Annotated in this window: 229 protein-coding genes, 3 tRNA genes and 1 riboswitch (2 of these 233 running past the window's edge); of the genes, 102 read left to right on the top strand and 130 right to left on the bottom strand. The window is 65.6% G+C overall.

From position 1 onward, the window contains the following. Window positions 1-1,269, bottom strand: the 5' portion of a protein-coding gene (locus QMG28_RS03400; protein ID WP_281840758.1) for a peptidoglycan-binding domain-containing protein. 330 nt of this gene lie to the left of the window's left edge; the window shows 1,269 of its 1,599 coding nt (coding positions 1-1,269); it begins with the start codon at window positions 1,267-1,269; the stop codon falls past the left edge of the window. Window positions 1,270-1,448: 179 nt separating this feature from the next. Here QMG28_RS03400 and QMG28_RS03395 point away from each other — a divergent pair, with 179 nt between their 5' ends. From QMG28_RS03395 to QMG28_RS03385, 3 genes are read left to right on the top strand one after another with little or no spacing between them, the layout of a single operon-like run. Then, a complete protein-coding gene (locus tag QMG28_RS03395) occupies window positions 1,449-2,108 on the top strand; it encodes a histidine phosphatase family protein (RefSeq protein ID WP_281840757.1) in 660 nt (219 codons plus the stop codon). Window positions 2,109-2,119: 11 nt separating this feature from the next. After that, window positions 2,120-3,175: a saccharopine dehydrogenase gene (locus QMG28_RS03390; RefSeq protein ID WP_281840756.1), complete on the top strand. Its 1,056-nt coding sequence runs from the start codon at window positions 2,120-2,122 to the stop codon at window positions 3,173-3,175. A gap of 3 nt (window positions 3,176-3,178) precedes the next feature. Further along, window positions 3,179-4,321 (top strand): saccharopine dehydrogenase family protein, encoded by a 1,143-nt coding sequence (locus QMG28_RS03385; RefSeq protein ID WP_281840755.1) that lies wholly within the window; start codon window positions 3,179-3,181, stop codon window positions 4,319-4,321. A gap of 229 nt (window positions 4,322-4,550) precedes the next feature. Here QMG28_RS03385 and dapB (QMG28_RS03380) read toward each other — a convergent pair whose 3' ends face one another. After that, the gene (gene dapB / locus QMG28_RS03380; RefSeq protein WP_281840754.1) at window positions 4,551-5,360 is read right to left on the bottom strand and encodes a 4-hydroxy-tetrahydrodipicolinate reductase; all 810 of its coding nucleotides are present in this window, start codon (window positions 5,358-5,360) and stop codon (window positions 4,551-4,553) included. Window positions 5,361-5,430: 70 nt separating this feature from the next. Here dapB (QMG28_RS03380) and rbfA point away from each other — a divergent pair, with 70 nt between their 5' ends. Both rbfA and truB read left to right on the top strand, forming a co-directional pair. Beyond that, window positions 5,431-5,838: a 30S ribosome-binding factor RbfA gene (rbfA, locus tag QMG28_RS03375; protein WP_281840753.1), complete on the top strand. Its 408-nt coding sequence runs from the start codon at window positions 5,431-5,433 to the stop codon at window positions 5,836-5,838. Further along, window positions 5,838-6,746 (top strand): tRNA pseudouridine(55) synthase TruB, encoded by a 909-nt coding sequence (gene truB / locus QMG28_RS03370; RefSeq protein WP_281840752.1) that lies wholly within the window; start codon window positions 5,838-5,840, stop codon window positions 6,744-6,746. Before rbfA ends, truB begins: the two co-directional genes overlap by 1 nt. A 29-nt stretch (window positions 6,747-6,775) precedes the next feature. Here truB and deoA read toward each other — a convergent pair whose 3' ends face one another. Then, a complete protein-coding gene (deoA, locus tag QMG28_RS03365) occupies window positions 6,776-8,080 on the bottom strand; it encodes a thymidine phosphorylase (protein ID WP_281840751.1) in 1,305 nt (434 codons plus the stop codon). A gap of 95 nt (window positions 8,081-8,175) precedes the next feature. Here deoA and QMG28_RS03360 point away from each other — a divergent pair, with 95 nt between their 5' ends. Further along, a complete protein-coding gene (locus QMG28_RS03360) occupies window positions 8,176-8,682 on the top strand; it encodes a DUF1643 domain-containing protein (RefSeq protein WP_281840750.1) in 507 nt (168 codons plus the stop codon). A gap of 64 nt (window positions 8,683-8,746) precedes the next feature. Here QMG28_RS03360 and QMG28_RS03355 read toward each other — a convergent pair whose 3' ends face one another. Both QMG28_RS03355 and QMG28_RS03350 read right to left on the bottom strand, forming a co-directional pair. Beyond that, entirely contained in the window at window positions 8,747-9,535 is a 789-nt protein-coding gene (locus tag QMG28_RS03355) for an exodeoxyribonuclease III (protein ID WP_281840749.1), read from the bottom strand. Window positions 9,536-9,608: 73 nt separating this feature from the next. After that, a complete protein-coding gene (locus tag QMG28_RS03350; RefSeq protein WP_281840748.1) occupies window positions 9,609-9,986 on the bottom strand; it encodes a VOC family protein in 378 nt (125 codons plus the stop codon). A 75-nt stretch (window positions 9,987-10,061) separates the two neighbouring features. On the opposite strand from QMG28_RS03350, the gene soxR reads away from it, so the two are divergent. The 3 genes from soxR to QMG28_RS03335 are packed head-to-tail and all read left to right on the top strand — an operon-like array spanning window position 10,062 to window position 11,590. Then, window positions 10,062-10,523, top strand: coding sequence for a redox-sensitive transcriptional activator SoxR (gene soxR / locus QMG28_RS03345; protein WP_281840747.1), 462 nt, complete (start codon window positions 10,062-10,064; stop codon window positions 10,521-10,523). 51 nt (window positions 10,524-10,574) lie between these two features. Further along, window positions 10,575-11,039, top strand: a complete 465-nt coding sequence (locus tag QMG28_RS03340; RefSeq protein ID WP_281840746.1) for a hypothetical protein — start codon at window positions 10,575-10,577, stop codon at window positions 11,037-11,039. Window positions 11,040-11,080: 41 nt separating this feature from the next. Further along, window positions 11,081-11,590, top strand: coding sequence for a hypothetical protein (locus tag QMG28_RS03335; protein WP_281840745.1), 510 nt, complete (start codon window positions 11,081-11,083; stop codon window positions 11,588-11,590). Window positions 11,591-11,763: 173 nt separating this feature from the next. On the opposite strand, the gene QMG28_RS03330 is transcribed toward QMG28_RS03335, so the two are convergent. Then, complete coding sequence (locus QMG28_RS03330) at window positions 11,764-12,450, bottom strand: response regulator transcription factor (RefSeq protein ID WP_281840744.1); 687 nt, start codon at window positions 12,448-12,450, stop codon at window positions 11,764-11,766. 154 nt (window positions 12,451-12,604) lie between these two features. On the opposite strand from QMG28_RS03330, the gene ribA reads away from it, so the two are divergent. Then, entirely contained in the window at window positions 12,605-13,690 is a 1,086-nt protein-coding gene (gene ribA / locus QMG28_RS03325; protein WP_281840743.1) for a GTP cyclohydrolase II, read from the top strand. A 17-nt stretch (window positions 13,691-13,707) separates the two neighbouring features. Then, window positions 13,708-14,205, top strand: a complete 498-nt coding sequence (locus tag QMG28_RS03320) for a L,D-transpeptidase family protein (protein WP_281841056.1) — start codon at window positions 13,708-13,710, stop codon at window positions 14,203-14,205. A gap of 257 nt (window positions 14,206-14,462) precedes the next feature. Here the strand turns inward: QMG28_RS03320 and QMG28_RS03315 are convergent, their stop codons facing one another. The 7 genes from QMG28_RS03315 to QMG28_RS03285 all read right to left on the bottom strand — a co-directional run bounded on the left by QMG28_RS03315 (window position 14,463) and on the right by QMG28_RS03285 (window position 22,985). Next, window positions 14,463-15,782, bottom strand: coding sequence for a M16 family metallopeptidase (locus QMG28_RS03315; RefSeq protein ID WP_281840742.1), 1,320 nt, complete (start codon window positions 15,780-15,782; stop codon window positions 14,463-14,465). After that, window positions 15,779-17,125, bottom strand: coding sequence for a M16 family metallopeptidase (locus QMG28_RS03310; protein ID WP_281840741.1), 1,347 nt, complete (start codon window positions 17,123-17,125; stop codon window positions 15,779-15,781). Before QMG28_RS03310 ends, QMG28_RS03315 begins: the two co-directional genes overlap by 4 nt. Window positions 17,126-17,219: 94 nt before the next feature. After that, window positions 17,220-17,750, bottom strand: a complete 531-nt coding sequence (locus QMG28_RS03305) for a DUF3035 domain-containing protein (protein WP_281840740.1) — start codon at window positions 17,748-17,750, stop codon at window positions 17,220-17,222. Between the two features lie 63 nt (window positions 17,751-17,813). Then, complete coding sequence (locus QMG28_RS03300) at window positions 17,814-18,287, bottom strand: signal peptidase II (protein ID WP_281840739.1); 474 nt, start codon at window positions 18,285-18,287, stop codon at window positions 17,814-17,816. 1 nt (window position 18,288) lies between these two features. Then, window positions 18,289-19,878, bottom strand: a complete 1,590-nt coding sequence (gene purH, locus QMG28_RS03295) for a bifunctional phosphoribosylaminoimidazolecarboxamide formyltransferase/IMP cyclohydrolase (protein ID WP_281840738.1) — start codon at window positions 19,876-19,878, stop codon at window positions 18,289-18,291. Between the two features lie 19 nt (window positions 19,879-19,897). Continuing rightward, window positions 19,898-21,589 (bottom strand): heparinase II/III family protein, encoded by a 1,692-nt coding sequence (locus QMG28_RS03290; protein ID WP_281840737.1) that lies wholly within the window; start codon window positions 21,587-21,589, stop codon window positions 19,898-19,900. A 124-nt stretch (window positions 21,590-21,713) separates the two neighbouring features. Next, window positions 21,714-22,985, bottom strand: coding sequence for an RsmB/NOP family class I SAM-dependent RNA methyltransferase (locus QMG28_RS03285; RefSeq protein ID WP_281840736.1), 1,272 nt, complete (start codon window positions 22,983-22,985; stop codon window positions 21,714-21,716). A gap of 64 nt (window positions 22,986-23,049) precedes the next feature. Here QMG28_RS03285 and QMG28_RS03280 point away from each other — a divergent pair, with 64 nt between their 5' ends. Continuing rightward, on the top strand, window positions 23,050-23,229 hold the full coding sequence (locus tag QMG28_RS03280; protein WP_281840735.1) for a DUF1674 domain-containing protein: 180 nt from the start codon (window positions 23,050-23,052) through the stop codon (window positions 23,227-23,229). A 15-nt stretch (window positions 23,230-23,244) separates the two neighbouring features. On the opposite strand, the gene QMG28_RS03275 is transcribed toward QMG28_RS03280, so the two are convergent. From QMG28_RS03275 to serB, 4 genes are all read right to left on the bottom strand, one after another. Beyond that, the gene (locus QMG28_RS03275; protein ID WP_281840734.1) at window positions 23,245-23,640 is read right to left on the bottom strand and encodes a DUF3775 domain-containing protein; all 396 of its coding nucleotides are present in this window, start codon (window positions 23,638-23,640) and stop codon (window positions 23,245-23,247) included. Window positions 23,641-23,702: 62 nt separating this feature from the next. Next, window positions 23,703-24,935, bottom strand: coding sequence for a DNA recombination protein RmuC (locus QMG28_RS03270; RefSeq protein WP_281840733.1), 1,233 nt, complete (start codon window positions 24,933-24,935; stop codon window positions 23,703-23,705). Continuing rightward, the gene (gene mutL / locus QMG28_RS03265; RefSeq protein WP_281840732.1) at window positions 24,932-26,767 is read right to left on the bottom strand and encodes a DNA mismatch repair endonuclease MutL; all 1,836 of its coding nucleotides are present in this window, start codon (window positions 26,765-26,767) and stop codon (window positions 24,932-24,934) included. Before mutL ends, QMG28_RS03270 begins: the two co-directional genes overlap by 4 nt. 523 nt (window positions 26,768-27,290) lie before the next feature. Then, the gene (gene serB / locus QMG28_RS03260; protein ID WP_281840731.1) at window positions 27,291-28,160 is read right to left on the bottom strand and encodes a phosphoserine phosphatase SerB; all 870 of its coding nucleotides are present in this window, start codon (window positions 28,158-28,160) and stop codon (window positions 27,291-27,293) included. Between the two features lie 228 nt (window positions 28,161-28,388). On the opposite strand from serB, the gene QMG28_RS03255 reads away from it, so the two are divergent. The 3 genes from QMG28_RS03255 (at window position 28,389) to QMG28_RS03245 (ending at window position 32,099) form a co-directional block, all read left to right on the top strand. Beyond that, window positions 28,389-29,531 carry a phosphoserine transaminase gene (locus tag QMG28_RS03255; RefSeq protein WP_281840730.1) on the top strand — a complete coding sequence of 381 codons (1,143 nt, stop codon included), beginning with the start codon at window positions 28,389-28,391 and terminating at the stop codon, window positions 29,529-29,531. A 79-nt stretch (window positions 29,532-29,610) separates the two neighbouring features. Then, window positions 29,611-31,203: a phosphoglycerate dehydrogenase gene (gene serA, locus QMG28_RS03250; protein WP_281840729.1), complete on the top strand. Its 1,593-nt coding sequence runs from the start codon at window positions 29,611-29,613 to the stop codon at window positions 31,201-31,203. Between the two features lie 158 nt (window positions 31,204-31,361). Continuing rightward, window positions 31,362-32,099 (top strand): metallophosphoesterase family protein, encoded by a 738-nt coding sequence (locus QMG28_RS03245; RefSeq protein WP_281840728.1) that lies wholly within the window; start codon window positions 31,362-31,364, stop codon window positions 32,097-32,099. A gap of 56 nt (window positions 32,100-32,155) precedes the next feature. On the opposite strand, the gene pnp is transcribed toward QMG28_RS03245, so the two are convergent. The 4 genes from pnp to QMG28_RS03225 form a co-directional block, all read right to left on the bottom strand. Then, on the bottom strand, window positions 32,156-34,312 hold the full coding sequence (pnp, locus tag QMG28_RS03240) for a polyribonucleotide nucleotidyltransferase (protein WP_281840727.1): 2,157 nt from the start codon (window positions 34,310-34,312) through the stop codon (window positions 32,156-32,158). A gap of 202 nt (window positions 34,313-34,514) precedes the next feature. Next, window positions 34,515-34,886: a hypothetical protein gene (locus tag QMG28_RS03235; protein WP_281840726.1), complete on the bottom strand. Its 372-nt coding sequence runs from the start codon at window positions 34,884-34,886 to the stop codon at window positions 34,515-34,517. 164 nt (window positions 34,887-35,050) lie between these two features. Beyond that, on the bottom strand, window positions 35,051-35,320 hold the full coding sequence (gene rpsO, locus QMG28_RS03230; protein WP_281840725.1) for a 30S ribosomal protein S15: 270 nt from the start codon (window positions 35,318-35,320) through the stop codon (window positions 35,051-35,053). 124 nt (window positions 35,321-35,444) lie between these two features. After that, complete coding sequence (locus QMG28_RS03225; protein ID WP_281840724.1) at window positions 35,445-35,738, bottom strand: DUF5665 domain-containing protein; 294 nt, start codon at window positions 35,736-35,738, stop codon at window positions 35,445-35,447. 174 nt (window positions 35,739-35,912) lie between these two features. Here QMG28_RS03225 and QMG28_RS03220 point away from each other — a divergent pair, with 174 nt between their 5' ends. Continuing rightward, window positions 35,913-37,214, top strand: coding sequence for a calcium-binding protein (locus QMG28_RS03220; protein ID WP_281840723.1), 1,302 nt, complete (start codon window positions 35,913-35,915; stop codon window positions 37,212-37,214). Window positions 37,215-37,734: 520 nt separating this feature from the next. On the opposite strand, the gene QMG28_RS03215 is transcribed toward QMG28_RS03220, so the two are convergent. Further along, window positions 37,735-38,388 carry a YggS family pyridoxal phosphate-dependent enzyme gene (locus QMG28_RS03215; protein WP_281840722.1) on the bottom strand — a complete coding sequence of 218 codons (654 nt, stop codon included), beginning with the start codon at window positions 38,386-38,388 and terminating at the stop codon, window positions 37,735-37,737. Between the two features lie 98 nt (window positions 38,389-38,486). Next, on the bottom strand, window positions 38,487-39,365 hold the full coding sequence (locus tag QMG28_RS03210; RefSeq protein WP_281840721.1) for a porin: 879 nt from the start codon (window positions 39,363-39,365) through the stop codon (window positions 38,487-38,489). A gap of 259 nt (window positions 39,366-39,624) precedes the next feature. Between QMG28_RS03210 and QMG28_RS03205 the strand changes: the two genes are divergently transcribed. From QMG28_RS03205 to QMG28_RS03190, 4 genes are all read left to right on the top strand, one after another. Continuing rightward, window positions 39,625-40,128, top strand: coding sequence for a DUF3576 domain-containing protein (locus tag QMG28_RS03205; RefSeq protein WP_281840720.1), 504 nt, complete (start codon window positions 39,625-39,627; stop codon window positions 40,126-40,128). Between the two features lie 86 nt (window positions 40,129-40,214). Next, complete coding sequence (gene leuS, locus QMG28_RS03200; RefSeq protein WP_281840719.1) at window positions 40,215-42,761, top strand: leucine--tRNA ligase; 2,547 nt, start codon at window positions 40,215-40,217, stop codon at window positions 42,759-42,761. 1 nt (window position 42,762) lies between these two features. Continuing rightward, window positions 42,763-43,785 carry a DNA polymerase III subunit delta gene (gene holA, locus QMG28_RS03195; protein ID WP_281840718.1) on the top strand — a complete coding sequence of 341 codons (1,023 nt, stop codon included), beginning with the start codon at window positions 42,763-42,765 and terminating at the stop codon, window positions 43,783-43,785. Between the two features lie 57 nt (window positions 43,786-43,842). Beyond that, window positions 43,843-44,433, top strand: a complete 591-nt coding sequence (locus QMG28_RS03190; RefSeq protein WP_281840717.1) for a glutathione S-transferase family protein — start codon at window positions 43,843-43,845, stop codon at window positions 44,431-44,433. Between the two features lie 217 nt (window positions 44,434-44,650). On the opposite strand, the gene QMG28_RS03185 is transcribed toward QMG28_RS03190, so the two are convergent. Beyond that, on the bottom strand, window positions 44,651-44,794 hold the full coding sequence (locus tag QMG28_RS03185; protein WP_281840716.1) for a hypothetical protein: 144 nt from the start codon (window positions 44,792-44,794) through the stop codon (window positions 44,651-44,653). A 678-nt stretch (window positions 44,795-45,472) separates the two neighbouring features. Here QMG28_RS03185 and QMG28_RS03180 point away from each other — a divergent pair. Continuing rightward, window positions 45,473-45,545 (top strand) — tRNA-Leu (locus QMG28_RS03180). Here QMG28_RS03180 and QMG28_RS03175 read toward each other — a convergent pair. Continuing rightward, a complete protein-coding gene (locus QMG28_RS03175) occupies window positions 45,539-45,691 on the bottom strand; it encodes a hypothetical protein (protein WP_281840715.1) in 153 nt (50 codons plus the stop codon). The two genes, QMG28_RS03180 and QMG28_RS03175, sit on opposite strands and share 7 nt — an antisense overlap. Before the next feature lie 338 nt (window positions 45,692-46,029). Here QMG28_RS03175 and QMG28_RS03170 point away from each other — a divergent pair, with 338 nt between their 5' ends. Next, window positions 46,030-46,455 carry a hypothetical protein gene (locus QMG28_RS03170; RefSeq protein WP_281840714.1) on the top strand — a complete coding sequence of 142 codons (426 nt, stop codon included), beginning with the start codon at window positions 46,030-46,032 and terminating at the stop codon, window positions 46,453-46,455. 380 nt (window positions 46,456-46,835) lie between these two features. Here QMG28_RS03170 and QMG28_RS03165 read toward each other — a convergent pair whose 3' ends face one another. The 7 genes from QMG28_RS03165 to QMG28_RS03135 form a co-directional block, all read right to left on the bottom strand. Further along, complete coding sequence (locus QMG28_RS03165; RefSeq protein ID WP_281840713.1) at window positions 46,836-47,780, bottom strand: IS1595 family transposase; 945 nt, start codon at window positions 47,778-47,780, stop codon at window positions 46,836-46,838. Between the two features lie 134 nt (window positions 47,781-47,914). Next, a complete protein-coding gene (locus QMG28_RS03160) occupies window positions 47,915-49,087 on the bottom strand; it encodes a TIGR03862 family flavoprotein (protein ID WP_281840712.1) in 1,173 nt (390 codons plus the stop codon). Further along, complete coding sequence (locus tag QMG28_RS03155) at window positions 49,084-50,388, bottom strand: mechanosensitive ion channel family protein (protein ID WP_281840711.1); 1,305 nt, start codon at window positions 50,386-50,388, stop codon at window positions 49,084-49,086. Before QMG28_RS03155 ends, QMG28_RS03160 begins: the two co-directional genes overlap by 4 nt. A 158-nt stretch (window positions 50,389-50,546) precedes the next feature. After that, window positions 50,547-51,071: a hypothetical protein gene (locus tag QMG28_RS03150; protein ID WP_281840710.1), complete on the bottom strand. Its 525-nt coding sequence runs from the start codon at window positions 51,069-51,071 to the stop codon at window positions 50,547-50,549. Further along, window positions 51,068-51,889 carry a hypothetical protein gene (locus tag QMG28_RS03145; protein ID WP_281840709.1) on the bottom strand — a complete coding sequence of 274 codons (822 nt, stop codon included), beginning with the start codon at window positions 51,887-51,889 and terminating at the stop codon, window positions 51,068-51,070. Before QMG28_RS03145 ends, QMG28_RS03150 begins: the two co-directional genes overlap by 4 nt. Next, window positions 51,889-52,740: a GNAT family N-acetyltransferase gene (locus QMG28_RS03140; protein ID WP_281840708.1), complete on the bottom strand. Its 852-nt coding sequence runs from the start codon at window positions 52,738-52,740 to the stop codon at window positions 51,889-51,891. The genes QMG28_RS03145 and QMG28_RS03140 overlap by 1 nt, the downstream gene beginning before the upstream one ends. Then, a complete protein-coding gene (locus tag QMG28_RS03135; protein WP_281840707.1) occupies window positions 52,740-53,462 on the bottom strand; it encodes a 16S rRNA (uracil(1498)-N(3))-methyltransferase in 723 nt (240 codons plus the stop codon). Before QMG28_RS03135 ends, QMG28_RS03140 begins: the two co-directional genes overlap by 1 nt. A 32-nt stretch (window positions 53,463-53,494) precedes the next feature. Here QMG28_RS03135 and ubiA point away from each other — a divergent pair, with 32 nt between their 5' ends. From ubiA to QMG28_RS03120, 3 genes are all read left to right on the top strand, one after another. Then, entirely contained in the window at window positions 53,495-54,445 is a 951-nt protein-coding gene (ubiA, locus tag QMG28_RS03130; protein ID WP_281840706.1) for a 4-hydroxybenzoate octaprenyltransferase, read from the top strand. A 98-nt stretch (window positions 54,446-54,543) separates the two neighbouring features. After that, entirely contained in the window at window positions 54,544-56,757 is a 2,214-nt protein-coding gene (locus QMG28_RS03125) for an OmpA family protein (protein ID WP_281840705.1), read from the top strand. A gap of 3 nt (window positions 56,758-56,760) precedes the next feature. Next, complete coding sequence (locus tag QMG28_RS03120; RefSeq protein WP_281840704.1) at window positions 56,761-57,087, top strand: hypothetical protein; 327 nt, start codon at window positions 56,761-56,763, stop codon at window positions 57,085-57,087. On the opposite strand, the gene QMG28_RS03115 is transcribed toward QMG28_RS03120, so the two are convergent. From QMG28_RS03115 to QMG28_RS03000, 24 genes are all read right to left on the bottom strand, one after another. After that, window positions 57,084-57,794 carry a hypothetical protein gene (locus QMG28_RS03115; protein ID WP_281840703.1) on the bottom strand — a complete coding sequence of 237 codons (711 nt, stop codon included), beginning with the start codon at window positions 57,792-57,794 and terminating at the stop codon, window positions 57,084-57,086. The two genes, QMG28_RS03120 and QMG28_RS03115, sit on opposite strands and share 4 nt — an antisense overlap. 68 nt (window positions 57,795-57,862) lie before the next feature. Then, complete coding sequence (locus QMG28_RS03110) at window positions 57,863-58,300, bottom strand: molybdenum cofactor biosynthesis protein MoaE (protein ID WP_281840702.1); 438 nt, start codon at window positions 58,298-58,300, stop codon at window positions 57,863-57,865. Window position 58,301: 1 nt separating this feature from the next. After that, entirely contained in the window at window positions 58,302-58,550 is a 249-nt protein-coding gene (moaD, locus tag QMG28_RS03105; protein WP_281840701.1) for a molybdopterin converting factor subunit 1, read from the bottom strand. Then, complete coding sequence (gene pgsA / locus QMG28_RS03100; protein WP_281840700.1) at window positions 58,543-59,160, bottom strand: CDP-diacylglycerol--glycerol-3-phosphate 3-phosphatidyltransferase; 618 nt, start codon at window positions 59,158-59,160, stop codon at window positions 58,543-58,545. Before pgsA ends, moaD begins: the two co-directional genes overlap by 8 nt. 152 nt (window positions 59,161-59,312) lie before the next feature. Then, a complete protein-coding gene (gene uvrC / locus QMG28_RS03095; protein WP_281840699.1) occupies window positions 59,313-61,190 on the bottom strand; it encodes an excinuclease ABC subunit UvrC in 1,878 nt (625 codons plus the stop codon). A gap of 301 nt (window positions 61,191-61,491) precedes the next feature. Further along, the gene (locus QMG28_RS03090) at window positions 61,492-62,277 is read right to left on the bottom strand and encodes an SDR family oxidoreductase (protein WP_281840698.1); all 786 of its coding nucleotides are present in this window, start codon (window positions 62,275-62,277) and stop codon (window positions 61,492-61,494) included. 1 nt (window position 62,278) lies between these two features. Continuing rightward, window positions 62,279-63,313 (bottom strand): calcium/sodium antiporter, encoded by a 1,035-nt coding sequence (locus QMG28_RS03085; protein WP_281840697.1) that lies wholly within the window; start codon window positions 63,311-63,313, stop codon window positions 62,279-62,281. A 3-nt stretch (window positions 63,314-63,316) separates the two neighbouring features. Further along, entirely contained in the window at window positions 63,317-63,481 is a 165-nt protein-coding gene (locus tag QMG28_RS03080; RefSeq protein WP_281840696.1) for a hypothetical protein, read from the bottom strand. Beyond that, window positions 63,482-64,279, bottom strand: coding sequence for a S49 family peptidase (locus QMG28_RS03075; protein WP_281840695.1), 798 nt, complete (start codon window positions 64,277-64,279; stop codon window positions 63,482-63,484). Window positions 64,280-64,355: 76 nt separating this feature from the next. After that, on the bottom strand, window positions 64,356-65,117 hold the full coding sequence (locus tag QMG28_RS03070) for an ABC transporter permease (RefSeq protein WP_281840694.1): 762 nt from the start codon (window positions 65,115-65,117) through the stop codon (window positions 64,356-64,358). Further along, complete coding sequence (locus QMG28_RS03065) at window positions 65,114-66,043, bottom strand: ABC transporter ATP-binding protein (RefSeq protein ID WP_281840693.1); 930 nt, start codon at window positions 66,041-66,043, stop codon at window positions 65,114-65,116. Before QMG28_RS03065 ends, QMG28_RS03070 begins: the two co-directional genes overlap by 4 nt. 98 nt (window positions 66,044-66,141) lie before the next feature. Continuing rightward, on the bottom strand, window positions 66,142-66,738 hold the full coding sequence (recR, locus tag QMG28_RS03060) for a recombination mediator RecR (protein ID WP_281840692.1): 597 nt from the start codon (window positions 66,736-66,738) through the stop codon (window positions 66,142-66,144). Window positions 66,739-66,743: 5 nt separating this feature from the next. Continuing rightward, entirely contained in the window at window positions 66,744-67,106 is a 363-nt protein-coding gene (locus QMG28_RS03055) for a hypothetical protein (RefSeq protein WP_281840691.1), read from the bottom strand. Between the two features lie 2 nt (window positions 67,107-67,108). Further along, complete coding sequence (locus QMG28_RS03050) at window positions 67,109-67,456, bottom strand: YbaB/EbfC family nucleoid-associated protein (RefSeq protein WP_281840690.1); 348 nt, start codon at window positions 67,454-67,456, stop codon at window positions 67,109-67,111. Between the two features lie 155 nt (window positions 67,457-67,611). After that, complete coding sequence (locus QMG28_RS03045) at window positions 67,612-69,381, bottom strand: DNA polymerase III subunit gamma/tau (RefSeq protein ID WP_281840689.1); 1,770 nt, start codon at window positions 69,379-69,381, stop codon at window positions 67,612-67,614. Between the two features lie 2 nt (window positions 69,382-69,383). Continuing rightward, window positions 69,384-69,737, bottom strand: a complete 354-nt coding sequence (locus QMG28_RS03040) for an ArsR/SmtB family transcription factor (protein ID WP_281840688.1) — start codon at window positions 69,735-69,737, stop codon at window positions 69,384-69,386. Window positions 69,738-70,174: 437 nt separating this feature from the next. Beyond that, window positions 70,175-71,248, bottom strand: a complete 1,074-nt coding sequence (locus tag QMG28_RS03035; RefSeq protein WP_281840687.1) for a DUF1513 domain-containing protein — start codon at window positions 71,246-71,248, stop codon at window positions 70,175-70,177. A gap of 1 nt (window position 71,249) precedes the next feature. Next, entirely contained in the window at window positions 71,250-72,230 is a 981-nt protein-coding gene (locus QMG28_RS03030) for an imelysin family protein (protein WP_281840686.1), read from the bottom strand. Further along, window positions 72,230-73,768 (bottom strand): di-heme oxidoreductase family protein, encoded by a 1,539-nt coding sequence (locus QMG28_RS03025; protein ID WP_281840685.1) that lies wholly within the window; start codon window positions 73,766-73,768, stop codon window positions 72,230-72,232. Before QMG28_RS03025 ends, QMG28_RS03030 begins: the two co-directional genes overlap by 1 nt. After that, the gene (gene bfr / locus QMG28_RS03020; RefSeq protein WP_281840684.1) at window positions 73,728-74,213 is read right to left on the bottom strand and encodes a bacterioferritin; all 486 of its coding nucleotides are present in this window, start codon (window positions 74,211-74,213) and stop codon (window positions 73,728-73,730) included. The genes QMG28_RS03025 and bfr overlap by 41 nt, the downstream gene beginning before the upstream one ends. Continuing rightward, window positions 74,200-74,460: a (2Fe-2S)-binding protein gene (locus QMG28_RS03015; protein ID WP_281840683.1), complete on the bottom strand. Its 261-nt coding sequence runs from the start codon at window positions 74,458-74,460 to the stop codon at window positions 74,200-74,202. Before QMG28_RS03015 ends, bfr begins: the two co-directional genes overlap by 14 nt. Window positions 74,461-74,473: 13 nt before the next feature. Next, complete coding sequence (locus tag QMG28_RS03010) at window positions 74,474-75,736, bottom strand: imelysin family protein (protein WP_281840682.1); 1,263 nt, start codon at window positions 75,734-75,736, stop codon at window positions 74,474-74,476. A 34-nt stretch (window positions 75,737-75,770) separates the two neighbouring features. After that, window positions 75,771-75,920, bottom strand: a complete 150-nt coding sequence (gene hemP / locus QMG28_RS03005; RefSeq protein ID WP_281840681.1) for a hemin uptake protein HemP — start codon at window positions 75,918-75,920, stop codon at window positions 75,771-75,773. Beyond that, window positions 75,917-76,072, bottom strand: coding sequence for a hypothetical protein (locus tag QMG28_RS03000; protein ID WP_281840680.1), 156 nt, complete (start codon window positions 76,070-76,072; stop codon window positions 75,917-75,919). Before QMG28_RS03000 ends, hemP begins: the two co-directional genes overlap by 4 nt. A 174-nt stretch (window positions 76,073-76,246) precedes the next feature. Here QMG28_RS03000 and QMG28_RS02995 point away from each other — a divergent pair, with 174 nt between their 5' ends. Genes QMG28_RS02995 through QMG28_RS02985 form a run of 3 tightly spaced genes read left to right on the top strand, consistent with a single transcriptional unit; the run spans window position 76,247 to window position 78,594 of the window. Then, complete coding sequence (locus tag QMG28_RS02995; protein WP_281840679.1) at window positions 76,247-76,690, top strand: hypothetical protein; 444 nt, start codon at window positions 76,247-76,249, stop codon at window positions 76,688-76,690. Between the two features lie 32 nt (window positions 76,691-76,722). Then, window positions 76,723-77,820: a THUMP domain-containing class I SAM-dependent RNA methyltransferase gene (locus QMG28_RS02990; RefSeq protein WP_281840678.1), complete on the top strand. Its 1,098-nt coding sequence runs from the start codon at window positions 76,723-76,725 to the stop codon at window positions 77,818-77,820. A gap of 27 nt (window positions 77,821-77,847) precedes the next feature. Beyond that, a complete protein-coding gene (locus QMG28_RS02985; RefSeq protein ID WP_281840677.1) occupies window positions 77,848-78,594 on the top strand; it encodes a sugar phosphate isomerase/epimerase family protein in 747 nt (248 codons plus the stop codon). Here the strand turns inward: QMG28_RS02985 and QMG28_RS02980 are convergent. From QMG28_RS02980 to mutM, 15 genes are all read right to left on the bottom strand, one after another. After that, window positions 78,591-78,731 (bottom strand): hypothetical protein, encoded by a 141-nt coding sequence (locus QMG28_RS02980; protein ID WP_281840676.1) that lies wholly within the window; start codon window positions 78,729-78,731, stop codon window positions 78,591-78,593. The genes QMG28_RS02985 and QMG28_RS02980 overlap by 4 nt on opposite strands. Before the next feature lie 10 nt (window positions 78,732-78,741). After that, window positions 78,742-79,539, bottom strand: a complete 798-nt coding sequence (hpaH, locus tag QMG28_RS02975; RefSeq protein WP_281841055.1) for a 2-oxo-hept-4-ene-1,7-dioate hydratase — start codon at window positions 79,537-79,539, stop codon at window positions 78,742-78,744. Further along, the gene (locus tag QMG28_RS02970; RefSeq protein WP_281840675.1) at window positions 79,536-80,408 is read right to left on the bottom strand and encodes a fumarylacetoacetate hydrolase family protein; all 873 of its coding nucleotides are present in this window, start codon (window positions 80,406-80,408) and stop codon (window positions 79,536-79,538) included. The genes hpaH and QMG28_RS02970 overlap by 4 nt, the downstream gene beginning before the upstream one ends. Continuing rightward, entirely contained in the window at window positions 80,405-81,271 is an 867-nt protein-coding gene (hpaD, locus tag QMG28_RS02965; RefSeq protein WP_281840674.1) for a 3,4-dihydroxyphenylacetate 2,3-dioxygenase, read from the bottom strand. The genes QMG28_RS02970 and hpaD overlap by 4 nt, the downstream gene beginning before the upstream one ends. Before the next feature lie 29 nt (window positions 81,272-81,300). Continuing rightward, window positions 81,301-82,812 carry a 5-carboxymethyl-2-hydroxymuconate semialdehyde dehydrogenase gene (gene hpaE / locus QMG28_RS02960; RefSeq protein ID WP_281840673.1) on the bottom strand — a complete coding sequence of 504 codons (1,512 nt, stop codon included), beginning with the start codon at window positions 82,810-82,812 and terminating at the stop codon, window positions 81,301-81,303. 8 nt (window positions 82,813-82,820) lie between these two features. Continuing rightward, window positions 82,821-83,204 carry a 5-carboxymethyl-2-hydroxymuconate Delta-isomerase gene (locus QMG28_RS02955; RefSeq protein WP_281840672.1) on the bottom strand — a complete coding sequence of 128 codons (384 nt, stop codon included), beginning with the start codon at window positions 83,202-83,204 and terminating at the stop codon, window positions 82,821-82,823. Window positions 83,205-83,397: 193 nt separating this feature from the next. Beyond that, on the bottom strand, window positions 83,398-85,833 hold the full coding sequence (gene gyrB, locus QMG28_RS02950; RefSeq protein WP_281840671.1) for a DNA topoisomerase (ATP-hydrolyzing) subunit B: 2,436 nt from the start codon (window positions 85,831-85,833) through the stop codon (window positions 83,398-83,400). 80 nt (window positions 85,834-85,913) lie between these two features. Further along, the gene (locus QMG28_RS02945; protein ID WP_281840670.1) at window positions 85,914-86,534 is read right to left on the bottom strand and encodes a LysE family translocator; all 621 of its coding nucleotides are present in this window, start codon (window positions 86,532-86,534) and stop codon (window positions 85,914-85,916) included. Continuing rightward, the gene (locus tag QMG28_RS02940; protein ID WP_307726338.1) at window positions 86,531-86,953 is read right to left on the bottom strand and encodes a VOC family protein; all 423 of its coding nucleotides are present in this window, start codon (window positions 86,951-86,953) and stop codon (window positions 86,531-86,533) included. Before QMG28_RS02940 ends, QMG28_RS02945 begins: the two co-directional genes overlap by 4 nt. Continuing rightward, window positions 86,950-88,068: a DNA replication/repair protein RecF gene (recF, locus tag QMG28_RS02935; protein WP_281840669.1), complete on the bottom strand. Its 1,119-nt coding sequence runs from the start codon at window positions 88,066-88,068 to the stop codon at window positions 86,950-86,952. The genes QMG28_RS02940 and recF overlap by 4 nt, the downstream gene beginning before the upstream one ends. Window positions 88,069-88,137: 69 nt before the next feature. After that, window positions 88,138-89,256, bottom strand: coding sequence for a DNA polymerase III subunit beta (dnaN, locus tag QMG28_RS02930; protein WP_281840668.1), 1,119 nt, complete (start codon window positions 89,254-89,256; stop codon window positions 88,138-88,140). A 116-nt stretch (window positions 89,257-89,372) separates the two neighbouring features. Then, on the bottom strand, window positions 89,373-90,737 hold the full coding sequence (gene dnaA / locus QMG28_RS02925; RefSeq protein ID WP_281840667.1) for a chromosomal replication initiator protein DnaA: 1,365 nt from the start codon (window positions 90,735-90,737) through the stop codon (window positions 89,373-89,375). Window positions 90,738-91,269: 532 nt separating this feature from the next. Continuing rightward, a complete protein-coding gene (gene rpsT / locus QMG28_RS02920) occupies window positions 91,270-91,533 on the bottom strand; it encodes a 30S ribosomal protein S20 (protein ID WP_281840666.1) in 264 nt (87 codons plus the stop codon). A gap of 158 nt (window positions 91,534-91,691) precedes the next feature. Next, complete coding sequence (locus QMG28_RS02915; RefSeq protein ID WP_281840665.1) at window positions 91,692-92,468, bottom strand: enoyl-CoA hydratase; 777 nt, start codon at window positions 92,466-92,468, stop codon at window positions 91,692-91,694. 77 nt (window positions 92,469-92,545) lie between these two features. Beyond that, complete coding sequence (gene mutM, locus QMG28_RS02910; RefSeq protein WP_281840664.1) at window positions 92,546-93,397, bottom strand: bifunctional DNA-formamidopyrimidine glycosylase/DNA-(apurinic or apyrimidinic site) lyase; 852 nt, start codon at window positions 93,395-93,397, stop codon at window positions 92,546-92,548. 75 nt (window positions 93,398-93,472) lie between these two features. On the opposite strand from mutM, the gene ubiE reads away from it, so the two are divergent. Together ubiE and ubiB are read left to right on the top strand one after the other, a co-directional pair. Then, a complete protein-coding gene (ubiE, locus tag QMG28_RS02905; protein WP_281840663.1) occupies window positions 93,473-94,225 on the top strand; it encodes a bifunctional demethylmenaquinone methyltransferase/2-methoxy-6-polyprenyl-1,4-benzoquinol methylase UbiE in 753 nt (250 codons plus the stop codon). Beyond that, window positions 94,225-95,754, top strand: a complete 1,530-nt coding sequence (gene ubiB, locus QMG28_RS02900) for a 2-polyprenylphenol 6-hydroxylase (RefSeq protein ID WP_281840662.1) — start codon at window positions 94,225-94,227, stop codon at window positions 95,752-95,754. The genes ubiE and ubiB overlap by 1 nt, the downstream gene beginning before the upstream one ends. Here the strand turns inward: ubiB and QMG28_RS02895 are convergent. The 3 genes from QMG28_RS02895 to QMG28_RS02885 all read right to left on the bottom strand — a co-directional run bounded on the left by QMG28_RS02895 (window position 95,738) and on the right by QMG28_RS02885 (window position 99,228). Next, window positions 95,738-96,685 carry an aminoglycoside phosphotransferase family protein gene (locus QMG28_RS02895; protein WP_281840661.1) on the bottom strand — a complete coding sequence of 316 codons (948 nt, stop codon included), beginning with the start codon at window positions 96,683-96,685 and terminating at the stop codon, window positions 95,738-95,740. The two genes, ubiB and QMG28_RS02895, sit on opposite strands and share 17 nt — an antisense overlap. A 76-nt stretch (window positions 96,686-96,761) precedes the next feature. Continuing rightward, window positions 96,762-97,442: a flagellar hook capping FlgD N-terminal domain-containing protein gene (locus QMG28_RS02890; RefSeq protein WP_281840660.1), complete on the bottom strand. Its 681-nt coding sequence runs from the start codon at window positions 97,440-97,442 to the stop codon at window positions 96,762-96,764. Window positions 97,443-97,455: 13 nt separating this feature from the next. Next, a complete protein-coding gene (locus QMG28_RS02885; RefSeq protein ID WP_281840659.1) occupies window positions 97,456-99,228 on the bottom strand; it encodes a flagellar hook-length control protein FliK in 1,773 nt (590 codons plus the stop codon). A gap of 115 nt (window positions 99,229-99,343) precedes the next feature. On the opposite strand from QMG28_RS02885, the gene QMG28_RS02880 reads away from it, so the two are divergent. From QMG28_RS02880 to QMG28_RS02855, 6 genes are all read left to right on the top strand, one after another. Then, window positions 99,344-99,634 (top strand): rod-binding protein, encoded by a 291-nt coding sequence (locus QMG28_RS02880; RefSeq protein WP_281840658.1) that lies wholly within the window; start codon window positions 99,344-99,346, stop codon window positions 99,632-99,634. Continuing rightward, the gene (locus tag QMG28_RS02875; RefSeq protein ID WP_281840657.1) at window positions 99,624-99,977 is read left to right on the top strand and encodes a hypothetical protein; all 354 of its coding nucleotides are present in this window, start codon (window positions 99,624-99,626) and stop codon (window positions 99,975-99,977) included. Before QMG28_RS02880 ends, QMG28_RS02875 begins: the two co-directional genes overlap by 11 nt. A gap of 225 nt (window positions 99,978-100,202) precedes the next feature. Next, window positions 100,203-101,756 (top strand): flagellin N-terminal helical domain-containing protein, encoded by a 1,554-nt coding sequence (locus QMG28_RS02870; RefSeq protein ID WP_281840656.1) that lies wholly within the window; start codon window positions 100,203-100,205, stop codon window positions 101,754-101,756. A 98-nt stretch (window positions 101,757-101,854) separates the two neighbouring features. Continuing rightward, complete coding sequence (gene flaF / locus QMG28_RS02865) at window positions 101,855-102,217, top strand: flagellar biosynthesis regulator FlaF (RefSeq protein ID WP_281840655.1); 363 nt, start codon at window positions 101,855-101,857, stop codon at window positions 102,215-102,217. Continuing rightward, on the top strand, window positions 102,214-102,621 hold the full coding sequence (gene flbT / locus QMG28_RS02860; RefSeq protein WP_281840654.1) for a flagellar biosynthesis repressor FlbT: 408 nt from the start codon (window positions 102,214-102,216) through the stop codon (window positions 102,619-102,621). Before flaF ends, flbT begins: the two co-directional genes overlap by 4 nt. Before the next feature lie 2 nt (window positions 102,622-102,623). Beyond that, a complete protein-coding gene (locus tag QMG28_RS02855) occupies window positions 102,624-103,415 on the top strand; it encodes a DUF1217 domain-containing protein (RefSeq protein WP_281840653.1) in 792 nt (263 codons plus the stop codon). Window positions 103,416-103,546: 131 nt separating this feature from the next. Here QMG28_RS02855 and QMG28_RS02850 read toward each other — a convergent pair whose 3' ends face one another. Continuing rightward, complete coding sequence (locus QMG28_RS02850) at window positions 103,547-104,887, bottom strand: FliI/YscN family ATPase (protein ID WP_281840652.1); 1,341 nt, start codon at window positions 104,885-104,887, stop codon at window positions 103,547-103,549. 88 nt (window positions 104,888-104,975) lie between these two features. Between QMG28_RS02850 and QMG28_RS02845 the strand changes: the two genes are divergently transcribed. The 9 genes from QMG28_RS02845 to QMG28_RS02805 are packed head-to-tail and all read left to right on the top strand — an operon-like array spanning window position 104,976 to window position 109,570. Beyond that, window positions 104,976-105,368 (top strand): FlgB family protein, encoded by a 393-nt coding sequence (locus QMG28_RS02845; RefSeq protein WP_281840651.1) that lies wholly within the window; start codon window positions 104,976-104,978, stop codon window positions 105,366-105,368. A 3-nt stretch (window positions 105,369-105,371) separates the two neighbouring features. Then, window positions 105,372-105,767 carry a flagellar basal body rod protein FlgC gene (flgC, locus tag QMG28_RS02840; protein WP_281840650.1) on the top strand — a complete coding sequence of 132 codons (396 nt, stop codon included), beginning with the start codon at window positions 105,372-105,374 and terminating at the stop codon, window positions 105,765-105,767. A gap of 9 nt (window positions 105,768-105,776) precedes the next feature. Next, window positions 105,777-106,070 (top strand): flagellar hook-basal body complex protein FliE, encoded by a 294-nt coding sequence (gene fliE, locus QMG28_RS02835; protein WP_281840649.1) that lies wholly within the window; start codon window positions 105,777-105,779, stop codon window positions 106,068-106,070. Next, window positions 106,067-106,336 (top strand): flagellar biosynthetic protein FliQ, encoded by a 270-nt coding sequence (locus tag QMG28_RS02830; RefSeq protein ID WP_281840648.1) that lies wholly within the window; start codon window positions 106,067-106,069, stop codon window positions 106,334-106,336. The genes fliE and QMG28_RS02830 overlap by 4 nt, the downstream gene beginning before the upstream one ends. A 1-nt stretch (window position 106,337) precedes the next feature. After that, window positions 106,338-107,057: a flagellar hook-basal body complex protein gene (locus QMG28_RS02825; protein ID WP_281840647.1), complete on the top strand. Its 720-nt coding sequence runs from the start codon at window positions 106,338-106,340 to the stop codon at window positions 107,055-107,057. A gap of 16 nt (window positions 107,058-107,073) precedes the next feature. Further along, the gene (gene flgG, locus QMG28_RS02820; RefSeq protein WP_281840646.1) at window positions 107,074-107,859 is read left to right on the top strand and encodes a flagellar basal-body rod protein FlgG; all 786 of its coding nucleotides are present in this window, start codon (window positions 107,074-107,076) and stop codon (window positions 107,857-107,859) included. Next, a complete protein-coding gene (flgA, locus tag QMG28_RS02815) occupies window positions 107,859-108,308 on the top strand; it encodes a flagellar basal body P-ring formation chaperone FlgA (protein ID WP_281840645.1) in 450 nt (149 codons plus the stop codon). Before flgG ends, flgA begins: the two co-directional genes overlap by 1 nt. 9 nt (window positions 108,309-108,317) lie before the next feature. After that, window positions 108,318-109,052, top strand: coding sequence for a flagellar basal body L-ring protein FlgH (gene flgH, locus QMG28_RS02810; protein ID WP_434784413.1), 735 nt, complete (start codon window positions 108,318-108,320; stop codon window positions 109,050-109,052). Window positions 109,053-109,060: 8 nt separating this feature from the next. Continuing rightward, on the top strand, window positions 109,061-109,570 hold the full coding sequence (locus QMG28_RS02805; RefSeq protein ID WP_281840644.1) for a flagellar basal body-associated FliL family protein: 510 nt from the start codon (window positions 109,061-109,063) through the stop codon (window positions 109,568-109,570). A gap of 15 nt (window positions 109,571-109,585) precedes the next feature. Here QMG28_RS02805 and QMG28_RS02800 read toward each other — a convergent pair whose 3' ends face one another. The 10 genes from QMG28_RS02800 to QMG28_RS02755 all read right to left on the bottom strand — a co-directional run bounded on the left by QMG28_RS02800 (window position 109,586) and on the right by QMG28_RS02755 (window position 119,680). Further along, on the bottom strand, window positions 109,586-109,987 hold the full coding sequence (locus QMG28_RS02800) for a hypothetical protein (protein WP_281840643.1): 402 nt from the start codon (window positions 109,985-109,987) through the stop codon (window positions 109,586-109,588). After that, the gene (gene flhB, locus QMG28_RS02795) at window positions 109,984-111,093 is read right to left on the bottom strand and encodes a flagellar type III secretion system protein FlhB (RefSeq protein ID WP_281840642.1); all 1,110 of its coding nucleotides are present in this window, start codon (window positions 111,091-111,093) and stop codon (window positions 109,984-109,986) included. The genes QMG28_RS02800 and flhB overlap by 4 nt, the downstream gene beginning before the upstream one ends. Further along, on the bottom strand, window positions 111,093-111,869 hold the full coding sequence (locus QMG28_RS02790; protein ID WP_281840641.1) for a flagellar biosynthetic protein FliR: 777 nt from the start codon (window positions 111,867-111,869) through the stop codon (window positions 111,093-111,095). Before QMG28_RS02790 ends, flhB begins: the two co-directional genes overlap by 1 nt. After that, window positions 111,866-113,950 carry a flagellar biosynthesis protein FlhA gene (flhA, locus tag QMG28_RS02785; protein WP_281840640.1) on the bottom strand — a complete coding sequence of 695 codons (2,085 nt, stop codon included), beginning with the start codon at window positions 113,948-113,950 and terminating at the stop codon, window positions 111,866-111,868. The genes QMG28_RS02790 and flhA overlap by 4 nt, the downstream gene beginning before the upstream one ends. Continuing rightward, on the bottom strand, window positions 113,947-114,672 hold the full coding sequence (locus tag QMG28_RS02780; protein ID WP_307726336.1) for a transglycosylase SLT domain-containing protein: 726 nt from the start codon (window positions 114,670-114,672) through the stop codon (window positions 113,947-113,949). The genes flhA and QMG28_RS02780 overlap by 4 nt, the downstream gene beginning before the upstream one ends. A gap of 137 nt (window positions 114,673-114,809) precedes the next feature. After that, the gene (locus tag QMG28_RS02775) at window positions 114,810-117,164 is read right to left on the bottom strand and encodes a hypothetical protein (protein ID WP_281840639.1); all 2,355 of its coding nucleotides are present in this window, start codon (window positions 117,162-117,164) and stop codon (window positions 114,810-114,812) included. Then, window positions 117,161-118,030, bottom strand: a complete 870-nt coding sequence (gene motA / locus QMG28_RS02770; protein WP_281840638.1) for a flagellar motor stator protein MotA — start codon at window positions 118,028-118,030, stop codon at window positions 117,161-117,163. Before motA ends, QMG28_RS02775 begins: the two co-directional genes overlap by 4 nt. Window positions 118,031-118,118: 88 nt before the next feature. Beyond that, window positions 118,119-118,727 carry a MotE family protein gene (locus QMG28_RS02765; protein WP_281840637.1) on the bottom strand — a complete coding sequence of 203 codons (609 nt, stop codon included), beginning with the start codon at window positions 118,725-118,727 and terminating at the stop codon, window positions 118,119-118,121. Further along, complete coding sequence (locus tag QMG28_RS02760; protein WP_281840636.1) at window positions 118,724-119,152, bottom strand: hypothetical protein; 429 nt, start codon at window positions 119,150-119,152, stop codon at window positions 118,724-118,726. The genes QMG28_RS02765 and QMG28_RS02760 overlap by 4 nt, the downstream gene beginning before the upstream one ends. Before the next feature lie 21 nt (window positions 119,153-119,173). Further along, window positions 119,174-119,680, bottom strand: a complete 507-nt coding sequence (locus tag QMG28_RS02755; RefSeq protein ID WP_281840635.1) for a flagellar basal body-associated FliL family protein — start codon at window positions 119,678-119,680, stop codon at window positions 119,174-119,176. 123 nt (window positions 119,681-119,803) lie between these two features. On the opposite strand from QMG28_RS02755, the gene fliF reads away from it, so the two are divergent. Genes fliF through fliP form a run of 4 tightly spaced genes read left to right on the top strand, consistent with a single transcriptional unit; the run spans window position 119,804 to window position 123,100 of the window. Next, the gene (fliF, locus tag QMG28_RS02750; RefSeq protein ID WP_281840634.1) at window positions 119,804-121,438 is read left to right on the top strand and encodes a flagellar basal-body MS-ring/collar protein FliF; all 1,635 of its coding nucleotides are present in this window, start codon (window positions 119,804-119,806) and stop codon (window positions 121,436-121,438) included. Then, the gene (locus QMG28_RS02745; protein ID WP_281840633.1) at window positions 121,438-122,055 is read left to right on the top strand and encodes a FliH/SctL family protein; all 618 of its coding nucleotides are present in this window, start codon (window positions 121,438-121,440) and stop codon (window positions 122,053-122,055) included. The genes fliF and QMG28_RS02745 overlap by 1 nt, the downstream gene beginning before the upstream one ends. Next, entirely contained in the window at window positions 122,048-122,338 is a 291-nt protein-coding gene (locus tag QMG28_RS02740; RefSeq protein ID WP_281840632.1) for a FliM/FliN family flagellar motor C-terminal domain-containing protein, read from the top strand. Before QMG28_RS02745 ends, QMG28_RS02740 begins: the two co-directional genes overlap by 8 nt. 3 nt (window positions 122,339-122,341) lie before the next feature. Then, the gene (fliP, locus tag QMG28_RS02735) at window positions 122,342-123,100 is read left to right on the top strand and encodes a flagellar type III secretion system pore protein FliP (RefSeq protein WP_281840631.1); all 759 of its coding nucleotides are present in this window, start codon (window positions 122,342-122,344) and stop codon (window positions 123,098-123,100) included. Between the two features lie 119 nt (window positions 123,101-123,219). Here fliP and QMG28_RS02730 read toward each other — a convergent pair whose 3' ends face one another. The 5 genes from QMG28_RS02730 to QMG28_RS02710 all read right to left on the bottom strand — a co-directional run bounded on the left by QMG28_RS02730 (window position 123,220) and on the right by QMG28_RS02710 (window position 129,048). Then, a complete protein-coding gene (locus tag QMG28_RS02730; RefSeq protein WP_281841051.1) occupies window positions 123,220-124,296 on the bottom strand; it encodes a flagellar basal body P-ring protein FlgI in 1,077 nt (358 codons plus the stop codon). A gap of 32 nt (window positions 124,297-124,328) precedes the next feature. Beyond that, on the bottom strand, window positions 124,329-125,339 hold the full coding sequence (locus QMG28_RS02725) for a flagellin (RefSeq protein WP_281840630.1): 1,011 nt from the start codon (window positions 125,337-125,339) through the stop codon (window positions 124,329-124,331). A gap of 2 nt (window positions 125,340-125,341) precedes the next feature. Then, window positions 125,342-126,802 (bottom strand): flagellar hook-associated protein FlgK, encoded by a 1,461-nt coding sequence (flgK, locus tag QMG28_RS02720; protein ID WP_281840629.1) that lies wholly within the window; start codon window positions 126,800-126,802, stop codon window positions 125,342-125,344. 21 nt (window positions 126,803-126,823) lie between these two features. Continuing rightward, window positions 126,824-128,140 carry a flagellar hook protein FlgE gene (locus QMG28_RS02715; RefSeq protein WP_281840628.1) on the bottom strand — a complete coding sequence of 439 codons (1,317 nt, stop codon included), beginning with the start codon at window positions 128,138-128,140 and terminating at the stop codon, window positions 126,824-126,826. An 89-nt stretch (window positions 128,141-128,229) separates the two neighbouring features. Next, window positions 128,230-129,048, bottom strand: a complete 819-nt coding sequence (locus tag QMG28_RS02710) for a flagellar motor protein MotB (protein ID WP_281840627.1) — start codon at window positions 129,046-129,048, stop codon at window positions 128,230-128,232. 198 nt (window positions 129,049-129,246) lie between these two features. On the opposite strand from QMG28_RS02710, the gene QMG28_RS02705 reads away from it, so the two are divergent. Then, window positions 129,247-129,615: a hypothetical protein gene (locus tag QMG28_RS02705; protein ID WP_281840626.1), complete on the top strand. Its 369-nt coding sequence runs from the start codon at window positions 129,247-129,249 to the stop codon at window positions 129,613-129,615. Window positions 129,616-129,653: 38 nt separating this feature from the next. Here QMG28_RS02705 and dapB (QMG28_RS02700) read toward each other — a convergent pair whose 3' ends face one another. Next, entirely contained in the window at window positions 129,654-130,424 is a 771-nt protein-coding gene (gene dapB / locus QMG28_RS02700; protein ID WP_281840625.1) for a 4-hydroxy-tetrahydrodipicolinate reductase, read from the bottom strand. Between the two features lie 84 nt (window positions 130,425-130,508). Between dapB (QMG28_RS02700) and hmgA the strand changes: the two genes are divergently transcribed. Then, the gene (gene hmgA, locus QMG28_RS02695) at window positions 130,509-131,852 is read left to right on the top strand and encodes a homogentisate 1,2-dioxygenase (protein WP_281840624.1); all 1,344 of its coding nucleotides are present in this window, start codon (window positions 130,509-130,511) and stop codon (window positions 131,850-131,852) included. Further along, entirely contained in the window at window positions 131,849-133,114 is a 1,266-nt protein-coding gene (gene fahA / locus QMG28_RS02690) for a fumarylacetoacetase (protein ID WP_281840623.1), read from the top strand. The genes hmgA and fahA overlap by 4 nt, the downstream gene beginning before the upstream one ends. Window positions 133,115-133,170: 56 nt before the next feature. Here fahA and QMG28_RS02685 read toward each other — a convergent pair whose 3' ends face one another. Then, entirely contained in the window at window positions 133,171-133,734 is a 564-nt protein-coding gene (locus QMG28_RS02685) for a DUF2585 family protein (protein ID WP_281840622.1), read from the bottom strand. A 48-nt stretch (window positions 133,735-133,782) separates the two neighbouring features. Here QMG28_RS02685 and QMG28_RS02680 point away from each other — a divergent pair, with 48 nt between their 5' ends. The 3 genes from QMG28_RS02680 (at window position 133,783) to QMG28_RS02670 (ending at window position 136,619) form a co-directional block, all read left to right on the top strand. Further along, window positions 133,783-134,733, top strand: coding sequence for an MBL fold metallo-hydrolase (locus QMG28_RS02680; protein WP_281840621.1), 951 nt, complete (start codon window positions 133,783-133,785; stop codon window positions 134,731-134,733). 78 nt (window positions 134,734-134,811) lie between these two features. Continuing rightward, window positions 134,812-136,419, top strand: coding sequence for an FAD-dependent oxidoreductase (locus QMG28_RS02675; protein WP_281840620.1), 1,608 nt, complete (start codon window positions 134,812-134,814; stop codon window positions 136,417-136,419). A gap of 5 nt (window positions 136,420-136,424) precedes the next feature. Next, the gene (locus tag QMG28_RS02670) at window positions 136,425-136,619 is read left to right on the top strand and encodes a DUF2783 domain-containing protein (RefSeq protein WP_281840619.1); all 195 of its coding nucleotides are present in this window, start codon (window positions 136,425-136,427) and stop codon (window positions 136,617-136,619) included. A gap of 66 nt (window positions 136,620-136,685) precedes the next feature. Here QMG28_RS02670 and QMG28_RS02665 read toward each other — a convergent pair whose 3' ends face one another. After that, the gene (locus QMG28_RS02665; RefSeq protein ID WP_281840618.1) at window positions 136,686-137,342 is read right to left on the bottom strand and encodes a peroxiredoxin; all 657 of its coding nucleotides are present in this window, start codon (window positions 137,340-137,342) and stop codon (window positions 136,686-136,688) included. A 191-nt stretch (window positions 137,343-137,533) separates the two neighbouring features. Here QMG28_RS02665 and QMG28_RS02660 point away from each other — a divergent pair, with 191 nt between their 5' ends. Next, window positions 137,534-138,973 (top strand): aldehyde dehydrogenase family protein, encoded by a 1,440-nt coding sequence (locus QMG28_RS02660; protein WP_281840617.1) that lies wholly within the window; start codon window positions 137,534-137,536, stop codon window positions 138,971-138,973. 231 nt (window positions 138,974-139,204) lie between these two features. Here the strand turns inward: QMG28_RS02660 and QMG28_RS02655 are convergent, their stop codons facing one another. From QMG28_RS02655 to QMG28_RS02640, 4 genes are read right to left on the bottom strand one after another with little or no spacing between them, the layout of a single operon-like run. Then, window positions 139,205-139,855 (bottom strand): RluA family pseudouridine synthase, encoded by a 651-nt coding sequence (locus QMG28_RS02655; protein WP_281840616.1) that lies wholly within the window; start codon window positions 139,853-139,855, stop codon window positions 139,205-139,207. Between the two features lie 27 nt (window positions 139,856-139,882). After that, complete coding sequence (locus tag QMG28_RS02650) at window positions 139,883-140,497, bottom strand: LysE family translocator (RefSeq protein ID WP_281840615.1); 615 nt, start codon at window positions 140,495-140,497, stop codon at window positions 139,883-139,885. Continuing rightward, on the bottom strand, window positions 140,494-140,871 hold the full coding sequence (locus QMG28_RS02645; RefSeq protein ID WP_281840614.1) for a GFA family protein: 378 nt from the start codon (window positions 140,869-140,871) through the stop codon (window positions 140,494-140,496). The genes QMG28_RS02650 and QMG28_RS02645 overlap by 4 nt, the downstream gene beginning before the upstream one ends. Next, window positions 140,865-141,314, bottom strand: a complete 450-nt coding sequence (locus QMG28_RS02640) for a GAF domain-containing protein (protein ID WP_281840613.1) — start codon at window positions 141,312-141,314, stop codon at window positions 140,865-140,867. Before QMG28_RS02640 ends, QMG28_RS02645 begins: the two co-directional genes overlap by 7 nt. 96 nt (window positions 141,315-141,410) lie before the next feature. Here QMG28_RS02640 and QMG28_RS02635 point away from each other — a divergent pair, with 96 nt between their 5' ends. The 3 genes from QMG28_RS02635 (at window position 141,411) to QMG28_RS02625 (ending at window position 144,121) form a co-directional block, all read left to right on the top strand. Beyond that, window positions 141,411-141,755 (top strand): STAS domain-containing protein, encoded by a 345-nt coding sequence (locus QMG28_RS02635; RefSeq protein ID WP_281840612.1) that lies wholly within the window; start codon window positions 141,411-141,413, stop codon window positions 141,753-141,755. Continuing rightward, entirely contained in the window at window positions 141,715-142,254 is a 540-nt protein-coding gene (locus QMG28_RS02630) for an ATP-binding protein (protein ID WP_307726335.1), read from the top strand. Before QMG28_RS02635 ends, QMG28_RS02630 begins: the two co-directional genes overlap by 41 nt. Before the next feature lie 277 nt (window positions 142,255-142,531). Further along, window positions 142,532-144,121, top strand: a complete 1,590-nt coding sequence (locus QMG28_RS02625; protein ID WP_281840611.1) for a gamma-glutamyltransferase family protein — start codon at window positions 142,532-142,534, stop codon at window positions 144,119-144,121. Window positions 144,122-144,132: 11 nt separating this feature from the next. Here the strand turns inward: QMG28_RS02625 and hspQ are convergent, their stop codons facing one another. After that, the gene (gene hspQ / locus QMG28_RS02620; RefSeq protein ID WP_281840610.1) at window positions 144,133-144,459 is read right to left on the bottom strand and encodes a heat shock protein HspQ; all 327 of its coding nucleotides are present in this window, start codon (window positions 144,457-144,459) and stop codon (window positions 144,133-144,135) included. A gap of 83 nt (window positions 144,460-144,542) precedes the next feature. Between hspQ and QMG28_RS02615 the strand changes: the two genes are divergently transcribed. Continuing rightward, complete coding sequence (locus QMG28_RS02615) at window positions 144,543-145,424, top strand: AEC family transporter (RefSeq protein ID WP_281840609.1); 882 nt, start codon at window positions 144,543-144,545, stop codon at window positions 145,422-145,424. Here QMG28_RS02615 and QMG28_RS02610 read toward each other — a convergent pair. Beyond that, window positions 145,421-145,669: a hypothetical protein gene (locus QMG28_RS02610; RefSeq protein WP_281840608.1), complete on the bottom strand. Its 249-nt coding sequence runs from the start codon at window positions 145,667-145,669 to the stop codon at window positions 145,421-145,423. The genes QMG28_RS02615 and QMG28_RS02610 overlap by 4 nt on opposite strands. 3 nt (window positions 145,670-145,672) lie before the next feature. Beyond that, complete coding sequence (locus tag QMG28_RS02605; protein WP_281840607.1) at window positions 145,673-146,011, bottom strand: hypothetical protein; 339 nt, start codon at window positions 146,009-146,011, stop codon at window positions 145,673-145,675. Window positions 146,012-146,122: 111 nt separating this feature from the next. On the opposite strand from QMG28_RS02605, the gene QMG28_RS02600 reads away from it, so the two are divergent. From QMG28_RS02600 to QMG28_RS02560, 9 genes are all read left to right on the top strand, one after another. Further along, window positions 146,123-146,854, top strand: a complete 732-nt coding sequence (locus QMG28_RS02600; RefSeq protein ID WP_281840606.1) for a GntR family transcriptional regulator — start codon at window positions 146,123-146,125, stop codon at window positions 146,852-146,854. Window positions 146,855-146,968: 114 nt separating this feature from the next. Next, window positions 146,969-148,378, top strand: coding sequence for a vanillate/3-O-methylgallate O-demethylase (ligM, locus tag QMG28_RS02595; RefSeq protein ID WP_281840605.1), 1,410 nt, complete (start codon window positions 146,969-146,971; stop codon window positions 148,376-148,378). A 225-nt stretch (window positions 148,379-148,603) separates the two neighbouring features. Continuing rightward, a complete protein-coding gene (locus tag QMG28_RS02590; protein ID WP_281840604.1) occupies window positions 148,604-149,590 on the top strand; it encodes a TRAP transporter substrate-binding protein in 987 nt (328 codons plus the stop codon). Between the two features lie 12 nt (window positions 149,591-149,602). Then, complete coding sequence (locus tag QMG28_RS02585) at window positions 149,603-150,100, top strand: TRAP transporter small permease (protein ID WP_281840603.1); 498 nt, start codon at window positions 149,603-149,605, stop codon at window positions 150,098-150,100. Next, window positions 150,097-151,401 (top strand): TRAP transporter large permease, encoded by a 1,305-nt coding sequence (locus QMG28_RS02580; protein WP_281840602.1) that lies wholly within the window; start codon window positions 150,097-150,099, stop codon window positions 151,399-151,401. Before QMG28_RS02585 ends, QMG28_RS02580 begins: the two co-directional genes overlap by 4 nt. A 4-nt stretch (window positions 151,402-151,405) precedes the next feature. Beyond that, window positions 151,406-152,083 carry an alpha/beta fold hydrolase gene (locus tag QMG28_RS02575; protein WP_281840601.1) on the top strand — a complete coding sequence of 226 codons (678 nt, stop codon included), beginning with the start codon at window positions 151,406-151,408 and terminating at the stop codon, window positions 152,081-152,083. A gap of 6 nt (window positions 152,084-152,089) precedes the next feature. Then, window positions 152,090-152,407 carry a YciI family protein gene (locus QMG28_RS02570; protein ID WP_281840600.1) on the top strand — a complete coding sequence of 106 codons (318 nt, stop codon included), beginning with the start codon at window positions 152,090-152,092 and terminating at the stop codon, window positions 152,405-152,407. A 27-nt stretch (window positions 152,408-152,434) separates the two neighbouring features. Then, on the top strand, window positions 152,435-153,805 hold the full coding sequence (locus QMG28_RS02565) for an aminomethyl transferase family protein (RefSeq protein ID WP_281840599.1): 1,371 nt from the start codon (window positions 152,435-152,437) through the stop codon (window positions 153,803-153,805). A 10-nt stretch (window positions 153,806-153,815) separates the two neighbouring features. Continuing rightward, a complete protein-coding gene (locus tag QMG28_RS02560; protein WP_281840598.1) occupies window positions 153,816-154,694 on the top strand; it encodes a methylenetetrahydrofolate reductase in 879 nt (292 codons plus the stop codon). 3 nt (window positions 154,695-154,697) lie between these two features. Here the strand turns inward: QMG28_RS02560 and QMG28_RS02555 are convergent, their stop codons facing one another. Then, the gene (locus tag QMG28_RS02555; protein ID WP_281840597.1) at window positions 154,698-155,687 is read right to left on the bottom strand and encodes a LacI family DNA-binding transcriptional regulator; all 990 of its coding nucleotides are present in this window, start codon (window positions 155,685-155,687) and stop codon (window positions 154,698-154,700) included. Window positions 155,688-155,910: 223 nt separating this feature from the next. Between QMG28_RS02555 and QMG28_RS02550 the strand changes: the two genes are divergently transcribed. After that, complete coding sequence (locus QMG28_RS02550) at window positions 155,911-157,341, top strand: M12 family metallopeptidase (protein WP_281840596.1); 1,431 nt, start codon at window positions 155,911-155,913, stop codon at window positions 157,339-157,341. A gap of 6 nt (window positions 157,342-157,347) precedes the next feature. Here QMG28_RS02550 and QMG28_RS02545 read toward each other — a convergent pair whose 3' ends face one another. From QMG28_RS02545 to QMG28_RS02525, 5 genes are all read right to left on the bottom strand, one after another. Beyond that, the gene (locus QMG28_RS02545) at window positions 157,348-158,733 is read right to left on the bottom strand and encodes a phosphohexomutase domain-containing protein (RefSeq protein WP_281840595.1); all 1,386 of its coding nucleotides are present in this window, start codon (window positions 158,731-158,733) and stop codon (window positions 157,348-157,350) included. Window positions 158,734-158,839: 106 nt separating this feature from the next. Beyond that, window positions 158,840-160,141 (bottom strand): TRAP transporter large permease, encoded by a 1,302-nt coding sequence (locus tag QMG28_RS02540; RefSeq protein WP_281840594.1) that lies wholly within the window; start codon window positions 160,139-160,141, stop codon window positions 158,840-158,842. After that, entirely contained in the window at window positions 160,134-160,655 is a 522-nt protein-coding gene (locus QMG28_RS02535) for a TRAP transporter small permease (protein WP_281840593.1), read from the bottom strand. Before QMG28_RS02535 ends, QMG28_RS02540 begins: the two co-directional genes overlap by 8 nt. A 5-nt stretch (window positions 160,656-160,660) precedes the next feature. Further along, a complete protein-coding gene (locus QMG28_RS02530; protein WP_281840592.1) occupies window positions 160,661-161,650 on the bottom strand; it encodes a TRAP transporter substrate-binding protein in 990 nt (329 codons plus the stop codon). A 521-nt stretch (window positions 161,651-162,171) separates the two neighbouring features. Then, window positions 162,172-164,088 carry an FAD-dependent monooxygenase gene (locus QMG28_RS02525; RefSeq protein ID WP_281840591.1) on the bottom strand — a complete coding sequence of 639 codons (1,917 nt, stop codon included), beginning with the start codon at window positions 164,086-164,088 and terminating at the stop codon, window positions 162,172-162,174. A gap of 162 nt (window positions 164,089-164,250) precedes the next feature. Between QMG28_RS02525 and QMG28_RS02520 the strand changes: the two genes are divergently transcribed. Beyond that, window positions 164,251-164,688, top strand: coding sequence for a MarR family winged helix-turn-helix transcriptional regulator (locus QMG28_RS02520; RefSeq protein WP_281840590.1), 438 nt, complete (start codon window positions 164,251-164,253; stop codon window positions 164,686-164,688). A 57-nt stretch (window positions 164,689-164,745) separates the two neighbouring features. On the opposite strand, the gene QMG28_RS02515 is transcribed toward QMG28_RS02520, so the two are convergent. Next, window positions 164,746-164,832, bottom strand: a tRNA-Leu gene (locus QMG28_RS02515). Between the two features lie 141 nt (window positions 164,833-164,973). On the opposite strand from QMG28_RS02515, the gene QMG28_RS02510 reads away from it, so the two are divergent. The 5 genes from QMG28_RS02510 (at window position 164,974) to gltB (ending at window position 173,801) form a co-directional block, all read left to right on the top strand. After that, window positions 164,974-165,954, top strand: a complete 981-nt coding sequence (locus tag QMG28_RS02510) for a complex I NDUFA9 subunit family protein (protein ID WP_281840589.1) — start codon at window positions 164,974-164,976, stop codon at window positions 165,952-165,954. Between the two features lie 42 nt (window positions 165,955-165,996). Then, window positions 165,997-166,791: an undecaprenyl-diphosphate phosphatase gene (locus QMG28_RS02505; protein ID WP_281840588.1), complete on the top strand. Its 795-nt coding sequence runs from the start codon at window positions 165,997-165,999 to the stop codon at window positions 166,789-166,791. Window positions 166,792-167,014: 223 nt separating this feature from the next. Then, entirely contained in the window at window positions 167,015-168,448 is a 1,434-nt protein-coding gene (locus tag QMG28_RS02500; protein ID WP_281840587.1) for an NAD(P)-dependent oxidoreductase, read from the top strand. A 33-nt stretch (window positions 168,449-168,481) separates the two neighbouring features. Next, window positions 168,482-169,273, top strand: a complete 792-nt coding sequence (locus QMG28_RS02495) for a hypothetical protein (RefSeq protein WP_281840586.1) — start codon at window positions 168,482-168,484, stop codon at window positions 169,271-169,273. Then, complete coding sequence (gltB, locus tag QMG28_RS02490) at window positions 169,260-173,801, top strand: glutamate synthase large subunit (protein ID WP_281840585.1); 4,542 nt, start codon at window positions 169,260-169,262, stop codon at window positions 173,799-173,801. Before QMG28_RS02495 ends, gltB begins: the two co-directional genes overlap by 14 nt. Before the next feature lie 56 nt (window positions 173,802-173,857). On the opposite strand, the gene QMG28_RS02485 is transcribed toward gltB, so the two are convergent. Continuing rightward, a complete protein-coding gene (locus QMG28_RS02485; protein ID WP_281840584.1) occupies window positions 173,858-174,364 on the bottom strand; it encodes a hydrolase in 507 nt (168 codons plus the stop codon). 129 nt (window positions 174,365-174,493) lie between these two features. Between QMG28_RS02485 and mtgA the strand changes: the two genes are divergently transcribed. From mtgA to QMG28_RS02465, 4 genes are all read left to right on the top strand, one after another. Further along, window positions 174,494-175,252, top strand: coding sequence for a monofunctional biosynthetic peptidoglycan transglycosylase (gene mtgA / locus QMG28_RS02480; RefSeq protein ID WP_281840583.1), 759 nt, complete (start codon window positions 174,494-174,496; stop codon window positions 175,250-175,252). Window positions 175,253-175,304: 52 nt separating this feature from the next. After that, the gene (gene fzlA / locus QMG28_RS02475; RefSeq protein WP_281840582.1) at window positions 175,305-175,970 is read left to right on the top strand and encodes an FtsZ-binding protein FzlA; all 666 of its coding nucleotides are present in this window, start codon (window positions 175,305-175,307) and stop codon (window positions 175,968-175,970) included. Then, window positions 175,967-177,004 (top strand): tRNA epoxyqueuosine(34) reductase QueG, encoded by a 1,038-nt coding sequence (gene queG, locus QMG28_RS02470; RefSeq protein WP_281840581.1) that lies wholly within the window; start codon window positions 175,967-175,969, stop codon window positions 177,002-177,004. The genes fzlA and queG overlap by 4 nt, the downstream gene beginning before the upstream one ends. Before the next feature lie 282 nt (window positions 177,005-177,286). Further along, window positions 177,287-178,327, top strand: a complete 1,041-nt coding sequence (locus QMG28_RS02465) for a cytochrome-c peroxidase (protein ID WP_281840580.1) — start codon at window positions 177,287-177,289, stop codon at window positions 178,325-178,327. A gap of 68 nt (window positions 178,328-178,395) precedes the next feature. Here the strand turns inward: QMG28_RS02465 and QMG28_RS02460 are convergent, their stop codons facing one another. After that, window positions 178,396-178,806 carry a hypothetical protein gene (locus QMG28_RS02460; RefSeq protein WP_281840579.1) on the bottom strand — a complete coding sequence of 137 codons (411 nt, stop codon included), beginning with the start codon at window positions 178,804-178,806 and terminating at the stop codon, window positions 178,396-178,398. A gap of 65 nt (window positions 178,807-178,871) precedes the next feature. Next, complete coding sequence (locus tag QMG28_RS02455) at window positions 178,872-179,738, bottom strand: branched-chain amino acid aminotransferase (RefSeq protein ID WP_281840578.1); 867 nt, start codon at window positions 179,736-179,738, stop codon at window positions 178,872-178,874. A 166-nt stretch (window positions 179,739-179,904) separates the two neighbouring features. On the opposite strand from QMG28_RS02455, the gene QMG28_RS02450 reads away from it, so the two are divergent. The 7 genes from QMG28_RS02450 (at window position 179,905) to QMG28_RS02420 (ending at window position 185,506) form a co-directional block, all read left to right on the top strand. Further along, entirely contained in the window at window positions 179,905-180,408 is a 504-nt protein-coding gene (locus QMG28_RS02450; RefSeq protein ID WP_281840577.1) for a MarR family winged helix-turn-helix transcriptional regulator, read from the top strand. Then, a complete protein-coding gene (locus QMG28_RS02445; RefSeq protein WP_281840576.1) occupies window positions 180,405-181,064 on the top strand; it encodes a winged helix-turn-helix domain-containing protein in 660 nt (219 codons plus the stop codon). Before QMG28_RS02450 ends, QMG28_RS02445 begins: the two co-directional genes overlap by 4 nt. Before the next feature lie 138 nt (window positions 181,065-181,202). Further along, window positions 181,203-182,138, top strand: a complete 936-nt coding sequence (locus QMG28_RS02440; protein ID WP_281840575.1) for a histone deacetylase family protein — start codon at window positions 181,203-181,205, stop codon at window positions 182,136-182,138. Next, window positions 182,135-182,377, top strand: a complete 243-nt coding sequence (locus QMG28_RS02435) for an exodeoxyribonuclease VII small subunit (RefSeq protein WP_281840574.1) — start codon at window positions 182,135-182,137, stop codon at window positions 182,375-182,377. Before QMG28_RS02440 ends, QMG28_RS02435 begins: the two co-directional genes overlap by 4 nt. Next, on the top strand, window positions 182,377-183,237 hold the full coding sequence (locus QMG28_RS02430) for a polyprenyl synthetase family protein (protein ID WP_281840573.1): 861 nt from the start codon (window positions 182,377-182,379) through the stop codon (window positions 183,235-183,237). Before QMG28_RS02435 ends, QMG28_RS02430 begins: the two co-directional genes overlap by 1 nt. Before the next feature lie 22 nt (window positions 183,238-183,259). Then, window positions 183,260-185,188: a 1-deoxy-D-xylulose-5-phosphate synthase gene (gene dxs / locus QMG28_RS02425; protein ID WP_281840572.1), complete on the top strand. Its 1,929-nt coding sequence runs from the start codon at window positions 183,260-183,262 to the stop codon at window positions 185,186-185,188. A 129-nt stretch (window positions 185,189-185,317) separates the two neighbouring features. Further along, the gene (locus QMG28_RS02420) at window positions 185,318-185,506 is read left to right on the top strand and encodes a hypothetical protein (protein ID WP_281840571.1); all 189 of its coding nucleotides are present in this window, start codon (window positions 185,318-185,320) and stop codon (window positions 185,504-185,506) included. Window positions 185,507-185,554: 48 nt separating this feature from the next. On the opposite strand, the gene QMG28_RS02415 is transcribed toward QMG28_RS02420, so the two are convergent. Continuing rightward, window positions 185,555-186,424 carry an SDR family oxidoreductase gene (locus tag QMG28_RS02415; protein ID WP_281840570.1) on the bottom strand — a complete coding sequence of 290 codons (870 nt, stop codon included), beginning with the start codon at window positions 186,422-186,424 and terminating at the stop codon, window positions 185,555-185,557. Window positions 186,425-186,502: 78 nt separating this feature from the next. Between QMG28_RS02415 and ade the strand changes: the two genes are divergently transcribed. The 6 genes from ade to QMG28_RS02385 all read left to right on the top strand — a co-directional run bounded on the left by ade (window position 186,503) and on the right by QMG28_RS02385 (window position 192,339). Next, the gene (ade, locus tag QMG28_RS02410) at window positions 186,503-188,305 is read left to right on the top strand and encodes an adenine deaminase (RefSeq protein ID WP_434784420.1); all 1,803 of its coding nucleotides are present in this window, start codon (window positions 186,503-186,505) and stop codon (window positions 188,303-188,305) included. Continuing rightward, window positions 188,305-189,792 (top strand): AMP nucleosidase, encoded by a 1,488-nt coding sequence (locus QMG28_RS02405; RefSeq protein WP_281840568.1) that lies wholly within the window; start codon window positions 188,305-188,307, stop codon window positions 189,790-189,792. The genes ade and QMG28_RS02405 overlap by 1 nt, the downstream gene beginning before the upstream one ends. A gap of 139 nt (window positions 189,793-189,931) precedes the next feature. Continuing rightward, window positions 189,932-190,219, top strand: coding sequence for an HU family DNA-binding protein (locus QMG28_RS02400; protein ID WP_281840567.1), 288 nt, complete (start codon window positions 189,932-189,934; stop codon window positions 190,217-190,219). A 75-nt stretch (window positions 190,220-190,294) separates the two neighbouring features. After that, on the top strand, window positions 190,295-191,170 hold the full coding sequence (locus QMG28_RS02395) for a DMT family transporter (RefSeq protein WP_281841049.1): 876 nt from the start codon (window positions 190,295-190,297) through the stop codon (window positions 191,168-191,170). A 46-nt stretch (window positions 191,171-191,216) separates the two neighbouring features. Continuing rightward, window positions 191,217-191,912 carry a cytochrome c biogenesis CcdA family protein gene (locus tag QMG28_RS02390; protein ID WP_281840566.1) on the top strand — a complete coding sequence of 232 codons (696 nt, stop codon included), beginning with the start codon at window positions 191,217-191,219 and terminating at the stop codon, window positions 191,910-191,912. A gap of 13 nt (window positions 191,913-191,925) precedes the next feature. Then, complete coding sequence (locus QMG28_RS02385) at window positions 191,926-192,339, top strand: thioredoxin family protein (protein WP_281840565.1); 414 nt, start codon at window positions 191,926-191,928, stop codon at window positions 192,337-192,339. On the opposite strand, the gene QMG28_RS02380 is transcribed toward QMG28_RS02385, so the two are convergent. Both QMG28_RS02380 and aroC read right to left on the bottom strand, forming a co-directional pair. Further along, the gene (locus QMG28_RS02380) at window positions 192,336-193,274 is read right to left on the bottom strand and encodes an AEC family transporter (RefSeq protein WP_281840564.1); all 939 of its coding nucleotides are present in this window, start codon (window positions 193,272-193,274) and stop codon (window positions 192,336-192,338) included. The two genes, QMG28_RS02385 and QMG28_RS02380, sit on opposite strands and share 4 nt — an antisense overlap. A gap of 1 nt (window position 193,275) precedes the next feature. After that, window positions 193,276-194,376 carry a chorismate synthase gene (gene aroC, locus QMG28_RS02375; protein WP_281840563.1) on the bottom strand — a complete coding sequence of 367 codons (1,101 nt, stop codon included), beginning with the start codon at window positions 194,374-194,376 and terminating at the stop codon, window positions 193,276-193,278. A gap of 67 nt (window positions 194,377-194,443) precedes the next feature. Then, window positions 194,444-194,543: riboswitch (TPP riboswitch) on the top strand. 32 nt (window positions 194,544-194,575) lie between these two features. On the opposite strand from aroC, the gene thiB reads away from it, so the two are divergent. Genes thiB through thiQ form a run of 3 tightly spaced genes read left to right on the top strand, consistent with a single transcriptional unit; the run spans window position 194,576 to window position 197,788 of the window. Beyond that, window positions 194,576-195,565 carry a thiamine ABC transporter substrate binding subunit gene (gene thiB, locus QMG28_RS02370; RefSeq protein WP_281840562.1) on the top strand — a complete coding sequence of 330 codons (990 nt, stop codon included), beginning with the start codon at window positions 194,576-194,578 and terminating at the stop codon, window positions 195,563-195,565. Then, entirely contained in the window at window positions 195,541-197,103 is a 1,563-nt protein-coding gene (locus tag QMG28_RS02365) for an ABC transporter permease family protein (protein ID WP_281840561.1), read from the top strand. The genes thiB and QMG28_RS02365 overlap by 25 nt, the downstream gene beginning before the upstream one ends. Beyond that, window positions 197,090-197,788: a thiamine ABC transporter ATP-binding protein gene (thiQ, locus tag QMG28_RS02360; protein ID WP_281840560.1), complete on the top strand. Its 699-nt coding sequence runs from the start codon at window positions 197,090-197,092 to the stop codon at window positions 197,786-197,788. Before QMG28_RS02365 ends, thiQ begins: the two co-directional genes overlap by 14 nt. Here the strand turns inward: thiQ and QMG28_RS02355 are convergent. The 4 genes from QMG28_RS02355 to petA all read right to left on the bottom strand — a co-directional run bounded on the left by QMG28_RS02355 (window position 197,763) and on the right by petA (window position 201,083). Beyond that, window positions 197,763-198,275: a GNAT family N-acetyltransferase gene (locus tag QMG28_RS02355; protein ID WP_281840559.1), complete on the bottom strand. Its 513-nt coding sequence runs from the start codon at window positions 198,273-198,275 to the stop codon at window positions 197,763-197,765. The genes thiQ and QMG28_RS02355 overlap by 26 nt on opposite strands. Before the next feature lie 62 nt (window positions 198,276-198,337). Beyond that, window positions 198,338-199,159 carry a cytochrome c1 gene (locus tag QMG28_RS02350; protein ID WP_281840558.1) on the bottom strand — a complete coding sequence of 274 codons (822 nt, stop codon included), beginning with the start codon at window positions 199,157-199,159 and terminating at the stop codon, window positions 198,338-198,340. Window positions 199,160-199,181: 22 nt separating this feature from the next. After that, on the bottom strand, window positions 199,182-200,507 hold the full coding sequence (gene petB / locus QMG28_RS02345; RefSeq protein WP_281840557.1) for a cytochrome b: 1,326 nt from the start codon (window positions 200,505-200,507) through the stop codon (window positions 199,182-199,184). 12 nt (window positions 200,508-200,519) lie between these two features. Next, window positions 200,520-201,083, bottom strand: coding sequence for a ubiquinol-cytochrome c reductase iron-sulfur subunit (gene petA / locus QMG28_RS02340; protein ID WP_281840556.1), 564 nt, complete (start codon window positions 201,081-201,083; stop codon window positions 200,520-200,522). Between the two features lie 221 nt (window positions 201,084-201,304). Between petA and QMG28_RS02335 the strand changes: the two genes are divergently transcribed. Then, window positions 201,305-201,799, top strand: coding sequence for a phosphatase PAP2 family protein (locus QMG28_RS02335; RefSeq protein ID WP_281840555.1), 495 nt, complete (start codon window positions 201,305-201,307; stop codon window positions 201,797-201,799). A gap of 2 nt (window positions 201,800-201,801) precedes the next feature. Here QMG28_RS02335 and QMG28_RS02330 read toward each other — a convergent pair whose 3' ends face one another. The 5 genes from QMG28_RS02330 to dapF are packed head-to-tail and all read right to left on the bottom strand — an operon-like array spanning window position 201,802 to window position 205,513. Next, on the bottom strand, window positions 201,802-202,404 hold the full coding sequence (locus QMG28_RS02330) for a glutathione S-transferase (protein WP_281841048.1): 603 nt from the start codon (window positions 202,402-202,404) through the stop codon (window positions 201,802-201,804). 4 nt (window positions 202,405-202,408) lie between these two features. After that, entirely contained in the window at window positions 202,409-202,687 is a 279-nt protein-coding gene (locus QMG28_RS02325; protein ID WP_281840554.1) for a hypothetical protein, read from the bottom strand. 24 nt (window positions 202,688-202,711) lie between these two features. Next, the gene (locus QMG28_RS02320) at window positions 202,712-203,368 is read right to left on the bottom strand and encodes an FMN-binding negative transcriptional regulator (protein ID WP_281840553.1); all 657 of its coding nucleotides are present in this window, start codon (window positions 203,366-203,368) and stop codon (window positions 202,712-202,714) included. 58 nt (window positions 203,369-203,426) lie between these two features. Next, the gene (mtaB, locus tag QMG28_RS02315; protein ID WP_281840552.1) at window positions 203,427-204,680 is read right to left on the bottom strand and encodes a tRNA (N(6)-L-threonylcarbamoyladenosine(37)-C(2))-methylthiotransferase MtaB; all 1,254 of its coding nucleotides are present in this window, start codon (window positions 204,678-204,680) and stop codon (window positions 203,427-203,429) included. After that, the gene (dapF, locus tag QMG28_RS02310) at window positions 204,680-205,513 is read right to left on the bottom strand and encodes a diaminopimelate epimerase (protein ID WP_281840551.1); all 834 of its coding nucleotides are present in this window, start codon (window positions 205,511-205,513) and stop codon (window positions 204,680-204,682) included. The genes mtaB and dapF overlap by 1 nt, the downstream gene beginning before the upstream one ends. 107 nt (window positions 205,514-205,620) lie before the next feature. On the opposite strand from dapF, the gene QMG28_RS02305 reads away from it, so the two are divergent. From QMG28_RS02305 to QMG28_RS02295, 3 genes are all read left to right on the top strand, one after another. Next, window positions 205,621-205,696 (top strand) — tRNA-Lys (locus QMG28_RS02305). A gap of 303 nt (window positions 205,697-205,999) precedes the next feature. Further along, the gene (locus QMG28_RS02300; protein ID WP_281840550.1) at window positions 206,000-206,308 is read left to right on the top strand and encodes a hypothetical protein; all 309 of its coding nucleotides are present in this window, start codon (window positions 206,000-206,002) and stop codon (window positions 206,306-206,308) included. Window positions 206,309-206,520: 212 nt separating this feature from the next. Next, window positions 206,521-206,979, top strand: a complete 459-nt coding sequence (locus tag QMG28_RS02295; protein ID WP_281840549.1) for a type I restriction-modification system subunit M N-terminal domain-containing protein — start codon at window positions 206,521-206,523, stop codon at window positions 206,977-206,979. 35 nt (window positions 206,980-207,014) lie between these two features. Here QMG28_RS02295 and QMG28_RS02290 read toward each other — a convergent pair whose 3' ends face one another. The 3 genes from QMG28_RS02290 to QMG28_RS02280 form a co-directional block, all read right to left on the bottom strand. Beyond that, entirely contained in the window at window positions 207,015-207,710 is a 696-nt protein-coding gene (locus QMG28_RS02290; RefSeq protein ID WP_281840548.1) for an EthD domain-containing protein, read from the bottom strand. A gap of 45 nt (window positions 207,711-207,755) precedes the next feature. Then, window positions 207,756-208,448 carry an EthD domain-containing protein gene (locus QMG28_RS02285; protein ID WP_281840547.1) on the bottom strand — a complete coding sequence of 231 codons (693 nt, stop codon included), beginning with the start codon at window positions 208,446-208,448 and terminating at the stop codon, window positions 207,756-207,758. A gap of 109 nt (window positions 208,449-208,557) precedes the next feature. Next, complete coding sequence (locus QMG28_RS02280; protein WP_281840546.1) at window positions 208,558-209,724, bottom strand: TRAP transporter substrate-binding protein; 1,167 nt, start codon at window positions 209,722-209,724, stop codon at window positions 208,558-208,560. Between the two features lie 686 nt (window positions 209,725-210,410). Between QMG28_RS02280 and QMG28_RS02275 the strand changes: the two genes are divergently transcribed. Further along, window positions 210,411-211,373 (top strand): LysR family transcriptional regulator, encoded by a 963-nt coding sequence (locus tag QMG28_RS02275; protein ID WP_281840545.1) that lies wholly within the window; start codon window positions 210,411-210,413, stop codon window positions 211,371-211,373. A gap of 54 nt (window positions 211,374-211,427) precedes the next feature. Here the strand turns inward: QMG28_RS02275 and QMG28_RS02270 are convergent, their stop codons facing one another. From QMG28_RS02270 to QMG28_RS02250, 5 genes are all read right to left on the bottom strand, one after another. Further along, a complete protein-coding gene (locus QMG28_RS02270) occupies window positions 211,428-212,111 on the bottom strand; it encodes an EthD domain-containing protein (RefSeq protein ID WP_281840544.1) in 684 nt (227 codons plus the stop codon). Window positions 212,112-212,229: 118 nt separating this feature from the next. Beyond that, window positions 212,230-213,573, bottom strand: coding sequence for a TRAP transporter large permease (locus tag QMG28_RS02265; RefSeq protein WP_281840543.1), 1,344 nt, complete (start codon window positions 213,571-213,573; stop codon window positions 212,230-212,232). Next, window positions 213,563-214,063: a TRAP transporter small permease subunit gene (locus QMG28_RS02260; protein ID WP_281840542.1), complete on the bottom strand. Its 501-nt coding sequence runs from the start codon at window positions 214,061-214,063 to the stop codon at window positions 213,563-213,565. Before QMG28_RS02260 ends, QMG28_RS02265 begins: the two co-directional genes overlap by 11 nt. Window positions 214,064-214,233: 170 nt before the next feature. Beyond that, the gene (locus QMG28_RS02255) at window positions 214,234-215,277 is read right to left on the bottom strand and encodes a TRAP transporter substrate-binding protein (protein WP_281840541.1); all 1,044 of its coding nucleotides are present in this window, start codon (window positions 215,275-215,277) and stop codon (window positions 214,234-214,236) included. Window positions 215,278-215,811: 534 nt separating this feature from the next. Further along, the gene (locus tag QMG28_RS02250) at window positions 215,812-216,636 is read right to left on the bottom strand and encodes an N-acyl homoserine lactonase family protein (RefSeq protein WP_281840540.1); all 825 of its coding nucleotides are present in this window, start codon (window positions 216,634-216,636) and stop codon (window positions 215,812-215,814) included. Between the two features lie 528 nt (window positions 216,637-217,164). Here QMG28_RS02250 and QMG28_RS02245 point away from each other — a divergent pair. Beyond that, window positions 217,165-222,600, top strand: the 5' portion of a protein-coding gene (locus tag QMG28_RS02245; RefSeq protein ID WP_281840539.1) for a GEVED domain-containing protein. It continues 1,029 nt past the right edge of the window; the window shows 5,436 of its 6,465 coding nt (coding positions 1-5,436); it begins with the start codon at window positions 217,165-217,167; its stop codon lies off the right edge, out of view.

Raw genomic sequence — 222,600 nt, 5'->3', positions numbered from 1 at the left:
GCGGCGCACCTGATCCCAATAGGCCCGCTCCTCCTCGGCCGCCGCCGCACGCCTGGCCTCTTCGATCTCGGCCAGCCGGGTTTCGGCCACATCGGAAAACAGCCCGTCGGGATAGCGGGCAAGGTAGGCACGCAGGCCCGCCTCATCGCCGCCCCGGCCGGTTTCGCGCCAATAGGCGGTATCCTGGCGCTCTTCCTCGGCCTTGCGGGCCGCCGCTTCGCGCTCAAGCTCGGCGGCGCGCACCGCCGCCCGGTCAGCCAGCACCCGCCTCTGGTCGGCGGTGATGTAGCCGGTCGCCGGGTAGCCGCTCGCCGTTTGCCAGGCCGTGATCGCAGCCCGCGAGCCGGGGCCGAAGATGCCGTCGATCCCGCGCGGATCGTAGCCCAGCAGCGACAGGTCGCGCTGGATGTCGCGGCGTTGCTCGCGGCTCAGCGCCAGCGCGGCCTCGCCGTCTTCCGCCCGGGTGCTCGCATCGTCCCTGAGCGCGCCGATGGCGGCCCGGGCGAGGGCGGCAAAACGCCCGTTGGGATAGGTGTCGAGATAGGTCTGGAATGCCTCCGCCGTGCCCATTGTTTTGACCACATCCCAGAATGCCGCCTCGCGGTCGACGCCCGGCGCGGACGGCAGCGGGGTGAACGGGATGGTATCGGGCAGATCTCCGGTCGCGGCGATGCTGTCGGGCAGGGCGCGCAGCACCCGCCCCGGCACAAGCAGCGTGCCGGTGGCCGTGCTCACCAGATCCGCGGCGGGGCCTTCGAACAGCGCCACGCCCTCGGGGGCCTCAAGCACCAGCTCCGGCAGAAGCCCCGGCCCGCCCGGATCTTCCTCGCCCGCCGGTGAAAGCATCACCACGGCGCGTCCGGGATGGGCGGCGGCAATGTCGAGCACCGGCCCGAGCGGCACCGCCCCGGTGCCGATGGTGAAATCGGTGGGGTCTTCGGCATAGCGGGTAAGAAACCACGATTCGCGCGTCGTCGACAGAATATGGCCGGTCACGAAAACGAAGACGCGCTCCGCCTCTTGCGCCTCGGCACGGAACCGCTCCAGCGCTTCCGCCGCGCCGGCGGCGTCACGGTCGAGGGCCGAGACGATCGCGAACCCCTCCGCCTCCAGCGCCTCGGCAAGCGTCGCCGCCTCCGCCGCGCCGTCGAGATCGGGCAGGTAGCGGTAATCGCTGCCCGCAACGATCAGCGCGACATCATCGGCAAGGGCCGGGATCGGCGCAAGGGCAAGTGCGCCGAGCAGCACGGCGCCTGTGGTGTGTTTCATCGTCTATCCTCCCGCAGCAGGTTTGAGGTCAGCTTCGGCCAGAAATGGGGAAATACAAAGCCGCTATGCAATAACAGGCGCTTTCCCGCCACGCCTGCCGGAGCGGTTTTGGCCGCCTTGCCCCTTTCACCCGGGGAGCCGGCGCGATAGCTATCCGGGGAACCGATGCAGGAGTTCCCATGTCGCAGATCACGCTTATCCGCCACGGTCAGGCCAATTCCCGGGCTACGACGGAAGCGGGCTATGATGCCCTCTCGCCGCTCGGGCACCAGCAATCGGCCTGGCTTGGCGGCTACTGGCGCGACCTGGGCACGGGGTTCGACCGGGTCTATTCCGGCGCGCTCACCCGCCATCGCGAGACGGCACAGGCGATGGAGGCGGGGCAGTACAGCGAGCCCATCGTCGATCCCCGGCTGAACGAGGTGGAATATTTCGATCTGTCGAACCGGATGCACGAGCAGTTCGGCCTCGCCATGCCGACAGACCGCAACGCCTTTATCGACCATATGCCGCTGGTCTTCACCGCCTGGCAGGACGGCAGGATCGAGGGCGCATCGGAAAGCTTTCACGATTTCCAGAGCCGGGTGGACGATGTGCTGCACGAGATCGCGGCGGGCAAAGGCCGGGCGCTGGTCGTCACCTCGGGCGGGCTGATCGCGATGGCGATCCGGGTGGCGATGGGGCTGGAGCTGGGCGCCTTCGCCCGGCTGGCGCTGACCATCATGAACACCTCCGTCCACCAGCTGCACCCGGTCGGGGCGGGCCTCACGCTCACGCAGTTCAACGCGGTGCCGCACCTCGCCCCGCCCGACCGCCAGCACGCGCAGACCTATATCTGAGGAGAGACCGCATGACACATCTCTGGGTGCGCGCCGAACAGCGGCCAAACGAAGAGCGGGTGGGCCTCACGCCGCTGGGCGCGGCGCGGCTGATCGCGGCGGGGATGAAGGTAAGCGTCGAGGAAAGCGCCCAGCGCAAGATCGCCATCGACGGCTATGCGAAAGCGGGCTGCGAGATCGTGGCGGAGAATGCCTGGCCCGGGGCGCCGGCGGATGCGATCATCTTCGGGCTGAAGGAATTGCCCGACGACGACACACCGCTGAGCCACCGCCACATCATGTTCGGCCACGCCTTCAAGGGCCAGCATGCGGGCCGGCGCCTGCTCGGGCGGTTCGCGGAGGGCGGCGGCACGCTCTACGATCTGGAATATCTCCTGGATGAGGACGGGCGGCGGGTGGCCGCCTTCGGCTATTGGGCGGGCTATTCCGGCGCGGCGGTGTCGCTCAAGGCCTGGGCGGCGCAGGAAGCGGGCGGCATCTGCCACCCGGTCAGCACCTATGCCGACAAGCAAGCGCTCGTCGAAGAGCTGCGCGCCGAACTGGCCGCGACCGCCCGGCCCCTGCCCCATGCCCTCGTCATCGGCGCGCTCGGCCGCGTGGGCACCGGGGCCGCAGATCTCTGCGCCGAGCTGGGCATGGACGTAACCCGCTGGGACATGGCGGAGACGGCAAGCGGCGGCCCTTTCCCGGAAATTCTGCAGCACGACATCTTTCTCAACTGCATCTTCGCCCGGCCCGGCACGCCGGTCTTCGTCGGCCCCGACGCGCTGACCGCGCCGCGCCGCCTGAGCGTGATCGGCGATATCGCCTGCGACCCCGACAGCGACTACAACCCGGTGCCGATCTACACGGAAGCGACGAGCTGGCAGGCGCCGGTGGTGCGGGTTGCCGACACCCCGCCGCTCGACGTGATGGCGATCGACAACCTGCCCTCGCTCCTGCCCGTGGAATCGTCGGAGGATTACGCGGCGCAACTCTTGCCATCGCTCCTGACGCTGGACAGGCTGGAGACAGGCGTCTGGGGCCGCGCCAAAGCCACCTTCGACGCGCATATGAAAGGGATCTGAAGCATGACCATCCACTGGTGCGGCACCGGCCTTTCGGCCATTCCCGGCCTGCGCAAGCTGATCGAGGACGGGCACGAAGTGGTGGTGTGGAACCGCACACCCGAAAAGGCGCGCGCCGCCATCGGCCACCTCACCACCTCGATCTGTACCTTCGAGCCCGAGGCTCTGGCCGAAGCGGTGAAATCGGATGACGTGGTGGTCTCGATGCTGCCCGCCGACTGGCATGTGAAGCTGGCCGAACTTTGCATCGCCAACGGCGCGCATTTCGTCTCGTGCTCCTACATCTCGCCGGAGATGCGCGCGCTCGACACAAAGGCAAGGGTCGCCGGCGTGGCGCTGGTGAACGAGGTCGGCCTAGATCCCGGCATCGACCATCTGATGGCGCATTGGCTGGTGGCCGATTACCGCCGCGCGCCCGGTTTCGATGCAAAGAACGTGGTGAGCTTCACCTCGTATTGCGGCGGCGTGCCGAAACACACGAACGCCTTCCGCTACAAGTTTTCCTGGTCGCCGCTCGGGGTGTTGAAGGCGCTGAAATCGCCCTCGCGCTCGATCCGGGCGCATGAGGTGCTGGAGGTTGCCCGGCCCTGGGATGCGATCACCTCCTACGATGCGCCGCTGCCGGTGCGCGAAACCTTCGAGGTCTACCCCAACCGCGATTCGCTGCCCTTCATGGCCGATTACCGCTTCGACGACGCCTGGCCGGTGAAGGAATTCGTGCGCGGCACGCTCCGGCTCAATGGCTGGGCGGACGCCTGGAAGGGTGTGTTTGCCGAAATCGAAACGCTTTCGGGGCCGCAAGGCGATGCCCGGCTCAAGGAAATGTCGGACCGGTTCTGGGCCGAGAATGCCTATGACGAGGGCGAACCCGACCGGGTGGTGCTTTGTGTGAGCCTGAAGGCAGAGAAGGAGGGCGTGCCGGTCTATCACAAGACCTGGACGCTCGACGCCTTTGGCGATGCGCGCGGCACGGCGATGGCGCGGCTGGTTTCGGTGACCGTGGCGCTGGCGGTGGACTCGGTGCTCCGGCGCCAGATCGGGCCGGGTGTCAGCGCCGCACCGTCGGACGAGAAGCTGGTGCTGAGCTGGCTCGATGCGATCGACGTGCAGGCGCAGCACATGGCGCTGGTTGACGAGCTGGGCTGAGCCGGGCGGCAAGCATTGCGGTGCTGCGGCTGTGGCTGCGGGTGGCGTCAGAAAACCGGCATACCGGGATTCCAGTTATCCGGATAAGTGGAGTCCCGCATGGCCACATTATTGTTGTTTTTCGCTTAGAATCAATGGATTGCAACTTGGGCGACGTGAGCGTCACCATCGGCTTCACAAATCGTTAACCATCCGCGCGCATCCCCCCGCCGCAGGCAGAGGCACCCCGTCACAGCCCCAGAACATCCATCATGTCGTAGCTGCCGGGCTTGCGGCCGATCCCCCAGAGCGCGGCCTTGAGCGCGCCACGGGCAAAGATGGCACGGTCGGTGGCGACGTGGCGCAGCACCACCCGCTCGCCGGGGCCGGCAAAGATCACGTCATGCTCGCCGACGATATCGCCGCCCCGGATCGCGGCAAAGCCGATATGGCCATCCACCCGCGCGCCGGTAATCCCGTCACGCCCCCGGTCGGCCACCCGGTCGAGCTTCACGCCCCGCCCCTCGGCGGCGGCCTCGCCCAGCATCAGCGCGGTGCCGGAGGGGGCATCGACCTTGTGCTTGTGATGGGCCTCGACGATCTCGATGTCGAAGACTTCATCGAGCGCCGCAGCCACCTTGCGGGTGAGTTGCACCAGCAGGTTCACCCCAAGGCTCATATTGCCCGCCCGCACGATGATCGCATGGCGCGCGGCGGCGTCGAGCCGGGCGATGTCGTCACCCGACAGGCCGGTGGTGCCGATCACATGCACGGCGCGGGCCTGGGCGGCGATGGCCGCCAGCGGCACGGTGGCGGCGGGGGCGGTGAAGTCGATCACCGCCTGGGCTTTCGACATCGCCTCCAGCGGATCGTCGGTCACCGGCACGCCCAGTGCCGCACCGCCCATCGCTTCGCCGATATCGCGCCCGACCCAGTCATGCCCGGACCGCTCCAGCACGCCGACGAGACGGGCCGCCGGGCTCTCGCTCACCAGCTTCACGAGCATCTGGCCCATCCGCCCCGATGCTCCGTTCACCACGATCCCCGGCAAGTCGCTCATCGCATCCTCCTGTTCTGCCCCCGTGGTAAGGCCTGTTGCGCGGGGGCGCAATCGGGCATAGATGGGCGCCATGGCTAAGAACCGCTTTCATCATGGCGAGGGTCCCTCGCAACGCCAGCTCCGCGTGGCCGAGCTGATCCGGCGCACCTTGTCCGATGTGCTGCTGCAGGGCGATGTGCACGATCCGGACCTGAACCGGATGTCGATCACCGTGGGCGAGGTGCGGGTCTCGCCCGACCTCAAGATCGCCACGGCTTATGTTCTGCCGCTCGGCGGCGCGCATCGCGACGAGGCGATCAAGGCCCTGGCCAGCCACAAGGGCGAGCTGCGCCATCTGATCGGCAAGGCGACGAACCTCAAATTCACCCCCGATCTGCGCTTCGTGATCGACGAGACCTTCGACCAGATGGACGAGACCCGCCGGCTGTTTTCCGACGAGCGGGTGCGTCACGACGTGGAACACGACGAGGAAGAATAATGGCCCGCAGGAAGAAGGGGCGCGACGTTCACGGCTGGCTGGTCGTGGACAAGCCCGCCGGTATCACGTCGAACGCGGTGGTGAACAAGGTGCGCTGGGCCTTCGGGGCGAAGAAGGCGGGCCATGCGGGCACGCTCGACCCGGAAGCCACCGGCGTGCTCGCCGTGGCCTTGGGCGAGGCGACCAAGACGGTGCCCCATATCACCGATGCGCTGAAGGCGTACCGCTTCACCGTGAAGCTAGGCGAAGCCACGAATACAGATGATGCGGAAGGCGAAGTGATCGCCACATCCGATGCGCGGCCTTCAGATGACGAGATCAAAGCGGCGCTCAAGGCTTTCGAGGGCGACATCATGCAGATCCCGCCGAAGTTTTCGGCGGTGAAGATCGACGGCGAACGCGCCTACAAGCTGGCACGCGACGGCGAGGATTTCGAGGTCGAGGCCCGGCCGCTCTACGTGGACGAAATCGAGATGGTGGCGCGGCCCGATGCCGACCATGCGGTGATCGAGATGGTCTGCGGCAAGGGCGGCTACGTGCGCGCTGTCGCCCGCGATCTGGGCGCGGCGCTGGGCTGTCACGGCCATGTGGCCGAGCTGCGCCGGGTCTGGTCCGGCCCGTTCGAGGCGGAGGAGGGCGTGAGCCTGGATCTGGTCGAGAAGCTGGCGCAGACGCCGGAGCTTGACGCCTATCTGCGCCCGCTGGAACAGGGGCTCGACGATCTGCCGGAACTGAAAGCCACCGTCGAGGGCGCCACCCGGATGCGCCATGGCAATCCCGGCATGGTGCTGGCCGCCGCTGATGTGGAATATGGCGATGAAGCCTGGGCCAGCTTCGAGGGCAAGGCCGTGGCGGTGGGCGTCTACAAGGCCGGCGAATTGCATCCGAGCCGGGTGTTCAACCAGTAAGCGCCGGTCTGCCCGCCGGGTGGCCTCGCTCAGTCGATGATTTTCAGCACGGGTTGCGGCACATCGGGTGCGGCGCCGATTGAATAAGCTTCCAGCACCTTCGCCTGCGCCGCATCGGCTTCGGCCTCGCTGTCGGCATGGATCACGCAAAGCGGATCGCCTTTCGTCACCTGCACCCCGAGATCCGCCAGATCCGTCAGCCCCACGGCGGGGTTGATCCTGTCATCGGCCCGCCGCCGCCCGCCGCCAAGCTCGACCACGGCCAGGCCGATCTCGCGGGTTTCGATCCCGGCGACATGGCCGGATGCGGGCGCGGCCACCGCGCGGGTGAGTCCCGCCGTGGCGAGATGCCTGCCGGGGCTTTCGATGAAATCCGCAGGCCCGCCCAGCGCGGCGACCATCTTGCCGAACAGCTCCGCCGCCGCGCCGCTTTCCAGCGCCGCCCGGGCTTTGGCCAGCCCCGCGTCCCGGTCCGCCGCCAGCCCGGTGATCGCCAGCATTTCAGCGGCCAGCGCCAGTGTCACCTCCGCCAGCCGCGCGTCCCGGCGCGCGCCGGTGAGGAAGTCGACGGCGTTCTGCACCTCGATCGCATTGCCCGCGGCAGAAGCGAGCGGCTGGTTCATATCGGTGATCAGCGCATTGCACGACAGCCCCGCTTCGCGCGCCACGCCGGTGATGCTCGTCGCAAGCTCCACCGACCGCTCGAAGGTGCTCATGAAAGCGCCGTTGCCGGATTTCACGTCCATCACCAGCCCTCCCAGCCCCGCCGAAAGCTTCTTCGACAGGATCGAGGCGGTGATGAGCGGCACGCTTTCCACCGTCGCCGTCACATCGCGGGTGGCGTAGAAGCGTTTATCGGCGGGGGCGAGATCGGCGGTCTGGCCGATGATGGCGCAGCCGACCTCGGCCACGACCTTTCGGAACAGATCGTTGTCGGGCTGGCTGGTATAGCCGGGGATGCTGTCCATCTTGTCGAGCGTGCCGCCGGTATGGCCAAGGCCCCGGCCCGAAATCATCGGCACGTAACCACCGCAGGCGGCAACGATGGGCGCGAGCATGAGCGAAACGTTGTCGCCCACCCCGCCGGTGGAATGCTTGTCGACCACCGGACCGGGCAGATCCCAATGGAACACATCGCCCGAATCGCGCATCGCCAGCGTCAGCGCTGCGGCCTCTGCATGGGTCATGCCCTGGAAAAACACCGCCATCGCAAAGGCGGCCACCTGCCCCTCGCTGGCCGACCCGGTCGAGATACCCTCGACCATCGCCTTGATTTCCCCGGCCGACAATTCCGCGCCATCGCGCTTGTGGCGGATGATTTCCTGCGTCAGCATCCTGTATCTCCTCTGGGCATCATTTTGACCCGATGGACAAATTTCGCAAGAGGGATCGCTTGCGATTTTCCGCGCGACGGGCGAAAACCTCGGCCATGATCATCCGCTCCCATATCAAGGACGATGCGCCCTCGACGGCAATCTACTCCGCCTGCGAGCGCTACCGCTACATGCTTACGCGCACCTGGGATGAGAACGGGCGCAAGGCGCTCTTCGTGATGCTCAATCCCTCGACGGCCACCGAGGTGCAGAACGACCCGACGGTGGAGCGCTGCGAGCGGCGGGCGCGGACGCTCGGATTTGGCGCCTTCCGGGTGACCAATATCTTCGCCTGGCGCGACACCGACCCGCGCCAGATGCGCCGGGCGGCGGACCCGGTCGGGCCGGAGAACAACGCCGCCATCCGCGAAAGCGCCACCTGGGCCGACCAGGTGATCTGCGCCTGGGGCACCCACGGCGAACATATGGACCGTGGCCCTGCCGTCGAACATCTGCTGCGCGAGACCGGACGGCCGCTGTTCCATCTCGGGCTGACCAAGGCAGGCCATCCCAAGCACCCGCTCTACATTTCCTACGAGAAACAACCGGAGCTCTGGGGCTAAGGCGCGTTCAGAAGGCCGGGTGCGCCCCTCTGCCCGGCCCGAAAGCCACCCCGCCGCGATGGGTTCAGAGATCGAAGGTGGCAAATACCGGCGCGTGGTCGGAGGGCTGCTCCCAGCCGCGCACGGCGCGCAGGATGCGGCTGCCATGGCCCGCGTTGGAAATATCCGGCGTCGCCCAGATATGGTCGAGCCGGCGGCCCTTGTCGGCGGCGTCCCAGTCCGGCGAGCGGTAGGACCACCAGGAATAGAGGTTGCCCTCAGGGATATCCTGCCGGGTGATGTCCACCCAGCCGCCCGCCTCCTGCGTGTCGCCCAGATGCGCGACCTCGATCGGCGTATGGCTCACCACCCGCAGAAGCTGCTTGTGGCTCCACACGTCATCCTCGCGCGGCGCGATGTTGAGATCGCCGACGAGAATCGCCTTTTCGGGCCGCTCGGCATGGAACCAGTCGCGCATCTCGGTGAGATAGTCGAGCTTCTGACCGAACTTCACGTTCACCTCGCGGTCGGGCTTGTCGCCCCCGGCGGGCACGTAGAAATTGTGGATCACCACGCCGTTTTCCAGCCGCCCGGCCACATGGCGGGCATGGCCGAGACTGGCGAAATCCTTGTCGCCCACATCCTCGATCGGCAGCTTCGACAGGATCGCCACGCCGTTATAGCCCTTCTGCCCGCGCGCCACGATGTGATGATAGCCAAGCGCCTGGAAGCCTTCGAGCGGGATCTTCTCCACCGGGCTCTTGCACTCCTGCAGGCAGAGCACATCGGGCGCCTCTTCTTCCATCAGCTTGCGCACCAGCTCCTCGCGCAGACGAACCGAGTTGATGTTCCAGGTGGCGAGGGTGAAGCTCATGGGGTCCTCCGAAGCTGCATTGCGCGACCCTACTGCCATTCGCGCGCCAGGAAAACCACCCGCGCCGTGCCGCTCAGGCGTAGCTCACCACTTCCCATTCCACGCCGTCGCCATCGTGGAAGTAGAAGCGCCGGCCCGGTTCGTAATCTGCGTGATTGAAGGGCCGGAAGCCCAGCGCTTTCACCCGCGCCTCGGTGGCGGCGATGTCATCGACCACCACGCCGATATGGTTGAGCCCGCCACGGATGCCGTAGCTGTCGACCGCCGGTTCGCTTTGCACCTTCGGGGCATAGAGCGCGACGTAGAAGTCATCGCCGCCCACATGCGCCGTTTCGCCACCGTGAATCGCCGGCCCCTGCCAGCGCGTGCGCCAGCCGAACGCCTCGGCGAGCCAGGCCGCCGTGGCCGACGGGTCCGAGACCGTTACGTTCACATGTTCGAGCGCGCCCATGTCGTTTCTCCTTGATTCGTTTCGGATGTTGCTGTGGTAATCCCTCAAGCGCACTTGAGATCAAAGGAAATCCGCATGGCCCCCCGCGCGCATGAAATCACCATCGGTGCACTGGCCCGGCGCACCGGGCTGGCCCATTCCGCGATCCGCTATTACGAAGACGAAGGGCTGGTGCATCCCGAGCGCACCGCCGCCGGGCAGCGCCGGTTCCTGCGTTCGGATATCCGCCGCCTCTCCTTCGTGATGATCGCGCAGAAGCTCGGCTTTCCGCTCGCGCGTATCCGCACCTTGCTGGAGGCTCTGCCCGACCGGCGCACGCCCAACGCACGCGACTGGGGCAGGATCTCGACCGAGATTCGCGGCGAGCTCGATGCGCGGATCGCCGAGTTGACCGCCCTGCGCGACAAGCTCGACGGCTGTATCGGTTGCGGCTGCCTCAGCCTGGGCAAATGCGCCCTCTACAACCCCGACGACACCGCCGCCACGAAAGGCACCGGGCCGCGCTATCTGATGGGAGACAAGCCCCCGGCGCGCTGATAGATTTTGCGGGTTCGAGTCGTTTTTTAGCGCTATTTCAGAAGGTTCATCATGGCCCGCCTTGCCCTCGCCGCTGCCGCCCTGCTGTATTGCTCCCCCGCCCTCGCCGAAGAAGGCGGCACGTTGTCGGGCACGTTCGGCGCCGACGATGCCGCGCTGACGCTCTGGGCCGCCCAATCGGATTTCTGGGGCAGCGCCGCAAGCGGCGGCGTCTCGATCATGGCGATGTCCGAGACCGGCACGCTGTCGCTGGGGTTCGAAACCTCCGGGCAGACCGCGACCCTGCCGGAGATCGCCTGGCGCCTGCGGGGCGATACGGCCGGCTACTTCGCCGATGAAGACAGCGGCGCCACGGTCACGCTGACCGGCATCGGGATGCAGGGCGCGGAGCTGCACGTGACCGGCGAGGTGAGCGCCCAACTGGCCTACTCGACCGATTTCGGCCGGACGCTGGACATGAACAATACCGTGCCGGTGCAGCTTGCATTCGATGTGACGCTCGCCGAGCTCGACTAGGGCAACGCCCGCCGCAGGGGATCAATTGGAAAGGACACTTCATGCACCGGATGCTTACCGCTCTCACTTTCGCCCTCGCGCCGCTGGCCGCAAACGCCGAGCAGATCGGCACCGTCACCGCCACCGTCGACGGTGCCGAGATGACATGGTATCTCGCCGCCGAAAACGGCGAGAGCCAGTCCTTCGCGATGAAGGCCGGCGGCATCCCCGCCTACAACATCTCGGTCTGGGCCAATCCCGAGCCGGATGTGCTGGCGGCGCTGAAAGGCGCGCTGGTGCTGGATTTCATCGTGCCGGCCGCCGGCGGCGTTGCCATGGCGCCGGGCCTCCAGTTCTTCGAAAACGGCTATTCCGGCTTCTGGGTCGCGCTGGACGAAGGCGAGATCTCGGTCGCGCTCAGCGGCTTCGAGATCGCGGAGGACACCATATCGGTCAGCGGGCAATTCGAGGCCACCGCCGCCTTTACCGATGATTCCTCGACGCTTGAGACCGATCCGAACCGCACCAAGAGCTTTTCCGGCGCTTTCGAAGCGACGCTCCCCCTGCGCTGAAAAAAGAAGCCCGGGCGTTATGCCCGGGCCAGTCCAACAGGGAGGATCCCGCGCCATTACCCCGACGCGGTCAGGGGATCTCGTTGTTCGCTATTGCGAAACAATTCGCCTTCGATTGCAAGATTACCGGACAAAAAGGGCAAGATTGTGGCTGCCGGCACACCCTGTGGCAATCATGCCACAAGCCGGTAGCCGCCGCTCTCGGTCACCAACAGCCGGGCGTTCGACGGATCGGGTTCGATCTTCTGGCGCAGGCGGTAGATATGGGTTTCCAGCGTATGCGTGGTCACCCCCGCATTGTAGCCCCAGACCTCGTGCAGCAGCACGTCGCGCGCCACCACGCCTTCCTGCGCCCGGTAGAGAAACTTGAGAATATTGGTTTCTTTCTCGGTCAGGCGAATCTTGCGCTCGTCCTCGGTCACCAGCATCTTCATTGCCGGTTTGAACGTATACGGCCCAAGCTGGAAGACCGCATCTTCGCTCTGTTCGTGCTGGCGCAGTTGCGCACGGATACGGGCAAGCAGCACGGGAAATTTGAACGGCTTGGTGATGTAGTCGTTCGCCCCCGCATCGAGGCCGAGGATCGTATCGGCATCGCTGTCATGGCCGGTGAGCATGAGAATCGGGCATTTCACCCCCTGCTTGCGCATCAGCTTGCACAACTCGCGGCCATCGGTGTCGGGCAGACCCACATCGAGGATCACGAGGTCATAGAGGCCCTCCTTCGCCTTCTGCATCGCCTCGGCGCCATTGGCGGCTTCGAAGACATCGAAATCCTCGGTCATCACCAGTTGCTCGGCCAGCGCCTCGCGCAGATCGTCGTCATCGTCGACGAGCAGAATGTTTTTCTGGGTGGGCATGTCTGTCCTCCGTGTTTGCTCACACATATCTGTGACCGCATCACGCGCACGGCAATAATTGCTGCAGACGGCTCACGCGCTCGTGTCGAAATGGCGGTATTTGTTTCACTTTTGCGGGAACGGGCCTATCTAGGGGCAGCGAAACGAGGATCAGATGCCGCTCCAGCCCGACCCGAAAGAACTTGCCGCCCGCGCCCGCGCCGATCTGCGCGTGGGGCTTGCGGTGGTGCTCGGACTCGATGGCGCGGCGGCACTGGTGGCGGCCGCCGAGACGCTGACGGCGGACAGGCTCGCGGCAATGCGCACCATCGCCCCGCCGCACCTGGCCATCACCCCGCGCCGGGCCGAAACGCTGAAGGCGCGCGCCTATTCCGACAATGTGGCGCGGGTGACCCTGCCCGACGATGCGGGCGTCGACTGGGTACGGAACATCGCCGATCCGGCGGACGATCTGATGATGCCGCTCAAGGGCCCGCTCGCCACGCTGCGCGGCGGGGCCGAGGGTATTGCCCATGCCGCGCTCCGGCTGGCGAAGTCGGCCCACCTGCTGCCCGCGGCGCTGGTGGTGCCGGTCGAGGATGGCCCGGCCCTCGCCGCCGCCAACGGGCTGACCTGGCTCGACCTGACCGGCGCGGATACGCTGTGGCAAACCGGCACGCTCACCGAGGTTTCGGCAGCGCGGGTGCCGATGGAGGTCAGCCGCGCCGGGCGGCTCCACATCTTCCGCCCCGGCGATGGCGGCGAAGAGCATTACGCGGTGGAAATCGGCCGGCCCGACCGCGCGGAGCCGGTGCTCGCCCGGCTGCATTCGGCCTGCTTTACCGGCGATGTGCTCGGCAGCCTCAAATGCGATTGCGGCCCGCAGCTTCATGCCGCGCTCGCGGCGATGGGCGATGCCGGCGCGGGCGTGCTGCTCTATCTCAACCAGGAAGGGCGCGGCATCGGCCTTGCCAACAAGATGCGGGCCTATTCGCTGCAGGATCAGGGGTTTGATACGGTGGAGGCCAACCACCGGCTCGGCTTCGAGGACGATGAGCGCGATTTCAGGACGGGTTCGGAGATCCTCAAGGCGATGGGCTTTCACAGCGTCCGGCTGATGACGAACAACCCCCGCAAGGTGGCGATGATGATGGCCAACGGCATCGAAGTGGCCGAGCGCGTGCCGCTGAAAGTGGGAGAGAGCGACGAAAACCGCGCCTATCTTGCCACCAAGGCCGCGAAATCCGGCCATCTGCTGTGACACCACACCGGGGCGACATGGTGGTGACGCGCTGGGGCGCGCGCTTCATGGGCCGCCGCTTTCCCTGCGCCATCGGGCGCGGCGGGATGACGGCGGACAAGCGCGAAGGCGACGGCGCGACGCCGCTCGGCGCCTGGCGCCTGATGCTGGGCGGCTACCGCGCCGACCGTGCCCGGCCGCCGCGCACGGCCCTGCCGCTCAGCCCTATCGGCCCGCGCGATGTCTGGTCCGACGATGTGGCCGACCCGGACTACAACCAATGGCGCACGGGATTCACCTACCCGTTCTCGCATGAGCGCCTGCGCCGCAGCGACCCGCTCTATGACCTGTTCCTCGTCAGCGACTGGAACTGGCCCAACGCCGAACCGGGCAAAGGCTCGGCGATCTTCGTCCATCGCTGGCGCAAACCCCGCCACCCCACGGCAGGCTGCATCGCCTTCCGTCCCGATCACCTCGCCTGGATCGTCACCCGCTGGACGCCGCGCAGCCGGATCATCCTGCGGGATGCGGGCTGACCGGGGCTGCGGCGCCCTGAGTCCAAGACCCCGGTTGCACATCAGAGCGGCGGAACGGCTGCAATATCTTTCCGATGTCCGCTACGGCGCCAGGATTCTAGCGTTCTGGAGTCGCTCACCGGATATAAAATCGCATAATAACAATACGCTAAACATCTCGCGGCGTTCACCACCCATTCATCCGTCACCGAAATGTAAACGCCGCCCCCGGTTCACCCGGCGGCGGCGTTTGCTTTGGCATACGGCTGTGCGGCCGCTCAATCCCGCTCGGTGCTCTCCACGCCTTCCGGCTCGCCCACCACCACGAAGCGCAGCGCCGCGGGGTCGAAGAGCCGGGCAGCGACGCGGTTCACCTCGTCGAGCGTCACCGCCTCGATCCGGGCGTTGCGGGTCTTCACATAGCTCGTCGGGTAGCCGTCGAGCTGCATGCTCACGAGAATGCGGGCGATCGGGCCGTTGCCGTCGAAGCGCAGCGGATAGGCGCCGGTCAGATAGGTCTTGGCCGCGTTCAGCTCGTCTTCGGTGATGCCCTCCTCAGCGATCCGCGCCCATTCGGCGCGCACCACCTCGATGGTCTGCGCCATTGCCGGGTTCACCGACGAGACGACGCCGACAATGCTTTCCGAATAGTCCGAATCCACCAGGTAGGTCCGGATACCATAGGTCAGCCCGCGCTTTTCGCGCACCTCCTCCATCAGCCGGCTGTTGAAGCCGCTGCCGCCGAGAATGGTGTTGAGGATATAGGCGGCGAAGAAATCCGGATCGTCGACCGAAATTCCGGGCTGGCCGAATTGCGCCACCGATTGCGGCGAGCCGAAGGGCACCACGGTGATGCCGCCGGCTGCGCCGAAGGGCACCGGATCGGGCAGCGCCGCGCCGGTCTGTGGCAGGTCCGCCAGCAGCGTATCGAGCAGCGTGCCGAGCTGGTCGGCGGTGATGTCACCCACCGCCGAGATCATCACCCGGTCACGCGCGATGCTGCGCCCGAACGCCTCGACGATATCGTCGCGCGTCAGGGCGGCGACGCTCTCGGGCGTGCCGCCGAGATAGCTGCCATAGGGATGATCGCCATAGGCCAGCGCGTCGAAGGCGGAGGAGGCGAGCGCGTTGGGATCGGTCGCGCGCGATTTGAGATTGGCGAGCACCTGCGCGCGCACCCGCTCGATGGCATCCGGGTCGAAGCGCGGCTCGGTGAGCGCGCTGTGCAGCAGGGCCACCGCCGCATCGCTGTTTTCGGTCAGGAACCGCGTTGAAACCGACAGCGTGTCGTCGCCCACGTCGAAGCGGAAGCTGGCGGCGAGCGCATCGCGCGCTTCGGCGAAGGCGCGGGCGTCCAGATCGCCGGCGCCTTCCTCGATCAGCGCGGTCATCAGATTGATCGCGCCGCGCTTGCCGGGTGCATCGAGCGAGGCGCCGCCGCGAAAGCGCAGCTCCAGCGCGACGAAGGGGATCGACGGCTCCTCCACCAGCCAGGCCGTGAGCCCGCCGGGCGATGTCACCTCCTGAATGTCGATCTCCGCCCGCGCGGGCAGGGCGGAAAGAAGAATGAGGATCAGCGTGGCGGCAAGGCGTTTCACAGCGCGCCCTCCCCGCCCTCGGGCACCAGCCAGCCGGTGACGGAGGCACGTTTGTCGAGCACGTCGCGGGCGGCCTGCATCACGTCCTCTGGCGTCACGCTTTGCAGCAGCCCGGGCCAGGATTGCACATCGGCAATCGTGAGGCCGGAGGTGAGGGCACGCCCGTAGCGGTCGGCCAGATCGCCCACATCGTCGAGCGCATAGATCTCCGAGGCGCGGATTTTCATCTTGATCCGCTCGAACGCCGCCATATCCGGCCCGGTATCGAGAAAGCCGGCGATCTGCGCATCGAGCGCTGCTTCGGCATCGGCGAGGCTCACCCCCTCGGCGGGCACCAGCGCGACGGAAAAGGTGCTGTCGTCCAGCGCAGTCGCGGCGTAGCCGGCGCTGGTATAGATGGCGCTCTGCGTGTCGAATTGCAGCGCGCGGCCCAGCACCGAGGTGGCGCCGTCACCGCCCAGCAGCTCGGCGAGGAAGACGAGCGCCGCCGCTTCGCGCTGGTCGCCGCTGGTGCGCTCGGGGGCGAGATACATCCGCAACAGCGAGGGCTGCGCGACCCGGGCATCGGCCAGCACCATGCGCCGCGCAGCGCGCGAGGGCGGTTCCTGCGGCCGCGCACGCGGGCCGAGCCCCTCGGTTGGGGCAAGCGGGCCGTAATGCGCCTCGGCAAGCGCGCGCACCTCGTCGGGCGTCACATCGCCCGCGACGATCAGGATCGCATTGTTGGGGGCGTAATATTGGCGGTAGAAGCCAAGCGCATCGTCGCGGGTCAGCCCCTCGACCTCGGATTTCCAGCCGATCACGGGCAGGCCGTAGGGGTTGTTGCGGTAGAGCGCGGCGCGCATCTCTTCGCGAAACAGCGCGCCCGGGTCGCTGTCGGTGCGGGTCGCGCGCTCTTCGAGGATGACATTGCGCTCGGTGTCCACATCTTCCGGGGCGAGCACGAGATGGCGCATCCGGTCGGCTTCCATCTCCATCATCAGGCCCAGCCGATCGGCGGCGATGCGCTGGTAATAGGCGGTGTAATCGTAGGAGGTGAAGGCATTGTCGGTGCCGCCATTGGCCTCCACCACCTTCGAGAACTCGCCCGCCGCGCGCGTCTCGGTGCCCTTGAACATCAGGTGTTCGAGAAAATGCGCGATACCCGATTTGCCCGGCTGCTCGTCGCCCGCGCCGATCCGGTACCAGACCATGTGGACGACGACGGGCGCGCGGTGGTCTTCGATCACCACCACTTCCATACCGTTATCGAGGGTGAAATCGGTCACCTCGCCGGCCGACATGGCCGGGGGCGCGATCAGGGCGGCCCACAGGGCCAGTGCCGCAATCGGGGCAAATCTCATCCGTGCGTCTCCTTGGGGCTGCCTGTGACCCTAGCTTGGGCCAACGCGGCCCGAAGGCAAGCCCGGCGCGCGGGCTTGTGATCGAAGCGCGGGGTTATTCGACGGCGATTTGCGGATCGGGCGGCGCCGAGGGCGTCCAGATCCCCCTGGCGCGCAGACGGTCGAGCTCGATGTGCTGGTCCAGAGACATGGGCTTGTAGCTGTCGAAATAGACGTTCACGTTGAACAGCCGTTCCAGCAGAAGCCCGTTGTTTTCCTCGCGCCAGGCAAGGTCTTCGGCGGCCAGCGTGGCGCGGATATCGGCGGGCACGCCGTAACGCGAGGTGTAGGAGATCAGCGTTTGTTCACCGGCATAGATTCGCCCGTCGGTCAGCCGGTCGGGGTTGCCGCCAAGCGCGGCGATGGCGTCGGCCTGCGGCGTCGGGTCGGCAAGGTTGGTGCCGCCCGGCGTCGGGTCCGGCAGGCTGGTATAGTCTTCCGGGGCTTCCAGCGGCTTGGTGGGCAGGACCGCGAATTCATCCGGCGCATCGGTACGGATGTTCATCAGCTGCGGCTCGCCATCGCAGGCAGACAGCGCTGCAAGGCCGACGAGAGCCAACACCGTTTTGCCCAACCTGCCCCGCATGGACATCTCCTTACACCCGAGCTTTGCCCCTCTTTACCGCATAAGATTCGGCGCGTCACGGGGCTATTGACCCGATTTCCCCGTACCGGAAAACAGCGCCAGCCCCACGGCGCCGAGAAACACCCCGATATCGGCCACGTTGAACGACCACGGGTTGACGATCCCGCAGCAGGACATGTTGAGAAAATCCGCCACCGCGCCATAGAGCACGCGGTCGATCACATTGCCGATCGCACCGCCGACGAGCAGGCCCGCGAAGATCTGCGCGGCCCTGCCGAAGCCGTCGCGCCGGGCCCACCAGATCAGCAGCGCCGAGATGATCAGCGCCACGCCGATCAGCACCCAGCGCATCACGTCATGGTCCGACGCGCCGAGGCCGAAATTCACCCCCCGGTTCCATGCCATGCGGAAGGTGAGAAACGGTGGCAGAACGTCGATCTGCCCCCGCGTCTTGAGATCGAGCAGGTGCACGACTCCCGCCTTCGTGATCTGGTCGAGGGCGAGCGTCAGCCCGCCCGCAAGCGCCATCCACCGCATGTCAGTGCCGGAAGTGGCGCATGCCGGTAAACACCATCGCCAGCCCGGCCTCGTCGGCGGCGGCGATCACCTCGTCGTCGCGCATCGAGCCGCCGGGCTGGATCACGCAGGTGGCCCCCGCCGCCGCGGCTTCCATCAGCCCGTCGGGGAAGGGGAAGAAGGCATCCGACGCCACCGCCGATCCCACCGCCGGGCTTTGCGCCGCGCCGATATCCCTGGCCATGCGCTCGGCCTTGGTGGCCGCGATCAGCGCCGAATCGAGCCGGCTCATCTGGCCCGCGCCCACGCCCACGGTGGCCATGCCCTTCACGTAGACGATGGCGTTGGACTTCACATGTTTGGCGACCTTCCAGGCGAAGAGCAGGTCTTTGAGCTGCTCGTCGGTCGGGGCCACCTTGGTGACGACCTTGAGATCGTCCAGCCCGACATAGCCGTTATCCTTGTTCTGGAAGAGCTGCCCGCCCGAGACCTGCCGCACAATCATGCCGCCTTCGCGCGGGTCGGGCAGGCCCTCGGTGGTGAGCAGGCGCAGGTTTTTCTTCGCGGCAAAGATCGCCCGGGCCTCGTCCGACGCGCCGGGGGCGATGACCACTTCGGTGAAGATCTCGGTGATCGCCTGCGCCGTCTCCGCATCGAGCGGCATGTTCAGCGCCACGATCCCGCCGAAGGCGGAGGTGCGGTCGCAGTCGAACGCCTTCTGGTAGGCATCGCGCAGCGTGGCACCGCGCGCCACGCCGGAGGGGTTGGCATGCTTGATGATCGCCACCGCCGGGCCGTCTGCCGGATCGAACTCCGCCACCAGCTCAAACGCGGCGTCGGTGTCGTTGATATTGTTGTAGCTCAGCTCCTTGCCCTGATGCTGCACGGCGGTGGCCACGCCGGGGCGCCCGGTGCCATCGGTATAGAACGCCGCCTGCTGATGCGGGTTCTCGCCATAGCGCAGCGTCTGGGCAAGCTTGCCCGCCACCACCCGGCGGCGCGGCGCCTGTTCGCCGATCGCATCGGCCATCCATGTCGACACGGCGGCATCGTAAGCGCCGGTGCGGGCATAGGCGATCTGGGCATGGCGCTGGCGGAAGGCATAGCTGGTCGCGCCGTCATTGGCGTCGAGCTCGGCCAGCAGGGCCGCGTAATCCTCCACATCGACGATGGTGGTGACAAAGGCATGGTTTTTCGCCGCCGCACGGATCATCGCCGGGCCGCCGATGTCGATATTCTCGATCATCTCATCGTACTCCGCCCCGCGCGCCAGCGCTGCCTCGAACGGGTAGAGGTTGACGACCAGCAGGTCGATCCCGACGATCCCGTGCTGTTCCATCGCGGCAAGGTGATGGGCGTTGTCGCGAAGCGCCAGAAGCCCGCCATGCACCATCGGGTGCAGCGTTTTCACCCGCCCGTCCATCATCTCGGGAAAGCCGGTGATCTCGGCCACGTCCGTCACATCCAGGCCCGCCTCGCGCAACGCCTTGGCGCTGCCGCCGGTCGAGAGAATCTCCACGCCCCGCGCCGCGAGGGCCTTGGCCAGATCGGCGAGCCCGGTCTTGTCGGAAACGGAAATGAGCGCGCGGCGCACGGGCGAAAGGTCGGTCATGTGAGATCCCTCAGGTGGTCTATGGCAGCCCGCTGGGATCGTCTCTCACAAGGTCGCGCAGCCCCACCGGGGTGTCCTGCGCCTTGGCGAGCGACCAGCGGATGCGTGTCGCATAGTCCAAAGCGGCGCCGGATAGAACCACCTGTTTCGCCGCACGCGGCTTCAGGCGGCCTTTTTCGAGGTAAACGCCCGCCTCAAGGCTCAGATCGGCAGGGCCTTCGTAGCGCAGCACCCAGATTTCGCCGGATTTGAGCGCCAGCGAAACGGCGGTGCCGCCGAGGTCGATCGCGGCATCCACGTCCGGATGCAGGTGGAAGCGCAGCGCGTAGCGCACGCCGTTCAGCCCGGTGCGGTCGAGCGCATCGCGGAAGATGCGCTGCTCGTCATCGGTGATCGCGGTCAGCGTTTCCTCGCCATAGATCGCGCGCCCGTCCACGCTCATTTCGATCCGGCGCATATAGCCCAGCCCATGGCTCGCCGCGTAACCGTCATGGCTGACGATCATGCCGCCGATACCGTCGCCCTCGATCTCCTGCGCGTTCACCACCTGCGGCGTCTGGATGAGCAGCGCCTTGCCGCCGCCGCGCCCGAGCAGAGACGACGATACGCCCGCAAGGCCGAGCACCGAATGCGAGGGCGTGGCCCGGCCCGCCTTGCGCCAGTCTTCGCCGAAATCCGCGCCGGAGCCGCAATTGACGATCAGCGGACGTCGGCCCGAGGTGATCTCAAGCGCCAGCGTCGAGGCATGGGCGTTGGACGAAGCAGCCCCGCGCGGCGGCGCGGCGGCGTCAAGGATCAGGGTGGTGCGCCCGCCATGCAGCCGGGCATAGCCCATCGCCAGCCCCGTGGTCGTCGTCGCCCGCACGCCGGACGTGGCCAGCGCCTGATCGAGCCGGCCTTCAAGCCCCCGCCCGCCACCATGAAAGCGCGCCAGCCCGCCATCGGCGTGGCGCAGCGCGCGCAGCGTCGGCGCGATCCGCTCGATGGCGGCGATATGTTCCGGCCGGGCCATCCGCCCGCTTTCGGCCAGCGCCAGCGCCGACCAGTTGAGCAGGGTGAACACTTCGAGCAGATCTTCGGGGTTGCGGGTGGGAATGCCGCCCTCGCCGTCGATCTGGGTGGTGCATTCGCGCGCCAGCCCGGTGCTCGCATGTTCCACATGCTCTTCCATTCCGGTAAGCGCGAGACCCGCGTAGATCAGCCCGGTCAGCGCCTCGAACCGGGGCAGCCCCGGCGAGGCCGCCGGCCAGCGGTTGGCGAGAAACACGGTTTGCTGCCCGAGCGAGACATAGAAGGCGTCCGATGCATCGGCCTCCTGCCCCATGAGCAAAAAGATCGCGTGGTTGATCCAGCGGATCAGGCGGCGCCCGGTGAGGTCGGGCGTCCAGCCCGGCCCCTTGCCACCGGCGAACCTTTCGATCCAGTCGAAGGTCCAGCCCTGCCCCCGGCCCCGCGCGTGCAGGTCGCCAAGCGCGGCGAGATCGTCGAGCCAGCCGAAGCCATGCAGCGCCTCGGCAAAGGCGGTGGACGGCGGTGCGATATCCCAGATCGTGCCGGTGCCGGCCTCGACGAGATGCCCGGCAAACAGAAGATTGCCCGCGACGAGCTGCTTGCCGCGCGCGAAACTGCCGATGGTGCGTGGCTCGGGCTGCGAGACGAAGCCGGTCGGCGTGCGGGCACGCCCCGCGCGGCGGGCGTGCCAGCGGTTCATCCAGCGCGTTTGGCGCGCGGACCATGTGTCATGGTGTGGCACGGGGGCTGCCTCGGCTCAATTCCACGTCGCCCCTTTGCGGGGTCTTGCCCGCCATCATACCCGCTCGCGGGCGGCAAGTCACCTACAAGGGTTTGCGAAAGGCCGCGATGTAGAACCCGTCCATCCCGCCGCGCCCGGCCCAGTAATCGGGCCGCAGCCGCAAGCCGCCTTCGGGGCCGATCCAGCCCGGCTCGATCCCCGGGCGGCGCAGGGCACCGGCATCGACCGTCACGCCGGGGTGGCGGTCGAGCGCATCCTTCACCTGCTCCTCGCCCTCGTCGATCAGCAGCGAACAGGTGCAATAGACGAGCCGCCCGCCCGGTTTCAGCATCGCCAGCGCCCGGTCGATCAGATGCGCCTGAAGCTCGAACAGGCCGGGAAAGTCGCTGCCGTCCTTGGCGCGGGGCAGATCGGGGTGGCGGCGGATCGTGCCGGTGGCGGTACAGGGCGCATCGAGCAAGATCGCGTCATACGGCCCGCCCTCGAATTCCAGCGCATCCGCGGTGACGATCTCGGCGGAAAGCCCGGTGCGCGCCAGGTTCTCGCCCAGCCGCGCCATGCGGGCGGCGGAAATATCCACCGCGGTCACCTGTGCCCCGGCCGCGGCAAGCTGCATCGTCTTGCCGCCCGGCGCGGCGCAGAGATCGAGCACTGTCTCGCCCGGCTGTGCCGCCAGCACCCGCGCCGGCATGGCGGCGGCGGCGTCCTGCACCCACCACTCGCCCGCGTCGTAGCCGGGCAGCGCGGTCACCTGCACCGGCCCGCCGAGCCGCACCGATCCCGTCGGCAAGACTTCGCCGCCCAGCCGCCCGGCCAGCGCCGCCGCGTCACCCTTCGGCGTGAGATCGAGCGGCGCGCCGGCGTAATGCTCAGCCTCCATCGCCTCGACCGCTGGCTTGCCGAAATCGTCGATCAGCGGCTTGCGCAGCCATTTCGGCAGGCGCGGCACCGGCAGCCCCGGCCACTTCTCCGCCTCGCCCGCCACCTTGCGCAACACGGCATTGACCAGCCCGGCCATGCCCGCCGTCGCCCGGTTGCCGCGCGCGATCTCGACATAGGAATTCACCACCCCATGCGCCGCTGCGCCCTCTTCGCAGATTTCCGCCACACCAAGCCGCAGGAGGTTCATCGCCGCCTCGGGCGGGCGCTTCTTGAGATGGGGGCCAAGCATCCTGTCGGCCCGGTCCATCACCCTGAGCGCCACCGTTGCCAGCCGCTGGGCGCGGGCGCGGTCTTCCGGCGACAGCCCCTCGACCCGGCGCGCAAGCACTTCCGACAGCAGCCGGTGCTCGATCAGCACATCGCCCATCAGCCGGGCCGCCACCTTGCGCGGCCGTGTCGCGTCGCTCGCCATTGCACACCTTTGCCAAATCTCGCGGCCCGGCCTATATCATCCCTGACCCACAAGGAAGCCCAGCATGAGCGACACCGAAAAGCGAGACCTGCCGCCCGAAGCCATCCGCGCGCTGGCGGAAGCCGAGGAACGGCGCAAGGCGGCCAGGCCGCTGGACATGCCAAAGGAATATGGCGGGCGCGACGGACCCGAGCCGGTGCGTTATGGCGATTACGAGAAAAAGGGCATCGCCGTCGATTTCTGACCGGCGGCGGCGCGCTTACTTGAGGTGCTCGTCGATCAGCTCTTCGCTGTCATAGCCAAGCGCCTCAAGACCGGCCGTCAGGAAATCCGACAGAAGCGGGATGCCCAGCAGGTATTCCTCGGTCGGGGCCGATGCCTCGATCTTCGCGGTCTGGATCGCTTCCTCCAGATCGTCTGCGGTGAAGGTATCGCGGCCGATCCACATCACCGCCACCAGGCTCGCCTGCTCGTCGTTGTTGAGATCGGAGATATAGGAGCGCAACTCGTCCTCGGTCGCATCCGAAGGGCGCGATTCGAGGATGGAATCGGCGTCCGCGTCATCCAGCGGCGTATCCCAGCGCGCGGTTTTGGCGTCGAGTTCGCGGGCGCGGATGATGATCCGGGCGATCTTGGAGGGGCTGATTTCCAGCATGGGGGCTCCTGCTTCGTTCGGTCTGTATCCTACCGTGAAGCCGAGGCCGGCGGCAAGGGCGCTCAGCCCTTGGCGAGCGGCACCACGCCGGCGTCGTCGCTCTCCGGCGCAAGCTCTTCAAAGTCGAAATTGTCGAGCTTCGTCGCCCGCTTGCCTGCGCGCTCCGCAGCCACCCCGATATCGTCGAGATCCTTGCGCGCCTGGGTGAAATGGGTGTCGAGCTTGCCGACCCGTTCCACCACCAGTTCCACGTCGCGGTGCAGCAGTTTCAGCGTTTTGCGGATCGCGCCCGCCTGCTCGCGCATCCGCGCATCCTTGAGGATCGCGCGCATCGTATTGAGCGTGGCCATGCAGGTGGTGGGCGACACGATCCAGACCCGTTTGTTGAACCCCTCGCGCACCACTTCCGGCAGCTTGGAATGCAGCTCGGCATAGACCGCCTCGGAGGGCAGGAACATCAGCGCGCCATCGGCGGTTTCGCCCTCGATGATGTATTTCGTGGAAATCGCGTTGATATGCGTGCGCACGGCTGCACCGAATTCGCGCAGGGCGGCGGCCTGGCTTTCCTTGGTCTCGGCGGCGGCCAGCTTCTCGAACGCCTCCAGCGGAAACTTCGCGTCGATCACGATCGGCCCGGGCGGGTTGGGCAGGTGGATCAGGCAATCCGCCCGCTTTCCGTTGGAAAGCGTCGCCTGCAAGGTATAGCTGTCCGACGGCAGCGCCTTCGACACGATGTCGTTGAGCTGGATCTCGCCGAACATCCCGCGCCTCTGCTTGTTCGACAGGATATCCTGCAGGCTCAGCACGTCGCCCGACAGCCGGGTGATGTTCTCCTGCGCCTTGTCGATGGTGGCGAGCCGCTCCTGCAACTGGGTCAGGCTCGCGGTGGTCTTCACCGCCGAGCCTTTCAGCGTCTCGTTCATCCGCTCCTGCATCTCGTTCAGCGACCGGGCCGAGCGCATCGCGTTGTCGTGCAGCCGGTCCTGCATCTGCCGCTGCACCTCGGCGAGCCGGGCTTCCATGGTCTGCACCATCTGGGTTTGCGCCGTGGCCTGCGCGTCAGATACCGACCGCAGACCGCCGGTGAGCTGCTCCTGCCCCTGGCCGAGAATCTGCACCGCCTGCCCCAGTCCGCCCATCTGCTGGGCAAGCTGCTCGGCCATCCGCGCCGAACGCCCGGCGCGCAGCAGCACGACGAACAGCAGGATCACGATCAGCAGCACCACCGCGCCCGCGACGAGCGCCGCGATCACCAGTGGATCGTTGAGGTCAATGGAATATGCGCCCGCGTTCATGTCCGCCCGAACAGCCTCTCGATATCGGCCAGCTTCAGCTCCACATAGGTGGGCCGCCCGTGGTTGCACTGGCCGGAATGGGGCGTCGCCTCCATCTCGCGCAACAGCGCGTTCATCTCTTCGGGCCGCATCCAGCGCCCCGAGCGGATCGAGCCGTGGCAGGCTGCAGTGGACAGCACCGCCTCGATCCGGGCCTGAAGGGTGCCGGAACTGCCGAGATCGGCCAGCTCGTCGAGGATATCGCGCACCAATGTCTCGGCATTCACCGTGCCGAGAATGGCGGGCGTCTCGCGCACGGCAATGGCGCCGCCGCCGAACGGCTCGATGCCAAGACCGAGGCGGGCAAGGTCATCGGCCATGCCGAGCAACAGAGCCGCCTCAGCGTCACTGAGTTCGACGATCTCGGGGATCAGCAGTGCCTGCCCCGCAACCCCGGTCGCCTCCATCTGCGCCTTCAGTTTCTCGTAATTGAGCCGCTCATGGGCCGCGTGCATGTCGACGATCACCATGCCGTCATCGGTTTGAGCGATGATGTAATTCTCATGCACCTGCGCCCGGGCGGCCCCAAGCGGCAGGCTTTCCGTCGCCTCGATCTTCTCCGGCTCCGGCGCATCCCAGCGTGCCGAGGGCTGCGCGGCTTCGGCAAAGCCCGGCTCGGGCGCCGGGGCCTGCATCGCCGTGGCGAAGCGGGCAAGGCCGGGCGAGGGCCGGTCCATCTGGTAGAGGCGCGGCGCGGTGGGTTCGGGTCGCATCGCGCCGAGCGTCGCCCCGGCCACGGTGGTCGAGGCGCGGTGCCCGGCCTCCGCCAGCGCATGCCGCAGCGCCGAGACGATCAGCCCCCGCGCCACGCCCGGCTCGCGGAAGCGCACCTCGCTCTTGGCCGGGTGCACGTTCACATCCACCAGATGCGGATCGCAGGTGAGGAACAAAGCCGCCGCCGGGTGCCGGTCGCGGCTGAGGAAATCGAAATAGGCCGCCCGAAGCGCGCCGAGCAGCATCTTGTCTTTCACCGGACGGCCATTGACGAAGAGAAACTGCGCCACCGCCGCCCCGCGCGAATAGGTGGGCAGCGCCGCGTAGCCGGTAAGCCGCAGCCCCTCGCGCTCGGCGTCAATCGCCAGCGCGTTCTCGGCAAAGTCGCGCCCGAGCACCTGTGCCAGCCGCCCGGCCAGCGCACCGAACATATCGCCCGTCTCCGGGCTGGCGCGGAACAGCACACGGCCTTCCCCGCCCCCCGACACATCGCGCAGCGTAAAGCCCACCCCCGGCTCGGCCATCGCCAACCGCTTGACCACATCGGCAATCGCCTGCGCCTCGGCCCGGTCGGAGCGCAGGAATTTCAGCCGCGCCGGGGTGGCGTAGAACAGATCGGCCAGCTCCACCACGGTGCCGCCGGTGAGGGCGGCGGGCCTGACCGGGCCGATCTCACTGCCGGCCACGCGCAGGCTCGCCGCCTCGTGCCCCTCGGCGCGCGAGGTGATGGAGAGCCGCCCCACCGCCCCGAGCGAGGGCAGCGCCTCGCCCCGGAAGCCGAAGGTGTGAATGTCGAGCAGATCCGAGCCGTCGATCTTCGAGGTGGCATGGCGGCTCAGCGCCAATGGCAGCTCGTCGGGCGGCATCCCGATCCCGTCATCGGTGACGCGGATCAGGGTCTTGCCGCCGTCGGCATAGGCCACCTCGATCCGGGTCGCGCCGGCGTCGATGGCGTTTTCCACCAGTTCCTTCACGGCGGAAGCGGGCCGCTCCACGACTTCGCCCGCCGCGATCCGGTTGATCGCGGCATCGTCGAGCTGGCGGATCACGGGCCGTGTTCCGGTGCGGGATGCGCTCATCTGGGGGGCGTCGTCAGGCATGACACAAGACCTAGCATGAGCACGGGCGATTCTGCCAGTGGGCGCAGGATCATATGCACGCGCCGAAGCGGGCCCGATACGTCCGGCGCAAGACCTTGAAATCAGCTATATTCGCCGCCTCGAAAGCCCATATCCGATGCGAGAGTCACCGTGGCAAGTCGGAAGATCCACCGTCAACCCAACGGCAAGCCCCGCTCCGACCGACAACATTTCTCCCGTCCTCGACCATCGCGAGGCACCTTTCACCGGGCGTTAAGGTTAACCGCCGTTAAGGTTAATGCGGGTCAAGGTTAACGCTTGGAGTGTGGGGCACGAGGGGCGCGGTTGGTGTGGCGGGACTCCGTTGAAGGGAAGCCAGGAACTCATGAACTCATGGGCAACCAAGCCGGGGACTTGCGTGCCAGGAGAGCAGCGAACCCCTTCGTGGCGAACGGGTGACGGCCCGCACGCCTCGCCGGGCGACATCACCGTCCGTCATCGTCAGGCACCACGGCGCACCGCGTCAGCCTACAAACTCCGCCCGCGCATAGCCCTGCAGATAGAGCAGCGCCGTCAGATCGCCGTGGTTCACGCGCACCTCGCATTGCGCCGCCACCGAGGGCTTGGCGTGCAGCGCCACGCCGGTGCCCGCAAGGCCGAGCATGCCAAGGTCATTTGCCCCGTCGCCCACCGCGATCACCTCATTGAGTCCGATGCCAAGCAACGCGCTCACCTCCTCCAGCGTCGCCACCTTCGCCGCGCGCCCGAGGATCGGCTCGGCCACCGTGCCGGTCAGCACGCCGCCCGCCACTTTCAGCGTATTCGCCCGCGCCTCGTCAAAGCCCAGCCCCTCCGCCACCCGGTGCGCAAAGGCGGTGAACCCGCCCGAGACCAGCACCGCATAGCCGCCGCCCGCCTTCATCGTCGCCACCAGTTCGCGCCCGCCGGGCATGTAGGTGATGCGCTCGTCCAGCACCTTGTCGATCACGCCCGCGTCGAGCCCCTTGAGCAGCCCGACCCGCTCGCGCAGCGCACCCTCGAAATCCAGCTCGCCGTTCATCGCCCGCGCGGTGATGTCGGCCACCCGCGGACCCACGCCCGCCTCGTCGGCCAGTTCGTCGATGCATTCCTGCTGGATCATGGTCGAATCCATATCCGCGATCAGCATCCGCTTGCGCCGCCCCTCGGCGGGCTGCACCACGAGATCGACGCCAAGCGTCTGCAGATCGCCCCAGACCTCCCAAAGATTGCCCGGCTTCGCCTCCAGCGGAAACTCCGCCGCCTCACCGAGAGAAAGCCAGGTCGCATCGCCCCCGCCCCAGGCATTGCGCAGGTTTTCCACCAGCGCCTGGTCGAGCGTGCCGGGCTTGGCGATGAGAGTGGTGACGAACATGGGCTCCTCCGCGGCTGTCGCCGCGCCTCTACCCGGTTCCGGAGGCAAATGCCAGCGGCTGACCGGGCGGACAAAGTTTCCGATCCGCTCCATGGCGTGTCGCATTTCGCGCCCGAACCGGCGCAAGCGATGCATTTTCCCTATTGTGCGGGCGCGAGGCAGGCCGTATCTGCGGCCTTGGGACACCCCTCCCCAACGAGGGGCATATATCTGGAAGGATATCCATCAATGGTCACCGAGACTCCGGCAGCGCGCCCGGCCAATCCGCGCTTTTCTTCTGGCCCCTGCGCCAAAAACCCCACTTTCACCCTCGACAAACTCGCCGACGCCCCGCTGGGCCGCTCGCACCGTGCCGCCGTTGGCAAGGAAAAGCTCCTTGCCGCGATCGAAGGCACCCGCGAGATCCTCGGCATCCCCGCCGATTACAGGATCGGCATCGTGCCCGGCTCCGATACCGGCGCCGTGGAAATGGCGCTCTGGTCGATGCTCGGCGCGCGCGGCGTCGAGATGCTGGTCTGGGAAAGCTTCGGCGCTGGCTGGGCGACGGATGTGACCAAACAGCTCAAGCTCGACGCGGTGGTCAAGACCGCCGAATACGGCCAGCTGCCCGACCTTGCCTCGGTCGATTTCACCAATGACGTGGTCTTCACCTGGAACGGCACCACCTCCGGCGTGCGCGTGCCGGATGGCGACTGGATCGCCGCCGACCGTGAGGGGCTGACCTTCTGCGACGCCACCTCCGCCGCCTTCGCGATGGACCTGCCCTGGGACAAGCTCGATGTCACCACCTTCTCCTGGCAGAAGGTGCTGGGCGGCGAAGCGGCGCACGGGATGCTGGTGCTCAGCCCCCGCGCGGTGGAACGGCTTGAGAGCTACACCCCGGCCTGGCCGCTGCCGAAGATCTTCCGCATGACCAAGGGCGGCAAGCTGATCGAGGGCATCTTCCGGGGCGAGACGATCAACACCCCGTCGATGCTGGCGGTGGAAGACTACCTCGTCGCGCTCGACTGGGCGCGCTCGGTGGGTGGGCTCAAGGGCCTGATCGCCCGCGCCGACGCCAACGCGAAAGCCATCTTCGATTTCTGCGACGCGACGCCCTGGATCGCCAACCTCGCCGAAACCGAGGCCACGCGCTCCAACACCTCCGTCTGCCTGAAATTCACCGACGAGCGGATCGCCGATGGCGCCGCCTTCGCCAAGGCCGTCGCCAAGCGGCTGGAGAAGGAAGGCGTGGCCTATGACGTGGGCGCCTACCGCGACGCGCCGGCCGGCCTGCGCATCTGGTGCGGCGGCACGGTGGAAACCGCTGACGTGGACGCCCTGCTTCCCTGGCTCGACTGGGCATTCAACGCCGAGATCGCCGATCAATAGGTGCGCCTGAAGGCACAGCCTACACCCCCGTAGGGTGCGCATTCATGCGCACCGCCCCCCATTCAAAAGGAGCCCCATCATGGCCCCCAAGGTTCTCGTATCCGACAAACTGTCCGAAACCGCCGTGCAGATCTTCCGCGACCGTGGCGTCGAGGTGGATTTCCTGCCCGATCTCGGCAAGGACAAGGACAAGCTGATCGCCGAAATCGGCAAATATGACGGCCTCGCCATCCGCTCGGCCACCAAGGTGACGGCCGATGTGCTCGCCGCCGCAACCAACCTGAAGGTCATCGGCCGCGCCGGGATCGGCGTCGACAATGTCGACATTCCCGAAGCCTCCAAGAAAGGCGTGATCGTGATGAACACGCCCTTCGGCAACTCGATCACCACCGCCGAGCACGCGATTGCGATGATGATGGCCGTCGCCCGCCAGATCCCCGAAGCCGATGCCTCGACCCAGGCCGGCAAGTGGGAGAAGTCGAAATTCATGGGCGTCGAGGTGACCAGCAAGGTGCTGGGCGTGATCGGCGCGGGCAATATCGGCGGCATCGTCTGCGACCGCGCCCGCGGCCTGAAGATGAAGGTCATCGCCTACGATCCCTTCCTGTCGGAAGAACGCGCCGACAAGATGGGCGTGGAGAAGGTGGAACTCGACGAATTGCTGAAGCGCGCCGATTTCATCACGCTGCACGTGCCGCTTACCGACAAGACCCGCAACATCCTCTCGAAAGAGAACATCGCCAGGACCAAAAAAGGCGTGCGGATCATCAACTGCGCCCGCGGCGGACTTGTGGACGAAGAGGCGCTTGCCGACGCCCTCAAGTCGGGCCACGTCGCGGGCGCGGGCTTTGACGTCTTTGCCGTCGAACCCGCGAAAGACAGCCCGCTCTTCGGGCTGCCCAACGTCGTCTGCACTCCGCATCTCGGCGCCTCGACCACCGAGGCGCAGGAGAATGTGGCGCTGCAGGTGGCCGAACAGATCTCGGATTACCTGCTGACGGGCGCGGTCACCAACTCGCTGAACATGCCCGCGGTGACCGCCGAGGAAGCCAAGGTGATGGGGCCGTGGATCAAGCTGGCCGGCCATCTCGGCGCCTATATCGGCCAGCTCACCGATGAGCCGATCGAAGAGATCAACCTGCTGCTCGATGGCGTGGCCTCGGAGATGAACATCAAGGCGCTCGATTGCGCCGTGCTGGCGGGTGTGATGAAGCCGGTGAACCCGGATGTGAACATGGTGTCTGCGCCTGTGCTCGCCGCCGACCGCGGGATTCAGACCTCGATCACCACGCAGGACAAGTCGGGCGTGTTCGACGGGTTTCTGAAGCTTACGATGAAGACCCCGACCCGCCAGCGCTCAATCGCGGGCACGGTGTTCTCGGATGGCAAGCCGCGCTTCATCCAGATCAAGGGCATCACCATCGACGCCGAGATCGGCAAGCACATGCTCTACACGACCAACAAGGATGTGCCCGGCATCATCGGCGCTCTCGGCGCGACGATGGGGGCGCATGGGGTGAACATTGCCAACTTCACCCTTGGCCGCACCGCCGCGGGCGGCGACGCCATCGCGCTGCTTTATATCGACGCACCGGTGCCGGATGCCGTGCTGGAGGAACTGCGGTCGTCGGAACTGTTCCAGATGGTTGCGCCGCTCGAATTTGAGGTTTGACGAAACCTGAACCGAACAGCGCCCCGGTGGAGACACCGGGGCGTTTTCGTTGTAAACACGAGGAAAATCAGACGATCTGACCGGGGATCGACTCCAGAAATCCGGATTTCCGGACTCCGTCGCAGCCAGAAGCGCAGAGGATTCGAACAGGCGGGCAGATGCGGGTTTACGCGATTGGCGACATTCACGGCTATCTTGCCGAGCTGGAGCGGGCGCACCGGCTCATCGCCGCCGACCGTGCCCGAACCGGCGACAGCGCCGCGCCGGTTGTCCATATCGGCGATCTGTGCGACCGGGGGCCGGATACGCGCGGGGTGATCGACTTTATCCTCGCCGGGCAGGGCAGGGGTGAAAACTGGATCGCCCTCAAGGGCAATCACGACCGGCTGATGGGCTATTTCCTTGAACAAACCCCGCGCATCGACCCCTACATGATGGTCGGATGGGACTGGTTCCACGACGGCGTGGGCGGGGCCGAAACGCTGGCCTCCTACGGCATCGCGATTGCCGAGCGCGAACGCTGGTTCCAACTCCAAGCCCGCGCGATGGCGGCTGTGCCCGAGGCGCATCGCCGCTTCGTGCAGAGCCTGCCGACTAGCTACGAAACCGAAGACCATATCTTCGTCCATGCCGGTATCCGCCCCGGCATCCCGCTCGCCGAACAGGACGAAACCGATCTCGTCTGGATCCGCCACGAATTCCACGACGATCCCCGCGATCACGGCAAGCTTGTGGTGCATGGCCACACGCCGGTGACGGCGGTCACCCATTACGGCAACCGGGTGAACATCGACACCGGCGCCGGCTACGGCAAACCGATCGGCGTGGTGGTGATCGAGGGGCGCGAGGTGTGGGAACTGACGGAGACGGGGCGGGTGGCGGTGCGGCGCGACTGAATGAAAAAAGCCCCGGCGTTTCCACCGGGGCTTCTCGCATTCAGGCTGTCAGACGATCACTCGTCGTCGTCGTCGCCCTTTTTCTTCTTGGGTTCCGGCGGCAGCTCTTCGCCGGTTTCCTGGTCGACCATCTTCATGGCGAGGCGCACCTTGCCGCGGTCGTCGAAGCCGAGCAGCTTCACGAAGACTTCCTGGCCTTCCTTCAGCACGTCCGAGGGATGGTTCAGCCGGCGGTTTTCGATCTGGCTCACATGCACCAGGCCGTCGCGCTTGCCGAAGAAGTTCACGAAGGCGCCGAAATCAACGATCTTCACGACCTTGCCCTTGTAGACTTCGCCCTCTTCCGGCTCGGCCACGATCGCGTGGATCATGTCATGGGCCTTCTGGATGGCTTCGGCATTCGGGCTGGCGATCTTGATCACGCCATCGTCGTTGATGTCGACCTTCGCGCCCGACACTTCCACGATCTCGCGGATCACCTTGCCGCCCGAGCCGATCACTTCACGGATCTTGTCGGTGGGCACGGTCATCGTTTCGATGCGCGGGGCGTGGGCGGAAAACTCCTGACGGCCTTCCGACAGCGCTTTCGCCATCTCGCCGAGGATGTGCATCCGGCCTTCCTTGGCCTGCGCCAGCGCCTTCTCCATGATCTCCGGGGTGATCCCGGCAACCTTGATGTCCATCTGCAGCGAGGTGATGCCGTTCTCGGTGCCGGCCACCTTGAAGTCCATGTCGCCGAGGTGATCCTCGTCGCCAAGGATGTCGGTGAGCACGGCGTAGGAGCCGTCATCTTCCAGCACCAGGCCCATCGCCACACCGGCCACCGGCGCCTTCAGCGGCACGGCGGCGTCCATCATCGAGAGCGACGACCCGCAGACCGTCGCCATCGACGACGAGCCGTTGGATTCGGTGATCTCGGAGACGAGACGGATGGTGTAGGGGAAGTCGGTCGCCGACGGCAGCACCGCCTGCAGCGCGCGCCAGGCCAGCTTGCCGTGGCCGATTTCGCGGCGGCCCGGCGAGCCGACACGGCCCACTTCACCGACCGAGTAGGGCGGGAAGTTGTAGTGCAGCAGGAAGTTCGACTTGTAGGTGCCGGTGAGCGCGTCGATCATCTGCTCGTCGTCGCCGGTACCGAGCGTGGTCACCACGAGGCCCTGCGTTTCACCACGGGTGAACAGCGCCGAGCCGTGGGTGCGGGGCAGCAGGCCCACTTCCGAAACGATCGGGCGCACGGTGTCGAGCGCACGGCCGTCGATCCGCTTGCCGTCCTTCACCACCGCCGAGCGCAGCACGGTCGATTCCAGCTTCTTCAGCGCCGAGCCGAGGTTCGCATCGTCAAGCTGCTCTTCGGTGAGGGTCGCCTTGATCTCGTCCTTCGCGGCGGCAACAGCGGCCACGCGCTCCTGCTTGTCGAGGATCGAATAGGCGGCCTTCATCTTGTCTTCGCCCGCGGCTTTCACCGCCTCGTAAAGCGCGGAATAGTCCGGCGGAGTGAAGTCGAAGGGCTCTTTCGCCGCGTCTTCGGCCAGCGCGATGATCAGGTCGATCACCGGCTGGATCTGCTCATGCGCGAAGGTGACGGCGCCAAGCATTTCGGCTTCGGACAGCTCGTAGGCTTCCGATTCCACCATCATCACCGCGTCCTTGGTGCCGGCGACCACGAGGTCGAGGCGCTGGTCGGGGTTTTCACGCAGCTTGTGCATGTCGTCGACGGTGGGGTTGAGGATGTATTCGCCATCCTCAAAGCCCACGCGGGCACCCGCGATCGGGCCCATGAAGGGCGCGCCCGAGATCGTCAGCGCAGCCGAAGCGGCGATCATGGCGACGATATCGGGATCGTTGACGAGGTCGTGGCTGAGCACGGTGCACATCACGAGCACTTCGTTCTTGAAGCCCGGCACGAAAAGCGGGCGGATCGGACGGTCGATCAGGCGCGCGGTCAGCGTTTCCTTCTCGGTCGGCCGCGCCTCGCGCTTGAAGAAGCCACCGGGCACCTTGCCCGCGGCATAGTATTTTTCCTGGTAATGCACCGTGAGCGGGAAGAAGTCCTGCCCCGGTTTCGGTTCCTTCGCAAAGGTCACGTTGGCCATGACGGAGGTTTCGCCCAGAGTGGCGATGACCGAGCCGTCGGCCTGACGGGCAACTTTGCCCGTCTCGAGGGTAAGCGTCTCCTCACCCCATTGCATGGATTTCGTCGTGATATTGAACATATAGCGTATCCTTCAGGGAGCACTCCCGAGCCCTCTCGGGTCTCCCGTTTCAATGGCGGCCCCATTGCCGCCGACCCCTCTCATCCTATTCACCGCGCCGGGGTCGGGGCGCGTGCGTCTCAGATGGGGGGGCCATACAGGAAAAGGCGCTACAAGGAAACAGATTTTCCTCAAGGGTTCTTGCCAAACAACCCGACTACCCTCAGTCCGGAACCTCGACATTCGGCACGAGGTTGGCGCGCGCCATGGCTCCCATCCATGCCACGAAATTCGCCGCCTCCGCGGGTGTGTGCATCAGCGTGTCAGGATCGGCCCCATTGATGGCCCCCCAGGTTTCGAGCGCATGGCACACCTTGGCCGCACTTGCCGGCCCCCAGCGCCCGTCCGGCACCAATTCCCTGTAGCCGGCCATCGCATTGAACTGGAGCTGAACATTGAACAGGTCGATCTGGTTTGCGGTGAAATGCTCTGCGAGCAGGGCCATCGACTGCACATATCCGGGGCGGCTGCAATCCTGAGCGTTTGCTGCAGAAGCAAGCGAGATAAGAACGGTCGCGAGGATGATGCGGCGCATGGAGCCCTCCAGTTTCGTCGCATCGAAGGATAGACCAGCCTCAGGCCCTCTCCAAAACAAAACGCCCGCGCTTCTCAGCGCGGGCGCTCCTGAATCTCTACCGGTGTCGGCCCGCGGGTTTTCTTCAAAAACCCGCTACACCGACTCGGCGTGCAAGCACGCCGTTAGCGGCGGATGCCGAGGCGTTCGATCAGGCTCAGATAGCGGCCTTCGTCTTTCGCCTTGAGGTAGTCGAGCAGCTTGCGGCGCTGGGCAACCATCATCAGAAGGCCACGGCGCGAGTGGTTGTCCTTCTTGTGGGTCTTGAAGTGCTCGGTCAGCGTCGCAATGCGCGAGGTGAGGATCGCCACCTGGACTTCCGGCGAGCCGGTGTCGCCTTCCTTGGTGGCGTATTCTTTCATCAGGCGCTGTTTTTCTTCAACGGTGATCGACATCGGGGTCTCCTTCACGAGTTAGAGTTGATGGCGCAGGCCGGGATGTCGTCCAGCACAGGCCCCTGGAGTGGTCCGGGCGAACCCGGATGCGCGCGTATAGGAGATTCCCGCAGGCTTGAAAAGCCTAATCTGGCGGTGCGCTGGTCTGGATTTCCTCGATGAGCTGCTGCGCCCAGTCGCCCAGAACCGGGATGAAATCTATCGAGCCGAGCATCCGGATCAGGAAAGCCAGCAGGATCGTGCCGCCGAGCACCGAGCCGAGCCCAAAAGCCAGGCCCCGCACGAGGCTCCAGAACGCCACCTGCCACAGCGAGCTTTCGACGCGGAAGTAGCGCTGCTCGTTCAGCCGCACCACCTCGGCGCGCAGCGCCTGCAGCTCGGCGGCCAGTGTCTCGTTCGGCGTGCTCTCGTCCGGCATCCCGTCCTCCCGTCGCCGCCAGCCTAACCCGGCCGGCATTAACCTTGCCAGTCGTTAACAAACAATTGTCGATACTATCCTTTTCGGATTTCACCCGGCCAGTGGTATCACCGGGCATGTATCAGGGGTGGTACCATGTTCTTTGCGTTACTCTTTCTCGGGCTCCTGCCCGTTATGTTCCTGGCTGATCTCATTCCCGGCGCGCAGGACGATGCCGGGGCGGCGGATGACGATGACGCATCGGCGGACGAGCCGGCCGGACCGGCCGGGGGCATGTTCATCCCGGGCTTCACCGAAGACGAGGAAAGTGACGGGGTGCTGAGCCCGATCACCGGCGATGAGGCACCCTTCGCGGGCGAGGATGTGCCGCCCGATGAGGTGCTGAAACCCGTCGAGGAGGACGAAGAGCCGGTCATCGGCGGCGAGACCGACCCGGACGAGCTGCTCGACCCGGTGGACGAACCGGGCGAGGACGCACCCGCACCGCAGGACGCCACGCTTCTGCAACGGCTTCTCGGGTCTCAGACGGATTTCAGCGCAGGCGCGGGCTGGCTCGGCAAATACGGCCCCGATACCGATGAGACGGAGCTGGCGGGCAACGAAGATCATACCGAGGAAGACGAGGACACAAACCCGATCCTGCCGGTCATTCTCGCCAGCCGCGACGGCACCCCGGCGATCGGCAGCGCCGGTCCGGTCAATGTGATTTCGGGCGGTGAGGGCGACACTCGGATCACCCTCGGCTCAACCCCGGCCTATGCCTTTGGCGGCGATGGCAGCGATACGATCACCGGCGGCGCCGGCGCGGCGGCGATCTTTGGCGGGGCCGGGGATGACAGGCTCGCCGGAACCGCAACCGCCACCTGGATCGACGGCGGCGAGGGCGACGATGTAATCGCCGGTGGCGAGGGCGATGACACCCTGTGGGGCGGCGCGCATGGCGCGGGCGATGACGCGGTGCAGGATGACGATGCCATCTCCGGCGGTGACGGCGACGACCATATCGCCGGCGGCTACGGCGCCGATACCCTGTCCGGCGGCGCGGGTGATGACGTGATCGACCATCTCGGCCGGGTCGAGCAGACCTATTCGGTGCCGCATCACGAATTTGCCTGGCACATCGATAATGACGCAGACACGCTCGATGGCGGCGCGGGGAATGACACGCTGATCATGGACCGCGCCGACAGTGCCATTGGCGGCACCGGGCATGACACCTTCTGGGTCTATTTCGACGATGCCACGGGCAGCGGCGCGGCGGATGTGGGCGATTTCAGCGTGGGCGAGGACTTTCTGCGCATCACGCTGAACCCCGATCTCGACCATGGCGACATGGCCCTGCGCGTCGAACCTTCGGCGGACGGGCAGGACGCCATCGTGCGGGTGAACGATGCCATCGTCGCCATCCTGCGCGGTGCACCGAACGCCACCGGGGCGGATGTGCTCGTGGAAGTGACCGGGAACATCTTCGGCTGACGCGGCAGGGTATCGGTATCAGAGCAACAATCGGTCGATGGCGGATTAGCCGGGCGGTTCGACATCTGCCCTTGCCCCTGTCCAGGCAGCGCGCTGCTGCGCTGTAAGTCCGGCGGCACCGCCGGCCAGCCCGCCAATCCGCCCTGCGCCCCGGTCCTCCCCGGCAGGTGTACCTGGCTCACACCCGAGCCGGGCAAAGGCCCCGCGATCTTCGTCAACCACCGGATGCCGCGCGGCCGGATCGGCCTGCGGGAGATGGGCTGACAGATGCTCCGGCGCCCCTCGTAGTCACCGGCGAATCTCACGCCAAAGCAGTGACGCATCCGAAATATCTGTTAATTTTCAACACTATACCAGAACCCTAGAGTTCTAGAGTTCTAGAGTTCTAGAGTTCTAGAGTTCTAGAGTTCTAGAGTTCTAGAGTTCTAGAGTTCTAGAGTTCTAGAGTTCTAGAGTTCTAGAGTTCTAGAGTGTGGTCGGCCAGAAGCCCTTTCCCGTCAACCCGACCAGGCCTGATGGATCAGGAATATACCCGCTCTCCGAAGATGGCCGAGCCAACGCGCAGATAGGTGGCGCCCTGCGCCACGGCCTTCTCGAAATCGCCCGACATGCCCATCGACAATTCCGCGATCCCGTTGCGCCCCGCAATCTTCCGGAGCAGCGCGAAGTGGAGCGAGGGCTCCTCGTCGGCCGGCGGGATGCACATCAGCCCCTCGATCTCCAGCCCGAGGCCCCGGCATTCCGCAATGAAGGCATCCGCATCGGCGGGCATGATTCCGGCTTTTTGCTCTTCCTCGCCGGTATTGACCTGCACGAAAAGGCGCGGGCAATGGCCCAGTTCATCCTTGAGGCGGGCAATGCTGCGGGCCAGCTTCGGGCGGTCCAGCGTTTCGATCGCGTCGAACAGCTCCATCGCCTGGCGCACCTTGTTGGTCTGCAGCGGGCCGATCAGGTGAAGCTCGACACCGGGAAAGCGCTCTTTCAGCTCCGGCCATTTCGCCGCCGCTTCCTGCACCTTGTTCTCACCAAACAGCCGGTGGCCTTCCTCGAGCACGGCGATCACCCGTTCGAGCGGCTGCACCTTCGAAACGGCCACGAGCCGGGCCGAGCCGGGCGCGCGCCCGGTGCGTTCTTCTTCGGCCCGGATACGGTCAAGGATGTCGGAAAGCGGCATGGGTCATCTCCTGTCTCGCTCCCGAGAGACCACAGACCGCCCAAAAAGAAAAGAGCGGGCCAAAGCCCGCTCTTCCCTGTTCAAATCCCTGATTGGGATCAGAACGCCATGGACACGCCGAGCTTGAACAGCTCGCTGTCGGTGGCGTCGTCGTGGATCGCAGCACCGTCGATCGACACACCGCCGCCGAGGTCGTACGAAGCGGTCAGACCGGCGTCGAAGCCCCAGTTCACACCGGCGTCGTCTTCGTCGACGAACGCACCGATGGTGTAGGCGCCCGACGAGTAGGCCACATCGGCTTGCCAGTCGAGGTCGGAGTTGGTGATCGAGTAGTCGAGATCAACACCGGCCGAGAAGGCGCCGAAGGTGGCGTCGATGCCGACGCCGACCAGGTGCTCAGCACCAGCGGCGGTCGCGTCCCAGGCGTCGAAGTCGTACTCGGCATAGACCGAGTAATCGCCGAACGAGTAGGTGCCGGTCACGCCGAGGTCACCATTGGTGCCGGTCGCGCCGTCGATCGCGACGGTGTAGTAGGCGTTGACGCTGAAGTCACCCCAGGTGTTCGAGTAGGCGAACACAACGTCCCAGTCGGTGGTGGTCGCACCAGCGCCCGAGCCATCGTCGTCATAGGTCACGGTCACTTTGCCCCAGTCACCCGAGAGGTAGACCGACGCGTTGGAGATCGACGAACCGTCTTCGGAAAGCAGGCCGAAGGTGGTGGTGGTGTAGTCGTCGTCGAAGCTCAGGCCACGGGCCGAAACGGTAACCGACGCACCGGCTTCCAGACCGGTATCGGTCGTGGTCATCATGCCGGCGGTGAACTCGGCCGAGACTTCCGGAGCGAAGGTGCCGGCGCCGAGGTTGGAGTAGGCAACACCAGCGTAGGCAGCGCCCGAGAAGGTGAAGTTTGCATTGTCAGCAGCGGCGAAACCGGCGGTACCCACCAGGATCGTCGAAGCGAGAAGGATCTTTTTCATTTCGTTTCCCTCGTTTTCTCTAAAGGTGCACCTCAATCCAGGGGAATCCGAATTGAGTATGCTGTTTCCTCTCTCTTTCCCGGGGTCATTGCAAGCGATCCAGCACGAAGCCCGCGATTGCTCCGCGGTATGGTGCAGCTATGCCACAGTCTTGTATGTGCCCCCGCCTGCCGCACTCTATAGAGGGCGGGGAAAACGCTTGCCCGTGCTTGGGGCGTTGGTTACTTAGAGACAGATTTAGGACGAGCGGGGCATTCTCATGCGCATCGGGCAGACCACCACAAAGCTCTTTATCGTCACGGGCCTGCTGGCTCTGGCGGGCTGCGGCGACGGTGGCTTTGGCAATTTCTTTGGCGGCGGCACCGAAACGGTTGTCGTCAACAACGAACGCCCCGCGCGCGAACGCTCGCGGCCCGAGCGCGAGACGATCTGGGATCTCTTCGCCGACCGCGACGATCCCAACACCACCGTCGAGGTCAACAAGTACCTGTGGAACGCCGCGCTCGACGTGCTGAACTTCATGCCGCTCGAAGCCGCCGACCCGTTCACCGGCGTCATGGTCTTCGGCTACGGCACCCCGCCGGGCGGCGGCGGCGCCTACAAGGCCACCGTCTTCGTGCGCGACCCGGCGCTCGACGCCCGCTCGATCGAGGTTGCCGTGCAGTCGCGCGGCGGTGCCGTCTCGACCGAGACCGCCCACAAGATCGAAGACGCGATCCTGGCCCGCGCCCGTCAGCTTCGCATTCAGGATTACAATCTCTGATCCCCGGGGCTGGACCCCGCGAATACGCATGATTAAACCAGCGCCGGGCCCCGAGCCCGGCGTTTTCATATCCGGAGTACCCGCGCATGTCCCGCTACGACGCGAGCATCATCGAACCGAAATGGCAGAAAGCCTGGGACGAGGCCGGCACGTTCGAGGCCCGGCGCGACACCTCGAAGCCGAAATATTACGTGCTCGAAATGTTCCCCTACCCGTCCGGCCGCATCCATATCGGCCATGTGCGCAACTACACGATGGGCGACGTGGTGGCGCGCTACAAGATGGCGACCGGGCATAACGTGCTGCACCCGATGGGATTTGACGCCTTCGGCATGCCCGCCGAAAACGCCGCGATGGCTTCCGGCGGGCATCCGAAAACCTGGACCTACGACAATATCGACACGATGGTCGCCCAGATGAAGCCGCTCGGCTTCGGGCTCGACTGGAGCCGGATGTTCGCCACCTGCGACCCGGACTATTACGGCCAGCAGCAGGCGATGTTCATCGACATGCTGGAGAAGGGCCTCGTCTACCGCAAGAACGCGGTGGTCAACTGGGACCCGGTCGATATGACCGTGCTCGCCAACGAACAGGTGATCGACGGCAAGGGCTGGCGTTCCGGCGCCGAGGTGGAACGGCGCGAACTCACGCAATGGTTCTTCAAGATCAGCGACTTCTCGGAAGAACTGCTGGAGGCCATCGACACGCTGAAAGACTGGCCCGAGAAAGTGCGGCTGATGCAGGCCAACTGGATCGGCAAATCGCGCGGGTTGCGCTTCTCGTTCGAGCCGGCGGGCAAAGGCGAGCCCATCGAGGTCTTCACCACCCGGCCCGACACGCTGCTGGGCGCGGCCTTCGTCGGCATTTCCCCCGATCACCCGATTGCCCGGAAGCTCGAAGCGGAAAACCCCGACATTGCGAAATTCGTCGCCGAATGCCGCAAGGGCGGCACCACGGCGGAGGCCATCGAAACCGCCGAGAAACTGGGCATGGATACCGGGCTGCGCATGAAGCACCCGCTCGACGAGAACTGGGAACTGCCGGTCTGGATCGCCAATTTCATCCTGATGGATTATGGCACCGGCGCGATTTTCGGCTCGGCAGCGCATGACCAGCGCGACCTCGATTTCGCCCGCAAATACGGCCTGCCGGTGATCGACACGTTCTTCGATCTGAACGATCCGAAGCCGGTGGAAAACGAAGCCTTCCTGCCGCCGAAAACGGAAAAGGTGAAATGGGTCAACCATTTCGCCGGGCTCGATGTGGCCACCGGCGAAGAAGCCATCGAGGCGACGATTCGCTTCGCCGAAGAGCAGGGCTGGGGCAAAGGCGTGACCCAATACCGCCTGCGCGACTGGGGCCTCTCCCGCCAGCGCTACTGGGGCTGCCCGATTCCCATCGTCCATTGCGACACCTGCGGCGCGGTGCCGGAGAAGAAGGAAAACCTTCCCGTCCGCCTGCCCGACGACGTGAATTTCGACACGCCGGGCAATCCGCTCGACCGTCATCTCACCTGGCGCCACACCGAATGCCCCAGCTGCGGCGGCCCCGCCCAGCGCGAAACCGACACGATGGACACCTTCGTCGATTCGTCCTGGTATTTCGCCCGCTTCACCAACCCCCATGCCGACACGCCCACCGTGGCGGAAGACGTGGCCTATTGGATGAACGTCGATCAATATATCGGTGGCATCGAGCACGCGATCCTGCACCTGCTCTATTCGCGCTTCTTCGCCCGCGCCATGCACATCACCGGGCACCTGCCCGAGAAGTGCAAGGAACCGTTCAACGCGCTCTTCACCCAGGGCATGGTGACGCACGCGATCTTCAAGACGACGAGCGCCGATGGCCGCCCGGTCTACCACTACCCCGAAGAGGTCGAGCTGCGCGACGGCAAGGGCTTCCTCAAGGCGGGCGGCGCGGAAGTGGAAATCGTGCCCTCCGCCAAGATGTCGAAGTCCAAGAACAACGTGGTCGACCCGGTGAATATCGTCGAGCAATACGGCGCCGACACGGCCCGCTGGTTCGTCATGTCCGACAGCCCGCCCGAGCGCGATGTGGAATGGACGGCAGCCGGCGCCGAGGCCGCCGCGAAGCACCTCGCCCGTGTCTGGCGTCTGGCCGACGAGATCGCCGATCTGCAGGGCGACGGCAGCGGCGATGACGATCTGCTGCGCGACATGCACAAGACGATCGACGCGGTGACCAAGGGGATCGACGGTTTCCTGTTCAACACCTCGATCGCCCGGCTTTACGCCTTCACCAACACGCTCACCAAATCCACCGCCGGCGCGGCGGCCAAGCAGCAGGCGGCGAAGGTGATGGCGCAGCTCATGTCGCCGATGACTCCGCATCTGGCCGAAGAAATCTGGGCACGTCTCGGCGGCGAGGGCCTCGTGGCCAATGCCCCCTGGCCCGTGGCCGATCCCGCGATGCTGGTGGAAAACACCGTCACCCTGCCCGTGCAGGTCAACGGCAAGCGGCGCGACGAGATCACCGTGCCGAAAGACATGGCCAAGGACGAGATCGAGAAGCTGGCGCTCGCCACCGATGGCGCCATACGCGCGCTCGACGGCAAGGCGCCGAAAAAGGTGATCGTGGTTCCGGGCCGGATCGTCAACGTGGTCGCCTGAGATGAAGCTCACCCCCCGCGACGCCCCGCGCTTCTTCGCGAAGCCCGAGCCGGGCCGCACCGGGGTGCTGATCTATGGCGCCGACGCGATGCGCGTGGCCCTGAAGCGGCAGGAACTGATTGCAAACCTCGTCGGCCCCGAGGGCGAGGAAGAAATGCGCCTCACCCGCATCCCGGCAAGCGAGCTGCGCAAAGATCCGGCCCTGCTGTCGGATGCGATCAAGGCACAGGGCTTCTTCCCCGGCCCGCGCGTGGCCTTCGTCGAAGACGCAACCGATACGCTCGCCAAAACCATCACCCCGGCGCTCGACGACTGGCAGGAGGGCGACGCCACCGTCGTGGTAACGGCGGGCACGCTCACACCACGCTCGGCCCTGCGCAAGTATTTCGAGAGCCACACCAACGCCTATGCGGTGGGCGTCTACGACGACCCGCCCACCCGCGACGAGATCGAGGCCGAACTCGCCAAGGCCGGGCTGCGCCAGATCGCCCCGGAAGCGATGACCGACATCACCGGCCTGTCGCGCGTGCTCGATCCCGGCGATTTCCGCCAGACCATCGAAAAGCTGTCGCTCTACAAGCTGAACGATCCCACACCCACCACGCCCGCCGACGTTCTGGCCTGCGCCCCCGCCTCCACCGAGGCCGAGATGGACGATGTGCTGCACGCCACCGCCGAAGCGCGGGCGGGCGATCTCGGCCCGCTTCTGGCCCGGCTGGAAGCGCAGGGGGTGCAGCCGGTCGGCCTCTGCATCGCCGCCACCCGGCATTTCCGCACCCTCCACCTCGCCGCATCAGACCCGGAAGGCCCCGCCAGGGGCATCGCCCGCGCCCGCCCCCCGGTGCATTTCAAATCGCGCGACAGGATGGTCCGCCAGGCCCAGGCCTGGGGGGTGAACCGGCTGGAAGCGGCGTTGGAACTGCTGATCGACACCGATCTGCAACTGCGCTCCTCCTCCCGCGCCCCGCAGGCGGCGCTGATGGAACGCGCGCTGATCCGGCTGGCCTACATGCCGCGCGGCTGACCCGGCCCTTGCCATTCTGCCGCCCGCTCTGGCTAATAGGCGAAACGGGAGGACGGCATGTACCAGGTCTACGGCAATCTCGACACCCGCACCTTTCGCGTGCTGTGGATGCTGGAAGAGCTCGGCGCGGGCTACAGCCATATCAAGGCCGCCCCGCACTCGGACGAGGCCCGCGCGGTGAACCCGGCGGGCAAGGTGCCGGTGCTGATCGCCGATGGCGTGGCGCTCACCGATTCCGTCGCGATCATGAGCTTCCTCGCCGACCGTCACGGCCAGTTCACCTATCCCTGCGGCAGCACCGAACGCGCGCGGCAGGACGGGTTCACCCATTTCATCAACGACGAACTCGACGCCGCACTCTGGACCGCCGCCCGCCACAGCTTCGTGCTGCCCGACGACAAGCGCGTGCCGGCGGTGAAAGCCTCGCTCAAATGGGAGTTCGAACGCAGCGTGAACGAGCTCATGCGGCGCATGGGCGAGGGGCCCTTCCTGATGGGCGACGAGATGACCCTGCCCGACATCCTCGCCGCCCATTGCGGCAACTGGGCCTTCGGCGCCAAATTCCCGCTGACCAACGAGGCGTTCAACGCCTATGTGAAACGGATGCGCAGCCGCGCGGCGTTCAAACGGGTGCGGGCGCTGGCCTGAACCCCGGGCGCGACGGGCCACCCGGCGTAACCTTGTCGCGACCGCCCGCACACGCCCTGCATCCGTCCCGACATCACGGCACCCGCCGCAACATCACGCACACCGCCTTCTGTCCCCGGCACGCCGGCGCAACATCACCGCAACCGCGCCCCGTCCTCGCCGCGCCGCATGTCATCGCCCCACACCTGCCGCATCGTCACCGCCGCGCCCGCCGCCCTCACCGCGCCGTCAGCCCTCGCGCCACGCCTGTCGCATCATCACCGCCACGCCCGCCGCCCTCATCGCTCCGCCAGCCCTCGCCCCACACCTGTCGCATCATCACCGCCGCGCCCGGCATCCATCGCCCGACAACCTGCCGCATCGTCACCGCCGCGCCCGCCGCCCTCACCACACCGCGAGCACTCGCGCCACGCCTGGCGCATCATCGCCGCCGCGCCCGGCATCCTTCGCCCCACACCTGCCGCATCATCACCGCGGCAACCGCCCACCCTCCTCACCGCGCCGCCGGCCCTCGCCCGACACTTGCTGCATCATCACCGCAGCAACCGCCCACCCTCCTCACCGCTCCGTCATCACTCGCGCCACCCCTGGCGCATCATCGCCGCCGCGCCCGGCATCCCTCGCCCCACACTTGCTGCATCATCACCGCAGCAACCGCCGCCCTCACCGCTCCGCCAGCCCTCGCCCCACACCTGCCGCATCGTCACCGCCGCGCCCGCCGCCCTCACCGCACCGCCAGCCCTCGGCCCAAACCGCCGTACCATAACCGCCGCGCCCGGCATCTCCACGGCACCCGGTGCAGCCTGCCCGCAATCCTTCCCCGCCTGTCCCACGGCAACGGTCTCCCATCTCTCCTCCAAGCACCGCGCCCGAGCGCTCACCCCGCCCGCCATCGCCTCCGGCAACAGCCCGGCCAGCCCCACCTCCGGGCCTTTGTCCAGGCATTAACCTTAATGCCGATTAACCTTAGGCGATGACATACTTGACGCACCACACGATTGTAGTTAGTCAAAGTCTGTCGGCCTCTTTTGAGGTTGTCAGTGGGTAGCGCAGTTGGTTAGCGCGCTCGATTGAGGGTCGAGAGGTCGCCGGTTCGAGCCCGGCCCTACTCGCCCCTTTCCCCTTCCTTCGGTTTCGGCTTGGCGAGCTTCTTCAGTGCAGCGTCGAACTTGGCTTCGTCATCATTTGTGCCGAGTTCGCGGGCGGCTTCTTTGAACTTCTCGGATTGTGACTTCTGTGGTTTCTTCTGTGTGCCCATTTTGGTCTTGCTTTCGCGGATGATTCGGTAATTCTGATCGTCGCATTTCTAGAATAGTCAACTGCCTGTTGATGTTTCAAAAGTTAGTTGAATCATAACACATTGAAAACGCTTAATATCCTTGCGGCTGATTTATATTAGCAACGTTGTCGTTGACTCTTAGGCAGGCGACTTCCACAATCCTAAGCGTGGGTTACAGCCCACGACACAACATATAGGCCCCGTAGCGGAATTGGTAGACGCAGCCGTCTTTAAAACGGACACCGTGCAAGGTTTGTGGGTTCGAGTCCCACCGGGGCCACCACTGAAAGGAGGACGCTATGGCAAGAGCGCCCACTATGGCTGATCTTCGTATGCGCCTGGAAGTTATCCAGCGCGACATTGAGAAACTCAAAGCCCAAGAAACTCTACTGCTTGAAATGCTTCAAGAGGTGCCAGCCGCTAAGAAAGGTGGCAGGGCAAGAAAGGGTAGTGTCAAGCAGACTGTCATTGATCTGCTGACCGAAGTTGGGAGCAAAGGCCTAAATGCAAATTCTGCTTTGGATCTGGCGAAGGGAAAAGGGATCGAACTAGAGCGAGGCTCCGTATCCAGTCTGCTTTCGCGTCTCAAGCATGACGGCGTGGTTGTTTATGACGATGATGTTTACCGCCTTACAGAGTTTGCGAATCAAGAACCCAGTCAATCTCAACCAAAACCTGCACCAGCCTATCCGGTTTCAGGAGTGGTGCACAGAATGAGAACCTCGGGCGACAAAGCGTTCTGAATGTCGCTCAGAAGGCCCGCCCCCTCAGACACTAGCCGTGGAAAGCAAATCTGAGGGAGCGGTTCACGTCCAATAGAGGAGAACCCCTATGGACAAACCAAAAGACGACAAGCGTGTCGTCTATCGGCCCTACATCACGACAAAGGACGGTCGTCGTATCTGGGCCAAGTGGTACGGAAAGAAAGCGTTCAGGATCGAACTCTGACCATCCACTTCTGAACTCGGAGGGAGCGGGTATCCGCTCCCTCTTTTCGTGGTAGACGCAGCCCGGCAAGCCGGTTCCGTGCAAGGATTTCTGCCACCACTTAAATTCAATGTAAGATTATTTTTCCTGCGGTGAAGAACTTCATAACGCATTGTCATTTGCGTGAATCAGAAGTCTATTGCGCATAGGTTAGGCGCTTTCCTACAATTGATTGTAGGGCAATTGTAGCCCTTGACCGATCATCCACACCATTTGCGATCCGATGGTTATAGCGGAAATCAAATTCCGCGAGATAGCGGTGCAAGTGGCGTTTACTGGTGTGCTGATACACACCTTTCATGCCGCGCTTGAAGATCGAGAAATATCCTTCGACCGTGTTCGTGGTGACTTCGCCGCGCACATACTCATCTTTGCGGTGCTGAACGGTCTGATGATCCGCGAACTCGCGGCCAACCGGCAGATACCAAGAGCCTTCATCCGTGAACAGGCGGGCTTCGCGCGCCATGTTCTCCTGAAGGATCGGAAGGATCGTGTTCTTGTTGACCGCATCGACCACGAAGCTTTTTGCACGACCGCTGTTGCGATCCACAAGGCTCAGAACCTTCATCTTGTGGTGATAGTGACGCTGGCCCGGTTTCTTCGGTCGATCCGGGTCATTGCCGATGAACGTTTCGTCAGCTTCCACCACGCCGCCGCCGCCACCCATCGGAGACAGATCGCCATCGCGCATTGCTTCGCGGATACGGTGAGACAGGAACCACGCGGACTTCTGCGTGATTTCCAGCGTGCGCGCGAGTTGGTGGCTGCTGATGCCCTTCTTGCTGGACACCATCAGGTGAATGGCTTGGAGCCATAGGTGAAGGTCGATGTGGCTTTCTTCGAAGATGGTGCCTTTGCGGACCGTGTATTGCTTACCGCATTCCTTGCACTTGTAGAGGCCATGGCGCTCTTTGCCTTCCGGGTTCTTCTTGCTCGGTTTGGAGCGCACGCCGGTCAGTTTGTAGGCGTTATCTACCACGCCGCAATGCGGGCAGACCGTGCCATCCGGCCACAGCAGGCTTTCAACGTGCTCGAAGGCGGCGGACTCGTCGTGCATGTAGGCGGCGGAAAGAACTGACATAACCTTATCTCCTTGACTCCAATATATGAAATTAGGTCTGGTTTGTCAAGTATGTCATCGCCTAACCTTAACGGCCCCTTCATCCTTGCAAAAATACTCGCCGGGGGTCCGGGGGTGGCAAACCCCCGGCTCTCTCAGCCAGCCCGACGCGCCGCCGCGGCGCCCGCAGCCCGCCCCGTGGCCAGACAGCCGGTGAGCAGATAGCCCCCGGTCGGCGCTTCCCAATCCAGCATTTCCCCGGCGGCGAATACCCCCGGCAGCGCCCGCAGCATGAAGCCGTCCAGCGCGTCGGCATGAATGCCCCCGGCGGTCGAGATCGCCTCGTCGAGCGGGCGCAGCCCCGCATGACGCACCGGCAGCGCCTTCACCAGCCGCGCCAGCGCAGCACCGTCCGGCAGCGGGCGGCCAAATTCCATCAGCAGCGCCAGGCGCGCCGGGTCGAGCTTGAGCGCCTTGCGCAGATGGGCCGCCATCGTCGCCTTGCCGCGCGGGCGGGCCAGGCGGGCGGCCACCTCGTCCGGCGACCAGTCCGGGCAAAGATCGAGCCTAAGCGCCGCCCCCTCGCGCACCGCTTTCGACACCGCGTAGATCGCGCTGCCTTCCAGCCCGCGCGACGAGATCACGAATTCCCCGCGCAGGCTGGTCTCACCCGCCGTGAGCCGCGCCACCTTCACCGGCGCGCCGAAATGCCTGCGCATATGCGCCGACCACGCCACCGAAAGCCCGGCATTGGCCGGCGCGAAGGGCGCGAGCGCCACGCCTTTCGCGGCAAGCCCATCCGCCCAGGCGCCGTCCGAGCCGAGCCGCGCCCAACTCGCACCGCCGAGCGCCAGAACCGTCACCTCCGGGCGCAGCACCTCACGCCCCCCCGGCGTGTCGAAGGCCAGCCCGTCGCCATCGAACCCCAGCCAGCGCCAGCGGGTGCACACCTCGATCCCCCGCCCGTCCAGCGCCTGCAGCCAGGCGCGCAGAAGCGGCGAGGCTTTCATCGCTTTGGGAAAGACCCGGCCCGACGAGCCGGTAAACACCGCCTGCCCCAGTCCGCGCGCCCAATCGGCAACCGCCTCGGGGCCGAACGCCGCCACCGCCTCGCGCACCGGCCCCGCCACGCTGCCGGAATAGGCACTCAAAAAAACGTCGAGCGGCTCGTCCTTGGTGAGATTGAGGCCGGATTTCCCCGCCATCAGCAGCTTGCGGCCCACCGAGGGCCTGGCCTCGGCCACCAGCACCGAAAGCCCCGCCCCGGCAAGCGCATCCGCCGCCATCAGCCCGGCCGGCCCGGCCCCGATGACCAGCGCCCGGCTCACGCCGCGCCGCCGCCCTTTATCTCGATCACCCGATGCGGATAGGGGATCTCGATATCGGCCTCCTTCAGCGCGTTCCAGATCGCGAAAAGCACCTGAGACGTGTATTTGTTGCGCCCGTCGTCAATGCCGTTCACCCAGAATTCGCAGGCAAAATCAATGCCCGACTCGCCAAAGCCGCGCAGCTCGCAATCCGGGCCCTCCGGATCGGTGAGAACGAAATCGAGCTTCGCCACCGCCGCCTCGATGATCGCCGGCACGCGGTTGATGTCGGTCTTGTAGGAGACGGAAAAGGGCGCCTCATAGCGGTTGGCGCTGCCCGAATCGGAATAGTTCGTCACCCGGGTGACGATGAAATCCTCGTTCGGCACCACGATCCAGCGCCCGTCGAAGGTTTCCAGAATCGCGGCACGCGCGGTCATCTTCACGATGGTGCCCGCCTCGCCGCCATCCAGCTCCACATAATCGCCCACGGTCGCCTGCCCTTCGAGCAGCAGGATCACCCCCGAAATGAAGTTCGACGCGATCTTCTGCAGCCCGAAGCCAAGGCCCACACCGATCGCGCCGCCAAGCACGGCGAGCGAGGTCAGCGAGATACCCATGATGTTCATCAGCAAAAGGAAGGCGGCGCCGAAAATCGCGATCTCCGCCGCCTTGATCGCCAGCGTGCGGGTGGCCGGGCGCAGGTCTTGCTGCTGGCCGATAAAGGCCGCCGACTGATCGTTCGACCAGCGCCCGAGCCAGAACAGCACGCCCCCCGCGATCACCCCGCGCACGATGGACAGCACCGAGAACGAGATATTGCCCATCGTCACCGTAAGCCCGGCAAGCCAGACGACGATTTCGTCGGTCAGCCCAAGCGCGTAGAGCGCGGCGACGGGCACGAGGATATAGCGGCCAAGCAGGCGCAGGAACGGGTCGGTGACGATGTGCTTCACCAGAATGCGCGCGGCGAGGAACAGGAACACCCGCTTGCCGAAGGCGATCACCGCGCCGGAGCCGAAGAGCGAGCGCGTCACCTGTTCGCCCATCGCGGTGAAGGCATAGGCCAGAAGCGGCAGCAGCAGCGGCAGAAAGATCAGCACGAAGCGGCGCGCCCGCGCAACGATGTGGCGCTGCGCCTCCGGCGGCGCGATCACCCGCTTCAGCACCGGGCCAAGCCGCTTGGCCGCGAAAAATGCGGCGAGATAGGCCAGCACCAGCAGCGCGAATTGCGACCATGCGGCAGGCGAGGTCAGCCAGCCCTGGGCGATCTCCCAGCCATCCTGCGCAGCCGCCAGCGCCTTCTCGATCAGGTTGTCCATCCCGTGCACCCCTTACTTGCGTCAAACCCGTTGGCGCCTACCCTGTGGCATCGCGCAGGCTTTGAAACAAGAGGAAGAAGCGCCCGGGCCCGCCCGCTTCTCGGCAAAACCCGCCCGGTATCCACCCGCACAAAGCCCCGGCGCCGCGCCGCCGGATGTCAGTGGAGCCGGTGCACCCCCGGCCGCGGCGGCGCGCGCCAGATCACCGTGAGGCCCGCCGGGCCTGAGCGGCTCGCCCGGATCGCGGCTTCGATATCCACGCCCGGCAGAGCCGTCAGCGCATCGAACAGCGCTTCCGTCCCCTCCGCGCTCACCGGCACGCGCAGGATCTCGCCCCCGGCGGTGAAACGCCAGACAGGCAAGCCCGCCCGGTCCGGCCCGATGGCCACCTCCGAGAGCATATCGAGCGAGACGATCCCGCCACCCACGGGGGCGAAATAGGCGATCTGGCGTTCATCCACCTCGACAACGCCAAGCCCGCCATGCCCGCCATGAAAGCGCGCCCGCTGCGCCGACGCCCAGAGCAGCGCCGCGCCCCCCAGCACCAGCGCCCAGCCGATCCAGCGGATCAGCCCAAGCGAGGTCAGCCCCCACCACAGCCCGAGCGCCAGCACCGCAGCCGCCGCGATGGCACCGCGCCAGCGCCGCAGCGCGATGATCGCCTCGGGGCGCAGAAAGCTCATCGGTGATCCCCCTTGTTCCGGTCGTCATACGGTGCGCGGATACGTTCGAATGACATATCGGAGAAATTGCGGATCGGGCGGTGATCGTGCAACTGCCCGTCTGGCCCGATCCGGGCGAAATGCAGCCCGCCTTGCGCGGCGAAATGCAGCCCGTCCTGCCAGATATCGGCCCATTCCCAGTCCGGGTGATCGACCCGCGCTTTGCCGGGCAAAACCAGCGCGTAACGGTTGGCGACGATCGACCGGTTGGCGGCCTGCGTCTCAAACCGCAATTCGATCCGCCAGCCACCGGCCAGTTCGCGCCACAGCCCTGCGCCATAGCCGGGCACGCTGTCGGCCTGCCATCCGCGCCGCTGCATCGCCGCAGCGTAAAGCCCACCCATGTGAAACCCGTCGGTGCTGTGCGGCATCGCCGTGTTTGCCGCCGGAACCAGACCATCGGCATCGTTGGGCAGGGGGCCGCCGCCGTTCAGAAACACCTCGCCTTGTTCGGTGAACGCACCGCCGCCACCCCATGTGCTGTCCTGCGGCAGAAAGGCGATCGCGTGCAGATAGGGCGCGCGCGAAATCGCGGTCCACCACGGCGCGCGGCCTTCCCGCACGCCGCCCTTGCCCGCAAAATAGATCATGTGCCGCCCGTCAGGCGACAGATCGGCGCGATGTTCGTAGATGCGGCCATGCAGCCATTGACCGAGCTCGAACGAGTCGCTGGCGCGGTGCCAGCCGATGCTTGCCACTTGCTGCGTCGGGCCGCGGCGGAGAATGACCGCATAATCGCTCGCCGTCGCCGTCATGATATGCAGGCGCGGGGCAACCATCAGCCGATCACCACCGGCTCTTTCAGGAAGACCAGCGCATAGGTGCCGATCCGCTCGAAGCCAATCGCCTCATAGGCGCGGCAGGCGGCGGGGCCGGAGGCGAAGAGGATCGCGGTTGTCACCCCGTCACCGCGCAACTCGTCCATGTGCAGCGCGACCGCCCGGCGGGCATGGCCCCGGCCGCGCAGGTCCGGCGGCGTGTAGACGCCGCCGATCTGCACCATGTCGGGCAGGCGGGCGTTGAGCGCCGTCATCGCGACGGGGGTGCCGTCGCTGATCAGCAACCGGGTGTCATCGCCCTTGATGGCGCGCTCCGCCCGTTCGCGGGATTCGGTGGCGACCCGTCCGGGCGTGCCCATCCGCAACTCGGTGACATAGGCCGCGTTCCAGCGTTCCAGAAGGGCGCGGTCGGCCTCGATGGGGCGGCGAATGCCTCCGGTGCCATCGGGGAGGCGCAGCCTGTCCAACGAAAGACGAAACAGCGGCTCCGGATCGTCGAGCGAAAGCGCGGCCCGCCCGATGCCCAGCGCGCGTTTGCTTTGGGCCACCTGCGCCTCTTCCCCGCTGAGTCCGGCCAGTTCACGGCCCCGCAGGCAACCGGCGAAGGCGTCCCACAAGCTGTCGGGCGCGCCGGGCGCCTGGCTCATGGCGAACCCCCCGTTGGAAATGCCGAAGATCGCGGCGATTTCGCCGCCCGTTTCCGCAATCCAGTATTCGGTGCCATGCGGGTCGTTCCGCTCGAACAGGCCGAAATTGTGCAGATTGCCGCGCAGGAACATCGAGGTTTCGGCATGGGCGGCCAGGAAGGTCTCCATCGCCGCCTCGTCACCGGCCCTGGCCGGGCGCAGCATCACCAATCCCCGCGCGTCGACTGCCACAGCGTCAGCGCGGCGACGGCGGCGGTATCGGCGCGCAGGATGCGCGGGCCGAGGCTCACGGCATGGGCCTGCGGCATCGCCTGCAGGCGCTTGCGCTCGCTGTCCGAAAAGCCGCCCTCCGGGCCGATCAGGATCGCCCATTTCCCGCCCCCTGCGGCGCCCAGCACCTCGCGCGCACCCACCAGCGCCTCGTCGCAGAACATGATCTGCCGATCGTCGGGCCAGCCCTCCAGCAGCCGGTCGAGCCGCTGCAACTCCTCCACCGCCGGCACGAAGGTGCCGCCGCATTGCTCGGCAGCCTCGACGGCATGAGCCTGCAGCCGGTCCTGCCGGATACGCTCGGAATTGGTAAACGCGGTCTGCACCGGCATGATCCGCGCCGCCCCCATCTCGGCGGCCTTCTCGACGATGAAATCGGTGCGCGCCTTCTTGATCGGCGCGAAGATCAGCCACAGGTCCGGCGGGTCGAGCTGCGGCGCGGACTGGCCCAGCACGGCAAGCCGCCCGCCGCGTTTGCCCGCCTCGGCCACCTCCGCCGTCCACTCGCCGGCATGGCCGTTAAACAGCGCCACCCGCGCGCCCTGACCAAGCCGCATCACCCCGAACAGGTAATGCGCCTGCTCGCGGGTCAGATCGACGGATTGCCCCTCACCGAGCGCTGCGTCTACAAAGAGGCGGATTTTCTCACGGCTCATCATGGGGGCACGATATGGCGGCGGACCGAAACATGCCAGAGGCACACGGACAGGTGGCCGACGCGGTGAAGGGCAACTGGGTCGATCACCGCGCCCCGGCCTGGAGCCGGCCCTATCTGCGCCTGTCGCGCGCCGACCGCCCGATCGGCACCTGGCTGCTGCTGCTGCCCTGCTGGTGGGGCCTGCTGCTCGGGATCGGCGAGACCGGCGATATCGGCTGGCAGGATGCCTGGATCGCGCTCGGCACCGCCATCGGCGCATGGCTCATGCGCGGCGCCGGCTGCACCTGGAACGATATCACCGACCGCGACTTCGACGCCGCCGTCGAGCGCACCCGCAGCCGCCCGATCCCCTCGGGGCAGGTCAGCGTGACGCAGGCGCTCGGCTGGCTCGTCGGGCAATCGCTTGTCGCCTTCCTGATCCTGCTCACCTTCCACCCCAACGCCATCCTGCTGGGCTTTGTCGCGCTGGGGCCGGTGGCGATCTACCCCTTCGCCAAGCGCTTCACCTGGTGGCCGCAGATCTTCCTCGGCCTTGCCTTCAACTGGGGCGCGCTGCTCGCCTATACCGCCCATACCGGCCATCTCGGCTGGCCCGCCGTCGCGCTCTACCTCGCCGGCATTGCCTGGACACTGTTCTACGACACGATCTACGCCCACCAGGACAAGGAAGACGACGCGCTGATCGGCGTCAAATCCACCGCCCGGCTGTTTGGCGAAAACACCGTGCCCTGGCTGCGCGCCTTCCTGATCCTCACCGTGGTGCTGATGGCGCTGGCCATCACCCTCGCCTTCATGCCGGACCGCTCGGCGCTGGCGCTGGTGGTGGCGCTCGGCGGCGCATGGTTCATGGGCTGGCACATGTCGTGGCAGCTCCGCGCGCTCGACACCGAAGATCCCGATACCTGCCTGCGCCTGTTCCGCGCCAACCGCGATGCCGGGCTGATCCCTGTGCTGTTTCTTGCCGCAGCGGCGCTCCTGTGATTGCGCCCCGCAGCCGCAGGCCGTAAGGAAACCCAACCAGACCCGCAACCGGACGATAAATATCCATGCGCCTGCCGCGTATTTCCGAACTTCGCAACATGCCAAGCGTGTTGGTCGCCGTGGTTTTCGCGCTGGCGGCGCTGATCTCGGTATCGGTCGCCTGGGGCGCCATGACCGCGATCGAGGCGGTCTCGAAAAGCGCCATCGACCGCGGCCTGCTGCTTGAGGGCGAGGATTGGGCGCAGGTCGAAACCAACGGGCTGCAGGTCGTGCTGTCCGGCACCGCGCCAAACGAAAGCGCCCGCTTCCACGCGCTCTCCATCGCCGGTGGCGAGGTCGATGCCGGACGGGTGATCGACCGGATGGAAGTGCCGCCGCCCGCCGCGATCGTCCCGCCCGCCTTCTCCATCGAGATGCTGCGCAACGAGGCCGGGATCTCGATGATCGGCCTGATCCCCGCCGCCACCGACCGCGAGGATCTGGGCCAGCGCATCCAGCGGATCGACCTTGAACACGCGGTGACCGACCTGCTCGAAACCGCCGATTACCCGGTGCCCGAATTGTGGGATATGGCGCTGAACTACGCGCTCGACGCGGTGGCGATGCTGCCCCGCTCCAAGATCTCGATCCGGCCCGACCGCGTCGCCATCGAAGCCATCGCCGACAGCGCCGATCAGAAGGCGAACTGGGAGCGCACGCTGCGCCAGCGGGTGCCCGGCGGCGTCCGGCTCACGCTCGATATCTCGGCGCCGCGCCCGGTGATCACCCCCTTCACCCTGCGCTTCACCATCGACGAAAACGGCGCGCGGTTCGATGCCTGCACCGCCCATACCGAAGCGGGGCGCACCAAGATCGTCGCCGCCGGGATCGCGGCGGGCGTGCGCGGGCGGCCCAATTGCACCATCGGCCTTGGCGTGCCCTCGCCGGACTGGCCCGATGCCGTCTCGCGCGGGATCGGCGCGCTGCGCGAAATGGGCGGCGGCTCGCTCACCTTCGCCGATGCCGATGTGACGCTGGTCGCCGCCGAAGGCACACCGCAGGATACCTATGATCGCGTCATCGGCGAGCTTGAGGCCGATCTGCCCGACGTTTTCTCGCTGCACGCGGTTCTGCCCGAGCCGGTCTCGATTTCGGGCACCGGCGAAGCCTCGGGGCCGCCCGAATTCGTCGCCACGCTCAGCCCGGAAGGGCAGGTGCAGCTGCGCGGGCGTGTGGCCGACGAGCAGGAGCGCACGATTGTCGAAAGCTTCGCCCGGGCGCGGTTCGGGATCGACAAGGTCTATTCCGCCATGCGCCTCGATCCGGACCTGCCGCGCGGCTGGTCGGTGCGCACGCTGGCGGCGCTCGAAGCGCTCGACCAGCTCGCCAACGGCGCGGTGGTGGTGCAACCGCTCGTTGTCGATGTGCGCGGCGTCACCGGCGATCAGGAAGCCTCCGCCGAGATTTCGCGGCTGTTGTCGGAAAAGCTGGGCGAGGCCGAGGATTTCCGCGTCAATGTCAGCTACGAGGAAAAATACGATCCGCAGGCGGCCCTGCCCACGCCGCAGGAATGCGTGGCCGGGATCAACACCGCGATGACCGACCAGAAGATCACCTTCGCACCGGGCTCCGCCGAGATCGAGCTTGCCTCGGGCCGGACCGTCGACCGGATCGCGGAGATTCTGAAAACCTGCCCCGATGTGGCGATGGAAATCGGCGGCTATACCGATAGCCAGGGCCGCGAGGAAATGAACCAGGCCCTGTCGCAGCGGCGTGCCGAGGCGGTGCTCTCGGCCCTGCTGGCCCGCCGCGTGCTGACGACGAACCTCTCGGCGCATGGCTATGGCGAAGAAAACCCGATTGCCGATAACGGCACCGAAGAGGGCCGCGAAGCGAACCGCCGGATCGAATTCCGCCTGATCGGCGCCGAGGGCGAACCCGTCGCGGCGGAGGGCGAGCCGGCGGCGGAAGACGGCACCGGCGATACCCCCGAACAAGACGGCGCCGCCGAACTGCCCGACATCCGGCCCGAAGCCCGCCCCGACGATGCGGCGGAGAGCACCGGCGAAGATGCGGCGGAGGCCGTGGAAGAAGACACGCCCGCCGAAGACGATGCCACCGCGACGGCAGAGGATACCGCCACCGGCGACGAGGCGGCCACCGAAGCCGCCGGGGCGGACACTGGCGAGACGGCAGACACCGGCACAGCCGACACGGCGCAAGCCGAGGCCGAAGCCGAACCGGCCGACGAGCCGGTGGTGGTCGATCCCGAGCTTGCGGGCATCCGCCCGAAACCGCGCCCCGCGCAAGACGGCGAAGCCGCAACGGAGTAGGACATGAACAGAACCGAGTTCATCATCGTCACCGCCATCATCCTGTTCGTGGCCTTCGGTCTCGGGTGGTTCGCCCATTGGCTCATCCACCGCTTCACCCGCGTGGCTTCGGGCGACATGAGCGAGATCGACCGCATGGCGCAATCGCTGCATGAGGCCGAAGAAACCCGCGATCAGGCGATCACCTACCTCCAGCAGCGCGAATCCGAGATGTCGAACCAGCTCCACCAGACCGAGGCCGAGCTGCGCGCGGCGATGGACGGCCTGCGCGACGCCCGGCAGGAAGCCGAAGAGCTGCGCGCCTATATCGAGCGGATGAACCAGAGCTAACCGGCCCGCTGCGCCTCTCTGTAGCGGGCGTGCTGGGCCTCGATCCGGCTCACATCCAGATCGTCGGCGGTGATCGCCTTCATGATCATGCCAAAGCGGTTGTTATCCGTCAGAAGCCGGGTCGCCGGGTGGCCCCCGCCTTCAAGGTCGATCCGCCGCGGATTGCGAAACATGTTGCCCGCCACCTCGGCGTGATCGGTGTCGAACGGCATGGACGAATCGTAAAGCACGGTGCAGGCCGCCTTCGACGCCTTGCCATCCAGAATAGCGGCGTGGGCGGCGGCGGCAAAGTCGGGATCGGCGATATCGGTCTCGAAGCGGTCGTCGAACGGCGGAAAGTCCTGCGCATAGGTCGAATGGGGCGAAACCAGCAGCACCTGCCGGAACGTCACCACCCGCGAGACCAGCAGCGCGCCATAGCCGCCCATGCTGAACGCCAGCGACACGGCACGCCGGTAGCCTGCCGCAAAACCGGCAATCGCGTCGAGCGCGCCGGGCAGGTCGCGGTTCAGAAACCAGTCGTTGCGGTTCGTGGCGATGTGAAGATGGCTGAACCCCTTGTCCACATAGGATGAATCGCGGCGCACCGGCGCAAAGCCATCCTTGTCCCTCGCCCAGTGGTCGAAGGTGATGATCAGCTTGTCGGGATGGTCCCCAAGCGCGGTGGCGCGCAGGTGCTCTCCGTCGAAGATGAAGCGGGGCGTCATGATCGGGCGTCTCGGGCTGGCTTCCGGGTCGGATGCAGAAAACAGGCTTCGCGCGCGCGAGGCAACCGCTACCAGCGGCTCAGCGCGTCTTCGTCCTCGTCCTTTGCCGCCACCCAGGCCGCACCATCGGGGCCGAATTCCTTTTTCCAGAACGGCGCGCGGCTCTTGAGGTAGTCCATCAGATATTCCGCCGCCTCGAAGGCCGCGGCGCGGTGACGGCTGGCGGTGGCGACCATCATGATCCGCTCGCCCGGCGCCATCGCCCCGTGGCGATGAATGACCAGACAATCCTCAAGCCCCCAGCGCGCCTCGGCCTCGGCCACGATCTTCGCAATCGCCGCTTCGGTCATGCCCGGATAATGCTCGATCTCCATCCGGCTCATCCCGCCGGTGCCGCGCACGATGCCGGTGAAGGTCGCAATCGCGCCCACATCGCCCCCGGCGCCGAAGCCCTCAAGCTCGCTTCCCGAGTCGAACGGCTCCCGCTGGACGCGCACCCGGCCCATCTCAGCCCCCGGTCATCGGCGGGAAGAAGGCCACCTCGCGCACGCCCGACAGCGGCGCGTCGAACTCCGTCAGCTCCTGATCCACCGCCACCCGCAGCGCCGAAAGATCGGCAAAGGCGAGCGCATAACGCGCCTCGCGGGCACGCAGCTCGTCGACCAGCTCCGCCACCGTGGCGGCCTGCGTCTCGACCCGCTCGCGCGGCTCCCCGATCCGCTCGCGGACCCAGGCGAAATAGAGAACATCAAGCATCGGGCGTCTCCCTCAGAAACGGCATCGCCTTTCTGAAGTAATCCCATCCGGTCACGATTGTAAGGAGTCCGGCCACCCAAAGCAGCACGATCCCGCCATTGCCGGCAATCGCCGACCAGTCCAGCAGCCCGGCCCGCTCGCCGCCGGTTTCCAGCTTGGCGTGATGCTCCAGCACCCCCTTGGCGAAGATCAGCGTGATCGCCACCATCTGCGCCGTCGTCTTCCACTTGGCGAGGTTCGTCACCTTGAGCGCCCGTGCCCGGTCGCCCAGCGTCTCGCGCAGGCCGGAAACGAAGACCTCGCGATAGATGATGATCGCCGAGGGCAGCATGATCCAGGGCGTCAGCCCGGCATAGCCGTTGATCACCAGAAGCGCGATCATCACCAGCGCCTTGTCGGCGATCGGGTCCATCGCCGCGCCGAACAGCGTTTCGAGCTTCCAGGCGCGGGCGAGATAGCCGTCGAGATAATCGGTGACGGCGGCGACGATGAACAGGATCATCGCATACCAGTCGGCCCAGGGCCGGGCGAAGAACAAAAACATCACCGGAATCAGCGGCACGGCAACAAGCCGGGCGATGGTCAGGATATTGGGCAGCGTCCATTTCATGTCGGTTCAATATCCTGTTCCGGGGCACGGGGGAAGCCGGGGGAAGCGCGGCGGGCGCATGAGGCTTCTACGTGCCGCGCCGCGCGTTCCGTCGCGTGCGGGCGCAGCGGGCCAAGCCCCGGCACGCTTCACGAACCCCGAAGCGGACGGCCTCAGCCATGCTCCTGGAAATAGCCGTGGATCGCCTCGGCCAGGGCCGCCGAGATGCCGGGCACCGCCTTCAGATCGTCGAGGCTCGCCCGCGCCACCGCCTTGGCCGAACCGAAATGCCGCAGCAGCGCCCGCTTGCGGCTGGCCCCCACCCCCGGCACCTCGTCAAGCGGGGTCGCGCCGATCGCCTTGGCGCGCTTCGCCCGGTGCGTGCCGATGGCGAAGCGGTGCGCCTCGTCGCGCAGCCGCTGGATGAAATAGAGCACCGGGTCGTTGCGTTTCAGCGCGAAGGGGCGTTGCCCGATCCGGTGAAACTCCTCCTTGCCCGCATCCCGGTCGATCCCCTTGGCAACGCCGATCATCGGCACGTCTTCCACCCCGAGATCCTCCAGAATGCCGTTCACCGCACTCACCTGACCGGCCCCGCCGTCGATCAGCAGCAGCCCCGGCCAGTGCTCGCTTTCGCGGTCCGGGTCTTCCTTCAGAAGCCGTTTGAAGCGGCGCGTCAGCACCTCTTTCATCATCCCGAAATCGTCGCCCGGGGTCAGCTCTTCGCCCTTGATGTTGAACTTGCGGTACTGGCTTTTCATAAAGCCGTCCGGCCCCGCCACGATCATCGCCCCCACGGCGTGCGCGCCCTGAATGTGGGAGTTGTCGTAAACCTCGATCCGCGCCGGCGCCTCGTCCAGCCCGAAGGCTTCGGCCAGCCCGTCGAGCAGCCTCGCCTGCGTCGCCGTCTCGGCCATCTTGCGCCCCAGGCTTTCGCGGGCATTGCGCGCCGCGCTCGCGACCAGCTCGGCCTTTTCGCCCCGGAGCGGCACCGCGATCTCCACCTTTCGCCCGGCTTTCTGCGAAAGCGCCTCGGCCATCAGGTCGAGGTCTTCGATCGGGTGGCTGAGCAGCAGCAGGCGCGGCGGCTCCTTCTGGTCGTAGAACTGGCCGATGAATGCCTGCAGCACCTCCGCCTCGCCCGCGCCCGCGCCGGTGCGGGGGTAGAAATCGCGGTTGCCCCAGTTCTGATGCGCCCGGATGAAGAACACCTGCACACAGGCTTGCCCGCCCTCCATATGCAGCGCGATCACATCCGCCTCGGCCACGCCGCGCGGGTTGATCCCCTGGCTCGACTGCACCTGCGTCAGCGCCCGGATCCGGTCGCGCAGCACCGCCGCGCGCTCGAATTCCATTCCCTCGCTCGCCGCCTGCATCTCGGCGGCAAGCTGTTCCTGCACCGCCGTGGTGCGCCCGGAGAGGAAGCGTTCGGCATCGTGCACAAGGCCGGCATAATCCGCCTCGCTCACCTTGCCCACGCACGGTCCGGCGCAGCGCTTGATCTGGTAGAGCAGGCAGGGCCGGGTGCGGCTCTCAAACATCGCATCCGAGCAGTTGCGCAGCAGGAACACCTTCTGCAACTGGTTCAGCGTCCGGTTCACCGCGTCGGCGCTGGCAAAGGGGCCGTAATAGTTCCCCTTGTCCTTCTTCGCGCCGCGATGCTTGCGGATCTGCGGAAAGGGATGATCGGTGACGAGAATGTTGGGGAAGGATTTGTCGTCGCGCAGCAGCACGTTGAAATGCGGCTTGAGCTGCTTGATCAGGTTTTGCTCCAGCAGCAGCGCCTCGGTTTCCGACCGCGTTGTCAGAAACATCATCTCGGCGGTCTGCGAGATCATCCGGGCGATCCGGGCGGAATGGCCGGTGGGCTTGGCGTAGTTCGAAACCCGCTTTTTGAGGTTCTTCGCCTTGCCGACATAGAGCACCCGGCCCTTGTCATCGAGCATCCGGTAAACGCCCGGCGACCCGTCGAGCCGCTTGACGTAATCCGCGATCAGCCGATGCCCGCGCTTGGGGGAGATCGCCTCGGTCTGGTCGGTCGCGTCGCTCATATGATCTGCCTACTGATTCCCCGCGCTGGCTGCAATCTTGCGCCTTCGAATTCAAGGCCAAACGTGCCCACAGAATCTGTGGATAACTCCGTGGACATTGGCCGGCGAGCACGGATTTCCTGTTGTTTCCGGCGCAGTTCAAGGCGCTGCCTAATATTTAGGCGCTTCCGTAACATACTGAAAATGCGGTATTTAATTATGACGTTTTGGTAAACTTCTGAATTCATTCAAGAAAACGTGTGGGATTTCGGCAAGCCGGAGGCGGGGTGCACAAGTTGTCGCAGCGTTTGGCCGCAATCGGCTATTCCAGGCCCTGAATGTCGGGCGTTTTCCACCCCAGATGCTGCCCCCCATCGACCGCGATCATCTGCCCGGTCACGGCTTTCGCCTCGATCAGATAGCCGAGCGCGGCGGTGATGTCGTCGGGGTCCGCGCCGCGGCCCAGAACGGTGTTGGCGCGCTGGCGGGTGAAGTGCTCTTCCGACTGGCGGGCGCCGATCAGCGTCGGGCCGGGGCCGATTGCGTTCACCCGGATATGCGGCGCCAGCGATTGCGCGGCAGTGCGGGTGAAGGCCCAAAGCCCCATCTTCGCAAGTGTGTAGGTGGCGAATTCGGGCGTCAGCTTGCGCACCCGCTGGTCGAGCATGTTCACCACCAGCCCGGTGGCGCGCGGCTCGCCGCTGTCGCTGGCGGCCGCCTCCGGGGCCTGCGCGGCGAAGGCTTGCGTCAGGAAGAAGGGTGCGCGCAGATTCGAGTTGATATGGCGGTCCCAGCTTTCGGGTGTGGCCGTGTCGAGCCGGTCATATTCGAAGATCGAGGCGTTGTTGACGAGCAGCGTCAGCGGCCCGCCCAGCGCCTCGGCGGCGCGGGGCACCAGCGTTTCGGTGGCGGCCATGTCGAGCAGGTCGGCCTGCAGCGCCACGGCGCGCACGCCGGCCGCCTCGCAATGCGCCACGGTTTCGGCGGCGCCCTCGGCGGAACCGGCGTAATGCACCGCCACATCCCAGCCGCGCCCGGCGAGCCAGACGGCCATCGCCCGGCCCAGCCGCGCGCCTGCGCCCGTTACCAAAGCCCGGCCAGCATCCATGTCATTCCCCCAGCAGCGAGAGCACGTAGATCAGGTAAAGACCGACAAAGACGATGCCCCAGCGCCGCCCCATATACCAGCCCCGGAAGACGAAGGGCGCGATCAGCAGCGATGACATGAACATCACCCACAGATCGAGCCGCAGCATCATCGGGTCCACCGGGATCGGGCCGACCAGCGAGGCCACGCCGATGATCGCCAGCAGGTTGAACATGTTCGACCCGATCACGTTGCCCAGCGCCACGTCGGCCTGCTTGCGGATCGCCGCCATCACCGTGGTCGCCAGTTCCGGCAGCGAGGTGCCGACCGCGACGAGCGTAAGGCCGATGACCGTTTCCGACATACCGTAATGACGGGCGATGGAGGTGGCGGCTTCAACCAGGATATTGGCGCCGATCGGCAGGCCGATCAGGCCAAGGGCGAGGAACATGATCACCTTGAGCCAGGGCATATCGGGATCGGCGCCCTCGATCTCGCCTTCTTCCTCGGCCTCGGCTTCCGCCTCCGCTTCGGCCTCCAGCGCCGCCGGATCGGCAATCTCGCCTTCCGCCGCCAGCGCCGCCCGGCGCTCCGCCGCCACCTGCCGGCGATGCGTGAGCGCCTCGTTGAAGGCCGAGCTCAGCATCAGCCCCAGCCCGGCGAGCAGAACGATGCCCTGCACGAAGCCAAACCGCTGCCCCGCCGCCGCCAGCAGCATGAACAGCGCCGTCGCCGCCATCATCGCGATATAGTTGCGCCGCGTATCACAGCCCGCCGTAGCCAGCCCTGTCAGCAGAGCGGGCACCCCGAGCACCAGCAGGATATTGGCGGTGTTGGACCCGACCACGTTGCCCAGCGCCAGCCCCGGCACATGGTCGAGCACCGCCTGCACCGAGATCAGCAGCTCCGGCGCCGAGGTGCCGAAAGCGACGATGGTGAGCGAGACGATCAGCGCCGGCACCCCGAGCCGCAGGCTGAGGTTGACCGCGCCCCGCACCAGGCTGTCACCGGCAAACAGAAGGATCAGCAGCCCGAGCGTGGCATAGACGAAATCCAAGGCTCAGCCCCTCTTCTCGCAGCGGCACGGCCCCGACCCGATGCGATAGCGCCCGCATTTGGGGCATTTCATCGCCTCGATCTTCTTCTGGCCGGGAAAGCGCAGCTTGCCGAAAAAGGCCAGCACCATCATGGCGACGAGAAACAGGGTGATCAGCTTGAAATACATCTAGAGCCCGAACCGCGCCCAGAGGCCGCGCTCCTCGGCGGCGTCGAACACATCGCCCGCCAGCGTCGCGCCGAAGCGGCGGAAGAGCGAGCGTTTCGGCCCGTAAACGGCAAAGCGCAGCTTGTCGCCGTAGCGCTCTTTCAGCACCGGCACGAGGTGGCCGATCCCGTCGATCAGGCCCAGCTCCCGCGCTTTCTGCCCGGTCCAGAACTCGCCGGTGAACAGCCGCGCATCCTCGGCCAGCCGGTCGCCGCGCGCGGCCTTCACATGCTCGATGAAGGCGGCATGGATCTCGCTGCCGATGGCCTTGATCCGGGCCACATCCTCGGGGTTTTCCGGCCGGAACGGGTCAAGCTGCGATTTGCTCTCGCCCGAGGTGTAAACCCGCCGCTCCACCCCGTGCTTGCCGATAAACTGGTCGAGCCCGAAGCTCGACATGATCACACCGATCGAGCCGACGATGGACGACCGGTCGGCAAAGATCTCGTCCGCCGCGCAGGCCAGCCAGTAGCCACCGGAGGCGGCGGCATCTTCCACGAAGGCGATGACCGGCACCTCCTTCTCGTCCGCCAGCCGGCGGATGCGCGCGGCGATCAGCGCGCTCTGCACCGGCGAACCGCCGGGCGAGTTGATCGAAAGCGCCACCGCCGCCGGCTTGCCGCGCCGAAAGGCGCGCTCGATGATCGGGGCCAGCGCCACGTCATTCAACTGCCCCCGCGTGCCGGTGGAGATGCTGCCATGCAGCCGGATCACGGCCACCCGCGGCGAGCGGTCGAGGAAAGGAACGAAGCGCTTCATGCGATGCCATGTAGAGGCGCTGCCGGGAGGCCGCAAGGTCAGCCCCGCCGAAAGCCGCCCGCGTTGTTTTTCTGCGTCAGGTCCGCAGCCGCCAGCCGGTGCGGAAGATCGCCCAGATCGCCAGCAGGCAAAGCCCGGCAAAGACCGAGATCGCCGCCAGCGATGCCGCCACCGGCACATCCGCCAGCCCGAAGAACGACCAGCGGAATCCCGAGATCAGATAGACCACCGGGTTGAACATGGTGATCGTCTGCCACACCGGCGGCAACATCGAGATCGAGTAGAACGACCCGCCGAGAAACACCAGCGGCGTGATCAGCAGCATCGGCACCAGGTTGAGTTGCTCGAAAGTCTTCGCCCAGATCCCGAGGATGAAGCCGAGCATGGCAAAGCTGAACGAGGTCATCACCAGAAAGGCCAGCATCCAGACCGGATGCGCGATCCGGATATCGACGAAGAAGGTCGATGTGGCGAGAATGATCAGCCCGATCATCAGCGCCTTGGTCGCCGCCGCGCCCACATATCCGATCACGATTTCAAGCACCGTCACCGGGGCCGAGAGCAATTCGTAGATCGTGCCGACGAATTTCGGAAAGTAGATGCCGAACCCGGCATTCGCCACCGATTGCTGCAACACGGTCAGCATGATCAGCCCCGGCACGATGAAGGCGCCGTAGCTCACGCCCTCGACGGTCTCGATCCGGCTGCCGATCGCGGTGCCGAAGACGACGAAGTAAAGCGAGGTCGAAAGCACCGGCGAGACGAGGCTCTGCCAGATCGTGCGGAAGGTGCGCGACATCTCGAAAATGTAGATCGCCCGGATCGCGGCAAGGTTCATCGCCTGCCTCCCTTCACAAGCCCGACAAAGATGTCTTCCAGGCTCGATTGCGTTGTATGCAGGTCCACCATCTGCAGGCCCGCGCCCCTGATATCGGCCAGCAGATCGGTGATGCCGGTCTGCCGGGCGGCGGTGTCGTAGCTGTAGATCAGGCTCGCGCCATCCGGCCCCAGCACGATCCCGTCGCGCGCCAGCGCGGGCGGCAGCGCCTCCAGCGGCGCGCCAAGCTCGACGGTCAGGGTCTTCTTGCCCATCTGGCGCATCAGCGTGCCGGTTTCCTCCACCAGCAGAAGCTCGCCCTTGTTGATCACCCCCACCCGGTCGGCCATCGCCTCGGCCTCCTCGATGTAATGGGTGGTCAGAATGATGGTGACGCCCCGCGCCTTCAGCCCGCGCATCACCTCCCACATGCTCTGGCGCAGCTCCACATCCACGCCCGCCGTCGGCTCGTCGAGAAACAGGATGCGCGGCTCATGCGCCAGCGCCTTGGCGATCATCACCCGCCGCTTCATCCCGCCCGACAGCGCCATGATCCTTTCATCGCGCTTGTCCCACAGCGCGAGGTCGCGCAGAATCTGTTCGATCAGCGCATCGTCGCGCCGCTTGCCGAACAGGCCACGGGTAAAGCGCACCGTGCTGAACACGCTTTCAAACCCTTCGACATGCAGCTCCTGCGGCACCAGCCCGATCATGTTGCGCGCCGCGCGGAAGTCGCGCACCACGTCATGCCCGCCCACCGTGATCGCGCCTTCGGTGATGGTGGAAATGCCGCAGATGGTCGAGATCAGCGTGGTCTTGCCCGCGCCGTTCGGGCCGAGCAGAGCCAGCACCTCGCCCTCCGCGATCTCCAGATCGACGCCCTTGAGCGCCTGAAACCCGCCCGCATAGGTCTTCCGCAGACCCGTAACCGATACAATGGATGACACGTCTCGCTCCCTCGTCAGGGGTGCGACATTATGTCAATCGGCAGGCCGGGGCCAGCGCATTTGCACCCCGCCTCGCGCGGCGCGTCACGCCCTGGCGCCTACAGCGCCTTGCGGGCCTTCATCGCAGCCGTGATGGTGCCATCGTCGAGGTAATCGAGTTCGCCGCCGATCGGCACGCCCTGCGCGAGCGAGGTCACGTCGCAGCGCCCGTCCAGCTCTTCGGCGATGTAATGCGCGGTGGTCTGTCCGTCGATCGTGGCGTTCAGCGCAAGGATCACCTCGCTGATCCCCTCATCGGCCACCCGCTGCACCAGTTTCGGGATGCGCAGCTCTTCCGGCCCCACCGCATCGAGCGCCGAAAGGGTGCCGCCAAGCACATGATAGCGGCCTTTGAACACCCCGGCGCGCTCCATCGCCCAGAGGTCGGCCACGTCTTCCACCACGCAAAGCTCGCCCGTCGCGCGCTTCTCGCTGGAACAGATTTCGCAGATTTCGGAGGTGGTGACATTGCCGCAGACCACGCATTCGCGCGCCGTGGCGGCAACCGCGTGCATCGCATCGGCCAGCGGATGCAGCAGGATGCCCCGTTTACGGATCAGATAGAGCACCGCGCGCCGCGCCGAACGGGGCCCGAGCCCCGGCAGCTTGGCCATGAGGTCGATCAGTTCTTCGATCTCGCGCGGGGCTTCATGCATTCGGTCTAGCTCCAGCTATAGGGAAACAACCCGCGATAGGCCCGCCAGAATTTCACCGGGTCGCTCTCACGGGCAATGTTGGCCGGGATATGCCTGCGCAGCGCGGCGCTGGCACGGGCATGATCCCAGGCCGCAAGCAGGCCCGCCAGCACGCCCCAGAGCGAGAGCAGCCCAAGCCCGGCAAAGGCGAGCGACAGCATGCCGCCCGTCGCGCGCGCCAGCAGCAGCAGCGCGGCGGAGATTGCAACGGCAAGCCCCAGCCGGGCAAGGATCGCCCGGCGCGTGGCCGCGATGACGATGGCGATACCCTCCGGCGTCAGCGGCAGCGCCGCCGCGTCATTGCGCGTGAAGCTCAGCAGCCCGGCCATCGTCAGCCAAACGGATTCGCCATGCCGGCAGGCAGGCCCAGCCCTTCGGTGACCTTGGCCATTTCCTGCTGCATCCGCTCGGCGGCCTTGGCCTGCGCATCCTTGATCGCGGCAAGGATGAGGTCTTCCACCACTTCCTTCTCATCCGGGTTGAAGATCGTCGGGTCGATATCGAGGCCGGTCAGATCGCCCTTGGCGGTCGCGGTGGCTTTGACCAGGCCCGCGCCGCTCTCACCAGTGACGGTGATCCGGTCCAGCGCCTCCTGCGCCTCTTCCATCTTGCCCTGCATCTCCTGCGCGGCTTTCATCATCTTGGCCATATCGCCAAGACCGCCCAATCCTTTCAGCATGTCGCTCTCCTTTTCGGGTTGTGGCGAAGATAGGCGCGCGCGCCCGCCCCGGCAAGCCGCCGCGCACCGATATCGCCACGGCGGCAAAGATTTACGTTAGCGCTACCATTATATATTTCAAATAGTTGCCCGGGCGTGCGACCTCGCCCAAACCGTCAGCCATCCTCGAACGGATCCCATTCCTCATCCACCTCCGGCAGCGCCTCGGCCCCCGCCTCGGCAGCCATCTCCTCAGCCGTGCGGATCCCGGTGATCGTCGCCTTCGGAAAGGCCGCCAGCACCGCCTGCATCAGCGGATGCGCCCTCGCCTCATCCTCCAGCGCCACCTTCTCCGCATCCCGCGTCTCGGCAATCGTCGCCGCCGCCGCGCCGCCCACCAGCGTCACCCCCCAGCGCACCCCGGTCCAGCCCTGCAGCCGCTGAGCCAGCCGCTGCGCCAGATCGGCGGGCGCGTCATCGGTGGGGGTGAATTCGATCTTGCCAGGCGCATAGCGCGCCAGCCGCAGCCCGGTCTCGACCTCCACCAGCAGCTTCACATCGCGGTTCGCCCGGATCAGGGCAACCACATCCTCGAACCGCGCGTAATGCGCCAGCGCCGTCTCCGTCGCCAGCGCCAAAGCCGTCGCCCCGCCGCCATTGCCGCCGGGTCCGCTCATCGGCCCGCGCGCCTCGACGCCGCCGCCGCCACCCGGCGCCGGCGCACCGCCCACAGGCGGCATCGGCGGCGGCGGGGTGGAACTCAGCTTCTTCACCAGCTCTTCCGGGCTGGGCAGATCGGCCACATGGGTGAGCCGGATCACCGCCATCTCGGCCGCCATCATCGCATTCGGCGCCTGCCCGACCTCTTCGATCGCCTTGAGCAGCATCTGCCACATCCGGCTCAGCACCCGGATCGGCAGCGCCGCCGCCATCGCCTGCCCGCGCGCACGCTCATCGGGCGAAACGGTGGGATCGTCCACCGCCTCCGGCGTGATCTTCACCACGCTGATCCAATGGGTCACCTCGGCCAGATCGCGCAGCACCGCCATCGGGTCGGCCCCATCGGCATATTGCCGCGCCAGCTCGTTCAGCGCGCCGGCGGTGTCGCCTTTCAGGATCATGTCGAACAGGTCCATCACCCGGCCCCGGTCCGCCAGCCCCAGCATGGCGCGCACCTGGTCGGCACTGGTCTCGCCCGCGCCATGGGAAATTGCCTGATCGAGCAGCGACTGCGCATCGCGGGCCGAACCCTCGGCGGCGCGGGTGATCAGCGCCAGCGCATCATCGGCGATCTCAGCGCCCTCCGCATCGGCGATCCGGCGCAGCATGGCCAACATGTCTTCCGGCTCGATCCTGCGCAGATCGAACCGCTGGCAGCGGCTGAGCACCGTCACCGGCACCTTGCGGATCTCGGTGGTGGCGAAGATGAACTTTACATGTGCCGGCGGTTCTTCCAGCGTCTTCAATAGCGCGTTGAAGGCGCTGGTCGAGAGCATGTGAACTTCGTCGATGATGTAGATCTTGTAGCGCGCCGAGGCGGCCCGGTAATGCACGCTCTCGATGATCTCGCGGATATCGCCGACGCCGGTGCGGCTGGCGGCGTCCATCTCCATCACATCGACATGGCGGCCCTCGGCAATCGCCACGCAATGCTCGCAGACACCGCAGGGCTCGACGGTCGGCCCGCCCGTGCCATCCGGGCCGATACAGTTCATCCCCTTGGCGATGATCCGCGCGGTGGTGGTTTTGCCCACGCCCCGGATGCCGGTCATGATGAAGGCCTGCGCGATCCGGTCCGCCTCGAAGGCGTTTTTCAGGGTGCGCACCATCGCTTCCTGCCCGACAAGGTCGGCGAAGGTCTCGGGCCGGTATTTGCGCGCGAGAACCTGATAGGCTTTATCGCCGGATTCGGACATGCTGCTCCCCGCGGGCTGGTGACGGGCCAAACCTAGTGGCTGACGCCGATGGCGTCCACCACCCCGGTGCGATCTTCCGGCGCGGCGCGTGCGATCAACCGGGCACCTCTCTTCAGCGCGGTGACCGATTCCATCGCGCCGCCGAGTCGCCCCGGCGTGAGGCTGTGGCGCATCGTTGCCCCGGTACGCTTGCGGCAGATCAGCCCGGCCCGCTCCATCACCCGCAGATGGTGGATGAGGGGCGCCTCTTTATACCCGGTCGCGCGCCGCAGGCTGAGCAAACTGCGGCCAAGCTCCGGCTGTTCGCAGAGCAGCCGGAACAGGTGAACCCGGCGGGGATGCGAGAGCGCGGTAAACGCCGCGGCGATACGTTCGTCATTGGTCATGGCCATATCCTGCTGTGATGAATCCCTGGTATTGCGGCAAACATCCTGCGCCCCGATTCACTAACAAAGGCTGAACAGCGGGAAAATATAAGCCGTTGAAATTTATGAAATAACCTTCGGGCAGGCCGCACCACAGCGCTAGGATTCTAGAGTTCTGGGGCCTGCTCCCAAGGCTCGGCAGCATGGTCCTGTCTTCGGGTCGGGACAAGATGCCAGCCGACCGGGTGGCCGATTACGCCGTAAGGACAAGCGCCAAAGACGTGCCCCGGAGACGGGTGCCGCCAAACCGGCAAACCCGCAAGCGCAGGGTTCGGCAGGGCTGCCGCGGCGCGACGTCGGTCAGCCCGCCCAGACCGTTTGCCCGGGGCCGGCGAACCGGACAGGCGCAACGGCTCGCATCCCGGCGGCAGCCTCCGTGAGCGCCGCAGGTCAACCTGTCAGAGCGCGACGATGTGGTTGTCCCAGGCGAGATCGTCAAACAGCGCGAGCGGACGCGCGCCATCGGGGCCGACCACGATCAGCCCGCCAAAGCCGTCCGACGCCACCAGCCCCTCCGGATGCGCGGCCAGCCCGCAAACATCGTCGCGCCGTTGCCCCCCCAGGAAGACGCCCTCAGACGAGAAACGGTTGAGCCGCCCGCCGCGCGGGCTGGTGATGGCGACTTCGCTGCCATCGGCGGAAAAGGCGATGCTGCCCGCATAGCCCTTCATCGCCAGCTCGTCCGGCAACGGCGCTTCGGCGAGCACCGGGGCCGCGCCGCGCCGGTGCAGGCCGAGAAGCGGCCAGGCCATGCCGGGCTCGCCCTCCCATTGCATCGCGAAGCCGACCAGCCCATCCTCACGCAAGGCGAGGTGGCGGATCGAGTTCTGGTGCAACTCGTCGTCCAGCCGCACCTCTTCCAGCAGATCGCCCGCGAGCGAGAGGTAGACGAGGCTCGGCCGCATGTCGGGAATATTGAGCTTGGTGCGGTCGCTGGCGTCGGTCTGAATACCGCCATTGGCGACCACCAGCGTCTGCCCGTCAGGCATCAACCGCACATCATGCGGGCCGATCCCGTGCGTGGCGAATTCGCCGATCCGCGTATAGCCCGAAGCCACATCCCACACGCCGATCAGCCCATCGCTGCCCTGCGCCAGTTGCTCGACGGTCAGCAGCGTGGCGCCGCCGTCGATATAGAAGCCGTGGCCGTTGAACTGCCGCCCGTCCGGCGGCGTCAGCTCATGCAGCGCCTTGCCCGAGACCGCGTCGATCACCACCGCGTAGTAGCCGGGACGGCGCGCGAAGGCGATGGCCTCGGCCCGCTGCGGATGGGCGGCGCCGGCATGGCCGCGCGCCGGCAGCGGCAGGCGGAACAGCCCGGCGCCCTTTGTATCGAACCCGGCAAGCACATAGCTGCCGTCTGGCCGCTTCGCCGCCGCGATATAGGAAGGGTTGCCCACCGCGGCCCAGCCCAGGCGGGGCGTGGCCGTCGCGGCGGCAAGGCTGGCGAGAAAGGCGCGGCGGGTGGTCATGTCAGTCTCCGTCCTGCGAATTGAAGCCCGGCTGAAGCCCGAGCACGAGGCCGATCTCTTCCTCGATGGCGGTCTCGACGCCCTGGATCTTCTGCTGCAGAACCTCGACCTTGAAGCGTTCTCCGAGGTCGTCGATATCGGCAAAGGCCGGATCGCCGATCTTGTCGGCCGCCTCGTGCACCAGATCGAGCGCGGCCCGCGTCGCAGGCAGTTCCCAATCGGCCAGCGCCTCGGCAAATTCCACCGCCGCGTCGGTGGCCGCGACCGCGTTGCGCAGGCTGCGGCCGGAGCGGCGCGCCTCGGCCCGTGCCGGGCGCGGCCGCTCGAACGTGCCGAGCGGGTTGCCCAGGCGGCTGTCGCGGGTGAATTCGAGCGATGACAGGATCTGCGTGTAGAGCGCGCGCACCGCTTCCTGTTCGCTCAGATAGGTCGCGTTATCCGGCGCGCCGGCGCTGCGCAGCACGGCGGCAAAGCTATCGGCCCATTCGGCATCCAGCGCCGCCGCCTGCGCCGCCAGATCGGCGGTCAGCCGTTGGGCGAGGCGGCAGGCATAGCTCTGCGGCGCGTAACCGGAAAAGGCCGTGTCAAACAGCAGCATGTCGAGGGCGAAGAGCCCGCGCCCGGCAATCGACACGTCGGCAAAGGCGGCAGGATCGTCGATCACCGGGTCCTGCGCGGCGATCAGGCGCTGCAGCGTTTTCTGCGTGAAGCCGCGCGCATCGGGCCAGAACACGATCGCCAGCGCCCCGTGCTCGGATGGCCCCATCCGGATATCGCCGACGCGCATCCAGGCGTCGAAGGCGGCATGGTAGGGCGCGGCGAGGGCGGGGGCGGTGCAATCGGCCCCGGCGGCCTCCGCCAGCGCGGCGCTGGCCTCGGCAAAGCCGGCATAGCCCGGCAGGATATGCGCGTCCAACGCTTCGGTCACGCCGCCCAGCGCGGGGCTGGCGGCGAGAAGGGCGGCGGCTAGGAAATGGCGCATCACAGGCTCTCCAGAAAGCGGATCAGGGCGTCGCGGTCGGCTGCGGCCATCGCGGCCACTCTGTCACGGGCGGCCTGCGCCTCGCCCCCGTGCCAGAGGATCGCCTCCAGCAGCGTGCGCGCCCGCCCGTCATGGAGGAAGCTTGTTTCGCCGGAGACGGCGCGTGTCAACCCGATCCCCCAGAGCGGCGGGGTGCGGTATTCGCGCCCGTTCGCCAGCCCTTCGCTGTAGCCATCCGCAAGACCGGGGCCCATATCGTGCAGCAACAGATCGGTATAGGGCCAGATCAGCTGGAAGCTGCTTTCGGGCCGGTCCGCGATCCGGGCGGTGACATGTTTGGGCGTATGGCAGGCGATGCAGCCGCTGTCATAGAACAGCCGCTTGCCGGCGAGCACCTGCGCGTCGTTCACGTCGCGGCGGGCGGGCACGGCGAGGTTGGCGGCGTAGAAGGTGGTGAGGTCGAGGGTTTCGGCATCGGCCTCGAACACCCGCGCATCTCCATCGCCATGGGGCGCGGCGCGGCAGGCCGCCTGCGCCCCGGTGCAATCGCCCCAGCCCGCCGGGTGGACGGGCGTGGAAATGCCGATATCGTTGGCGAAGGCCGTGGCCGATTGGTGGCGCACCGTGGCATGGCCCGCCTTCCAGCCGAAGCGGCCCAGCATGGGCTGCGCGTATTCGTCCGACCAGACGATGTTCGCCCGGCCCGATATCCCGTCGCCATCGCGGTCATCCGGGTCTTCGCGTGCAAGGATCTCATCGGCCGGGATCGCTTCGAGCAGCCCCAGCCCGATCATCTGCGGCGCCACACGCGGCGAGCGCATGGTCTCCGCCGCAAGCGGTCCCTGCGCGAGATCGTCGAGGCTGTAGGTCGGGCGGCGCAGGGAAACGACGCTGCCATCTCCCAGCGTCGCCGCTGCCTCCTCCCAGGTCACCCGCAGCCGCGCCTCGGCGTCGAGACCGATTGTGGCGAAGGTCTGGACCTGACGGCCATAGATCGGGTCGGGCAGGTTCGCCAGCCAGCCCTCGACCGCCGCCATCTCGTCCGGCGCCGGTCCCGGCACGGCGATATGCATCACCAGCGCGTTCGACCTGTCGTCCGGCCCGGCTGGCGGATGGCCCCGCCCGTTATTCACGTGGCAGAGCACGCAGGCCCGCGCATTGTAATGCGGCCCGAGTCCATCTGAGGCCTGGGTGGCCGTCGGCGCGGCGACCCAGATCTTCTCGAACAGCGCCTGCCCGGAAATGAAATCGAGATCGCCCGCCGCCGTGATATTGGCCGGGGGATGCATGAACGCCGTTTCAGGGCGAGGCGCCACGTAAGTGCCCGCGCCGCCGGCATTGACCTCATAGGCCTCGGCAGCGTCGAACGAGGTGGCGGGTGCAGTCACGGCGGCCACGCGCGCGGCCTCGTCGGCGGGGCGCGGCGTATCGGCCGGGGCCGGACCATCGGTGGCGAGCGCAGCCCGCCCGGCCACGATCAGGGCGAGAACGAGTGCGTTATTCGCTTTCGTCCATCGGCGCGGCATTGAGCTGCGCATAGCGCTCCTCTCCGATCCGCGACATGAGGTCGAGCTGGGTTTCCAGGAAATCGGTGTGCCCCTCTTCGTCAACGAGCAGCTCCTCGAAGATTTTCATGCTGACGTAGTCACCAACGTCCTGACAATGCCGGCGCGCCTCGCTGTAGAGCTTGATCGCCTCTTCCTCGCCCGCCAGATCGCATTCCAGCGTTTCCTTCGGGGTCTGGCCGATCCTCAGCGGATCGAGCTTTTGCAGGTTCGGGTGACCACCCAGAAACAGGATGCGGGCGATCAGCTTGTCGGCGTGGTGCATCTCTTCGATGCTTTCCTCGCGGCTCTTCTTCGCCATGCCGACCAGGCCCCAATCCTCCTGCAGTCGAAAATGCAGCCAGTATTGGCTCACCGCCGTCAACTCGGCCCGAAGCGCCCGGTTGAGATAGTCGATGACCTTTTCATCTCCGCGCATCCTGTGTCTCCCTGTGTGTGTCGCTCCCCGATGTCAGCCCGCGCAGCGCGTCGGGCACCCCGAGGTTGTCATTCTGGCGCATGGTCGCCAAGAACAATGGCATGCACCCGCCACAATCCGCCGATTTGCCGAGTGCATGATAGATCTTGCCGGGGGTGATGAACGCCCCCGCATCCGCCGCGCGCATCCAGTCGATCGCGGCGTGAATGTCGCGATCGGTGATGTTCTGACAGTGGCAGACGATCATTCCCCCGCACCCCTTACTGGAACACCGCCGACGGGTTATCGAGGCTGTCGGAGCCCTCGACCTCGATCCCGGCGAGGCCAAGCGCGGTAACCACGCGCTCGATGGACTTGGTCTGGTCGATCAGCCCGTTCACGCCGCCCATGATCAGCGCCTCACCCTCGGCATTGCCGGGCGCGAGCATCTGGTCATAGGCAAAGCCGCCTTCCGCCGCGTCGGCCAGCGCCTGCAGCGCTTCCATGGTGGTCGTCAGCCTGGCCCGCATCTCGGCATCGAGTTCCGGGTCGATATCCGCCACCAGCGAGGCCAAAGCCGGGCCTTCGACCAATGTTCCGTCAACACGGGTGTAGTGGCCGAGATAGACGTTCTGAATCCCCAGCCCATCGTAGTAATGCGACCAGTGGGTGTTGTCCGAGAAGCAATCGTGCTCCTCTTCCGGGTCGTTCAGCATCAGGCCGAGCCGCATCCGCTCGCCCGCCTGTTCGCCATAGGAGAGGCTGCCCATCCCGGTCAGAATGCGCAGGAGCCCGTCGGGGTCCGATTCCACCTCGGCTCGCGCCGCGCCGCCCTCATCCCAATTCGCGGCCATCTCTTGCAGATCGGCAACCAGAAGATCGGTTGCCGCGCGCAGATAGGCGACGCGCCGGTCGCAATTGCCGCCCGTGCAACCGTCGCCGGTGACGAAATCGGTATAGGGGCGGGCGCCCGCGCCGGGATCGGTGCCGTTGAGATCTTGCCCCCAGAGCAGAAACTCGATCGCGTGATAGCCCCGCGCCACATTGGTCTCGATCCCGTCAGCCTCGTTCAACACCTCGCCGATCAGTTCGGGCGTGATCGTGCCGGCATCCACATCGGCCCCGGCAATGCTCACCTGCGGATTGGCGATGATGTTGAGATCGGCATATTCGTTTTCGTCCGAAACGATGTAGCTGTCATCGACATAGTCGATCAGGCCCTCATCGAGCGGCCAGGCATTCACCTTGCCCTCCCAATCGTCGACAATGGCGTTGCCGAAGCGGTAAACCTCGGTCTGCTGATAAGGCACGCGCGACGCTTTCCAAGCCGCCTTCGCGGCCTCCAGCGTGGCCTCCGACGGCGAGGCGATCAGTGCATCCACCGCATCCGACAGGGCCTGCGCGGTGCTCAGGCTGTCGCCATAGGCCGCGGCCGCGATATCGGCATAGGTGCCGATCACATCGGCGGCGCCGGTTTCGGCTCGGGCCACGCCGGTGGCCAGCGAGAGAGCCAGCGCGCTCGTGGCGAGAGTCTTGAAATTCATGTCAGGTCCTTTCGGGTCACTTTGGATCGTTGGGTCACTTGGTCAGGATGAGCTTGCCGGCGCGGGTGATGCGCAAGGTGTAAACCTGGCTGCCCAGCGTGATGCGGGCCTCGCCTGCGCCCTTGGTCAGATCTTCCGCGCGATATTCGGGCACGGCTGCAGCCTCGTTCATTTCGGGGGTCATCTCGCGGCCCCCCCACGGATAAAACGGTCGATCATCCCCTCGATGCCCTGCCCCGGCGTCAGGCCGGATTCGGACAGGATCGTCAGGATTTCCCGCCGGGTTGCATCCGGGCACAACTCGGGTGCCTCTTTGGTCTGGTCGTTGTTCGGCATCAGGGCTCTTCCTTCGGTCGGGCTCTGGCTTCCCACAATCAGATCGGGGTGGCTCGGCGCCACCTTTTCTGATAGAAACACTCGGACTTGTCAATCCGAGTTTTTTAGTCGGGCTTATTGCCCGCTTGACCGCACCGCCCCCACCCCGGCAATCTGCTCCCCGGAGGTTCCCGAATGCGCGATACCAACGGCCCCCTGCCCGATACCCCGTTCTGGCATGCCTATAACGGCAGGTTCGCGGGCATCCCCACATGGGACGGCTTCGACAGGTTCTGGCAGGTCTTCGCCGCGAGCGGCGGCGACTGGTATGTGTTCGACCCCTCGGGCGAGGCGCCAGCGGGGCCGGAAACAGATCTGGCAGAGGTGCTGGCCGAAGCGCATGCCTGCGTCGACCAGGTGCGCCGGATGCGCTCCTATTGCGGCGCGGTCTTTGCCGACGACCTGGCCAATCCCGGCTTCGTCAAGGTTTTCGACCCATGGAAGATGGGCGGCGTCTGCGGCGGATCGGGCGAACGGGTGATGCCGCGCTGGATCTTCAGCCGGATCGCGCCGGACGCCTTGCCACTCCTGCCGGACGAGCCGGAAAAGAAGGGCCTCTTCGCCCGCATCATCGGCTAGCCCGCGCCGGCAATTCCAGCTAGACCGCGCGCATGGCTTTCGAGATTTTCCTCGTCGCGCCCCCGGGGCTGGAAACCGTGCTCGCCGATGAGGCGCGCGCGGCGGGCTTTACCGTAACCGGCACGCTGCCGGGCGGGGTGACGCTGGAGGGGGGCTGGCCAGATGTCTGGCGCGCCAATCTCAGCTTGCGCGGCGCCACCCGCGTACTGGCCCGGATCGGCACATTCCGCGCCTTCCACCTCGCCCAGCTCGACAAGCGGGCGCGCAAATTCGACTGGGCCTCGGTGCTGCGCCCCGATGTGCCGGTGCGGGTCGAGGCGAGCACGAAACGGTCGAAGATCTACCATGCCGGAGCCGCGACCCAGCGGATCGAACGGGCAATCGGCGAGGAACTGGGCGCGCCCATCGCCGCCGATGCCCCGGTGCAGATCAAGGCACGGATCGACGACAACCTCGTCACGCTCAGCGTCGACACTTCCGGCGAGAGCCTGCACAAGCGCGGCCACAAGCTCTTCACCGGCAAGGCGCCGATGCGCGAAACCCTCGCCTCGCTCATGCTGCGCGCCTGCGGCTACACGGGCGCCGAGCCGGTGCTCGACCCGATGTGCGGCTCGGGCACCTTTCCCATCGAGGCCGCCGAAATCGCCGCCGGGCTGCTGCCCGGGCGCGACCGGGGATTTGCCTTCGAACATCTTGCAGGCTTCGACGCCGCGGCCTTCGCCGCGATGAAAGACGTGCCGCGCCGCGACACCGCGCTGCGCTTCTACGGCTCCGACCGGGATGCGGGCGCGGTCAGGGGCGCGACCGAAAACGCCGAACGCGCCGGGGTGGGCGCGCTCACCCGGTTCACCCGCGCGCCGGTGAGCGAGGTGGCGCGGCCCGACGACCCGCCCGGCCTTGTCTTCATCAACCCGCCCTATGGCGGGCGGATCGGCGACCGCAAGCTGCTGTTCGGGCTGCACGGCGCGCTCGGCACCGTCTTGCGCGAACGCTTCGCCGGTTGGCGCGTCGGGCTCGTCACCAATGATGGCGGGCTGGCGAAGGCCACCGGCCTTCCCTTCCTGCCGCCCGGACCGCCGATTGCCCATGGCGGGCTGAAAGTCACGCTCTACCGCACCGATCCGCTCTGAGCCGACCTGCCCGCGAAAGGAAACCCGATGCCCGAGATTTCCTACCAGCTCTATTCGTCGCGCAGACATCCGCTCGACGACACGCTGGAGATGCTGGCCGATCTGGGCTTTGAATATGTCGAGGGATGCGACCCGCAGCTCGCCACGCCGGACGAAACCCGGGCGCTGCTCGACAAGCACGGTCTCGCCATGCCCACCGCCCATGCCTCGCTCGACCGGATCGAGAGCAGCCCGGACCGGGTGATCGCGGCGGCGAAGCTGCTGGGGGTGGAAACGGTCATCGCCCCGTGGCTGGCGCCGCAAGACCGCCCTGCAGACCGCGCCGGCTGGCAGGAGATCGCCCGGCGGCTGGCACAAGCCGGTGCGCCGATCCGCGCCGCCGGCCTGGGCTTTGCCTGGCACAACCACGATTACGAATTCACCCTCACCGCCGATGGCTGCCTGCCGATCGAGGAGATCGCCGCCGCGCCGGGGGTGGACCTTGAGCTGGACCTGGGCTGGATTCACGCCGCCGGGCACGACCCGGCGGATTGGGTGCGCAGGCTCTCCGGCAAGATCGTCGCGGCCCATCTGAAGGACCGCGCCGCGCCGGGCGAGAACGCGGAGGAAGAGGGCTGGGCCGATCTCGGCAGCGGCACGGTGAATTACAACAGGGTCTTGCCGGCGCTGAAAGAGGCCGATGTCGAACACTGGGTGCTGGAGCACGATGCGCCAACCGATGACGAGCGCTTCGCCACCCGCTCCTTCATGACCGCGGCGGTGTTTGCATTCTAGGCCACCGCCGGGTGGCTGCGGATGCCCAGCGCGCGCTGTTGCGCCAACACATCACGCAGCTCGCCGAGGCCGATCCACAGGCCGATCTGCGTATCACCAGAAGCGAGCCGGCATTTGAAAGAGTTCGCGGCGGGCATGGCGGTTTTCTCAGTCGAAGTCGATGGCCACGGACCCGAACGGGCCGAAATCGGCGCGAATCTCGGTGCCGGGCGGGCATTCCACCGGCCCGATGAACGACCCCGACAGCACCACCTGCCCTGCCTCGATCCGCTGGCCATAGTGCCCCATCCGCCGCGCCAGCCAGACCAGCCCGGTCACCGGATCGTCCAGCACCGCCGCGCCGAGGCCGGTGGCGACCACCGCGCCATCCTTCTTCACGATCGCCCCCGCCCAGCGCAGATCCACGGCCTCCGGCGCGTGACACTCCGCGCCGAGCACGATGCCGGCATTGGCGGCGTTGTCGGCCACGGTGTCGAAGATCCGGCGCGGGCGCCCGCTTTCGGGATCGGCCCGCAGGATGCGGGTGTCGAGAATTTCAATCGAGGGCGCCACGTAATCGGTCGCCGCCAACACCTCGCCGCGGGTCACCTCGCCCGCCAGCGGCGCTTTCATCACGAAGGCGATCTCCGCTTCGATCCGGGGCTGGATGAACCGGCCCGCTGGCACCGTGCCGCCGGTTTCGAAAACCATATCGTCGTAGAGCACGCCGGAATCGGGCGTGTCGATCCCCAGCGCCTCCTGCATGGCCTTCGAGGTCAGCCCGATCTTCCAGCCGACGATCCGCCGGCCGGCCGCCAGCTTGCGCTCGATCTGGGCCAGCTGGATCGCATAGGCATCATCGAGCGTGATGCCGGGATGGCGCAGGCTCAGAAGGCCGATCTGGCGGCGGGCGGCTTCGGCCCCGAGCAGATCCGCCGCCGCCTGCCCGATCTCCGCCGCGTTCAGCACGCCTCGTCCTCGACGCCATTGCGCAGGATGCCGATGCCCTCGGCCTCGACCTCGATCACGTCGCCGGGCTTCAGCCAGACCGGCGGGTCGAACCGCGCGCCCGCGCCCGTCGGGGTGCCGCAGACGATCACATCGCCCGGCACCAGCGTGGTGAAGGTCGAGATGTAGTTCACGATGTAGCGGAAATCATACATCATCCGCCCGGTGCGGTCCTGCTGGCGCACCTCGCCGTTCACCCGCGTCTCAAGCCGGATATCGTCAAGCTGGGCCGGGTCGGTGAAGGGCACCAGCCAGGGGCCGATGGCGCCCGATCTGTCCCAGTTCTTGCCCTGCGTCACGTTGAACTTCGCGTGCCGCACCCAGTCGCGGATCGTGCCTTCGTTGCACAGCGTGATTGCGGCGATATGGTCATACGCCTCCTCACGCGGAATGCGCCGCCCGCCCTTGCCGATGACGATGGTCACCTCGCCCTCATAGTCGAGCTGCGCGCTTTCCGGCGGCCGCACGAGGTGCTCGCCATGACCGACGAAGCTGCGCGGGAAGCGGATGAACATCGACGGCTTGCCCGGCGCTTCCTGACCGTCCTTGTACTCGGCATTGCGGTCGGGGAAGTTCACGCCGATGCAGATCAGCTTTTCGGGATCGGCGACCGGGATCAGCCAGTGCACCTCGCTCTCGGCGAAATCCGGCGCGCGGCCCTCGGCGGCGGCGATCATCTCGCCCAGCGCGCCCGCTTCGACCGCCTCTTTCAGCCCGCGCCAGGGCACGCTCTCGGTCAGATCGACGATCCCGGCATCGGTCACGACGCCGATCCGGTCGCGGCCAGCGGCGTGGAAGGCGGCAAGACGGGGGGGAAGCGCGCTCATGCCGGCATCCCCTCGACCGGGAAGATCACGTTGACCTGCCCCGTGCCGGAGGACGGGAAATACTCCGTCACGACTTCGCATTTGCCGGTGTAGCGATCCCAGCCGAGCGCGCCGTAAAGCATGGCGGTATCGTGCATCGAGCCCTCGCCGGAGCAGTGCACCGCGTAATCACCCAGCATCTTCAGGAAGGTGGCGTGATCGCCCCGCTGCCACATCTCCAGCACCATGAGATCGACCTGCCGGTTGAACTCCGAACTGATCGTGAAGGTGCCGTTATTCGGCGCGTATTCCTTGTTCGACCAGATCTTGTGGCTGAGCGAGCCGGAAGCGACGAGCAGCACTTTCGAATCGGATGCCTCGACGGCGGCGCGGATCGCCTCGCCCAGCACCTTCGATTCGTCATGGTCATGCACGGTGCAGAAGGCGGCGACGGACACCACCTTCATCTTGTGTTCCCGGCTCATGAACGCCATCGGCACCAGCGTGCCATATTCCAGATCGAGGCTGTCGAGCCGGTGTGACAGCGTATAAACGCCCATCTCGGTCGCCTTTTCGGCAATGGCGTCGCCCAGGCCCGGGTTGCCCTCGTGGCTATAGGGCATGTCGCGGATGAACTGGGGGAATTCCGACGATGTCAGCAGCCCCTCGAACCGGCTGTTGGCATTGATGTGAAAACCGGCATTCACCAGCCAATGCGTGTCGCAGATCACCACGGTATCGGCGCCGAGCGCTTTGGCCCGGCGCGCGATCTCCAGATGCCCGTCAATCGCCGCCTGGCGCTTGCCCTTGATCGGCCCGTCCTGCTCCGACATCTGAAGCGTCGGCACATGGGTCATCTTCGCGGCGAGAACGATCTCTCCCATTCTGTCCTCCTCGGTTTGCGTCAGCGGCCTCAGCCGCCCAGACGCGGGGTCTTGTGAATCTGGCGCGGGAAGGAGACGTTGACCGTCTCCATGTAGAAGTCGAACGACCAGTCGCCGCCATCGCGCCCGATGCCCGACGATTTGACGCCACCGAACGGCGTAGGCAGGTGACGGATGTTTTCGGAATTCACCCACATCATGCCCGCCTCCAGCTCATCGGTCATCCGCATCGCGCGGCCCAGATCGCTGGTCCAGAGATAGGCGGCGAGGCCGTATTGCACGCCATTGGCGATGGCCAGCGCCTCCTCTTCATCCTTGAACGGGATCGCCGTCAGCACCGGGCCGAAGATTTCTTCCTGCGCAATGGCCATCTCGTTGGTGGCATTGGTAAACAGCGTCGGGCGCACATAGCAGCCCTCGCTGCCCGCCTTCTCGCCGCCCGCCGCAACGGTCGCCCCCTCGGCGCGGGCCTTGTCGAAATAGGAGAGCACCTTGGCCTCGTGCTCGGGGTGAATGAGCGGGCCGACCACCGTTTCGGGATCGAGCGGGTGGCCGATCCTGATCCGGTTCGCCACCTCGGCGACGCGGGCGGTGAACGCGTCGTAAATCGTATCCTGCACCAGCAGGCGCGAGGACGAGGTGCAGCGCTCGCCATTCAGCGAATAGATCATGAAGGTGGCGGCATCGACGGCGCGGTCCAGATCGGCGTCGTCGAACACGATCACCGGGTTCTTGCCGCCAAGCTCGAAATGCACGCGCTTCAGCGTCGCCGCCCCCTGCGCCATGATCATCGAGCCGGTGCGGCTTTCGCCGACAAAGGCGATGGCCTTGATATCGGGGTGTTCGGTGAGCCGCCTGCCCGCATCCTCGCCATAGCCGTTGACCACGTTGAGCACACCGGGCGGCAGGCCCGCGCTCTCGGCGATCTCCACCAGAAGCTTCGCCGTCATCGGGCTGAACTCGGCCGGTTTGTGCACCACCGTGCAGCCCGCTGCCAGCGCCGGAGCGATCTTCCAGGTCGACAGCATGAACGGCGTGTTCCACGGCGTGATCACGCCCACCGGGCCGATCGGGCGGCGCGAGGTGACGTTGAGCTGCGTCGGGTTGCGCAGGCTCAGCCCGTCTTCCGCGCCCGGCGCCTGATCGGCGAAGTAGCGGAAATTGGCCGCTCCCCGGATCGCCGCCTTCGACATGAAGCGCAGCGCCTGCCCGGTATCGAGGCATTCGGTAAAGGCGATCTCTTCGGCGCGGGCCTCGATGGCTTCGGCCACTTTGATGAGGATCTTGCGCCGCTCCGCCCCCGGCATCTTCGACCACCCCTTGAAGGCCGCCTTTGCCGCGGCCACCGCGCGGTCGATATCCGCCGCGCCGCCCTTCGCCACCGGCGCCAGCACCGAAAGATCGACGGGCGAGATACTGTCGAAGGTCTCGCCCGAGAGGGCGGCCACGTTTTCGCCCGCAATATGGTTCAGCACGCCCTCGGTGCGGAACCGGGCCGTATACTCGGTAGCCCTGGCGATGTTCTGATCGAGTATGGTCATGAATGTCCTCAGGTCTTGGCCGAGAGGCGGCGGTGGATCGGTGTGTCTTTCCACGACAGATCCGGGTCGATCACCCGGATTTCGAGAGAAAGCGCGAAATGCTCGGTGGCCAGCGGGCCTGACAGCGCGGCCTGCACCGCCGCGAAGATCGCATCGCCCGCCTGGCGCAGCGCCTCGGTGCTGCGGCCCGCGCCGACGCTGACGGTCATGGCGACGAAGCCGTTCTCCGGCAGCCCGTCGGCCACGATGGCATGATCGGCGCGGTAGGCCCGCACGCGGATGCCCGCGACGGGGAATATACCCGCCTCCAGCATCGCGCGATGACCCGCACGGCAGACACCGGCAATATCGCCTTCGACGCCGGCGGAATATTCGATCTTGAGGTGCGCCAAATCAGCCTCCAAAAATTTTGCTTAACATGTTAAGTTTATCTGTCGATGTCAAGCACCGGGCGACTGCCTCCAAACGTCAATCACTTGGACGGGAGAAAAAGGCGGCCGTCATCCCGCCACGCAGGAGCCCGGCGGACAACAGAGAACGGGGTAAGCGCCGCAACGCTACCCCATCATGCCGAAGGTCAGATCCTCAGAAGTCGAGGTTTTCCACGCTCAGCGCATTGGTCTGGATGAATTCGCGGCGCGGCTCCACCACGTCGCCCATCAGCTTGGTGAAGAGATCATCGGCCTCGGCCAGATCGTCCACCCGCACCTGCAACAGCGTGCGCGCCTCCGGGTCCAGCGTGGTTTCCCACAACTGGTCGGGGTTCATCTCGCCCAGACCCTTGTAGCGCTGCAATGTCAGGCCCTTCTCGCCTTCGGCGAGAATCGCGTCGAGCAGATCGGTTGGCCCGTGGATCACCTGATCGCGATCCTTGCGCACGAGATGCGAGGGATCGCGGTAATGGCCCCGGCTCTCGCCCGAGACCTGGCTGAGCCGCCGCGCCTCGCCGGAGCGCAGCACCGCGCCATCCAGTGTGCGCACCTCCTCGACCCCGCGCAGCACCCGCGCCAGCCGGATGCCGTGATCCTGGGTGATCCGGCCCTGCCAGCCGCGTTCGTATTCCACCGCCACCTGGTCGAGCCGCCGCGCCACCGCATCGGCCACGCCCTGCAGATCGGCATCCGCCGCGCCCGCATCGAAGGCCCCGGCCAGCGCCGCCTGTTCGAGAATGCCGCGCGGATAATGCGTCGGGAAAGCATCGAGCACACGCTTGAACTGCCGGGCATTCTCCACAACCTGCAAAAGGTCCGTCCCGGCAATCTCTTCGCCGGTATTGAGCCGCAGCACCGCACCCTCCACGCCCTGCTGGATCAGGTATTCCTCCAGTGCCGGCACATCCTTGATGTAGACCTCGGATTTCCCGCGTGAGATTTTGTAAAGCGGCGGTTGCGCGATGTAGAGATATCCGCCGTCGATGATCTCGGGCATCTGGCGATAGAAGAAGGTGAGCAGGAGCGTGCGGATATGCGCGCCGTCGACATCGGCATCGGTCATGATGATGACCTTATGATAACGCAGCTTTTCGATGTCGAACTCGTCGCGCCCGATCCCGGTGCCGAGCGCGGTGATCAGCGTGCCCACCGTCTCTGACGAAAGCATCCGGTCGAACCGGGCACGCTCGACGTTGAGGATCTTGCCGCGCAGTGGCAGCACCGCCTGATCGTAGCGCGACCGGCCCTGCTTGGCCGAGCCGCCGGCGCTGTCGCCCTCGACGATGAACAGCTCGCGCTTGGCGGGGTCTTTCACCTGACAATCGGCCAGCTTGCCGGGCAGACTCGCCACGTCATGCGACGATTTCTTGCGGGTCAGCTCACGCGCCTTGCGGGCCGCCTCACGCGCCAGCGCCGCCTCGACGATCTTGCCCACGATCAGCTTGGCCTCGTTCGGGTGCTCCTCGAACCATTCGCCGAGCTTCTCGTTGACGAGGTTTTCCACCGCAGGGCGAACTTCGGAACTGACCAGCTTGTCTTTCGTCTGGCTCGAAAATTTCGGGTCTGGCACTTTGACCGACAGCACACAGGTCAGCCCCTCGCGGGCATCGTCGCCGGTAAAGTTGACCTTTTCCTTCTTCGCCAGACCGGAGGAGTTGGCATACAGGTTCATCGTGCGCGTCAGCGCGCCGCGAAAGCCCGCCATATGGGTGCCGCCATCGCGCTGCGGGATGTTGTTGGTAAACGGCAATACCGTCTCGTGGTAGCTGTCGTTCCACCACATCGCCACTTCCACCGTGATCCCGTCGCGTTCGCCGACCATGTAGATCGGCGCTTCAAGCATCGGCGTCTTGTGACGATCGAGGTATTTGACGAATTCCATCACCCCGCCATCATAGTGCAGCTCGGTGCGCAGCGGCTCGGCCGGGCGCTCGTCTTCAAGGATGATCTTCACCCCGGAATTCAGGAAAGCGAGCTCGCGCAGGCGGGTTTCGAGGGTCTTGAACTGGTAGTCGAGGTTCGAGAACGTGCCGTCCGGATCGTGGGTTTTCGCCGAGGCGAGGAAGCGCACCATCGTGCCCTTCTTGCCTTCGGCATCGCCCACCATCTTGAGGTGCTCCACTGTGTCGCCATGCTCGAACCGCGCGACATGCTCCTTGCCGTCGCGCCAGATCGTCAACTCCAGCCAGTCCGACAGCGCATTCACCACCGAAACGCCCACGCCATGAAGGCCGCCCGAGACCTTGTAGGAGTTCTGGTCGAACTTCCCGCCGGCATGGAGCTGGGTCATGATCACTTCCGCCGCGCTCACCCCTTCCTCGGGGTGCAGATCGACGGGAATCCCGCGCCCGTTATCGGTGACCGAGACCGAGCTGTCGGCATGGATCTTCACCGTCACCGCATCGGCGTGGCCCGCCAGCGCCTCGTCGATCCCGTTATCGACGACCTCGTAGACCATATGGTGCAGGCCCGAGCCATCGTCGGTATCGCCGATATACATGCCGGGGCGCTTGCGAACCGCCTCCAACCCCTTGAGAACCTTGATGGAATCTGCCCCATATTCGGGGTTCTTCTGTGCGTCGTCGGCCATGCGGACCTTCCTCGGTTTCGGTCCGCAATTTATAGGGGTTTCGCGGGGGTTTTACCAGCGTCGCGCCACAAGATTTAGGGTCAGGTAAAGGGGATCACCAGCCCCACGAGAATCAGCAGCACACCCGCCGCGACATTCATTCGTTTCACCGCGCGCGGCGAGGTAAGAAGGCCACGCGCATGGCTCACCAGAAGCGCCAGCCCGAGATTGCCGAGCATCGGCACCGCAAAGCTCACGGTGGCGATCAGAACCACGTCGAGCGGCGTCAGCCGGGAGAGATCGAAGAACCCCGGCAGAAAGCCCATATAGAAAAGGATCGCCTTCGGGTTGGAGATGATCACCACCAGCCCGGCCGCGAAACCGGCCCAGATGCCGGGCCGCGTGAGCCGGCCGTCGCGCCCGATCGGATCGCCCGCATGGCGCAGCACCAGCACCCCCAGCACCAGGAAGATCGCCGCCGCCACGAAGCGGAACACGGCCATGACATCGCCAAAGGTCGAGGCCACCCAGCCCACGCCCAGCACCGCGAGCACCGACCAGGCCACATCGCCCAGCGCCACGCCGAGCGTCAGCGGCCAGGCCTGGGCGAAACCGCCCGAAAGCGCCCGCGCGATGGTGGCCACCCAGACCGGCCCCGGCGTGATCGTGAGAACGACCATGGCGACGGCATAGAGCGCAAGCTCAACGAGGGTGACGGTCACGCGATGTGGCCCTCGTCATCGAGCGGCGAGAAGGGGTTGTAGGCAAACTCCCACAAATGCCCGTCCGGGTCGGCCACGTAGGACGAATAGCCGCCCCAATCGGTCTTGAACGGCGCCGTCACCGCCGCCGCCCCGCAGGCAACGGCATGGGCAAAGGCTGCGTCCACTGCCTCCGGGCTTGGCTGGTTCTGCGCCAGCGTCATCGCTCCGGTCCTGAGGTCATCCACCCGCCTTCCGGTTTCCTTCGCCAGCCCCTCCAGCGTGAACAGGCCAAGCTTCTGGCCCCGCATCGCGTAGAAGGCCACCTCGTCCATCGCAGTTTCGACCTCCCAGCCAAGCGCCTCGTAATAGGCGCGGGCACGGGCCAGATCGGCCACGGCGAGGGTGATGAAGGTCACCCGGTTCATCGGCAGGGTCATGGCCCGTTCCTTTCCTCAACCGCGCTGAGGCCCTCCGCCTCGCGCACCTCGAAATACTGCGCCCGCCCGCCCAGCGCCTCGAACAGTTCCGGCCCGGTGCCGGTCATGAACGCCTGCGCTCCGAGCGCACAGATTTCATCATAAAGCGCCGCGCGGCGCCCCGCGTCCAGATGCGCCGCCACCTCGTCGAGCAACAGGATCGGCGGGGCGCCGAAATCCATCGCCAGCGCCCGGGCATTGGCGAGCACCAGAGAGACGAGCAGCGCCTTCTGTTCGCCGGTCGAGGCATCCTTCGCGGCCACCCCCTTCGCCGCGTAGCTGGCCGCCAGATCGGCCCGGTGCGGCCCTGCCAGCGTGCGCCCCGCCGCAAGGTCGGCCCGGCGTCCGGCCTCGTAGGCCCCGGCCAGCGCCGCCTCGCCTTCCGGCCCGTCCAGCGCCCCCTCGGCATGGAGCAATTGCAGCTCGGCGGTGGGAAAGCTCGTTTCCGCTTCCGCCTGCGCCGCCGTCAGGCGCTCGACGGTGAAGGCGCGGTTGGCCTGGATCTCGGCTCCGGCCTTTGCCATCTGCGCCTCCAGCGCGTGATACCAGTGCCTGTCCTGCTGACCGTCCTTAAGCAGCCGGTTGCGTTCGCGCATCGCCTTTTCGTAGTCCAGCACCGCCTGCGCATGGCCCGGCTCGAAGCTCATCGCCATCCGGTCGAGAAAGCGCCGCCGCCCCTCCGCGCCCTCGGTCCAGAGCCGGTCCATCACCGGCACCAGCCAGACCACCCGCGCGATCCGGCCGAGCGCGACCTGCGGCGCCGGCTTGTCGTCGATCTTCACCTGCCGGGGATTGCCCGCCTCGGCCCAGGTCTCGACCTCGTGAAGCTGATGCAGCGATTGCAGAAGCGCCGTCACCTTCCAGCCCAGCGCCTCGGGCCGGCGCGCGATCTCGTCCGCCACCGCGCGCCGAAGCCCCCGCCCCGGCGAGAGCAGCGACACCGCTTCGAGAATATTGGTCTTGCCCGCCCCGTTGCGCCCATGGATTGCCACCGGCCGGCCATCCAGCGCCAGCACCGCCCGCTTGTGCGAGCGGAAATGACTGAGCATCAACTCCCGCAAAAAGAGGCCCGTCATACCCGGCCCCCTTTCATCTTGCTGAAAATATCCCCGCCGGAGGCAAGAAAGTTATCGCCCCAGGCTCGCTCACACGCGCATCGGCATGACGACGTAGATCGCGCTGGTGTCGTTGCCCTCGCGCATCAGCGCGGGCTCGCCCGACGAATTGAACATGAACACCGCATTCTCGCGGTCCACCTGGCTTGCGATCTCAAGCAGGTATTTGGCGTTGAAGCCGATCTCCAGCCGGTCGTCGCCATAGGCCACCACCAGCTCTTCCTCCGCCGCGCCCGCATCGGGCGCGTTCACCGAGAGCACCAGCTTGTCTTCGTCAAGCTGCAGCTTCACCGCACGGCTCCGCTCGCTCGACACGGTGGCAACCCGGTCGACGGCCTTGGCGAATTCCTGTGCGTCCACTTCCATCTTCTTGGTGTTTCCGGTCGGAATCACGCGGGTATAGTCGGGGAAGGTGCCGTCGATCACCTTCGAGGTCAGGGTGATCCCCGGCGTGGCGAAGCGCACCTTGGTCTCGCTCACGCTCACGGCAATCTGCGCCTCGTCGTCGTCGAGCAGCTTGCGCAGCTCGCCCACCGTCTTGCGCGGCACGATCACGCCCGGCATCTCCTCGGCGCCCGGCGGCAGATCGGCATCGACCCGCGCCAGCCGGTGGCCATCGGTCGCCACCGCGCGCAGCACACGGCCACCCTCGGCCTCGCTCACATGCAGGTAGACACCGTTGAGATAATAGCGGGTCTCCTCGGTGGAGATCGCGAATTTCGATTTGTCGAACAGCCGGCGCAGCACCGGCGCAGCGGCGGAGAAATTCGCCGTGTATTCCGACGAGGCCATCACCGGGAAGTCTTCCTTCGGCAGCGTGGCGAGCGAGAAGCTGGAGCGCCCGGCCTCGATCGAGAGCCGGCCCGTCGCATCGTCGGACGAGAGCGAAACGGTGGCGCCATCGGGCAGCTTGCGCACGATCTCGTGCAGCATCACCGCGTTCACCGTGGTGGCTCCGGCGCGCTCGACCATCGCCGGCACCTTGTCGACCACTTCGATATCGAGGTCGGTGGCGCGGAAGGTCACATCGGCCCCGTCCGCCTCGATCAGCACGTTGGCGAGGATCGGGATCGTGTTGCGCCGCTCGACAACCGATTGCGCCTGGCCCACGGCCTTGAGCAGCACGGCGCGTTCGATGGAAATCTTCATGACCCTCTCCCGGCAAGTATTGGGACGGCAACCATAGACCGGTCGCCGCCGCACGCAAGATTTTTCAGGACTTTCCGTCGCTTCGGCGGGGCCGTCAAGGGGCCGCCCGGTGCGGCTTATTCTTCCAGCGAGCGGCGCAGCATTTCGAGATCTTCGGCAAGCTGGGTATCGCCTACCTTGAGCTCGTCGATCCGCCGCACGCCATGCATCACCGTGGTATGGTCGCGCCCGCCGAAGCGGCGGCCGATATCGGGCAGGCTGCGCGTGGTCATCGTCTTGGCGAGATACATCGCCACCTGACGCGGCCGGGCGATCGAACGCTGGCGCTTCGGCCCGATCATGTCGGACATGCGGATGTTGTAATGCTCGGCCACCTTGCGCTGAATCTCTTCCACGGTGACCTTGCGGTCGGAGGCGCGCAGGATATCGGACAGCGCGTCCTGCGCCTTCTCCAGCGTGATCTCCTGCCCTACCAGCGAGGCAAAGGCAAAGAGCCGCATCAGCGCCCCTTCGAGCACGCGCACATTGGTGCTGATCCGATGGGCGAGAAATTCGAGCACGCCATCGGCGATCACCAGATCGGGATATTGCTCGCGGTAGCGCGCCACCTTCGTTTGCAGGATGCCGAGGCGCAGCTCGTAATCGGTCGGGTGCAGATCGACCACGAGGCCCGATTGCAGGCGCGACTTGATCCGGTCTTCCAGATCCTTGATCTCGCCCGGCGCACGGTCGGCGGAGATGATGATCTGCTTGTTCTGGTCCACCAGCGCGTTGAACGTGTGGAAAAACTCTTCCTGCGTCGAATCCTTGCCGGCGATGAATTGCACATCGTCCACCATCAGCACATCGACCGAGCGGAACAGGTGTTTGAAATCCATCATCTGCTTTTCGCGCAGCGCCTGAACGAAGCGATACATGAATTGCTCCGCCGAGAGATAGACCACCCGCAGCTCGGGGTTGCGGGCCTGAATTTCCCAGGCGATGGCATGCATCAGGTGAGTCTTGCCGAGGCCGACGCCGCCATACAGGAACAACGGGTTGAAGGTGACCGGGCCGCCCTCGGCCACGCGGCGCGCGGCGGCATGGGCAAGCTGGTTGGGTTTGCCGACCACGAAACTATCGAAGGTAAAGCGCGGATCGAGCGGTGCGCCGGGAAGCTCTTCGGACTCCGCCCTGGCGCGGGCTGCTGCGGGCGCGGCCCCGTTCGCGGCTTTGGCGGCCGCGGGCTTCGCCCGGCCGGTCTCGGCCACGACGAAAACGAGGCGCGAAACCTTCTCGCCCAGTTCGATCATCCGCCGCAGGATCTTGTCGCCAAAGTTCCGCTCGACCCAATTGCCCATGAAGTTCGTAGGCACAAGGAAAGTGGCCACGCCGGCTTCAAGCTCGGCGAATTCCAGGGGTTCAATCCAGTTCCGATAGTTGTTCTGCCCGACTTCCTCTCGCAGAATTTCCCGAACCCGGCCCCATGTTTCATTCGTCATATCGTTTTCGACCCGCATTCTTCGCCACGGCATCGTGGCCTGTCCCAAGCACTCATAAACTGCGCCCAATGCCTGACGGCGCGCTGATACCCCGCCGCGGTTGCGGCGCATGCGATCGGCCCACCGGGCCATGCCGAATCGGAAAAACGCCACGGCCAGCCGGGCACGTATGGATACGCCCGGGCGACAGCACGCGCCGGGCTCCCCAGCCCTTGCATGCTTGACCGTGTCAAAACTGTGCCGAAGCGTCCCCTCAGACCACTCCGTTCGGGGCTCGGGCGGCGGGTTTGTCCCGATCCTGCCTCTGCTGTCCGAATTTTTCCCAAGTCGGCGACTGTGAATCGCCCCGGCAACGTAGCCAGAGCCCCGCCGCTGCCGCAACCGATCTCTTCGCTTGACTCTGTTTTTGGTGAAACGAATCCCGGGGCGGTTTCACAAATGCGATTTTCTTGAGAAAAACATGCGTTCAAAGAAAAACGGCGCGCCCGAAGACGCGCCGTTTACGTGGCAAAAATGCCCGCTTTCAGGGCGCTCAGCCGAGCGCTTTCACACGAGCCGACAGGCGCGACATTTTGCGCGACGCGGTGTTCTTGTGGAAAATGCCTTTGGTCACACCGCGCATCAGTTCCGGCTGGGCGGCTTTGAGAGCGGCGGCGGCGGCGTCCTTGTCGCCGGAAGCGATGGCTTCCTCGACCTTGCGCAGATAGGTGCGGATGCGCGAACGGCGGGCTTTGTTGATCTGGAAACGGCGGTCGTTCTGGCGAGCGCGTTTCTTGGCTTGAGGCGAATTGGCCATGTCGGTTCCCTTTCCCGGGTCGTTAGAATGTCGTCTGCATGCCGAAACCGACCCGGCCGGGTTCCTTACCGGCTGATCCGGCCAAAGCGGGCCTCACACGCATGATCGGGCGGCGTATAAGGCCTTTCGCCCCGGTTGTGAACCCCCGAATCGCGCCATCACCTGTCGCGGAATTGCGGCTCGCGCTTGTCGATGAAGGCCGTCATGCCTTCCTTCTGGTCCTCGGTGGCGAAGAGCGCGTGGAACAGGCGGCGTTCGAACAGCAGCGCCTCGGCCAGCGGCATCTCGTCGGCCCGGTTGACCGCCTCCTTGATCGCCATGACGCTGATCGCGCCCTTCTCGGCAATCTTGCGGGCGGCGGCGAGCGCCTCTTCGACCAGCTTCTTGGCCGGTACGACACGGCTTACCAGCCCCGCGCGCTCGGCTTCCTCGGCGTCCATCATCCGCCCGGTCAGCGCCATATCCATCGCCTTGGCCCGGCCCACCAGCTTGGTCAGCCGCGCCGAGCCGCCCATGCCCGGCATCACGCCCAGGTTGACCTCGGGCTGGCCGAACTTGGCATTGTCGCCCGCGATGATGAAATCCGCCATCATCGCCAGCTCGCAGCCGCCGCCCAGCGCATAGCCCGACACCGCCGCGATGATCGGCTTGCGGATGCGCCTGATCGCCTGCTCCTCGGGCGTGAAGAGATCTTCGGTGAACACGTCGACGAAGCTCTTTTCGCTCATCATCTTGATGTCCGCCCCGGCGGCGAAGGCTTTCTCCGAGCCGGTGATGACGCAGGCCCGCACCTTGTCGTTCTGTTGCGCCTCGCCCAGCGCCTTGCCGAGCTCGCGCAGAAGATCGAGGTTGAGCGCGTTCATCGCGTCCGGCCGGTCCAGTCGGATCAGGCAGACGTTATCCTCGATGTCGACGATGATGTTCTTGTAGGCCATGCGCGCCCTCCCCGGGGCTGTCTCTTGCGTTGCCATCAAGTGCCGAGTCCTAAGCGAACCTGCGGGCCGCTTTCAAGTCATCTTTGACAAACAGGGCAGTAGAAGCTCGACCGGCCGCTTTGCACGATGCGCCGCACGGTGCCGGTACATCCCGGCGTGGGGCATGGCGCACCCTCGCGGTCGTAGACGCGGAAGGCGTGCTGGAAATAGCCCAGCTCGCCATCGGCCTGCCGGTAATCCTTGAGCGACGATCCTCCCGAAGCGATCGCCTCGGCCAGCACCTCGCGGATAACCGGCACCAGCGCGGCGACCTTGCCGGCGGCGATCCGCCCCGCCTTGCGCCTCGGGCTGATCCCGGCGCGGTGCAGCACCTCGCAGACATAGATATTGCCAAGCCCCGAAACGATGTGCTGATCGAGCAACGCGGTCTTGATCGGGGTGTTCCGCCCATGCAGCGCCGCCACCAGGTGATCCTCGTTGAACGCGTTGCCCAGCGGCTCCGGCCCGAGCTTCGCCAGCAGCGGGTGGGCGTCGTCCGTGCCGGTGGCGAACAGGTCCATCGCACCGAAGCGGCGGGCGTCGTTGAAGGTGATCCGCGCGCCGCTTTCCATGTCGAGCACCACATGATCGTGCTTTTCCGGCGCGGGGTGGTCATGGTGGAACTTGCCAAGCGGCGTGCCCGAGATCAGCATCCGCCCCGACATGCCGAGATGGATGAGCATCGTCTCGCCGCTGTCCAGATCGCCCAGAATGTATTTCGACCGCCGCCGAAGCCGGTCGATCCGCGCGCCCGTCAGCCGCTCGGCCATCCGCTCGGGAAAGGGCCAGCGCAGCCCCTCGCGCCGCACATCGGCGTGGGCGATCCGCTGCCCCTCCATCACCGGCGCCAGCCCGCGACGAACCGTCTCGACTTCCGGTAATTCCGGCAATCCGCGCCCCCTTCCATTGTCTGCCCCTTCCGGGCGCTATATGAGGGGTCAGTTTCCCCGATTGGGCAAGGGCCGATGACCGCCAACGACAAGAAAACCACGCATTTCGGATTTCAGACCGTCGACGAAGACAAGAAGGCCGGCATGGTCCACGGCGTTTTCACCAATGTCGCCTCGAAATACGACGTGATGAACGACGCGATGAGCCTCGGCATCCACCGGATCTGGAAAGACGCGATGATGGACTGGCTCGCGCCACGCCCCGGACAGGATCTGCTCGACGTGGCAGGCGGCACCGGCGATATCTCGTTTCGCTTCCTCGGCCGCGCCCCCGGCGCCCATGCCACCGTGCTCGACATGACCGAGAGCATGCTCGTCGAGGGCCGCAAGCGCGCCGAGGCCGGGCAGATGGCATCGAGCCTCAACTGGGTGGTGGGCGACGCGATGGCGCTGCCCTTCGAGGCGGGCACCTTCGACGTCTACACGATCTCCTTCGGCATCCGGAACGTGACCCGCATTCAGGATGCGCTGAACGAAGCCTTCCGCGTGCTGCGCCCCGGCGGGCGGATCATGGTGCTCGAATTCAGCCAGATCCCCAACGATCTGATGCAGAAGGTCTATGACCTTTACTCGTTCAACATCATCCCGAAGATGGGCAAGCTGATCGCCAACGACGCGGCGAGCTATCAGTATCTCGTCGAATCGATCCGCAAGTTCCCCGACCAGGACACCTTCGCCGGCATGATCCGCTCGGCGGGCTTTGAAAACGTCAGCTACCGCAACCTGTCGATGGGTATCGCCGCGCTGCATTCGGGCTGGAAGATCTGATGCGCGGTCCCCACAACATCTGGCGGCTCGTCCGCACCGGCGCCACCTTCGCGCGCACCGGCGCGCTCGGCGAAGTGCTGCACGCGATGGACGCGCCGCCGCTCCTGCGCACCACCGCCCGCGCTGTGAGCTGGACCTTCGCCTTCCTCGGCAAGCGCGGCGACCCGTCGCTGCCGCCGATCACACGCGCGCTGACGGCGCTCGGCCCCGCCTATATCAAGTTTGGCCAGATCCTCTCGACCCGGCCCGACGTGGTCGGCGACGAGCTGGCCCTGCAACTGACCTATCTGCAGGACAAGCTGCCGCCCTTCTCCACCGAGATCGCCCGCAAGACGATCGAGGAGGAGCTTGGGATCAAGGTCGACGAGGTGTTCTCGGAGTTTTCCGAGCCGGTTGCCGCCGCCTCGATCGCGCAGGTTCACCGCGCCCGCATCGCCGCCGATGGCCGCGAGGTGGCGGTGAAGGTGCTGCGCCCGCGGATCGAACGGGCCTTCCGCACCGATCTCGACGCCTTCCACTTCTCCGCCGCCGTTCTTGAGTTTCTGCTGCCGCAATCGCGCCGGCTGCGCCCATCGGATGTGGTCGCGCATTTCGAGAGCGTGGTGCTGGGCGAGCTCGACCTGCGGCTGGAATGTGCCTCGGCTTCGGAATTTGCCGAAAACACCGCGAAGGACGCGGGCTTTGTCGTGCCCGCCGTAAAATGGTCGCTCTCCTCCAAGCGGGTGATGACGCTCGACTGGGGCGAGGGCATCCCGGCCAACGAGGTCGAAAAGATCCGCGCCGCCGGGCATGACATGGAAGCCATTGGCAACCGTGTGCTGCACCTCTTCCTCAGCCACGCGCTGCGCGACGGGCTGTTTCACGGCGATATGCATCAGGGCAACCTGAAGGTCGCGCCGAATGGCGATGTCATCGCGCTCGATTTCGGCATCATGGGCCGGATCGACGATTTTACCCGCCGGGTCTATGCCGAGATTCTGTTCGGTTTCATCAAGCGCGATTATCGCCGCGTGGCCGAGGTGCATTTCGAGGCGGGCTACATCCCCGCCGATCAGGACGTGGAAGAATTCGCCAAGGCGCTGCGCGCGGTGGGCGAGCCGATCTTCGGCATGGACGCCACCCAGATCTCGATGGGCCGGCTCCTGCACTACCTGTTCGAAGTCACCGAATGGTTCGGCATGCAGACCCGCACCGAGCTGATTCTGCTGCAGCGCACGATGGTGGTGGTCGAGGGCGTCTCGCGCTCGCTCAATCCGCATATCAACATCTGGGAAGTCGCCCGCCCGGTGGTGGAGGCCTATATCACCGACGCGATGGGGCCGAAAGCGATGGTGCGCGACCTTGCCCACGCGGCGCGGATTCTGTCGCGCTTGGGCCCGCGCCTGCCACAGATCGCCGAGGCGACACTGATCCGCCAAAGCCGCGTGCCGCCGCAGCGCTCGACCCACCGCCCGCTCCGCGCTCTGGGGTATTTCTCGCTCGGCAGCCTGGCCACCCTGGCTCTCGTACTGGTCATTTCGCTGCTTTGAGCCGCGCGGTCTCCAGCGCGGCGGCGGCGGCGTATGCGTCATCCCCCCGCGCCGCGCGCCAGGTGGCATAGGCCGCCATCCGCCAGTGATAGAGCGGCGCGCGCGCATGGTAACGCGCCACCGTGCGTGCATGATCGGCCCCCGCCGCTTGATAGCTCGCCAGAAACGCCGCCTCGCCCGCGGCCGTCAGCGGCGCATTGCCCGAAACCGCCTGCATCGCCGGCGAGAGGAACACGGCCAGATCGTCCGCCGCATCGCCGCCGCCCGGGCATTGCCAGTCAATGAAGGTCAGCCCCGCCCCGGTCACCAGCGCATTGGCCGCCGTCGCGTCGCCATGGATGAAGGCCGGGGGCGCATCGCCGGGATCGGGCAACGCCCCCGGCCTCAGCGCAGCCAGTGCGGCGCCTTGCGGCCCGAGATCGTCGAGCATCGCCAGCGCCTCCGCGCGCAGCCGGTCGGCGCCGGGCGGGCGCATCGGCAGGCCATCGGGCAGCGCGCGCGCATGAAGCCGCGCCAGTGCCTCGGCCACGAGCGATGGGTTATCCGCTGCCTGCCATGGCCGCCCCGCAATGTGACTGTAGACAAGGCTCGGCCCCTGCGGCGTCAGCGCCGTGGCGACAAGGTCGGGCGCGAGCCCCGTTCCCGCAAGGGCCGCCAGGCTTGCCGCCTCGGCCTCCGGATCGTTGGCGAAAAGCGGCGTGGCGGCATCGGCCCGGTACAGCTTGACGACCAGCGCCCCTGCCGGGGTCTGCACCCGCCAAACCGCATTCGTCCGCCCGCCCGACAGCGCCGTCCAGTTCGCCGCCCCGGCAAACACCTCCGGGCGATGCGCGGCCCAGAAGGCGGCGAGCGCGGTCGCGCCCTCTCCGCCTCCGGCCTGCGCCTGCACTTGCGCGCCGGAAGGCGCCTCGTTGTGCCCTGTCGCTGTCACGTCATCCTCGCTGAAGTCGCGCCAAGCTAGGGCGCTGCGCCCGCATCGGCAAGGCGCGGCGGCTCAAAGCGCGGCGTCAGCCCGGCAGCTCCGGCATCCGCAGCGCATCGACCTCCGAGGCCGCAACCTCCGCGCCGCCTTGCAGCACAAGGATCGTCTCGCCGTTTTCCACCCGGGCCTCGACCACTTCGGAATAAACCGCCATCTGCCTGTCGGCGATCATCTTGCCCTGCGAATAGCTCTCCAGGTTGAAGCTGTAGAGCCCCGCCGGCAGCGGATCGCCACCGCCCGACACGCCCGCCCATTGCAGCGGCTCGTCCGAGACCGGAACCTCCACCCGGTCGACGATCGCCCCGGCCGAATCGCGCACCACCAGATAGGCACGCTCGGCCCCGCTCGCCGGCTCGGCCCTGAGCGTGAGCGGGGTGTTGGAGAACCAGGCCGCGCTGACCGCGCGCGCCTCCATCCCGACCCAGCCCGCCAGATCCGACATGCTCATCGCCCCAAGCTGGCCGGCCATCGCCTCCAGCAATGCATTGGTCTGAACCTGTTGCTCGACGCCGGAGAAGGTAGCGAGCTGGACCGCGAAATCCGTGCTCTCCATCGGGTTCAGCGGATCCTGATTTTCCATCTGGACGGTGAGCATCTTCAGGAAGGTCTCGAAATCCGAAGAGATCATGGCGCTGCCGGTCGATCCCGCATCGCTTTTCGCCGTGCCCCCGGTTGCCGTGGTGGTCTGGGTTGAAGTGACGTCCATTCAGCTTCCTCACTCAAAGACGCATATCAATGCCGTTGGATTTGCGGTTGGCGCCCGGATCGGGCAGGGCCGCCGCAACGGGGCCTGCCTCGGTGTCGTCGCCATCGGTGCCGGGGGCAGGCGCCGGCCCGGTGCGGGCAGCACCAGTGCCATGCCCGTCCCCGCCGCCCGCGAAGGAGAATGCGACCGAGCTGTAGCCCAGTTTGCGCAACTCATCGCCCAGAATCTCGATATGCCGGCGCATCAGATCGAGCGTGTCGCCCCGGTCTGCCGCCAGCGCCACCGACAACACACCGCCATCGGCCGACATCGTCAGGCTGACGCGCCCAAGTTCCTCGGGCTGCAACCGCAACTCAACCCCGCGTTCATGGTTCTGCGCGACGACCTCGGCGATCTGCACCGCCACGGCGCGGGCAAGCTCGGGCCGCGGCGTGGGCGCCGCCAGCGGCGCATGGCCTGCAGGATGCGCCAACCGTGGTTCGGCAAGTGGCACCTCACCCTGCGGCTCACCGCGATCCCCCTCGGCGCCGATACCCACCTCAATCACGGCAGGCAGCCGGTCGGAGGGTGGCGGCGCGGCGGCAATCTGGCCGGCCATCGCGGGCGTCGCCGGGCCGGTGCGTTGCACCTGCGCCACCTCAGCGCGAACGGGCGCCGGCGCATCGGTCATATCGCCCATGTCCGGCTCCGCAAGAGGTGCCGCGCGCGGCATTGGCACCCGCTCCACGGCCAGGGCCGGACCAACAAGCGCTGAGCTTCCCCGCCAGGCCGGGCCGGGCTGCGCGGAAAGCGCGCGCTCCCGGCCAGCGGGATCTGCCGCAACCGCTGGATCGGGCGAAAGATCGGCCACGGCCTCCGCCACGGGCCGGAGCGCCGGCACGGCCCCATCGTGCATCCACATCGCCAAGGCGCGCGGAGCCGGCTGCGCTGGCGCCAACGCCGCAACGGACTGCCGGGCGGCACCGTCGCGGTTGGCAGAGGCACCGCCAGACGATGCCTCCGGCCTGCCCCCCTGCACGGCCTGTCCCGGCTGTGCGGGCTCCCGGCGCTCACTCGATGTTCCCGCCCGCACCGGCACATCCGTCTCGGGCACCGAAACGCTCATGGCGCGAGGCTCCGCCTGTTCGGACAAGGCCCCGCGATCCGGGCGAAGAGCCGATACGGCATGGTCCGTGCCCTTTCCCGGCTCTGCAACATCGTTCACAGCGCGCGCCGGCCCATCCGCCGCCGGCAAGGGCATGACGATCCCGGCATACCCGGCATCAAAAACCACCGCCTCGCCGCCGGCATCGGCAGCGCGGTCCGTCGGCGGCGCGGTCTCATCGGGCAGATCGGCAGAGCCAGTATCGGGGCCGGCTGCCTGCAGATCGCCGTCAGGCATTCGCACCTCACGCTCCGGTCGCCACGCCACCGGGTCGGCCACCGCCACAAGACGGACCGGCTCCATTGACCACCACCCGGTGGGAGCCGGTGGGGCACGATCGCAGGACAGGCATGCCTGCCGGCCCGGCTCCTGCCCCCGCACCCTGCCCGGATCGGCCATCGGCTCCCGCCCATTCTCCTCGGCAAGCACCTCGCCGAAGCCCGACCGGCCCCTAGCTGCCATATCGCCGCGCAGCGGCCCGGCTTCGGGGATGGCCGCCAGCCGTTCCCCGGCCACTATCGCCCGGCCACCATCACCGGCAAAAACCCGGTCGAACGCGCTTTCGCCGACATCGCCGGTTCGGGCACATGCCGCGTCCGCCTCCGTGGCGGGCAGGATGAGGGCGAGCAGGGGCAGGTGCATGATCCGGTCCGGGTATTCTGACTCCGATGGCACGACCATGTCAGAGAGGAGTTACCGATTCTTTACCCGCAGCGGGCAAACTACCGGCGATTTCGGTCAATTCGAAAGATTCGCCATGACCCCGCTTGACGCATTCGCCACCCCCGCCCCACGGCCAGACACGGCACGGCGCGACGCCGCCTTGCACACCGCCGCCCGGGAGCTGGAGGCGAGCTTCCTCGCCGAAATGCTCAAATCCGCCGGGCTGGGCGATATGCCAGACGCCTTCGGCGGCGGTGCGGGCGAAGAGCAGTTCGCCTCTTTTCTGCGGCTCGAACAGGCCCGCGCGATGGTTGGCGCCGGCGGTATCGGGCTTGCCCGGAGCCTGTTCGACGCACTTAAGGAAAGGGCCGACAATGCTGTTTGACCGCCCCGGCGCGGCCGACGCGCTGGAAGATCTGCTCGACCGGGAACGTGCTTTGCTCATCGAAGGCCGGATCGCGCAGCTTGACCGCGCCACCCGGCACAAGGCGCAGCTGATCGCGCGGCTCGCGGGCGCGGCCGACACGGCGCAACTCACCCGCATCCGCGCCAAAGCCGAACGAAATCAGCGGCTTCTGCAAGGTGCCGTGCGCGGGATCGAGGCCGCGCGCCAACGCCTTGCCCACATCGGGGAACCGCCTGTGCGCCTCAGCACCTACAGCGCCGATGGCGCACGCCGGGATCTTGGCCAAACGCACGCCGCAGATGGCATTAACCATCGCGCCTGATTCCTTCGCAGCGCGCCCGTGTCGTCTAAAATCCGACACATTTCGCCCTCAGCTCTTCACCGTTCTTTAGGCACTTCAGCCTCAGGCTGCACGCGCATCCTGAGGGGGTGGCGCGGATTGGGAATAGCACGATCCGCAGAGGTCAGAATGGCTCTGAACCTGCCCCGCAACGGGCGGACCTCAAACCCGGCGCAAACGGCGCCGCACGACTGAAGGAACCACCATATGTCCAGCATTCTGACCAACACCAGCGCAATGGTCGCGCTGCAAACGCTCAAGTCGATCAACTCGAACCTGGCGCAAACCCAGAACGAAATCTCCACCGGCAAGGCCATCGCCTCGGCGAAGGACAATTCCGCCGTCTGGGCGATCTCGAAGGTGATGGAAGCCGATGTGAACGGCTTCACCGCGATCTCCGACAGCCTGTCGCTCGGCGAATCGACCCTTGCCGTCGCCCAAAAGGCATCGGAGACGGTGACCGATCTTCTGAAAGACATGAAGGGCAAGATCGTTGCGGCGCAGGAAGAGAACGTCGACCGCGAGAAGCTCCAGACCGATATCAATGCCTTGCGCGACCAGATCGCCTCGGTGGTGGGCGCCGCGCAGTTCAACGGCCTCAACATGGTTCAGGGCTTCGACGATGTTAACATCCTGTCGTCGCTCGACCGCTCGTCGAACGGCACGGTGTCAGCCTCGAACATTGCCGTGGCGCGCCAGGATCTGACTACGAGCGCAGGCACCGCGGGCACCACCGCGGTGGCCTCGATCACATCCTATGGCTCGATCACCGCCCCGGGTGGCACGGCCGCTGCAACGGGCACGACCACCGACGCAGCCGGCAAGTCCGCCACGCTCACCTTTGGCATGGCCGCCGCGGCGGTCGGGGGTGAAACCTTCGAGATCGACATCAATGGCAGCAAGCTGAACTACACCGCAGCCGCTGGCGACACCAACGATGATGTTGCGGCCTATTTCATGAGTGAGATCAATGCGCTGGGCATTGAAGGGATCAGCGCGGATGCCACCGCGGCCGATCTGGAAATCTCGAACACGCGCGCGTTTTCCTCCGTCAACGTCAACGTCGCCTCGTCGACTGACAGCGAACTTGAAATCACCGATGTGAACGGTGCCGGCGCGCCGACAGATCCGAATGCCGGCACGATCGAACAGCGCGCCGAAACGATCGACTTCTCCGCTGCCGCCGGCGTCGCTGAAGGCGACAGCTTCAAGGTCACGGTCGGCAGCCAGTCGTTGTTTGACTACGTCGCCGGCAAGGGCGAAACGATGGAAGACGTGGCCCGCGGCCTGAAGACTGCCATCGATTCGAACCTGCCGGATGGCGTATCGACCAGGGTGCAGTTCGACAGTGACACCGGACAGTGGTCGCTCGCCGTGGACGATGAAACCGGCGGTCGGGATTTCGCCTTTTCGGTGACCCAGGACGGCACCGCATCGGGCGGCCTCTTCGGCCTCGACTCGGTGGATGTGACCACGGATGCGGGGGCGGCCGCGGCGCTCGACAATATCGAGACGATGATCAACACCGCGATCGACGCCGCCGCCGATTTCGGCTCGGCCGCCGGGCGGGTGGAGACTCAGAACGAGTTCATTTCCAGCCTCACCGACTCGCTCAAGGCCGGGATCGGTTCGCTTGTCGATGCCGATATGGAGGCCGCCTCGGCCCGGCTGCAGGCGCTCCAGGTGCAGCAGCAGCTCGGCACCCAGGCGCTTTCCATCGCCAATCAGGCGCCGCAGAACATCCTCTCGCTGTTCCGCTAAGCCAAGCACCGGCGGGGCGCCCGGACGGCGCCCCGCCCCACACCGCCCTCGCCTGAGCCCTCATGTCAGCGGAAGGAACTCCCGTGAACGCCCTCCAGATGGCCAAAACGGCCTATGCCTCGAACAAGGCCCCGATCAGAACCCCGCGCGGCACCGAATACGATGCCTTCGCCCATGTCACGCACAGCCTCAGCGCCGCCGCCGCCAAGGGCGCGATGGGCTTCGGCCAGCTCGCCGAAGCGCTGCACCGAAACCGCCAGCTCTGGACGATGCTCGCCGCCGATGTGGCCGAGAACACCAATGGCCTGCCGCCCGATCTGCGCGCCCGGATCTTCTACCTCGCCGAATTCACCGCGCAGCACAGCCGCAAGGTCTTGCGCGGCGCCGAAACGGTGGACGTGCTTGTCGAGATCAACACCGCCCTCATGCGGGGCCTGCGCAACGGGGCGGAGCCGGCATGAGCGGCCTTGTCCTCAAGCTCGGCCCGCGCGAGCGGGTTCTCGTCAACGGCGCCGTCCTCGAAAACGGCGACCGCCGGTCGCGGATCTCCATCGTCACGCCGGGCGCCAATATCCTGCGCCTGCGCGACGCGATCCACCCCGATCAGGTCAACACGCCGGTGCGCCGCGTCAGCTATATCGCCCAGCTCGTCCTGTCGGGCGATGCCGACCCGGACGAAGCCCGCCTGCAATTGCTGCGCGGCATCGAACAGCTCAGCCAGGTGTTCACCGACCACGACAGCCGGATGCAACTGGAACAGGCCACCTCGGCAGTGCTGGAAGCCCAGTTCTACCAGGCGCTCAAGGCCCTGCGCGCCCTGCTGCCGCGCGAAGAGCGGCTGCTCGCGGCGGCGCGGGAGATGTAGCGATGGGGTTTCAGCCGATCCTTCCCTTCGGCGGCATGGCCGGCTGGACCTTTCTGCAACGCACACAGGAGGCGCAGAAACAGGCGTTCAACGCCGCGCCCGAGATCCGGCGCGACACAGAATATTTTGCCGAGAAGATCGGCGAGGTCACAAGCGCCGAGGATCTCGTCGGCGATTACCGGCTGCTGAAAGTGGCGCTCGGCGCCTTCGGCCTCGACGATGATTTGCCGAACAAGGCCTTCATCCGCAAAGTGCTCGAAGAAGGCGCGCTCGATCCTACCAGTTTCGCCAACCGGATGGTCGACAAGCGCTACCTCGCTTTGACGGAAGCTTTCGGCTTCGATCTCGGCACCCCGAACACCGCGCTTTCCGACTTCCCCGCGCGAATCCTCGACGCCTACAAGACCCGCCAGTTCGAGATCGCCGTTGGCGCGCAGGACAACGACATGCGCCTCGCCCTGTCGATGGAGCGCGATCTGGGCGCAATTGTCGACGCTGACAACACCGCCAACGGCAAGTGGTATGCGGTCATGGGCAACGAACCCCTGCGCCAGATGTTCGAAACCGCCCTCGGCCTGCCATCGACGCTCGCGGCCCTCGACATCGACGATCAGCTCACCATGTTCCGCGACCGGGCCAAGGCGATCTTCGGCAGCGGCGAGGTGGCGCAGTTTGCCGATCCGCATGCGCGTGACGAGTTGAACCGGCTGTTCCTCGTCCGATCCCAGATCAACGCAGGGCGCGCCGCAATGTCGTCGGGCTCCATCGCGCTCACGTTGCTGCAGACCCGGTAAGCCGAGTAGGCGGGCGGCAAGCACCAAGGTCTGGCCGGTATCCAAGCAAGGTGCCGGCAGACAAGCGCACCGCAAATCGCACTTTGGCGAGCCGTTGAAACAGGGCCTCGCCGGTGGCGGTCCGGCATCGGTCAGCCCTCGCCCTGCGCCCGCGCTTCCCCCGCCAAACACGCCGCCAGCCTGCGGAAGCTGGCCTTCGTATCCTCCCATTCATCTTCCGACAGGAAGGCATCGAGCTTCGGCCAGCTCTCGATCGCCGCATCCAGCGCAGGGTCGGAGCCGGCGGCATAGAGCCCGGCGCGGATCATCATTTCCGAACGGTCATAGGCCCCGAGGCGCTGCCTTGCGGCCGAAATCAGCGTATTCTCCGCCTCGCTCGCGGCGCCGGGCAGGGCGCGGCTCACCGAACGCAACAGGTCGATCGCCGGAAAGCGCCCGCGCTCGGCTATCGACCGGTCGAGCACGACATGCCCGTCGAGCACCCCGCGCAGAATATCGGCCACCGGCTCTTCCATGTCGGACCCGGCCACAAGCACGGAAAACACCGCCGTGATATCGCCCGCCGTCCCCGCACCCGGGCCCGCCCGCTCGCACAGGGCGGTGATCTGATGCGCCGTCGACGGCGGAAAGCCACGCAGGCTGCCTCCCTCGCCCGCCGCCAGCGAGATCTCACGGTGCGCTTCGGCAAATCGCGTCACACTGTCGGCGAGAAACAGCACATGCTTGCCCTGATCGCGGAAGTGCTCGGCCACCGCCATCGCCGTCCAGGCACAGCGGCGGCGCACCAGCGGCGACTGGTCGGAGGTGGCCGCGACCACCACCGCGCGCCGCATCCCCTCGGCGCCCAGCACCCGCTCGACGAATTCGCGCACCTCGCGCCCGCGCTCGCCAATGAGCGCGATCACCACCACATCCGCATGCACCCCGCGCGCGAGTTTGGCGAGCAGGGTCGATTTGCCCACGCCGGACCCGGCAAAAAGCCCGATCCGCTGGCCGCGGACGATGGGCAACAGCGTGTTGAACACGGCAAGCCCCGTCTCCAGCCGGGCGCCCAGCACCCGCCGCTCGGTCGGGTTCATCGGCACACCCCTGAGCGGGCGCGCCACCGGCCCGCGCAGGATCGCCCGCCCGTCGAGCGCCTGGCCCATCGGGTCGATCACCCGGCCGATCCAGCTATCGTCGGGGGCAATCTGGCTCGCGCCGATCAGCGCAACCGCGGCGCCAATGGTAAGCCCCTCGATGTCGCCGTCCGGCAGCACGGTGACGTGGTCTTGCGCAAGGTTCAGCACCTCGCCGCGCCGCCGCACATGGCCCGGCGTGTCGATCTCGACCATGTCGCCCTGCGCCGCCACATGGCTGAGGCCCGACACCTCGATCGTGCCGCGCCCGATCCGCGCGACCCGGCCAACATCGCGCATGGGCGAAACGGCGGCGATTTCGGCGTTGAGCTGATCGAATCCGATATGGGCCATGATTTTTCTCCGGCTTGGGGTGCCTGAAACCGTTTCTAAAGGAATCAGGGTTAAGCCTTGGTTGAACGAAATCGCGGGAGAAGCCCCGATGTTTGAAAATCTTGGTATCTTTTCGATGGCGCAGGCGATGGCGACGCATTCCGCCGCACGCCAGGCCGTGATCGCCGGGAATGTGGCCAATGCCGATACCCCCGGTTACCGCGCCCGCGATCTCGCCTCCTTCGGCGAGACCTTTCGGGCAAATGCCACGGGCGCGCTGCACGCCACCCGCCCGGGCCACGATCTCACCCGCCCTGACGAGCCGGCGCGGCAGGCGCAGGCTGTCCACCGGCCCAACGCCGCCGCGCCGAACGGCAACACCGTATCGCTGGAGCAGGAGATGTTCGCCGCCGCCGAGGCAAAGGGCGAGCACGACCGGGCGCTCGCCATCTACCGCTCGGCGATGACGATCCTGCGCAGTTCCGTGGGCGGGCGAGGGTAGGCGATGGGCGATCTTCTCTCTTCCGCCAAACAGGCCGCGATGAGCGGGATGCAGTCGCAGGCCACCCGCCTGCGCCATACCTCCGAAAACATCGCCAACGCCGATACGCCGGGCTACCGGCGCAAGATCGTCGCCTTCGAACAGATGGTCGAGGGCGGGCGCATGACGGGGCTGGTCGAAACCGGCCCGGTGCGGCTCGACCGGACCACCCTGCCGATGATCTACGACCCCTCTCACCCGATGGCCGATGACAGCGGCTATTACCAAGGATCGAATGTCGATCTCGTGATCGAGATCGCCGACGCGCGCGAAGCGCAGCGCAGCTACGAGGCGAACCTCAAGATGTTCGAGCAGGCGCGGCAAATGTCGCGCGGGCTGCTCGATCTGCTCCGGAAATAGGAGGCCTGAATGGACATCAAATCCACCCTCGCCGCTCAGGGCTATGCCGCAACACGGCCCGCCACCCAGCCGAAAGCCGGAGAAAGTGGCGGCGCGGGCGAAGCCTTCGCCCGGCTGGCGGGCGATTTCGCCGAAACGCTCAACCGGGGCGAACAGGTGGCCAGCGCGTCGATGATCGGAAACGCCGATCCGCACGCGCTGGTTCAGGCCCTCGCCCAGACCGAGCTTGCCGTCGAAACGGCGGTAACGGTGCGCAACAAGGTGGTCGAAGCCTACCAGGAAATCCTGAGGATGCCGGTATGATGAACGAGATCATCTTCTACGACACCCTGCGCGAAGGGCTGTGGAACGCGGTGATCGTCTCGCTGCCGATCCTCACCGTCGCCCTCGTCGCCGGGATCGCCGTGGGCCTGTTCCAGGCGCTCACCTCGATCCAGGAAATGACGCTCACCTTCGTGCCGAAACTCGCGGCAATCCTCGGAGTGTTCTGGCTGTCGATGGGCTTCATGTCCGACACGCTCACCGCCTATTTCCAGGGCACCATCGTGCCCCTGATCGCGGGGGGATGAGATGGACAATGCCGGTTACACCACCCTCACCCGCCAATCGGGCCTGATGGCCGAAATGCAGGCCGTGGCGCATAACATCGCCAACGCTTCCACCACCGGCTACCGGCGCGAAGGCGTGGTTTTCTCCGAATTCGTGCGCGCCCTCGCCCCCGGCGATCCGTCGCTGTCGATGGCCACCGCCAGCGTGCGCGATACCCGGCTCGACCAGGCTCCGCTGACCCAGACCAATGGCAGCTTCGACCTCGCCATCGAGGGCGAGGGGTTTTTCATGATCGAGGGCCCCGAGGGGCCGATGCTCACCCGCGCCGGCGCCTTCACGCCCGCACCCACGGGAGAGCTCACCACGCTTGACGGCTACCGCCTGCTCGATGCCGGCGGCGCCCCCGTCTTCGCCCCGCCCGATGGCGGGCAGATCGCCATCGCCGCCGATGGCACCATGTCGGCGGACGGCCAGCCGCTCGCCCAGATCGGCCTCTGGCTGCCCGCCGACCCGCTCGACATGCGCCACCGCGACGGCGTGCGCTTCGAGGTGCCGGGCGGCGCCGAACCTCTGATCGAGGGCGCCACGATCCTGCAGGGGTATCTCGAAGCCTCGAACGTCGACCCGATTGGCGAAGTCGCCCGGATGATCGAGATCCAGCGCGCCTATGAGCAGGGCCAGTCCTTCCTCGACCGCGAGCACGAGCGCATCCGCGCCGTGATCGAAACCCTCGGCAAGTAACCGGAAAGGAGCTGCCATGCGCGCCCTGAAAATCGCCGCCACGGGGATGCTGGCCCAGCAGATGCGGGTGGAGACGATCTCCAACAACCTCGCCAACATGTCCACCACGGGTTACAACGCGCGGCGCGCCGAATTCGCCGATCTGCACTATCAGCAGATGACCCGGCCCGGCACGATCAACGCCACCGATGGCACCGTGCTGCCCACCGGCGTGCAGCTCGGCCTCGGCGTGCGGCCCGCCGCGGTCTCGATGCAGATCGCCCAGGGCACCCTCAACCAGACCGGCGGCGACCTCGACATCGCCATTGAGGGGCGCGGCTATCTTGAGATCACCCTGCCCTCCGGCCTGTCCGGCTACACCCGCGATGGCGGGCTGAAGCGCAACGGCGAGGGGCTGATCGTCACCTCCGAAGGCTTCCCCGTGGTGCCCGAGATCACCATCCCGATCGAAACGCGCGCGATCTCGATCAACGCCGATGGCGAGGTCTACGCCTATTTCAACGACGAGGTGCAGGCCAAGCTGCTCGGCCAGTTCACCCTGGCCCAGTTCACCAACGAGCAGGGGCTTGAGGCAATCGGCTCCAACACCTTCCTTGAAACCGAGGCCTCCGGCCCGCCGCTGATCGACGCGCCCGGCGAAAACGGGCTCGGCACGCTGCGGCAGGGCTACAAGGAGCAAAGCTCGGTCGATGCGGTGAAGGAAATCACCGAGCTGATCGAGGCCCAGCGCGGTTACGAACTCAACTCGAAGGTCATCACCGCCGCCGACCAGATGCTCGCCGCCACCACGCAGGTGCGCTGATGACGCGCCTGTTCGCCCTGCTCGCCCTCATGGCCACGCCGGCCCAGGCCGATACGGTCATCGCCGCACGCACCATCCGCGCCCAGTCGATCCTCACACCGGGCGATGTCACGCTCGTCGCCGGGGATATCGCAGGCACCTATGTAAGCCTTGATGAGGTGATCGGGCAGGAGGCGCGCGTGGTGCTCTATGCCGGGCGGCCGGTCCGCTCCAACGAGGTCGGCCCGCCCGCCATCGTCGCCCGCAACCAGATCGTCACCCTGTTCTACCGCGCCGGCGGCCTGATGATCGCCGCCGAAGGCCGCGCGCTCGGCCGCGCCGGGGTGGGCGACAGGCTCCGCGTGATGAACCTCGCCTCGCGCCAGATGATCACCGGCATCGTGCGCGATGACGGCACCGTCACGGTTGCCCCCGGCGCCACCCGCTTTCCCGATCTTCCCGTCAACTGAGAGACGCTCATGCTGCCCAAACCCATGCCCCTCGCCCTGACCGCCTTCGCGCTCCTCGCCCTCACCGGATGCGATGACAAGGTGCGCGATCTCGGCCGCCCGCCCTCCATGACCTCGATCGAAGACAGCCGCGAAGCGCAGGCGATGAGCACGATGCCCCTGCCGCGCGACGTGTCGGCCCGGCGCGAGATCGACAGCGCCTCGCTCTGGACCGCCGGCCGCCGGTCGCTGCTTGGCGACCGCCGGGCACGCCAGGCGGGCGACATCCTGACCGTGGCCATCGAGATCGACGATCAGGCCGAACTGTCGGCCAGCTCACAGCGCGGGCGCAGCGGCAGCGAGAATATGAGTGTGGGCGCGCTGCTCGGTTTCGAGGAAGAGGCGCCCCTGGCCGAGCTCGAACTGGCCCCCGGCCTCTCGACCAGCTCGTCCAGCGCCGCCGCGGGCGACGGCACCACCCGGCGCAACGAAAAGATCACCCTGCGCATCGCCGCCACCGTGGTCGGCACATTGCCCAACGGCATCCTGCAGATTCAGGGCAGCCAGGAGGTACGGGTTAACTACGAGCTGCGCGAATTGCTCGTCACCGGCTTCGTGCGGCCCGAAGATATTTCGCGCCAGAACGAAATCCCCTATGACAAGATCGCCTCGGCGCGGATCTCCTATGGCGGGCGCGGCCAGATCACCAATATGCAGCAGCCCCGGCTCGGCCAGCAGGTGACCGATATGGTCATGCCGTTCTGAGGCGCGCGATGGGCAAGATCCTTCCCGTTCTTCTTGCGATCGTCGGGCTTGGCGCGGGCACCGGCGCCGGGCTCGCCCTGCGGCCTGCCCCCGCCCCGGCGGTCGCCGATGGCACCTGCCCCTGCGATTGCGCGGCAATGGCCGAGGCGCTGGAGGCCGCCGGGATCGACCCGGAGGCCGAGGCCGGCCCGGCGGACACGGATTTCGTAAAGCTCAGCAACCAGTTCGTGATCCCGGTCGTGACGGAGGAAAGGATCGCGGCGCTGGTGGTGCTGTCGATCAGCCTCGAAGTGCCCACCGGCGGTTCCGAGCCGATCTACCAGCGCGAGCCGAAACTGCGCGACGCCTTCCTTCAGGTCCTGTTCGACCACGCCAATTCCGGCGGCTTCAACGGTGCCTTCACCGAGGGCCGCAAGATGGACACCTTGCGCACCGGCCTGCTGGAAACCGCCCGCGCCGAGCTGGGCGCGAGCGTGAAAAGCATCCTGATCACCGATATCGCCCGGCAAGACATGTAGGCCCGCCCCGGCCCATTACTCCGCCACGCGCGCCGCCACCTGCCTTGCCCGCGCCGCCTCCCGCTCGCGGATCATCCGCAGGGCATCGCGCTTGCCGAATGCCGTCTGCGCCCGCAGCCGCTGCGCCTCGCGCCGCGCCGCGATCTCGGCCACCTCGCGCGAAATCCGCGCGCGCTCACGCCCGAGCCAGCCCGACCAGCGGGCATCCTGCCCGGTGATGAACGCCAGATCGTCCGCGCCGCAATCGCCGGCCAGGGCTTCGGCCCGTTTCCTGCGCGCCCCGTCCAGAGCGGCGAGATCGGCCTTGCGATCCGCGAGGGCGCGCGACAATGCGTCAAGCCGCGCCAGTTCCGCCTCAAACACCATCCCGGCAAGCGCTTCCAGCGCCGCCAGGTCTTTGCCCGGTGCCGCGCTCACCGGCTTGCCCCCGGCCCGCCGCCCAGACGGGCGCGCATCTTGCGGCGCATCTCCTCGGCAAAGCGGATCGCGGCAGCGATGGCCTGGTAATGCTCCGGCCGGATCTCCTGTCCGATCTCCACCGTCGCGTGGATCGCCCGTGCCGTCGGCGGATCGCTGTGGATCGGCACGCCCGCCTCGGCAGCCAGTTCGCGGATGCGTGCGGCCACCTCATCCACCCCCTTGGCGACGCAAACCGGCGCAGCGCCGGGCAGCCGGCTCCATTTCAGCGCCACGGCGTAGTGCGTCGGGTTCACCACCACCACATCGGCGCCGGGCACATCCGACAGCATCCGGTTCATCGCGATGTCGTAGCCCTTCTGCCGGCGCTGCTGCTTCATCGCCGGGTCGCCCTCGTTCTGCTTGGCCTCGTCCATCAGCTCCTTGCGCGACATCCGGTTCTTGCGCAGATGCTCCTGCCGCTGCCACAGATAATCCACGCCACCGATCGCGAGCGCGATCACCAGCACGAGCGAGAAGAACCGCACCCCGAGATCGAGCAGGACGACCGTGGCCAGCGCCGGGGTGAGCGCGAGCGTACCGAGCATCTCCGGCAATTGCCGCCACAGAAACACGGCCAGCACGACCGAATAGATCGTCAGTTTGGCGAAGCTCTTGCCAAACTCGAACAGCCCGCCGCGGCCAAACTTGTTCTTTGCATTGGCAATCGGGTCGATCCGGCTCAGCTTCGGCTGCAGCTTTTCGGGCGCAACCGTGAAGCTGCGCAGCGCGATGCTGGCGATCAGCACGAAGGCGGCGGGCACCAGAAGCCACGGCATCAGGCCCAGGCCCAGCTCGGCCATCATCGCGCCGGTCACCACCCGCCCGCCGCCGGCAAACATCTCACGCGAAAGTTCGCCCGCCCGCGCGAGCAGCCCGGCCAGCGACGCGCCGGTCGATTGCAGCCCGGACGCGCCGAATGACAGCGCCACGAGGATGAACCCGCCATAGGCCGCGGCGGTGGTCAGGTCCGCCGAGCGCGGCACATCGCCCTTGCGCCGGGCATCGTCGAGCTTTTTCTGGCTCGGCTCGTGCTGCTTGTCGTCCTCCTCCTGCGGCTCCGCCATCAGCCGCCCCCGAACGGATCGGCGAGCAGGCGCAAGAGCCCCTCGCCCCAGACCGACAACAGGATCGGCGCGGTCAGAAACAGCAGGATCAGCCCCCCCGCGGTGATCGCCGGCGCACCGACGAAGGCCACCATCAGTTGCGGCATCGCCCGGTTGATCACCCCGAGCGCGACGTTATAGACGAGCGAGGCCACGACGAAGGGCGCCGCCAGCGTGAAGGCCAGCGCAAAGGCCTGCGCCACCCGCGCCAGCCCCCAGGCCGACAGGATCTCCGCCCCCGGCAAAGCACCCGGCGGAAACACCTCATAGGACAGGATCAGCACCCCGGCGAGCCGCACATGCAGATCCAGCATGACCGCGAGCGCGAGCCCGCCCACAAGCAAAACATGGCCGATGGCCGGCTGCGGATCGGCGTTCTGGCCGCCGAAGATCTGCGCCAGCGAGGTCGCCTGCGCCGCCATCGACCCGGCCATCTGCAGCACCAGCACGAACAGCCGGATCACCGCCCCGATGGCGAGCCCGGCCACCGCCTCCGTCAGCAGCAGGATCCCCGGCATCTCCATCTGCGCCAGCGCCGGGCGCAGCGCGGGGGCGACGGCGGGCAGCACGATCAGCGTGAAGGCGAGCGCCAGCACCAGCCGCACCCGTTCGGGCACGCTGCGTTCCCCGAAGGCGGGAAACAGCGCCATCGCGGCCCCGACCCGCAGGAACACGGCGAAGGCGAGCACCAGCCAGCCCTGCCCCAGATTGGCCAGCATGGCCAGATCCGCCGTCATGCCGGCACCATGCCGACGAGCGAGGGGCGCGCCTCGGTGCCGATCTCCTCGAAAGACAAGACCGGGTTGGCAATCCCCTTGGCCGCCAGCACCGTGCGCAGGAACCGCCGCCGCCGCACCGATGTGACAATCGCGGGATAAACGCCATTCTCGCCGGCCCGCGCCACGCGCTCGGCCACGCCATCGGCCAGCCGCGTGAAGGCGTCGGGCGGCAGGGCAATATCCTGCCCGCCGCGGTCGCCATCCATCTGGTAGGTGGTGAAGGTCTCTTCCCATTCCGGCGCAAGCTGGACGAGCGGCAGCGTGCCATCCTCGCGCCTGAGTTCGGCCACGAGCTGAAACCCCAGCCGCTGGCGCACATGTTCGCAGATCGCATCGGGCGTGGGATAGACGGGCCGCGCCTCCGCCACCGCTTCGAGGATCAGCGGCAGGTTGCGGATCGAAACGCGCTCTTCGAGCAGCAGCCGCAGCACCGTCAGCAACAGATCGACGGGCACCTTGTCGGGCACCAGCTCGTCGAGCAGCCGCCGGTTGGCCTCGGCCCGCCCCGGATCCGACAGGTTGGTGAATTCATCGAGCAGCCGGCGCAGCGCCTTCAGGCTAAGCAGGCGGGCGAAATTGCGCTTCATGACTTCGAGCACATGGGTCGCCAGCACCTCCACCGGAGTCACCACCGTGCCGCCCTGCAGCGCCACCGCCTCCTGCTCCGCCGGCACGATCCAGCGCGCCGGCGCACCGTAAACGGGCTCCTGCACATCGTCGCCCGGCGGCAACGCGATCTCGCTGCCGGTCAGGATCGCCAGCACCTGGCCGGGCACCAGCCGGTCGCGCGCCTGCTCGACACCGTGAATCCGCACGACATAGCTGCCCGCGGGCAGCGCCGGATCGTCGGTCAGCCGGATTTCCGGCAGGATCAGCCCGTAAACGCTGGCGACATGGTTGCGCATATTGGCGATCCGCGCGTCGAGCCCCGTCGCCGGATCGAGCACCATCGTCACCAGATCGGTGGCGAATTGCACATGGATCTCGTCGAGATCGAGCACATCGCCCATCGAGTCGCGCGGCAGGCCCGGCGCCTCATCCGCCCTGGGCGCGGCCGCTTCCGCCGCCAGGCGCCGCACCGCACGCCGATGCCCCCAGAATGCCGCCCCGCCAAGCGCCGCCGCACCGAGAACGAAGGGCAGAAACGGCAGGCCCGGCACCAGCGCGAACAGCGCCATCAGCACGGCGACGGTGGCCAGCGCCGGCGGATAGCGGCCAAGCTGCGAGAAGAAGGCAAGGTCGGTCGAGCCCGTCGCACCGCCACGTGCAAGCAGCAATGCCGAGGCGATGGAGATGATCACGGCGGGGATCTGGCTCACCAGCCCGTCGCCCACGGTCAGGATCGCATAGGTCTCGAAGGCACGGCCGATTTCCATGCCGTGCACCACCACCCCCATGATCAGCCCCATCACGATATTCAGAAGCGTGATCAGAAGCCCGGCAATGGCATCGCCCTTGACGAATTTTGACGCCCCGTCGAGCGAGCCGAAAAACGTCGTCTCGGCCTGTTCGCGCTCGCGCCGCGCCTTCGCCTCCTCATGGGTGATCGCGCCAGACGAGAGGTCCGCGTCGATCGCGAGCTGCTTGCCCGGCATCCCGTCGAGGGCGAAGCGCGCGCCCACCTCGGCCATCCGCCCCGCACCCTTGGTGATGACGATGAAATTGACGATCAGCAGCACGCCAAACACCACGAGGCCCAGAAACAGGCTGCCCGACATCACGAAATTCGCGAAGCCCTCGATCACGTTGCCGGCCGCGCCGGTGCCGGTATGGCCGTTGCCGATGATCAGCTTGGTGGACGAAACGTTGAGCGAAAGCCGCAGCATCAGCGAGGCGAGCAGCACGGTGGGGAAGGCGGAAAAATCCAGCGGCCGTTCGAGAAACAGCGTGACCGTGAACATCAGGATCGCGAGCGCGAAGGAGAGGGCAAGGCCCACATCCAGCACCCAGGCCGGCATCGGCAGGATCATCATCACGATGACTGCCATGAGCGCCAGCGCCAGCAGGATCGTCGGGCGAAACACCTGCGCAAGCGTCATGTGCCCGCCCCCGAAGGCTGGCCGAACAGCCCGCCCGGCACGGCCGGCATGCCGAGCGGCACCAACGAACCGAGCGCCGCCTCGCCGCCCGACTGGAGCAGCGGAAAGCTGTTGATACGTGGGGTATCGGCGGGCGAAGGGCGCGCCCGCGCGCCCGCCGGGTCAATCTCCGCCACCCGCAGCGGAAGCGCATCTTCGTGCTGCAGCCCGGCCCGAAACGCGGCAAAGCGCGCGCGATACCGGTCGGCAAATTCCGGCGTGCGCGAATGATAGGCGCCGGCGGCCTTCTCCCAATCGCCGCTTTCGGCAAACAGCTCGCCCAGAAAGCGCGCCGCATACAGCGCATTTTGCGCCGGATCGAACATCGCCTCGATCGACGCGAAATGTTGGTGATGCCATTTGTAGTTGATCTGGAAGCAGCCGATATCGAAGCTGCGCGCGCCGCGTTTGAAATGCTCCTGCGCATAGGCCAGCGCCGCGTCGGCGGTATCGAACCAAAGCCCCTCGCCCTCCATATTCACGGTCCAGGGCCAGGGCCGCGTGGCACCGTCGCGGCTGCGCCCCGTTTCGGTCAGCGAAATCGCCTTGAGCACCGACACCGGCACATCCGTCCGTGCGGCAGCGAGAACCGCGGCCCGGTCGCAAATCAGCGACATATCGTCGGCAAGCGCCGGGCCGGCGGCAAAGGCCAGGAGCTGCGCGAGGGCCAGAATGGTGGCCACCCTGGCCCGGGCCCGCCGCCATCGCGCGCGCCTGCCCCGATGGCACAAGGATAAGCCGCCCTCGGTGAGCTGTCGGCTATGTGATGAGTTCGTAGGTCGCATCGGGCCTTCGCAATTCTTGCGGTCTGCCCGGAAGCTTAGCCACCGGGCGTTGACAAATCGTAACCGGCGGCCGGGTCAGGGGCAGAAGGCTCCGTAACCTCCGCCAGCAGCGCATCCAGCACGTCACGCGCCGCCCGGCTCTGCGCGACCAAGGCGCGCGACGCGGCAAGCGGGGTGTCCGGCGCATCGCCTCCGGCAGCGGTTGCGGCCTCTCCCTGCATCAGCGCGGCGGCCCGTGCCTGCACGCCGGGATCGCCGGTGGCAAACGCCTCCCAAATGCCACCGCGCCACGCGGCCTCATCGCGGCGTTGCCCATCGCCGGCTTCGCCATAGACACGAACCGCCCCGGCATAATCCGCCGCCTGTTCCAAAGCCTCGCCGCGCAGGCGCGTCGCCTCGGCATCGTCGAGGCCGGCGAGGTAGCCCACCGCCACCGCCGCCCGCCCCTGCAGGAGCGCGGCCCGGGCATGAAGGCGGCGGTCCGCCTCGTCCGGCAGCGCATCGTCGCCAGCCAGAATCCGCTGCGCCGGGTCCGGCAAGCCAAGATCCAGCAGCCGCGCCGCGAGCGCACGGCGGATCTCGGAGGCCAGCCCCGGCGTCTCGCCCAGACGCGGGATAAGGAGGTGCAGGAGCGTATCATCCGCCGCATCCCGAGCCAGCCTCGCGAATGTCGCCGCCCGCAGCGCCGTATCGGTTTCGGGCGGTAAAGCTGCGCGCGAGGCAGCCTCATCCAGCGCCGCGAAAGCCGCCGCGAAGTCCGCATTCGCGGCCAATGCACGGATGAGCGCCTCGGTGAACCGCTGGCCATCGGCGCCGGCACGATGTTCGTAAGCCAGACTGCGGAGCAGCGAGACCTGCGACGGGCTCACGCCGGCATCCGCCGTCAGCGCCTCGTCGACACGGGCCAGCAAAGCCTCGGGCATGACATCGCTGTCTTGCTGAACCAGGGCGTCCAGCCGCTCCAGCGCCGATTCACGCGCGCCGGTGGCAAGATCCAGCCGGGAGTCGGTCAGCGCCATATCCGGTGTCGGACTGCCCTCCGCGCGCTGCATTGCATTTCGGATCCGCGTCGCCGTCGCGGTATCGCCGGCCGCGATCAGGGTCTGCGCCAGCCCCGGGCCGAGATGGTTGCGCAGATGCGCCGGCAACCCGGCAAACGCCATCGCCACCGCCGCGGCATTCACCGGCTGGCCCGGCCGCAACTGCGGCTGCGCCAGCAGCGCCCAAAGCGCAGTCGCCCCGTCACAGACCATCTGCGCCACCAGATCCGGCGCCGATCGGGCCTGCCCCTCATCGACGATCTCGGCCATCGCCACGAGCAGATCGGGCCGGTCCATCGCCGCGGCATAATGCGCGATCAGCGCCTTCGCCTCCGCACCGAAGGTCAGGTAAATGTAATGGCGGGCAAGGGCGGTCACCCCGGCCCCGTCGGCGGCATCGAACTCGCCCAGAATGCGGCTTCGATAGGCACCGATATCGGCGCTCCCCTCCGCGGGGCCGCCCCATTGCGCCACGTCGAAATATTGCGGGTCGATACAGGCCTCGCCGGTATCGGTCTTTGGCGCCACACCACCCCCCGGCGCGGCCCGGTCCACGCTTGTCTCGACCGTCACATGGCTGTCATCCGTCACCGGTTCCGGCAGCGGTGGCGGAGCCTCCGGCGGCGGCGGGGCAGCGGCATCCGGCGGCGTGGTGGCAGCCTCCACCTCCTCTTCCATCCGCGAAAGATCCGCGTCCAGCAAGCCTTGCGCCGCCGCCCGGGCGATCTGTTCAAGCAGCACCGTTTCGGTTTCCAATACCCTGTCCCGCTGCAAATCCGGCGCAGCCGGAAGGGCCGCACCAACCGGCGGGGGCGCGTCGGCGTCATCCGTCACCCCGGGGTCGGCGGGTGGAGCGGCGACGAACAAGGGCAATCCGGCGCGCAGCTCTGCCGGGCGCGCCGGGCCTCGCGCCTCGCGCACCCGGGCTGGCGCCGCGGCAGGGCCGGCCGGCCCAAGCGCCCGCTCGAACGGCGCATCGGTCAGCGGCGCCGGGCCGTCCTTGATATCGAGCACCACTTTCCCGTCTCGCAAAACGAAGGCATCCGCATGGCAGGCGCAGCCCGGCGCAATCCCGATGAAAAGCCGTCCGCCGCCGAGATCGCGCAGCCCGGCGATACGCGCGCGCGTGATGCGGTCGAAGCTTCGGGATATATCCCAGTCAGTATCGCCCGCCGCGGCACGAAACTCATATCCGCCCTCGACCCGGCCAAAGGCCCAATCGAGCCCGAAATCGCCATCGAGGCGCAGGCGCGAAAACCCGGCATGGTCGCCGGATTGCACCACGACCCGCTCCGCCGTGGCGGCAACCGGAAGGAAAAGGATCAGGAGGATAAGCGCTGCCCGGATCATGCCGCGTCTTTCTTGACCTCCTTGAGCGCTTCTTCGAGGTCGGAAAAGCTGGGCCGGAAATGGCTGGGCGTGTTCTGCCGCCCCACTTCGATGCAGATATTGGTCGAATGATTATAGAGGTTGGCCACGAGCACCTCGCGGATCAGCTGGTAGAAATGTGCGTCTTCCTCCACCACGGTGGCGAGCTTGGCCGCGAACGGGCCCACCAGCCCATAGGCCAGAAACACCCCCAGAAAGGTGCCGACAAGCGCGCCGCCGATCAGCTTGCCGAGGATTTCCGGCGGCTGGTCGATCGAGCCCATCGTCTTGATCACGCCGAGCACGGCGGCGACGATCCCGAGCGCCGGCAAGCCATCGGCCACGGTCTGCAAGGCGTGGCTCGAATGCTGGGCATGGTGCAGATTGGCCTCCATCCGCTTTTCCAGCACTTCCTCCACCTGATGCGGATCGTCGTAGTTCATCGAGGCCGAGCGCAGCGTATCGCAGATCAGGTCAATCGCTTCCCGATCCGCCAGAATGCGGGGGTATTTGGTAAAGATCGCGCTCTCCGCCGGCGTCTCGATATGCTCTTCGAGGGCGACGGCGTTCTGCCGCGCCTGGCGGATCAGCTCAAACAGCAGGCACAGAAGATCCTTGTAATCCTCCGGCTTCCATTTCGGGCCTTTGAAGACCTTGCCGATATCCTTGAGCGTATGCTTGATCGCCGCGACATCGTTCGAAATCACGAAGGCTCCGGCCGCCGCCCCGCCGATCATCGTGAACTCGAAGGGCAGCGATTTCAGGATGATCCCCATCTTGCCGCCGGCCGCGATATAGCCGCCGAACACCATTACGAAGATCATCGCGATCCCGACGAAGCCGATCATGATTCACCTCACCTGGCAGCCTGTCCCGGCAGTCTCGCAGCAAAGGATTAAGAAAGGCTCATCGCCTGCCGGCCCTTTGCGCACCGCCTCATTCGGTCGGCACCGCAGCGTTTCGCCCCGCGAGAAGCACGCTGATCGAATAGGCGGCGGCGGGGTCGAGCTTGGCCATGATCGCCGCCGCCGCATCGGGGCGCATCCGGCCGAGAAACCCTGCGGCGAATTGCGGGTCCATCGCGGCAAAAAGCGGCGCGGCCTCCTTGGCCTTCATGTTTTCGTAAACGCTCGTGAGGCGCGACAGATCGTCTTCCGCAGCCGTCGAGGCCAGCGCGATGGTCGCTTCCAGCGCGTCTTCCGCCGCCACGAGCGCCGCCAAATTCGTCTCGATCTGCGCCTCGGCAACGGCAAGCGCCTGCATCCGGTCCGCCACAGCCGCCTCGCGCTCACGCAGCGCCGCCTCGCGCGTTTTGAGCAGCGCGAGCACCTCGGCAATATCCGCCGGGGATTCGCAAGCATCGGTTTCCGGCAAAGCCGCCTCGTCCTGCGGGGCAAGCCCCGCTGCGATTGCCCGCCCGGTTTCGCCGCCAAGGCGCAGCAGGCCGGACAAGGCAAACATCAGCGCAACCAGCCACAGCACGCCCCTCGCGGCACGCCGCCGCCGGGGGGCCGGGCCGGAAGAAGACCACCGCCAGAAGCTCATTGCACAGCCTCCCGCACCGCAACCCGCCGGGTTGAAAACATCGGCGTCTCCGCAGGCGGTGGCGCGGCGGCCCGTTCCCAATCGGCATCCTGCGCCGCTTCAGCGCCCTCGCGCCCGTCCATCGTCTCGTCCGGCAAATCGTGCAGCGAGGCCATCATCAATTCGAGCTTGCGCGCCGCCGCCTCCGCGCGCTCGGTCAGATCGGTGAGGGTGCGCGACGACTCGCCCGCCGCCTTGCGCGCCGCATCCAGCGTGCGCGTCATGTCGTCGACCTGCGCCGACAGCACCGCAACAGCGCCGCCAACACCATTTTCCAACGTGCTGAACCGCTTCAGCCGCCGCGCCAGCACCACGCAATAGATGGCCGCCCCAAGCGCGCCCGCACCAAGGAGAACATCCGACACCATTTCGAAAATCTGGTCCATTCCGGCCCTCCAGCGCCCGCCTCAGCTCAACACGAATTCCATGATCAACAAGTCCCGCACCCGCCCCTCGCCGGTGACCAGTTGAATGCGCCGGAGCATCTGCGCGCGCAGGCCGATCAGCGATGACGCATTTTCGAGATCGCTGAGCTCGACGGCGCGCAGGTAAGAGTTGAGCACATCCATCACCCGCGGCGTCAGCTTGGTCACATCCGCCTGCGCCTCCGGCGCCACCTCCAGCTCGGCGCGAAACCGCAAATGCCGGCTGCGCGTGCCGGTGCCGAGCGAGATCACCAGCGGCTCAAGCGGCACGAAGGCCACCGGCGGCAGCGTTTCCGCCGTATCGTCATGCGCGCCCGCATCGGGCAGGGCCGCCTCGCGCTGGCCGAGGATCATCCCCGAATAGACTGCATAGAAGCCGCCGCCGCCGAGCAGAAGCGCCAGCACGAGGCCGATCACCAGCCCCTTCCTGCCCGCCTTTTTCGGCGCCGCCTCATCCGCGCCGCCATCCGGTTCTTCCACGTCCGCCATGGGTCTACCCGTCAATTTCGTCGAATCGCTTATAGACCCGCAGGAGCTAACCGATTGTTAAGCCCAATCGGCGAATGTGGCGGATGACGGGGGCAGAAGCCCGCTCGCAGAAGGAGTGACGTCGTGCAGCACATTCTCGCGGTCTGGGCCGCGCTCGACCTGCGCAAAAGGGTGATCGTCATCGGGGCGACGCTGGCGATGTTCGCGGCCATTCTCGCTCTGGCCAGCGTTGCCTCGCGGCCCTCGATGGCCCTGCTCTATGCCGGGCTGGAGCCGGGGCCGGCGGGCGAGGTGATCAGCGCGCTTGAGGCACGCGGCGTGGTCACCGAGGTGCGCGGCGGGGCGATCTATGTCGAGGCTCCGCGGCGCGACGAATTGCGGATGACCCTCGCCGCCGAGGGCCTGCCCGGCAATTCGGCCAAGGGATACGAGTTGCTCGATACGCTGTCGGGCTTCGGCACCACGGCGCAGATGTTCGATGCCGCCTATTGGCGCGCGAAGGAGGGCGAGCTGGCGCGCACCATCGTCTCGTCGCCGCTGATCCAGACCGCGCGCGTGCATATCGCCGTGCCCGACGCGCAGGCGTTTCGCAACCGGGGCCAGCCCACCGGATCGGTGATGATCACGCCTGCGGGCGAGGCGCTGTCGGCCGCCCATGCAAAGGCGCTGAAATTTCTCGTCGCCTCCGCCGTGCCCGGCCTCGCGCCGGAAGATGTGTCGGTGATCGATTCGCGCGGCGGGCTGATCATGGCAGGTGACGAAGCAGCAGCCGAAGCCGATGCGAGCGACCGCGCCGAGGCGCTGAAGCGCAACATCGAACGGCTGCTCGAAGCGCGGGTGGGCTATGGCAACGCGGTCGTCGAGCTCTCGCTCGATACCGTCACCGAGAGCGAAAAAATCCTCGAACGGGTGATCGACCCCGAAGGCCGCGTGGCGATCGCAACCGAAACCGAGGAGAGCGCGGCAACAGCGTCGGACCGGGGCGGCAACGCGGTCACCGTCGCGTCCAATCTGCCAGACGGCGATGCCGGCGGCTTCGGCGATTCCTCGTCGAACACCACCGAAACCCGCGAGCGGATCAATTACGAGCTGTCTGAGACCACCCGCGAGGTGAACCGGGCGCCCGGCGCGATCCGCCGCGTCAGCGTGGCGGTGCTGGTCGACGGGATCCGCGGCACCGACGATAGCGGCGCCCCCGTCTGGCAACCGAGGAGCGATGACGAGCTGGCCGCGCTGCGCGATCTCGTGGCCTCCGCCGTGGGCTATGACGCGGCACGGGGCGACGAGATCACCATCAAGACGATGGAATTCGAGCCGGTCGCCGCCGCCGGCGCGCAGGCCTCCGCCGGTTTGCTCTCCGCCCTGCGCCTCGATGCCGGTGCGCTGATCCGCGTCGCCATTCTGGCGGTCACGGCGCTGGTGCTCGGGCTGTTCGTTCTGCGGCCGATCCTGTCGGCCAGGCCCGCCGGCGCAGCCCCGGCTGGCGCCCTCGCCCCGCCCGATGCCGCCCCGCCGGCGACATCGGCGCCGGTCTTGCCCGCCCTCACCGGCGAGATCGACGACGGCACGCTGCCGGGCGGCCCCGAAATGGCGGTGGTCACCTCCGATTTCGGCTTTGGCGGTGACGAAAGCGGCCTGCCCGCCCTCACCGGCGGCGATCCGGTGCAACGCCTGCGCGCCCTGATCGAAGAGCGCCAGGCCGAAACCGTCGAGATTCTGCGCGGCTGGATGGAAGATGACGCGGAGAAACCCGCCTGATGCCCGGCCCGCTGCACCTCGAAGATTTCGACCGGCCAGACCTCCGCAGCACGCCGGATAACGTCGCCGCCGCACCTTCCCCAACGCCCGCGCCGGATGCCGCCGAACAGGCCCGCCTGCAGGGCTACGAGGCCGGATATCAGGCCGGATGGGATGACGCGGTGCGTTCCGAGGCCGAGGCGCAGGGCCGGATCGGCGCCGAATTCGCCCGCAACCTGCAAGATCTCGGCTTCACCTTTCACGAGGCGCGCAGCCACGTGATGCAGGCGCTCGAACCCCTGCTGACGGGCATGGTCGAACGTGTCCTGCCCGATCTGATCTCGCGCACCATCGGCCAGACGATCATCGAAGAGCTTCTGCCCCTCGCCTCCGCTGCCGCCGACACCCCGATCCAGGTGGTTGTCAGCCCCGCCAGCCTGCCGGCGCTCGAACCGATGCTGGCGGCCTCCACCGTCCCCTTCGATCTCGTCGAAGAACCGACGCTCGCCGAGGGCCAGGTGTTCCTGCGCTCGGGCAGGCTTGAGCGGCACATCGACTTCACCCGCGCCGTCGATCAGATCGGCACCGCGATCAACGGGCTCTACGAACTCAACGAAAAGGCGTTCCACAATGGATGACCAGGCACCGATTCCGGCCGATGACAGCACCGCCAACCCCTTCACCCAGGTCCCGATCGAGATCGTCATCTCGGTCGGCCGCGCCCGGCCCCTTGTGCATGACCTTCTGCGCCTGAAGCCGCAATCAGTCCTGCCGCTCGACCGCAAGGTCAGCGACCCTGTCGATCTCTATATCGGCGACAAGCTGATCGCACGCGGGGAGCTTGAAGAGCTCGACGGCGACGAGACGGGCCAGCTCGCGGTGCGGCTGACCGAGGTCGCCGATCTGAAAGCCGGGATCTGACCCATGCGCAGCCTTCCCGCCCGCATCGCCGCGTCCGCCCTGCCGATCGCGTTAACCACGATCCTCCTGCTGGCCGCCCACCCGGCGCTGGCGCAGGAGATTTCCATTTCTCTGGCAGACGGCGGCGAAAGCCTCGCCACGCGCTCGATCCAACTCATCGTGCTGATCACGCTCCTCAGCCTCGTGCCCGGCCTCGCGGTGATGATCACCGCATTCCCCTTCATCGTCACCGTGTTGTCGATTCTGCGCCAGGCCATCGGATTGCAGCAATCGCCGCCGAACATGCTCATCGTATCGCTGGCGCTGTTCCTCACCTATTTCGTGATGGAACCGGTCTTCACCGAGGCATGGACCGCGGGCGCCCAGCCGTTTTCCAGCGGCGAGATGGTGCTTGAAGAAGCCTTCACCGCCGCGCTCGCCCCGTTCCGCGTGTTCATGGCGGCCCGGATCGACGGTGAAACCTTCGACACCCTCGCCACCTTGCGCGAGGCCACCATCGCCAGCGCACCGAGCGCCGAGGCACCCCTGTCGCTGCTGGTGCCGTCGTTCCTGCTCAGCGAAATCTCGCGCGCCTTCCAGATCGGCTTTCTCGTCTTCCTGCCCTTCCTGATCATCGACCTCGTCGTCGCCGCGGTGCTGATGTCGATGGGGATGATGATGGTGCCGCCGGCCATCGTGTCGCTGCCGTTCAAGCTCGCCTTCTTCGTCGTCGCGGATGGCTGGAGCCTCGTATCCGGCGCTCTGGTGCGAAGTTACTTCTGAACCGCACAGCGCCGCTGCGCGAGCGGCGCCTGCCAAGGCTGTTTCGAACGGGTTCACCAGTCCGGTGTCACGCCTCACCCCGGTCAGCAAGCATCCTGCCGCCGCAGCGCAGGCCAGATTCAGCGCACGATGAACTCGGCGTGCAGCGCCCCGGCAGCCTTGATGCTTTTGAGGATGTCGATCATATCGCGCGGCGCCACCCCGAGCGCATTGAGCCCGGCAATCACCTCCGAGAGCGATGTGCCCTCCCGGACCTCGGCAAGCCCGATGCCGGGCTCTTCCTCCAGCGCCACGTCGCTGCGCGGCACCACGATCGCCTCACCCTCCGAAAACGGGTTTGGCTGCACCACGAGCGGCGCCTCCTCGATCCGCAGGGTCAGGTTGCCCTGGCTCACCGCAACGCGGCTGATCCGCACGTCCTCGCCCATCACGATGGTGCCCGAGCGCTGATCGACCACCACCCGCGCCTTGCGCTCCGGCTCGACGGCGATGTTTTCCACCTCGCCCAGCGCATGGGCCGGGCTGATCGCGCGGGTCGCGGCGATATCGAGCACCACCGTGCCCGCATCCAGCATCCGCGCCACCACCCGGCCATAGCTGCGGTTGATCGCGGTCTCGATCCGCTCGGCGGTGGTGAAATCGGCGTCGCGCAGGGCCAGGCGGATCGACGAAAGCTCCGTGAAATCGAACTCGATCTCGCGTTCGATGCGCGCGCCTGACGGGATCACGCCGGCAGTCGGCACGCCTTGAATCACCTGCGCTCCATCGCCCTCGGCGGCAGCGCCGCCGGCAATGACCGTCCCCTGCGCCACCGCGTAGATCTGGCCATCGGCGGCGTTCAGCGGCGTCATCACCAATGTGCCGCCCAGCAGGCTCTTGGCGTCGCCGATGGCCGAGACCGTCACGTCGATCGTCGACCCGCTGCGTGAAAACGGCGGCAGCGTCGCGGTCACGAAAACGGCCGCGACATTCTTGGGCCGGAACTGCTCGCCGGTGATGTTCACGCCGAGCCGTTCGAGGATGTTCGACATGATATCCTCGGTGAACGGCGCATTTCGGATACCGTCGCCGGTGCCGTTCAGGCCGACAACAAGGCCGTAGCCCACAAGATCGTTGCCGCGCACACCGTCGAACTCGACCAGATCCTTGATCCGGATCGCATTGGCCGAAGCCGGAGCGGCCAGCCCCAGCGCCATGAGAACGATCAGCAGGGCGGGAAAAAATCTGGTCATCGCATGTAATCCGTGAAGGTAAGGCCCGCGATCCGGGCGGTGACGGTATAGAGCGTTTCGATCTGCGCATAGACCGCTTCGAGCTCGCTCGCGGTCTGGTACGGATCCGCTCCGATCAGCTCGACGCGCGCGAGGTCGTAGGCGGCGGCCTCGGAGGCATTGCGCGCCCGCGCCGCCTCGATCCGCGCCTCAGCCGCCCCGAGGTCCGCGCGCAGCCCGGTCAGATCGCCATCATTGGCAATCATGCGCCTGCCCGCATCGGCAACCAGCGCCGCCTGCTCGTCCGGGTCGCCGGCCAGAACGCCCTCCGCGATCAGGGCGGCGAGCGCGAAGCCTTTCAGCGTGTCGCGCAGAACCGTGTCGTCGGCCCGCATGCCGATCGCCACGCTTTCGCCCTCCGCAATCGCGAGCGGCCCCAGATCGCTGGCCGAACCGCGATAGGCCATCGTATCGAACCCGCCGCCGGCAATGTCGAACCAGGCATCGACGGCGGCGGCGATACCGGCGGCGCTGGTCTCGCCGGAGGCCACGGCAACGAGTTCCGCCAGCATCGCCTCGCCGGAGGCCAGCGGTGAGCGGTCCGTTGCCGCGCCGCCAAAGAGCGCACGGTCGCCATAGCGGGTATTGAGGCCCGCAACCGCGGCGGAGAAGCTCTGCCGCGCCTCGCCGGCGGTGGCGGCGATGGAGGTCGCGTCGCGCGCGGTGCCCGCCGCCAGCAGGGCGGTGCCAAGCCCTTGCCCCAGGCCCTGCACATGTTCGAGCGCGAGCTGCGCCGCGCCGAGCATGCCGGCGGCCTCGGTATTGGCGCTGGTATAGGCCGCCAGCGCCGTCAGGCTGCGCTCGATCGCGGCGAGCGGGCGGTAATCGCCACGCAGGGCAGTGCCGGGATCCGATCTCAGCCCCGTGGTCAGCTCGGTGCCGAGCCGCATCATCTGGTCTTTCAGCCCGGCGGACTGGCGCCGGCTCAGGAAGGTGTTGGCGAGATCGCCAATCGAAAGAAGGCTCATGGCTACAGCCCCATCAAGGTGTCGATCATGTCGCCGACGGTAGCGAGCACCTTGGCATTGGCGGCGTAGGCCTGCTCGATCAGCATCAGTTTCTGCAATTCGTGGTCGGTATCCACGCCGCCTTCGAGTTCCATCACCGTCAGGCTGTCCTGCTGTGCGGCGGACTGGCTCTGGCGCGCTTCGGCGGCCAGCCGGGCGGCGCCGGTGACAGAGAGCAGCTCCGCCGCCAGCCCGCTGGCCGAACGCGCGGCGCCGAGAAAGCCGCCGGATGCCGGAACGCGCTCCGCCGTCAGCGCGCCGCTCAGCGCCTGCAGGAGCCGGGCATCGCCCACATCGCCCGGCGCGGCAGCGCCGAGCCCGTCGCGCAGACGCCACAGCGCCCCGCCCCGGGCCGGGTCGACGGCGGCATTCACGCTCAGACGCGCCGACAGGCCAGCCTCGTCGGCGGCGGCAAAGGCGGCTCCGGCATCGGTGAACAGGCCCGCATCGCCGGCGCCGCGCGTCGCATCCAGCCCGCCATCCTGGAACCGCTCGACCAGATCGCGCGCGACGGCGTCGAGCCGCGCCTGCGCGCTTACCGCCAGCTCGTCGCGCACCCCGAACAGCGCACTCAGCGAGCCGCCCTGGATCGGGCTGCGGTCGCCTGCGCTGCGGATCGCCATGCCGTTGATGGTCAGCCCGGACAGCGCACCGCCCGCCTGCGTCATCTCCGGCACGATCACGCCCGCCCGGGCAAACCCGATGTCGGCCGCGCGCCCGTCCAGCACGATGGCGCCGCCGGTGGTGTAGAGCGCCACCATGCCGTGGTCGCGATCCACCTGCCGCATCGGAACGATGGCCGAGATCGCGTCGATCGTCTGCTGGCGCAGATCCTGCAGCGCCGAGGGATCGTGCCCACGCGCGACAGCCTCGCGGATCTCGTAATTGAGGGTCTGGACCTGGGTCAGCCCGTCATTGAGCTGGCGAACCTGGCCGTCAATCGCCGCATCGGCCTCCATCCGCATCGCCTGCACCTTGTCCGACGCCGTGGCGATCTTGCCGGCCAGCGCCGTCGCCGCCTCCAGCACCGCGGCCAGCCGCGCCTCGCTGTCGGGGCGCGCGCCGGCGTCGATCAGCGCGGCCTCGAAGGTGGCGATCCGCCCGCTCAGCGACCCGGCCTCCCCCGGGCTGCCGATCATCGCTTCCAGCTCGGCGTGAAACCCGGCGATGGTGCTGTCATGGCCAAGCGCGGCATCGGCCAGGCGCCGGTCCTGAACCACGCTGATGTCGACCTCGCGGCGCACCCCGGCCACCGACACGCCCGCCGAGGCCGATCCGCCCATATATGTCGAGGTAAGCTCCAGCTCGCGCCGCGCATAGCCCCGGGTATTGGCGTTGGCCACGTTCGACGAGACCAGCTCGGCGGCGCGGGCCTGTGCGGCGAGCCCCGAGAGCGCGTTGGAAAGCGATCCGGCGATGGTCATCTGTCAGCTCCCCTGCGCCTGCTAACGCTTGATATTCGTGGTCTCCTGCAGCATCTCGTCGACGGTCTGGATCACCTTCGCATTCGAGGAATAGGCGCGCTGGGTCTGGATCAGGTTGGTCAGCTCGCCCGCCACATCGGTGGTCGAGCCTTCACGGGTGAAGCCAAGCACCTCGCCGGTCGGTCCGTCACCCGCATCCCACAGGAAGAACGAGCCCGATTGCGGCGAGACCTGATAGGTCTGGTTGGAATGCGAGATCAGCCCGTTCGGATTGGGCACATCCACCAGCGGCACCTGATAGATGGTGCGGGTGAAGCCGGTATCGTAGGTGGCGGTGATATAGCCGTTCACGTCGATCTCGACCGAGGTCAGGTTGCCCACGGGCGAGCCATCCTTGGTGATCGAGACCGGGGCGAAACTGTCGGACAATTGCGTCAGCCCGCTCGGATCGCCGATCGTGCCGATGGTCACGTCCAGCGGGCCGCCCGCCACTGTCAGGCCCAGCGTGCCGGTGGCCGGGTCATAGGCCCCGCCCGACACCACGGAGACCGAGACGAGCGTGCCGCCATTGGCCCGGCTGTCATCGAACACCAGGGTATATTCGCCGATGATCGCGCCGCTGGAGGCGCTGTCGGTGATCGTCATCGTCCAGGTATTGGTGGCCGGATCGCCGGAGGCGGCGGGCAGGCTCGGCGTAAAGGTCACGTCGAGGCTCTCGGACGTGCCGAGATTGCCGAAATATTCGATCGAGAGCGGTTGCGGATCGCCCGGCGCGCCGAATTCGGTATCGGTCGCCGGCAGGTTCACCCCGAGATTCATCCGCGTCGTCGGATCGCCCGATTGCTGGTTCACCTGCACCCGCACCGGCTGCAGCGCCGTCACCGTGTCGCGCGGATAGGTGCCCACATTGCCATCGGCATCGGCGGGCCAGCCCATGAGGACAAGCCCGGTTTCGGTTTTCAGTATCCCTTCGGCATCGGTGCGGAACGATCCGGTGGTCGTCACCAGCATGGGCCGGTCCTCGCCGGCATATTGCAGATAGGCCTCCTGCGTGACCGGCAGCATCCCCCGGCCCGAGATCGCGATATCGAGCGGATTGGAGGTCGAGATCAGCGGCCCGTTCTCGTCGATCAGGCGCTGCGTTGTCGCCCGCACCCCACCCGCCGAATAGGTGCCGGACCCGGAGATGCCGCCGATGACGAGGGATTCGAAATCCGCCGTGGCGCGCTTGTAGCCATAGGTCGAGGAATTCGCGATATTGTCCGAGATCGTCGCCAGCCGCGTGGCATTTGCATTCAGCCCGGCGACGCCGGCGCTCAGCGAAGAGGAAATCGTCATGGTGCGCCTTTCTGCTGCAGCACGTTCGCTCCCTCGATAGACCGGCCCCCCTTAACACCGCCCTAACAGCTAAAATCCTTCGCGTTTCGTCAGCGGTGGGCGCGCAGCAGGATCAGCTCGATCCGGTTATTGCGCGCGGCCATCGGGTTGCTGAGGGCGGGCCTGCGGTCGGCATGGCCGGTCACCCGGCGCAGGCGCTCCGGCGGCACCTCCTGCGCCTCCAGAATCTCGCGCACCCGCCCGGCGCGCCCGGCCGACAGCGCCCAGGCGGTATTCTCGGCCCGCACCACCGGCTGCGCCGCCACATGGCCCTCGATGGCGATGCCGTTGGTCACCAGCCCGAACACCTGCGCCATCATCGCCAGCAGATCCTCCATCACCGGCTCCGGCGCACTGCTTTCACCGGTGAAGAGCGGCGCGCCCTCCAGATCGTGCAGCCCGATCACCAGCCCCTCATCGGTGAGTTCGGTCACGATATGGCGGCGGGCCAGATCGCTGACCATGCTTTCGCCCGACCGGCCCGAAAGCACCTCTTCGATCTCCTCCAGCGATGCCTGCTCGGCGGCGATGGCCGCCGGATCGCTGGCGCCATCGCCCTCGGCCTGGCCCGGCACCCCGCCATGGCCGGTATGGGCCAGCGTTTCGTCGGTAAACACGCTGTCGCCCCCGAAGGCGCCATTGCCGCCGCCCGAGGCGCGCATGACCGGGATCGTCGGACTGAAGTAATCCGCGATCCCCTTTCGCTGCTTTTCGGTCGTCGCGTTCAGCAGCCACATCAACATGAAGAAGGCCATCATCGCGGTTACGAAATCGGCATAGGCAACCTTCCAGGCGCCGCCGTGATGGCCGCCGCCCGTAACCTTTTTGACCTTCTTGATGACGATGGGCGCATTGCTCTGCGCACTCATCCCACCACCTCTTATTTCACCCGGGATCAGGTGTAGGGCACAGGGGGTAAAGGCGCGCTTAACAGGTGCAATTGGAAGCACTTCTCCGCCACCCGCCCAAATCCGATCACGAATTGGTGAAATGTGCTATCGTGGTCCCGTCTTCCCTTTGAAGACGCGCGAAACAATGGCCCCGAAGGGGCGGGAAGGGAGGGTATCATGAACGGTATTGCGTTTTGGTTTGTAGCGGTGGCTGCGCTCTGCGTCACCATCGGCATGGGCTGGGGCATCCAGATGTCGGCCTCGGGCAATCACCTGCTGGCAGGCGCCCATGCGCATCTGAACCTGGTCGGTTGGGCAACGATGGGCCTGTTCGGCCTCTATTACCACGCGGTGCCGGCAGCGGCGGCGCGGTCGCTCGCAAAGGTGCATTTCATCGTCGCATTGGCGGGCGTTGTGCTGATGGTGCCGGGGATCGCCCTGGCGATCACCGAAAGGGGCGAGATGCTGGCCGTCACCGGCTCGCTGCTCACCTTCGCCTCGATGCTGATTTTCCTGTTCACGGTCGCGACGAACCGCACCGCGTGAAGGCACGCGCCCGCCGGGCCTTCCGGCGGGCGCATCCGTTACAACAGATTGTCGAGCCCGCGCACAAGCCCGGTGATCTCCATCACCCTGCGCGCGGCCAGCAAGGTGCCGTCATTGTAGATCGTCGGATCCTTCCCGGCATCGTGGGTGATCGTCAGCCGCGAATTGCCATGCGCGAAGGTGCTGGTGACCGTGGCCGAATAGCTCGGCAGCCGCAGCGAATGCACCTGCACCCCGTTCACCGCACCGCCGCGCAACCCCGGCTCGCCCTTCACGCTCGCCGGGTCCACCTCGAAGGCCGGCTGCTTCACATTGCCCATCCGCTCGGCCAGCTCGCGGGCAGTGCCGGTGGGGGCGTCGGTCTTGCCCGGCTTGGCGTAGTCGATCACCTCGAACCAGTCGAGATACGCGGCCGCCATCAGGCTGAAGCGCGTCATCAGCGCCGCGGTCAGCGCGAAATTGCCCGAGGCCACCACGCCAACCCCCGCCGCCCGCGCCGCCGCGTCGATCTTTGCGTATTCGGCGGCGGTGAGCCCGGAAGTGCCGACGACCACGCGCCGCCCGGCCCCGATCGCCGCCATCGTGTGGCCCAGGATCGTCTCCGTCGCGGTATAGTCGATCAGCACGTCAAAGGCCGGCCCTGCCAGCGCCTCGTCCACCGAGCCGAAACAGGGCGCCCCCAGCACCTCGCCCCCGGCGCTCCTGCGCGACACGCAGGACACCAGCGCCATATCCGCCGCCCCGGCCACCGCGGCGGCAATCGCACCCCCCGTCCAGCCGGTCGCCCCGGCCATGCAGATCTTCAGCATTTCAACCTCTCCTTGACTTCGTTGCACTCGCAACGATACCCTTCGCCTGCGACAGGATGTAGCACCACCAGCGAGGGAAACGCCATGACCCGCAAGATAACGCGCGCCGCGAGCGCCGGGATCGCGCCCGGTTACATGCCCGGATTCGGCAACGATTTCGAGACCGAGGCGCTGCCCGAAGCGCTTCCGCGCGGCCAGAACAGCCCGCAGAAATGCAATTACGGCCTCTATGCCGAGCAGCTTTCAGGCACCGCATTCACCGCACCGCGCGGCCAGAACGAGCGCACGTGGTGCTACCGCATCCGCCCCTCGGTGAAGCATACCGGGCGGTTTACGAAGATCGACATGCCCTGGTGGAAATCGGCCCCGAACGTGGACCCCGACGTCATCAGCCTCGGCCAGTACCGCTGGGATCCGGTGCCCCATACCGACGAGCCGCTCACCTTCGTCACCGGGATGCGCACCATGACCACGGCGGGCGACGTGAACACGCAAGTGGGCATGGCCACCCATATCTACCTCGCCAATACGACGATGGAAGACGATTACTTCTATTCCGCCGACAGCGAGTTGCTCGTCGTGCCGCAGGAAGGGCTGCTGCGCTTTCACACCGAGCTTGGCACAATCGACCTCGCCCCGAAGGAGATCGCCATCCTGCCCCGCGGCATGGTCTACCGGGTGGAGGTGGTCGAAGGCCCGGCCCGCGGCTTCGTCTGCGAGAATTACGGCCAGAAATTCGATCTGCCCTCGCGCGGCCCGATCGGCGCCAATTGCATGGCCAACCCGCGCGATTTCCTCACCCCCGTGGCCGCCTTCGAAGACCGTGAAGTGCCCTCCACCGTCACCGTCAAATGGTGCGGCCAGTTCCACCGCACAAAGATCGGCCATTCGCCGCTCGACGTGGTGGCGTGGCACGGCAATTACGCCCCGGTGAAATACGATCTCACCACCTATTCCCCGGTCGGCGCGATCCTGTTCGACCACCCCGATCCCTCGATCTTCACCGTCCTCACCGCCCCTTCCGGGCAGGAAGGCACCGCGAATATCGACTTCGTGCTGTTCCGCGAACGCTGGATGGTGGCCGAGCACAGCTTCCGCCCGCCCTGGTATCACAAGAACATCATGTCCGAGCTGATGGGCAACATCTATGGCCAGTACGATGCCAAGCCGCAGGGCTTCGTCCCCGGCGGCATTTCCCTGCACAACATGATGCTGCCGCACGGGCCGGACGAGCCAGCCTTCGAAGGTGCCTCGAACGAAGAGCTGAAACCGCATAAGCTCGACAATACGATGTCCTTCATGTTCGAGACCCGCTTCCCGCAGCACCTCACCGCTTTCGCCGCAAACGAGGCGCCGTTGCAGGACGATTACATCGACTGCTGGGACGGGCTGGAAAAGAAATTCGACGGAACGCCGGGGGTGAAATGATGCTCAAACGCAGTTGGATCGAAAGCGCGAACAGCGCCCAAACCCCGTTTCCGCTCAACAACCTGCCCTATGGCGTCTTCTCGGTCGACGAGGGCGATCTGCGCTGCGGCGTCGCCATCGGCGACCGGATCGTCGATGCCACCGGGCTGGAAGCGGCGGGCCTGTTGCGCCCCGATCCCCATGCCGATGTGCTCGACGCCCCGTATTGGAACGACTTCATGGAACTCGGCCCCGATGCCTGGGCCGCCTACCGCGAGGCGCTCACCGGGATGCTGGCCGAAAATGCCGACGACGCGGCGCAGGACGCGATCCTGACCTATTCGGTGAAGCTGGCCGAGGCCGAGCTGCACCTGCCGTTCAAGGTCTCGGAATATACCGATTTCTACGCCGGCAAAAACCATGCCTTCAATGTCGGCACCATGTTCCGCGGCCCGGAGAACGCGCTGCCGCCGAACTGGCTCTCGATCCCCATCGGCTATAATGGCCGCGCCTCCTCGGTCATCGTCTCCGGTGCGCCGGTGCGCCGTCCCTGGGGCCAGCTCAAGGCCCCGGATGCCGATCTGCCGGTCTTCGCCCCCTGCAAGCGCTTCGATCTCGAACTGGAAATGGGCGCGATTGTCGGCCAGCCCTCGTCCGCGCCGGTCACGGTGGCCGAAGCCGACGCGATGATCTTCGGCTATGTCCTGCTCAACGACTGGTCGGCGCGCGATATCCAGGCCTGGGAATACCAGCCGCTCGGCCCCTTTCAGGCCAAGGCCACCGCCACCACGATCAGCCCGTGGATCGTCACCAAAGCCGCGCTTGAGCCGTTCCGCACCCCGACCCCGGAGCGCGAGCGCCCGCTGCCCGACTATCTCCAGGAACCGGGGCCGATGCTCTACGATATCGACCTCTCGGTCACCCTCGCGCCCGATGGCAAGAAAGCCACCACCATCACCCGCACCAATTACCGCGAAATGTATTACTCGGCGGCGCAGCAGCTTGCCCACCACACCACCAGCGGCTGCCCGATGAATGTGGGCGATCTGCTGGGCTCCGGCACGATCTCGGGCACCGGGAAATACACGCGCGGCTCGCTGCTGGAACTGAGCTGGGGCGGCAAGGAGCCGCTGACCCTCGACAGCGGCGAGCTCCGTTCCTTCCTCGAAGACGGCGACACGCTCACCCTGCACGGCGCGGCCAGGGGCGACGGCTACCAGATCGGCTTCGGCGAATGCACCGGCACCTTGCTGCCGGCCCTCGAAGACCCTTACGCGCGATGATCCTTCATCTTGCCAGAAATATCCCGGGGGTCCGGGGGCTGGCCCCCGGCCCGGACCTATCCGCCGGCCTGCCAGGTCAGAATCGCATCCGACGGCCAGAGCAGCATGATCACGTTCAGCGCCAGCCCGTCGCGGATCAGCGCCGTGGTCAGCAGCTCGAAGCCCACCACGATGGCGATGCTGGCCCAGATCGGCAGCCGGCGCGCCAGCCAGAAGCCCAGCAGCATCGCCGCGATATCCGCCGTGGAATTCACCACGCTGTCGCCGATATAGTCGGACGAGACCGTGGTGTTGCGGTAGCGCTCGATCACGGCGTTGGTGTTCTCCAGCACCTCCCAGCCCGCCTCGACCAGCGTCGCCAGCGCCAGACGCCAGCCGAGCGACAGGCGCCGCGCCACCAGCCAGAGCGCGGCATAGAACAGGATGCCGTGGATCACATGGCTTGGCGTGTACCAGTCGGTGAGATGCATGTTGCTCTCCGGCGTGCCAAGCCCGCCATACCACCACCAGACATGCCCGCTTGCGCTGATCACCGCCCGGCCCATGAGCCAGAGTAAGGCCCCGCTTGCCAGCGAGATCATGAACGTGACCCAATAGGGCAAAGACCGAACCGAATTCATGCGCCGAGGGAATCACGCCGGCGCTACACTGTCCAGAAAGGAAATCACATGGCCAAGGCATTCGCGTCGCAGGGCGACATGACGGAAAAAAAGATCAGCTTCACCGAGATCGGCAAGGGGCTCTATGCCTTCACCGCCGAGGGCGATCCGAACTCGGGCGTGATCGTCGGCGATGACAGCGTGATGATCGTCGAGGCGCAGGCCACGCCCCGGCTTGCGAACAAGGTGATCGAGAAGGTGCGCGAGGTGACCGACAAGCCGATCACCCATGTCGTGCTCACCCATTACCACGCGGTGCGGGTGCTCGGCGCTTCCGCCTTCGGGGCAGATCAGATCATCATGTCCGACAAGACCCGCGGCATGGTGGTGGAACGCGGGCAGGAGGACTGGGACAGCGAATTCCAGCGCTTCCCGCGCCTGTTCGAAGGCCACGAGTCGATCCCCGGCCTGACCTGGCCGACCACCACCTTCACCGACAGGATGACCGTTTATCTCGGCAACCGCCGGGTCGATCTCATGCATCTCGGCCGCGCCCATACGGCGGGCGATATCGTCATCCACGTGCCGGACGAAAACGTGATGTTCACCGGCGATATCGTCGAGTACCACTCCGCCTGCTATTGCGGCGACGGGCATTTCGGCGACTGGGGCAACACGCTGGAAGCCATCCGCGCCTTCGACCCCGCCGCCATCGCGCCGGGCCGGGGCGATGCGCTGATGGGCCGCGAAATGGTGAACAAGGCCATCGACCTCACCCGGGATTTCCTCGAAAGCACCTACCGCCCCGCCCAGCGCGTCGCCGCGCGCGGCGGCACGCTGAAGGAAGCCTGGGACGCGATCCGCGCCGAATGCGACCCGAAATTCGCCGATTACGCGATCTACGAGCATTACCTGCCCTTCAACGCCGCCCGCGCCTTCGACGAGGCCCGCGGCATCGACACCCCGCGAATCTGGACCGCCCAGCGCGATATCGAGATGTGGGAGGCGCTGCAAAGCTGATCCGCCCCGTGCTGACTCAGATCAACGCCAGTCCGCCCAACCCGTGAGACGATACCCCGTCCAGCCCGGAGAAGCCCGATGAGCAAGATCTTCGAAGTCCCGCTTTATCCCTACGAACGCTCCACCGACCAGGACGCGCTCGGAGCCGTCCGCCACAAGGTCGTGGTGATCGGCGCGGGTCCCATCGGCCTCGGCATCGCCATCGACCTCGCCCAGCAGGACGTGCCGGTGGTCGTGCTCGACGATAACGACACGGTCAGCTTCGGCTCCCGCGCGGTGTGCTACGCCAAACGCCCGCTGGAAATCCTCGACCGTCTCGGCTGCGGCGCGCAGATGGTGGCAAAGGGCGTCGAGTGGAATCTCGGCAAGGTGTTCTTCGACGAGCACAAGGTCTACGAGTTCAACCTGCTGCCCGAAGACGGCCACCAGCGGCCCGCCTTCATCAACCTGCAGCAATATTACCTCGAAGATTACCTTGTCCGGCGCCTGCACGCGCTCCAGGCCGAGGGCAAACGGATCGAGATCCGCGGCGGCAACAAGGTCTCGGCGGTGGGCAACCACGCCGACCACGCCCATCTGGAGATCGACACGCCCGAAGGCCCCTATGAGCTTGAAGCCGACTGGCTGATCGCCTGCGACGGCGCCAATTCCCCCACCCGCCGGATGCTGGGCCTCGATTTCGTCGGTCAGGTGTTCGAAGACAATTTCCTGATCGCCGATGTGGTGATGGAAGCCGATTTTCCCACCGAGCGCTGGTTCTGGTTCGACCCGCCCTTCAACCGGGGCCAGTCCGCGCTGCTGCACAAGCAGCCCGACAATGTCTGGCGGATCGACTTTCAGATCGGCTGGGATATCGACCGCGAGCAAGAGCTGAAACCCGAGAATATCGACAAACGCCTGCGCGCGATGCTGGGCAAGGATGTCGAATACGAGCTGGAATGGTCGTCGATCTACACCTTCCAGTGCCGCCGGATGGAAAAGTTCCACCAGGGCCGGGTCATCTTCGCCGGCGACAGCGCCCACCAGGTCTCGCCCTTCGGCGCGCGCGGCGCCAATTCCGGGCTTCAGGATACCGACAATCTCGCCTGGAAGCTGAAGCTGATCATCGACGGCAAGGCGCCCGCAAGCCTGCTCGACAGCTACGACGCCGAACGCATCCACGGCGCCGACGAGAATATCCTCAACTCCACCCGCGCGACCGATTTCATCACCCCGAAATCGCAGATGAGCCGCATCCTGCGCAATGCCGTGCTCGACCTTGCCGAGCATTACGAATTCGCCCGCCCGCTGGTGAATTCCGGCCGCCTCTCGGTGCCCTGCACCTATGACGGTTCGCCGCTCAATACGCCCGATGCGCTCGATGGCGGTCCCGCCCGCACCCGGCCCGGCAGCCCCTGCCCCGATGCCCCGCTTGAGGGCGGCTTCCTGCTGCCGCAACTCGGCGGCCGGTTCACCCTGCTCACCTTCAACGCCGATGCGCCGGAAGCGGTGGAAGAGGGCGGCATCACCGCCACCCGCCTCGCGCTCGCCACCGGCCCCGGCGATGCGCTGGCCGAGCGCTATCTGGGCCGCGCCGAAGCGGCAATCTACCTGATCCGCCCCGACCAGCACGTCGCCGCCCGCTTCCCCGAATATAACGAAGAACAGATCCGCTTCGCGATCCGCCGCGCCACGGGCAAGGAGTAACCCCCATGAGCGAGCTGACCCTGACCCCGAATATCGACGGCGCCGACGATTTCTACGCCGAGCTGATCGAGGCCCATGACGGGCTGACCAAAGACGAAAGCGATGCGCTGAACGCCCGTCTCCTGCTCACCCTCGCCAACCATATCGGCGACCGCGAGGTATTGGCGCAGGCGATCCGCGCCGCCAGGCAAGCAGGCTGACCGGCTGACACGAAAAACCCCGCCCGGAGGACCGGGCGGGGTGTCTCACATGCAGCGATACCGCCCTCAGGCGTTCGGGTCTTTCATCGTCCGCAGATAGGGGAAGATCTCTTTCACGTCGCCGTATTTCGCGCGTGCATCCTCGGTCGACATCGACGGCGCCACGATCACATCGGCGCCCGGCGTCCAGTTGGCGGGGGTACGCACCACCGAGCCGTCGGTCGCCATCACCGCATCGAGCGCACGCAGCACTTCGGCAAAGTTGCGGCCCACCGACATCGGATAGGTCATGCTCAGGCGCAGCTTCTTGTCCGGGCCGAAGATGAAGACGACCCGCACGGTCTGGCTGTCTTCGGCGGTCTTGCCTTCCGGCAGGTAGGCATCGGCCGGCAGCATGTCGAGCGCCTTCGACACCACAAGATCGGTATCGGCGATGATCGGGAAGGTCGCCGGCGCATTGGCGAAGGTCGAAATGTCGTTCTTCCATTTCACGTGCTCATCGACGCTGTCGACCGACAGGCCGATCACCTTCACGCCGCGCTTTTCCCATTCGTCGGCAAGCTGGGCGACGGCGCCAAACTCGGTGGTGCAGATCGGGGTAAAGTCCGCCGGGTGCGAGAACAGCACGGTGTAGCTGTCGCCGATGAAGTCGTGCAGGTCGAAGTCGCCCTGGTCGGTTTTCAGGTGAATGTTCGGAACGGTGTCGTTGATGCGAAGGCTCATAATCGTCTCCAGTCAGGGGTGTTTTCGTTGTACCTTAGAAAATTTCTAAGACACTGAAATCAACCCCCTGCGACATTTTTTCAGGCCACGTTCCCGCGAGCGCGGAGATTTGATCAAATTAAGCCCCTACCGGCTTGCGATGCCCGGCCCCCGGTGACAGAGTGCCGCGCAAATCCGACTGGGAGTGAGACATGATCGAGAAACGCGACTTCTACATCAACGGCGCATGGGTCACCCCCGAAACGCCCCGCGATCACCCGGTGATCGACCCCTCCACCGAAGAGCAGGTGGCCGTGATCTCGCTCGCCGGCGAAGCCGATGTGAACAAGGCCGTCGCCGCCGCCAGGGCCGCCTTTCCCGCCTGGATGGCCACGCCCCCCGCAGAGCGCATCGCGCTGGTGGAAAAGCTGCTCGCGATCTATCTCGAACGCTCCGAGGAGATGGCCCAGGCGATGACACTGGCCATGGGCGCACCCATCGACATGAGCCGCGCCAACCAGGTCGGCGCGGGCACGTTCCACATCAAGGAATTCATCGCCGCGGCGAAAGATTTCGAATTCATCCGCCCGCTCTCGGAGCGCGCCCCGAATGACCGGATCGTCTACGAGCCGGTGGGCGTCGCCGGGCTGATCACACCATGGAACTGGCCGATGAACCAGATCACGCTCAAGGTGGTCGCCGCCGCCGTCGCAGGCTGCACCATGGTGCTGAAACCCTCGGAAGAAAGCCCGCTCGATGCGATTCTGTTCGCCGAATTCATGCACGAGGCCGGCTTCCCGCCGGGAGTGTTCAACCTCGTCAACGGCGACGGGATGACCGCCGGCACCGCCCTCACCGGCCACCCCGACGTGGATATGGTCAGCTTCACCGGCTCCACCCGCGCCGGCATCGCCATCTCGAAAAACGCCGCCGACACGCTGAAGCGCGTGCATCTCGAACTGGGCGGCAAGGGGGCCAACATCCTCTTCGCCGATGCCGACGAAAAGGCGGTGAAGCGCGGCGTCATCCACATGATGCAGAATACCGGCCAGAGCTGCAACGCGCCGAGCCGGATGCTGGTGCAGCGCGACATCTACGACAGCGCCGTGGCAGAAGCCGCCAATGTGGCCAATGCCATCGCCGTGGGCAACCCGCACGAGGAAGGCCGCCATATCGGCCCGGTGGTCAACGCCACCCAATGGGGCAAGATCCAGGATCTGATCCAGAAAGGCATCGACGAAGGCGCGCGGCTGGTGGCCGGCGGCACCGGCCTGCCCGACGGGTTCAACCGGGGCTATTACGTCAAGCCCACGGTCTTTGCCGATGTGACCAACCAGATGACCATCGCGCGCGAGGAAATCTTCGGCCCGGTGCTCTCGATCATCCCCTTCGATACCGAAGAAGAGGCGATCGGGATCGCCAACGATACCGTCTACGGCCTGACCAATTATGTGCAAACACAGGACGGAGCCCGCGCCAACCGCGTGGCGCTGAAGGTCCGCTCCGGCATGGTCGAAATGAACGGCCAGTCGCGCAGCTTCGGCTCCCCCTTCGGCGGCATGAAGCAATCGGGCAATGGCCGCGAAGGCGGGGTGTTCGGCATCGAGGATTTCCTCGAAGTGAAAGCGATCGGCGGCTGGGCAAACGACTGAATTTCACCCCGGCACACCGATCGGGCGCAAGGCCAGGTTACCGGCGTATCTCCATGAGGTACTTGAAGAACAGAGAAGCGGATTTGCCTTCTTCGTTCCTCAAATACCTTCGGGGGGTCCGGGGGGCAGACAGCCCCCCGGCGACCGAACAGGATCGCCACGCCGGCAAGATAGTTAGCGCTATCATATGAAATATCAATGATATAACAACCTGTGCGACCTCGCCCAGCCTCAGAACGGGCATTTCGCCGAGAAGGTCATCCCCTTGCCCCCATCCGGGTGGCGCACCCGCAGGCTCTCGGCGTGCAGCATGAGTCGAGGATAATCCCGCGCCGCCCCCTCGGCATAGAACGGATCGCCCAGAATCGGATGGCCGATCTCCTTCATATGCACCCGAAGCTGATGGCTGCGCCCGGTATGCGGATAGAGCCGCACCCGCGTGGTCCCGTCCTCATACCGCACCACCCGCCAATCCGTCACCGCCGGCTTGCCGGTCTCGTGGTTGACGTGCTGGAGCGGGCGGTTCGGCCAGTCGACGATCAGCGGCAGGTCCACCGTTCCGGTTTTCTCCGCCACATGGCCCCAGACCCGCGCGACATAGACCTTCTTGGTCTGCCGCTTCTCGAATTGCAGCCCGAGATGCCGCTGGGCATGCGGCGTGAGGGCAAAGATCATGATGCCCGAGGTATCGCGGTCGAGCCGGTGCACCAGCAGCGCCTCGGGAAAGGCCTCCTGCACCCGCGCGAGCAGGCAATCGGCCAGATGCTCCCCCTTGCCCGGCACGCTGAGCAGGCCGGAGGGTTTGTCGAGCACCAGAAGCTCGTGATCGTGATACACGATCTTCAAAGGGTCGGTGGGCGGGTTGTAATCGTCGCTGCTCATCGCCCGCGTTTCGCAGATGCGGCAGCCTCAGTCCAGCAGGAGCCGCAAGGCGAGCGCGCCGAAAACGATGGCGGCGACGCGATCGAGCCAGCCCGCCGCCCGGCCCAGTGCCTGCCCCGCCACGCCTGCCAGAACGCCGTAACCTGCCGTGATGAAGAAGCCGGTGGTGGAGAACAATCCGCCCAGAAGCAGGATCTGCGCCCAGACCGGCCCCGCCTCGGGCCGGGTGAATTGCGGCAGGAAGGCGAGTACGAACAGCGCCACCTTCGGGTTCAGCGCATTGGTGACGAAGCCGCGCCGGATCGCCCGCCCGAGCCGCGCCACGCCCTGCGCCTCGTCCGGCGGCCCGGCGCGCCAGCTCTTCACCGCGAGGAAGAGCAGATAGGCCGCCCCGGCATAGCGCACCACGTCATAGGCGAGCGGGTTGGCCTGCAGGATCACCGCCAGCCCGGCCGCCGCCAGAACACTGTGCATGAGCCCGCCCAGCGCCACGCCGAACGCCGCCGCAACGCCCACACGCGGCCCGCCCGACATGCCGGAGGCGGAGGCGAACATCACATCCGCCCCCGGCGTGAGGTTCAGCAGCACCCCCGCGCCGAGAAAGCTCGCCACGGTCAGCCAGTCGAGGCCGAGAAGCATCATTCCTCTTCCTGCTGTGGCTCGCTCGCGGGGATATCGTAATAATCGCCCTTGCTCTCCACGAAGATATGGCGGGCCAGGTGCATCCCCGTCGGACCATCCACCGCGCCGAGCGCGAAATCCATGTTGCCCGAACCGATCCCCTGCCAGAACAGCGACGAGCCGCAGCGCGGGCAGAAGCCGCGCCTTGCCTTCTCGCTGGCATGATACCAGCGCACCGGGCCGGCAATCTCGATCTCGTCTTCCGCAACGATCGCCGCCGCCCAGATATGGCCCGACATCTTTCGGCACTGGCTACAATGGCAGGCCGCCGGATCATGCGGCGTGCCGGTGACCGTGAAGGTCACGTCGCCGCACAGGCAGGATCCTTTCAGCATCGCCCAAACACCTCCTCCAGCATCGCGCCGAGCGCCTCGGCATCCTCGTCAGTAAAGGCGGCAGGACGGTCGCTGTCGATATCGAACACGCCGATCAGTGCGCCGGCGCCGTTCCAGACAGGCAACACCAGCTCCGACCGGGTGGACGCGGCGCAGGCGATATGGCCGGGAAATGCCTCGACATCGTCGACGCGCTGCACCTCGCCCGTGCGCGCCGCCGCGCCGCAGACGCCCCGCTCGAACGGAATATCGAGGCAGCCATGCCCGCCCTGATAGGGACCGATCTTGAGATGTCCGGGCGCGGTGACGCGATAGAACCCGGTCCAGTCGAACCGGGCGTCGAAATGGTGCACCTCGCAGGCCACCGTGGCCATCAGCGCGACGATATCGGTCTCACCGGCCACCAGCGCTCCGATCCGGCTGCGCAATTCCGCGTAATCCATGCTCTGTCCTTCACCAAACCCGGCCGACGCTTACCGAATGGTAAGGATCGCCCGCTAGCTTCAGTCATAACGAGCCTGCCGGAAAGGAGAAAGGCAATGGATCTGACCAGCAAGGATTTCGGCGCCCTGCGTGTGATCACCGTCGGCGACGCACGCATTGATGCCGCCGTCGCCATCCGGTTCAAGGACATGATGCGTGGCCTGACCGAAGGCGGGCCGAAGCGCGTGGTGCTCGATCTGGCGGCGGTCGGTTTTCTTGACAGTTCGGGCCTTGGCGCCGTCGTGGCGGCGATGAAACAGCTCGGGCCGGACCGCAGCCTTGAGCTCGCCGGGCTCACGCCGATGGTGGAGAAAGTGTTCCGGCTGACCCGGATGGATACGGTGTTCACGATCCACCCGGATGTGGCTGCTGCCACCGGCAGGCTGGCGGATGCTGGATAGATCCTTCACCTTTATGGGGCGCGCACGCGATCACCGGCGGGCCGCGATATCGCCGGACGGGCAGAGGATCCGCCTCGTCTGCGCGGGGGATGACACCTCGGTGCGGCGCATATTGCACCTTGCGGTGAGCGCGCTCCGCCGGATGGGCATCGCGCCGCAGGCATGCGGCAACGCCGAGATCGTGCTCGCCGAAGTGCTCAACAACGTGGTGGAACATGCCTATGCCGATCATGGCCGCGGTGTGATCGAGATCGAGATCGAGCGGCGGCGTGACGTTCTGGATGTTCATGTCCGCGACGATGGCAGGCCGATGCCAAGGGGCGAAATCCCCCTTGGCCGGCCACACGATCTGGACGTGCCGCCCCACGCCCTGCCCGAAGGCGGGTTTGGCTGGTTGCTGGTGCGCGAGCTGACCGAAACGTTGGAATACCACCGCTCCGCCAACCGCAACGAGCTTCACTTCTGCCTGGCGCTGACGGCGACAAACCGGATCAATTGATCCACAGCTTTCGGGGATTGCCCCAAAAAAACCCGATTGGTTCCCAATCGTGGACCGATTGCCGGAGAAGAGTGGCATTGTAGCTGCAAAAGCTTCCCTCGGTGCCACGTTAACAGCCCCCACCCAGTGCGTGGCACCGAGGTTCTTGCCCTCCGGGCCAGCCCGATCCTGCCGCGTGATCGCAGGCGGTTGCATTGCCGTGCCATTTGCGCCAGCGTCACGCCGCTTGCAGGCCGGCGCAACCGCGCCGCCCGCCCCACCTTTGCCCAAGGCACATATGCGCGATTTTCACCTGCCCGGCCGCTCCCCCGTCTTCGCCACCAGCGGCCTTTGCGCCACCTCCCATCCGCTCGCGGCACAAACCGCTGTTGCCTTGCTGCAGGCCGGCGGCAATGCGGTGGATGCGGCCATCGGCGCGGCGATGGTGCTGAACATTTGCGAACCGCAAATGACCGGGCTTGGCGGCGACGCTTTCGCGCTGATCGACATACCCGGTGCGGACGGAATCATTGCGCTGAACGGCTCTGGCCGCGCACCCGCCGGGCTCGATGCCGGGGCGCTCCGGGCTGCCGGGCACGAAACGGTGCCGGTGCGTGACGTGGCCGCCGTCACCGTTCCCGGCGCGGTCGACGCGGTCTGCCGGTTATCGGAGGCGCATGGCAGACTGCCGCTGACACAGGTGCTCGCACCAGCGATCCGCTACGCCGAGGACGGCGTGCCGGTCGCCCCGCGCGTCGCTTTCGACTGGGCGATCGCCGCGCGCGACGGTCACCTGATGAATGACGCAGCCCGGCGCGGATACCTTACCACCGGCGGCGCCCCGGCACCCGGCACGATCTTCCGCGCGCCGGCGCAGGCGGAGGTGCTGCGCCGGATCGCCGCCGAAGGCCGACAAGGATTCTACGAAGGCGAGGTGGCGGATGACCTCGTCGCCTCGCTGAATGCGATGGGCGGCCAGTTCACGCCAGAGGATTTTGCCGCGACCGAAGCCAGCTGGGGCAAGCCCGTCTCGGGCCACTACAAGGGTATTGAGCTTGTCGAGCATCCGCCCAACGGCCAGGGCGCGACGGCGATCCTGATGGCCAACATCCTCGCCGAATTCGACCTCGCCGCGCTGGAGCCGTTCGGCGCCCGGCGCGCGCATCTGGAGGCGGAGGCCGCCAAACTCGCCTATGATGCACGCAACCGTTTCCTGGCCGACGCCGCCTATACGACCCGGCTCGATCACATGCTTGCCCCCGAGACCGCCCGGCGCCTGGCCGCGCTTGTCGACCCGGGGCGGGCGAAGCCTGCCGCCGCGCCGCTTGCCGGGGCGGAGCACCGCGATACTGTCTACGTTGCGGTTGTCGACCGTGATCTGATGTCGGTCTCGCTGATCTATTCGATCTACCATTCCTTCGGCTCCGGCCTCGCCTCGGAGAAATTCGGCATCCTGTTCCAGAACCGTGGCGCGGGGTTCACGCTGGAGAAGGGGCATCCGAACGAGGCGGGTGGCGGCAAGCGGCCGATGCACACGATCATTCCGGCGATGCTGCGCGAGAACGGGCGCGTGACGATGCCCTTCGGCGTGATGGGCGGGGCCTATCAGCCCAACGGCCATGTGCGCGTGCTGACCAATATCGTGGATTACGGGCTCAACCCGCAGGCCGCCCTCGACGCGCCGCGCAGCTTTGCCGATGCCGGTGCGATGCAGGTCGAGCGCGGCTATCCAGATACGGTGCGCGCCGGACTGGCCGCAATGGGCCATGCCGTGACCATCCCCGAAAAGCCGCTTGGCGGCGCACAGGCGATCCGCATCGACCATGCAAGCGGCCTGCTCACCGGCGCCTCGGACCCGCGCAAGGACGGCGTGGCGCTGGGCTACTGACGGGGGGCGGCTCAGTTGAGTTGGAAATGCAGCGGATAGTGCCCGTCTTCGAACTCGCCAAACAGCTCGTCCACGTCGGGGTGGCTCACCGGCTCGCCGGAATAGTCTGCCACGAGGTTCTGCTCCGACACGTAAGCCACGTAGTAGCTCTGATCGTTTTCCGCGAGCAGATGGTAAAACGGCTGGTCTTTCGACGGCCGGCTGTCTTCGGGAATGGCCTGATACCATTCCTCGGTATTGGAAAACATTGCGTCCACGTCAAAGATCACACCCCGGAAGGGATGTTTGCGATGGCGCACAACTTGCCCAAGATGATATTTGGCACGCGACTTCAGCATGGTCCAACAGCTCCCGCCCCAGTAGTAGTGCCTCGCACCCGCGCTTGTCCATGCAAGCCGCTCGAAATTATAGGAAACAGACTGTGAACCTTGTCCTGACAGTGCTCGAAATCGTCGCGCCGGTCTTCCTGCTGGCGCTGATCGGCTTCCTCTGGGTCCGGCTGGGCTTCGAATACCGAATCGAATTCGTCACCAAGCTGGCGATGACGCTGTCCGTTCCCGCGCTGATCTTCACCGCTCTGATGAAAACCGAGATCGCGCCCGCGGCGCTGACCACGCTTTCGCTTGCTGCGATCGCGGCCTATGGCGCGATCACGCTCGTGGCCTATCTGGGCGCAAGGCTCGCCGGGCTGGATCTGCGCACCTATCTCGCGCCGCTCATCTTCGGCAATACCGGCAATCTCGGCCTGCCGCTGGCGCTGTTTGCCTTTGGCGAGGCGGGGCTGGGCTATGCCGTGGTCGTCTTTGCCGTCATGGCGGTGTGGTCCTTCACCTTCGGGGTGTGGATCGTTGCGGGCGGCGGCTCGCCGATGAAAGCGCTGAAGGAGCCGCTGGTCTGGGCCACGCTGCTTGGTGCGCTGTTTCTCTGGCAGGGCTGGCACACGCCGCGCTTTCTGACCAACACGCTCGATCTTGTCGGGCAGCTCGCGATCCCGCTCATGCTCATCACGCTCGGCGTGGCGGTGGCCCGCCTGCATCCGAGGGGGCTGGGCCGCGCATTTGCAATTTCGCTGGTCAAGGTGGTGGCAACGGTTGCGCTCGGCTGGGCCGTTGGCCGCGCCTTCGGCCTCGGACCCGTCCCCTTCGCCGTGCTGGTGATGCAGGTTTCGACCCCGGTGGCCGTCACCTCCTACATGCTGGCGGAGAAATACGGCGCGGATTCCGATGCCGTGGCGGGGCTGGTCGTGACCTCGACGCTCACCGCTGTCCTCGCCATCCCGATCACGCTCGCCTTCCTGATCTAGCCCCGGCGCCGAAGGCCGAAACGGTTTACCTCGCGCCCATGCGCCTTGAGCCACCGCCAATCGAGCCACAGCAGCACCGGCGCCGAAACGGGGATGAGCCAGGCCAGGACCGTCACGAGAGCGGCAAACATCCCGCCACCCGGCCCGAAACCCACGATGGCGAGGCACAGCGCCCAGGCCAGCAGCAGATACCCGGCCCGAAACCCGAACGCTCTGAGAAGATGCCGTTTATCTGACCCGCTCATCGCCTAAACCGATGAAAAACATCCGATGGCATCACCATGCACCTGAATATCGACCGGGCCAAAGCGACTTTCCACCGCAAGCGAAAAGGCATTCGCCCAGGGCAGCCAGAGCACCCGGTATGGGCCCTTGTGCCGGGTGACGGCCCAGGCCCAATCGCTCACCCCGCCCGGCAGATGCACCTCGGTCTCTTCCGGCTCGATCAGCGCGGCCTCGAAATCGGCAAGGATCGCCCGGTTCCAGCTGGCAATGCCATGACCGTGCCGCTCGGGATCGAACCGCGCGATCTCGTCCGCCAGCCGCGCCTTGATCGCGGCCACTTCGCCCTGGGTTCCGCCGTTCATGCGCGCCTCCGGCATGAAGGCTAGGACCGGCCCCCGGGCCGGTCAAGCGACAGCCTCTTCCCTGATCGGTCACTCAATGTATACATTGTGATGTATACACGGGGAGTTCACATGGCCGAATCCAAAGGCAGTACCCATACCAAGCGCGCCACTTACGAGCTGCGCCAGCGCATCGTCGGCGGCGCGTTGCCCGGCGGCACGCGGCTTTACGAGGTCGCGCTGGCCGAGGAGCTCGACATTTCCCGCACGCCGGTGCGTGAAGCCATGTCGCGCCTCGCCGAAGAGGGGCTGCTGGAGCGCGCCCGGGGTGGCGGCTTTGTCGTGCGGTCGTTCACCTACCGCGACGTGATCGACGCCATCGAGCTGCGCGGCGTGCTCGAAGGCACCGCCGCCCGGATCGCGGCCGAGCGGGGCGTTTCGGCGGATGAAATCAGGAAAATAAGGGGAATCGTCGCCCAGATCGACACCTGCTTCGGCGCCATCGACTCGCCTGTCGACTTCGACCGGTACAGCGAACTCAACGCCACGTTTCACAACCTGCTGGCCGATCTGTGCGGCAGCCCGATCATCCAGCGTGAAATCGCCCGCGTGAAATCTCTGCCCTTCGCCTCGCCCTCCGCATTCGTGCTCGGCCATGCCACCAGCGCGGCCACGCATCGCACGCTGGTGATGGCCCAGACGCAGCACCGCGCCATCGTCGACGCCATCGAATCCCGCGAAGGCGCCCGCGCCGAGGCGCTCGCGCGCGAGCACGCCCGGATCGCGCGCGAGAACCTCGAAACCAACCGAAACGGCAGTGATTCGGGCCAGCCCCTGCCCGGAATGGCGCTGATCGTCGACTGATCCCCTTGCCATGCATACATAATTTGGCTGATTTTCGCCGGCCCTTCGATTTTCCTTGAAACTGAGGCCGTCCGGGAACACAAATGTATACATAGTATGCCACGGGAGGAAGATATGGCGTCCAGCCTTGAAGACATCATCAAACAATCCGGCAACATCGTCGAAACGCTTCGCAACTCGAAGATCGGCATGTATGTCTACCCGGTCGTCGCGCCCGAGTTCACCAACTGGCGCTCGGAACAGGCGGCCTGGCGCAATTCGGTCGTGCTCTACGACCAGACCCACCACATGGACGAGGTCACCGTCGAAGGCCCCGACGCCGAGGCGTTCCTGTCGCATGTCGGGATCAACGATTTCTCGAATTTCGGCACCGACCGCGCCAAGCACTTCGTGCCGGTCACCCCGGCCGGCCACGTGATCGGCGACCACATCATCTTCCGTCTCGAGCCGAACAAATTCCTGACCGTCGGCCGCGCGCCGACCTCGAACTGGATTCTGTTCCAGGCCGCCATCGGCAAGTGGAACGTGAAGGTCAGCCACGATCCGCGCTCGGATTCGCGCCCTGACGGCAAGGCGATCTACCGCACCCATTACCGCTTCCAGATCCAGGGCCCCGACGCCGACAAGATCTTTGAAAAGATCAATGGCGGCCCGGTGCCGGACGTGAAATTCTTCCACGTCGCCGAGATCAACGTCGGCACCCGCCGCGTGAAGGTGCTGCGCCACGGCATGGCCGGCGCGCCGGGCCTCGAGCTCTGGGGCCCCTATGCCGACAAGCACTACATCCAGACCACCATCCAGCAGGCCGCCCGCGACGTGGGCGTCGACATGCACCTGGTGGGCTCGCGCGCCTATTCGACCAACACGCTCGAGTCCGGCTGGATTCCCTCGCCGCTGCCCGGCATCTACACCGGCGACGGCATGATGAAGGAATACCGCGAGTTCCTCACCGAAGCCTCCTACGAGGCGGCGGGCTCGATTGGCGGCAGCTTCGTCTCCGACAATATCGAAGACTACTACGTGAACCCGTTCGAGCTGGGCTACGGCTTCTATATCGGCTGGAAGAAGGACGACTTCATCGGCAAGGATGCCCTGACCAGGCTGAAGGACGGCAAGAACCGCAAGAAGGTGACCTTCGAGTGGAATGCCGAGGACGTGATGAAGGTTATCGCCTCGTCCTTCGCGCCGGGCGAAGAAAACTACAAGTGGATCGACTTCCCGCAGCCGAACTACGCCTCCTCGACCGCCGACATGGTCATGCATGGCGACAAGATGGTCGGGATGTCGATGTTCAACGGCTACTCGTTCAACGAGCGCTGCATGCTCTCGCTCGGCGTGGTCGACGACAGTGTGGAAGTGGGCGACGTGCTCGAAATGGTCTGGGGCGAGCCCGATGGCGGCTCGGCGAAGACCTCGGTCGAGCCGCATAAACAGACGACGATCCGCGTGCGCGTTTCGCCGACGCCTTATGCCGCCGAAGCCCGCACCAACTACGCCGACAGCTGGCGCACCAAGGGCAAATAATCTGGGAAAACCGAATGCGGCGAAGAGATACTTTTCGCCGCATTTACCCTACACTTAATGGGAATCGGGCAGCCGAAGCCGCGCCGCGAGCCGCCCGATACCTATAGCTCAAACTTATACCAATTGGCGCAAATGTGATAAGGCCGGTCAGCTGTGCGCAATAGAGTCGGAACCACCCGACCCGCTCACCCGCAGGCCGGTTCGAAACAGACTGGGAGGAATACCATGAAACACGCACGCTTTTTGCGCTCGGCCGCTGCTGCCGTCGCGCTTGCCGCCGCCGCCGCTCTGCCGGCCGGCGCCGAAACCATCAAATTCGCGCATTGGGTGCCGCCCGCGCATACGCTGACCAAATCGACAATCGAGCCGCTGCAAGCCGCCGTCGAAGGTTCGGGCCTTGAGATCGAGGTCTATCCGGGTGGCGAGCTTGGCGCCGGCCCGCTTGAGCAATATGTCCGCGTCGTTCAGGGCGTGGCCGACATCGTGTGGGGCCTGCAAGGCTACACCTCGTCGCAATTCCCCAAAACCATGGTCTCGGAACTGCCGGGCGCGCTGCCCGAGGGCATGACCGGCTATGACCTGATCTGGAATGCCTACGATGCCGGACTGCTGGCCGAAGAATTCCCCGGCACCGTGCCGCTCGCGCTGTGGCTCTCCGAGCCCAACGTCTTCATCATGAAAGACATCGACGTGCGCACGCCGGACGATCTGCAGGGCCTGAAGATCCGCGTGTCGGGCTCGGCTGCTGCCGCCACCGTCGAAGCGCTCGGCGCCACCCCGGTGCAGATGCCGGCGGGCGAGATCTACAACTCGCTGCAAACCGGCCTGATCGACGGCGTCATCACCGGCGCCTCGGCGATCGGCGACTTCAAGCTCGACGAGGTTGCCAACAGCTACACGCTGAACGCACCGCTCGGCCACATCTCGTTCTACGTGGTGATGAACCAGGCCAAGTATGACAGCCTGCCGGAAGCCGAACGCGCCGCGATCGACTCCATCGCCGGCCGTGCGCTCTCGCAGTCGGCTGAAGACGGCTGGAACGCCCGCGCCCAGCAGGTGATCGACGAAATCAGCGCCACCGGCGACAACACCGTCTACAGCCTCAGCGCCGATGAGCGCGCCGCGTTCGAGGCCATCACCCACCCGGTGACCGACGAGATCGTCTCCGGCGGCGGCTACGAGGACGTTCTCAAGACCATGCAGGGCATGTAAGTGCTTGGCATTGTGCAAAAATGGGCAGACGGGCTAACGCGCCTGTCTGCCCTGATCGGCACCATCGGGCTGCTGACCGAAGTGGTCGTCATTCTGGTCGACGTGGTCGGCCGGTTCTTCGGCCACCCGCTCACCGGCGCACAGGATATCAGCCAGATGGCGATGGTCGTGCTGGTGTTCGGCGCGATGGCGATGTGCGACAAGGTGGGCGGCCATATCTCGGTCGATCTGTTCGAAAACTCGATGCCCGGCTGGATGGTGCGCACCGGTGATGTGATCTCCGCCCTGCTCGGGGCCGTGATCTTCCTCGGGCTGGCCTGGACCACATGGGACAGTGCCGGGCTGTCGAAGATGCTGAACCTTGCGACCAACATCATCGGGCTGCCGAAAGTCTACTTCCAGTATTTCATCATCGCCGCCGCGCTCATCACCGCGCTTGGCATGATCCTGCGCGCGATCAGCCTGTTCCTGAGCCCGCTGCCGCATCACGGCTATAAGGAGAAGGCATGAGCCAGGAAGTCATCGGCCTCGTCGGGATGGCCATTCTGTTCGTGCTGCTTGGGCTGCGCGTGCCCGTGGCCTTCGCCATGTTCGCCGTCGGCTTCGTCGGCAACTGGATCCTCAACTCGCCCGCCGCCGCGCTGAGCCAGCTTGCCTCGGATTCCTTCTCGCTGGCCTCCTCCGCCGAACTGGTCGTCGTGCCGCTGTTCATCCTGATGGGCAATGTCGCCACCGAGACCGGGATGAGCCGCAAGCTCTACGATGCCGCCTATGCCACGATCGGCTCAATCCGGGGCGGGCTGGCCTCGTCGACCGTGATCGCCTGCGGCGGGTTTGCCGCGCTCTCGGGCTCGTCGGTGGCCTCGGCGCTTACCATTGGCCGCGTCTCGCTCGCCGAGATGGACCGCTTCGCCTATGACAACCGCCTCTCCACCGGCGTGGTCGCCGCCGGCGGCACGCTCGGCATCCTGATCCCGCCCTCGACCGGCTTCGTGATCTACGCGCTCTTGACGCAGGAATCGATTGGCCGGCTGTTCCTGGCCGGGGTGTTGCCGGGCCTGTTGCTGCTCGGCATGTTCATCCTGACCATCACGATCCTGACCTGGTGGAAGCCCGCCTATGGCCCTGCCGGGCCGAAAACCACGATGTCGGAAAAGGGCCGGGCGATGGTCGGCGCGATGCCGATCCTCCTGGTGATCCTGCTCACCATCGGCGGCATCTACGGTGGCTTCTTCTCGCCGGTCGAGGCGGCGGCGGTTGGCGCCGGGCTGGTGATCCTGTTCGGCGCGGCGATGCGCCGGCTCAGCTTTGCCATGCTCTGGAAGGCCGCGAAAGACTCGGTCGTCACCACCGCCACGGTGATGCTGATCCTGATCTCGGCCTACATGATCAAGACCTTCCTCGCGCTCTCGCATATCCCGCAGGCGCTCGGCGGCTTCCTCGAAACGCTGGCCGTCCCCACGCTGGGCGTGCTGGCGATCATGCTGGCGATCTATCTGATCCTCGGGCTGTTCCTCGAAGGGTTTGCGATGATGGTGCTGTCGATGCCGATCTTCTTTCCGGTGGTGCAGCAGCTCGGGATCGACCCGATCTGGTTTGGCGTGCTGGTGGTGCTGACGCTGGAAATGGGCCTGATCTCGCCGCCTGTCGGGCTGAACGTGTTCATCGTCAAATCGGTCGCCCCCGGCGTGCCGCTGTCGCGGATCTTCTGGGGGGTGGTGCCGTTCTGGATCGCCATGCTGATCACGCTGATCGTGCTGGTGCTGTTCCCGCAGATCTCGCTGCTCCTGCCCAATACGATGATCGGATAGCGCCATGAATGTGCTGCTCATCCCCGGCCTGCTCTGCGACAGCTTCGTCTGGGAGCCGGTGCTGGCGCAACTGGATGCGGCGGTGGCCGACCTCTCGACGCAGGACAGTATCACCGAAATGGCGCAGGATTGCCTCGATGCTCATCCCGGCAAGCTGCGCGTCGCCGGGCATTCGATGGGCGCGCGGGTGGCGATGGAAATGGCGCATCTGGCGCCGGAGCGGATCGAACGGCTGGCGCTGCTCGATACCGGCATCCACCCGCTGAAAGAGGGCGAAACCGCCAAGCGCGACGAGATCGTGCAGTTTGCCTATGACAACGGGATGGAGGCGCTCGCCGTGCGCTGGCTGCCGCCGATGGTGCATGAGCCGAACCAGCAGAACGAAGCGCTGATGCGCGGGCTGACCGACATGGTGCTGCGCAAGGATGCCGATCTGCACGCCCGTCAGATCAAAGCGCTGGTGAACCGGCCCGATGCTGCGAGCTACCTTTCGGCGATCACCTGCCCCACCCTGCTCGTCGTCGGACGGCAGGACCAGTGGAGCCCGGTTGCACAACATGAAGAAATGCTGACCCTTCTGCCGAACGCACGGCTGGAGGTGATTGAGAATGCCGGCCACTTCGCGCCCGTCGAACAACCCGACGAGGTTGCGGAGCTTCTGGCCGGTTTCCTCGGGGCGTAGGCGGTCATGTTCTTCCTGATGGAAAACCGCCACCACTCGGATCGGGACACCGACCGTGACCGCCTGCGCCCCGAACACCGCGACTGGGTGCGCTCGGGGGGCAACGGCCTCGCCTCGGTGCTGATCGGTTCGGCACTCTGGGATGGCGACGGCAATGCCATCGGCCATTGGGGCGTGCTGGAAGCCGCCACCGAAGCCGATGCCCGCGCCTTCGCCGAGGGCGACCCGTTCGTCACCGGCGGCGTGGTGGCCGAAACGGAGATTACCCGGCTGGCCGACAGCTTTCAGGCCGCGCGTATTGCGGAGCGGATGTCGGTCATCTGAGCACCGGAGAACACAAGGGAGGACGCCATGAAATCGCTGCAAGACCGCCTCGACGCACGGGGCAACCCGGCCCGGATGATGTATGAAAGCCAGATGGGCCGCTACGCCTTTCCGATCGCTTCGGAGTTCAGCCACTGGATCGAGGAAATGCGCGCCTGGCGCGAGAGCGCGGCGCTGATGGACCAGTCCTTCCACATGACCGACCTCTATGTGAAAGGGCCCGATGCGATCAAACTGCTCTCCGATCTCTCGGTGAACAGCTTCGCGGGCTTCGGCAAGAACAAGGCCAAGCAGCTCGTCTGCGTCAGCCATGAGGGCTACGTGATCGGCGATGCCATCGTCTTCGGCCTCGAAGACGACGAGGTGAATGTGGTCGGTCGCCCGGTTCTGCCCAACTGGGTGCAGTTCTTTGCCGAGACCGGCGGCTATGACGTGACCGTCACCCGCGACCAGCGTTCGCTCGACGACCCCGACAAGCCGCGTCTGACCTACCGCTACGAGGTGCAGGGGCCGAAGGCGCTCGATATCCTCAACAAGGTCAACGAGGGCGGGCCGCTCACCACGAAGTTCTTCAATATGGGCGAGATCACCATCGCCGGCTGCAAGGCGCGCACGCTGAGCCACGGCATGGGCGGCCAGCAGGGGCTGGAGATCTGGGGGCCGGTGGCGGACGGGCCGAAGGTGAAAGCCGCACTGATCGAGGCAGGTGCCGAATATGGCCTGCGCCTCGTCGGCGCGCGGGCCTATGCGGCGGCGGCGGCCGAAAGCGGCTGGGTGCCCTCGCCGCTGCCGGCGATCTATACCGGTGAGCAGATGAAGCCCTACCGCGACTGGCTGCCGGCCAATTCCTTCGAGGCGCTCTCGTCGCTCGGCGGCAGCTACGTGTCGGACAATGTCGAAGACTATTACCTCACGCCCTGGGATCTCGACTATGGCCGGGTGGTGAGGTTCGACCACGATTTCATCGGCCGCGATGCGCTGGAAAAGATGGCCGGGGGGCCGCACCGCAAGAAGGTCACGCTCGTTTGGAACGCGGCGGACGTGGCCGAGATCTACGGCGGGCTGCTCGATCACGATGGCCTCGCGCCGAAATACATGGAAATGCCCGCCGCCCACTACGCGGCCCACCCCTATGACCGGGTGAGTGTTGACGGGCGTTTTGTCGGCGTGTCGATCACGCCGGTCTATTCGCCCAATGAACGCGCCTGGATCAGCCTTGCGATCCTCGACCCGGAGGTGGCGGAAATCGGCACTGAAGTGACGGTTACGTGGGGCGAACCGGATGGCGGAAGCTCTAAACCCACTGTTGAACGCCACCGCCAGGTGGAGGTGCGCGCAATTGTCCAGCCCTGGCCGATCCATTCGGCCTCCCGCGAAAGCTACAGAAGCCAGACCTGAGGAGGAGACTATGTCCGTGGTGAACATCGTGAACGCGGCGAGCCCGCTCAAGGCCTTCCTTGAAGGCGTGTCGATCGAGGTGATGCCGCGCACAGCCGCGAAGATCGACGATTTCAAACCGCTGCTCGCGCCGGGCAGCCGGGTTTACGTCGCCCATATCGAGGGCACGCCGATTGACGAGATGGTGGCGACGGCGAAGCGGCTCAGCGCCGACGGGTTCGAGGCGATGCCGCATTTCCCGGCCCGGATCATCTCGGATCAGGCCATGCTGGAAGACTGGATCAAGCGCTATGCCGGCGAGGCGGGCGTAAGCTCGGCGCTGGTTCTTGCGGGCGGGCTGGCGAAGCCCGAAGGCACGTTCGACAGTTCGATGCAGCTCCTCGAAACCGGTCTGTTCGAAAAACACGGCTATAAGCGCCTGCACGTCGCCGGTCACCCGGAAGGCAATGCCGATATCGACCCGAAGGGCAGCACCGAGCTGGTCGACGCCGCGCTGGACTGGAAGCAGGCCTATGCCAAGAAGACCGGCACCGAAATGGCCATCGCCACCCAGTTCGCCTTCGATGCGACGCCGGTGATCGACTGGGCCGACCGGCTCAAGGCACGCGGAATTACCCTGCCGATCCATGTTGGCGTGGCCGGCCCCGCCAAACTGCAGACGCTGATCAAATATGCCGTGGCCTGTGGCGTCGGCCCGTCGCTCGGGGTGCTTCAGAAACGGGCGAAAGACCTCACCAAGCTGCTCAAGCCATTCGAGCCGACCGAGGTTCTGACGGCCCTCGCCACCCACAAGGCGGAACACCCCGGCAGCCTGATCGCGCAGGCCCATGTGTTCCCGCTCGGCGGCATCCGCGCCAGCGCCGACTGGATCGCCGAAAAGACGGCCTGAGCCTCAGGCCGAGTCGCGCAGCACCAGCCGCGATGGCAGGCGCACCAGCCGCTCGGCCGTCTCGCCCCGGGTCATAAGGTCAAGGATCATGTCCACGGCCCCCGCCGCGAGGCCCTCCACATCCTGTGCCACGGTCGTCAGGCCGGGGCAGGTGAAATCGGCGAAGGGGTGATCGTCATGCCCGGCAAGGCGGAAATCGCCGTCCTTGCCGATGCGCAGCCCCAGTTCACAGGCCGCCCTGAACACACCCATTGCGAAGCGGTCGTTGGCGCACAGCACCGCCGGATAGGCGAAGCCGCCATTCACCAGTTGCGCGCGGGCGACCTCGTAGCCGAACTGCTCGAAATCCCAACGCACCGGGCCGCCGCCGAGCACCACGGGCGCGCGCCCATTCGCCTCCATCGCGGCAATATAAGCCTCGCGCCGCTCCGTTGCCGTCGAGTTGACATCGGGCATGTCGATATAGACCGGCGGCGCGCCCTCGCGGCACAGGTGCTCGACGATCACACCGATGCCCTGCGCATTATCGCAGGTGATCGCGGGCAGGCGCTTGCCAACGTGACTGTCGACAAGCAGCACGGGCACCTCCTCGGCCAGCATCTCGATCTTGCCGAGATCCGACGCCGCGCCGAGCGGCGACAGGATCACACCGCCGATATTCAGCGCGCGCATCATGTCGATGGCGCGGTCTTCATCATCGCGCGAACCATGCGAGCTCTGAATGATCGCCGAGTAGCCCCTGCCGATGCACTCCCGTTCGATTCGCCCGACCAGTTCGGCATAGAATGGATCCACCAGATGCGGCACGATGATTCCCACTGTCTTGGGGTTGCGCCGGTTTTGGTTGACCGCGAGGAAGTTCGGTAAGTAATCGTATTTCTTGAGCGCGGTTTCGATCTTCGCGCGCGTCGAAGGCCGGACACTTGCCGGATCGTGAAAATATTTGGAAACCGTTGGCCGCGAAAGGCCGGTAACTTCGGAGAATTCTTTCATGTTCCGAAGCCGTTGCGGGCTCTGACCAGACATGTTGCATTCCTCCCGCGCCAAGTGTCGCTCGTTTTTTGCCACGGGTAAAGTTTGCACTTCGTCGCAGATCATCATGCAACGGTGTCCAAAGAATATCATATTGTCGGCTTGTTGATTCCCGGGATTCCTTATCAAAGTGAGTCTTGGGTCAGTATCGCGGAACCTCTCTGCGTTCCACAAAGGCCACGGAATGGAATTGGTCAGTGATTATCGCGCGCTCCTGTCCGACTATCGTTGGAACGGGATGACGAAAACCGGCACGCCGGTTTTCGTGACCTATGCGTTCCTGACCAACAGCGAGGTTCCCACCCTCGACCAGTATCAGCCCTACGAAAACAACGGCTACTCGGCCTTTACCGCCGCCCAACAGGCCAGTTTCCGCAAGGCCATCGCCCATTACGCGAAGGTTACCGGCATTCACTTCGTCGAGGTCGACAAACCAAGCGACGCGATGCTCATGGTGATGAACGCCGAAGGGTCCGACTGGGGCGGCTGGGCGAATTACGGCATCGGCGAGCGCGATTTCACCTCATCGGGCTATCTCGTGATCGACAGCGCCGGCAACTATGCCCCCGGCAGCTACTCCTATGAGACGATCCTGCATGAACTCGGCCATGCGATGGGGCTGAAACATCCTTTCGACGGCGAGCTGCAGCTTGTCGCCCGGCTCGACAACCAGGACCATACGTTGATGTCCTACACCTCGAACGGGGTGAACGATCAGGCGCTTGCGCATCTGGATATCGACGCGCTCACCTACATCTACGGCAATCCCCGCGCGGTGCGGCCCGACTGGGACTGGTGGTTCGACGACCGGCAGCACATCTTCCACCTCACCGGCTCCGGCCAGGCCGACAAGCTCCTTGGCACGAACACCGAATCCATCCTCGACGGACGCGCCGGCAACGACCGGCTCTTTGGCCGCGACTATGACGACATCGCCTATGGCCGGAAGGGAAACGACTGGTTCATGCTCGGCGACGGCTTCAACATGGCCCGTGGCGGCAAGGGCAGCGACCGCTTCATCAACTACTGGGGCGACGATGAATTTCGCGGCGGCAACGGGCGCGACACGGTAGGTTTCGGCCTGTCGCTGACCGGCGTAACCGTCGATATCGGCACCACCGACGAACAATTCGCAATGGGCAATGACCGCTTCTTCAGCATCGAAAACGTTCTGGGAAGCAATCAGGACGATACCATCTTCGGCAGCAGCATTCGCAACGTGCTGCGTGGCCGGCCCGGCGACGACGTGATCTACGGCCGGGGCGGGCACGATGTGATTTATGGCGGCAACGGCAATGACCAACTCTGGGGCGGCTGGGGCAGGGACCGCCTGAGCGCGGGGGCGGGGACCGACACGCTCACCGGCGCGTTCGGGGCGGATACCTTCGTCTTTCGTCCGGATCAGGGCGAGGCGACGATCACCGACTTCGAGGACAGGACCGATCGGATTGCGCTCTCCGATTTCGGTTTCTCGACGAAGAACCAGGCCGTGGCCCATTTCTCGGAACTCGGCACCGCCAACGATCTGCAGGTGGAATTCGACTACCACGGCACGCGGATCATCATTCACGGCGCGGATCTGGCCGACATCTCGCATGCCGACCTCCTGATCTGACCGCGCTCAGCCCTCGATCAGCGCCGCCAACTCCGCAACCTTCTGCGACACCAGCGCCGCATCGCCCCGTGCCTCGACGTTCAGGCGCAACAGCGGTTCGGTGTTGGAGGCACGCAGATTGAACCGCCAGGTGCCAAAGCCGAGCGACAGGCCATCGGTCTCGTCGCGGCTCTGCGCCGCGTTGCCGAAGGCGGCCTCAACCCGCGCCCGGGCCCTGGCCACATCGTCGACACGGAAGTTGATCTCACCCGACGAGGGGAAGGCCGCCCGCATCCCGCCCACCAGTTCGGACAGCGGCTGGTTGCGCCGGCTCATCAGCTCGATCACCAAAAGCCAGGGGATCATGCCACTGTCACAGGCCACGAAATCGCGGAAATAGTGATGCGCGCTCATCTCGCCGCCATAAACCGCCCCGGTCTCGCGCATCGCCTGCTTCAGAAAGGCGTGGCCGGTGCGCGTCTGCACCGCCGTGCCGCCCGCCTGCGCGACGATGTCCTGCGTGTTCCAGACCACCCGGGGATCGTGCACGATCGAAGCACCCGGCTCCTTGGCCAGAAACGCTTCGGCGAGCAGGCCCACCACGTATTCCCCGGCCACGATATGGCCCTCGCGATCGAACAGAAAGCACCTGTCGAAGTCGCCATCCCAGGCGATCCCGATATCGGCGCCGGTCGCGCGCACGGCGTCGGCGGTGGGCGGCTGGTTTTCCGGCAAGAGCGGGTTCGGGATACCGTTGGGGAACGATCCGTCCGGCTCGTGATAGAGCCGCTCTACGGTCAGGGGCGCACCCGCCGCGATGAGGCGCTCCCAGATCGCGTCAAAGGTCGGCCCCGCCGCACCGTTGCCGGCATTCACCAGCAGCCTGAGCGGGCGCAGCGCCGAGACATCCACGAAGGACATCACCCGCTCCACATAAGCCGCGCGCGCACCCTCGGCGGGGCGCACCTTGCCCGGCGCCGGCGCGGCCGCAAAGTCATTCGCCTCGGCCAGCGCCTTCACCCGGCTCAGTTCGGTTGCCGGGTCCAGCGGCGCCGAGCCGGCCTTGACCATCTTCATCCCGTTGTAATCCATCGGATTGTGCGAGGCGGTGACGCAGATCCCGCCATCCGCCGCGAAATGCGTGGTGGCGAAATACATCTCTTCGGTGCCGGACAGGCCCAGATCGAGCACGTCGGCGCCTTGCGCGGTCAGCCCCTCGGCCACCGCCGCCGCGAGGCTCTCGGACGAGGCCCGAATGTCGCGGCCGAGCACCACGCGCTTTGCCCCGAGCGCCACCGCGAAAGCCGCGCCGATCCGGCGGGCGATCTCCTCATCGAGGTTCTCCCCCAGCTTTCCGCGGATATCGTAGACCTTGAAACAGCTAAGTGGCGCAGCGCCCGAATGTGTCGTCATATCGCAAGCTATCCTTTTGCCGGGGCACCGGACCGGCATAGCACCCAAGCCAGCGCGGGTCACGCCGGAAGGCGGGCGACGCATCGCCCGCCACCGGCGTGCCCTGCTAGAACATCGAGTTCGGGATCAGCAGCGCGATATCGGGGATCGAGATGATCAGCGCAAGACACAGGATCATCGCGATCAGGAACGGCGTGACACCCCGGAACACGGTGCGAAGCGCCACGTTCTGAGCCACGTTGCGGACCACGAAAACGTTGAGCCCGACCGGCGGCGTGATCATCCCCATCTCGACGACGATGACCACCACGACGCCAAACCAGATCGGGTCGAAGCCAAGCGCCATGATCACCGGGAAGTAGATCGGCACGGTGATCACCAGCATCGCCAGCCCGTCGAGGAACATGCCGAGCACGAGATAGCTGAGCAGGATCACGATCAGCGTGCCATAGGGGCCGAGGCCCAGCGCAGCGAGGCCATTGCCAAGCCCCTCGGGAATGCCCGTGAGCGCGAGGAACGGGTTCAGCACGTTCGCCCCGATCACGATCATGTAGAGCATCGTCGAAGTGGCGACGGTTTCGAGCACAGCCTTGCCAAGCCCCGACAGCGACAGGCTGCGGGTGGCGAAGGCCAGCAGAATGGTCAGCCCGGCGCCGATGCCCGAGGCTTCCACCGGGGTGAAGACACCGAGATAGATGCCCCCGATCGAAACCACGATGACGGTGATCAGCGGCGCGGCTTTCAGGAGCAGCGCGAAACGTTGGGTGAACGGCACCGCCTCGCCGCGCGGACCGGCCTCGGGGTTGCGCAATGTCATCACCCAGATCGCGCCGATGAACAGCGTCATCATCAGAAACCCCGGCAGAATCCCCGCCATGAACAGCCGGCCAATCGATTCTTCGGTCAGGATTGCGTAGATCACGAAGCCGGTCGAAGGCGGGATCAGAAAGCCGAGCGTGCCGCCTGCGGCAATCGACCCGGTCGAGAGCGCCGGGCCGTAGCCCAGCCGCTTCATCTCCGGCAGGGCAACCTTGCCGATGGTCACCGCCGTGGCGACGGACGAGCCGGATACCGCCGAAAACGCGGCACAGCCGATCACCGATGCCGAGGCGAGTCCGCCGCGAAACCGGCCAACCCAGGCATGTGCCGCATCGTAGAGCCCGCGCGAGAAGCCGCTGGCGGCAGCGACGTTGCCGAGCAGGATGAACATCGGGATAACGATCAGCGAATAATTCGCCACCGCCGAATAGGACTCGGTCATCAGCACAGCGCTGGCGCGCCGCAATCCTTCCAGAATCCAGGTGCCGAAGAAGCCGGTCAGCAACATGGCGAAGGCCACCGGAGTACGCAGGACCATCAGGGCGAACAAGCCGACGAAACCGAGTATGCCCAGGGAAAGGTCAGTCATTCTTGCGCTCTCCGAAAGGCCGCCCGGTCGTGATGACGGTGGCAAGCTGCAGTGCGAAAATCACGATGCACAGGGCCATGCCGAGGGTCAGCAAGCCATAGAACGGCCAGATCGGCATGTTCAGCATATTGGTACTGTCGCCGAACTCATGCGCGTCCAGCGCCTTGGCCCAGGCGCGGCCAACCAGATACCACAGCGTCACGATCGACAGGATGCGGGTTATGATATCGCCGATGAAGCGCCCCCAGCGGCCAAGCGCCGGATCGAACAGATCGGCGCGCACATGGATGCTTTCATGCGTCGCGTAAGGCAGGGCGAGCATCGCAATCGCAACCGCGGTGAGCTGAACGATCTCGTTCACGCCAAGAATGGGCTGCCCGACCACGTAGCGCATGATCACGGCGCTGGCGATCAGCGCCATCATGAAAAGCAGGAAGGCCCCCGCTACCCAGGCGAGGACCAGAGTGGCCCGGCCGAACAGGTTCGACCAGGCCGGTATTGAGGTAAAGCGCATCTCGCTCAGTCGGCCTTCAGGGCGTCCACGAAAGCCTGCGCCGGCATCCCGGCGGCTTCGGCCTCGGCGAGGATCTGGGTCACCGCTTCGGCGGAGGCTGCGTTGAACCTGGCGGCTTCTTCGTCGGAGAGGGTGATCACTTCCTTGCCCTCGGTCGCGCCGAACCCGTCGAGCGCGCCGCCGGCAACGCCGAGCCAGGCAGCGTTACCGTTGAGCGAGGCAGCCTGGCCGGCTTCGAGAATGGCGGCCTGCGCGGTCTCGTCGAGATCGTTGAACACATCGCGGTTCATGATCATGAAGAAGTCCGAAATCGTCGTATCCATGCCCTGCGTCACGTATGTGGTGACTTCGCCGAGCTTGAACGCGCCAAGCGCGGTGGCGTCGATCATCGCGCCATCAAGCACGCCGGTTTGCATCGCGTTGTAGATTTCCGGCGCCGGCATCGAAACCGGGTTGGCGCCCCAGGCCTGCACGATCAGGCCGGCATTGCGCGAGGGCACGCGGATGTTGAGCCCGGCGAGGTCGTCCATGCTGTGCACCGGCTTCTCGGCCATGAGCAGCAGGTTGGGCGCGTTGTTCCACAGGCCCACCAGCACCACGCGGCGGTATTCATCCGACAGCATGTCGATATTGGCCAGGATGCGGCTGGTGCCGGTCTCGGCGTCGATCACGCCGGGCAGTTCGGTCAGCAGCGTCATCGGGAAGTTCGAGGCGGTGTAGCCCGGCAGGCTGAAGGCGATATCGGCCACGCCATCGACCACGCGATTATATTGCTCGGCCGGGCCCGGCCCCAGTTCGCCACCCATGAACACCTTCACGGTCACGTCGCCGCCCGTCGCCGCCGAGACGGCTTCGGCGAAGGGGGTATAGACATTGTCGACCACGAAGTGGGTAGGCGGCTGGAAATCCGCCAGCTTCAGTTCGGTCGCATGCGCAGCCGTGGCGATCATGCCAAGCGCAAGCGCCGCCCCGTTGAGTTTTGCGAAGATACCCATTGCGTTTCTCCCTGGGTTGATTGCTAGTCCCCGGACAGGCCGTCAGGCCCCGTCCACTTCTCCAAGCTTGCCGCCACCGGCGCTGCGACCCTGACCGGGCGCGCGCGCATGGCAGACCCCTAAATCCAATCGCGGCTCTGGATGAGGCCGTTCGCCGCTGCCGTCAACCCGCGTTCCCCGCCGGCATCTTTCACGATCGCGGCACAGGGGATCCGGCCCGGCTATTGACGATTGCGAAGCGCCGATCCCACGCCGACCCCGGCGCCATGCCGCTAATGTATTCCATATATGGGAAAATATTCGGCGCAACCACTGCCGGAACCCGGCGATTCCCCCCATTCCGACGATAATATATTGGTCCACCCTATCAGACAATTTCCGATATTTGGAGGTGGTGTTCGGATTTCTGAACATTGCCTGTGCGACGAAATGTCCGTCACGGGCCTGTGGGCCCAAGTGACCCAATGCAGAACGGCGCCCGATCTCCGGGCGCCGTACCGTAGCGCTGGCCGAGGCGGGCCTCAGGTTGCCGGAACCAGAATTCCGCCAAAGAACGCCGCCAGCTCGTCGTAGCCGTCCAGCGGCAGAATGTTGGCGATGTACTGGTCGGGCCGCACCACGATCATGCAGCCCTTCTCCCGGTCGATCCCGCGCATGTCGTAGATGTCGCCCAGACCCTTGTGATCGAGGCAGAAGACCTTCTCATGGTCCTGCACGCCGAGCGCGCCTTTCGTCGGCTTCAGGAGCGACGGCATCTGGCTGTAGTCGAGTTCGTCGAAGGTGTGCTGGAACACCGCCCGCAGGTCGATCAGCCCGTCGATGTCTTCGTCCTTGCGGGTGTATTTGACCACCGGCGAGGCCGGATCGCGCTCCAGCCAGTCGGCCAGCTTGCGGATCGCCGAACCGTCACCGCCCGCATCGCCCGCCCCGGCAAAGGCATAGATGCGCCAGCGGGCATCGGCCTCGGCGACATGGCCAAGCTGCATCTGCTTGGCATCCGCCACCCGCACCACGGGCGCCGAATGGAAGCGGCGGCCGATCTCTTCGCCCGTCGCCAGCGCCTGATGGGTCGCCGGAGCGATCAGGGCGGATTCGTTGTATTTCACTGCAAGGCCGCCGGTAAATTCGAGGTTGGCCTTGAACTGGCTGACGATGCGCGGCTCGCCACCCTCGTCGAGCATGCTTTCGCCCGGCGGCGCCGACATGATCCGCGCCCATTCGTGGTCGGTATCGACCAGCCGCTTCGCCTCCGCCCAGCGCTCGGCGGAATAGGAGTGAAGCAGGCGCGCATCGGCCCGGCCCTGCAGCACATGCGCCAGCTTCCAGCCGAGATTGAACGTGTCCTGCATCGAAACGTTCATCCCCTGCCCGGCTTTCGGGCTGTGGGTGTGGCAGGCATCGCCCGCCGTAAACACGCGCGGCGCCCGGTCTTCGCCTTCGGTCACATCGTCGAACCGGTCGGTCATCCGGTGGCCGATCTCGTAGATCGACCACCAGACCACCTCTTTCACGTCGATCGTATAGGGGGCCATGATCCGGTTGGCGGCGGCGATCATGTCGTCCTGCGTGAAGCCGCGCTCGGCCACCCGCTCATCGGGGTTGAGCTTGGACAGTTCCACATACATGCGGAACAGATAGCCACCCTCGCGCGGCAGGATCAGGATGTTGCCCTCGTTTTCCGAGGCGATCAGACATTTCTGGCGCACATCGGGGAAGTCGGTATTGGCGAGAATGTCCATCACGCCCCAGGCCTGATGCGCCGCGTCGCCATGCAGCTCGCCACCAATGGCCTTGCGCACGGCCGAGCGCGCCCCGTCGCAGCCGACCACGTAATTGGCGCGCACGGTATGGGTCTGGCCCCAGTTCACGCCGGTATCTTCGAGCGTAACGGTCACCGGGTATTCGTCAGCGGTGGGGTCGACGGTGAGATCGCGCACGGCAAGGCTGTAATCCGGCTCAAGCCGCGTGGGCGCATTCTTCATCACGTCGAGGAACAACTGGTGCAGCCGGGCCTGGTTGATCAGGATATGCGGCATCTCGGAGCTGTCATCGGCAACGTCCTGCACCCGGCCGATGCGCTTGATATGGCCCTTGTTGTCGGGGTCGGGCATCCAGAAATTGGTCTGATTCACCCAGTAGCTTTCGCGCTTCACCTTCTCGGCGAAGCCGAAGGCCTGAAACATCTCCATCGTGCGGGTATTGATGCCGTCCGCCTTACCCTTCGAGATGTTGCGCGGATCGCGCTCGACGATCATCGTCTCGATCTCGGGGAACTGGGCAAGCTGCGCGGCGAGGCACAGGCCCGCTGGCCCGGTGCCGGCGATCAGCACATCGACCTTTTCGGGCAGCGGCGCATGCGGCCCGCGATCCCGCCGGCAGGCGGCTGCGTTCTTGATATCGGGATCACCGCCCCGAAAACCGTCCACATAGAATTGCATCCTCGTTCCTCCCTGTCGCGCGCCGCAAAGGCTCCTGTTTCGGTGCAGCAATTAATAGCTATACTTACTATTTGCGGTCAACGGAAAATATGTATACAAACTATTTTCCAGAAGATACCGTTATCACATAGGTTTAGGCGGATCACCAAGGGGAGGGCCGCGATGAAAGCGCACGGAATGGCCGGGCATCTGATTCGGCGGCTGAACCAGGTTTCGACGCATGTCTTCTCTCAGCACATGCAGGAAGCCGGGCTCGACCTCACCCCCGTGCAGTTCGCCGCGATGGATGCAATCGCCACCCATCCGGGGATCGACCAGGCCAGCGTCGCCGCCCATATCGCCTATGACCGCGCCACCATCGGCGGCGTGATCGACCGGCTGGAGCAGAAGGGCTTCGTCGCGCGCAACGTCTCCAAACGAGACCGGCGCGCGCGCGAGGTCCGGCTGACGGACCGGGGTCAGGAGGTTCTGGACGAGATCCTGCCCGTGGTCACCGCCTTGCAGGAAGAAATCCTCACCGGCCTCGATGACGCGGAGCGCCAGACCTTCCTGCGCCTTGCGCGAAAAGCCATCGGCAGCCTCCCGGACCAAACCGGCTGAAGGTTCACGGAGCGGGCCACCGGGCGCCGGCGCAAAGCTGTGTCATATCAGGGGAAATGGTGCCCAGGAGAGGACTCGAACCTCCACGACCGTTAAGTCACTGGTACCTGAAACCAGCGCGTCTACCAATTCCGCCACCTGGGCACAGGTGCGTGGAGCCGCGATGTAAGGCCAGCCGCCGGGCGTGTCAACGGGATTCGCGCCAAAAGGTTTCAGGGCGTTTGCGCCTTGTCCCATGCGGGACACGGGGCTATTCAGGGACCCGGTAAAACCGGGGAGACGGGCATGTCGAAACTTGTGACCATCTATGGCGGATCGGGTTTTGTCGGGCGCTATATCGCCCACCGGATGGCGCGTGCGGGCTGGCGGGTGCGGGTCGCCGTGCGGCGGCCGAACGAGGCGCTCTATGTGCGCACCTATGGCGCGGTCGGCCAGGTCGAGCCGGTGCTGTGCAATGTGCGCAACGAAGCCTCGGTGATGCAGACGATGGACGGGGCCGATGCGGTGATCAACTGCGTGGGCACCTTCGACAAGGGCGGCAAGAACAACTTCGACGCCGTGCAGCACGAAGCAGCCGAGCGCATCGCCCGGCTCGCCGCGGCGCGGGGCGTTGCCACGCTCGTGCATATCTCCGCCATCGGCGCCGATCCGGCGGCGGACTCGCTCTATGCCACCACCAAGGGGCTGGGCGAGGCGGGCGTGCTTGGGCACTTCCCCAACGCGGTGATCCTGCGTCCGTCGGTGATTTTTGGCCTCGAAGACCAGTTCTTCAACCGTTTCGCCGGTATGACCCGGCTGAGCCCGGTGCTGCCCATCGTCGGCGGCAACACGAAATTCCAGCCCGTCTTCGTCGAGGATGTGGCCGAGGCGGCCGAAATGGGCGCGACCGGCGCGGCAAAGCCGGGCATCTACGAGCTTGGCGGTCCGGACGTTAAGACCTTCCGCACGCTGATGCAGGACATGCTGGCGATCATCGAACGCCGCCGTCTGATCGTGAACCTGCCCTTCGGCCTCGCCCGGTTCTTCGCCTGGTGGTTCGACCTCTGGCAATCGCTTTCCGGCGGGCTGATCAGATCGCCGCTCACCGTCGATCAGGTGAGAACGCTGGCGCATGACAATGTGGTCAGCGACGGTGCGAAAGGCTTCGACACTCTGGGGATCGACCCACATGCGATGTCGACCGTGCTGCCGGGCTATCTGTGGCGTTTCCGCGTCTCGGGCCAGTATGCGGCAATCAAGGCATCGGCGAAGAACCTGAAAGTCTGACCGGCCCACCCCTCCCCAGCGCCATAAACGGAGCATGATGTAGTGACCTATTGGCCCGACCTGCTCCTTGGCGTGATCGAGGGGGTGACCGAGTTTCTGCCGATTTCAAGCACCGGCCACCTGCTGCTTGCGGAGCAATGGCTGGGCGCCCGGTCCGACACCTATAATATCGTGATCCAGGCCGGGGCGATCCTGGCGGTGACGCTGATCTACTGGAAGCGGATCGTCGGCCTTCTCACCGGCTGGAACGATCCCGAAAACCGGGACTATCTGCTCAAGCTCACCGTCGCCTTCCTCATCACGGCGGTGCTCGGCCTCGTGGTCAAGAGGCTGGGCTTCGAACTGCCCACCACGGTGCAGCCGGTCGCCTGGGCGCTGGTGCTGGGCGGGGTCTGGATGATCGTGGCGGAATGGCTGGCCGGCAAGCAGGAAGACCGCGCCGTCATCCTGTGGCGGGTCGCCATCGCTGTTGGCGTGGCGCAGATCATCGCCGGTATCTTTCCCGGCACATCGCGCTCCGGCGCCACGATCTTCGCCGCGATGCTGCTGGGCACCTCGAACCGCGCGGCGGCAACCGAGTTCGCCTTTCTCGTCGGCATCCCGACCATGTATGCGGCGAGCGGCTATGAGCTTTTCAAGCAGATCGGCAGCGGCGGCGTGAATGAAGACTGGACGGCACTTGGCGTTGCCTTCGTCGTTTCAACGGTTACCGCATTCATCTCGGTCAAATGGCTGCTCGGCTTCATCCAGTCACACCGGTTTACGGCATTTGCCATCTACCGGCTCGTTTTCGGCGGGGTCTTGCTGGGCCTGGCCGCGATGGGCCTGGTGGTCTGACCGCTTCAGTCACGTGTTGATTCGTTTTTCGCCTGGCGAAATCGCCTTGTTTTTCTGCACCTTCACGTGATATTAGTCATAATTACTGACCTTATCTCGGGCTTCTGCCATCGAATTTCCGCAGCATGTGCCAATTTGGCGCGATTTTAGGTCAGCACTTTTGCCTTTTCTTTTTCACCAACCCTGCTAAAGAGGCGCTCCAAAGGTATACGGAGGCGGAAAGATGGCCAAGCAGCCGATGCTGAAATTCGTGGATATCGGCCGTGACATGCCCGAGAAGCGGGCGGCGGATGTGCGCAACCACGATTTCAACGAGATCTACGCGGAATTCGCCGAAGCGAAGGCGGCGGAACAGGCATCGCGTTGCTCGCAATGCGGCGTGCCCTATTGCCAATCGCACTGCCCGCTGCACAACAACATCCCCGACTGGCTGCGGATGACGGCGATGGGCCGGCTCAAGGAAGCTTATGAGCTGAGCCAGGCCACCAACACCTTCCCCGAGATCTGCGGCCGCATCTGCCCGCAGGACCGGCTTTGCGAAGGCAATTGCGTGATCGAGCAATCGGGCCACGGCACCGTGACCATCGGCTCGGTCGAGAAATACATCACCGACACGGCCTGGGAGCAGGGCTGGGTCGAGGATATCGTGCCGCTCGCCGACCGCAGCGAGAGCGTGGGCATCATCGGCGCCGGCCCGGCGGGCCTCGCCGCCGCCGACGTGCTGCGCCGCGCCGGTGTGCAGGTGACGATCTATGACCGCCACGACCGCGCCGGCGGGCTGCTCACCTACGGCATCCCCGGCTTCAAGCTGGAGAAAGACGTGGTGATGCGCCGTGTCGACCAGCTCGAAAAAGCCGGCGTGAAATTCGTGATGAACTGCAACGTCGGCGAAGACATTTCGTTCCAGGCGATCCGTGGCCAGCACGATGCAGTGCTGATCGCCAACGGCGTCTACAAGACGCGCGATCTCAGGGGGCCGGGTTCCGGCGCCACCGGCATCGTGCGCGCCATCGACTACCTGATCGCCTCCAACAAGGTCGGCTTTGGCGACGAGGTGGAAGAGTACGACAACGGCACGCTCAACGCCAAAGGCAAGAAGGTGGTGGTGATCGGCGGCGGCGACACGGCGATGGACTGCGTGCGCACGGCCATCCGCCAGGGCGCCACCAGCGTCAAATGCCTCTACCGCCGCGACCGCGCCAACATGCCCGGCTCGCAGCGCGAGGTGGCGAATGCCGAAGAGGAGGGCGTGGATTTCGTCTGGCTCTCCAACCCCGTCGCTTTTTCCGGCGAGCCGGTGAGCGGCGTGGTGGTGCAGAAGATGCGCCTCGGCGATCCCGACGCTTCGGGCCGCCAGAGCCCCGAGCCGATCGAAGGTTCGGACTACACCGAAGAGGCGGATCTGGTGATCAAGGCGCTCGGCTTCGAGCCGGAAGACCTGCCCGAAGCCTGGGCCGAACCCGAACTGCCGGTGACCCGCTGGGGCACCGTTCAGGCCGATTTCCGCACCGGGGCCACGTCTCTTGCCGATGTCTACGCCGCGGGCGACATCGTGCGCGGCGCCTCGCTGGTGGTCTGGGCGATCAAGGACGGGCGCGACTCCGCCAGCGCGATCCTTGCCGATTTCAAGGCGGCGCAGGCCGTTGCAGCGGAATGATCCACACACCGGCAGAACAACGATGACGACGCCATGACCGCACGCATCTTCGCATATCGCCCCGGCCACGGGGCAGGGCGGGCCCTCCTCGGGCCCACCCTTGCGATATTGCTCGCCACCCCGGCAGCGGCGGCCGACTTCCCCTTGCCTGCCGGCTGCGAAGCCTTTCTGACCGTGCAGAGCAAGGGATGCAGCGTCTCGCTCCTGTGGCGCTGCGATGTCGCGCCGGACGGCGACTTCTCCGAAGCCTCGTTCGGCCCGGAAGGGCTGGAAGCGCTGGTGAACTACAGCCGGAGCTACCAATGGATCGAAAGCGCCTATTCGTGGGACAGCTCGCGCGAAGAATACCTGCCTCCGGCCAATGACCCGATCGACGTGGCGACGCTGCTCGATACCGGGATCGACACCTACGATTTCGCGATGCGGCGTTCGGAGCCGGACGCAACCTACGATATCCGCGTGACAGGGGCCGATATGCTCACCGGCGAGACAACCGAGATCGACGGCTACACCCTCGACCTCGTGCGCACGCGGCTTGAAATCATGGGCGAGCAAGGCCAGTCCGAGTACCGCGCGCAGGGGATGCAGTATTTCTCCCGCGAGCTCGGGCATTTCTTTCTCGGCACCGAGACCGTCTTCGGCGAAGACGGCAGCGAGGCCGAGTATGACAGCAGCCCGCTCGACATCATCCGCCCCGGCGAGGCCGGCTTTGGCCTGACCACGCCGCTTTACGAATGCACCCGGCAGGACGCCGCGCTGACCGCGCCCATCCTGCCCACCCCCGACGATTTTCCCGCGATGGAGACCGACCATGACCAAGTATGACGATAGCTGGATGGCCGAAGAAGAAGCCCGCCGCGCCTGGCTTGCCGAGAATGGCATGTATCGCGAAGAGCACGAACACGCCTCCTGCGGCGTCGGCCTCGTCGTGTCGATCGACGGCAAGCCGTCGCGCAAGGTGGTCGAAAACGGCATCGACGCGCTGAAGGCGGTCTGGCACCGCGGCGCCGTCGACGCCGACGGAAAGACCGGCGACGGCGCGGGTATCCATGTGCAGATCCCGCAGGCCTTCTTCCACGACCAGATCCGCCGCACCGGCCACGAGCCACGCCCGGAAGAGCAGATCGCCGTGGGTCAGGTCTTCCTGCCCCGCACCGATTTCGGCGCGCAGGAAACCTGCCGGACCATCGTCGAAACCGAGGTGCTCAAGCTCGGCTATTACATCTATGGCTGGCGCGGTGTGCCGGTGAACATCGCCTGCCTCGGCGAAAAGGCGAACGCGACGCGGCCCGAGATCGAACAGATCATCATCTCGAACTCCAAGGGCGTGGACGAGGAAACCTTCGAGCGCGAACTTTACGTCATCCGCCGCCGGATCGAGAAGGCTGCGGTATCGCAGGGCGTGCGCGAACTCTACCTCGCCTCGCTGTCCTGCCGCTCGATCATCTACAAGGGCATGATGCTCGCCGAACAGGTCGCCGTGTTCTACCCCGACCTGATGGACGAACGCTTCGAAAGCGCCTTTGCGATCTATCACCAGCGCTATTCGACCAACACCTTCCCGCAATGGTGGCTGGCCCAGCCGTTCCGCATGCTCGCCCATAACGGCGAGATCAACACGCTGAAGGGCAACCTCAACTGGATGAAGAGCCACGAGATCCGCATGGCGTCGTCGGCCTTTGGCGATCTGGCGGAGGAGATCAAGCCGATCGTGCCGCATGGCAGCTCGGACTCGGCGGCGCTCGACTCGGTGTTCGAGGTGCTGGTGCGCGCCGGGCGCTCGGCACCGATGGCCAAGGTCATGCTCGTGCCCGAAGCCTGGTCGAAGCAGACCGGCGACATGCCGAAAGCCTGGGCCGACATGTATTCCTACGCCAACTCCACCATGGAGCCGTGGGACGGCCCCGCCGCGCTGGCGATGACCGATGGCCGCTGGGTCTGCGCCGGGCTCGACCGCAACGGGTTGCGCCCGATGCGCTATGTCGTCACCGGCGACGGGCTGATGATCGCCGGGTCCGAAGCGGGCATGGTGCCCACCGATGAAGCCACCGTGATCGAGAAAGGCGCGCTCGGCCCCGGCCAGATGCTTGCCGTCGATATGGAAGAGGGCCTGCTGTTCCACGACAGCGAGATCAAGGACAAGCTCGCCGCCTCGCGCCCCTTTGGCGATGCGGTCCAGCACATCAACGACATCGAGGAAGACCTGTCGCGCGTCGAGGAGAAGCAGCTTTTCTCCGGCGCCGAGCTGCGCAAGCGCCAGATCGCGGCGGGCTACACGCTCGAAGATCTTGAACAGGTGCTCGCGCCGATGGCCGAGGACGGCAAAGAAGTCATCGGCTCGATGGGCGACGATACCCCTGCGGCGATTCTGTCGAACCAGTATCGCAACCTCTCGCACTTCTTCCGGCAGAACTTCAGCCAGGTCACCAACCCGCCGATCGACTCCTTGCGCGAATACCGCGTGATGAGCCTCAAGACGCGGTTCGGCAACCTCAAGAACGTGCTCGACGAGGTCGGCGCACAGACCCAGATCCTCGTGCTCGAAAGCCCCTTTGTCGGGAACGCACAATTTGAGGAACTGTGCACCCATTTCACCGCGCCGATGGCCGAGATCGACTGCACCTTCCCCGCCGATAGCGGACCGACGGCGCTGCGCGACGCGCTGACCCGCATTCGCGAGGAGGCCGAAGACGCGGTGCGCTCCGGCGCCGGCCATATCGTGCTCTCCGACATGCTCCAGAACGAAGATCGCGTGCCGATGCCGATGATCCTCGCCACCAGCGCGGTGCATTCCTGGCTGACCCGCCAGGGCCTGCGCACTTTCACCTCGCTCGATGTCCGCTCGGCCGAGGCGATTGATCCGCATTACTTCGCGGTGCTCATCGGCTGCGGCGCGACGGTGGTGAACGCCTACCTCGCTGAAGACAGCCTTGCCGACCGGATCGAACGCGGCCTGCTCGACATGACGCTCACCGACGCGGTGCGCGGCTATCGCGAAGCGATCGACCAGGGCCTGCTCAAGATCATGTCGAAGATGGGGATTTCGGTGGTTTCGTCCTACCGTGGCGGCCTCAACTTCGAGGCCGTGGGCCTCTCGCGCGCGATGGTGCACGAGTTCTTCCCCGGCATGACCTCGCGGATCTCGGGCATCGGCGTTGGCGGCATCCAGAAGAAGCTGGTGGAAATCCACGCAAAAGGCTGGCGCGCGCAGGGCACCAACGTGCTGCCCATCGGTGGCTTCTACAAGGCCCGCAAAGGCGGCGAAGCCCATGCCTGGGGCGCTCAGGCGATGCACCTGCTGCAATCGGCCTGCGACCGTGCCAGCTTCGAGATGTGGAAGAAGTATTCCGCGATGATGCAGGCCAATCCGCCGATCCATCTGCGCGACATGCTCGACATCAAGCCGCTCGGCACGCCGATTCCGCTCGAAGAGGTGGAAAGCATCACCGCGATCCGCAAGCGCTTCGTCACCCCCGGCATGTCGCTCGGCGCACTGTCGCCGGAAGCGCATAAGGCGCTCAACGTCGCCATGAACCGGATCGGCGCCAAGTCGGACTCCGGCGAGGGCGGCGAGGATCCGGCGCATTTCGTGCCGGAGCCGAACGGCGACAATCCCTCTGCCAAGATCAAGCAGGTGGCCTCGGGCCGCTTCGGCGTGACGGCGGAATACCTCAACCAGTGCGAAGAGCTGGAAATCAAGGTGGCGCAGGGCGCCAAGCCCGGCGAGGGCGGCCAGCTTCCCGGCATCAAGGTCACCGATCTGATCGCCCGGCTGCGCCACTCCACCAAGGGCGTGACGCTGATCAGCCCGCCGCCGCACCATGACATCTACTCGATCGAAGACCTCGCGCAGCTGATCTATGACCTCAAGCAGATCAACCCCCGCGCCAAGGTCACGGTGAAGCTGGTGGCGTCGTCCGGCGTCGGCACCATCGCCGCCGGCGTGGCCAAGGCCAAGGCCGACGTGATCCTGATCTCGGGCGCCAATGGCGGCACCGGCGCTTCGCCGGCCACCTCGATCAAGTTCGCCGGCCTGCCGTGGGAGATGGGCCTGACCGAAGCCCACCAGGTGCTGGCGATGAACAACCTGCGCTCGCGCGTGACCCTGCGCACCGATGGCGGCCTGCGCACCGGGCGCGATATCGTGATGGCGGCGATGATGGGAGCCGAGGAATTCGGCATCGGCACCGCCGCGCTGATCGCGATGGGCTGCATCATGGTGCGCCAGTGCCAGTCCAACACCTGTCCGGTGGGGGTCTGCACCCAACGTGAAGACCTGCGCGCCAAGTTCACCGGCAATGCCGACAAGGTGGTGAACCTGATCACTTTCTACGCTCAGGAAGTGCGCGAGATCCTTGCCCGGATCGGTGCCCGCTCGCTGGACGAGGTGATCGGCCGGGCCGATCTGCTCACCCAGGTCAGCCGTGGCGCCTCGCATCTGGACGATCTCGATCTGAACCCGCTTCTGGTGACGGTCGATACCACCGACCATATCGCCTATGATCTCGACCGCCCGCGCAACGAGGTGCCCGACACGCTCGACGCCGAGATCGTGAAGGATGCCGCGCGCTTCCTGAACGACGGCGAGAAGATGCAGCTGCAATATGCGGTGCGCAACACCGACCGCACCATCGGCACCCGCGTCTCCAGCCATATCGTGCGCAATTTCGGGATGCGCAACAACCTGCAGCCCGACCACCTGACCGTGAAGCTCACCGGCTCCTGCGGCCAGTCGCTCGGGGCCTTCGCCGCGCCCGGCCTGAAGCTCGAAGTGTCGGGCGATGCCAACGATTACGTGGGCAAGGGCCTGTCGGGCGGCACCATCGTGGTGCGCCCGCCGATGTGCTCGCCGCTCGTCGCCGATGAAAACACCATCATCGGCAACACGGTGCTCTACGGCGCTACCGATGGCTACCTCTTCGCCTCGGGCCGCGCCGGCGAACGCTTCGCGGTGCGAAACTCGGGTGCCAAGGTGGTGATCGAGGGCTGCGGCTCGAACGGCTGCGAATACATGACCGGCGGCGTCGCGGTGATCCTCGGCGATATCGGCGCCAATTTCGGCGCCGGGATGACCGGCGGCATGGCCTATGTCTACGATCCGGACGGCACCGCCAGCGACTACCTGAACATGGAAACGCTGGTTACCGCGCCGGTGACGGTGGATCACTGGGAACACGAGCTCAAGGAACTCATCCTGCGCCACGCAGACGAGACATCCAGCGTGAAGGCGCACCAGATCCTGCAAAACTGGGAAGGCGAGAAGGGCAATTTCGTCCAGATCTGCCCGACAGAGATGCTGCCGCACCTCGCCGCGCCGCTCTCGCTGAAAGAAGACGCGATCCCGGCCGAGTAAGCCGGAACCCGCATCACATATGACCAGGGGGCGGTCTTCGGGCCGCCCCCTTCGCGTTACGCCTGCGCGAAACCGACGACGTAATTATGCCCGTAATGCTGCGCGCATTTCGGGCACGTCGTGTAGTAGAAATACACCTCGCCATCAGGGTTTCCGCGCGCAGCCGCAAGGGCTTTCATCTGGTCGTACCAGTCCTTGGCCTCCGAATAGGGACCATCGAACACCTTGGTCACGTAATCGCCCGACAGCCGGACCATGTCTTCACCCGGCACCTCACGCGACGCGGTGAAGAAATGCTCGGAGGTCCAGGCGCCCAGATCTTTCGACAGGATAAAGAAGTCGTTGGGATCGAAGGCATTCACCGCTTCCAGATGGTCCTGTACGCGCTGGAATACCTTACCCATGTCGATCGGCACGTGAAATACCGCATGGGTCACCGCCCGCACGAACAGCTTATTGTCGAAGTGCAACTCCAACCCGTCCCAATCCTTGGGATTGAACCTCGGGCAGCAGCCGGTTTCGTTATCGTTCATGTCATAGAAGGGCACAGAATCGTAGGGCATCGCTCTCTCCTTTCCACTGCCCAAGTATAGCGAAAGCCGGCGGCCCGCGCTTTGATGCCGGGCAGGATCGGCCAGGGTCTGCCGGTTCGCGGGTCTTGACCGGCCATGCGGGCATGTGGACAAGGAGCCATGACACAACCGGACGATACCAGGCCGCCGTCGCTGACGTTTGGCATCCTGCGCGGCCTCTGGCGGCTGCTGCGCCGCTACCTGGGCCGCGTCACCGGCTTTGTCTGGCGCTGGTTGAGACTGGCGCTGATCGTCTTTTTCACCGCCGTCCTCACGGTGACCCTGCTCTATACCTTCGTCAATCCGCCCACGACGCTCTACATCGCCTCCGAGAAGGCCCGGCTTGGCGAAGTCAGGCGCGACTGGGTCGACCTTGAAGAGATCGCGCCGGTGATGGTCCGCGCGGTGGTCGCGGCGGAAGATGCGAACTTCTGCGCGCATTGGGGTTTTGACATGACCGCGATCCGGCAGGTCATCGCCGAAGGCGAGAGCCGGGGCGCCTCCACGATCACGCAGCAGACGGTCAAGAACGTGTATCTCTGGCCCGCCCGAAGCTGGCCGCGCAAGGCATTCGAAGCGGTGATTACCCCCATCGTCGAGCTGATCTGGAGCAAGCGACGGGTTCTCGAAGTCTATCTCAACATGATCGAGTTCGACACCGGCGTGTTCGGCGTCGAGGCCGCGGCCCGCCAGTATTTCGGCAAATCCGCCGCCGATCTGAACGCCGATCAGGCCGCCCGGCTCGCCGCCATTCTGCCCAATCCGAAAGACCGCTCCGCCGCCCAGCCGACGCAATTCATCCTGAACCGCTCGGCAAGTATCCGCGACGGGGCGGAGACAATCCGCCTCGACGGGCGCGCAGCCTGTTTCGAGGATTGAATGCGCCGGCATTTCGCGCCACAACCATTGGCAATCTAGAGAACCGCGATCCATGAACCGCTTGTTTCACTTCCCCCTCTCGCCCTTCTGCCGGAAGGTGCGCCTGTCGCTGGCCGAAAAGAAGATCGAGGTCGAGCTGATCGAGGAGCGCTACTGGGAAAAGTCGGCCGAATTCCTGCGCCGCAACCCGGCGGGCAAGGTGCCGGTGCTCAAGCTCGGCGGCAAGACCCTGAGCGAAAGCGCGGCGATCAACGAATATATCGAAGAGCGCTACCCCAACCCGCCGCTGATGCCGACCGACCCCGAAGGGCGCTATGAAGTGCGCCGGCTGGTAACCTGGTTCGACGACAAGTTTCACGACGAGGTCACCTCGAAACTGCTCTACGAACGGGTGAACAAGAAGGTGACCGGCCAGGGCTATCCCGACAGCCACAACGTCAAGGCCGGCGCGAAGGCGATCAAGTATCACCTCGACTATATGGGCTGGCTCCTCGACATGCGCCGCTGGCTCGCCGGCGACAACATGACCCTCGCCGATTTCGCCGCCGCCGCGCATCTGTCTTCGCTCGACTATATCTCCGACGTGGACTGGGACCGGAACGCCAATGTCCGCGAGTGGTATTCCAAGATCAAGTCGCGCCCCGCCTTCCGCTCGATCCTCGCCGATCAGGTGCCCGGTTTCCCGCCCCCGCCGCATTATGCGGACCTGGATTTTTGACCGGCGCGCTCAGGCAGAAACTTCTCGACCGGGCCCGTGAAGAAGGCTTTGCCGCGGCCGGAATCACCCGGCCAGATGCGGTGCCTGAAATCGCAGGCCGCCTCGCCAGCTTCGTCGGCAACGGCTGGCACGGCGACATGGGCTGGATGGCCGAACGGATGCATTGGCGCGGCAACCCGGCAGCGCTCTGGCCCGAGGCCCGCTCGGTCATCATGCTGGCCGAACCCTACACACCGCAACACGACCCGCGCGAGGTGCTGCGCCACCCCGACCGGGGCGCGATCAGCGTCTACGCCCAGAACCGCGATTACCACGACATCGTCAAGAAACGCCTCAAGCGGCTTGGCCGCTGGCTGATCGACGAGGCCGGGCCGGACACCGAAATCAAGGTCTTCGTCGACACCGCGCCGGTGATGGAAAAGCCGTTGGCCGCCGCCGCCGGGATCGGCTGGCAGGGCAAGCACACCAACCTGCTCTCGCGCGAGCTTGGCAACTGGTTCTTCCTCGGCGCGATCTTCACCACGCTGGCTTTGCCGGTGGACGCGCCAGGCCGCGACCATTGCGGCAGCTGCACCGCCTGCCTCGATGCCTGCCCGACCCATGCCTTCCCCGCCCCCGGCCAGCTCGACGCACGGCGCTGCATCTCCTACCTCACCATCGAGCACAAAGGCCCGGTGCCGGAAGAGTTGCGCCCCGCCCTCGGCAACCGGATCTATGGCTGCGACGATTGCCTCGCCGCCTGCCCGTGGAACAAATACGCCGCCAAGGCGCAGGAAGCCCGCTACCACGCCCGCGACGACCTTGCCGCGCCACCGCTGGCCGATCTCGCGGCATTGGACGATGCGGCGTTCCGTGAGACGTTTTCGGGCTCGCCGATCAAGCGGATCGGTCGCGCACGGTTCCTGCGCAACGTTGCCTACGCGATCGGAAATTCCGGCGATGCATCGCTTGCCCCGGCGCTGGCCGCGCTCGCCGACGACCCCGATCCGGCGCTCGCCGACGCGGCGCACTGGGCGCTCTCGCGGCTTCGATGACCCCAACAGGCACCCGCGGCCCATCCGCCCGCCATACGAGTGCGACATCCTGTCTCGCACATCTATAGGATGCAGATATATCCCCCGATTCCCGCACATACCATTCTTGGCGCAGCGCCTCTAAGAACTTGTATTTTAACGATATGTTAAGGGGAAGTTGCGACTTTGATTCGCCGCTTTCGAGGTCAATCATAGGGTCCGAATTGGATTTAGAATTGATCTAGGTCAACGACGAAAACCCGCTCTTTTTGTCTCTTGCGGCAAGCTAGATGGAGGATCCACATGAAACGACTTGCAGTAGCTCTGCTGGCGACCACCGCCCTGGCCACACCCGCATTTGCGGATGAGCTGATGGACGAGGCCGTCGATTACTTCAAACCTCTCCCGTCGACGGTTCCGGCCGTCGCCGACAACCCGATCACCGAAGAAAAGATCGAGCTCGGCAAGATGCTGTTCTTCGATCCGCGTCTGTCGGCTTCGGGCGTCTTCTCGTGCTATTCGTGCCACAACCTGACCACCGGCGGCGACGACAACCTGGAAACCTCGATCGGTCATGGCTGGCAGGCCGGCCCGCGCAACTCGCCGACCGTGCTGAACGCCGTGTTCAACGTCGCCCAGTTCTGGGATGGCCGCGCCGACGACCTCAAGGCGCAGGCGAAGGGCCCGATCCAGGCGGGTGTCGAAATGGCCAACACGCCGGCCAACGTCGAAGCGACGCTGAACTCGATGCCGGCCTATGTGTCGATGTTCGAAGCTGCCTTCGGCGCGCCGGATTCGGTCTCGTTCGACAACATGGCGCGCGCGATCGAAGCGTTTGAAGCCACCCTGCTCACCCCGGCGCCGTTCGATGCTTACCTCAACGGTGACGCAGGCGCGCTCAACGATGACGAAAAAGCCGGTCTGCAGCTGTTCATCGACAAGGGCTGCATCGCCTGCCATGCCGGCATCAACATCGGTGGCGAAGGCTACTTCCCGTTCGGCCTGATCGAAAAGCCGGGCGCCGACGTGCTGCCGGAAGGCGACCGTGGCCGCTTCGCCGTCACCGATACGGTTGACGACGAATACGTGTTCCGCGCCGCGCCGCTGCGCAACGTGGCCGTCACCGCGCCTTACTTCCACTCCGGCAAGGTCTGGGATCTCAAGGTCGCCGTGCAGATCATGGCCGAAAGCCAGCTTGGCGAAGAGCTGAGCGACCCGGAAGCCGATCAGATCGTTGCCTTCCTCGGCAGCCTCACCGGCACGGTGCCCGAAATCACGACCCCGGTGCTCCCGGCCGAAACCGCGACGACCCCGCGTCCCACCGCAGAAGTCCTCCCGCAGTAATCCCACACTCGCGGAGCACGGAAGGGCCGGCCTATGTGCCGGCCCTTCCCCCTTTCGGATTGCCGGGGTCAGTACATCCGGAACGCCTCGACCGCAGCCGAGATCCCCTCCGCCGCCCGGGTGGTGGGATAGGGGCCGAGAACTGACTTGCCGATAATGTAGGTCACCTGGCCCGCCGCCTGCCCGGCCCGGAACTCGATGCGGATTTCTACCCCCTTTGCCGCAAAAGACTCCGTCAGCGCCCGCGTAAGCTGCGCCCGCGACCGTTCACCCGTATCCGACGCGGGCCAGTCGACGACAGCCACGATCTCCACGCCGTCGCCGCCGCCGTTATAGGCATAGAGCGCCTGCTTGGTGATCCCGAGCGGCCTGAGATTCGGGTCGCGCGAGATCGCGTACCACGCGAGCGACATCGCCGTGGGCATCACCACCACGGCGATCAGCAGGATCAGGTAGGCCAAACGCTGGCGTTGCGGCATCTCCGCCTCCGGGTTGCGCTATGCGCCACCCTAGAGGCGAAGGCTTTAGGAAGCGTGAAGCGCGATCAGCTCCGCACCAGCTTCTCGTAGGCATCCGAAATCTCGCGGGTCAGCGTGCCAACCTCGAACGTATAGGGGCCGATCTCGCCCACCGGCGTGACTTCCGCCGCCGATCCGGTGAGGAAGCATTGCTCGAACCCCTCCATTTCTTCCGGCATGATATGGCGCTCATGCACCGCGATTCCGCGATCCTTGAGCATCCCGATCACCGTCTGGCGGGTAAGCCCGTTCAGGATCGCATCCGGAAGCGGCGTGTGCACTTCGCCGTCTTTCACGAAGAACACATTCGCCCCGGTCGCCTCGGCGACATAACCGCGATAGTCGAAGAACAGCGCATCCGAACAGCCCTTCGCCTCGGCGGCGTGTTTCGAGATCGTGCAGATCATGTAGAGGCCCGAAGCCTTGGCGGCGGTCGGGATCGTCTCGGGGCTCGGGCGCTTCCATTTGGAGATGTCGAGCTTGGCACCCTTGAACTTCGCGTCGCCGTAATAGCTGCCCCATTCCCAGGCCGCGACGGCAAGCCGGATCGGGTTGCGCGCCGAGCTTACGCCCATATCCTCGCCCGCACCCCGGAAGGCAACGGCGCGCACATAGGCATCGGTCAGCCCGTTGGCCTTGAGCACCTCATACTTGGCCTCCTCGATCTGGTCGACGGTCCAGGGGATCGTCATGTCGATCATTTCACCCGACCGGATCAGCCGTTCGCTGTGCTTGCGCGAGAGGAAAATCTTGCCGCCATAAGCCCGCTCGCCCTCGAACACCGACGAGGCATAATGCATGGCATGGGTCAGGATGTGTACCTTCGCATCACGCCAGTCCACAAGCTTGCCATCCATCCAGATCTTGCCGTCGCGATCGTCATACGCCGCCATAGTCAGACTCCTCATTGGCCCTGCGGGCTTTTCACATGTTGCCGCGAAAGGTCCGAAGCGGACATAATATTTCGCGAAATCCGCGTTTCGCTACCAGTTGAGTCTTGGAATGTCAATAAGACTGACATAAAACGAAGTGGAAAGCGAACGCGAGGGAGGCGCGCGCATGACCGACAGACCTGGGCCCGGCGGCCCGCAGCTTCTCTTCCTGACCGACGAGCAACTCCGCCAGGGGATCGAGGCGATGTTCTTCGCCTATCGCGGCTTCACCGCCGACCCCGATCGTATCCTTGAAAAATACGGGCTGGGCCGCGCCCATCACCGGGCCATCCATTTCATCCACCGCTCCCCGGGCACCACCGTCAATAACCTGCTGTCGATCCTCGGCGTCACCAAGCAATCGCTCAACCGCGTACTGCGCACGCTCATGGATGACGGCCTGGTCGAAGCCCATGTCGGCACCCGCGACAAACGCGAGCGCAACCTGTTTCTTACCGAAGCCGGCGTGAATCTGGAGCGCGAGCTTTCCGAAGTCCAGCGCGAACGGATGCGCGGCGCGTACCGCGAGGCCGGTCCGGAGGCGGTGCGCGGGTTCCGCACTGTACTCGAAGCGATGATGGACCCAAGCATACGCCGCCATTTCAACGCGATGCGGGATCGCGACGAATGACCGAGCAGGCCCCTGCCCACCTGCTTGTCATCGACCGCGACGAACGCCTGCGCGACCTCCTGCGCCAATACCTGAAAACCCAGGGCTTCCTCGTCAGCGCCGCCCGCGACGAAGCCCATGCCGGGCGCCTGCTTTCGGGCCTTGAATTCGACCTGATCCTGCTCGACGCCCAGCTGCCGGGCGCAAATACCCTGCGCGCCGCGCTCGCCACGCCGGTGCTCTGCCTCACCGAAAAAGGAGCACCGGCGCCCAAGGATACCAACGCCATCGCCAAGCCCTTCGAGCCGAAGGCGCTGTGCGAAACGATCAACGGGATTCTCGACCGCCGCCCACCACCCCCTGCGCCGGGTCCGCGCATATTGCGGCTCGGGCCGCTCAGCTTCGACGTCGAAAGCGGCGCGTTGATGGACGATGCCACGCCGGTGCGCCTTACCGCGACCGAGATCCAGCTCATGCGTATCTTCGCCGAGAAGCCGGGGCAGCCGGTCGGGCGGGGGGAGCTGGTTGCCCGGCTCGGGCGGGAGGGGCTCCACGCCAAGGCCCGCGCCGTGGATGTGCAGATCACCCGGTTGCGCCGCAAGGTCGAGGCCGATCCGAAAAACCCGCGCCACCTGCAGACCGTGCGCGGGTCCGGTTACATGCTGGTGGTGGACTGAACCCGGCCGCCCGCTGCCGGGACGGGCGAGGTTGCACATGGGCTTATCTGACTGATTTATATAATGGTAGCGCTAACGGTTCCAGTGAATTGACGCCGCCATCTTGGCACCGCCGCGCGAAAGGTTCATGGTCGCTCCATGACCACCGCCTACTATTCCCATCCCGCCTGCCTCAATCACGTCAATCCGCCCGGCCACCCCGAACAGGTCGCGCGGCTGAAAGCCATCGAGGCCGCTCTTGCCGCGCCCGGTTTCGCCGCGCTCGACCGGCGCGAAGCGCCGCTGGGCACCGAGGAGATGATCCGCCGGGCACATCCCAAAGTGTATTTCGACACGCTGCACGACAACCTGCCCGATGAGGGCTGGACCCAGATCGACCCCGACACCACCATGTCGCCGGGCTCGTGGGAAGCCGCGCTGCGGGCGGTGGGGGGCGTGACCGCGGCGGTCGATGCGGTGATGGCCGGCGAGGTCAGGAACGCCTTCGTCGGTATGCGCCCGCCCGGTCACCACGCGGAGCGCGCGAAGGCGATGGGGTTTTGCCTGTTTTCCAACGTGGCCATCGCGGCGCTCCACGCGCTGGAAACACACGGGCTGAACCGTGTGGCGGTGCTGGATTTCGACGTGCATCACGGCAATGGCACGCAGGATGTGCTTTGGAACGAAAGCCGCATTCACTTTGCGTCGTCGCACCAGATGCCGCTCTTCCCCGGCACCGGAGCCGCCCATGAACGCGGCGCCTACTTGCAGATCAGGAACGTGCCGCTGCACGAAGGCACCGGCGGCGACAAGATGCGGGCGGCCTGGGATGGCGAGATTCTGCCCTGGGTCAAGGACTGGAACCCCGAGCTGGTTCTGGTCTCGGCCGGATTCGATGCCCATGCCCGCGATCCGCTGGCCGGGCTGCACTGGACGACCGGGGATTTCGGCTGGATCACCCACCGCATCTGCGATCTTGCCGACGATTGCTGCGCGGGCCGGGTGGTCTCGACACTTGAGGGCGGATATGATCTGGAAGCCCTGGCCGACAGCGTCGGCCTGCATGTGGAAGTTCTGATGGAGCGAGGCGAATGACCGACAAGCCGGTGAACGAGATGAGCTTCGAAGAGGCGATGGCGGAGCTTGAGGCCGTTGTCGGCCAGCTCGAACGCGGCGACGTGGCGCTGGATCAGTCGATCAAGCTCTACGAGCGCGGCGCGGCGCTGAAGGCGCGCTGCGAAGTCAAGCTCAAGGAAGCCGAGGAAAAGGTTGCCGCGATCACGCTCGATGCGGATGGAAATCCCGCCGGAACCAAGCCCGTCGAAGGTCTCTGATGTTTCCCGAACGCCTGGGCCAAGCTGCCGCCACCGCCCGCGCCTGTCTGCAGGAAGCCCTGCCCGGAACCGGACCGATGGCCGGGCCGATGGCCTATGCCGTGCGCGGCGGCAAGGGGCTGCGCGGCTTTCTCGTGCTCGAAGGCGCACGGATGCTTGGTGTGCCCGAAAGCGCCGCCCGCTTCCCCGCCGCCGCGATCGAGGCGATCCACGCTTACAGCCTCGTGCATGACGATCTGCCGGCGATGGATGACGACGATCTGCGCCGGGGCCAGCCGACCGTGCACAGGAAGTGGGACGAGGCCACCGCGATCCTCGTCGGCGACGCGCTGCAAACCATCGCTTTCGAATTGCTGATGCGCGACGAGGTGGGCACAGCCGAGGCGCGCGTGACGCTTGCGGGCACGCTGGCGCAGGCGGCCGGCGCGCGCGGCATGGTGCTGGGCCAGGCGCTCGACATCGCCGCCGAGACAGCCCACACGCCGCTGACCCTCGACGAGATCATCACGCTGCAGGCCGGCAAGACCGGCGCGCTCATTCGCTGGTCGGCGATGGCCGGCGCGATGCTGGCAGGCGAAGACACCGCCCCGCTCGCCCGCTACGGCGAGGCGCTGGGCCTGGCCTTCCAGATTGCCGATGACGTGCTCGACGTGGAGGGCGACGCGGCAACCGTGGGCAAGGCCGTGGGCAAGGACGCCGATGCCGGCAAGGCCACTTTCGTCTCACTCCTCGGGCTGGAAGCGGCGAAAACCCGCGCAGGCGAGCTTGTCGATGAGGCTTGCGAGTCACTATCGCCCTATGGCGTAGAAGCCGAAACCTTGCGGGAAGCCGCCCGCTTCGTTATTGCGCGTAAAACTTGAGATTTTTGAAGTAGGTCATCGCATGTCCGACCGCCCCGCCACGCCGCTCCTCGACCGGATCAAGTCGCCCGCCGACATGAAGGCTCTGAGCCTGCCCGAATTGCGGCAGCTCGCCGACGAGCTCAGGACGGAGACGATCAGCGCCGTCTCGGAGACCGGCGGGCATCTCGGCGCGGGCCTTGGCGTGGTCGAACTGACGGTTGCGCTGCACCACATCTTCGACACGCCGCGCGACCGCGTGATCTGGGATGTGGGCCACCAGGTCTATCCGCACAAGATCCTTACCGGCCGGCGCGACCGTATCCGCACCCTGCGCCAGCGCGGCGGCCTGTCGGGCTTCACCAAGCGGACGGAAAGCCCTTACGACCCGTTCGGCGCCGGCCACAGCTCGACCTCGATCTCGGCGGCGACGGGCTTTACCATGGCGCGCGAGCTGGGCGGCACGCCCGACCCGGCGCTTGGCGACGCCGTCGCGGTGATCGGCGACGGGTCGATGACCGCCGGCATGGCCTTCGAGGCGCTGAACAATGCCGGCCACCTCAAGAAGCGCATGTTCGTCATCCTCAATGACAATGACATGTCCATCGCGCCGCCGGTTGGCGCGCTCTCGACCTATCTGAGCCGTCTCTACGAGGCCGAGCCGTTTCAGGAACTCAAGGCCGCCGCCAAGGGCGCGGTGAAGCTGCTGCCCGAACCGTTCCAGGAAGGTGCGCGCCGGGCCAAGGAAATGCTCAAGGGCATGACCGTGGGCGGCACGATCTTCGAAGAGCTCGGATTTTCCTATATCGGGCCGATCGACGGGCACGATATCGAGCATCTCGTCGGCGTGCTGCGCACCGTGCACGACCGCGCCACCGGGCCGGTTCTGCTGCATGTGATCACCCAGAAGGGCAAAGGCTACGCCCCCGCCGAGACCGCCGCCGACAAGGGCCATGCCACCGGCAAGTTCGACATGGTGACCGGCAAGCAGCACAAGAAGGCGTCGAACGCGCCCTCCTATACCAGCGTGTTCGGCAAGGTGCTGACCCAGCTCGCCGAGGCCGACGACAAGGTTTGCGCCATCACCGCCGCGATGCCCGATGGCACCGGCGTGGGCATGATGGCCGACCGCTACCCAACCCGCACCTTCGATGTGGGTATTGCCGAACAACATGCGGTGACCTTCTGCGCCGGGCTCGCGGCGGGCGGGATGAAGCCGTTTTGCGCGCTTTACTCCACCTTCCTGCAGCGCGGTTACGACCAGGTGGTGCATGATGTGGCGATCCAGCGCCTGCCGGTGCGCTTCATGATCGACCGCGCCGGGCTGGTCGGGCAGGACGGCGCGACCCATGCCGGCAGCTTCGACCTTGCCTATCTTGGCAACCTTCCGGGTTTTGTCATCATGTCGCCCTCCGACGAGGCCGAGCTGATGCATATGGTCGCCACCGCCCATGCGATCGACGACCGGCCCAGCGCCGTGCGCTACCCGCGCGGCGAGGGTGTGGGCGTGGATATGCCCGAGGTGCCGAAGGTGCTTGAAATCGGCAAGGGCCGGATCGTCGAGGAAGGCAAGCGCGTGGCGCTCCTTTCGCTCGGCACCCGGCTCGATCACGCCCGCGGCGCCGCCGAGAAGCTTGCCCAGCGCGGCATCACGCCGACGGTGGCGGATGCCCGTTTCATGAAGCCGCTGGATGAAGAGCTGATCCTTGGCCTCGCCCGCGACCATGAAGTGCTGATCACCATCGAGGAGGGCGCCGTCGGCGGCTTCGGCAGCCATGTGGCGCAGCTTCTGGCCGAACATGGCGCCTTCGACCACGGGTTGCGCTACCGGTCGATGGTGCTGCCGGATACGTTCATCGACCATGGCAGCCCCGACCAGATGTACGAAGACGCGCATCTGACGGCGGCCGACATCGAGGCGAAGGTGCTTGAAGCGCTCGGGATCGCCGATATCGGGGCCAAACGCGCCTGACCGGCGCCCGATCCGGCACCTTGTTGCAACAGTCGCGCGAAACCCGACGCGGTGGAGCGGCTTCGGCTGGACTTCGCCTGCTCGCGCAGCAACAATCAGGCATCCAATTGCTCAGACTTGGGGAATAAAATGAAAAAGCTTGTTCTCGGTGCTGTGTTTGCTGCCGCAGCGTCGGCAGCCACGGCCGGCTCGCTCGCCGAACCGGTGATCGAGGCAGATGTTGTCGTTCAGCAGGCCGCCACCTCGTCGGTCAACCAGCATGTCATCCCGCCCGCGTTCTTCGTGATCTCGGTCGGCCTGAGCATGCTGCTGCTCTGAACGCACCGAACAAGGGTAACGGTTGGGAATAGGGCGCCGGGGGGCGCCCTATTCTTTTTGCTCCAGCGCCAGAAGCGCGGCGAGCCCTTCGCGATAGGTCGGATAGCGCAGGGTCACGCCCAGTTCTTCCCGGATCCGGTCGTTGCGCACACGTTTTGACTCGGCATAGAAACTGCGCGCCATCGGCGTCATCTCCGCCGTGGCGTAGTCCTCTTCCGGCGGCAGCGGGAGGCCCAGCAAACCGGCGGCATGGCTCAGCACGTCTTCGGGCGGGGCCGCCTCGTTATCGCAGACGTTATAGACCGCGCCGGGGTTGGGCCGGGCGATGGATGCGGCCAGAACCTGCGCGATATCCTCCACATGGATGCGCGAGAACACCTGGTTCGGCTTGACGATCCGCCGCGCCGTGCCGCGCCGCACCTTGGCGAAGGGTCCGCGCCCCGGCCCGTAGATCCCGGCCAGCCGGAAAATGTGCAGCGGCAGCCCGGCGGCCTCTGCCAGCGCCTGCCACTGGCCCTCGGCCAGCACCCGCTGACGGCCACGCCGGGTGGCCGGGGTGAGCGGCGTGCGCTCGTCCACCCAGCCGCCCTGATGATCGCCATAGACGCCGGTGGTGGACAGATAGCCGACCCAATCGAGATGCGCCGCGTTCGCCGCGATCTCGTCGGCAAGCGCGGCCAGCACCGGATCGCCGGCATCGTCAGGCGCGGCGGAGAGCAGAAGATGCGTGGCATCCGCAAGCGCGGCGCCCATGTCGCTGCCCGGCCAGACCATCGCCTCGACCCCTTCTGCCCCGAGCGCCGCGGCCTTTTCCGGCGAGCGTGTGGTGCCGATCACCCGCCAGCCTTGCGGCAGCAACAGCCGGGTCAGCGCCTGAGCGGAAAACCCGTGTCCGAAAATGAGCATTGTCTGTGTCATGGGCGGCATCTTGGCGCTGCGCCCGGGCGATGCAAGAGGGCTTGCGCTCGGCACCCGATTCCACACTATTGGTCCATGATGAACCAGATGATCAAATCCTGGGCCGAAGCCGCCCCGCGCCTCGTCGCCGTCGCCGCTGGCCGTGAACCGGCCGATACCGTGATCCGGGGCGGAAAGCTCGTGAATGTCCAGAGCCGCGAGGTGCTCGACGGCTGGCAGGTTGCCATCGCCGAGGGGCGCTTTGCCTATGTCGGCCCCGATGCCTCGCATTGCATCGGCCCCGACACCGTGGTGATCGAGGCAGACGGGCGCTACCTGATTCCGGGCCTGTGCGATGCGCATATGCACATCGAATCCGGGATGCTGACGCCCGCCGAGTTTGCCCGCGCCGTGACCCCGCACGGCACCACGACCATGTTCACCGACCCGCATGAGATCGCCAATGTGATGGGGCTTGAGGGCGTGCGGCTGATGCATGACGAGGCGCTGATGCAGCCCGTCAACATCTTCACCCAGATGCCCTCCTGCGCGCCCTCGGCGCCAGGGCTGGAAACCACCGGCTTTGCCATCAGCGCCGAAGACGTGGCCGAGGCGATGACCTGGCCCGGCATCATCGGGCTGGGCGAGATGATGAACTTTCCCGGCGTCGTCGCCGGCGATGCGCAGATGCTGGCCGAGATCGCCGCCACACAAATGGCGGGCAAGACCGTGGGCGGGCACTATGCCAGCCCCGACCTCGGCCCCGCCTTCCATGCCTATGCCGCCGGCGGCCCCGCCGATGACCACGAAGGCACCTGCGAGGCCGACGCCATTGCCCGCGTGCGTCAGGGGATGCGGTCGATGATGCGGCTCGGCTCGGCCTGGTATGACGTTGAAAGCCAGATCACGGCAGTGACGGAAAAGGGGCTCGATCCGCGCAACTTCATTCTCTGCACCGACGACAGCCACTCGGGCACGCTGGTGAACGAGGGCCATATGAACCGGGTGGTGCGCCATGCCATTGCCTGCGGGGCGGAGCCGATCGTTGCGCTGCAGATGGCCACGATCAACACCGCCAGCCATTTCGGGCTGGAGCGTGAACTCGGCTCGATCGCGCCGGGGCGGCGGGCGGATGCGATCCTGACCTCCGATCTGCGCAGCCTGCCCATCGAGCAGGTGATTGCCCGGGGCGTGCTCGTGGCGCGCGACGGCGACATGCTTGTCGACACCCCGCATCTTGCCTGGCCCGACCATGCCCGCAACACCGTGCATCTCGGCAAGGCGCTGTCCGCGGGGGATTTCGAGATCGCCGCGCCGGACGGCGCCAACACCGTCACCGCCAAGGTGATCGGCGTGATCGAAAATCAGGCCCCGACCAAGGCGCTGACCGCCGATCTGCAGGTGGAAGACGGCATCGTCCAGCCCGACGCGCCGGGGGATGTGGCCCAGATCGCGCTGGTCGAGCGGCATCGTGGCACCGGCGGGGTGACCAATGGCTTCGTCTCCGGCTTCGGCTATTCCGGCAAGATGGCGATGGCCTCGACCGTGGCACATGACAGCCACCACATGATCGTCGTCGGCACCGACCGCGAGAACATGGCGCTGGCGGCCAACCGGCTGGGCGAGGTGGGCGGCGGCATCACCGTATTCCGCAACGGCGAGGAGATTGCCCTTGTCGAACTGCCCATCGCCGGGCTGATGAGCGAAGAGCACGCGCAGGTGGTGGCCCGGAAAGCCGGGCGGATGGTCGAGGCGATGGCCGAATGCGGCTGCACGCTCAACAACGCCTATATGCAGCATTCTCTTCTGGCGCTCGTCGTCATCCCGGAGCTACGGATTTCCGATCTGGGCCTCGTGGATGTCACGAAATTTGAAATCACCGATTTGTTCGAGGAGACCTGATGTCGGTCAATCCCCTGACTCTGCCGGTCGTCACCCCGACGATCCCGAAAACCGCATCCTTCACCGACCCCGCCGCCGCGGTGGCGCGGCTTGAAGAGCTGTACAACCAGGCCTGCGATTTTCTGACCGAGAAGTTTTCGCAAGCCGCGCGGGCGGCCAGCGCGCCCGAGAGCCGCTTTCGTGCCTATTACCCCGAGATCCGGCTGCGCACGACATCGCACGCCCAGACGGATTCCCGCCTCTCGTTCGGCCATGTCGCCGGGCCGGGCACCTATTCGGCCACCGTCACGCGGCCCGATCTGTTTCGCCATTACCTGATCCAGCAGCTTCGCCTGCTGATCCAGAATCACAACGTGCCGATCCATGTGGGCCTGTCGACCACACCGATTCCGGTGCATTTCGCCGTGGCGGGCCGGTCCGACATCACCGTGCCGCAGGAAGGCGCGATGGCCTTTCCGCTGCGCGACGTGTTCGACGTGCCCGACCTTGCCACCACCAACGACGATATCGTCAACGGGCTTGGCTACACCCATGAGGACGGCTCGGAACCGCTTTCGCCCTTCACCGCCCAGCGGATCGACTATTCGCTGGCCCGGCTGTCGCATTACACCGCGACGACGCCGGAGCATTTTCAGAACCACGTGCTGTTTACCAACTACCAGTTCTATGTCGAAGAATTCGAAGGCTTCGCCCGCAAGGCGCTTGCCGATCCGGCCAGTGGCTACACCGCCTTCGTGGCGCCGGGAAATGCCGAGATCACCACGGCGGATGGTGAGATTCCGCAGCTTCCCAAGCTGCCGCAGATGCCCACCTATCACCTCAAGCGCCCCGATGGCAGCGGCATCACGCTGGTGAATATCGGCGTCGGACCGTCCAACGCCAAGACGGCGACCGACCATATCGCCGTGCTGCGCCCCCATGCCTGGCTGATGGTCGGCCATTGCGCCGGCCTGCGCAATTCGCAGCGGCTGGGCGATTTCGTGCTCGCCCATGCCTATCTGCGCGAAGACAAGGTGCTCGACGACGATCTGCCCACCTGGGTGCCGATCCCGCCGCTGGCCGAGATCCAGATCGCGCTGGAAGCGGCGGTGGCGGATGTGACCGAGCTGGAAGGGTTCGAGCTGAAGCGGATCATGCGCACCGGCACCGTGGCGAGCTTCGACAACCGCAACTGGGAGCTGCGCGAACACAGCGGCCCGGTGCTGCGCCTGAGCCAGTCGCGCGCCGTCGCGCTCGACATGGAAAGCGCCACCATCGCCGCCAACGGCTTTCGCTTCCGCGTGCCTTACGGAACGCTGCTCTGCGTCTCCGACAAACCGCTGCATGGCGAGTTGAAGCTGCCGGGGATGGCATCGGAGTTCTACACCACGCAGGTCAGCCGCCACCTGCTGATCGGTATCCGTGCGATGGAACGCCTGCGCGACATGCCGCTTGAGCGCATCCACAGCCGGAAACTGCGCTCGTTCGACGAAACGGCCTTTCTCTGACGCGAAATCGGGGCAAAAACCCGCAATACCCGTTATTTTTCTGGCCAAAACGCACACAAATTGTTGTGCAGCCCCCCTACATCACGTTAAATGCGCCCAATGAAACCCCAAGTACTAGGGACATGTGAGGAGAGAATACATGGCGAAACCGATGACCAAGACCCAACTGGTGGCCGCTCTGGCCGAGGAAATGGGCTCGGACAAGAAAACGGCTTCCGGCGCGCTCGACGCCATCGTTTCGGTGATCACCCGCGAAGTGTCGGGCGGTGGTGCCGTGACGCTTCCCGGCGTCGGCAAGTTCTACCTGCGTGAGCGCCCCGAGCGCATGGTCCGCAACCCGGCCACCGGCGAGCAGATCAAGAAAGAGGCCGACAAGGTGGTGAAGGTCACCATCGCGAAGGCCCTCAAGGACGCCGCCAACGGCTGATCCTTGCGACAGCTTCGGAATTCGATCAGGGTCGCCCAACGGCGGCCCTTTTCATTGGGAGTGTAACCCTTGCGCATCGACATGCGGTCCATCCTCATGGGCCTGGCCTTTGTTTTCATGTGGTCTTCGGCCTTCACCTCGGCGCGCATCATCGTTGCCGCGGCGCCGCCGATCAGCTCGCTGGCGATCCGGTTCCTGATCTCGGGCCTGCTCGGCATCGCCATCGCCGCGGGTATCGGGCAGAAGATCTCGCTCACGCGCGGGCAATGGATCTCGGTCGTTGTCTTCGGGATCAGCCAGAACGCGCTCTATCTGGGGCTCAACTTCGTCGCGATGCAGTGGATCGAGGCGGGTTTTGCCTCGATCATCGCCTCGACCATGCCGCTCATCGTGGCCTTCCTCGGCTGGGCGGTGTTCCGCGACAAGCTGACCCCGCTGGCGCTTGGTGGGCTGTTGCTCGGCTTTGCCGGGGTGGCGCTGATCATGGGCACCCGCATTTCGGGCGGGGTGGATATGACCGGGCTTGTGCTGTGCATCATCGCCGCCATCGCGCTCGCCATCGCCACGCTCACCGTGCGCACCGCCTCGGGCGGGGGCAACCTGCTGATGGTCGTGGGGCTGCAGATGCTGGTGGGCGCCGTCGCGCTCGCGCCGTTCGGGATCTGGCTCGAAACCTTCGAGATCGCCTGGAGCTGGCAGCTTATCACCGCCTTTGTCTACACCACGCTCGTGCCCGGTCTTGCCGCCACCTGGGTCTGGTTCACGCTGGTCGGCCGGATCGGCCCGGTCCGCGCCTCGACCTTCCACTTTCTCAACCCGTTCTTCGGCGTCTCGATCGCCGCCGTTCTGCTTGGCGAAAAACTCGGGCTGCTCGACGCGATCGGCGTGGCCATCGTGACCGTGGGCATCCTCGCGGTGCAACTGGCGAAACAAAAGCCAACGGCATCGTGAAATCTATTCATATGACAGCGGCGGCGAGACCGGTCACTCTGGCGGCATGGAATACCTGCTTGCCTATGCCGCGGGTCTGCTGACGCTGATCAATCCCTGCGTCTTGCCGGTGGTGCCCATCGTGCTGGCGACGGCGCTGCAAAGCTCGCGCCTCGGCCCGGTCGCGCTTGTGGCCGGGATGAGCCTGTCCTTCGTCGCCTTCGGGCTGCTGATCACCTCGGTTGGCTACAGCATCGGGCTGACCGAAGACGTGCTGGCGCGGATCGGCGGTGTTCTGATGCTGGGCTTCGGCCTGGTGCTGCTCGTCCCGCAATTCAACACCGTCTTCGCCACCGCCACCGCCGGGCTTGCGGCGCGGGCCGATAGCGGGCTGGACGGCATCGACCACACCTCGCTTGCGGGCCAGTTCGCGGGCGGGCTGCTGCTCGGCGCCGTCTGGAGCCCCTGCATCGGGCCAACGCTCGGCGGCGCCATCGCGCTCGCCTCACAGGGTGAGAGCCTCGTTCATGCCGGGATGATCATGGCCGGCTTCGCGCTCGGCGTCTCGTCGCTGATGCTGGCCTTTGCCTACGGGCTGCGCGCCACGACGCTGCGCCGCTTTGCGGGGCTGGCCCGCCCCGTTCTCGGCGCGGCTTTCGTGCTGGTTGGCCTCGCCGTTCTCTTGCGTCTTCACCACACCGCCGAAGCCTGGCTGCTCGGCCACATGCCCGGCTGGCTCATCGACCTCTCGGTCGCCATCTGACAGGAGTATACCCATGCATCGCCGCAGCTTTCTTGCCACCCTCCCCGCCGCCGCGCTTTTGCCCCGGATCGCTCTCGCCGCGCCGGTGGCCTATACGCCCGGCACCATCGACAGGCATCTGGATGCCGGCGAGACGATCCTTGTCGATTTCTTCGCCCCCTGGTGCCCGACCTGCATTGCCCAACACCGGGTGATGGACAAGCTGAAGGCCGAAAACCCGGCCTATGAAGAAAAGATCACCTTTATCGTGGTGGACTGGGACACCTACGGGCGATCCGAGCTTTCGGCGGCGCTCCGGATCCCGCGCCGCTCCACCCTCGTGGCCATCGGCCCGGACCGGCGCGAGATCGGCAGGGTGGTGGCCGCCACCTCCTACGACGAGATCAAGGCGCTGCTCGATGCGGCCCTGACGGTGGCCAGCGCCTAGGTGAGCACCGCCAACAGCAGGTTGAGCGTGACGAACGCCGCCGCGGTCGCGCCAAGCTGGGCGATCGAGGCAAGCCCTTCCTGGCCGACTTCCTGCGCGAAGACGGAGTAGATGGTGAACATCGGCACCGCCGCCGAAAGGATTGCCGCCGCGCGCAGATCGCCGGTCAGCGCCACGCCCAGCGCACCGAGGCCGAGCACGGCAAGGAAGGTGAGGGCCGGCTGAACCAGCAGCTTGCCCGCCATGATCTGCCCGGCAAGCGCACGGTTGCCACGCACCGGAAGCCCGGCCAGCGAGCCGCCGATGACCAGCAGCGCCAGCGCCGCCGCCGAGGCCGCGACCATCGAGGCAAGCCGGTCGACCGGCGCGGGCAGGTGCACCCCAGTGAGCGAAACCGCCAGCCCGAGCAGCATCCCGATCACCATCGGCCGGCGGATCACGCCGATCAGCACCTTGACCACCCGCTCCGCCGGATGCCCCGCCCCGGTTGGCTTGCCAAGCTCCATGATCACCAGCGCCAGCGGCACGACGATCACGTTTTCCACCAGCATGTTCATGGCGAGGATCAGCCCCGCGAGGTCGGGAAACAGGATCAGCATGAGCGGGTAGCCGACAAAGCCGGAATTCGGGCAGGACGAGCCCATCACCGCCACGCCGCGCCGAGCCGGATCGGTGGTGGCCGAAAACCACAGGAAGGCGATCAGCACGGTTGCCAGCGCCCCGGCGAGATAGACCCCCATATAGGGCAGGTTGAACACCTCGCGTGCCGGCCGCGAGGCGACCGCTTCGAAGATCAGGGCCGGCAGTGCGATGTTCATCACATAGGCGCCGAACACGCGCATATCGGCGGATTTGAACACACCTTTGGCCACCAGTGCGTAGCCCAGTGCGACCATCGCGAAGATGGGAAAGGTGATTCCAAAAACCGTGAGCATCTCAGCCGATCTGTCCGCGCGGCCCGTCGCCCACCTGGGCGCGGTGCAGCAGCAGATGGTCGAGCACCACGCAGGCCGCCATCGCCTCGCCCACCGGCACCGCACGGATGCCCACGCAGGGATCGTGCCGGCCCTTGGTGACGATCTCGGCGGGTTCGCCCGATCTGGTGATCGTCTTGCGGGGCGTCAGGATCGAACTGGTCGGCTTCACCGCGAAGCGCACGACGATATCCTGCCCGGTGGAGATGCCGCCGAGAATGCCGCCGGCATGGTTCGAACTGTATACCGGCCCGTCTGGCCCCATACTGATCTCATCGGCGTTTTCTTCGCCGGTCAGCATCGCCGCCGCCATCCCCTCGCCGATCTCGACGCCCTTGACCGCGTTGATCGACATCATCGCGGCGGCCAGATCGGTATCGAGCTTGGCATAGACCGGCGCACCCAGCCCGGCCGGGGCGCCGCGCACCACCACCTCGCAGACCGCACCCACCGAACTGCCCGCCTTGCGCAGCCCGTCGAGATAGCCTTCCCAGGTCTTCGCCGCCTCGGCATCGGGCACCCAGAACGGATTGCGCTCGATCTCGTCCCAGTCGAAGCGGCTGCGGTCGATCCCGTGCGCGCCCATCCGGGTCATGTAGCCCCGGATCTCGATCCCCGGCGCCAGCGCCTTCAGCACCTCGCGGGCGAGGCCGCCCGCCGCCACCCGCGCCGCCGTTTCACGCGCCGACGAGCGGCCACCGCCGCGCGGATCGCGGATTCCGTATTTCAGCCAATAGGTGATATCGGCATGGCCGGGGCGGAACTTTTCGGCAATATCGCCGTAATCCTTCGAGCGCTGATCGGTGTTCTCGATCATGAGTTGCACCGGTGTGCCCGTGGTTTCGCCCTCGTAAACGCCGGAGAGGACCTTCACCGCATCCGGCTCGCGCCGCTGGGTGGTGAACCTGTTCTGACCGGGCTTGCGCCGGTCGAGCCAATGCTGAAGCATCTCCGGCTCCAGTTTCACCCCCGGCGGCACGCCATCGACCGTGGCGCCCAGCGCAGGCCCATGGCTTTCGCCCCAGGTGGTGACGCGGAAGATATGTCCGAAGGAATTCATCATGGCCCGGCTCCTTTCCGCTTCGTCTAGGGGTTTCGCCTTGCAGGGGCAAGCGTTCAGGCGTAGCTTCGCCCTCACCTCGGGGTGCCCGCAAGGGCTGAGACGCATTCCGCGAACCCGTTGAACCTGAACCGGTTAGGACCGGCGGAGGGAAGGTCAGGATCATCCTACCGGAACGCCGCCCGTCGCTATGGAGGATGATATGAAAGCTCTTACCATCGCAGCGGGATTTGCAGCCATTGCCAGCGCGGCAGCGGCTGAAACACCCGTGCTCACGATCTACACCTATGACAGCTTCGTTGCCGAATGGGGCCCCGGCCCGGCGATCGAGGCCGCTTTCGAGGAAAGCTGCGGCTGCGATCTGCAATTCGTCACCGCCGGAGACGGGGCCGAACTGCTCTCGCGGCTGCGCCTCGAAGGCGCGCGCAGCGACGCCGACATCGTGCTCGGGCTCGACAACAACCTGATGGCCGCCGCGCATGCATCGGGCCTGTTCGCGCCGGCCGATATCGAGATGCCGGAGCTCGATCTGCCCATCGACTGGGAAGACGACACGTTCATCCCCTTCGACTGGAGCTGGTTCGCCTTCGTCTACGACAAGACCCGCCTGCCCAATCCGCCGCATTCCTTTGCCGACCTGATGGCCATGGATTACTCGATCCTGATTCAGGACCCGCGCAGCTCCACGCCGGGGCTCGGGCTGCTGTTCTGGGTCAAATCGGTCTTCGGCGATCAGGCACAGGAGGCTTGGGAAAAGCTGAACCCGAAGATCGTCACCGTCACCAAAGGCTGGACGGAATCCTATGGCATGTTCCTTGAAGGCGAGGCCGATCTGGTGCTGTCCTACACCACCTCGCCCGCCTATCACGTCATCGCCGAGGACGATGACAGCAAGGCGGCGGCGGCCTTTGCCGACGGCAATTACCTGCAGATCGAGGTGGCCGCGAAGCTGGCCGCGAGCGATGAGCCCGAACTGGCCGATGCCTTCCTCGCCTTCATGTTGTCGGATGCCTTCCAGTCGGTGATCCCGACGACCAACTGGATGTATCCGGCGGTGCTGCCCGAAGGCGGGCTGCCGGATGGGTTCGTCGAGCTGGAACGCCCTGACCGCTCGCTGATCTATCTCGGCGACGACGTCGACAATATCCGCGACGAGGCGCTGGACGAATGGCTCGCGGCCGCCGCCAACTGACCGCCGCGGCCTGGACGGGGGCGGCTGCGCTCGCCCTCGTCCTCGCGGTGACGCTCGGCACGCTCGCAACCGTCGCGCTGCGGGCGGAGTTTGCCTCCGGCCTCGGCCCGGCGGACTGGGCGGCGGTGCGCTTCACGCTGCTGCAGGCCGTGGTTTCGGCGACGCTCTCGGTGGCGCTCGGCATTCCCGTCGCGCGTGCGCTGGCGCGCCGCCGCTTTGCCGGGCGGGGGCTGCTTATCACGCTGCTGGGGGCGCCCTTCATCCTGCCGGTGATCGTCGCCGCGCTTGGGCTTATCGCGGTATTCGGGCGCAACGGGATCGTCAGCCAGGCGCTCCTCTGGGCCGGGCTGGAGCCGGTGTCGATCTATGGCGTGCAGGGCGTGATCCTCGCGCATGTCTTCTTCAACCTGCCGCTGGCCACGCGGCTGATCCTGCAGGGCTGGCTTGCGATCCCCGGCGAACGCTTCCGCCTTGCCGCCTCGCTCGGCTTCGGCCCCGGCGATATCGCCCGCACGCTGGAGCGCCCGATGCTGCGGCAGGTGGTGCCCGGCGCCTTTCTGGTGATCCTGCTGCTGTGCCTCACCTCCTTCGCGGTCGCACTCGCGCTCGGCGGCGGCCCGCGCGCCACCACGGTGGAACTCGCGATCTACCAGGCCTTTCGCTACGATTTCGACCTTGGCAAAGCCGCGCTTCTGGCGCTGGTGCAGGTGCTCATCGCTGGCAGCGCGGCGCTGGTGGCGCTCCGCCTGACCCTGCCCGCCGGGCTCGGCGGTGGCCTTGACCGGACGATCCGCCGATGGGACGCGGCGCATCCGCTTCTGCGGCTGCAGGACGGGCTGCTGATCGCGCTGGCCGCGCTGTTCCTGATCCTGCCGCTCGTCATGATCGCGGTGAACGGCCTGCCGGCGCTCGCCTCGCTTCCCGCCTCGGTCTTTACCGCAACGCTGCGCTCGCTGGCCGTCGCGCTCATCTCGGCCTTCGCCACCATCGCGCTGGCGCTGCCGCTTTCGGCCTGGATCGTGCAGCGCCGGGCGCGGATCGTCGAGCTGTTCGGCACACTCACCATCGCCGCCTCGCCGCTGGTGATCGGCACCGGGCTGTTCATCCTGCTCTTTCCCATCGTCGATCCGGCGGCGCTTGCCCTGCCGGTGACGGCGCTGGTCAACGCGGTGATGGCGCTGCCCTTCGCCCTGCGCGCGCTGGTGCCCGCCCTCACCGCCATCGAGGCCGATTATGGCCCGCTTGCCGACAGCCTTGGCATGACCGGGCGGGCGCGGCTGCGGCGGCTCTGGCTGCCGCGTCTGCGCCGCCCGCTCGGCTTTGCCACCGGCCTCGCCGCCGCGCTCAGCATGGGCGACCTCGGGGTGATCGCGATGTTTGCCGATCCCGAAGGGGGCACGCTGCCGCTCGCGCTCTACCGGCTGATGGGGGCCTATCGGATGGATGCGGCCGCCGGCGCCGCACTGATCCTTCTGGCGAGTTCGCTGGCACTGTTCTGGATTTTCGACCGCGGAGGACGGCTGGATGCTGACGCTTGACGGAGTGGAGATGCGCTGGGGGGATTGGCGGCTGAGTGCCGATCTCACAGTGCCCGGTGGCGCGCGGGTGGCCCTGATCGGCCCGTCCGGCGCGGGCAAATCCACGCTGCTCGCCGCCATCGCGGGATTTCAGGACCCCGATGCCGGGCGGATCACCTGGAACGGCGAAGACCTCGCCGGCATGGCGCCGGCGCAGCGCCCGGTGGCGATCATCTTTCAGGACAACAACCTCTTCCCCCATCTCACCGCCGCCGAAAATGTCGGCCTCGGCCTCCGGCCCGATCTGAAGCTCGATGCAGCGGGCCGGGCGAAGGTGGAGGAGGCTCTGGCCCGCGTCGGGCTGGACGGCCTGGGACAGCGCAAGCCCGGCCAGCTTTCCGGCGGGCAGGCCGCGCGGGTGGCCCTGGCGCGGGCGCTCCTGCGGCACAAGCCGATCATGCTGCTCGACGAGCCCTTCGGGGCGCTGGGGCCCGCGCTGAGGGCCGAGATGCTCGCTCTGGTGGCCGAGCTGGCCAACGAAACCGGGGCGACGCTGATCTTTGTCAGCCACGAGCCGGACGATGCCCGCGCCATTGCCGATCAGGTGATCCTCGTGGCCGAGGGGCGGGCCGAAAGCCCGGTGCCGACCGACGAGATCTTTGCCAATCCGCCTGCGGCGCTCAGCCAGTATCTCGGCTCGTCCTGAGCATCGCGGCCACCTCTGCCGGATCGGCCGCGTAACAGGCCTCGGTCGCGGTTTCGCGGATCAGGGTGAATCCCATCCGCGCGAGCAAATCGCGGGAGCGCGTGTTGTGGCGGTCGGCGTCGGCGATGAAGCGCGCCGGCGCGTGGTCGCGCAGAAGCTCGGCAAGCATCTGCCGGCAGGCTTCAAAGGCGATGCCCCGGCCCCAGAAATCCGGCATCAGCACATAGGCGATGTTGACAGAACCGTCGCCGGACACAGTGGCCTGCACGTAACCGGCAATCGCTTCGTCATGAAACACCGTCCAGTTCAGCCAGCGCTCGGAGCCGTTTGCCGGGCCGCCGCTCTGCAAGCGCTCAAGCCGGGCGCGCAGGGCAGCCGGCGACGCCGGCGGCGCCTCGTCGAGATAGGTATAGATACGGGGATCGGACAGGGCGCTGAACAGACCCTCGGCATGGTGCGGCGTCTGTTTTTCGATCCGTGTCGCCATAAGGTTGCCCCCAAAAGCAGAAGGGTGCCCCGTGGGGCACCCTTCCAGAAGCTCAAGCCCAATCAAAGATTGGCCTGTTTGCCGCCATGCTTGATCGGATACCACAGCTTTTTGTTGGTGAGGTAGAGCAGCACCGTCAGCAGCAGCAGCAGCGACACGCCAAGGATACCGGCCTGTTTGCGGGCCATCATCTTCGGCTCCGCGGTCCACATCAGGAACGCGGCAACGTCATGCGCCATCTGCTCCGCCGTCGCCGGGGTGCCGTCATCGTATTCGATGAGATCGTCCTCAAGCTGCGGCGCCATCTGCACCCAGCCGGTGGAGAAGGCCATATTCTCGTAGAGATACTGGCCGGCCACCTCGTCTTCCTCGCCGGTGAAGCCGAGCAGGAAGTTGGCGATGTATTCGGCGCCGCCGATGCCACGCAGGAGCTGGTTGATGCCGGTGCCATAGGGGCCATGGAAACCCGCGCGCGCTTTCGCCATCAGCGAAAGGTCGGGGCCCATACCGTCGCCGCTGACCGCCGGGAAGTGATCCGACGGAAGCGCTTCACGGTCGTCTTCGAGCTCTTCGTCGTAGACGTAGAAATGCTCCGCCGCATAGGCGCGCACTTCATCCTCGGTGTAGCCCGGGCCGCCCGGATCGGCGAGCGTGCGCAGCGGCACATAACGCAGACCGTGACAGGCCGCACAGACCTCGGTGTAGACCTTCAGGCCCCGCTGGAGCTGCATCTGGTCATACTTGCCGAAGGGGCCTTCGAAGGAAAAGGCGACATCCTCGATATGGCCATAGCCGCCTTCGCCACCGCCCGCGGCCTGGGCCGCACCGGCGCCAAGGGCCAACGACATCGCGGTGACCGCGGTGAGGGTGAGTTTCCTGATCATGTTCTCGATCCTCTCTCTACGCTCACTCAGCCGCCGAGCCGGAGGCTTCGGGGTAGTGGTGGTTGAAGTCATCTTCGATGGTTGCCGGCGGTTGCTTCGCCTTCTCGGTCCAGCCGAGGATCGGCAGGATCAGCAAGAAGTAGGCGAACCAGTAGGTCGCCGCGATCAGCGAGATCCAGTCATACGGGAACTCGGTCGATTGCGCGCCGACCCACATCAGCACCATGAAGTCGATCCCCAGCAGCCAGAACCAGAACTTGAACATCGGCCGGTAGGCACCCGAGCGGGTTTTCGACGTATCGAGCCACGGCGCCAGCACGATCACGAAGATAGCGCCGAACATCGCCAGAACGCCGAAGAACTTCGCATCGACGATGCCGCCGGTGATGAAGCTGACGAGCTGGACCGCCCAGACATCGGCGGTGAAGGCGCGCAGGATCGCGTAGAACGGCAGATAGTACCATTCGGGCACGATATGCGCCGGGGTCGCCAGCGGGTTGGCCTCGATGTAGTTATCGGGGTGGCCGAGATAGTTCGGCATGAAGCCCACAACGGCAAAGAACACCATCAGCACGATCGCCAGCGCGAACAGATCCTTGATCACGAAATAGGGCCAGAACGGCAGCGTGTCTTTCTTGGCCTCGTCCTTCGAGCCACGCCTCACTTCCACGCCGGTCGGGTTGTTGTTGCCGGTGGAGTGGAACGCCCAGATATGCACGGCGACGAGGCCGACGAGCACGAAGGGCAGCAGGTAGTGCAGCGAGAAGAAGCGGTTAAGCGCGGCGTTGTCGACGGCCGGGCCGCCGAGCAGCCAGGTCTGGATGTCCGGGCCGATGAACGGGATCGCGCCGAACAGGCCGGTGATCACCGTGGCGCCCCAGAACGACATCTGCCCCCAGGGCAGCACGTAGCCGAGGAAGCCGGTGGCCATCATCACCAGGTAGATCAGCATGCCGATGATCCACGTCACTTCGCGGGGGCTCTTGTAGGAGCCGTAATAGAGGCCGCGGAAGATGTGGATGTAGACGGCGATGAAGAAGAGCGATGCGCCGTTGGCGTGCATGTAACGCAGCATGTGGCCGCCGTTCACGTCACGCATGATGTGTTCGATCGAGGCGAAGGCCAGATCGACATGCGGCGTGTAATGCATCACCAGGATGATGCCGGTGACGATTTGCAGCACCAGCGTGAAGGCCAGAACGATGCCCCAGATCCACCACCAGTTGAGGTTTTTCGGGGTGGGGATCATCAGCGTGTCATAGGCGAGCGCCACGACAGGGAGACGTTCGTGGAGCCACGTCTCGAACCGCGACTTCGGCTCGTAGTGGTCGTGCGGAATACCGGACATGAAGTTCCTCCCTTAACCCAGCTTGATCGTCGTTTCGTCGACGAATTCGGCGACCGGAATCGGCAGGTTCTCGGGCGCAGGACCTTTGCGGATACGGCCAGCGGCATCGTAGTGCGAGCCGTGGCAGGGGCAGTACCAGCCATGGTAATCGCCGGCACCGTTGCCGAGCGGCACACAGCCGAGATGCGTGCAGACGCCCATCATCACCAGCCACCTGCCCTCTTCGTCGAGGGTGCGGTTCGCGTCCGACGCATCGGCGGACGGGTCGATATTGGCGTTGCGTGCATTCTGGTCGGGCAGATCGTCCAGGGAATCGGCCCGGGCGTTTTCGATATCTTCCGCGCTGCGGTTGCGGATGAAGACCGGCTTGCCAAGCCATTTCACGGTAAGCTGGCTGCCTTCGGCGACGTCGGAGATATCAACCCGGATCGAGCTCAGCGCCCGCACATCGGCCGAGGGGTTCATCTGGTTGACGAGCGGCCAGACAGCGGCGCCCGTTGCCACGACACCGGCACCGCCGGTGGCGTAGTAGAGGAAATCCCTGCGGGTCCCCTGTTGATCGTCTGCGTGTGACACGAGATCCTCTCCCTTCTTGGGCCGCGTTGCAGCCAAACAGACCTCAGGCCACGGTTTCCCGCAGCCCATTGCGCGGCTGTTTAGCGTGTGAAATTAAACCAGTCCAGCGGACAATCGCGCGCAGGGGGGCCAATAGATGGGCCGGATCGTCGCATATCGCGGGCAATGCGGGCGCAGTTGCCGCCCCTGAGCGGAGGAGACCGGGCGTGCGGGAGACTCTGATGAACTGGCGGAACCAGGTGATTCTGGTGGTGCTGGCGGGCGTTCTGGCGCTTACGCCGCCCATCCCCGAACGCTGGGGCGACACGCTGCGCTTTGCCTTGCCCACGCTCGGTTTCGGCTGTGCGGTGCTCACCGGGAACGGCATCGAATATCTCGGCCGGCTGGCCCTGCTCAACGCCGCGATCTACGCCCCGAAGACGGCGCTGGCCGACACGCCGATCAATATCCGCCCGAACGGCGAGACCCGGGGCTTCCCCTCCGGCCACAGCGCCGCGGCGGCTTTCGGAGCCTCCGCCATCGTTGCCGAATGCGCACGGTCAAGCCCGGTGACCGCCACCGCGGTGATCCTCGCCGCCGGATTCACCGGCGCCTCGCGCGTCGATGCAGACAAACACAACCCGTGGCAGGTTCTGGCCGGCTGGACCCTCGGCGTTCTGGTCGAGCGCGGGTTTCGCCGCCGCATTGGCGCCTGGCTGCGCCGCAAACGCGGCTGAAGTCAGGCCGGGCGCGTCGCCTGCATACTTTCGCGCTCGGCGAACACGGCAAACCAGTCGTCCAGCGCATCGCGGCCCTGGCGCCATTGCCGGTCGGCATGGCGGAAATCGAGATAGGCCAGCGCACAGCCCACCGCGATCACGCCCATATCCAACGGGCCCGCAAGATGGCTCATCCAGCGGTCGCTCAACGCATCGAGCGCATTCTCGATCTTGCCCCATTGGGCATCGAGCCAGCCGTGATCCTGCTTGTCGTCCGGGCGGCAGCGGCCCTCGTAGACCATGAGCACCGCCGCATCCATGATCCCGTCACCCGTGGCTTCCAGCGTAAGCGTCTCCCAGATATGGCTCGCGGGGTAGAAGCGCCCGCCGGCGCGCGTATCGAGGTAGCGGGTGATGACGCGGCTGTCATACAGCGTGCAGCCTTCGGGACGGATCAGCGCGGGGATCTTTTTCAGAGCATGGGCGGCAGCCACTTCGGTGGCCGGCGCCGTTGGGCTGGTGGCCACTTCCACCAGCTCCACGCTGTCGGACTCACCCAGCTCATGCAGAAGCACCCGGACCTTGCGCGCATAGGGCGATGCCGGGGCGAACAGCAATTGCATCATCTCAGACCCTCCGGAAGCGGACCCGCCCAAGGGCGCTGGCGTCGATCTCCAGGCCCGGCCCGTCGGCGCCGAAGCGGAACACCCGCCGCATCCGCCCGGTGGCGTTCACCTGTTCGGACTCCCGCCGCGCGGTCAGCCCTTCGGGGATATCGTCATGCGCATCCTCGGCGCGCTGGTCGCGCCGTCCGCGCTCGACCCGGCGGGCAAGCGTGTAGGTGGCAAGCGCCACGGTGCCGTAGCGCAACGCAATAGCAGTGATCGGAGCAAGGGGCAGAGGCATGTTATTCTCCTTTACATTGGGAGATTACGTTTGCTCATCCGATCTGTCCACATCCATCGGCGGGTCTTCCGGCAGGTGGCGCATCAGCGCCGAGAGCGCATCCAGCTCCTGGCCCTGGCCGCCGCCGACGGCATCGGCTGCCGCCAGCCGCACCGCCTCGGGTTTGTTCTGCGAGAGCTTCCAGGTGCCCGACACCTCTTCGATCACCAGCCGCACCGGCACGATGGCGCGCATCATCCGGCTGCGCAGATCGGGCGTCATCTTCTCCGCCCGCCACGGCGTTTTCGACGCAAGCGGCGCCTCGAAGCGCTCGGTCAACGTGTCGAGCACATCTTCCAGCCGCTCATCCGGCAACCGCTCCAGATGCCCGCGCAGTTGCACCGCCACATAATTCCATGTCGGCACCTGGTCGGGCACGCCATACCAATCGGGCGAGACATAGCCATCGGGGCCCGAAACCGTCAGCAGCGCGGGCAGGGGCTGACTCAGCACAGACATGAGCGGATTGGATCGCATCAGGTGCATGAGCACCGTCTCGCCGTCATCGGACAGCACAAACGGCACATGCACGGCGAGCGGGCCGATATTGCCGTTCACACTGACAACGCCAAAACCGCGTTCTCGCGCGAAATCAATATTGGCCGCCGGCGGGCGGCTTCGGAAAACAGGGTTCGGATGCATTCAGGTCTCCGGCGTTCCATCACACCATGGGTAGAAAATCAGAGCGTGCGCGCCACGTCTATGATTCGGCTCTGAGTTGCGCAACGTCACGGCCGGAAATCAGCGCCTCGACAATCTGCCCCTCGGGCTGATCGCTGGCGAAGACGACCTCGGCAAACTGCGCCGTGCGGCCCATCCGCGGGCTTTCCATCAGCACCGGGTGGCGTTTGCCGATCTGCTGATCGAGATGCCGGATGACCCGCGCCTCGCCCGCCGCGCGCAGCCGGCCGGCCCGTTCCCTGATCGCGCGGCCATGCACCTGCGGCATCCGTGCCGCCGGTGTGCCCTGACGCGGCGAATAGGGGAAGACGTGAAGCCATGTCAGCCCGCATTCCTCCACAAGTTTCAGCGAATTCTCGAAATGCGCCTCAGTCTCGGTCGGGAACCCGGCAATGATATCGGCGCCGAAGGTCATGTCGGGCCGCAGCCGCCGCGCCTCTTCGGTAAAGGCGATGGCATCTTCGCGCGAATGCCGCCGCTTCATCCGCTTCAGGATCAGGTTGTCGCCATGCTGCAGGCTGAGATGCAGATGCGGCATCAGGCGCGGCTCGGTGGCGATGGCCTGCATCAGATTGTCATCGGCCTCGATCGAGTCGATGGACGAAATGCGCAGCCGGGCAAGGTCCGGCACCAGCTTCAGAATGCGCATCACCAGATCGCCAAGGCGCGGCTCGCCCGGCAGATCGGCGCCCCAGGAAGTGAGGTCCACCCCCGTCAGCACCACCTCATTGTAGCCCGAGCCCACCAGCCGCCTGATCTGCTCCACCACCACGCCCGCCGGCACCGAACGCGAATTGCCCCGGCCATAGGGAATGATGCAAAAGGTGCAACGGTGATCGCAGCCGTTCTGAACCTGCACATAGGCCCGCGAGCGGGTGCCGAACCCGTCGATCAGATGCCCCGCCGTCTCAGTGACCGACATGATATCGTCCACCCGTACCCGCTCCGTCTCGCCGATCAGCCCGGCCCAGGTGGCGGGCGCCATCTTCTCGGCATTGCCGATCACCGCATCGACCTCGGCCATGCCGGCGAAGGTTTCGGGTTCGGTCTGCGCCGCGCAGCCGGTGACGATGAGCCTGGCGTCGGGGTTTTCCCGGCGCAGGCGGCGGATTTCCTGCCGCGCCTTGCGCACGGCTTCGGCGGTGACGGCGCAGGTATTGACCACCACGGCCCCTTCCACGCCGGCCTGCTGCGCCAGCGCTTTCATCGCTTCTGTTTCATAGGCGTTGAGGCGACAGCCCAGCGTCGCGAATATCGGCGGCTTCGCGGTCATCACAGCGAATCCAGAAAGGCTTGCGGGAGCACGGCATCGAACACATGCGCGGTCGGCCCCGTCATCCACACGCCGTCGTCGCGCCAGTCGAGCACCAGCCAGCCGCCATCGACCTCCATGCGCACCTTGCGGTCGGTCAGCCCCCGCTGGGCCGCCGCGACCGCCGTCGCGCAGGCACCGGAACCACAGGCAAGGGTGATGCCCGTGCCCCGCTCCCAAACCCGCATACGGATCTCGTCGCGCGCCCGGATCTCGGCGAATTCCACATTGGTACGGGCGGGAAACAGCGGGTCGGTCTCGATCCGCGGCCCGATCCCGGCCACATCCACCGCCTCAGCATCGTCGACGAAAAAGACCGCGTGCAGATTGCCCATCCCCACCGCCATCGGGTCGCCCGCCAGCGGCAGATGCGCCGGATCCACCTCGCCCGCCAGCGCCAGCTCATCGCGCGCAAGCTGCGGCTGGCCCATATTGACCGAAACCTCGCCCCCGGCGAGCCGCGCTTCCAGCACCCCGCGCACCGTGCGGATGGTCAGCGCCGTCTTGCCGGTCTGGTCCATCATGTAGCGCGCCACGCAGCGGGTCGCATTGCCGCACGCCTCCGCCCGGCTGCCATCGTTGTTCCAGAAATCCAGATCGACATCCGCCGTGTCGGAGCTGCGAATCTCGGCAAGCTGGTCAAAGCCGACACCCCGGTGCCGGTCGCCCAGGGCCTTCGCGAGCGGTGCGGTGACAACGGCATCCCGCCCCCGTGAATCGATGATCACGAAGTCATTCCCGGCCCCATGCCACTTCATGAAGGCAAGGCCCATATCGCCCAAGCTATCCGCCATAAGCCCGCATATACGCCCGCCCGGACGCATTTGCCAGCAGCACCGCGAAATCTTCGGTTTTTGGGCTTGACCCAGTGGGCGGGCGACGATACCTAGCCCTCCGCAGTGGGCCGTTAGCTCAGTTGGTAGAGCAACTGACTTTTAATCAGTGGGTCGCAGGTTCGAATCCTGCACGGCTCACCACTGAAATCAAGGGCTTAGCCGAAACCGGCTAAGCCCTTTGTCGTTTCTGGAGGCAATTTGGAGGCAGCCCACGAACACCTGCCTCCAATCGGCCGTCAATACCGTCGAACCTAGCGCTTGCAGGGCACTCCGGGACATCTCTGCCGAAACGCGCGCATCGCTGATCGCCAATGCCTTGGGCACCTCGGCAACGGCAGGACGTGATCCTTCCGTAACGACCTCGGAAAACCACATCCAAAATGTTGCCATATTGGGTTCGTAATAGCAGTTCACCCTGAGTACCTTTTTTGACGAGGAAATTAGATGTCCCGAAACAACCGCCTCAGCGGAATTGTGTTCCTTTTTTCAGTGCTTTCCACAACGCCAGCCTTTGCCGAAACCAATTATCACATTGAAATGGCAGCGCGTATCAATGTCGCTGAGAACATCTGCGATATCAACTTCGGTGACAGACTACTTCATCATGTGATGATGGGTGGCAGCGAACTCGGTCTCACCCTTGAGCAAGCCGCCATACGTGCCGACAGGCGTCACGAAGAAATCGTGCGGTACCTGAACCGGAACTCAAAATTGGATGAGTTCTGCAGGAATGCCCGACAAGGAAAGCTATGAGCCGACTTGTTCCTATATGAACCCGTACGCTGAGATCGTGGCACGGAAGAAGCGCCCGTCGCTGCAGACAGCGGGGGGAGAGTCGAAAAGGGCGCCATCCACGGCGCGTGAGGCATCGTGTTGAGACCCGCTCAACCACTAGACGTATGTTCGGGGCTTTCATCGAGACTCGCGTTGGGCCAATACTTGGAAAAGTGAATGGGAGTGGTGACTTGACCGGTACGACCGACAGAGCGGGTGATCTGGCTTTTGCAGCCGATCTTTTCAAGGCCGCCGACAAGCTACGTGGCAGCCTCGAACCTTCCGAGTACAAACATGTGGCGCTGGGCCTGATCTTTCTCAAATACATCTCCGACGCGTTCGAGGTACTGCACGCGAAGCTAGCCTCCATCAACGAGAGATCAGAGAACCGGCTTGGCCGGTTTTCTTTCGCCCTGCGAGTAACCAGAATTGGAGAGTCGAATGGCAGAGGCCATGACTCTCATCAAAATCCGACTTATGTTTTTCAGTGGGTTACAGAGGTGCTGTGGTCAACTATAGTGACTCGTCACACTGATCAACGTCAATCCGCTAAAACCGGGCCTGACCGCCGGACAGTTCGTCTGCCACGGATTGCCGCTATGCGCCCGCAACAACATCGAGATAATACCCCCAATGTCGGGTTTTCCTGACAAGACCCCGCAATGGATGCTGTCAGGAGACGCGCTCACACCAATTTACGATCCTCGACGAAGAATGGGGTGATCTGCTCCACAAAGTCAGCGCCGTGATCGCGCGTGCGCGCGCAGGCCTCGGACGCATAGGTCTGCGACGCTTCCTCCTTGTTCCGGAACCAGAATTCCACAATTCCGTCAACGGGGACCTCATCATGACCGACGCTCTCGGTTCCGGGATTATGGAAGCGGTCGACAACCAGGTTCTGCACATAGCCCAGAACATTGTCCCATTGGCTGACCAGCTCCGCATGCAAACCGAGCCATTCGTGTCGAAACTCTTCGGGGGAAACACCAGGCAGACGTTTCAACAACGAAATTCGCTTGATGTAGGGCCCGTCACCCAGTTCGATGGGTGTCACGATATGTTTCTCGCAGACGACAACCTTTACGTCATCGACAAAATCGACGTCGCGATAGACATCTTGTGCTTCCTGGCTGTCGAAAATCGCAGCGTTCATATCTTCGATCGAACGAAACTGGAGTTCCGCGATACCGTCCAGATTCAGCTCTCCGCTGGGCAGTATGGTCTCAAAATGCGATTTATCGACGACCGTATTCTGTATGTAACCCGTCAGTCTGGGCAGCCGGGAAGCGAGCGGCCCGTGAACGTTTTTCCAATGCTTGTCGAACTCTTCCGCCGAGAGGCCTGACTTCTTTTCCAGGAAGCCAAATCGCGAAATAATCATAGCGGTTTCCTTGCTTTTACGGGGTGTTCGGGGAGTCGCGTTGCGTCAGACTACACGGCGTTCTTCGACGAAATAGGGCGTCACTTCACCAAGAAACGTGCGCCCATGCACCTTGGCCTCAGCGACGATATCGCTGGCGTAAACGTCGGCCGCAACGTCCTTGTCGCGGTACCAGAACTCGACAATCCCATCGATCGGGACCGCATCGAAATCCACCTCGTCATTGCCGGAATTGTGGTATCTTCCCACTACGATGTTCTGAACGTATCCGAGCACGTCGGGCCATTGCCGGACCATGTCAGCGTGGACCTTCAGCCATTCGTGCCGGAACTCCTCAACCGATATGCCCGGCAGTCGCCGAATGAGCGACATTCGCTTGATGAAGGGGGCATCATTCCTATCAAACGGAATGACCACGTGCTTTTCACACGCCACGACCTTCACATCGTCAACGAAATCCGTGTCTTCATACAGCGCTCGTGACTGCGGGTTGTCGCCCACGGCCTCCTTCATCGAAGCCATATCGTCGAAAGCCAACTCGGAAATCCCATCGAGATCCCAGGCGCCGCGTGCGTACTCGATGCCGAACTGCTCCTTGTCCACGATCGTATTGTGATAATAGGCACGAAGGCCGGGCAATCTGGCGCCCAGGGGGCCGTGCACGTCGCGCCAATGATTGTCGAAATCTTCGAAAGACAAGTCTCTGTTTTTCACAAGTAGGCCAAATCGGCTGATCATCTTCTCTTACCTTCTGAGATTGGGGCACGGGGGCAGGCCACTGGCCTTGGCCAGATAAGAGCCTGCCTCCGTGCCCGCGTCGAACAGGGGTTCCAGGACTGAGCGTTCGTTACTCGGGGATCGCCTGAAGCTCCGTCCATTCCCCGGCTGTGGCCATGTAGTCGCGAATGGACGCCAAGGCTTCGGCGAACAGCTCGTCCTCGGCGGCTTGCTCGTCGAGCATTGCGTTGGCTTCCTGCCTCAGCACCCGAAGGACTTCATCCGGGAACCGGCGGATCTCGACCCCATGTTCGCGGAATTTGGCAATGGCCGCGGCCTGCGTGTCGATCTGATCGGCAAGCTGGTAGGTGACGTTTGCCTGGCAGGCCTGCTCAAGGTAGTTCTGCTGCTCAGGACCCATCTTGTCCCAGACATCGCCGTTCACGATGATCGAGTCCCAACCGGCGCCCTGATGCCAGCCCGGGAAATAGTAGTATTTCGCGACCTGCTCGAACCCCATCCCTTCGTCAACGGAGGGCATGGAGAGTTCGGCCGCATCCACCCGCCCGGTATCGAGGCTGAGATAGACTTCCCCTGCCGGGATAGCCTGAGTGTTCGCCCCGAGGCGTGCAAGCACCAGACCGCCGGGGCCGACAATGCGCATGGTGAGGCCCCTGAAATCCTCGGCCGAGTTGATTTCTTTGTTGTACCAGCCCCCCGCTTCCTGGATCACCAGGTGGCAGGGGATATAGCGGACGTTGAACGGATCATAGGCCTTCTGGATGATCTCCCGTCCGCCGCCGCGGTACATCCAACCCATCGAGATTTCAGGGCTGGGGCCGAAGGGAAGCGCCGCGAAGATCGTTGCGGCGGGGATTTGCTGGCTCCAATAGACGGCGGAGTCGAATGCCATGTCCAGAGCACCGGAACTGACGGCGCCGAACACCTCCGCCCCGGGCACGAAGTCGCCCACACCGTGCACCTCGATCTGCATCTCACCGCGCGACAGGCCTTCCACCAATTGGGCGACATGCTGAGGGCTCGGCCCAATCGAGGGAATATTCAATGCGAACTGGCTTTGGAGCGTATAGCTGTCCGCCGCCGCACCTGTCGCCGCAAGGGTTGCACCCAGGACTCCCGCCCCGGCCAGCGTCGCGGCTTTGCGGCCGAAGGACATGATCGCCCCCGCGCAGGTTTGCGCCGACAGGACGTCACGGAGCCTTTGGCGCGTATCGCCCACACGTTGGTCATTTGCCAGCACCGAATGCGGTACGTTTCTTCCAGTTGTATCTTCCAATTCATCCTCCCTTGACGTCGAAAGACTAATCTTTCTGTTAGCACATAGACGATTAAGAATTACCTATATTGCTAAGAAAAGGAATTATCCCATGACGAACAAATTTGCAACTATCGATTTTTGGGAAACGCCGTATTACGTTGGCATGACTCGCCATACAGACCCGGAAGGCGGCTGTTCGCGCGAACGGCAAGGCGCTAGCGTGGCGGAGGGTTGGCGGAGGCCTGTCGCACATTGTCGTGTTCAGCCCTCGCATGTTGGCGGGTCGGATCAACGAGAAAGCGATCCCAAAATAATATACTGATATGTAATGGTTATTTTTTCGCCGGGGCCACTCAGCCTGCGAGCGAAAGAGCAGGCTGCCATGAAGTCCGCGAAATGCGCGCGCACGTAATGTGTGGTTCCCCTCCGCCTCGAAGATCATCAGGCCGCAAAGCCCGACCCAGGTCCGTGGGCGAGATTTTGCGGGTGGCCCTCCATCGGATCTCGAATCAAGCATCCAGGCTGCCAGACGACGACCGAAAGGGCCTGCAACTCCGAACATGCTGATGGTCAGGGGAAGAAAGGGCAGAATCAGATCGCGGCGAACTGCATACCCGCATTTGTCTGCATTGATGTTAACTCCAGTTAGCACTTGAGTTAACGATAATCTAATCCGGAAGGCATACCGAAGGCAGGAAAAGCAGATGAGTGACAAGAAGAAAACACCGCGCGCGCAGCGCCGTAGCAACGCCTTAACGCCGAGGGTTTGCGAAATGCTGGTCGCCCTCGAGCGCTATCGCAATATGGGGGAGGCTGCCGCCGAACTCGACGTGTTGCAATCGGTGCTGTCCAGACAACTTGCCAATGTTGAAAAAAGCCTCGGGGTCAAGCTGTTCGCGCGCACCACAAGGTCAATCGAGCCCTCAGCGGAGGGCATGGCCCTGATTCGGCAGGCAGCACTAATCCTGGGCTGTCTGGACGAAGCACAAGCCGAGATTGCGGCACTCGGGCAAGGCATCAGCGGCCACATCCGGCTTGGTGTCGCATCGGTCGCCACTGCGGTGCTGGTGCCCCAGGCGCTTGCGGATTTCCGTCGTACCGGAGCCAATGTCGCGTTTTCAATCCGCGATGATACCGCTGATCGGCTTGTCGATGACCTGATGACCGGCAAGCTCGATGCCGCAGTCATGCGGCTTCCGACGGGCGGGCACTTCCAGTTCGAGAGCACCATACTCTACGACGAAAGAATCCGTGTCGTGTGCCGCGCAGAACACCCGCTGGCTGGCGAAAGCGACATAAGCTGGCACCGCCTTTCAAAGTTCGAATGGATACTGCCTTCGCCCGAAAACCACGCCCGAAAAGAGATCGAAATGCTTTTCGACAAGGCGGGCGTATGGTTCGAAGGCGGCATTCTTCAAACGCAATCGGTTCCCCTGATCATTGGCACGGTCAGCGCCTCGGATGCCATTTCGCCGCTGGCGGACAGGCTCGCGCGTCGATGTGAGACCACGGAAAGGTTCAAGATCCTCCCCGTCGAACTCCCGATCAGGATTCAGCCGGTCAGCGTCGTGTGGCGCAAGGATAGCTATCACTCCCCAGCCCTCAAGAACTTCATCTCCTCGCTGAAAAAGACGGCGAAGCGTATTGACCGGGCATCCCCGCAATAGGCGGGGGGTTGATCGCCGTGTTCTGCGAAGACTGGGGACCGATCTACGCCGGGATCAGACAACCTTGCGCGTTGTGACGAGAAAGGGCGTGATTTCGCTCAGGAAGTCCCGCGCATGTGCCAGCGTGTCCTGTACGATCTGGCTCTCGTTCGCCTCGGCGGCCTTTTCCTCGTTCTCGAACCAGATCTCGACGATCCCGTCGATCGGCACCTCTTCGGGACTGGCGCTCTCCACGGTCGACTTATGGAATCGGTCGATGACAAGGTTCTGATTGTATCCCAGGACGTTCGGCCACTTCCGCATCATCTCGGCATGCACGTCCAGCCATTCATGGCGGAAGGCTTCATCGCTCATCCCGGGTTTGCGCCGGATCAGCGTCATACGCTTCAGGCCGGGCTTTGCGTCCGGCGCCATCGGCACGATGACATGCCTCTCGCAGACCAGGATACGCATGTCAGACAGCAACAGCGCCAAATCCTCCTTGGCCAATTGGCCCGCATCCGACGCGAACGCCGCTTTCATGGTCTCATCGTCTTCGAAATCCAGCTCGGACAACCCGTCCAGGTCCCACGGACCAAGGATTGGATGATCTCCGCGCTCGATAACCGTATGGTGATAATAGGACTTCAACCCATCCAGCGCTGCCCCGAGCGGGCCGTGAATATCGCGCCAATGGCGGTCGAATTCTTCAGGTGTCATGTTCTCATTTCGCATCAACAGGCCAATTCGAGTGATCATCTTCGTGTCTCCTTGTAAGTTAGGTGGTCGCCTGACAATGGCGTGATTGCCGGGCCGCGCCGCGCGAAGGCTCGCGATAAGTGCGTCCCGGGAGGATTGGACTATTCACGTCCCGGCGCTATTGCATCACCCCTGGCAGGTGGAGGACGAGCTGTGGGAATGCGACAACGGCAATCAGCGCCACGATCTGGATGATCACGAAGGGAACGATACCCCGGTAGATCGTGCCGATGGGAATGGATGTATCGACGCCACGCAAATAGAACAGCGCATAGCCGAACGGCGGCGTGAGGAACGATGTCTGCAGGTTGACCGCAAGTGCGATGGTGAACCACAGCGTGATCTGCGACGGGGTCAAACCATGTCCGAATTCAAGGTTCGCAACGATAGGCGCCACGATCGGCACGACAACAAGGCTGATTTCGATCCAATCCAGGAAGAAGCCGAGGATGAAGATCAGTCCCATGACCACGGCCAGGGTCACATAGGGGCTGACATCCCCGAAATTGAACAGATCCTCGATCATCTGGTCGCCGCCCAGTTTTCGGAAGACCAGCGAGAAAACCGTGGCACCGATCATCACAAAGGCAACCATGCCTGTGGTCTTGGCCGTATCGAACACCGCCCGTTTGAGGCTCGCGAACGAGAGTTTGCCCGAGACGAGGGCCAGCAAGGTCGCGCCGGCCGCTCCGATGGCCGCTGATTCGGTCGGCGTCGCAACGCCTGCGATGATCGTCCCCAGAACCGAAAGGATCAGCAGCATGGGCGCGACAAGGTCTACGATGAGCGACATCACCACGCGCAACTTTGGAGCCGGATCACCCTGAGGCGGCGGCGGCATGCGTTTGGGCGCGAAGATCGCGGTCACAGCGATGTAGAGAAAGTACAGCCCCGCCAGGAGCAGCCCCGGATAGATCGCGCCCATGAACAGATCACCGATGGGAACGCGCAGTTGATCCCCCAGGATGATCAGCATGATCGACGGCGGAATGAGAATGCCGAGCGTTCCGGAGGCCGCGACAATGCCCGTCGCCATGCGCATGTCATAACCCGCTGACCGCATGGCGGGAAGGGCCATCATCCCCATCAGAACAACAGAAGCACCGATGATGCCGGTCGACGCCGCCATGATAACACCAATAATGGCCACGGCAAAGGCGTACCCGCCTGGCAATCGCCCTGCCAAGGCTGCAAGCGAGCGCATCAATCGTTCGGCGATGCCGGAACTTTCCAGCATAAGACCCATGAAGATGAACAACGGCACGGCCGCCAGGAGCCAGTTGGTGAGCGTGCCCGAGTAGATGCGCTGAACGCCCATCGACAGAAATACCATGGGCACGTCGGCGACCACCGCGAAGATGATACCAATACCCGCCAGCGCGAAGCCGACTGCATAGCCCGAGAACAGGGCAACGAACAGCGCGATCAGCATCGCACCCGGCCAGATGAAATCAGCTATCATGATGCGCTTCGACCTTGTGATATTCATTTGCGCGCAGATCGCGCAAGTTGCGCAGAATGCGCACGATTGCCGCCACGCCCAGCAGGGCGAACGCAATCGGAAGGGCTCCCTTGATCAGCCAGTAGGATTCCAGGCCGCCCTGAGTCGAGCCCTCACCCGTCCGAAACGAGGTCATGGCGAGCTTTGAGCCATACCAGACCGACAACATGCAGAAGGGCAGCAGCAGGAAGATATCTCCGATGAGCGAGATATAGGCGCGCGTGCGTGGTGACATTGTCACCGCCAGGAAATCCACCGTGACATGCCGGTCCTCGAAGTAGCTCCAGATGCCGCCGAACAGCACGATCAGAGCGAAGATGAACCACTGCATATCCAACATGCTGTTAACTGTCAGGGCCGCCCCGAACAGGGGAATGCGTCCCTCCCAGTCCAGCAGGACCGACCACCCCATGAAGGCAGCCGCCACCGAGACCAGGATTGCCAGGATCATAACGAGGATCAGCCAAGAGAAAATCTTCGCAGGCAGGCACAACAGGGCCTCCATACGATCCAGCAGTCGCGAAAATATTGATGTGTGATCAGACAAGAGTCCACCTCACAGAGCGATTGGAATGCGGATGGGCGCAATGGTCGGCGCCCATCCGGTCAGCATTTCCGTGATTATCGGTCTTCACGCGGCGGCAGGGCCTGCAGCTCGGTCCACTCGCCAACGGTTGCGACATAGGACTGAATCGATGCCAGCGCTTCGGCGAAGATTGGGTCTGTGGTCGCTTCTTCTTCCAGCACCTCTTCGGAGATGCGACGCAGTTCGTTCAGAACCTCGTCCGGGAAGCGGCGAATCTCGACGCCCGCCGCACGGATTTCCGCAATCGCTTCGGCCTGCGCGTTCACCATGTTGGCGAGGTTGAAGGAGATATTTGCCATGCAGGCCTGCTCAAGGATTTCCTGCTCTCGCTCGCTCATGTCCGCCCAGACGTCACCGTTGACGATGATCGAATTCCAAGAAGCAACCTGATGCCAGCCGGGGAAGTAGTAATACTTCGCGACCTTCTGGAAGCCCATGCCCGCGTCGAGCTGCGGCGTGCCGATCTCGGCGGAATCCAGGCGCCCGGTTTCCAGCCCGAGATAGATCTCGCCGGCCGGGACCACCTGTGTGTTTGCCCCGGCCCGGGCCAGTACCTTGCCGCCAAGACCGGCAATGCGCATGTTCAGGCCTTTGAAATCTTCGATCGTATTGATTTCCTTGTTGAACCAGCCGCCCGATTCCGAAATCGGCACGTGGCACGGGATGTAGCGTACGTTGAACGGGTCGTAGGCCTTCTGGATAATTTCCCGGCCACCGCCGTAGAACATCCAGGCCAGTGTAACATCCGGGGAAGGACCGAACGGCATCGCCGCCACGATTGATGCAACCGGGATTTGCTGCGCCCAATAGCCAACCCAGTCATACCCCATGTCGAGCGCACCGGAACTGACCGCGCCGAAGAGCTCGAAGGGCGGCACAAACTCGCCCGCGCCATGCACGGAAATCGTCATGTCACCATCCGTCATCAGTGACACGAGGTTCGCGAAGTTCTGCGGAGCCGGGCCAAGCGACGGCAAGTTCAGCGGAAAGACGCTTTGCAGCGTATAATTATCCGCATAGCCGACGCCGGTCGACAAGACAACGGCGGTTGCCGCAGCCAAAACTTTCTTGGTCTTCATTTGCACTCCTCCCATGAGCTCTCTTCCTGCGGCCGTCGCTCGCCGGTCCCTCAGAGCCGCCTCGCCCCTCAAGCGAGTGGCGCTCTGCCCCTCCACTCTGATCCGGCACGGAACAACAGCCATTGTTGGCTTTGCTGCTAATTACTCTTGTCGGTTACGGTAATAGTAGGGTTAGCTTATGTCGAATGCATTTGCAATAATAAATTGGCTTGATGCGCGGTTACGTCATGCGCAATATGCCGGGCGAATTCGAGGTATCTCGGCCCGGCCAGGCACACTGCCCCCCAACGCCGAGCGAGCGGCAGCGCGGTTTGGTTTGGGGCCACCGCGACGGGTGCGGCAGCACTTCCGCTCGATGTCGGTCGAGGCGTCGGCACGCGCGGCGGCAAGCCTCGCATCAGCCGGAAGCGGAGCCCCGGCTGGTGCCACGCTCGGGTCTCGGATGCACGCATGGGGTCGGATCGCCGCCCCGCAAAAAGAAAACGCCGGAATGCTCTTCCGGCGTTTCCCAATTCTGCGTGAGCATCCTTCGCCCTAGCTGTAGTAGTCGGGCGCCGTTTTGAAGTTCTTCAGGTTCACCTCGTCATGACCATAGAAGACCTTCGCATTCATCTGCTCGCAAAGCCGCCGGGCTTTCCGCATCGAGCGGAACCAGGCATCTTGATCCCGGAGTCCCCAGCCCGGCGGAACCAGATCGTCAAAGTTCTCGCGGAAGACGCATTGGTCCGACGTGAAATAAACCGGCCCCGTCTCGGGCAGTTCCAGCATCATGCCCATGAGGCCCTTTGCGTGGCCGGGGGTCAGATAGAGCGTCATGCCCTGGAAGATTTCGAGCGTGTCATCCGACAACGGCTGCCAGTTCTGATCGAACGTCAGATAGTCAGGCAGGTAATTGCCGTAATCCTCGCGCGAAGCGACCGCGTAAAACGCGTGCCGCAGTTCGGATTCATGCACATAGATCGGCACACCGGAATCCTTGAAGTGGTGCAGGCCGCCGGCATGGTCGAGATGCAGGTGACTCAGGACCACAGCCTTCACATCGGCGATGTCGTTCCCCGTCTTGGAAATCGCCCGGTCGAGCCGATTTTCGTCGGTATATTCGACCCAGGGGAATGCATCGGTAAAGGCAGGACCCCAGGCCTTCACCGGGTCGGGCGCCGGTCCGCAATCGTAGAGCACCAGTCCAACATCCGGGTGCTCGATCAGCATCGCGAACATCTTCAGTTCGCGACGCACGTTATACGGATTCGGCTCCGACACACGCGACGTATTCGCCCCTTGCAGAAACCACCCCAGATCCCCCTCGGTCGCTCCGAGCCGCAGAATCCATAATTTCGTGCCGTCTGGTGCAACCGCCATTCGTACCTCCGTTTCCGACGTTTCCAGTTTTACTAGGCAAGTTTAGGCGTATATTTGGCTAACACATTTGTCTATATCTAATTCATGTGAGACATTATCAGGCAATCTGCCGCGGTTGGAAAAAGCGGCGTGATCTCCTACGGAAAGACGCAGGCGCACTCCTCCATCCGCGCCAGCGTATCGCTCGGATACAACTCTGCCGCGATGTACTTATCCAGAAACCAGAACTCGGCGATGCCGTCGACCGGCGCTCCGCTCCTGCCGGGCCGGTGAGCGCGGCGGGTGCCGGGTCACGAAGCACTCAAACCTTCCTGCATGGTAAGGTTTTCTCTCCCCGACCAAGTGACGCAGGCAATCGGCCGGATTGTTGATCTCCGTCAAGGCGACAAACACGTTCAAAGATCAGAATGTGAGTGTACAACAACAAACTGGCCCGACTCAGTTCACTTGAGGGGTGCTGTCAGCTTTGGTGGTTATGTTTCGGGCTCATTCGGCAAGCGGGGCCCCCGCGCCTCGCAGGAGGGGAACATGGCCTTTGATGCAAAATTCAGGAATTATCTTGAGACGACCAACCTGACCCACAAGGGTGTGTCGATCGGTGTCGATGACATCGCCACCGTTCCGGGCTTGGATATGTCATCATCGCTGGAGGGGGATGCGGCTCTGGCCGGGACGCAGGAGCTGCATTTTCTTCGCAAACTGGGCACGGCCGGCGATCTGCCGGGGAGCCTGACCATCGCCGACCGGGGCGACGACTGGCAGCTTGAAGAGCCGCCGGACGATGCCGCCCGCAGCGACGGCGAAGATACCGATCTGACCGAAGGCCCGGACATGTTCCAGGGCCTTTTTTATGTGCCGACAGCCAGTGCGCCAACCGCGCTTGACGCCGCGGTGCCGAACGCCCCGGTAGCCGATCTGCACAACATGATCACCGCCGCGGCGGCCCGGTTCGGCGCGCAATTCGCGGATGCCACCGCCAGCGCCGATATCTACGGCACGATGCCGCAAGCGGCCGATCCCGCCCCACGCGGCAGCGGTCAGCATCGCCGGGCCGGGCATGGCGCCGAAGCCACGGATGATGGTGACCCAGACGACGCGCCAGAGGCGGCAGCCGATCTGGCACAGGTTTCGCCGTTCCTCGCTGCCGCGGCACCCGCGCTGGCGGTTGCCGTCGCGGCCGACTTGCCCGAGGCGGCCCCCGCGGAAAGCGGCGAGCCGATCGGCGTGAGTTTCCGTTCGGAAAAGCACGTCTTCTCGGTCAATGACATTCTTGGCGACTATAACGGCACCACCGTCGCGATGGATCCGACGATCCTCGATGACAGCGGGCTGAACGACTATGTCGACAAGGACGGCACCGTTCTGAAACCGATCGACAGCACCTTCGGCTTCTATGTCGAAGACTTCATCGGTGCGGCCGACAAGGTGCGCGATTACGACTACGCCGAAGGCTGGGCGGCCGACATCCTGAACAGTACGGGCGAGGTCAGCGGCCTCGCGCTGCACAATGCGGCAACCGACACCTTCACCTCCGGCCAGCCGCTCGGCACCTGGGCCGCCGGCCTTGGCGGCAATTCGGTCAAAGCCTCGACGGAGCATTACGACGTGATGGCGTCGCTCCTGTCGGATCAGGCCTATGCCGAAGACCCCGACGCGCTCTACACGCTCGACAACGATCTTCGGATCATCGACCTTGAGCGCAATGAGGATACCGGCGACTTCGAGCCGGGCGTGCTCAACGACCTCTATGTCGACGAGCTGACCGATGCTCTCGAAGCGGCAATTGCCGCGAAGAACGGTGGCGCCGATCCGCTGCCTGAACTGGATTTCGACCGCGATGGCGTGCTCGACACCTATGCCGTCGGCACCGTCACCCAGATGGTGGACGGCGTGGAACAGCAGGTTGCCGCCGTCGATCTGGGCGGTGAGGGCAATTACGATGTGATCGACAGCCATCTCAACGGCTTCGACGTTGCCGATGTAACCGATCTGCTCCAACCCAATGAAAGCACCACCACCTATGACATCGCCGTGGGCGACGATTATTCGGTGACGCTGAAAGACGATGGAAAACTGCTCTATCGCTGGGGCACGATCATCAAGCGGCCGAACGATATCCGCATGGACATCAAGCTCGACCTGCCTGACGAGTGGAAAAGCGATGTCAGCAGCCTTAACGATGGTCTCGGCTACAAGGTGACCCGCGCGGAACTGGTGATTACGCACGACATCACCAACAACCCGAACGATCAGGTCCGCCCGGAAGATTACGAGAACGAAGATGCGACGGGCCGCAAGCCCGCCTATTACATCGTAACCGACCCGGACGACGCGACCAATGAACTCTGGGTCAGCCCGGTCGACGCCTATGGCGGCGATAACAGCTTCCTGCCGAGCTACTTCAAACTCACCGATTCCGGCGAGATCGACATGGCAGCGGGCGGCACCGCGGTTTACTTCCCCGACGGCACCCTCGCCGGTTATCGCAACGAAGATGCGGGCGGAAACCCGATCGGAACCGTGCTGCGTGACATGTCTCTGGTGGTCGCGAACGCGGCTGCGGAACTCGAATTCGAGTCGGAAGACCTGACGGATGGCTACACCAACGACTGGTTCATCACGATGGACCGCGATCCGTTCGAATGGTCCTATGACAAATATGCCGACGATCCGTATCGGCAGGTTTTCGTGGGCTTCGCCAGCAGCGAAGAGGCTCTGGCCGCGGGCTATACCGAAGATCAACTGGTCTCCGGTCCGCGCTGGCGCCTGACCGCCAACAAGTTCGGCCAGGACATTCCGGGGGTGGAAATCCCCGAGATGGACAACAGCCAGCCGCCCTTCCAGCACGACAATATCGGCTATCCGGTCGGTGAAACCGTGACGACGACGCTGAACCTGCTGGACTGGGATGGCGACTCGCCGCTGGGCTATTCCAGCGGCTGGACCATGATCGACCCGACCCGGCTCGATGAAAACGGCGACGGCGTCATTGACGACGGGTGGAGCCAGGTGAACGGCACGCTCGGCGCGGGCGATACCCTGCCGACCGATCCGATCCTGTTCGCGGTCTCGCCGAACGGTCAGTCGCTGACCGCCGACTTCTTCGATGTGTCGTTCTATCTCAAAGGCGACCGGCAGGATTCGGCCAAGCTCTATGATGTGCAGCTGATCCTCGAATACGAAGCGGATCCGGCGACCGTCGAGGTCTACGATTATGGCGATGCGCCGAACGATGGCGATACCAGCTTCTACCAATACGGCGATGCCGCCGATCAGGAGGCCGCGCGGGCGCAGATCCTGGCCGGCTTCTTCCTCGGTGCGCCGGTCGATGGCGAAACGGTTCTGGCGCCGGATATCGACGCGGAATTCGCGCCGCTCACCGATCTCTATGCGCTGGGCGACGATCTGTCGAACGAAGATGACGAAGGCAACGCGATCACCTTCCTCACGCCGCTCCTGGCGGGTCAGGAAGCGTTCCTCGACGTTTCGGCCTCGGTCGCGGCGGGCGGGCTGGAAACCGGCTATCTGTCGGCCTGGTTCGACCTCGACGGCGACGGTATCTGGGATGACGAAGAACAGGTGCTCGATGCCGTGGCGCTTGCCGATGGCAGCAACCTTGTCAGTTTCACCATGCCGGATTACGTGGCGGCCAATCTTGCGGATGATCAGGTCTATGCCCGGTTCATCCTCAGCGACACCGCTACCGGCGTTGGCGCCTATCGCACCGAAGGGGCCGAGGACTTCCACGGCGAAGTGGAAGATTACCTCGTGCAGTTCTCCGATCCGTATGACGATCTGCTGCGCCGCCGGAGCGCGAACTGGTCGGCCACCCATTCGGATGGTGACGCGTTCGAACCCGACTTCTTCGGCCGGTCACCCGCGACCGACTGGGAAAAAGCGGTGGTCGGCGATCTGAACGGCGACGGCGTTGACGATGTCGCCGGCTATGCCGGTGGCCTCTGGCGCGCCGGGATCACCACCTACAGCCTCAACATGGTCGATGGCGAACTGAACACCGACGACCCGGTCAACTGGCGGTTCGACTACCAGGTGCTCGACAGAACGATGCCGGCGCCCTCCAACGTCAGCGAGATCTGGGCGCTCGACTTCAACGGTGACAGCACCGACGAAGTGGTGTTCCGCAGCTCCGCCCAGGTCTGGGTGCTCTCGGCAGACGGCAGCTTCCCGGTTGAAGGCAAGACGGTCTATATGTCGGCCAATACCCACCGCGATGTGCTTGTCGGCGACTTCGACGGCGATGGCGGCGGCGAACTGGCCGGCCTGAAGATCGGCACCGGCGGGCTCGCGGATACCTGGTGGGTGGTCGACTACGACGACACCACCGGGACCATCGGCAAGAGCGCGTGGCAGGGTGCATGGCAACCGGACGATTACGACCTCGTTGCCGGCGACTTCAACGGTGACGGCATGGATGACGTGGCTGGCCGCGACGGCGATGGCCGCTGGATGGTGAGCCTGTCGGACGGCGACAGCTTCTCGACCGGCAAATCCTGGGGCAACTTCCGCTGGGCCGAACTCGTCGGCGCCGGTGACCTGACCGGCGATGGCGCGGACGATCTGGTGCTGTACAACCACGGCACCGGCCGGCTGATCGTGGGCGTTGCCCAACCCGATGGCGAGAGCTTCTCGTTCGAACGTTGGGGCACGCTGTATAAAGGCGCGGAATGGGTTGACCTCAACCTTGGCGACTTCAACGGCGATGGCCTGATCGACTTCGCCGGGCGCCGCACCGACCTTGGCCGCTGGACCGTGATGGAATCCAACGGCACCGGGTTTGACCGCGACTTCTACGGCACCTGGGACGAAGACGTGAACTGGCAAAACGTGATGGTCGGCAACTTCGACAGCGTCGCCTCGATCGTTTCGGACATCCCGGTGCTGGTCGCCGCCGATGCGGAAGACGATGCCCATGGCGGCAGCGGCACGCCGCCGCCGGAAATCCCGACGCCTGCGGACGTGGCCCTGATCACCACGCCTGACTACCGTGTCTCGCACGTGTTCAGCACCGCCGATATCTCCGGCGGGTTCGATGGCGCGATGCAGGGCACCGATGGTGGCATCGTTGACTTCGGCGCCACGCCGAACACCACCAAGGACGGCATCAGCCTGTATCCGATCGACAGCGAATTCGGCTTCCACGTCACCGATTTCATCGGCGCGGAAGACAAGGTTCGCGACGGCGAATACACCGAAGGCTGGGCCGGCGATCTGCTCGGCGAGGGCGGTGAGCAACTTGGCCTGCTGGTCGGCGATGCCCGCACCGATACGCTGCAAACCCCGAACCTGTTGGGGACGTGGCTTGTCGGTATGGGTGGCTCGGCGGTGAAAGCCTCGACCGAGCATTATGCGGTCATGCAGGAGATCCTGTCGGATCAGGCCTTCCCGGAAGATCCCGACGCCCTGCTGCCGCTCGATGACGATCTGCGGATCATCGACTATCAGGTCGATGATACCGGGATGCCGGTCCTCGACGGCGACGGCAACATGCAGGCCGACGCGATGCACGGCTACTACGTCAAGGAACTCGTCGACGCGCTCCATAACGCCGAGACGGGCGAGACCACCGCGATTGACTTCGACCGCGATGGCGTGGCCGACGACTATGCCGCCTTCATGGGCGCGATGGAGATCGACGGCACGCTTCGCAACGTGGCGATGGTCGACCTCGGCGCTGACGGCTCGATCGACTACTATGATCGCGGCCTGAACGGCTTTGGCGAATACGGCCTGGCGGATATCCTCGAACCGAACGAAAGCTCGGTGATCCAGGATATCGCGGTGAGCGACGATTATTCGGTCACGCTGAAGGACGACGGCAAGCTGCTCTATCGTTGGGGTAACCTGATGAAACGGCCGAACGACGTGCGTGTGAACGTCACGATGGATCTGCCGGACGAGTGGAAGGAGGACGCCGATAACGGTCTGCTCAAACTGTTCCGGGTC

This window comes from Sinisalibacter aestuarii, from assembly GCF_027923545.1.
In the GTDB taxonomy this organism is placed as follows: domain Bacteria; phylum Pseudomonadota; class Alphaproteobacteria; order Rhodobacterales; family Rhodobacteraceae; genus Sinisalibacter; species Sinisalibacter aestuarii.
Note: the sequence above shows the minus strand (reverse complement) of the source record. Positions and strands in the feature narration are given on the sequence as shown.

Bases quoted from the DNA above. Each gene is read 5' to 3' on its own strand.
- QMG28_RS03395 (WP_281840757.1), top strand. From the start codon at position 1,449: ATGTCGCAGATCACGCTTATCCGCCACGGTCAGGCCAATTCCCGGGCT.
- QMG28_RS03390 (WP_281840756.1), top strand. From the start codon at position 2,120: ATGACACATCTCTGGGTGCGCGCCGAACAGCGGCCAAACGAAGAGCGG.
- QMG28_RS03385 (WP_281840755.1), top strand. From the start codon at position 3,179: ATGACCATCCACTGGTGCGGCACCGGCCTTTCGGCCATTCCCGGCCTG.
- dapB (WP_281840754.1), bottom strand. From the start codon at position 5,360: ATGAGCGACTTGCCGGGGATCGTGGTGAACGGAGCATCGGGGCGGATG.
- rbfA (WP_281840753.1), top strand. From the start codon at position 5,431: ATGGCTAAGAACCGCTTTCATCATGGCGAGGGTCCCTCGCAACGCCAG.
- truB (WP_281840752.1), top strand. From the start codon at position 5,838: ATGGCCCGCAGGAAGAAGGGGCGCGACGTTCACGGCTGGCTGGTCGTG.
- deoA (WP_281840751.1), bottom strand. From the start codon at position 8,080: ATGCTGACGCAGGAAATCATCCGCCACAAGCGCGATGGCGCGGAATTG.
- QMG28_RS03360 (WP_281840750.1), top strand. From the start codon at position 8,176: ATGATCATCCGCTCCCATATCAAGGACGATGCGCCCTCGACGGCAATC.
- QMG28_RS03355 (WP_281840749.1), bottom strand. From the start codon at position 9,535: ATGAGCTTCACCCTCGCCACCTGGAACATCAACTCGGTTCGTCTGCGC.
- QMG28_RS03350 (WP_281840748.1), bottom strand. From the start codon at position 9,986: ATGGGCGCGCTCGAACATGTGAACGTAACGGTCTCGGACCCGTCGGCC.
- soxR (WP_281840747.1), top strand. From the start codon at position 10,062: ATGGCCCCCCGCGCGCATGAAATCACCATCGGTGCACTGGCCCGGCGC.
- QMG28_RS03340 (WP_281840746.1), top strand. From the start codon at position 10,575: ATGGCCCGCCTTGCCCTCGCCGCTGCCGCCCTGCTGTATTGCTCCCCC.
- QMG28_RS03335 (WP_281840745.1), top strand. From the start codon at position 11,081: ATGCACCGGATGCTTACCGCTCTCACTTTCGCCCTCGCGCCGCTGGCC.
- QMG28_RS03330 (WP_281840744.1), bottom strand. From the start codon at position 12,450: ATGCCCACCCAGAAAAACATTCTGCTCGTCGACGATGACGACGATCTG.
- ribA (WP_281840743.1), top strand. From the start codon at position 12,605: ATGCCGCTCCAGCCCGACCCGAAAGAACTTGCCGCCCGCGCCCGCGCC.
- QMG28_RS03320 (WP_281841056.1), top strand. From the start codon at position 13,708: ATGGTGGTGACGCGCTGGGGCGCGCGCTTCATGGGCCGCCGCTTTCCC.
- QMG28_RS03310 (WP_281840741.1), bottom strand. From the start codon at position 17,125: ATGAGATTTGCCCCGATTGCGGCACTGGCCCTGTGGGCCGCCCTGATC.
- QMG28_RS03305 (WP_281840740.1), bottom strand. From the start codon at position 17,750: ATGCGGGGCAGGTTGGGCAAAACGGTGTTGGCTCTCGTCGGCCTTGCA.
- QMG28_RS03300 (WP_281840739.1), bottom strand. From the start codon at position 18,287: ATGCGGTGGATGGCGCTTGCGGGCGGGCTGACGCTCGCCCTCGACCAG.
- purH (WP_281840738.1), bottom strand. From the start codon at position 19,878: ATGACCGACCTTTCGCCCGTGCGCCGCGCGCTCATTTCCGTTTCCGAC.
- QMG28_RS03290 (WP_281840737.1), bottom strand. From the start codon at position 21,589: ATGAACCGCTGGCACGCCCGCCGCGCGGGGCGTGCCCGCACGCCGACC.
- QMG28_RS03285 (WP_281840736.1), bottom strand. From the start codon at position 22,985: ATGGCGAGCGACGCGACACGGCCGCGCAAGGTGGCGGCCCGGCTGATG.
- QMG28_RS03280 (WP_281840735.1), top strand. From the start codon at position 23,050: ATGAGCGACACCGAAAAGCGAGACCTGCCGCCCGAAGCCATCCGCGCG.
- QMG28_RS03275 (WP_281840734.1), bottom strand. From the start codon at position 23,640: ATGCTGGAAATCAGCCCCTCCAAGATCGCCCGGATCATCATCCGCGCC.
- QMG28_RS03270 (WP_281840733.1), bottom strand. From the start codon at position 24,935: ATGAACGCGGGCGCATATTCCATTGACCTCAACGATCCACTGGTGATC.
- mutL (WP_281840732.1), bottom strand. From the start codon at position 26,767: ATGAGCGCATCCCGCACCGGAACACGGCCCGTGATCCGCCAGCTCGAC.
- serB (WP_281840731.1), bottom strand. From the start codon at position 28,160: ATGTTCGTCACCACTCTCATCGCCAAGCCCGGCACGCTCGACCAGGCG.
- QMG28_RS03255 (WP_281840730.1), top strand. From the start codon at position 28,389: ATGGTCACCGAGACTCCGGCAGCGCGCCCGGCCAATCCGCGCTTTTCT.
- serA (WP_281840729.1), top strand. From the start codon at position 29,611: ATGGCCCCCAAGGTTCTCGTATCCGACAAACTGTCCGAAACCGCCGTG.
- QMG28_RS03245 (WP_281840728.1), top strand. From the start codon at position 31,362: ATGCGGGTTTACGCGATTGGCGACATTCACGGCTATCTTGCCGAGCTG.
- pnp (WP_281840727.1), bottom strand. From the start codon at position 34,312: ATGTTCAATATCACGACGAAATCCATGCAATGGGGTGAGGAGACGCTT.
- QMG28_RS03235 (WP_281840726.1), bottom strand. From the start codon at position 34,886: ATGCGCCGCATCATCCTCGCGACCGTTCTTATCTCGCTTGCTTCTGCA.
- rpsO (WP_281840725.1), bottom strand. From the start codon at position 35,320: ATGTCGATCACCGTTGAAGAAAAACAGCGCCTGATGAAAGAATACGCC.
- QMG28_RS03225 (WP_281840724.1), bottom strand. From the start codon at position 35,738: ATGCCGGACGAGAGCACGCCGAACGAGACACTGGCCGCCGAGCTGCAG.
- QMG28_RS03220 (WP_281840723.1), top strand. From the start codon at position 35,913: ATGTTCCTGGCTGATCTCATTCCCGGCGCGCAGGACGATGCCGGGGCG.
- QMG28_RS03215 (WP_281840722.1), bottom strand. From the start codon at position 38,388: ATGCCGCTTTCCGACATCCTTGACCGTATCCGGGCCGAAGAAGAACGC.
- QMG28_RS03210 (WP_281840721.1), bottom strand. From the start codon at position 39,365: ATGAAAAAGATCCTTCTCGCTTCGACGATCCTGGTGGGTACCGCCGGT.
- QMG28_RS03205 (WP_281840720.1), top strand. From the start codon at position 39,625: ATGCGCATCGGGCAGACCACCACAAAGCTCTTTATCGTCACGGGCCTG.
- leuS (WP_281840719.1), top strand. From the start codon at position 40,215: ATGTCCCGCTACGACGCGAGCATCATCGAACCGAAATGGCAGAAAGCC.
- holA (WP_281840718.1), top strand. From the start codon at position 42,763: ATGAAGCTCACCCCCCGCGACGCCCCGCGCTTCTTCGCGAAGCCCGAG.
- QMG28_RS03190 (WP_281840717.1), top strand. From the start codon at position 43,843: ATGTACCAGGTCTACGGCAATCTCGACACCCGCACCTTTCGCGTGCTG.
- QMG28_RS03185 (WP_281840716.1), bottom strand. From the start codon at position 44,794: ATGCGGCAGGTTGTCGGGCGATGGATGCCGGGCGCGGCGGTGATGATG.
- QMG28_RS03175 (WP_281840715.1), bottom strand. From the start codon at position 45,691: ATGGGCACACAGAAGAAACCACAGAAGTCACAATCCGAGAAGTTCAAA.
- QMG28_RS03170 (WP_281840714.1), top strand. From the start codon at position 46,030: ATGGCTGATCTTCGTATGCGCCTGGAAGTTATCCAGCGCGACATTGAG.
- QMG28_RS03165 (WP_281840713.1), bottom strand. From the start codon at position 47,780: ATGTCAGTTCTTTCCGCCGCCTACATGCACGACGAGTCCGCCGCCTTC.
- QMG28_RS03155 (WP_281840711.1), bottom strand. From the start codon at position 50,388: ATGGACAACCTGATCGAGAAGGCGCTGGCGGCTGCGCAGGATGGCTGG.
- QMG28_RS03150 (WP_281840710.1), bottom strand. From the start codon at position 51,071: ATGAGCTTTCTGCGCCCCGAGGCGATCATCGCGCTGCGGCGCTGGCGC.
- QMG28_RS03145 (WP_281840709.1), bottom strand. From the start codon at position 51,889: ATGGTTGCCCCGCGCCTGCATATCATGACGGCGACGGCGAGCGATTAT.
- QMG28_RS03140 (WP_281840708.1), bottom strand. From the start codon at position 52,740: ATGCTGCGCCCGGCCAGGGCCGGTGACGAGGCGGCGATGGAGACCTTC.
- QMG28_RS03135 (WP_281840707.1), bottom strand. From the start codon at position 53,462: ATGAGCCGTGAGAAAATCCGCCTCTTTGTAGACGCAGCGCTCGGTGAG.
- ubiA (WP_281840706.1), top strand. From the start codon at position 53,495: ATGCCAGAGGCACACGGACAGGTGGCCGACGCGGTGAAGGGCAACTGG.
- QMG28_RS03125 (WP_281840705.1), top strand. From the start codon at position 54,544: ATGCCAAGCGTGTTGGTCGCCGTGGTTTTCGCGCTGGCGGCGCTGATC.
- QMG28_RS03120 (WP_281840704.1), top strand. From the start codon at position 56,761: ATGAACAGAACCGAGTTCATCATCGTCACCGCCATCATCCTGTTCGTG.
- QMG28_RS03115 (WP_281840703.1), bottom strand. From the start codon at position 57,794: ATGACGCCCCGCTTCATCTTCGACGGAGAGCACCTGCGCGCCACCGCG.
- QMG28_RS03110 (WP_281840702.1), bottom strand. From the start codon at position 58,300: ATGGGCCGGGTGCGCGTCCAGCGGGAGCCGTTCGACTCGGGAAGCGAG.
- moaD (WP_281840701.1), bottom strand. From the start codon at position 58,550: ATGCTTGATGTTCTCTATTTCGCCTGGGTCCGCGAGCGGATCGGGGAG.
- pgsA (WP_281840700.1), bottom strand. From the start codon at position 59,160: ATGAAATGGACGCTGCCCAATATCCTGACCATCGCCCGGCTTGTTGCC.
- uvrC (WP_281840699.1), bottom strand. From the start codon at position 61,190: ATGAGCGACGCGACCGACCAGACCGAGGCGATCTCCCCCAAGCGCGGG.
- QMG28_RS03090 (WP_281840698.1), bottom strand. From the start codon at position 62,277: ATGGATGCTGGCCGGGCTTTGGTAACGGGCGCAGGCGCGCGGCTGGGC.
- QMG28_RS03080 (WP_281840696.1), bottom strand. From the start codon at position 63,481: ATGTATTTCAAGCTGATCACCCTGTTTCTCGTCGCCATGATGGTGCTG.
- QMG28_RS03075 (WP_281840695.1), bottom strand. From the start codon at position 64,279: ATGAAGCGCTTCGTTCCTTTCCTCGACCGCTCGCCGCGGGTGGCCGTG.
- QMG28_RS03070 (WP_281840694.1), bottom strand. From the start codon at position 65,117: ATGAACCTTGCCGCGATCCGGGCGATCTACATTTTCGAGATGTCGCGC.
- recR (WP_281840692.1), bottom strand. From the start codon at position 66,738: ATGCATGAAGCCCCGCGCGAGATCGAAGAACTGATCGACCTCATGGCC.
- QMG28_RS03055 (WP_281840691.1), bottom strand. From the start codon at position 67,106: ATGGCCGGGCTGCTGAGCTTCACGCGCAATGACGCGGCGGCGCTGCCG.
- QMG28_RS03050 (WP_281840690.1), bottom strand. From the start codon at position 67,456: ATGCTGAAAGGATTGGGCGGTCTTGGCGATATGGCCAAGATGATGAAA.
- QMG28_RS03040 (WP_281840688.1), bottom strand. From the start codon at position 69,737: ATGACCAATGACGAACGTATCGCCGCGGCGTTTACCGCGCTCTCGCAT.
- QMG28_RS03035 (WP_281840687.1), bottom strand. From the start codon at position 71,248: ATGACCACCCGCCGCGCCTTTCTCGCCAGCCTTGCCGCCGCGACGGCC.
- QMG28_RS03030 (WP_281840686.1), bottom strand. From the start codon at position 72,230: ATGCGCCATTTCCTAGCCGCCGCCCTTCTCGCCGCCAGCCCCGCGCTG.
- QMG28_RS03025 (WP_281840685.1), bottom strand. From the start codon at position 73,768: ATGCGCAGCTCAATGCCGCGCCGATGGACGAAAGCGAATAACGCACTC.
- bfr (WP_281840684.1), bottom strand. From the start codon at position 74,213: ATGCGCGGAGATGAAAAGGTCATCGACTATCTCAACCGGGCGCTTCGG.
- QMG28_RS03015 (WP_281840683.1), bottom strand. From the start codon at position 74,460: ATGATCGTCTGCCACTGTCAGAACATCACCGATCGCGACATTCACGCC.
- QMG28_RS03010 (WP_281840682.1), bottom strand. From the start codon at position 75,736: ATGAATTTCAAGACTCTCGCCACGAGCGCGCTGGCTCTCTCGCTGGCC.
- hemP (WP_281840681.1), bottom strand. From the start codon at position 75,920: ATGACCCCCGAAATGAACGAGGCTGCAGCCGTGCCCGAATATCGCGCG.
- QMG28_RS03000 (WP_281840680.1), bottom strand. From the start codon at position 76,072: ATGCCGAACAACGACCAGACCAAAGAGGCACCCGAGTTGTGCCCGGAT.
- QMG28_RS02995 (WP_281840679.1), top strand. From the start codon at position 76,247: ATGCGCGATACCAACGGCCCCCTGCCCGATACCCCGTTCTGGCATGCC.
- QMG28_RS02990 (WP_281840678.1), top strand. From the start codon at position 76,723: ATGGCTTTCGAGATTTTCCTCGTCGCGCCCCCGGGGCTGGAAACCGTG.
- QMG28_RS02985 (WP_281840677.1), top strand. From the start codon at position 77,848: ATGCCCGAGATTTCCTACCAGCTCTATTCGTCGCGCAGACATCCGCTC.
- QMG28_RS02980 (WP_281840676.1), bottom strand. From the start codon at position 78,731: ATGCCCGCCGCGAACTCTTTCAAATGCCGGCTCGCTTCTGGTGATACG.
- QMG28_RS02970 (WP_281840675.1), bottom strand. From the start codon at position 80,408: ATGAGCGCGCTTCCCCCCCGTCTTGCCGCCTTCCACGCCGCTGGCCGC.
- hpaD (WP_281840674.1), bottom strand. From the start codon at position 81,271: ATGGGAGAGATCGTTCTCGCCGCGAAGATGACCCATGTGCCGACGCTT.
- hpaE (WP_281840673.1), bottom strand. From the start codon at position 82,812: ATGACCATACTCGATCAGAACATCGCCAGGGCTACCGAGTATACGGCC.
- gyrB (WP_281840671.1), bottom strand. From the start codon at position 85,833: ATGGCCGACGACGCACAGAAGAACCCCGAATATGGGGCAGATTCCATC.
- QMG28_RS02940 (WP_307726338.1), bottom strand. From the start codon at position 86,953: ATGACCCTGCCGATGAACCGGGTGACCTTCATCACCCTCGCCGTGGCC.
- recF (WP_281840669.1), bottom strand. From the start codon at position 88,068: ATGACGGGCCTCTTTTTGCGGGAGTTGATGCTCAGTCATTTCCGCTCG.
- dnaN (WP_281840668.1), bottom strand. From the start codon at position 89,256: ATGAAGATTTCCATCGAACGCGCCGTGCTGCTCAAGGCCGTGGGCCAG.
- dnaA (WP_281840667.1), bottom strand. From the start codon at position 90,737: ATGACGAATGAAACATGGGGCCGGGTTCGGGAAATTCTGCGAGAGGAA.
- rpsT (WP_281840666.1), bottom strand. From the start codon at position 91,533: ATGGCCAATTCGCCTCAAGCCAAGAAACGCGCTCGCCAGAACGACCGC.
- QMG28_RS02915 (WP_281840665.1), bottom strand. From the start codon at position 92,468: ATGGCCTACAAGAACATCATCGTCGACATCGAGGATAACGTCTGCCTG.
- ubiE (WP_281840663.1), top strand. From the start codon at position 93,473: ATGACCGCCAACGACAAGAAAACCACGCATTTCGGATTTCAGACCGTC.
- ubiB (WP_281840662.1), top strand. From the start codon at position 94,225: ATGCGCGGTCCCCACAACATCTGGCGGCTCGTCCGCACCGGCGCCACC.
- QMG28_RS02890 (WP_281840660.1), bottom strand. From the start codon at position 97,442: ATGGACGTCACTTCAACCCAGACCACCACGGCAACCGGGGGCACGGCG.
- QMG28_RS02885 (WP_281840659.1), bottom strand. From the start codon at position 99,228: ATGCACCTGCCCCTGCTCGCCCTCATCCTGCCCGCCACGGAGGCGGAC.
- QMG28_RS02880 (WP_281840658.1), top strand. From the start codon at position 99,344: ATGACCCCGCTTGACGCATTCGCCACCCCCGCCCCACGGCCAGACACG.
- QMG28_RS02875 (WP_281840657.1), top strand. From the start codon at position 99,624: ATGCTGTTTGACCGCCCCGGCGCGGCCGACGCGCTGGAAGATCTGCTC.
- QMG28_RS02870 (WP_281840656.1), top strand. From the start codon at position 100,203: ATGTCCAGCATTCTGACCAACACCAGCGCAATGGTCGCGCTGCAAACG.
- flaF (WP_281840655.1), top strand. From the start codon at position 101,855: ATGGCCAAAACGGCCTATGCCTCGAACAAGGCCCCGATCAGAACCCCG.
- flbT (WP_281840654.1), top strand. From the start codon at position 102,214: ATGAGCGGCCTTGTCCTCAAGCTCGGCCCGCGCGAGCGGGTTCTCGTC.
- QMG28_RS02855 (WP_281840653.1), top strand. From the start codon at position 102,624: ATGGGGTTTCAGCCGATCCTTCCCTTCGGCGGCATGGCCGGCTGGACC.
- QMG28_RS02850 (WP_281840652.1), bottom strand. From the start codon at position 104,887: ATGGCCCATATCGGATTCGATCAGCTCAACGCCGAAATCGCCGCCGTT.
- QMG28_RS02845 (WP_281840651.1), top strand. From the start codon at position 104,976: ATGTTTGAAAATCTTGGTATCTTTTCGATGGCGCAGGCGATGGCGACG.
- flgC (WP_281840650.1), top strand. From the start codon at position 105,372: ATGGGCGATCTTCTCTCTTCCGCCAAACAGGCCGCGATGAGCGGGATG.
- fliE (WP_281840649.1), top strand. From the start codon at position 105,777: ATGGACATCAAATCCACCCTCGCCGCTCAGGGCTATGCCGCAACACGG.
- QMG28_RS02830 (WP_281840648.1), top strand. From the start codon at position 106,067: ATGATGAACGAGATCATCTTCTACGACACCCTGCGCGAAGGGCTGTGG.
- QMG28_RS02825 (WP_281840647.1), top strand. From the start codon at position 106,338: ATGGACAATGCCGGTTACACCACCCTCACCCGCCAATCGGGCCTGATG.
- flgG (WP_281840646.1), top strand. From the start codon at position 107,074: ATGCGCGCCCTGAAAATCGCCGCCACGGGGATGCTGGCCCAGCAGATG.
- flgA (WP_281840645.1), top strand. From the start codon at position 107,859: ATGACGCGCCTGTTCGCCCTGCTCGCCCTCATGGCCACGCCGGCCCAG.
- flgH (WP_434784413.1), top strand. From the start codon at position 108,318: ATGCTGCCCAAACCCATGCCCCTCGCCCTGACCGCCTTCGCGCTCCTC.
- QMG28_RS02805 (WP_281840644.1), top strand. From the start codon at position 109,061: ATGGGCAAGATCCTTCCCGTTCTTCTTGCGATCGTCGGGCTTGGCGCG.
- flhB (WP_281840642.1), bottom strand. From the start codon at position 111,093: ATGGCGGAGCCGCAGGAGGAGGACGACAAGCAGCACGAGCCGAGCCAG.
- QMG28_RS02790 (WP_281840641.1), bottom strand. From the start codon at position 111,869: ATGACGGCGGATCTGGCCATGCTGGCCAATCTGGGGCAGGGCTGGCTG.
- flhA (WP_281840640.1), bottom strand. From the start codon at position 113,950: ATGACGCTTGCGCAGGTGTTTCGCCCGACGATCCTGCTGGCGCTGGCG.
- QMG28_RS02775 (WP_281840639.1), bottom strand. From the start codon at position 117,164: ATGATCCGGGCAGCGCTTATCCTCCTGATCCTTTTCCTTCCGGTTGCC.
- motA (WP_281840638.1), bottom strand. From the start codon at position 118,030: ATGATCGGCTTCGTCGGGATCGCGATGATCTTCGTAATGGTGTTCGGC.
- QMG28_RS02765 (WP_281840637.1), bottom strand. From the start codon at position 118,727: ATGAGCTTCTGGCGGTGGTCTTCTTCCGGCCCGGCCCCCCGGCGGCGG.
- QMG28_RS02760 (WP_281840636.1), bottom strand. From the start codon at position 119,152: ATGGACCAGATTTTCGAAATGGTGTCGGATGTTCTCCTTGGTGCGGGC.
- QMG28_RS02755 (WP_281840635.1), bottom strand. From the start codon at position 119,680: ATGGCGGACGTGGAAGAACCGGATGGCGGCGCGGATGAGGCGGCGCCG.
- QMG28_RS02745 (WP_281840633.1), top strand. From the start codon at position 121,438: ATGCCCGGCCCGCTGCACCTCGAAGATTTCGACCGGCCAGACCTCCGC.
- QMG28_RS02740 (WP_281840632.1), top strand. From the start codon at position 122,048: ATGGATGACCAGGCACCGATTCCGGCCGATGACAGCACCGCCAACCCC.
- fliP (WP_281840631.1), top strand. From the start codon at position 122,342: ATGCGCAGCCTTCCCGCCCGCATCGCCGCGTCCGCCCTGCCGATCGCG.
- QMG28_RS02730 (WP_281841051.1), bottom strand. From the start codon at position 124,296: ATGGCGCTGGGGCTGGCCGCTCCGGCTTCGGCCAATGCGATCCGGATC.
- QMG28_RS02725 (WP_281840630.1), bottom strand. From the start codon at position 125,339: ATGAGCCTTCTTTCGATTGGCGATCTCGCCAACACCTTCCTGAGCCGG.
- flgK (WP_281840629.1), bottom strand. From the start codon at position 126,802: ATGACCATCGCCGGATCGCTTTCCAACGCGCTCTCGGGGCTCGCCGCA.
- QMG28_RS02715 (WP_281840628.1), bottom strand. From the start codon at position 128,140: ATGACGATTTCCTCTTCGCTGAGCGCCGGCGTCGCCGGGCTGAATGCA.
- QMG28_RS02710 (WP_281840627.1), bottom strand. From the start codon at position 129,048: ATGAGTGCGCAGAGCAATGCGCCCATCGTCATCAAGAAGGTCAAAAAG.
- QMG28_RS02705 (WP_281840626.1), top strand. From the start codon at position 129,247: ATGAACGGTATTGCGTTTTGGTTTGTAGCGGTGGCTGCGCTCTGCGTC.
- dapB (WP_281840625.1), bottom strand. From the start codon at position 130,424: ATGCTGAAGATCTGCATGGCCGGGGCGACCGGCTGGACGGGGGGTGCG.
- hmgA (WP_281840624.1), top strand. From the start codon at position 130,509: ATGACCCGCAAGATAACGCGCGCCGCGAGCGCCGGGATCGCGCCCGGT.
- fahA (WP_281840623.1), top strand. From the start codon at position 131,849: ATGATGCTCAAACGCAGTTGGATCGAAAGCGCGAACAGCGCCCAAACC.
- QMG28_RS02685 (WP_281840622.1), bottom strand. From the start codon at position 133,734: ATGAATTCGGTTCGGTCTTTGCCCTATTGGGTCACGTTCATGATCTCG.
- QMG28_RS02680 (WP_281840621.1), top strand. From the start codon at position 133,783: ATGGCCAAGGCATTCGCGTCGCAGGGCGACATGACGGAAAAAAAGATC.
- QMG28_RS02675 (WP_281840620.1), top strand. From the start codon at position 134,812: ATGAGCAAGATCTTCGAAGTCCCGCTTTATCCCTACGAACGCTCCACC.
- QMG28_RS02670 (WP_281840619.1), top strand. From the start codon at position 136,425: ATGAGCGAGCTGACCCTGACCCCGAATATCGACGGCGCCGACGATTTC.
- QMG28_RS02665 (WP_281840618.1), bottom strand. From the start codon at position 137,342: ATGAGCCTTCGCATCAACGACACCGTTCCGAACATTCACCTGAAAACC.
- QMG28_RS02660 (WP_281840617.1), top strand. From the start codon at position 137,534: ATGATCGAGAAACGCGACTTCTACATCAACGGCGCATGGGTCACCCCC.
- QMG28_RS02655 (WP_281840616.1), bottom strand. From the start codon at position 139,855: ATGAGCAGCGACGATTACAACCCGCCCACCGACCCTTTGAAGATCGTG.
- QMG28_RS02650 (WP_281840615.1), bottom strand. From the start codon at position 140,497: ATGATGCTTCTCGGCCTCGACTGGCTGACCGTGGCGAGCTTTCTCGGC.
- QMG28_RS02645 (WP_281840614.1), bottom strand. From the start codon at position 140,871: ATGCTGAAAGGATCCTGCCTGTGCGGCGACGTGACCTTCACGGTCACC.
- QMG28_RS02640 (WP_281840613.1), bottom strand. From the start codon at position 141,314: ATGGATTACGCGGAATTGCGCAGCCGGATCGGAGCGCTGGTGGCCGGT.
- QMG28_RS02635 (WP_281840612.1), top strand. From the start codon at position 141,411: ATGGATCTGACCAGCAAGGATTTCGGCGCCCTGCGTGTGATCACCGTC.
- QMG28_RS02630 (WP_307726335.1), top strand. From the start codon at position 141,715: ATGTGGCTGCTGCCACCGGCAGGCTGGCGGATGCTGGATAGATCCTTC.
- QMG28_RS02625 (WP_281840611.1), top strand. From the start codon at position 142,532: ATGCGCGATTTTCACCTGCCCGGCCGCTCCCCCGTCTTCGCCACCAGC.
- hspQ (WP_281840610.1), bottom strand. From the start codon at position 144,459: ATGCTGAAGTCGCGTGCCAAATATCATCTTGGGCAAGTTGTGCGCCAT.
- QMG28_RS02610 (WP_281840608.1), bottom strand. From the start codon at position 145,669: ATGAGCGGGTCAGATAAACGGCATCTTCTCAGAGCGTTCGGGTTTCGG.
- QMG28_RS02605 (WP_281840607.1), bottom strand. From the start codon at position 146,011: ATGAACGGCGGAACCCAGGGCGAAGTGGCCGCGATCAAGGCGCGGCTG.
- QMG28_RS02600 (WP_281840606.1), top strand. From the start codon at position 146,123: ATGGCCGAATCCAAAGGCAGTACCCATACCAAGCGCGCCACTTACGAG.
- ligM (WP_281840605.1), top strand. From the start codon at position 146,969: ATGGCGTCCAGCCTTGAAGACATCATCAAACAATCCGGCAACATCGTC.
- QMG28_RS02590 (WP_281840604.1), top strand. From the start codon at position 148,604: ATGAAACACGCACGCTTTTTGCGCTCGGCCGCTGCTGCCGTCGCGCTT.
- QMG28_RS02580 (WP_281840602.1), top strand. From the start codon at position 150,097: ATGAGCCAGGAAGTCATCGGCCTCGTCGGGATGGCCATTCTGTTCGTG.
- QMG28_RS02575 (WP_281840601.1), top strand. From the start codon at position 151,406: ATGAATGTGCTGCTCATCCCCGGCCTGCTCTGCGACAGCTTCGTCTGG.
- QMG28_RS02570 (WP_281840600.1), top strand. From the start codon at position 152,090: ATGTTCTTCCTGATGGAAAACCGCCACCACTCGGATCGGGACACCGAC.
- QMG28_RS02565 (WP_281840599.1), top strand. From the start codon at position 152,435: ATGAAATCGCTGCAAGACCGCCTCGACGCACGGGGCAACCCGGCCCGG.
- QMG28_RS02560 (WP_281840598.1), top strand. From the start codon at position 153,816: ATGTCCGTGGTGAACATCGTGAACGCGGCGAGCCCGCTCAAGGCCTTC.
- QMG28_RS02555 (WP_281840597.1), bottom strand. From the start codon at position 155,687: ATGAAAGAATTCTCCGAAGTTACCGGCCTTTCGCGGCCAACGGTTTCC.
- QMG28_RS02550 (WP_281840596.1), top strand. From the start codon at position 155,911: ATGGAATTGGTCAGTGATTATCGCGCGCTCCTGTCCGACTATCGTTGG.
- QMG28_RS02545 (WP_281840595.1), bottom strand. From the start codon at position 158,733: ATGACGACACATTCGGGCGCTGCGCCACTTAGCTGTTTCAAGGTCTAC.
- QMG28_RS02540 (WP_281840594.1), bottom strand. From the start codon at position 160,141: ATGACTGACCTTTCCCTGGGCATACTCGGTTTCGTCGGCTTGTTCGCC.
- QMG28_RS02535 (WP_281840593.1), bottom strand. From the start codon at position 160,655: ATGCGCTTTACCTCAATACCGGCCTGGTCGAACCTGTTCGGCCGGGCC.
- QMG28_RS02530 (WP_281840592.1), bottom strand. From the start codon at position 161,650: ATGGGTATCTTCGCAAAACTCAACGGGGCGGCGCTTGCGCTTGGCATG.
- QMG28_RS02525 (WP_281840591.1), bottom strand. From the start codon at position 164,088: ATGCAATTCTATGTGGACGGTTTTCGGGGCGGTGATCCCGATATCAAG.
- QMG28_RS02520 (WP_281840590.1), top strand. From the start codon at position 164,251: ATGAAAGCGCACGGAATGGCCGGGCATCTGATTCGGCGGCTGAACCAG.
- QMG28_RS02510 (WP_281840589.1), top strand. From the start codon at position 164,974: ATGTCGAAACTTGTGACCATCTATGGCGGATCGGGTTTTGTCGGGCGC.
- QMG28_RS02500 (WP_281840587.1), top strand. From the start codon at position 167,015: ATGGCCAAGCAGCCGATGCTGAAATTCGTGGATATCGGCCGTGACATG.
- QMG28_RS02495 (WP_281840586.1), top strand. From the start codon at position 168,482: ATGACCGCACGCATCTTCGCATATCGCCCCGGCCACGGGGCAGGGCGG.
- gltB (WP_281840585.1), top strand. From the start codon at position 169,260: ATGACCAAGTATGACGATAGCTGGATGGCCGAAGAAGAAGCCCGCCGC.
- QMG28_RS02485 (WP_281840584.1), bottom strand. From the start codon at position 174,364: ATGCCCTACGATTCTGTGCCCTTCTATGACATGAACGATAACGAAACC.
- mtgA (WP_281840583.1), top strand. From the start codon at position 174,494: ATGACACAACCGGACGATACCAGGCCGCCGTCGCTGACGTTTGGCATC.
- fzlA (WP_281840582.1), top strand. From the start codon at position 175,305: ATGAACCGCTTGTTTCACTTCCCCCTCTCGCCCTTCTGCCGGAAGGTG.
- QMG28_RS02465 (WP_281840580.1), top strand. From the start codon at position 177,287: ATGAAACGACTTGCAGTAGCTCTGCTGGCGACCACCGCCCTGGCCACA.
- QMG28_RS02460 (WP_281840579.1), bottom strand. From the start codon at position 178,806: ATGCCGCAACGCCAGCGTTTGGCCTACCTGATCCTGCTGATCGCCGTG.
- QMG28_RS02455 (WP_281840578.1), bottom strand. From the start codon at position 179,738: ATGGCGGCGTATGACGATCGCGACGGCAAGATCTGGATGGATGGCAAG.
- QMG28_RS02450 (WP_281840577.1), top strand. From the start codon at position 179,905: ATGACCGACAGACCTGGGCCCGGCGGCCCGCAGCTTCTCTTCCTGACC.
- QMG28_RS02445 (WP_281840576.1), top strand. From the start codon at position 180,405: ATGACCGAGCAGGCCCCTGCCCACCTGCTTGTCATCGACCGCGACGAA.
- QMG28_RS02440 (WP_281840575.1), top strand. From the start codon at position 181,203: ATGACCACCGCCTACTATTCCCATCCCGCCTGCCTCAATCACGTCAAT.
- QMG28_RS02435 (WP_281840574.1), top strand. From the start codon at position 182,135: ATGACCGACAAGCCGGTGAACGAGATGAGCTTCGAAGAGGCGATGGCG.
- QMG28_RS02430 (WP_281840573.1), top strand. From the start codon at position 182,377: ATGTTTCCCGAACGCCTGGGCCAAGCTGCCGCCACCGCCCGCGCCTGT.
- dxs (WP_281840572.1), top strand. From the start codon at position 183,260: ATGTCCGACCGCCCCGCCACGCCGCTCCTCGACCGGATCAAGTCGCCC.
- QMG28_RS02420 (WP_281840571.1), top strand. From the start codon at position 185,318: ATGAAAAAGCTTGTTCTCGGTGCTGTGTTTGCTGCCGCAGCGTCGGCA.
- QMG28_RS02415 (WP_281840570.1), bottom strand. From the start codon at position 186,424: ATGACACAGACAATGCTCATTTTCGGACACGGGTTTTCCGCTCAGGCG.
- ade (WP_434784420.1), top strand. From the start codon at position 186,503: ATGAACCAGATGATCAAATCCTGGGCCGAAGCCGCCCCGCGCCTCGTC.
- QMG28_RS02405 (WP_281840568.1), top strand. From the start codon at position 188,305: ATGTCGGTCAATCCCCTGACTCTGCCGGTCGTCACCCCGACGATCCCG.
- QMG28_RS02400 (WP_281840567.1), top strand. From the start codon at position 189,932: ATGGCGAAACCGATGACCAAGACCCAACTGGTGGCCGCTCTGGCCGAG.
- QMG28_RS02390 (WP_281840566.1), top strand. From the start codon at position 191,217: ATGGAATACCTGCTTGCCTATGCCGCGGGTCTGCTGACGCTGATCAAT.
- QMG28_RS02385 (WP_281840565.1), top strand. From the start codon at position 191,926: ATGCATCGCCGCAGCTTTCTTGCCACCCTCCCCGCCGCCGCGCTTTTG.
- QMG28_RS02380 (WP_281840564.1), bottom strand. From the start codon at position 193,274: ATGCTCACGGTTTTTGGAATCACCTTTCCCATCTTCGCGATGGTCGCA.
- aroC (WP_281840563.1), bottom strand. From the start codon at position 194,376: ATGATGAATTCCTTCGGACATATCTTCCGCGTCACCACCTGGGGCGAA.
- thiB (WP_281840562.1), top strand. From the start codon at position 194,576: ATGAAAGCTCTTACCATCGCAGCGGGATTTGCAGCCATTGCCAGCGCG.
- QMG28_RS02365 (WP_281840561.1), top strand. From the start codon at position 195,541: ATGGCTCGCGGCCGCCGCCAACTGACCGCCGCGGCCTGGACGGGGGCG.
- thiQ (WP_281840560.1), top strand. From the start codon at position 197,090: ATGCTGACGCTTGACGGAGTGGAGATGCGCTGGGGGGATTGGCGGCTG.
- QMG28_RS02355 (WP_281840559.1), bottom strand. From the start codon at position 198,275: ATGGCGACACGGATCGAAAAACAGACGCCGCACCATGCCGAGGGTCTG.
- QMG28_RS02350 (WP_281840558.1), bottom strand. From the start codon at position 199,159: ATGATCAGGAAACTCACCCTCACCGCGGTCACCGCGATGTCGTTGGCC.
- petB (WP_281840557.1), bottom strand. From the start codon at position 200,507: ATGTCCGGTATTCCGCACGACCACTACGAGCCGAAGTCGCGGTTCGAG.
- QMG28_RS02335 (WP_281840555.1), top strand. From the start codon at position 201,305: ATGAACTGGCGGAACCAGGTGATTCTGGTGGTGCTGGCGGGCGTTCTG.
- QMG28_RS02330 (WP_281841048.1), bottom strand. From the start codon at position 202,404: ATGCAATTGCTGTTCGCCCCGGCATCGCCCTATGCGCGCAAGGTCCGG.
- QMG28_RS02325 (WP_281840554.1), bottom strand. From the start codon at position 202,687: ATGCCTCTGCCCCTTGCTCCGATCACTGCTATTGCGTTGCGCTACGGC.
- QMG28_RS02320 (WP_281840553.1), bottom strand. From the start codon at position 203,368: ATGCATCCGAACCCTGTTTTCCGAAGCCGCCCGCCGGCGGCCAATATT.
- mtaB (WP_281840552.1), bottom strand. From the start codon at position 204,680: ATGACCGCGAAGCCGCCGATATTCGCGACGCTGGGCTGTCGCCTCAAC.
- dapF (WP_281840551.1), bottom strand. From the start codon at position 205,513: ATGGCGGATAGCTTGGGCGATATGGGCCTTGCCTTCATGAAGTGGCAT.
- QMG28_RS02300 (WP_281840550.1), top strand. From the start codon at position 206,000: ATGTCCCGAAACAACCGCCTCAGCGGAATTGTGTTCCTTTTTTCAGTG.
- QMG28_RS02290 (WP_281840548.1), bottom strand. From the start codon at position 207,710: ATGATTATTTCGCGATTTGGCTTCCTGGAAAAGAAGTCAGGCCTCTCG.
- QMG28_RS02285 (WP_281840547.1), bottom strand. From the start codon at position 208,448: ATGATCAGCCGATTTGGCCTACTTGTGAAAAACAGAGACTTGTCTTTC.
- QMG28_RS02275 (WP_281840545.1), top strand. From the start codon at position 210,411: ATGAGTGACAAGAAGAAAACACCGCGCGCGCAGCGCCGTAGCAACGCC.
- QMG28_RS02270 (WP_281840544.1), bottom strand. From the start codon at position 212,111: ATGATCACTCGAATTGGCCTGTTGATGCGAAATGAGAACATGACACCT.
- QMG28_RS02265 (WP_281840543.1), bottom strand. From the start codon at position 213,573: ATGATAGCTGATTTCATCTGGCCGGGTGCGATGCTGATCGCGCTGTTC.
- QMG28_RS02260 (WP_281840542.1), bottom strand. From the start codon at position 214,063: ATGATCCTGGCAATCCTGGTCTCGGTGGCGGCTGCCTTCATGGGGTGG.
- QMG28_RS02255 (WP_281840541.1), bottom strand. From the start codon at position 215,277: ATGAAGACCAAGAAAGTTTTGGCTGCGGCAACCGCCGTTGTCTTGTCG.
- QMG28_RS02250 (WP_281840540.1), bottom strand. From the start codon at position 216,636: ATGGCGGTTGCACCAGACGGCACGAAATTATGGATTCTGCGGCTCGGA.